This window comes from Klebsiella sp. C349492 (assembly GCF_042055345.1).
GTDB classification, from domain to species: Bacteria; Pseudomonadota; Gammaproteobacteria; order Enterobacterales; family Enterobacteriaceae; genus Klebsiella; species Klebsiella scottii.
The window spans coordinates 804207-1034892 of the sequence record NZ_JANQCE010000002.1 but is presented as its reverse complement, the minus strand read 5'-3'; the positions used below and the strand labels follow the sequence as shown (position 1 = coordinate 1034892).

Here is a 230686-nt window from a genome sequence, read left to right as displayed (position 1 = left end):
GTGCCAGCCCTGGCAGGCTGACGACATGTTTATTACGCATTCAATATTCTCAGACAATTCGAACTCGCGTGCAGAGTAACAGCCTGAAGGCCGCGCGTCTGTAAAATCACTTAACGGAGTGTTACCCCGCCCGACAAAACAACAGGTTTTCCTGCCGCGTTTGTTAGGTTTTACCGATGAAAGAGTCATATTTCAGACATATCCCGATGCTATCTTAGCCGCGTATTTATAGAGTGCATCGTTTTCAACCAGGACCCAGGATTGTGTATGTCCGGTATTATTCTCCTTCTCGCTGCGGTCATTTTGCTGGGGGTTGCGCTTTACAGTTTGGTGTCATACGTCAAGGAGCGTCGCGCCAGCCAGCTGCCTTTTCACAAGAAGAAAAAATAACCCCCGGTCTGCTATAGAGACGCTATAGCGACAAAAGAAAAGCAGGCATGTTGCCTGCTTTTCTTTATTCAGTTCCCACCTGCGCGCTACGACTCCCAGGCCTGCTCCGCCCTGGCGCCGTCAAACTGCGGCGGCGGCTTACGAAAGCGCCGGGTCAGCCAGGTCAGATAGAGCAGACCGACCGCGGCCCACACCAGGCCCAGCGTCAGGGATGTCGCCTCCAGATTCACCCACAGCACGCCGACCGTCACGGCGCCAATCAGCGGCAGCAGCAGATAGTGGAAACGATCCTTCCAGGTTTTGTTGTAGCCCTTGCGCCGCCAGAAGTGGTTGAACACCGACAGGTTGACAAAGGTAAAGGCCACCAGCGCGCCGAAGTTGATCAGCGCCGTGGCGGTGACCAGGTCGAAGAACAGCGCCGACAGGGCGACAATTCCCACCATAATCACGTTCAGCGCCGGCGTCCGCCATTTCGGGTGGATATAGCCGAAAACGCGCTCCGGGAAGACGTTGTCGCGCCCCATCACGTACAGCAGACGCGAGACGCTGGCGTGCGAAGCCAGCCCCGACGCCAGGGTATTGACGAAGGTGGTGCAGAGGAAAATCGACTGGAACAGCTTGCCGCCGACGTAGAGCGCGATCTCCGGCAGCGCCGCGTCGGGGTCCTTAAAGCGGCTGATATCGGGGAAAAAGAGCTGCATAAAGAACGAGGCGGCGATAAAGATAATGCCGCCGTACATGGCGGTGAGGAAAATCGCCTTCGGGATCACCCGCGCGGCGTCCGGGGTCTCCTCCGACAGCGTGGTCACCGCGTCAAAGCCGAGGAACGAGAAGCAGACGATAGTCGCCCCGGTGATGATCGGGATGAGATGAGCGTTTTGGCTGATAAACGGCTGCAGCGACCAGACGGTCCCCACCCCTTCACCTTTATGCAGCCCCTGCACCACCAGCACGATAAAGACCACCATGATCGAAATCTGCACCAGCACAAACAGGGTGTTGAAGTTGGCGACCAGGCTCACGCTCTTCAGGTTCGCGGCGGTGAGGATCGCCACAAACGACACCACCCACACCCACGGCGGGACTTCAGGGAACAGGGCGGAAAGATAAATCTTAGCCAGCAGGACGTTGATCATCGGCAAGAACAGGTAGTCCAGCAGCGACGACCAGCCAACCATAAAGCCGACGTGCGGGCTGATTGATTTCTGAGCGTAGGTATACGCCGACCCCGCTTCCGGGAACTGACGAACCAGCTTACCGTAGCTGATGGCGGTAAACAGCACCCCCGCCAGCGCCAGTAAATAGGAGGCGGGCACGTGGCCGTTGCTGATGCCGGAGACAATGCCGAAGGTATCAAACACCGTCATCGGCGTCAGATAGGCGAGGCCCATCATCACCACCTGCCAGAGCTTGAGCGACTTGCGCAGCCGAGGCTTTCCCGCCTCGGATGAGATGTTAAGAGAAGTATTAGCAGCCATGACCGTTTCCCCCCATGCACGCGTAGGTTTGTGGGTACACTGACCGGGTTACAAACCTGCTTAGCAAGGGGGTTAAGCGTAAACAACAGGGTAAAACGTACCGGCGAACGGCGGCGGGTTCACATTCATAGCGGCCCTCATGGCCCCCTTCTCCCTGCGGATATTTGAACATCTGCATCATCTCCTACCTCGTCACACACTGTGTCGTTAACTGAAGCCCCGTTGTCGCCTGCGCTCCTTAACGCGACATCCGGGAAGCGGCTGGATCCCCAGCAAAAATATTCGGCCAGGCTCCGCTCAGGCCGTATGATGCTACCGATGGTTCTCACCCGTTGCCCCCTTACGGGGCGGCGATCAGGCGTTTTTCAACATCCACTCAATCTCTGTTTCGGTGATCAGGCGCTCAAACTGCAGCAGCTCATCATGCTTGCAGGCATGGTAAACGTGGCAGAAGCGCTCGCCGAGCAGCTCTCTCAGGGAGTCGTTTTGCATAAATTCCCATAGCGCATCGCTTTGGCGAATCGGGAACGGCAGCCCCTCCTGCTCGAGCCCGTTGCCCTCCACCTCTTCCTGAAGCGGCAGCGTATTGTCCAGCCCGTGTAAAATCCCGGCAAAGATTGCCGCCATCACCAGATACGGGTTGGCATCCGCCCCCGCGACCCGATACTCGACGCGGTGGTTATGGCGATCGCCGCAGGGAATGCGCAGCGCCACGGTGCGGTTGTTGTGTCCCCACGATGCCTGGGTCGGGACATACATTCCCGGCTGGAAGCGACGGTACGAGTTAACGTTCGGCGCCAGCAGCGCCATCGACGCCGGCATCAGGTCAATCATCCCGGCCAGCGCGCGCTTGAGCAGCGCGGAATCTTCGCCCTGCGCGTCCGCCAGCACGTTTTCACCCTTATTGTTCTGCATGCTGATATGGATATGCATCCCGCTACCGGCGTGCTCTTCATAAGGCTTGGCCATAAAAGTGGCGTGCATCTTATGCTTCTCCGCCATTAAACGCACGAGGCGTTTTAACGCCAGCGCATCATCGCAGGCATCGAGCACGTTATCGGTATGGTAAAGGTTGATTTCAAACTGTCCGGGCGAGGCTTCCGCTACCGCGCCATCGGCGGGGATCAGCTGCAGCTGGGCCAGCTCGTCGATATCATTCAGCACGTCGGCGAAGTGGTTGAGGTTATCAACGGAGTAAACCTGGCTTTGGGTGTTGCGCACGTCGGTGCCCGGCGCGCAGGGCGGCTGGAGATAGCCTTCGGCATCACGCTTGCGATCGAGTAAATAGAACTCCAGCTCTACCGCTACCACGGGGAACAGCCCGCGCTGGCGCAGCTGCTGCCAGAGACGGTTAAGTACGTTCCGCGGCTCAACGTCAAAGGGAGCGCCATCTTCATCAACCATAGTCAGCAGCACCTGGCCGATGTATTGCGGATCGGCGGCGGAAGGCGTTAAGGTGCCCGGCACCGGCACGCAGGTGCAGTCCGGCTCGCCCATGTCCTGGCCGAGACCCGCCTCTTCAACCACGTTACCCAGAATGTCCATCGCAAAAACCGAAGCCGGGAAGTAGCAGCCTTTCTCCAGTTTACTCAGGCTGGAAACCGGGATGCGCTTGCCGCGGAAGCAGCCGTTAAGGTCGGTTAACAGCACATCGACGTACTGGGTATCAGGGTAACGTTCAAGGTAGCGCTTTACTTCAGAAGCAAATGCGCTGCCCCGTCTCTCTTCTGACTGCTGAACAAAATTCTCAACTTCTACGATATTGGTTTCCATCATTCACCGCCGTTGTGTTGGTTTCGGACTTCGGCCTGCTGCCGTTAAATATAATGTCCACCATTCGAATGTGTATGCAAACAAAATGTTTGTCAAATGTTAAATTAAGTTTGCAAACGGCTATTCTCGCTGCTAGATTGAGAAAATATTGAACGATATGGCCTTTTAACACCCTAAATGGTCATAATTTAGTCCACTTTGTGAGGGCGATCATGGAAAATATAATGTACAGACCGGTTATTGGCGTCGTGATGTGCAGGAACAGGCTCAAGGGTCATCAGACCCAGACCATGCAAGAAAAGTACCTGAATGCGATTATTAACGCCGGTGGGCTGCCGATTGCCCTGCCGCACGCGCTGGCCGAGCCGGAACTGCTGGCCGCGCTGTTACCCAAACTGGACGGAATCTATCTGCCAGGCAGCCCCAGCAACGTCCAGCCGCACCTTTATGGTGAAAACGGCGATGAGCCTGACGCCGATCCCGGGCGTGATCTTCTGAGCATGGCATTAATTGCCGCCGCACTCGAAAGGCGCATCCCCATTTTCGCCATCTGCCGTGGGTTGCAGGAACTGGTTGTCGCCACCGGCGGGACTCTGTATCGTCGTCTTTTCGAGCAGCCGGAACTGCTTGAACATCGCGAAGACCCCGAGCTTCCGGTAGAGCAGCAGTACGCTCCCTCTCACGAAGTTCAGGTTCAGGAAGGAGGATTACTTTCTCAGTTAATACCGGGCTGCAACACGTTTTGGGTAAACTCGCTACACGGGCAGGGAGCAAAAACATTAGGCCCACGTCTGCGCGTGGAGGCCCGCTCTTCGGACGGGCTGGCGGAAGCGGTCAGCGTTAACGACCACCCTTTCGCGCTGGGCGTACAGTGGCATCCTGAATGGAACAGTAGCGAATACGCCCTGTCGCGTATGTTGTTTGAAGGTTTTATCACCGCCTGTCAGAACCACATTGCTGAAAAGCAGCGGCTCTGACCACTACAGTTAAGGAAATGCAAATATGAGCGATGACGGACTGGCGCCAGGGAAACGTCTGTCAGCGATCCGCCAACAGCTGGGTCTCTCACAACGTCGTGCCGCCGAACTGTCTGGGTTAACACATAGTGCCATCAGTACCATAGAGCAGGATAAAGTCAGTCCTGCCATCAGTACGCTGCAAAAGCTGCTGAAAGTCTATGGGCTGTCGCTCTCGGAATTCTTTTCTGAACCAGAAAAACCTGATGAACCGCAGGTGGTTATTAATCAGGATGACCTTATTGAAATGGGCAGTCAGGGCGTTTCGATGAAGCTGGTTCACAACGGAAATCCGAACCGTACGCTGGCGATGATTTTTGAAACTTACCAGCCTGGAACCACGACCGGGGAGAGGATCAAACATCAGGGTGAGGAAATAGGCACCGTACTGGAAGGTGAGGTTGTGCTGATTGTTAACGGTCAGTCGTATCACCTGGTTGCCGGGCAAAGCTATGCCATTAATACCGGCATACCGCACAGCTTCAGCAACACTTCGGCAGGTATTTGCCGAATTATCAGTGCCCATACCCCCACCACGTTCTAATTTTAGCCTGAGCTGGTTTCAGGTATTCTTCAGGCCCGCGCCGGCGGCTGAAATATTTCCGCCGGCGCGCAGAGTACGCAAATAATCTATTTGCGCAGCGCGGAAATATAACTCTCCGCCGGCCTTAATAATACGCGCAAATAAAATAGCGCTTAACGGTATCTGACTCCGGGGACCGCCTATATCTCAAGGCTTCGGCTTGAGGTATGACGCAATCCGTCCCGCGCTGTCTGAAAATACCTAATATTATTATCCGATTACTTTATGAATACTCTTACCCGCTTATATTATGATGGAGTCTATATATGGATTTTCAGCATCTGACCTACTGGCAGGAACAAGCAAATAGCCTGCAACCGGAGACCCGGCTATTTATTAACGGGGAATATTGCGCCGCCGCCGATAATAGCACCTTTGAAACCATCGACCCCGCCGCTCAGCAAACGCTGGCCCACGTGGCGCGCGGTAAAAAAGCCGATGTCGATCGCGCCGTTCAGGCAGCGCGCGACGTTTTCGATCGCGGCGACTGGTCCCAGGCCTCGCCGGCCCGGCGTAAGGCGGTGCTGCATAAATTCGCCGACCTGATAGAAGCCCATCGCGAAGAGCTGGCGCTGCTGGAAACCCTCGACACCGGCAAACCGATCCGCCACAGCCTGCGCGATGATATCCCCGGCGCGGCGCGGGCGATCCGCTGGTACGCCGAGGCTATCGATAAGGTCTATGGCGAAGTTGCCCCGACCGGGACGAACGAGCTGGCGCTGATCGTCCGCGAACCAATTGGCGTCGTCGCCGCGGTTGTGCCGTGGAACTTCCCTCTGCTGCTGGCCTGCTGGAAGCTGGGCCCGGCGCTGGCGGCCGGCAACAGCCTGATCCTTAAGCCGTCAGAAAAATCACCGCTCAGCGCGCTGCGTCTTGCCGGGCTGGCGAAAGAGGCCGGGCTGCCGGACGGCGTACTCAACGTCATCAGCGGCTACGGCCACGAGGCGGGCCAGGCCCTCTCCCTGCATCCGGATGTAGAAGTCATTACCTTTACCGGCTCGACCCGCACCGGCAAGCAGCTGTTAAAAGATGCCGGCGACAGCAATATGAAACGCGTGTGGCTGGAGGCCGGCGGCAAAAGCGCCAATATCGTCTTTGCCGACTGCCCTGACCTGCAGAAAGCGGTGGACGCCACCGCCGGCGGCATCTTCTATAACCAGGGCCAGGTGTGCATCGCCGGCACCCGTCTGCTGGTCGAAGACAGCATCGCCGACGCGTTTCTTGCCCGCCTGCAGGAGCAGGCAAGCCGCTGGCAGCCGGGCAACCCGCTCGATCCGAACACCACGATGGGCATGCTTATCGATAACGCCCACGCCGATAGCGTTCACAGCTTTATTCGCGCCGGGGAGAGTAAAAGCACCCTGCTGCTCGACGGGCGCAAAAACCCGTGGCCGGCGGCCATTGGCCCGACCATTTTTGTCGACGTCGATCCCGCCTCGACCATTAGCCGGGAAGAGATCTTCGGCCCGGTGCTGGTGGTGACCCGCTTTAAAAGCGAGGAACAGGCGCTGCGGCTGGCCAACGACAGCAGCTACGGCCTCGGCGCTGCGGTATGGACCCGCGACCTCTCCCGCGCCCACCGCCTGAGCCGCCGCCTGAAAGCCGGCTCGGTCTTCGTCAACAACTATAACGATGGCGATATGACCGTACCTTTTGGCGGCTACAAGCAGAGCGGAAACGGACGCGATAAATCCCTGCATGCGCTGGAAAAATTCACCGAACTGAAAACCATCTGGATTGCTCTGGAGTCTTAATCATGACCGAACATACCACCAGCTATTACGCCGCCAGCGCCAACGCCTACGAGCCGTTCCCGACGCTGGATGAATCCATCAGCTGCGACGTCTGCGTCGTCGGCGGCGGCTATACCGGCCTCTCTTCGGCCCTGCATCTTGCGGAAATGGGCTACGACGTGGTGCTGCTGGAAGGCGCGCGCATCGGCTTCGGCGCCAGCGGCCGCAACGGCGGCCAGCTGGTTAACTCCTACAGCCGCGATATCGACGTGATTGAACGCACCTACGGCCCGGATGCGGCAAAAATGCTGGGCAGCATGATGTTTGAAGGCGGCGATATTATCCGCGAACGCATCGAGCGCTATCAGATTGCCTGCGACTACCGCCCCGGCGGCCTGTTTGTGGCGATGAACCATAAGCAGCTGGAGACGCTGGAGGAGCAAAAAGAGAACTGGGAGCGCTACGGCAATACCCAGCTGGAGCTGCTGGACGCCGCCGCTATCCGCCGCGAAGTCAACAGCGATCGCTACACCGGCGCGCTGCTCGATCGTAGCGGCGGTCATATTCATCCCCTGAATCTGGCCATCGGCGAAGCGGACGCTATCCGCCTCAACGGCGGCCGGGTGTACGAGCAGTCGCCGGTCACGCAGATCCAGCACACCAGCCCGGCGGTGGTCAGCACCGCCCGCGGCCAGGTCACCGCGCGCTACGTTATTGTCGCCGGTAACGCCTATCTGGGCGATAAGCTCGAGCCGGAACTGGCGAAGCGCAGCATGCCCTGCGGCACCCAGGTGGTCACCACCGAGCCGCTCTCTGCTGAGGTCGCGCGCTCGCTGATCCCGCAGAACTACTGCGTAGAGGACTGCAACTACCTGCTGGATTACTACCGCTTAACCGGCGATAACCGCCTGCTCTACGGCGGCGGCGTGGTGTACGGCGCCCGCGACCCTGACGACGTCGAGCGTCTGATTATGCCCAAGCTGCTGAAAACCTTCCCTCAGCTGAAGGGGGTGAAGATCGACTATCGCTGGACCGGCAACTTCCTGCTGACCCTGTCGCGGATGCCGCAGTTCGGCCGTCTCGATAAGAACATTTATTACATGCAGGGCTACAGCGGCCACGGCGTCACCTGTACGCATCTCGCCGGCAGGCTGATTTCCGAGCTTCTGCGCGGCGATGCCGAGCGCTTCGACGCCTTTGCCAAACTGCCGCACTACCCGTTCCCGGGCGGACGCAGCTTGCGCATTCCGTTTACCGCGATGGGCGCCGCCTACTACAGCCTGCGCGATCGCCTCGGGGTTTAAGCCTCCGCGCCGGTCAACGTCATCAACTTTGCTAAAAGGTGTTAAACATGAGCAACAGCGAATTTCATCAGCGTCGTCTTTCAGCGACCCCGCGCGGCGTGGGCGTGATGTGCAACTTCTTTGCCCAATCGGCGCAAAACGCCACCCTGACCGACGTCGAAGGTCGGGATTACATCGACTTTGCCGCCGGCATCGCCGTGCTGAATACCGGGCATCGTCACCCGGAGCTGGTCGCCGCCGTACAGCAGCAGCTGCAGCTGTTTACCCATACCGCCTACCAGATTGTGCCCTACGAGAGCTACGTCGCGCTGGCCGAGAAGCTTAACGAGCTGGCGCCGGTGCGGGGTCCGGCCAAAACCGCCTTCTTTTCTACCGGCGCCGAAGCGGTAGAAAACGCGATTAAAATTGCCCGCGCCCATACCGGACGTCCCGGGGTGATCGCCTTTGGCGGCGGCTTCCACGGCCGTACCTACATGACGATGGCGCTGACCGGTAAAGTTGCCCCCTATAAGCTGGGCTTTGGGCCGTTCCCCGGCTCCGTCTACCACGTCCCCTATCCGTCGGCCCTGCACGGCATTACCACTCAGGATGCGATGACCGCCATCGAACGTCTGTTTAAGGCCGATATTGAAGCCAAACAGGTGGCGGCGATTATTTTTGAACCGGTACAGGGTGAAGGCGGTTTTAACGTCGCGCCTAAAGAGCTGGTCGCCGCCGTTCGCCGCCTCTGCGACGAGCACGGCATCGTGATGATCGCCGATGAGGTGCAGAGCGGATTTGCCCGTACCGGTAAGCTGTTCGCGATGGATCACTATGCCGACAAGCCGGATCTGATGACCATGGCGAAGAGCCTGGCGGGCGGAATGCCGCTCTCCGGGGTGGTCGGCAACGCGCAGATTATGGACGCTCCGGCGCCAGGCGGATTAGGCGGCACCTATGCCGGTAACCCGCTGGCGGTGGCCGCCGCCCACGCGGTGCTTAACATTATTGATAAAGAAGCGCTGTGCGCGCGCGCGCAGTCCCTCGGCGAGCGCCTGATTTCGACCCTGGAAGAGGCTAAAGCCTGGTGTCCGGGGCTGGCTGAAGTGCGCGGCGTGGGTTCGATGATTGCCGCCGAGTTCGTTGACCCGGCAAGCGGCGAACCTTCGGCGGCGCTGGCGCAGGAGATCCAGCGCCGGGCGCTGGAGCAGGGCCTGCTGCTGCTGACCTGCGGCCAGTACGGCAACGTGATCCGTTTCCTCTATCCGCTCACCATCCCTGACGCGCAGTTCGCCGGCGCGCTGGCCATTTTGCAAAAGGTGACCCGCCCGTAACGCCCTCGGCCGGCGGCCAACGCCGTCGGCTATTTCACCTCGTCGCTGACGATACGCTGCTGCGGATAGTGCTGCTGGAAATAGTGGCGCAAAAACTCCACGGTAGTGCGAATTTTAGCTGAGGTCGCCAGCCGCGACACGTATACCGCCCAGACGTTGGCGGGCTGGTAATAGTCCGGCAGCACGTGAACCAGATGGCCGCTGGCGATATTTTCACTCACATCCCACCATGAACGTAAAGCGATCCCCTGGCCGTCAAGACACCACTGATGCACAATTTCGCCGTGGTTCGACGACAGCGGGCCGGTGACCTTAATCGCCCGTTCGCCCTCTTTACCCTGCAGCTGCCACACGCCGAAGGGCCGGTCGCGCTCTTTAATCACCAGGCACGATAGGGTCGCCAGATCGCTAAGCTGTTTCGGCTGCGGGTGGCGCGCCAGGAAGGTCGGCGAGGCGCAGAGAATGCGCCGATTGCTCACCAGCCTGCGGGCAATCAGATTCGGGTCAATATCGTCCCCCACCCGAATATCTAAATCCACCCCTTCACTGACCAGATCCACCAGCCGGTCTTCAACATCGAAGCGCAGCTCCAGCTGGGGATACTGCCGGGAGAGCGCCGCCAGCGCGGGAGCCACCACCCGCCGGCCGAAGCCAAAGCTGCTGATAATGCGCAGCGTACCCTGCGGAACCTGACGGACGTCGGAGAGCTCATCCAGCATCTGATCCACATCCTGCAGAATGCGCTGCGCCCATTCGTAGATGCGCTCGCCCTCTTCGGTGATGGCGACACGCCGCGTGGTGCGGTGCAAGAGCGCCACGTGCAGGGTCTGTTCAAGCAGCGAGATTCGCTTGCTGACGAAGGCCGGAGAGACGCCCAGCTCTTCGGCGGCGGCGGCAAAACCGGCGCGGCGGGCAACCAGCATAAACACGCGTAAATCATTTAGCAGCGGCAGATTGTTCATGATCTGTGTTTTATGTTTCACCAGTTAGCATGATTAATTATGAAGCAGTCAATTATAGGATTGAGGAGAAGTCAATTTCGCCCGCTAATAAGTGAGAACCCGTATGAAGAAAATCTGGCGCATTGCCGCTATTCCCGGCGACGGTATTGGTAAGGAAGTTCTGCCTGAAGGTATTCGCGTACTCCAGGCCGCGGCCGAACGCTGGGATCTGGCGCTCAGCTTTGAACAGATTGAATGGGCGAGCTGCGAATATTATGCCCGCCACGGCAAAATGATGCCGGACGACTGGCATGCCCGGCTCAAAGAGTTCGACGCCATCTATTTCGGCGCCGTCGGCTGGCCCGATACCGTGCCGGATCACGTCTCCCTGTGGGGATCGCTGCTGAAGTTTCGCCGCGAGTTCGACCAGTACGTCAACCTGCGCCCGGTGCGCCTGTTCGCCGGCGTCCCCTGCCCGCTGGCGGGGAAAAAGGCCGGTGACATCGACTTCTACGTGGTGCGTGAGAATACCGAAGGCGAGTATTCGGCCCTCGGCGGGCGCGTGAATCCAGGCACCGAGCACGAGGTGGTGATCCAGGAGTCGGTGTTCACCCGCCGCGGCGTCGATCGCATTCTGCGCTACGCCTTTGAGCTGGCGCAGAGCCGGCCGCGCAGAACCCTGACCTCGGCGACCAAGTCCAACGGTCTGGCCATCAGCATGCCTTACTGGGACGAGCGGGTTGAGGCGATGGCGCAGGGCTACCCGGAGATCCGCTGGGACAAGCAGCATATCGATATTCTCTGCGCCCGCTTCGTGCTGCAGCCCGAGCGCTTTGACGTGGTGGTCGCTTCCAATCTGTTTGGCGATATTCTCTCCGATCTCGGCCCGGCCTGTACCGGCACCATCGGTATCGCCCCTTCGGCAAACCTCAACCCCGAGCGCACCTTCCCGTCGCTATTTGAGCCGGTCCACGGCTCAGCCCCGGATATTTATGGCAAAAATATCGCCAACCCGATAGCGACTATCTGGGCCGGGGCGATGATGCTTGATTTCCTCGGGGCGGGCGACGAGCGCTACGAAGCGGCACATAACGGTATTCTGGCAGCGATTGAGCAGGTTATCGCCAGCGGGCCAAAAACGCCGGATATGCAGGGCGCGGCCTCGACTCAGCAGGTCAGCGAGGCCATTTGTCAGGCCATTCTGCGTTAAGAGCAGCAGATAAAATAGATGCCGCGTCGCTGACGCGGCCTGTCCCTCGAAGACGCCGGGCTCTGGCATCTGCTTTTTTCCGTTCCCTACCCGGGACCGCAGAGTCCGTAGCGCTTTACAGTTCGAGTTCGCGGTGTAGCAGTTCAGCAATAGCTTCGCTGCTCTGCGCCGTGACCAGCGAGTTTCTGAACGCTTCATGCATAATGCGCCGCGCCAGACGGGAGAAAATTCGCATATGCTGGTCGCCGGCGGCGTGCTTATTCAGCGTCAGCATAATGACAAACTGCACCTCGTCCTCTCCCCACGCCACCGGCTCAGCCAGGCGGGCAACGCTGATGGTGGATTGTTCGATATGTTCCGACTTGCTATGCGGAATGGCGAAACTGAAGCCCAACCCGGTGGAGAACACCGCCTCCCGCGCCCAGAGATCGGCCTCCAGCTTGCGCGGATACCGGCAGCGGCCCGCCAGCAGAAGGTTGTCAGTCATGCCTTTAATCACCTCCTCTTTGCTGCGCCAGTCGCTGTTCAGGGTGATGCATTGGCTGGCGATCAGCGGGGCGTCCTGCTGGGTCATACGGAACTGGGCCAGCAGATGCTCCACTTCCAGCGAGGTTCGGCACTGCATCGCCTGGTTCAGCAGCTGACGACACGCCCGGCTGTCGAGCTGCGCCAGGCGCGATTTAGCTGCCGGAATTGACGGCGAGCTCATGCTCAGCTCATCCATTCCGAGGCCGACCAGCAGCGGCAAAACGGAGCCCTTCGCGCCTAGCTCGCCGCAAAGACCGATCCACTTTCCCTGGCGATGCACGGCCTGAACCGCGTAGTCCAGAGCGCGTAAAAAAGCGGGGTTGAGGCTGTTATAGTGGCGCGTCACCTTCGCGTTATCGCGGTCTACCGCCAGCAAATATTGCGTCAGGTCATTACTCCCGATACTAAAGAAATCGACCTCTTCGCAGCACTGATCGATGATAAACATCACCGACGGCACCTCCAGCATGATGCCGAGCGGGATCTTCTCATCAAACGGGATATGCTCGTCGCGCAGCGATTGCCTGGCTTCCGCCAGCCGATCTTTCACCCATAGAATCTCCTCCATCGACGAAATCATCGGGATCATGATTTTCAGCGAACCGTGCGCGGAGGCGCGCAGAATGGCCCTGAGCTGGGTATGAAACAGCGCCTGATACTCTTCATAAATCCGCACCGCGCGGTAGCCGAGGAACGGATTGTTTTCAGCCGGAATATTCAGATAGGGCACCGGCTTATCTCCACCGATATCCATCGTGCGGATGATAATGCTGCGCCCACAGGCCGGCTCCAGCGCCTGGCAGAAAATATTATAGAGCTCGGACTCGGACGGCGCGCCGGGCCGGTCCATATACAGCATTTCGGTGCGGAACAAACCTACCGATTGCGCCCCGTTATTGAATGCCACAGCGGCTTCAACGGAGTGCGCGATATTTGCCGCCACCTCCAGACGCAGGCCGTCTTTGGTCTGCCCTTCCTTATCCAGCCACGCCTGCTGCTGGCTATGCACCTGCGCCTGAACCCAGGCCTCCTGCTGATAATAGCGCGCGACCGCCTCATCGGGATTGACCACCAGCAGCCCGGCGTTGCCGTCGATATGCACCGCCTGGCCGACCCAGGGGAGCAGCGCGTCCATATCGACGCCAACCAGCGTGGGAATATTAAACGAACGCGCCAGAATCACGGTATGCGAGGTGGTCCCGCCGCTGCGCAGCAGCAGGCCTTTGAGCAGGGTCTTGTCCAGTTCAAGAAACTGGCCGGGCGTTAGCTCTTCTGCCAGACAAACAGACGGCGCGTTGAGCTGACCCGGCGCCGAAAAACGGGCCTCGCCGTAGATATGCTGCAGCAGCTGAAAGCAGATATCGCGGACGTCGAGCACCCTTTCCTGCAGGTAGCTATTCGCGGATTCGCTAAACCGGGAGCAGAAGTGCTCGCCGCTGGCGACAACCGCCTGCGCGCAGCTCAATCCGCCAAGCAGCCCGTCGAGCAGATGCTGGCGCAAGGAGGCATCGGTCGCCAGAGAACGATGCGCTTCAAGGATGGCGCCGGCGGTACCGTCGTTGTCCAGCAGGCGGAATTCGATATTCCTGACCAGGAGCAGCAATCCCTTATCCAGCAGCGCCTGCTCCTCTTCGATACTGCCGGCAGCGGGCAGCGGCCCGAGGTCGCTAAGCTCAAGGGATTTCAGATGACTGAGCCTGCCTCCCGCGCTCCCTCCACAGACGGGCTGGCCACGAAAGAGCGTCGGGTTGAGGCGGGAAAGCGATTCAGGAACCGGCTGCACGTCCATGCTGTTTACCATTGCCAGCGGCGCATCGCAGTGCGGAAACTCCTCCACAATAAACGTCGACAGCGCGGCAAACGCCTGCTGCTCGTCATCGCCGCAGATGATTAACTGGCACTCATCCCCCTTAATCGTATCGGTACCGATGATCGCCAGCGCGCTTTTCGCATTCCCGCGCCTTCCGCTGCGCGTATTCAGCCAGTCAACGGTGGACGAAAAGGTATTACAGCGCGTTTCGACCAGACTGGCCGGGCGGGCGTGAACGCCATTCGACAAATCGCATATGAATTTAATGACCAGAGCCATCGCCTTTCTCCTGAGCAATACGTTAGTTACCCAAAAGGTAAAGAAAGAACCCTGACGGCACTACGCGAAATAACTCTTAATTACTGGACTATTGTACACAGCATTCTTTTTCATGCCCGCGGTCACAAATGCGGCGTATAAATTGGTTTTATACCCGCCAGCGCTAAGATTTGAGGTGGATCGCAATTTTATTCTCACCTTACAAATATCCAGTAAATGCACTTTTTCTCTTCTATTTTCTGTACCGCCATTTTCCTACTGTTGAGACATCAATACCGTCACGAGCGAGAGCACGCTCAGGAGCAAGCAATGAACGAACTGGTGCAAATACTAAAAAATACACGCCAGCATCTCATGACCGGCGTTTCACATATGATCCCCTTCGTGGTCTCCGGCGGCATCCTGCTCGCCATCTCCGTCATGCTGTACGGCAAGGGCGCGGTCCCGGATGTCGCGACCGATCCGAATCTGAAAAAACTGTTTGATATTGGCGTCGCCGGTTTGACGCTGATGGTGCCCTTTCTGGCGGCGTATATCGGCTACTCCATTGCGGACCGCGCGGCTCTGGCGCCCTGCGCCATCGGGGCGTGGGTAGGCAACAGCTTTGGCGCCGGCTTCTTTGGCGCGCTGATCGCCGGGATGATCGGCGGTCTGGTGGTCTATTACCTCAAGAAGATCCCGGTCCACAAGGTGCTGCGCTCGGTGATGCCCATTTTTGTCATCCCGATCGTCGGCACCTTTATTACCGCCGGGATCATGATGTGGGGTTTAGGCGAGCCCGTCGGTGCGCTGACCGCCAGCCTCACCGGATGGCTCCAGGGAATGCGCGAGGGCAGTATTGTCCTGCTCGCCATCATTATGGGCCTGATGCTGGCCTTCGACATGGGCGGCCCGGTGAATAAAGTGGCTTACGCCTTTATGCTGATTTGCGTCTCCCAGGGCATTTACAGCGTCGTAGCGATTGCCGCCGTCGGTATCGCCGTTCCGCCGCTTGGCATGGGGCTGGCAACGCTTGTCGGCCGCAAATATTTCAGCGCCGAAGAGCGTGAGACCGGCAAAGCCGCGCTGGTGATGGGCTGCGTAGGCGTCTCAGAAGGCGCCATCCCCTTTGCCGCCGCCGACCCGCTGCGGGTGATCCCCTCAATTATGATTGGCGCCGCCAGCGGCTGCGTCACCACCGCCCTGCTCGGCGTGCAGTGCTATGCCGGCTGGGGCGGGCTAATCGTGCTGCCGGTCGTGCAGGGTAAAGGCGGATTTATCGTTGGCCTGCTGGTCGGCGCATGCGTCGCCGCCGCCTGCGTCATTACTCTTAAAGCGCTGACAAAAAAGAAAACGCCGGCCGCTAAAGCCGATGACGAGCTGGATCTCGATTTCGAAATTAACTGAGAAGCAGAGAGGATAATTCTATGACCCACATTATTGCCGTCACCGCCTGCCCGTCGGGAGTAGCGCATACCTATATGGCCGCCGAGTCGCTGGAGAGCGCCGCCAAAGCGAAAGGCTGGCAGATAAAAGTCGAGACCCAGGGCTCTATCGGGATCGAAAACGAACTGACGGCGGAGGATGTCGCCCGCGCCGATATGGTCATCCTGACCAAGGATATCGGCATCAAGTTTGAAGAGCGTTTTTCCGGTAAAACCATCGTCCGCGTCAATATCAGCGATGCGGTGAAACGCGCGGAGGCCATCATGCAAAAAATCGACGGCCATCTTGCACAGAAAGCCTGAACAGAGCGGAGCGCCCTGGCGCTCCGCCGGACTAACATGGAGTTTGTCATGACGAATCGTACTCAACGCTTAAAAGACAGTTTGTTCGCCCAGCCGCGGGAGATCTCGCTTGAGCGGGCGCTGCTGTATACCGCAAGCCACAAACAGACGGCGGGTGAGCCGGTGCTATTACGCCGGGCGAAAGCCACCGCGTGGATCCTTGACCATGTGCAGATCTCGATTCGTGAGGATGAACTCATTGTGGGCAACCGCACGGTCAAGCCGCGAGCCGGGATCGTCTCCCCGGAAATGGACCCTTACTGGTTACTGAACGAACTGGACAGCTTCGCCTCTCGCCCCCAGGATCGTTTTGTCATCAGCGAAGAAGATAAACGCATTTACCGCGAAGCGCTGTTTCCTTACTGGGAAAAGCGCTCGATGAAAGACTTTATTAACGCCCGGATGACCGATGAGGTCAAAGCGGCCGTCAGCACCCAGATTTTCAGCGTCAACCAGACCGATAAGGGCCAGGGCCATATCATTATCGACTACCCCCGGCTGCTCAATAATGGCCTCGCGGCCCTGGTTGCAGAACTACGGGCGGCGGCCGAAAGCGCGCCAGGCAACCACTTCTATCAGGCCGCGCTGATTCTGCTGGAGGCCTCGCAGCGGCACATTCTGCGCTATGCGCTGCTGGCCGAGGAGATGGCCGCCGCCTGCAGCGACGCTAAGCGGCGTCAGGAGCTCGCCGCAATCGCCGCGATCTCCCGGCATAACGCGGTTCATCGCCCGGAGGATTTCTACCAGGCCTGTCAGCTGTTCTGGCATATGAATATTATTTTGCAGCATGAATCTAACGCCAGCTCACTCTCGCTGGGGCGCTTCGACCAGTACATGCTGCCGTTCTATCAGACATCGTTAAATCGGGGCCAGGACCCGGCTTTCCTGCAGGAGCTGCTGGAGTCATTGTGGGTCAAGTGCAACGATATCGTCCTGCTGCGCTCGTCAAGCAGCGCTCGCTATTTTGCCGGCTTCCCGACCGGCTATACCGCGTTGCTCGGCGGGCTAAGCGAGACCGGACGCAGCGCGGTGAACGTACTCTCGTTTCTGGCTCTTGATGCGTATCAGAAAGTCCGGCTACCGCAGCCTAATCTTGGCGTCCGCGTCAATGAGCTGATCGACCGTCCGTTCCTGCGCAAGACCGCAGAAACGATCCGCCTGGGTACCGGTATCCCGCAGGTCTTTAATGATGAAGTCGTAATTCCGGCGTTTTTGAATCGCGGGGTATCGCTTGAGGATGCTCGCGACTACGCCGTCGTCGGCTGCGTTGAGCTGTCGATCCCCGGGCGAACATACGGGCTGCACGATATTGCGATGTTTAACCTGCTCAAGGTGATGGAGATCGTAATCCTGGAGAATGAAGGCAATCCCGACGTGAGCTGGAACGGGCTGCTCAACCAAATCCGCGAAAAAATTCGCTACTACATCAAGCTGATGATTAACGGCAGCAATATTTGCGATATCGGCCATCGCGACCAGGCGCCGGTTCCCCTGCTGTCCTCTTTTATTCTGGACTGTATTGAACGCGGTAAAGATATCACCGAGGGCGGAGCGCGCTATAACTTCTCCGGCGTGCAGGGCATTGGTATCGCCAACCTCAGCGACTCTTTACATGCGCTCAAGGGAATGGTGTTCGAGCAGCAGCGGATGAGTTTTGATGAGCTCATTCAGGTTCTTAAGGCCAACTTCAAAACTCCGGAAGGGGAAAAGATCCGCGCGCGGCTGATTAACCGTTTTGAAAAATATGGCAATGATATCGATGAAGTCGACAATATCAGCGCCGATTTACTGCGTTTTTACTGTAAAGAAGTCGAGCAGTATCTCAACCCGCGCGGCGGGCATTTCACGCCGGGTTCCTACACCGTCTCAGCGCACGTGCCCCTGGGGTCAGTGGTCGGCGCAACGCCCGACGGTCGTCTGGCCGGCGATCAGCTAGCCGACGGCGGGCTTTCGCCAATGGTCGGCCAGGACTCTCAAGGGCCGACGGCGGTACTAAAATCCGTCAGCAAGCTGGATAACTATCTTTTATCCAACGGTACGCTGCTTAACGTGAAGTTTACGCCGGCTACCCTTGCCGGTGACGGCGGCCTCAATAAGCTGGCTGACTTTTTGCAGGCATTCAGCAAGCTCAAGCTTCAGCATATCCAGTTCAACGTGGTCAATGCCGATACCCTGCGCGAAGCGCAGCAGCGTCCCCAGGATTTCGCAGGCCTGGTGGTGCGCGTAGCGGGTTACAGCGCCTTCTTTGTCGAGCTATCAAAGGAGATTCAGGATGACATTATCCACCGCACCGCGCATCAGCTGTGAGGTTCTGGAGACGCGCGCCGATCGGGCGCGCATTTTTAACATCCAGCGCTACTCGCTGAACGATGGCCTGGGGATCAGGACGGTGGTCTTTTTTAAAGGCTGCCCGCACGTCTGTCCGTGGTGCGCCAACCCGGAATCTATCTCCACTAAAATAGAGACCGTACGCCGGGAGAGCAAATGCCTGCGCTGTACGCGCTGCCAGCAGGATGTCGAAGAGTGCCCCTCCGGCGCATGGGAGCAAATCGGCCGCGACGTGACGCTGAATAATTTAGTTAAGGAAGTCCTCAAGGATGACGTTTTCTTTCGCGCCTCCGGCGGCGGCGTCACCCTGTCAGGCGGCGAAGTATTAATGCAGGCCGGGTTTGCAACCCGCTTCCTGCAAACCTTACGCCAGCTGGGAATACGCACGGCGATTGAAACGGCCGGCGACGCGGCGTTCAGCCGCTTTTACCCGCTCGCCAGGCAGTGCGATGAGGTGCTGTTCGATCTGAAAATCATGGATACCGGTCGCGCGCAGGCTCAGCTGCGGATCGATGTACCGCGGGTGCTAGATAATTTCAGCAGGCTGGTGGAGAAGCGCATTCGGGTTATTCCCAGGGTACCGCTCATTCCCGGGTATACGCTTAGTGAAGAGAACTTCCGGCAAATCCTGGCGTTTCTGGCGCCATTTAAGCTTCCTGAAATACATCTTCTACCGTTCCATCAATATGGCGAGCCTAAATACGCGCTGCTCGGCAGGAAGTGGTCGATGGCGACAATTAAGGCCCCGGACGCGTCACAGATTGAGCCATTCAGGATTATGGCTGAGAAAGCGGGTTTTCGCGTCACCATCGGCGGTTAGCGCCTGGAGGAGAATATGGAACTGAATATCGTAGCGGTGACCGCCTGCGTCAGCGGCGTGGCGCACACCTATATGGCGGCGGAACGTCTGGTCAAAGTCGCTCACCATGAAAAATGGCATATGAAAATTGAAACCCAGGGCGCATTAGGCGTTGAGAATAAGATTACCCCTGACGAAATTACCCACGCCGACGTGGTGCTGCTGGTGACAGATATTGAAATCGACGATGCGCAACGGTTTATCGGCGTACGGACCATTAAAACCAGCATCAAAACTTTTTTACTTCAGCCGCAGCAGGTTATCGAGGCGGTGAAGTGCATCATGAAAAAACCGGTCGTCTATCTGGATATTCCCTGACCTTTCCTTCAGCAAAGGGCGGCTCCCCTGAACCGCCCTTACTTCGCTGGACTACTTCACATCAAGCAACCATTTTTGCGCCGGCGTCAGACGACTTGCCGTTTCAGGCCTGAGCCAGCGCTGCTGGTCCTGCTGCGGCGTATCTTGCCTGTCGATATAGAGACCGTGCAGCACGCGCCTTCTGCTGCCGATGTGATTGCAGGTGCCGCCGTGCCAGGTATGAGCGTTATAAATCATCACGCTTCCCGCTGGCGCGGCAAACACCACCTCGTCAGGATGCGGCAGCTCGGGGTCCTCCAGCACGTCCTCCGGCAGCTCCGGTCGCAGATGAGTGCCGGGAATAATGCGCGGCGCGCCATTTTCGGCGCTTAAATCGTCAATAGCCCAAATCGTATTTACCAGATGTACTTTCGGAAAATCCGGTCGCGGCTTTTTCCAGTCGGCATGCAGCGGCTGGCTGCCGCCGTTGAGCAACGCTTCCCGCGCGTTGAGGCTGGAAATCTTAAAATCGCCCTGAAAAATATACCGACAGGCAGAGAGGATCAGCGGATGAGCCCAGACTTTCTCCCAAATCACGCCCTTGTTAATCAGGTTGGCAATACGGGTCGCCGTCGCTTCCTGATGGTGTTCGATGGCGAGATTATCCCCCTCTTTCTCAACAATCTCGTCGATAAGGTCCCGCATCGCCTCCAGCCATTGCGGGTCGGCGACGCCATGCACCACGGTGTAGCCGAGGGTATTCAGCTCCTCTTTCATCTTTTCTGTAAGCGCAATATTGGCGCCAAGCGCATCCAGATATACGGTAGACTGATGTTCCATATTTATTTCCTTTAACCTTTCGATAACACGAAATAAACTTTAAACGGCGGCCGGCTGAAATACATGAGGCTAATCCTACGAAAAACTGGATATCCGTACGCGGGGGAGCAAACTGTGATTGCCATCAAAATCTCCGCATCCGCTGCCGTCCGCGGCGAAGCCGGCGCGCTGCAAGGTGATCCAACCGCGTCATTTATTTATAAAATAGTTTATAATCAAAAGGATAATAGCTATCTTTCGGGGTTTAGAGGATGATTGCAGATCTGCCGGAAATTCTACATCGCCTGGTCAATCAGCAGGATACGCTGCAGGTCAGATTCCCTGAGCCGGACGTATCGGTCCCTGAGCTGGCCTATAAAGTGCCCTTCCCTCGGCTGGAAATTGTGCTGGACGGCGAGCTAAGAGAGCGCGGTTTGCCGCTGTCTGATAGCCAGCTAAGGCTATCGCAGGCGCTGTACGTGCAGGCAGGTAAATGGACGTTACCGGAGTGGACCGGCCCGGCGTCGACGCTGAGCATCCTGTTCGGCAGACAAAAGCTGGGATTCTGCATCCAGCGCTGGGATGGCAAGCAGCTGCACACGGAGAAGCAAAACGTCGCCCGGCTTGGGCCGCGCGTCGGATCGTATCTGCTGTTGGCGCTGAATGAAATCTGCCTTCAGCCGGACCCGGTCACCGCCAGGCTGGTGGTGTCGGCGCTATTAAGCCATTGTCTTGAGCAGCTCGTCGGGCTTGAGATGCGGGTCAGCCGGAGCCGCGATCTGTTTTTGGCCGTCCAGGATTTTCTGGAGGACAATCTCAGCCAGCCCTTAACCCGGGAGTCGGTGGCGAAACGTTTCCATATTACCCCCAACTACCTCTCGCATATATTCCAGAAATCGGGCTCCGTCGGGTTTAACGAATATCTGACCAGCGTTCGGCTGGAAAAAGCCAAAAAGCTGCTGCGCGGCTATGATTTAAAGGTCAAAGAGATCGCCCATAACTGCGGTTTCGTCGACAGCAACTATTTTTGCCGGGTCTTTAAACGCTACACCGAGCGCTCCCCTTCAGAGTATCGTCGCCACTGCCGCAGCGCGCAGCAGGCGTAATTCCCGCCGCGCGTCAGGCCCACTCCACCCGGCCGCGGCCGTTATTTTTCGCCTTGTACAACGCTTCATCCACTTTCTTGATAAACGTTTCCTGAGGCTCATCGCGGCCGCGCATGCCGACGCCGATACTCACCGACAGCGGGTAGTCGCTATTAATCAAAATGGTGCGGACATTCTCCAGAATCGACTGCGCCAGGCCGCGCACCTCGTCAGGCGACATACCGTCGATGATAATGGCGAACTCCTCGCCGCCAATCCTCGCCGGCTGTATTTTATCGCTGGTTAATTTTGCCAGCTGCTTGCCGAGCGCAAACAGCACCTCATCGCCCACCAGGTGACCGTAGGTATCATTAATTTTCTTGAAGAAATCGATGTCGAGAATCATCAGCGCTAGCTGGTGGCCCTGCTTTTCGCGAATGGTATCAATAAAAAAGCGCCGGTTGGGCAGCTGGGTTAATTCATCTTTAAGCGATTGCGAGCGCGCGTCGACGTAGAGGATGTTAATGCGATCGATAATTTTGTAGATCCCGATAGTGGTCAGGAGCATGCCCGACAGGCGCAGCAGATCTTCGCAGTAGTAGCCCATCCATCGCGGCTGGACGAAAATCTCGTCCATTAAATCGAAGGTGCCGCCGGCGATCCACAGCAGCAGCCCGTAGCGCACCCAGTTAACCGCCACGTGGCTCATTCTGACTTTTGCAGAATTCCACAGCATAAATACCAGAAACAGCAGGGCCAGCAGATCGATATAGAATCCGGAGTTGGCAAATATCACGTTCCAGGGGCCTAAAGGTTGGGAAATCAAAATGCATAACGCCGATACGGCGATAATCACGAATAGCGTGGGAAGCAGGTTACCCGGGGAAGTGGCCAGCGGGGCCTTGGGAGGCAAATGTTTTTGTAAATCAGGCATCGGCGTGTCTCTCAAACAACGTTGTCTCTCTCAAAACGCAGCATACCAGCCCGATGAGATTCGGCGCATCAAAAACCCGCATAGCGGGAGCGTAAATAAGCGGCACGAAGTGGGTATAAAAGGTGGACTAAGAGAGTGGACTGACCCCGCGGAATTTTTCCAACTGACTACCAATCCGTGGCGACGAGGTCAGTGCCGCGGATGGTATAGCGATCGCCTGCGGCATTTTTAGCATTTAGTGCTAGTTTTTTTACAAATCCCCCCGACTTTTCCCTCCCAAAACGGGAGGGAAACATCAGGTAATATCGCTCAGCGCCAGGGTTACCTGGCTAAACGCCGCGATCGCCAGGGCAACGTCCGCCGCCGTCACCGACTCCGCCGGATGATGGCTGACGCCGCCTTTGCAGCGGACAAACAGCATCCCTACCGGCCAGCGTTCAGCCATCGCGATGGCGTCGTGCCCGGCGCCGCTCGGCAGCGACAGGGAACGATCCTGCACCCGGCAGACTGCGGTACTCAGCACCTTCTGCAGCCGCTCATCGCAGGCGGTGGCCGCAATCCGGTAGAACTCCTCGGAGCCAAACTGCAGGCCCCGGCGGTCGGCAATCGTCCGCGCATCGTCGAGCAGCGTGTCCAGCAGCGCCTCTAACGGCCCCTCGTGCGGGCCGCGAATATCAAGGCTCAGCGTCACCTCGCCGGGGATCACGTTGACCGCCCCCGGCGCGCAGTGCAGGGTGCCTACCGTGGCCACGAGGTTGCCCCCCTGCTGCCGGGTTCGGCTCTCAATCAGCGTCATCCATTCGGCGGCGGCGGCCAGCGCATCCCGGCGGTGGATCATCGGTACCGTCCCCGCGTGGCCCGCCTCTCCGCGAAAGCGACAGTTCAGGCGGCGCGCGCCGTTGATCGCCTCAACCACGCCCAGCGCCAGCCCCTCCTGTTCGAGGCACGGCCCCTGCTCGATATGCAGCTCCAGGTAGGCGGCAATCTCCTCCACCCGGCGGGCGGCGAGCGCGACCCGCGTCGGATCGAGCCCGACCTGCGTCATCGCCTGCGCCACGCTGGTGCCTTCGGCATCGGTCTGCGCCAGCCAGCCCTCGGGCCAGGTGCCGGTCAAACCCCGGCTGCCGAGCAGAGTAATGCCGAAACGCGTCCCTTCCTCATCGCAGAAGCCGACAATTTCAATCGCCCGCGCCGGCCGTCGCCCCTGCTGATAGAGGCTTTGTACTACCTCAATCGCCGTCAGCACCCCCAGCATGCCGTCGTAGCGCCCGGCGTTGCGCACGGTATCGAGATGCGAACCTAACAGAATGGCCGCGGCCCCTGCCTGCTCCCCTTCGTAGCGCCCGCAAATATTGCCGACGCTATCCTGCCAGACGCGCATCCCGGCCTCGGTCATCCAGCGTGCGACCTGCTGGTTGGCCTGCAGATGCTGCGGTGAAAGATAAACCCGGGTCAGCGCATCAGCGGTTTCGCTGATCGCGGCCAGCTCATCGGCCCGCGCCATCACCCGCGCCGCGGCCTGCGCCCACTCCGCCTGCTGGCGTACCGGTTGGCTCATTGCGGACTCTCGCTGCGGTAGTGGTCCCATGCCGCCTGCATGGCGGCGCCCTGAGTGGTGGCAAATTTGAGGTGGTTCAGCACTGACTCCAGAGCGCTGAGGGTGGTCATCACGCAATCTTTGCGCGCGTTATAGCCCATCGTGCCGATACGCCATACCTTGCCGTGCAGCGGGCCGAACGAGGTGCCGATCTCGATGGCGAAATCGTCGAGCATGATTTTACGCAGCTGGTCGCCGTTGATCCCCTGCGGAATAACCACCCCCAGCACATTGTTCATCTTGTGCCGCAGGTCGCCGAAGATCTCCAGCCCCATCGCCTGGATCCCCTTCAGCAGCGCATCGCCGTGCAGCTTATGCCGGGCAATGCCGTTATCCAGCCCCTCCTCAAGGATCAGGCGGGCGCATTCGCGGGCGGCGAACAGCGCCGAGGTGGCCTCGGTATGGTGATTCAGGCGCTCCGGCCCCCAGTAATCCATGATCATGCCGAGATCGAAGTAGTTGGAGTAGATCGCCTCATCAACGCCGTCGAGATGGGCGTCGGTGCGAATCCCCTCTTCTACGCACTTGCGGCGACGAATAGCCTCCTCCATCCGCGCGCTCAGGGTGACGGGCGAGGTCCCGGACGGGCCGCCAAGACACTTCTGCATCCCCGCCGATACCGCATCCAGCCCCCACGCGTCGCTTTCGAGGGCGTTACCGCCCAGCGAAGCGGTCGCATCGGTATAGAACAGCACGTCGTAGCGGCGGCAGATTTCGCCCAGCTCGGCCAGCGGCTGCAGCATGGTGGTGGAGGTGTCGCCCTGCACCGTTAACAGCAGGCGCGGGCGTACGCGGCGGATGGCGTCCTCAATCTGCTGCGGGCTGAAGACCTCTCCCCAGGGCACCTCAATGGTATGAACCTCGGCGCGGCAGCGGCGGGCGATTTCACACAGCAGGTGGCCAAAGCGGCCAAATACCGGCACCAGCACCCTGTCGCCGGGGCGGATGGCGGAGACCAGAATCGCTTCAATTCCCGCGCGCGAAGTCCCGTCCACCAGCATCGTCCAGCGGTTATCGGTGCGAAACACGCCGCGATACAGGGCCATCACTTCGTTCATATAGTGAGTCATCGCCGGGTCATACTGGCCGATAAGCTGGCTCGACATGGCGCGCAGCACGCGCGGGTCGGCGTTGATCGGTCCCGGCCCCATCAGCATACGCGGCGGCGGGTTGACTGGAGAAAATTGAGCGATATCCATCTTAGATTCCTTAGTGTGCCTATCCCGGTAGGCGCAATTGTTGAAGGCAGTTTGAACACGAACAGCGCGGAAAAACCGGAGCGTACACGTAGTACGTGAGGATTTTGCGCACTGCCCAGGTTCAAAATGCTGAATAACATAGCCTAACGGCCAGGCTCTTAATTCAGGCCACGCACGGAGGAGATAAACTGCTTCAGTTCGTGAGTCTGCGGGTTGGCGAACAGCGTTTTGCTGTCGCCCTGCTCCCAGACGCGTCCCTGATGCATAAACACCACGCGGTCGCCCACTTCACGGGCAAAATTCATTTCATGGGTCACGAGGATCAGCGTCATCCCTTCGGCCGCCAGCTGCTCAAGGACCTTGAGCACTTCGCCAACCAGCTCGGGGTCCAGCGCCGAGGTTATCTCGTCGCAGAGCAGAACCTTCGGCGACATCGCCAGCGCCCGGGCAATCGCCACCCGCTGCTGCTGGCCGCCGGAAAGATTGGCCGGATAGTAGTCCAGCCGGTCGCCGAGCCCCACTTTTTCCAGCATCTGACGGGCCAGCTCGCGACATTCGGCGGCGCTCTTTTTCAGCACCCGTCGCGGGGCCAGCATCACGTTTTCCAGCGCCGTCATGTGCGGGAACAGATTAAAGTTCTGGAACACCATCCCGATGGAGCGGCTGATTTCGCGGGCCTGCGAATCGCGGTCGGTAATGGTCATCCCGCCGAGCTTAATGCTGCCGTCCTGATACCCTTCCAGGCCGTTGATGCAGCGCAGCAGCGTGCTTTTCCCCGACCCGCTGCGGCCGATAATCGAGATCACCTCGCCCATATCGATATCCAGATCGACGCCTTTGAGCACGTGGTTGTCGCCGTAGTACTTCTGCATCTGATTAATGGTGATGAGAGGCATTGAATTTGTTCTCCAGATAGCGGCTGTAGCGTGACAGCGGGTAGCACAGAATAAAGTAGCCCAGCGCCACCAGCGCAAAGACCTTAAACGGCTGGTAGGTGACGTTGGTCAGCATCGTGCCGGCTTTGGTCAGCTCGACGAAGCCGATAATCGACGCCAGGGCGGTGCCTTTCACCACCTGGACCGCGAAGCCCACCGTCGGGGCGATGGCGATACGCAGCGCCTGCGGCGCAATAACCCGGCACAGCGTCTGGGTGAAGCTCAGCCCGAGGCAGCGCGACGCCTCCCACTGTCCTTTCGGTAAGGCGCGCAGGCTGCCAAACCAGATATCGAGCAAAAAGGCGCTGGTATAGCAGGTCAGCGCCAGCGATGCGGCGGTCCACGGCGAGACGTCGATACCAAACAGCGCCACGCCGAAGAAGGCCAAAAACAGCTGCATTAACAGCGGCGTTCCCTGGAACAGCTCGACGTAGCCGCGGATCAGCCGCTTGATCTGGCGCCCGCCGGTCAAACGCAGCAGCAGCAGCGGCAGCGTCACCAGCGCTCCGCCGAGAAACGCCACCAGCGACAGCAGCACCGTCCAGCGCCCGGCCAGCAGCAGATTGCGGATAATGTCCCAGTCGGTAAAGGTGGCCATCATGCCTGTACTCCCAGCCATTTTCGCCCCGCCGCCATCAGCAGCTGACGCATTGTTATCGACAGCACCAGGTAGATCCCCGTGGTGACCAGATAGACCTCAAAGCTGAGGAAGGTTCGCGACTGGATCAGGTTCGCCGCGAAGGTCAGCTCCTCATACGAAACCTGCGAAACCACCGACGATCCCAGCATCACGATGATGCACTGGCTCACCAGCGCCGGATAAATCCGCTGCAGCGCCGGCGGCAGAACCACCTGAATAAAGGTCTGCGTGCGGCTAAGCCCCAGCACGCGCCCGGCCTCCCACTGCCCCTTGGGGGTAACCTGAATCCCGGCGCGCACGATTTCGGTACTGTAAGCCCCGAGGTTGACCACCATCGCCAGCAGCGCGGCCTCGCCGGCGGTCATCTTCAACCCTAAATTGGGCAGGCCAAAGACGATAAAAAACAGCTGGACCACGAACGGCGTATTGCGAATCAGCTCCACGTAGCCGCCCCAGATGCGGCTAAACCACGTCGGACGCCCGCTGCGGATCGCGGCACCGAAAATGCCTATCGCTAAGCCGCCCGCCGTCGCCAGCACCGTCAGCTGAACGGTCACCCACAGCCCTGCCAGCAGCTCTGGCCAGTGCGGCCAGAGTTCGGAAAAATGAAGTTGTTCCGTCATGCCGGGACCTTATGCGCCAAAGCCTGCGGGCAGCGGCGCCTTCAGCCACTGCTGCGACAGCGCGTTGAGCGTGCCGTCCTTAACCCCTTGCTCAATCAGCGCGTCCACCTTCTCCTTCAGCGCCGGCTCGTTCTTTTTCAGACCGATAAAGCACGGCGAATCTTTCAGCATAAAGCTCGCTACCGGCGCCTTCTGCGCATTTTGCCGGGAGATAGCCGCCACCACGAGGTTACCGGTCGCCAGGTACTGCACCTGCCCGGAGAGGTAGGCTGACAGCGTGGTGTTGTTATCCTCGTAGCGCTTGATCTGCGCCTCTTTTGGCGCCAGCTCGCTCAGCACCATATCCTCCACCGCGCCGCGGGTAACGCCGACGGTTTTACCGCTCAGCGCCGCCGCATCCTTCAGCTCCTGCCCCTTCGGCCCGAAGACGCCGAGGAAGAACGGCGCGTAGGCGCGGCTGAAATCAATCACCTTCTCGCGCTCCGCATTCTTGCCGAGGCTGGAGATAACCAGATCCACTTTATCGGTTTGCAGGTAAGGCACCCGGTTGGCGCTGGTCACCGGCACCAGCTGCAGCCTGAGCTTCATCTGCTTCGCCAGGTAGCGCGCCATATCGATGTCATAGCCCTGGGGCTGAAGATCGGTACCCACCGAGCCAAACGGCGGGAAATCCTGCGGCACCGCGATACGGATAACGCCGCGCTTTTCAATATCCTGCAGCTGGTCGGCTTTGGCCGCGCTAATTTGCGTGAACAGACAGGCGGCCCCGGCCAGTGCGATCAACAGTTTTTTCATGATGTTTACCCGTTACGTTAGTATGAAACAAAAGATTCTTTAAATAAACTTTTGCAACTAATGTGCCAGGTCTTTGCGACGCCGGCGCCGACGCGGAAAGCACCATTAAATAGCTATGAAACAAGGAAGAGAGAGAGAATGCGGGGAAATATCGCCCTCTCTCACCGTCGGAAATTCGCACTAAAATAATGCAAAGCACCACGCTGACGCCCCATTATCGCTGCTCGAGCTCGTCCAGCTGCTGATAAAGGGTGGCGATTTCGTGAATGCGCGGGCGACCTTTATCGAGGATCTCATGCAAAAACGCGTTAGCCAGCAGGTTGATCAGGCTGTTGACCGACGCATAGCTATCGTAGGCCGAGACGCTATCGAGCGGCGCGCAGAGCTGCCAGCGGGCCAGCGGAAACAGGCCGTGCGCCTGCGGCTCGCACATCAGCAGCACCGGAACGCCGCTGGCCTGGAGCTGCTGCAGCAGCGGACGAATAAGCCGCGGGCGGCGGCGAAAGGCCATCACCACCACCACATCTCTGGCCGACAGATCCACCAGCTCCTCGCTTAAGCTTTGCCCCGGCTGCGGCAGCACCTGCACCTGACCGCGCGCCTGCAGCAGCTGCTGGCGCAGGTGTAGCGCCGCAGGATAGGCGTTGCGCATGCCGACGATGACCACCCGTTCGGCGGTCACCATAGCGTTAATCGCTTCGGCAAACTGGCGCGCGTCGAGCGCATTGACCCACTGCGTCAGATTGGCCATCTCCTGCTTATAATGCCGCGCCAGCAGCGTGTTTCCCTGCACCGCGTCGCGGTTATCGGTCAACGGCATCCCGCTCTGCCGCAGGGTGCGCAGCTCATCGCGCATATCCTTATACTTCTCATACCCTAGCCGCTTGAACAGGCGGCTCACCGTCGCTTTCGACACCCCGCTAAGCTGCGCCAGCTCGGCGCTGTTATAGCTAATCAGGTCATCGAAGTGATCGAAAATAAAATCCGCCACCCGCTGCTCCTGGGGCGACAGGGCGGCGTACTGCCCTTTCAGTCGTTCATCAAGCTGTTGCATAAGGCCCCTGTAACTTTTGTTTCATCAAACTATACCCGTCATACTCCACCTTGCCTATGCGCTGGCGATGCGTCTCGCGCTGTTGTCGCTATTTATGCCCGGCCTGCGGCGCGCATGACGTTGAATACCCTTCCTTTCACGATGCGTGCCAGTCCGGCAAAAAGCGTCGGCGGCCGGGAATGAAACTTTGGGTTCAGAAGTGGAACGGCTTTTGCACTCTGAGAGAATACATCGCGTCACGAGGACAACGAATGCACAGTCATGTATCCACCCGGGGGATGGCGGTCGCCCCCCATCACCTGGCCAGCCAAAGCGCGCTTGCCGTTCTGCGCGAAGGCGGAAGCGCAATAGAAGCGATGGTCGCCGCGGCGGCCACCATCGCCGTAGTTTATCCCCATATGAACGGGCTCGGCGGCGACGGCTTCTGGCTTATCGTGCCGCCGGAAGGGGAACCGATAGCGATAGACGCCAGCGGTGCGGCGGGTTCGGGAGCAACGCTGAGCGCCTATTCCGACCTGCAGCAGATCCCGCACCGCGGCCCGCGCGCCGCGCTGACCGTCGCCGGCACCGTCAGCGGCTGGGACGAAGCGCTCCAGGTGTCGCGCTCCCTGAGCGGAAAAGCGCTGCCGCTGGCGCGTCTGCTGGAAGATGCTATCGGCTACGCCAGCAACGGTATTCCGGTCACCGAATCCCAGGCCAGCGCCACCGCCGGCAAGCTTGATGAACTCCGCTCGCTGCCGGGATTTGCCGGGACCTTTCTGGTCGACGGCCGGCCGCCGGTCGCCGGCAGCCGTTTTCGCCAACCGGCGCTGGCCAACACCCTCAGACGGCTGGTCGATGAGGGGTTGGATAGCTTCTATCGCGGCCCGCTGGCTGAAACCCTGGCCGAGGGCATGGCGCAGTACGGACTGCCCATCACCCTCGACGACCTTCGGCAGCACCGCGCCCGCCGCCCTGCGCCGCTAAAACTTACGCATCAGCACGGCGAGCTGTGGAACCTGGCGCCGCCGACCCAGGGGCTGGTGTCGCTGGCGATTCTCGGCATTACCGATCGCCTGGCGATGACCGAGGCCGATGAGGCCCTGACCGTCCACCGCATCGTCGAGGCGACCAAGCTGGCCTTTAGCCTGCGCGACGCCCATATCACCGACCCGCGTCACCTTGATGTCGATATTCAAAGTCTGCTGGAACCGGCGGCGCTGCAGGCGCTGGCCGGGCAGGTCAGCGACCGGCAGGCCGCCCCGTGGGGCGCCGGCAAAGGTCCCGGCGATACCGTGTGGATGGGGGTCATGGACGGCAGCGGGCTGGCGGTCTCCTTTATTCAAAGCATCTACCATGAGTTCGGCAGCGGCGTCGTGCTGCCGGAGAGCGGGATTGTCTGGCAGAACCGCGGCGCCTCGTTCAGCCTCGATCCGCAGCACCTGCTGGCGCTGGCTCCCGGCAAGCAGCCGTTCCACACCCTTAACCCGGCGGCGGCCCGCCTCAGCGACGGCCGGGTGATGGTTTATGGTTCGATGGGCGGCGACGGCCAGCCGCAAACTCAGGCCGCCCTATTTACCCGCTATATCCTGCAGGGGGTGCCGCTGCAGGAGAGCATTTCCCGGCCGCGCTGGCTGCTGGGGCGGACATGGGGACAAACCTCAGACTCGCTGAAGCTGGAAGGCCGCTTTACGCCGCAGAGCGTTGCCCGCCTGCGGGCGCTGGGGCATGAGGTCGAAGTGCTGGACGATTTCAGCGAGGCTATGGGCCACGCCGGCGCCATCGTCCGTCATCCGAATGGCCTGTTTGAAGGGGCATCCGATCCGCGCAGCAACGGCTCAGCCGCTGGTTATTAGGAGTTTAGCATGCAAAAAATGACGCTCGACTGGAGCACGTACCTGGCACAAATGGAGCAGATCCTCGGGATGGAGCTTGATGAAGCCCGCCGCGCCGAGCTTCAGCTGCAGTTCAGCCGCATCGCCGCCATGGCCGAACCGCTGATGGCCTTCCCCCTCGATGAACGCCTGGAAATCGCCGGAGTGTATAAAGCATGACGCTTAACCAAATGACGATTAGCGAGATCCAGCGCGCGCTGCAGGCCGGGGAGCTCAGCGCCCGGGAGATCGCGCGCCAGACCCTGGATGCCATTGCGCGGGTCAACCCGCACATCAACGCCTGGACGACGGTGACGGAAGCGCGAATGCTCGCCGAAGCGGAGAGTATTGATACCCTGCGCCGGGGCAAGCAGCCGCTGCCGCCGCTGGCCGGAGTCCCCTACGCGGTGAAGAATCTGTTCGATGTCTCCGGACAGACCACCCTCGCCGGCGCCAGGCTGTTTAGCGAACGCGCTCCCGCCGCGGCCGACGGCTGGGCGGTGCGCCAGCTGCACGCCGCCGGCGGGCTGCTGTCAGGGATGCTGAATATGGATGCCTACGCCTACGGCTTTACCACCGAAAATAGCCACTACGGCGCGACGCGTAACCCGCACGACCTGGCGCGCATCGCCGGCGGTTCATCCGGCGGTTCGGCGGCGGCGGTGGCGGCCGGGCTGGTGCACTTCGCCTTAGGCAGCGATACCAACGGCTCCATCCGCGTACCGGCCTCCTTATGCGGCATTTTTGGCCTCAAGCCGACCTTTGGCCGCCTGTCGCGATCCGGCAGCCATCCGTTCGTCGCCAGCCTCGACCACATCGGCCCCTTAGCCCGCAGCGTCGGCGACCTCGCCGCGGTCTACGATGCGCTGCAGGGGCGCGATCCCGGCGACGGTTTCCAGGCCGATAAGGCCAGCGAGCGAACCAGCAACCTGCTGCCACGCGGTCTGGAAGGCCTGCGCTGCGCGGTGCTCGGCGGCTATTTTAGCCGCTGGTGCGATGACGACGCGCGGGCCGCCGTCGCCCGGGTGGCCCAGGCCCTCGACGCCCGTGAAGAGCTGCTGTTCCCCGAGGCCGAGCTCTCCCGCTCGGCGGCGTTTATCATCAGCGCCTCCGAAGGGGGCAATCACTACCTGCCCGCGCTGCGCCGCGAGCCGGAACGCTTCGAACCCCACTCCCGGGAGCGCCTGCTGGCCGGGGCGATGATCCCGGCGAGCTGGTATATTCAGGCGCAGCGTTTTCGCCGCCACGCCCGGCAGGCGTTTCAGGCGCTGTTTGCCCACGCCGATATTCTGATCGCGCCGGCAACGCCGCGCAGCGCCACGCTCATCGGCGAGCAGACGATGGAAATCAACGGCCAGCCGCTGCCGGTCCGCGCCAGCATGGGAATGCTCACCCAGCCCATCTCCTTCGTAGGGCTGCCGGTCGCTACGGTGCCGCTGCGCAGCGCCTCCGGGCGGCCGATTGGCCTGCAGCTGATCGCCGCTCCGTTTAATGAACAGGCCTGCCTGCGGGCGGCGCGCGTACTGGAAGAGATGGGGCTTACCGATGCCAGCCCTGCGGAGGTAATAGCATGATCGATCAGGATAATATCAACCGGCCTCGCGTTCTGGCCGAGGTGACGGCCGCCTTTTATCGCTATGAAGAGGCGCTGGTCAGCAACAACGTCGCGGTGCTCGACGAACTGTTCTGGGAGGATAAACGCACGGTGCGCCTCGGCGCCGGGGAGAATCTCTACGGCGCGGACGAAATCCGCGCCTTTCGCGCCGCCCGCCCGGCGGCCGGACTCCAGCGCGAGCTGCGCCACACGGTGATCGTCAGCTTCGGCGAGGATTACGCGGTTTGCAGCACCGAGTTTACGCGTGAAGGCAGCGATCGCGTGGGCCGCCAGCAGCAAACCTGGGTGCGCTTTCCCTTCGGCTGGCGCATTGTCGCCGCTCAGGTAAGCCTGATGAGCTAACGAAAGCGGCCGGTACAACCGGACCGGAGCAGGCTCCGGTCCGGCCATCGGCTAGCGACGAAACGGATGCGCCTCCCGCCAGCGGTCGGCTATCTGCTGGCGGGTGCAGACCCACACCTGCTCATGCTGCTGGACGTAATCAAGGAAGCGCTGCAGGGCCCGAAAGCGTCCCGGCCGGCCTAACAAACGGCAGTGCATGCCGACAGACATCATCTTCGGCGCCTCGCGCCCCTCTTCATACAGCACGTCGAAGCTATCTTTGAGGTAGGTATAAAACTGTTCCGCGGTGTTGAACCCCTGAGCGGTGGCAAAACGCATGTCGTTGGTGTCGAGGGCATAGGGCACAATCAGGTGCGGCTTACGCGAACCGTCGCCGCACGGCACCTCAACCCAAAACGGCAGATCGTCGCCATAGTAGTCGCTGTCGTAATCAAAGCCGCCGTGTTCGACGACCAGCCGGCGAGTGTTGGGGCTGTCGCGCCCGGTGTACCAGCCGGTGGGCGGCCTGCCGAACAGATCGCTTAAGACCTGCACCGCCTGCTGCAGATGCGCGCGTTCGGTCTCGATATCCATCTGCTGATAGTGGATCCAGCGCCAGCCGTGGCTGACCACGTCGTAGTCGGCGGCCCTGATCGCCGCCACGATATCCGGATGCCGCGCCAGCGCCATCGCCACGCCGAACACGGTCAGCGGCAGCCCGCGCTGGCTGAACTCGCGGTGAATGCGCCAGAACCCGGCGCGGCTGCCGTACTCATACAGCGAGTCCATCGACATATGCCGGTCAGGGTAGCTGGCGGCGCCGATAATGTCGGAGAGAAACTGCTCGGAGCCCGCGTCGCCGTGCAGCACGTGGTTTTCCGCCCCCTCTTCATAATTTAAAACAAACTGTACGGCGATACGCGCGTTCTGCGGCCACGGCGCGCGCGGCGTCTGGCCGGCGTAGCCCCGCAGGTCGCGAGGGTAGTCCTGATTAAAAAGCGCTGACTGCTGACCCATCTCCCACCTCTTCACTAATCACTATCCGTTGAATGACTGAAACCTGCCGCCTAAATTTTTCGCTTCCGGGAAAGCTAAATCCCCCTGCTTGCTGGTCGACAGGCCGAGCGCCACCAGCGACTCGACCATTTTTACCGCCGCGCTCACGCCGTCAATGACCGGAACGCGCAGCTCGCGAGTGAGCTCCTGCGCCAGCGTCGCCATCCCGCCGCAGCCCAGCACAATCGCCCCGCAGCCGTCCTCCTTCAGCGCCTGAATGCAGCGCTGACGTACCTTCTCCTGCGCCAGCCCGCTGCCATCTTCCAGCGCCAGCACCGGCAGGTCGATGGCGTGCAGCCCGGCGCAGTGATGATAGAAGCCATACTGGTGCAGCAGGTGGCGGGCGATAATCAGCGTGCGCGGCAGCGTGGTGACGATGGAAAAGCGGGTGGCTACCAGCGTCGCCATATGCATCGCCGCTTCGGCGATGCCGATAACCGGCCCCTGCGCCAGCTCGCGCGCCGCCAGCAGCCCCGGATCGCCAAAACAGGCGATCACGTGCCCGGAGACGCCCTGCTGGCGCCCGGCCTTAATTTGTTCGAGCACGCCGACCGCGGCGATGGCTTCATCGAAGTGACCTTCGATGGAGGGCACGCCCTCCGTCGGGCAGACCGCCAGAATCTCGGTTCCCGGCGCGGCCGCCGCCCGCGCGGCGGCGCCGATGGTCTCGGTCATGGCGAGGCTGGTGTTGGGATTAATCACTTGTATACAAACAGAGGGCATTACGGCTCCTTGTAGCCGGCAAACAGCCGGGCGAAATCGGGCAGGGAAACGCCCGCCCGGTCAAAGCGCAGGCTGGCAACAATATGGGCAAAGTGGTGGGTCAGCGCCTCGCTCAGCGGCTGCAGCTCCCCGTCGCGCAGCAGCCTGATAAGCTGCCCGTGATCGTCGCAGCGGCAGCCCTGTCGCCACGGCGAGCCCCATGCCGCAATAGCTAATGAAGAGCGCTGGCTCAGGCGGGTGACCATATCGGTAAGCACCTCGTTGGCGGAGATCGCCTGCAGCTGAATATGAAATTCGGCGGAGTAGCGGATCGCCGCCGGGCCATCACAGGCTTCATGCGCCTGCTGCTCCTGGCGAATAATCGCCTCCAGCGCCGCCAGATGCGGCGGCCGGCAGCGGGCCAGCACGTCGGGCAAATTAGCCACCTCCAGCAGCTCTCGCGTACGGAAGATATCCCGCGCCTCTTCCTCCGTGGGGCTGGCAACCTGTGCACCACGTTTGGGCGCCAGGGCGACCATTTGCACAGCGGCGAGTCGCTGCAGCACCTTGCGGATCCCCGTGCGGCTGACGCCAAAGACCTCCGCCAGCGCCTCCTCCGGCAGTTTACTGCCCGGCGGCAGCTGATGCTCAACAATGGCGGTCATCAGCGCCTGATAGATGGGTTCATCCTTGTCCTGCAGGCCTGGCGCGGCGTACAGACGATTTTCGTGACTCATTAACCGGCTCCATATTCACGTTTCGATATCGGATCGTATACATAAAAATTAAATCCTGCATACAATATTAACTATTTTGGCCTAATTCCTGCAACAGCCTCATCAATCCATTTCAAGGGGTTTCATTAAGAGGAGCAGGTTTCATGCCACATTCACAAAATACGCATCAGGTTAAGGCCGCTGACTCCAGCGCCGGCTACAGTCCACGGCTGTGCAATGAGGATCTGGCGCCGACGCGCGATCAGAACTGGAGCTGGTACAACATCTTTTCCTTCTGGATGTCGGACGTGCATAGCATGGGGGGCTACGTCGTGGCGGCGAGTTTCTTTACCCTGGGCCTAGCCAGCTGGCAGGTGTTGCTGTGCCTGCTGGTCGGCATCTGTATCGTCCAGCTGTGCGCCAACCTGGTCGCCCGGCCCAGCCAGATGGCGGGCGTGCCCTATGCGGTGATCTGTCGCCAGGCGTTCGGCGTCTTCGGCGCCAATATTCCGGCGGTGATCCGCGGGCTTATCGCCTTTGCCTGGTACGGGATCCAGACCTATCTGGCCGCCAACGCGCTGATGCTGGTGATGCTAAAGTTCTGGCCGTCGCTGGCGACGCTTACCGCGAGCAGCTTCCTCGGGCTGTCTCATCTCGGCTGGCTGTGCTTCGCCACCATGTGGCTGCTGCAGGCGATGGTGTTCTGGCACGGCATGAGCGCCATCAAGCGCTTTATTGATATCGCCGGTCCGGCGGTCTACGTGGTGATGCTGGCGCTGGCGGGCTGGATTGTATACAAGACCGGCTTTGACGGGATCTCCTTTACCCTCGCCAGCAAGTCGCTGAGCGCCGGGGAGCAAACCTGGCAGATGATCACCGCGACCGCGCTGGTGGTCTCCTACTTCTCCGGCCCGCTGCTTAACTTTGGCGACTTCTCGCGCTATGGCAAAAGCATGGGCGAAATCCGCCGCGGCAACCGCTGGGGACTGCCGTTTAACTTCCTGCTGTTCTCTATCGTCACCGTGGTGATTGTCTCCGGGACGCAGTCGCTGTTCGGCCGTATGATAACCGACCCGATTGAAACCGTGAGCCGCGTAGGTAACGACCTGGCGGTGGCGATCGGCCTGCTGACGATGATCACCGCGACCATCGGGATCAACATCGTCGCCAACTTTGTCTCCCCGGCCTTCGACTTTTCCAACTGCTCGCCGCAAAAAATCAGCTTCCGTACCGGGGGCATGATCGCCGCGGTGGGGTCGATCCTGCTCACCCCGTGGAACCTGTTCAACTCCCCGGAGCTTATCCACTACACCCTCGACGTGCTGGGGGCGTTTATCGGCCCGCTGTTCGGCATTCTGCTGGTTGATTTCTACTTAATTAAGCGCGGGAAAATCTCGGTGGACGATCTGTTTGACGACACGCCGAAAGGACAATACTGGTATCGCAACGGCTTTAACCCGAAGGCCATTGCCGCGCTGGTGCCCTCCGTGGCTATCGGTCTGGTTATCAGCTTTATCCCCGCCCTGCATGAGGTCGCCAACTTCAGCTGGTTTATCGGCGTGTTCCTGAGCGGCGCCGCCTACCGCTGGATTGCCCGCGACGATCGCGCCGCCGTCGTCGCCACGCGCTATGACGCCCGCGCCGTTGCGCAGAAAGAGTAATCTCCCCTCTCTGGCCGCGCCTCCGGCGCGGCATACTCCTCAACCGCGACGACTGGCATCAATATTGCTTTAAATTTTACTCAATGAGCGCTTCAACAGGGAGTCAACATGGCGGAAACCATCAGGTCGTACGATGCTGCAATTCGCGGGGCGTTTTTCGATATCGCCCAGGTCGCCGACAGCGCTGACGATATCGCCCGCCACGCGCGCTATCTTGCCGATGGCCTGCTGTTTATTGAGAACGGCGCGATCCGCATGCTGCTGCCGTGGCAGGAGGGAGAGCAGTTTCTCCATCCGCACAAGGGTTATACCGACCTGCGCGGCCGGCTGCTGCTGCCGGGTTTTATCGACGCCCACGTCCATTATCCGCAAACGGAGATGATTGGCGCCTACGGCGAACAGCTGCTGGAGTGGTTAACCACCTACACTTTTCCGGTCGAAAGCCAGTTCGCAGATGAGGCCTACGCCGCGGAGATCGCCCAGTTTTTTGTCAACCAGCTGCTCAGCCACGGCACCACCACCGCGCTGGTCTTCTGCACGCTGCATCCCGAGTCCGTCGATGCGCTGTTTACCGAAGCGCTGCGTCTGAATATGCGGCTCCTCGCCGGGAAGGTGATGATGGACCGCCACGCGCCGGATTATCTGACGGAGACGGCGCAGCAGAGCTACCGGCAAACCCGCGAGCTGATTCAACGCTGGCACCACCGCGGGCGTCTGGGCTATGCCATTACCCCGCGCTTTGCCCCCACCTCCACGCCGGATCTGCTATCGGCCATTCAGCAGCTGAGGGAGGAGTTTCCGGACACCTGGCTGCATACCCATCTGAGCGAAAATCTCAGCGAGGTGGCGTGGGTGAAAAGCCTGTGGCCGGAGCATGAGCACTATCTCGACGTCTATCACCACTACCGGCTGACCGGCGAGCGCAGCGTGTTTGCGCACGGCATTCATCTGGCCGACGCGGAGTGGCGCTGCCTGCACGATACCGGTTCCGCGCTGGCCTTTTGCCCGACCTCCAACCTGTTCCTCGGCAGCGGCCTGTTTCGCCTGCCCGCCAGCTGGCAGCAGCGGGTGCGGATCGGCATCGGCACCGACGTGGGGGCGGGAACCACCTTCAGCATGCTGCGCACGCTAGGGGAAGCCTACAAAGTTGCGCAGCTACAAAGCTATCGTCTGCCCGCCTGCGAGGCCTTTTACCACGCCACTCTCGGCGGCGCGCACGCCCTGCGCCTCGACGATAAAATTGGCAATTTCCAGCCGGGGAAAGAGGCCGACTTCGTGGTCATCGACCCGGCAGCCACCCCTTTGCAGCGGCTGCGCATCGGACGCTGCAAAGATATCTACGAGCAGCTGTTTGTGCTGATGACCCTCGGCGACGAGCGTAATATCAGCGAGACCTGGGTCAACGGCGAGCCCGTCTGGCGCCAGCAGGGCTGACGCCGCAGGCCAGGCCGCAAGGAAAAGTTAGCTCCCCCGATAGGTTGACCAGCCGCCGGGGGCGATCAAAAACGGCAGGTGAAAGTGCTCATCGTCCTCTTCGCCGATAGCAAAATCGATCTGCGCCTTGAGGTAGAGCGTTTCCCGCCCGTCGCGCGAAAACCAGTCGCCAATCTCCGCCACCAGCCGATAGCGCCCGGCAACCAGCATGCCCGGCGCCAGCAGCGCAATGCGGCCCTGTTCATCGGTCAGGCCGCTGGCGATGGATTGCCCGCCCAGCAGCAGGCTCACCGCCACGCCCTCGGCGGGCCTGCCGCTGGAGATATCGAGAATATGGGTGCTCAACGTATTCATTCGCCTATGACTCCCGTCAGTCTTAATAAGGTAATTTCGCGAAGCTGCGCCAGCGCCACCTGCGCCTCTTCCGCTTCGCCGTGGTTCAGCCGCTGCGTCAGCGCCTGCAGTATCTCTTCCCCGCTGCGGCCTTTGGCGCGGATCAGGAACACCCGTCCGAAGCGGGCTTCGTAGCGGGCGTTGCCCTCCCTCAACGCCTGAGCGAGGAGCGTATCTTCATCATTGATGGACGCCTGCTCCCGCCGCGACAGCGCGGCGTGCGCCCCACCTGCGGGCGGCTTTTCGCCGATGCGCGGATGGGCGCTCAGCGCCCGATCCAGCTCGGCCTCTCCCCAGCGCTGCGCGGCCTCCCCGGCGGCGGCCAGCAGCGCGGCAAGGTCAGGATAGGGGCGGCCCCGCACCAGCGCCGCGGCCCAGGCGGGGATCGCCACGCAGGGCCGCAGCAGGCCGCAGGCCGCCTCTTCATCCAGCAGGTTAAACTCCCCAATCGCGATTGTCGCGGCCTCTTCGGACATGTTGTCGCCCCTTATGCCAAACGGCCATGCGGCTCGTTGTTAATAGCGTTAGCGCAATATTGCACAAAGCGGCTTGCACAAAGCAGGCCACATTCCCGTGCGACGGGCCTCGCCGCCGCGGCCAGGTGAAACGGTTGATTCGCCGCTGCCCTATTTACAATTTTTGATGCAAAAAAAGGCAATTACGGCCCGTTAATGCACCACTTTAGCGCATATCTCCCGCCGGCGCGTCCGTCGGCTGCCCATTCGGCGCCCGGCGGCAAGCTGGTACGCAAATTGCTCGGTTCTTCAGGACGCATGCCACAGGAGAAGATGATGAAAGCATTAGTGATGGGCGCCGGTATCGGCGGCCTGAGCGCGGCCGTCGCGCTGAAAGAGGCCGGGATTAGCTGCGAGGTGTTTGAGGCGGTGCAGGAGATTAAGCCGGTTGGCGCCGCCATCTCAATCTGGCCCAACGGGGTGAAGTGCATGAACCGGCTGGGCATGGGCGACATCACGGAGACCTACGGCGGCCCGATGCGCTATATGGCCTATCAGGATTACCTGGAGGGAAAAACCCTGACCCGCTTTAGCCTTGCGCCGCTGGTCGAGCGCACCGGCGGCCGCCCTTGCCCGGTTTCGCGCAGCGAACTGCAGGGCGAGATGCTCAATTTCTGGGGCCGCGACGCGGTACGGTTCGGTAAACGGGCCACCCGCGTGCAGGAGGAGGAGGACGGCGTGACGGTGTGGTTCAGCGACGGAACCACGGCCCACGGCGATATGCTGATTGCCGCCGACGGCAGCCACTCGGCCCTGCGCCCGTACGTGCTTGGCTTTACGCCCGAACGGCGCTACGCGGGCTACGTCAACTGGAACGGTCTGGTGGAGATTGACGAGTCCATCGCCCCCGCCGACCAGTGGACCACCTTTGTCGGTGAAGGCAAGCGCGTCTCGCTGATGCCGGTCGCCAGGGGGCGCTTCTATTTTTTCTTTGACGTCCCCCTGCCGGCCGGACTGGCGGAAGATCGCAGCACCCTGCGAGCGGATCTTAGCCGCTATTTCAGCGGCTGGGCGGCGCCGGTGCAGAAGCTGATCGCCCGCCTCGATCCGGCCACCACCAACCGTATCGAAATTCACGATATTGAGCCCTTCGACCGGCTGGTGCGCGGCAAGGTAGCCCTGCTCGGGGATGCCGGACACAGCACCACCCCGGATATCGGCCAGGGCGGCTGCGCGGCGCTGGAGGACGCGGTGGTTCTGGGCGAGGCGTTGCGCGAAGGCGGGGATATCGCCGCCGCGCTGCGCCGCTACGAAGCCCGGCGCTGCGAGCGGGTTCGCGACCTGATACTGAAAGCGCGAAAGCGCTGCGATATCACCCACGGCAAGGAGATGGCGCTGACCGAGGCCTGGTACCGGGAGCTGCAGGAGGAGAGCGGCGAGCGGATTATCAACGGCCTGTGCGAGACGATACAGGGCGGCCCGCTCGGCTAGCCGCCGCTTTCAGGGCCGCTGCCTCGCCTTTCGCCGACGGCCTGCATCTCCTCCATCACCGCCGTCAGTTTCTGAATCGCCATCTGCGCCGGACGAGAGAGCTGGCGCGATGGCGCGGTGCACAGCGCCAGGGTCAGCGGCCGCAGCAGCTTATTGCGCAACGGAATAAACGCCAGCTGTCCGCTTTTTACCTCATCCAGCACGTCGAGCAGGCTCAGTACCGTCACGCCGCTGCCTTTAAGGACCAGCGATTTAATCAGGCGAATATCATTGCAGCTGATGCTGTTTGCCGGGGAAAAGTCATAGTGCCGGTAGAGCATCGCCACCCGGTCGTGCACGATAAGCGGCGCGCCGGGAACGATGTGCCGCAGCTGGCTGAGATCGCCTAACGACAGCGCAGCGCCCTGGGCGAGCGGGCAGTCCGGGCGCATCACCACCCCCATCTCCAGCTCGACGAACGCCAGCACGCTAAGTCCCGCCTGGCCTTCCGGGTCGAGAATCAGCCCAAAATCGACGTCGGCCTGACGGACTTTCTCGCTCACCGCGTGGCTATCCGCCACCCGCAGATTGAGCTCCAGCCACTGCCACCCGGTAATGATATCGGCCAGCGCCGCGGCAAAACTGCCCTCCGCCAGCGCCTGCACCATGCCGATGCTGACGCTGCCGCGCTTTAACCCCTGCAGCTCGTCAAACTGCTGGCGGGTAAGCTGAAACTCTTTTTGCCAGCGCAGCAGGTTGTCATAGAGCAGCTCTCCGGCGGTGGTCATTCGCAGCCCTTCCGGCAGCCGTTCAAACAGCGGCGTACCGAACTCCTCCTCGGCCTGCAGGATCTGGCGGTTAATCGCCGAGGCCGAGATATGCAGCTTTTCAGCCGCCCGGCGCAGGCTGCCGCTGCGGGCCACCGCGGCGAAATAGATAGCGAAACGCGAAAACGGACTCATATCCCACCTGTTCTCTTTTTTGCAACGGGTTATTGAATTAATGGCGATGGATGTCAACACCCTAATATGACAACAATAAACTCACAACAATTAAACAAATGCTTTTCCGTGAGCAGGAAGGAACATGATGAACAGAACCAATCCCACCCCACCGGCCCGCTGCACCTTCGAGCCGGACGACTGGCTCAGGCTGGCGAAATGCTGGCACCCGGTCGCCCGCGCCGAGGATGTCGGCGGCGCCCCGCTGAAGGCGACCCTGCTGGACGAACCGCTGGTTATCTACCGGATTAAAGGCTCGGTGGTGGTCGCCCGCGACGTCTGCCCCCATCGCGGCGTACCGCTGACCCTCGGCTCTCACGACGACGAAGGGATTATTTGCCCCTATCACGGCCTGCGCTTCGGCGAACAGGGGCGCTGCAACCGAATCCCCTCCAGCCCCGACCAGCCGGTTCCGGCGAGGCTCCACCTGACCCACTATGCGGTGGAGGAGCGCTTTGGCCTGATCTGGGTGTGCATGGCCTTCGACCCGGAGAACCCGATGCCGCTGCCCACCATGCCGCACTGGCACGATGAGGGGTTTCAGCAGATCAACTGCCCGGCGTTTGAAGTCAACGGCTTTGCCGGCCGTCAGGTGGAGGGGTTTCTCGATGTCGCCCATTTTGCCTGGATCCATACCGATACCTTCGCCGATCCGGATAATCAGGAGGTGCCGGCCTACAGCCCGCAGGAAACGTCTTTTGGTTTTATTGCCGATTACTGGAGCTCGGTCGGCAACTATCCGGCCAGCGCCGGATTCCGCGCGCCGGAGGGGTTTCAGTGGCTGCGCCATTTCGAGATGCACCTGCCCTTTACCGCGACGCTGACCATCCACTTCCCCGGCGAAGCCAGGCTGGTGATTATGAACGCCGCTTCGCCGGTATCGTCACGCGTCACCCGCATGTTCGCCCCGATTGCGCGCAACTTCGATCTGCACGTTCCGGTCGCGGACGTTCACGCGTTCAATCTGCGCGTCTTCGAGGAGGACCGGCTGATGGTCGAAACCCAGCGGCCAGAGAGGCTGCCGCTGGACTTAACCCTTGAGGCGCATATTCCCGCCGACCGCAGCTCGATTGCCTACCGTCGCGGGCTGCAGAAGATGGGCTTTGGCGACTTTTTCCTCGTATAGGCGGAGGCGTAAATGAGTGAACTGCTGCAGGTTGTCGTTGACGGAATGTGGCGCGAGGGCGATACCAGCCTCGCCGTCAGGCTGGTGGCCAGCCGCGGGGAGCCGCTTCCCGAGTGGCGGCCGGGGGCGCATATCGATCTCCATCTGCCGGATGGGATGATGCGCCAGTACTCGCTGACCGGCCCGACGAGCGGCGCGGAGGGCTACCTGATCTGCGTCGCGCGGGATCGCGCATCGCGGGGCGGATCGCGCTATATCCACGAGGCGCTGCGCCCAGGCCAGGCGCTGCGCATCTCTCCCCCGCGTAATCTGTTTACGCTCCAACCGGCGGAACGCGTTCTGCTGCTGGCCGCCGGTATTGGCATTACGCCGCTGTACGCGATGCTGCTGCAGCTCGAAGCGGACGGCGTGCCGTTTGAGCTGCATTATTACGTGAAGCGCCGCGAAAACGCGGCGTTCATCCGCCAGCTGGCACGGCGCTTCCGTCAGGGAACCTGTACTCTTTACTGCTCAGAAGAGGGGCAAAGCCCGCGTCAGCGCCTCGCCACGACGCTCGCCGAGGCGCGGGCCGGGCAGCATCTGTATCTGTGCGGGCCCCACGGTTTTATGGCCTGCGCACGCCAGGCCGCGGCGGAAAGGGGCTGGTCGGAGGCGCAGATCCACAGCGAAGCGTTTCAGGCGACGCCGGCGATCGCCGACGTAAACAGTGAGGCCGATACGTTTATCGTCACCCTGGCGTCATCAGGCGCGCAGTGGCCGGTGCCGGCGCACCAGACTATCGCCCAGGTGCTCCAGCAGCAGGGAGTTGCGGTCCCGCTGTCCTGCGAGATGGGGATGTGCGGCGCCTGCCTCACGCCGGTTATCGAGGGCGTTGTCGATCACCGGGATACGGTACAGTCCCCGACCGAGAAAGCCGCCGCCGCGCAGCGTATCGCGCTCTGCTGCTCCCGCAGCCACTCGCCAAACCTGCTGATCGATCTCTAGCGGATGCCGCTCTCCGCTGGCGCCAGGCTGCCATAAAGCAGGCTGGCGCCCTGCCCGCCGATAAAATATATACATATCAAAAAGTTAGTTAAACATTCCCTGATCGAATAATTCTGATAAAAATTATTCATTTCCTTTCTGAAGCAAATACCGCCATATTTGTATGACAAATAAGGCCTCGCCAGACGCCTCCTGCTGGCAGAGAGTAAGAGAAGGTCTCTCCTGGTGGACAAGTAGCGTGACGATCCTGACCAGCTGTCTGGGTATTGCCTGTCGCAGCCTCCAGACCGGTGCTCAGGAATCATTCTGGACATCCACAATAAAATTGAGTTCTATCCGAGTATTTGCCAGCCAGCTTTTGGCTGGCTTTTTTTTGCCGTCACCGGCCTGATTTTTCGTTTTTCAGCAGGTCGCTTAAGCGGGCATGGTTTTGCGCAAAGAGTGCGTTAAACGTCTCGCGGCTCTGCGGGTCTAAATCCGCCACCAGCGCCTCGCGCTGCTCCTGCCTGCGGATACTCTCCTGCACCGATTTCAGCGCCGCCTCCATAGCAATAAGCTCCCCTGCCAGCTCGCTTTCAAGCTTTGAGCGATAGAGAAACTCCCGCGCCAGCGCGCCCATTTTGCTATTAGCTTGATTAATCGCGGCGCTGCTTTTTTGCAGCGATTCGGCGACGGCGGCCAGTATTTTATTCTCGCTCATTGTTCAGTTCCCCCGGCCGAGATCAGCCTCAGCGTCTCTGCCAGCTGGCGATGAAACATTTCCCGCTGCGCGACGCTCAGCGCATCCACCTGTTTTTTAACCGCGTTAACGCGGTCGAAGTACGCTTGCTGCACTTCTGCCTGAATCTCCCGTCGACGCTCGGCAGGGATATCGGTAAAGGCATCCGTTGATGCAGAGTCGGTGGTGAAAACCGTGCCAGGGAGTCGCCTGACCATAAGAGCCTCCTGATAATTTAAAACAGACGCATATTGCGCAGATCGCCATCGCTGGTGTTGTAAATCGTGAATCTCTCGATCAGTGCAATAAATTCGTCGCGCGGCGGGATCCCGTTCTCCAGCAGCTTACGCTGGCTCAGGGCGCACCACAGCGCCACGGAGTAGGCCTGACAATTCACCGATTTTTCCGGGTTGAATTCAATATCTGTAAACGCCTGGTAATCCAGCACGCTCTCTTTAACCGGCGAATGGTTGAGCGCATTGAGGTACAGCCAGTCATAGAAGGCGGTTTTCGGTTCTAATGCCCAGATGATGGCTGCGCGCTGTTCGTTCGGCTGGAAGGAAAAGTGCGCCAGTCGCCCGGACGTTTTCAGCTGCTCCGCGCGCTTGGCGTCTTTCGGCGACATGCGCATCAGTTCGCGAAAAGGGCCGCGCACAATCCCGTTATCAATAAATACTTTCGAAGACTGAAATAGCGATTCCACGCTAATAAACTGCCCCCCGCTGCTCTGCACGCCCATATTAAAGGCGCTCAGCTCCCTGCCCACGGCTTGCGTGGACTTACTGGATACCTCAAGAATTTTCGCGCCCGGGGCATGTTGCCGATAGTTATCGTGCAGGGAGGCGATAGATTTCTGCTTTTGCGTCACCGCCAGCCCGGCTGACCAGCTGAACTCCACATTAGCGATATCAACCAGGGTATCCCCCTGGCTTCTCGGGATAAACACGGGGCGTACGGCCATAAATTCACCTGAAAGAAAAACGAGAAGGCTCGACCGTGATTATCACCGGACTATCGCGTAGCCATAAAGGAATATTATCGGCGCTGTAGAAAATAACTTCACTGATAAACCCGGGGGGAATATTGCCAAGATAGAGAATTTCCGCCTGAATATCATACGGGCGATCCCCGGACTCCTCGTCATTATCCCCGACAAACATGGTTTGAAACGCCGTATGCTTTTTACGCTCGTCAACGCTGACGGCCTTCACCGCATTCGATGCCGCGTTGCTTCTGCAGAATACGGCCCGGTTGAGCAGCTGTGAAAAGTCAAATGAGGGCTGAGTGGGCCCGCTGATTAGCTCTTTTTTGATCTTCAAAATCACCCACTCACGATGGCTTAACCCCTGAGAATATTTGTAGAGCATTTTATTATTAATATGGCCTACCGACAGAGATATTGAATCTCGTACCCCATCCAATCGTAGCTCGTCATTATAGTGAAAAGAGTAGCCCGCATTTTCAATTTGCTGGCGCGTCATAATGCCTAATGAAAATATCCCTTTCAAATTATCCAGGTGAGTAAAGTGATACAGTGAAGAGATATTCCGGCGTTTTACCTGCGAAAAATCTATCGCCCGCGCCCAGTTAAATTGCTGAATGGCATAGAACGGCTTGCCCGGAATTTGCTGCATAAATGCGTAATGTAAATCTGATGTATAGGCCGGCGCCAGATTGGTCAACCCGGTAATCGCGTAGCGCGTTAGCATATAATCTTTAAACCCGACGACATGCATAATAATAGCCAGCGCCTCGGTCATCGTAATCGACACCGGTACATTATCAGGCTCGCGACTTAGCGCCGGCTTCTCTTTATTAACTACTTCGCGGTTATTAAATAGTGAATTGCGCTGTTCCGCCGCCTCGCGGAACGGCTCGGCCCCTCGCTGGCGCGCCTCTGGCTTTGCGACCACCGCCTGCGGCGCAACCGGTTGACTACCTGATTTAGTAGGTGGCGTTTCCTTTTTTTTTATTAAGTTACCAATAATAGCCAGCACAATTAGAATGCCAATCACAGTCCACATATGAACTCCAGCAGCCGCATTATGATTTTGTTGTGTGTAAAAACGAACAGCGCCGCCTCCCTGATAATGGGATCGGGCAAGTATTATCTTATTAGTATTTTGCGCTTATCGGCGAACGCACGGAACGCGCAATAAATAAGCGCCGCCCTACAGTAATCCATTCATTCCGTGAACTCAAGGGCAATCAATACGCCGTGAGGCTGCGGACTTCGGCTATTTTATAGCCCGAAACCGCAGCGTAATATGGCGCATTTACCGTGAAAATATCGCGTTATCATTATTCGGCAGCAGATATGCAGCACTCTGTCACGCCATTTAGCCGCCCGGACAGAACAATCATCGACAAAAGAGGTATCATTATTTTAATGCATAAATACCCGCGCCTTCCCGGCGACCGCTAAACGCACCGCGGCGCCCATCGTCCAGCCTGCCTGGCTAACGGTTTTCAGGATCAGCGGTTCCGCCATCCCCGGGGCTGCCAGGCTCAGAGTAGAGAGATGTCCGCAAAAATCGACGTCAACGATCGTCATGGCGCTTTCATGCGCCTGGCAGACGGTAGCACTCAGCTGCTCCGGGCGCAGCATAATCCGGCCGCTCCCCGCAGCATGGTCATCATCGGTGAGCACCTCGCCAATGACGCACTCCGCGCGGCCGGCGCTGAGCCGGGCGGGAAGCACCAGCGCGTCGCCAAGAAACAGCCCGGTCGCCTCATCAACCGGCCGGGAGTAAACCGCAAAAGGGCTGCCGACCTGAGTGAAACGCCCCTCGCGCATCACCGCCACCTGGCTGGCGAAAGAGAGCGCTTCGTTCCGATCGTGGGTCACAAGGATGGACGCCACGCCGCTCTGCGCCAGCAAATCTGCGGTAGCTCTGCGGGTGGCGGCGCGAAGTCCGGTATCGAGGGCCGAGAAAGGCTCATCCAGCAGCATCAGCGCGGGACGCTGCGCCAGAGCCCTGGCTAAGGCCACGCGCTGCTGCTGGCCGCCGGAGATTTCGTGCGGCCAGTGGGTCGCCAGCTGAGGGTCCAGAGAGACCATCTCCATCAGCGCCTCTACCTTACGGCGCTTCTCCCGGCGGGTATCGTCCAGACCCCAGGCAATATTGTCCGCCACGTTAAGATGGGGGAAAAGCGCCCCCTCCTGCGGCACAAAGCCGATACCACGCTGGTGAGCGGGAATAAAAACCCCTTCGCCGTACAGCGTTTTTCCCTGCATAACGATACGGCCGGTATCCGGCGTTTCAAAGCCGGCAAGAATGCGCAGCAAGGTGGTTTTTCCGGACCCTGAAGGCCCGACGATCGCCGTACGGCTGCCGGGAGCCACCGTCAGATTGAGATTATCCAGCACCAGGGCATCGGCAAAAGATTTAGAGAGCGAGGTGAGTTCCAGCATATTACAAACCTGCCATTTTTTTCGACTGTACATAAAGAATGCCGGTTAGCGGCAGCGAGATCAGAATCATTAGCATCGCGTAGGGCGCGGCGGCCACGTAGTCAATCTCGCTGGTGAGCGCCCAGAAGCCGGTTGCCAGCGTGCGGGTACCCAGCGGCGAAAGCAGCAGCGTGGCGGTCAGCTCGTTGCTCACGCCGAGGAAGACCAGCGCCGCGCCGGCGGCGGCGCCGGGTGCCGCGAGGCGCATGGTGACGCTCCAGAGCGCCCGGGCAGGAGTTCGCCCCAGGCTGCGCGCGACGTTTTCCAGCTCCACCGGCGCCTGGGCAATCCCGGCGCGCAGATTGATCAGCGCTCTGGGCATAAACATCAGCAGATAGGCAAGAAACAGAGTGACTTCCGTTTGATAGACCGGCCGCGCGTAGTGGATAGTGACCGTCACCAGCGCCAGCGCCGTGACGATACCCGGCAGCGAGCTGGTTATATAGTTGCACCCTTCCAGCAGGCGGAACACGCGGTGCGGATAGCGAACGCCCAGCCACGCGATGGGGATAGCGCAGGCGGTGGTCAACAGGGCGCCGGCGGCGCCGGTCATCAGCGTCTGGCGCAGCGAGAGCCAGAGATCGGCGTGGTACCAGTTTGCCACTCCCCCCAGCCATAGCCAGCGGCAGAGGACAATCAGCGGCACGCCGAGCGCGAGAAGCACCAGCGTAAAAAGCAGCAGCTGCGCGGCAAGGGTGGCCGGCGTTTTCAGCGTCCGCCGCTTCTGTTCGCGCGCGGCCCCCGCACCAATCCTCGCGTAGCGGGCCTTACCGCGCGCTGCGCCCTCCAGCAGTAAAATCGCCAGGCAGCACAGCGCGAGGACGCCGGCCAGCATGTTCGCGGCCGGGCCGCTGAAAGTGGACTGAAACTGGTCGTAAATCGCGGTAGTAAAGGTATCGAAGCGGATCATCACGAACAGACCGTACTCCGCCAGCAGATGAAGGGCTACCAGCAGCGCCCCGCCGCAAATCGCCAGCTTCAGCTGGGGGAATACCACGCTGAAAAAGACCCTCCAGGGCGGCGTCCCGAGCGATGCGGCCACGTCCTCAAGCGTCGGGTCAAGACGTTTGAGGACCGCCGCAACCGGCATATAGATAAACGGGTAGTAGGCCAAGACCGAGAGAAAGACGCCGGAGGAGAGGCCGTGCATCGACGGAACGGCGCTGACCCAGGCATAGCTTTGCACAAATGCCGGAATGGCCAGCGGCGCAACGGCCAGCGCCGACCATATCCCGCGACCCGCCAGCGTCGTGCGCTCCGTCAGCCATGCCACCATCACCCCGAGCGTAATGCACAGCGGGATCGTCAGCGCGGTCAGCCACAGCGTGTTGTTGAGCAATTCGCCAACCCGCGGGCGAAATACCAGCGTTTTAATGGTCTCCCAGCCGGTTTCAATGCCAACAGCAATGACAAAACCGAGCGGCAGCAGCGCAAGTAATGAAAACAGGACGGCTAATGCCATCATCGGAAACGCAGGACGCCTGCGCTCAGGCAGGCGTCCAACTTTTTTTCCGAGTATAAGACTCAGACCAGACATAAATTTTTCACTTCAGCCAGGGATTACAGCAGACCAGCCTGCGTCATCAGATCGATGACCTTTTTACCGTTCAGTGAGGAAGGCTCAACTTTTGGCGCATCCAGCTCGCGCAGCGGCGTCAGCTTCGGATTGGAGGCCGCGTTGACGCCAACGGCATATTCAAACGCATTGTTGGTGCGCAGCTCGTCCTGGCCCTGCTTGCCGGTGATCCACCTGATAAAGGCCTGGGCCTGCTGCGGATGCTTGCTGGATGCCAGTACGCCACCGCCGGAAATGCTGACAAACGCGCCCGGGTCCTGATGCCTGAAGTAATAGAGCCTGGTGTTTTTGCTGTTTTCGCCGGTTTTAGCCTGATCGACAAAGCGGTAGTAGTGGTAGATCACGCCCCCATCAATCTGGCCCGCGTTGACCGCCTTCATCACCGTGCTGTTGCCTTTATAGGCCACAAAGTTGGCCTTCATTGCTTTGAGCCAGTCGAGGGTCGCCTTCTCGCCTTTCAGCGCCAGCATCGCGCTAACGATAGCCTGGAAATCGGCCCCTGACGGAGAGGCCGCCCAGCGCCCTTTCCACTCCGGTTTTGCCAGGTCCATCAGCGAGTTCGGCAGCTGAGATTCGCTGATTTTTTGCGGGTTATAGACGAACACGGTGCTGCGTGCGGCGATACCAACCCAGCGCCCGTGCTCCGGGCGATACTCTGGCGCCACCTGCTTCAGGGTATCGGCCTCCAGGGGGGCAAACAGCCTGGCGTTATCAACCAGCACCATCGACGGAGAGTTTTCGGTCAGGAAGACGTCGGCCGGAGATGCCGCCCCTTCCTGCACCAGCTGGTTGCCCAGCTCGCTGTCTCCGCCGTTACGTAAGGTCACTTTAATACCGGTCTCTTTGGTAAACCCGTCAACCCACGACTTAACCAGGTTTTCATGCTGCGCATTATAAATAACAATACCTTCGCTGCTATCTGCAGCCAGAGCCTGGGGCGCAAAGAACATTGCCGACGCGACCAACGCCGCAGAGTAACAGGATGAGAGGCGGAAATTCATATGCTAATCCTTAGTAATAGAAGAAAAAGGGCAACCAAAGCAGAGCGAAAAGGATTAAAGCACAGAGAAATAAGAATGATAATGAAAACAATTACCATCAAAACAAAACAGTTAAAAACACTCTGTTTAATAAGCGGCTTGTTTGATTATTCTTATTTTAAATTACGGGATAAAAGAAGCTTAAAATAACCTTAAGGTGGAAATGTTTTTTAAGCGCAATAATAATAAACGCGATCGACATAACATTTTAGCCCGCCACGCCAGCCGCCAACGGCAGGGCGATAATCCGGGAAATATTGAACGCAGCCTGCTCGCCAGATGCGCTCGTTTTTTATTTATTGATATCCATCCGCTCCGTTGACCGTCCGGCAAACAAAGCATGTCAGAGTATCAGAACGGTTCCTGTGACGTCCTTTTATTCACACCGGCGGGTCGCTGACCAGGCTGAAGCGCTATCCCGGCGCTTTAAAAAGCGTGATGATTCCGCCAGTATAAGCGATGTCCCCTGCCCGTTGGGGAATTCATCACTTTGCTTAATGAGGGATAATGGAACGCTTATTTGTCTACGGCACGCTGCGCCCGGGCCACGCTAATGCCCATATTCTGGAAAACATCGGCGGAGAGTGGCTGCCAGGCGCGGTGACCGGCACGTTTTACGAACGCGGTTGGGGCGCTGCCGCTGATTTTCCGGGGATCGTCCTGAGTAAAAACGGGCCGCAGGTCCAGGGTTATCTGTTTTTGTCCGCGAAGCTGGCGGAGTGCTGGCCAATGCTGGATGAATTTGAAGAGGGCTACGACCGGGTGGAAGTTGAGGTGACGACGGCCGATGGTCGGCGCCTGTGCGCATGGATCTATCAGCTACAGCCGCAAACGCACCCGTAGGGTCGTGCGTTCAACGTATCGATGATTAACGCCCCGCATGGCGCAATGCCTGCGGAGCGTTTTGCCTTACAGCCAATTAGCCGCGCCAGCCCAGCGCCGGTGCAACGTGTTTGAGGATCGACTCGATAACGTGCGCGTTGTAATCCACGCCCAGCTGATTCGGCACGGTCAGTAATAAGGTGTCCGCTTCGGCGATGGCTTCGTCCTGTTTCAGCAGCTCGATAAGCCTGTCCGGCTCTGCGGCATAGCTGCGGCCGAAAATCGCGCGCGTTTTCTCATCAATCAGGCCGATCGTATCGCCGTCATCGCGGCCGGAACCGAAATACATCCGATCGCGGTCGTCCATCAGGGCAAAAATACTGCGGCTGACCGAGACGCGCGGCGTGCGGGAATGTCCCGCCTGCGCCCAGGCCTCGCGGTAGGCCCGGATCTGTTTCGCCTGCTGAATATGGAAAGGCTCGCCCGTTTCGTCATCTTTCAACGTCGAGCTTTGCAGGTTCATACCCAGCTTCGCCGCCCATATCGCGGTCGCGTTCGAGCCCGCCCCCCACCAGATACGCTCGCGCAGCCCTTCGGCATAGGGCTCGGGGCGTAGCAGGCCCGGCGGGTTAGGAAACATAGGCTGCGGATTCGGTTTGGCAAAACCTTCGCCTCGCAGTACGTCCAGCAGTACTTCGGTATGACGGCGCGCCATGTCTGCTTCGTTTTCCCCGGCGGAAGGCACATAGCCAAAATGACGCCAGCCGTCGATCACCTGCTCCGGAGAGCCGCGGCTGATACCAAGCTGCAGGCGGCCGCCGGAGATCAAATCCGCCGCCCCCGCGTCCTCGGCCATATACAGCGGATTTTCATAGCGCATATCGATAACGCCCGTGCCGATTTCAATGCTGCGGGTTTTCGCGCCTATCGCGGCCAGGAGAGGAAACGGCGAGCTGAGCTGGCGGGCAAAATGGTGCACCCGGAAATAGGCGCCGTCCGCGCCCAGCTCTTCGGCGGCAACGGCCAGGTCGATGGATTGCAGCAGCGCGTCAGCGGCCGAACGGGTTGCGGACTGCGCCGACGGCGTCCAGTGACCAAATGACAAAAATCCAATCTTTTTCATGACGTATTCATCCTGGTTTGCAGGGAAATTATCCGCAGGCTGGCATTGACCACGGTGCCGTCAATCAGCACCTGCCGAGGTTTAGATCTACTTTACGCATTCGCTGATGAGAATAAATATCGTTTGTTTAACATAATGCATCAAATAAATTGACCGAGTGGCGCTGGCCTCGATCCTCACCCCCTGCGGCCTGCACCTGGCATACGGCCCCCTGCCGAAGCGCCCAATTAAAAAGCCCTGAAGGAGCCGTCAGGGCTTTATCATAACCCGCTAAATTATCCCCCCGCGCCGCGATCGTGCGAACTCAGCGTGACGGGATGGTCAGGAGGCAACCTTCGGTAACACGGCCCAAGGCGGCGGCTTCAATCTCTCCGCGATCCAATCAGAAAAGGCGCGAGTTTTCGAGGGCGTACCCGCGGCTGCGGGGGTGACCACATACACCGCACCTCGGTCGAGTAGGGTCCAGTCAGGCAGGATCTCAACAAGCCGCCCCGCTGCCAGTTCACGGGAGGCATACCAGTCAGAAGTATATAAAACCCCCATGCCGCTGACGGCCGCCTCGACCAATAGCTCGGCATCGTCCGAAGCAAGGGGGCCGGTCACCGCGACGCCAGAGGCTCCTCCGTTTGGTTTGCTGAAGCTCCATTTGTAAGGATCGTGCCGGCCGGTGAAGCATAAGCACGGCACGTTCGTCAGGTCCTGCGGTACCCGGATAGTCGGATGCCGGGCAATAAACGCCGGTGATGCGCAGATTAATCGGCGCCGCTCGGCTACTTTGCGCGCAACCAGGCGCGAGTCGGGGAGCTCTCCCAGCCGAATAGCGAGATCAAAACGCTCGCCGATAAGATCGACGAATCGGTTACTGGTATCCACTTCCACGGTTACCTGAGGATGCGCGCGCAGAAACTCCAGGATGAGCGGCGTCAGCCACAGGCGGCCAAAGTTTCCCGGCAGGGTGACGCGTAAATGCCCGCGGGCTTCGCCATCGGCAAAGGCAGCCGCCTCTCCTCCGGCGGCCTGCAGCTCATACAGCAGCGGACGAATACGCTCCAGGTAGCTGCGGCCCGCTTCCGTGAGGACAACCTTACGCGTGCTTCGCTCCGCCAGTCTGATCCCCATTCTCGCCTCCATCGCACTCAGGCGGCGAGAAATAGCCGTCGAATCGCGTCCGAGTTGCCGACCGGCCGCGGCGAAAGACCCCGTATCAGCCAGCGCCACAAATGCCGCCAGTTCGTTCAAATTAGAAAAGAATGATTGCTGCATATATCGCACGGATTAAGTGTAATTCCTATCAATTCTAAATATAAATGCAGCAATGTACAGTGGGTTTTTCCCCACGGAGTAACCCCGATGAAATACATTGAAATCACAGCCCCTTCACGAGATGCATTCCAGTATGGAGAGCGTCCCGACCCCGTCCCCCCAACCAAAGGGCGCATCCTGGTACGGATGAAGGCTGGCAGTATTAATTTCGCCGATCTGGCCGTGGCCTCCGGCCAATATCCCGGTGCGCCTTATCCCATTATTCCGCTTGCCGATGGCGCGGGTGAAGTCGTGGCTATCGGGGAGGATGTCTGGCAGGTCAAAGTGGGGGATCGCGTCGCCGTCCACGTTAAGGCGCGCTGGATTGCCGGCCGCTCCAGCGCCGAGCTGGCCAACCTCATGCGCGGAGCGACCCTCCCCGGTTCGCTGGTTGAAATCGCCGAACTCGACGCGGCTGGCGTTGTAAAGATCCCTGATTACTTAAGTTGGGAAGCGGCGGGTACGCTGCCCGTCGCCGCGATGACCGCATGGCGGGCTCTGGAGACGGCGCATATTGGACCCGCATCGACCGTCGCTCTGCTGGGTACAGGTGGGGTGTCAATATTCGCTCTGCAGCTGGCCAAGGCCCGCGGGGCCAGGGTCATCATCACCTCCTCCTCCGAGGAAAAGCTGAGGCGAGCCCGTGAACTAGGTGCCGATGAGGTATTCAACTACCGCAAGGACGCCGCATGGGACGTATTTATCCAGCAGCGCACCGGCGGCGTGGGCGCGGACTTAGTTATCGATCCCGTCGGAGGGGAAGCCTTTAACCGCTCGGTATCCGCCGTGCGCCACGGCGGCACGGTAGCAGCGATCGGTTTTCTCGGCGGTGGCTCGACTCCGCTGGACCTGCTGTCAGTGATCTTCAAGGAGGTGCGCGTTCAGGGCGCCAACGGTGGGTCGGTGGCCGATCTGGCCGCTGCGGTGGCGGCGATCGCAGCACACCGCATCGAGCCGGTCATCGACCGCAAATTCACCCTCAACGAGCTCGCGCAGGCCTATGAGCTGATGTCGCAAGGCGGGCATTTCGGTAAAATTGCGATCGAATTTGATTGGTGAGGCCTGTCGTCCCGGCATCTGATTCCCGGAAACGCAATAAGATTAACGCCACCTGCTCTGCAGGTGGCTTATTTACGTAATCAAAGCGGACGAGCGCGCATGCGCACGGGGTGGATATCGGTAAACAGCGGCACGTCCGCCATCACTTCGGCGACTTCCGGCGAAGAAAATACCGCGGCCACCGCCGCCTCATCGCGGAAAATACATTCACAAATGGCAAGAGTTCCCGGTTCCTCCCGCATCGGGAAGAAAGCGGCCACGCTGAGCAAACCATATTTTCCCCAGAGGTCCATCACCAGCGGAAGATGGCCGTTAACATAGTATTGCCGATCGAAACGATCCTGCGCGCTGCCCTGATAGCTGACGTAGATAACAACCTGCGTATTCTCTGTATTCATAATGCTCTTCTGTTAAAGGGATTTGAAATAGCCGCACTGGCCTCAGCGCGGGTTGAGCTGCTCATACGTTCGATTTAAGGACCTTCAGCCCAACCGCAGACTTTCGGGCCAGCCTGATACTTAACCCTGCCCCGGCCGCCAGACAGCTGGCGATGCACAGGACGGCGACGATAAAGGCATGGGTAATCGCGGCAGGATCGCTGCGTGAACCCAGTACGGCATAAAAAATGCCGCCAATAACCGCCACGCTAAGGGCTGTGCTCAGCTGTAGGGTCGAGCTGACCACGCCGGCAATCATCCCGGCATAGGCCGGCGCAACGCGGCCGGTAATAATGTGCATCAGCGTCGGGAGCGCCAGCCCCTGGCCGAAGCCGATGATGAAAAGCGCCGCTGACAGGGGGACGGCGGCCGGCGGGATACCGTCCGCCGTCGTCATCATCAGTCCGGCGAACCCCAGCAGACCCAGCGCTTCCAGCCCCATCCCGATGGGATTGACATAGGCGCCTGCAATCCGTCGGCCAAACGGTGTTGACAGCGGCCCCAGCAAAAAACCGGCGCCGAACGGCAAAAAGATCAGCCCTGCCCGCAGTACGCTTTGCTGCAGAGCGCTCTGCAAATAGATCGAGAACAGCAGGAAAAAGACGCCAATCGAGTAGAACAGCAGCGCCAGCAGCAGGGAGAGCCCCATGCCCGGCTCGCGAAAAATCATCGGGTCGATAAGGGGATCGCCGCCCCTGCGCGCAAGCCGGTTTTCATAGCGCCAGAACAGACAGACAGCGACCGGCGTGAGTGATAGCGCCAGCCAGGACCACCACGGCCAGCCCGCCTCCCGGCCTTCGATCAGCGGTACGATAAGCAGCCCCAGGGTGATGACTGAGAGCGTCATCCCGCCCATGTCTAACCTGCGGGCCTGCGGTGCGCGCGTCTCTTTTATCAGCGGAATGCCGAACAGGATGACCAGTAGCGCGATCGGCAGGTTGACGAGGAAAATGGCCCGCCAGCCGCTATCAAAGAGATTTAAAGAGATCAGAATGCCGCCCAGCGCCTGGCCGACGACCGACGCCAGGCCGAATACCGCCCCATAAAGGCCCAACGCGCGCGATTTTTCCGCTTCCGGGAAAATAGCCTGAATCGACGCCAGCGCCTGCGGAGCCATAATCGCGGCGGCGATCCCCTGCAACACGCGGCCGGCGATCAGCGCCCCGGGCGACCAGGCAAAACCACACAGCGCCGATGCTGCGGCAAAGCCAATCAATCCGGTAAAAAACATCCGCCCGCGCCCAAACAGATCCCCCAGCCGCCCGCCGGTGATCAGCGTAACGGCATAAAATCCGGCATAGGACGATATGACAAACTGCTCAGCCGAAGCTGAGGTCCCCAGCTCCCCCTGAATTGAAGGCAGCGCCACGTTCACGATAAAAAAATCAAGCGGCGGTAAAAAAGCGCCCGCCAGCAGGACGATAAACATCGCCCAACGATGAGGCTCGGCTGAGTCAGGATCTATGTGGGACATATACGGCCTCCAAAATGGAACCAATCAGTTCCAAATAAGATAAAAATTTAACCCTCGATAACCCGCATCGTGCAATCAACCACGGCGTGCATATCTTCTTCGCGCGCGCCGGTTTTGCCCAGCACCCGCATACCTTCAATCTGACAAACCAGGAAACGCGCCGCCGCCTGCTCATCGCACTCGGGCAGCTCGCCGCCGATCTGACCGCGCACGATCGCCGCGGCATACAGCTGCTGCAACCGCCGGAACATGCGCCCGGTTCGCTCGGCCACCTGCTCATCGCGCGCGGCCATTTCGGTGGTCAATGACACCACCAGGCAGCCGCGTCGCCCCTTCTCGCCCGATGAAAGCGCGGCATAGCGCAGCAGCGAAGCGCGGATCGCTTCGGCTACCGATCCGGGTTGGGACAGAATATCCGCCGTCGCCTTCAGCCCGTCGGCGGTGTACAGATCCAGCGCGGCCAGCAGCAGCCCCTTTTTATCGCCGAACGCTTTGTAAAGGCTACCGCGCGATAAGCCGGTACCGGCGATCAAATCTGGCAGCGAGGCCGCCTCATAGCCGAGATCCCAAAAAACATTCATTGCATCGCGGGCGGCCTCTTCCAGCTCAAACTCTCGCGGACGCCCGATACCAGACAGATTTTTCATTGATAAACCCAAACAGGAGGCTTAGATTATAAACCGATTGGTTCCTATACTAGCAGCGGCGGAAGGACAAACGCAAGCCGCCTGGCTGCACAACGAAGGATTAAATACGTCATGACTGAAAGAAAATTCATTATCCCCGCCGCCATGCGGGCGCTCTCTGAACGCACCGGCTACGTGCCCGCCGTGCTGGTCGGCAACACCCTCTATTGCGCCGGGCAGGTGGGCCGCACGGCCGAGCTTGAGGTGATTACCGACCCGCAACAGCAGTTTATTGCCTGCTGGCGTAACCTGGAATTAGTGCTCAACGAAGCGGGCTGCAGCTTTGACGATGTGGTGGAGATGACCACTTATCACGTTGATATGGCGGAACATATGAGTACCTTTCGCCGCGTGAAGGACAGCCTTTTCCCACGAGGCAGAAGCGCATGGACCTGTGTAGAGGTGACGAACCTGGCGCATCCGGGCCTGCTGGTCGAAATAAAGTGTATTGCCGTCCGGAGTGCGTAAACGCGCCCCTGTGGGGATAAAATTTAGAGATAGCGTGCCATAAAAAAAAGCGCGGATTGTCCACCGCGCTTTTGTCCCGGGAGATGGCAGAGCTCTCCCCGCCACCGGTCGGAATGGCTCTGCCCCAGGCAGCGAGGCGGCTAAACGGCGACGCTGCCGCCATCGACAAACAGCTCATTGCCGGCGATGAAGCTGCTCTCGCTGGATGCCAGGAACAGCACGGCCTTCGCCACTTCGTCCGGCCGCCCCAGCCTGCCGAGCGGAACAAGCTGATTCAGCATATCTTCAAATCCAGGACGCGCGTCAAGATAGCCACGCATCAGAGGTGTTTCCGTGCCTCCCGGCGCGACGACGTTCACACGAATACCCTGCTCTTTCAGGTCATTGGTCCAGGTTCGCGCGAACGAGCGAACCGCGGCCTTGCTCGCGTTGTACAGCGACTGGCCGGCAAAGCCTTTGCTGCCGGCGACCGATCCATTGAGGACGATCGCGCCCCCCGCACTCATCAGCGGGAGCGCCTTCTGCACGGTGAAAAGTAAGCCTTTGACATTCACAGCAAACATTCGGTCGAAATGGGCTTCGTCGATCGCCCCCAGCGGTTGCGTTTCGGCAATCCCCGCATTGGCAAAGACAACGTCCACCCTGCTGTGGTCATGCCCGATCTGCGCGTAGAGACGATCGAGATCGGCGGGAATAGCGACATCCCCCTGCACGCCCACCGCGCCGTTGCCAATCTCCTGCACGGCGGCATCGAGATGCTCCTGCCGACGTCCGGTGATATACACGTGGGCACCTTCAGCGGCGAACCGTTTCGCCGTCTCCAGGCCAATACCGTCGCTGCCGCCGGTGATGACCACAACCTTGTTCTCAAACCGCTTCGTCATTTCATCGCCCTCTCAATCAATAAGTGGAGTGTTGCTCCACTTAAAATACGGAGGTATCCTCCACTTGTCAAAGGGGGAGAGAAAAAATTGAACGACGAATCCATACTGCGCGCTGACGCGCAGAGAAACCGCGAGCGGATTCTTGCCGCTGCCGAAGAGGTATTTCTGACCAAAGGGGCCAGCGTCTCGCTGGAAGACGTGGCTAAACGTGCGGGGGTCGGTATCGGTACGCTGTATCGGCGCTTCCCGACCCGTGAAGCCCTGCTGGCAGCCGCCTGCAGCGAGCGCTTTCTGTCTCTGGCGGAGACCAGCCGCGCCCGGGATGCCGAGGTCGATCCGGGTAGCGCGGTACGCCTCTATCTTGAAGAGCTCGTGACCAACACCAATATCTATCGCAGCCTTGCCGCCTCGCTTGGCACGGTTCTGCAAAGCGGTACGCCCGGTTGCCATGCGATAACCGAAGAGGGCCAGCGCCTGCTCCGCCGCGGGCAGGAAGCCGGGATCCTGCGTCACGATGTGACCTTTGACGATCTGGTGTATGTCGTCACGGCGATCTCTCTGGCAGCGGAGCAGGATGAATCGCCGCCATCGCGCATCGCGCATTTGGTAAACCTGTTTCTGGTTGGGATCAGCGAACGCTGAGGTCGCCATGCGCGGCGATCCGACGATCGCCAGCATCGCGAACAGGGTCGGCTATACGTCGCAGAGCGCCTTTACCGACGCCTTCCGCCGGGAGTTAGGCTATACGCCGAAGGCCCGCTCCCGGACGTAACCCGCCGTATCGTCACGCCTCCTGGCTCCCGGTCCGTCATTTTTTTGTCATAACTGGCTCACCCTCCTGTCAGAACCCCCTCGCTACACTCACTACCACATCGAGAACAACCCCCGTTGAGGAGAGAATGAGCATGAAAATAAAACATAAAGCAGTAATGAGCCTTGTCGCCGCGGCCATGATGATGGCCGGCGCCAGCCACGCGGCCGAGGCCGCGCCGGTGAAAAATATCGTGCTGGTACACGGCGCCTTTGTTGATGGTTCCGGGTGGAAGCCGGTCTATGACATCCTGAGCCGCGACGGCTACAGGGTCACGCTGGTGCAGGAGCCGCTGACCTCGTTTGCCGACGATGTCGCCGCCACCCGGCGTATTCTGGATCGTCAGGAGGGTCCGGTCATTCTGGTCGGCCACAGCTACGGCGGGGCGATTATTACCCAGGCCGGTAACGACCCGAAGGTGGCCGGGCTGGTTTATATCGCCGCCCACGCGCTGGATGCCGGAGAGAACCGGGCGGAGGTCAGCAAAAAATATCCCAACTCCGCGCACCCGTTTATCAAAACGGCTGACGGCTACGTGATGCTCGATCCGCGCTACTTCCCGGGGGATTTTGCCGCCGACCTGCCGCGCGAGCAGGCTCAATTTGGCGCCCAGTCGCAAATCCCCACCTCCCCGACCTCGCTTGCTGCCGTGGTGACGCAGGCCGCGTGGCGAACCAAGCCGAGCTGGTATATGGTGGCGAAATCGGACAAAATTATTAACCCCGATCTGGAGCGCATGTACGCTAAACGCGCGAAAAGCCATACCGTGGCAGTTGACGGCAGCCATTCCGTTTTTCAGTCTCATCCCAAAGACGTCGCCGCGCTGATTGAGCAGGCGGCCAACGGCGCGCAGAAGTGAGTCACTGCCGCTGCGCGGGGAAACGCGTTCAGGAGCCATAGTGAAAATATTGGTGATAGAAGACGAACCCAAAGCGCGTGAGTACATGCGCAGCGGCCTGACTGAGTCCGGCTATGTGGTCGATGTTGCCGCAAACGGTCAGGAGGGGCTGTTTATGGCCCAGGAACACCATTACGATCTCATCCTGCTGGACGTGATGATGCCCCGGATGAACGGCTGGGAAGTGATGGCGCAGCTGGATGAGCAGTTTGACACCCCGGTGATTTTCCTCACCGCCAAAGGCACCGTCGAGGACAAAATCAAGGGGCTGGAACTCGGCGCAGATGACTATCTGGTCAAGCCCTTCTCGTTTGCCGAGCTGCTGGCGCGCATCCGCACCGCCCTGCGCCGCGGCGGACAGGCTAAGCGCGAAGAGCAGCTGACGGTCGGCGATTTGCGCCTCAACATCACGACGCGGCGGGTAGAGCGCGCCAGCGTACGCCTGGACCTCACCAACAAAGAATTCAACCTGCTACAGCTCTTTATGCTCAACTCCGGCCAGGTATTGACCCGCACCCTGATCGCCTCGCGGGTGTGGGACATGAATTTTGATAGCGACACCAACGTGGTGGATGTGGCGGTGCGCCGTCTGCGGCAAAAGGTAGATGCGCCCTTTGACTTTCCGCTGATTCATACCGTGCACGGCGTGGGCTACTGCTGCGAGGAGCAGGAATGAGAAGCCTGGCAATCAGCACCCGATTATCACTGATGATAGGGGCTGCGGTTCTGGTGGTGTTGTTTGGCGTCGGTACCGCGCTCTACCGCTCTCTCTGCCAGCAGCTCAGCATCCGCGACGACATCGCCTTAACCAACCGCCTGGACCAAATCCGCACGCTGGTGCTTAACGAGGATGTCCAGCAGATGATCCGCGAAAAGCCCCATTTGTTTACCAACATGCTGGGCAATACCGAATCGCTGCTGGTGCTGCGTTTCCCCGGCCAGCCTGCGCTGATTGAGGTCAATCCGGGCAGGCGTCCGCTGCCGGACATCGAGCCGGTAACCGCCAGCCGGCCAATCGTCCCGCAGGACGTGCATCACCAGCAGACGCCAAACGGCGTGCCCTTTATCTCGGCTTCCGCTCTGGCGATTACCGGCCATTCTCCCTCACGCCAGCTGGAAATTATTACCGGCAGGCTGATGACCGAGCGGACGCAAATCCAGGCCAACTACCTTCGCCAGATCGCGCTGATCACCCTGTGCGCGGCGCTGGTAGTGATAGTGCTCAGCGCCCTGTTCGCCCGGCGCAGCCTGCGGCCTTTGCAGCGTCTGGCCAGAGAAACGTCGACGATTGACGTACGCCACCTGGGCAGGCGCATCACGCTGCGCAACCCTCCGGCGGAACTACGGCCGCTTATCAGCGCCTTTAATCAGATGCTGGACAGGCTGGAAAACAGCTTTCAGCAGCTCAGCCAGGTCAGCGCGGATATGGCCCACGATCTGCGCACGCCCATCGGCAATCTGCTGGGGCAGACCGAAATCGCGCTGACGCAAAAACGCACCGAAGCCTATTACACCGCGCTGCTGGGCTCCAATTTTGAAGAGCTGGTGCGCCTGTCCACCATGATCGACAAAATGTTGTTCCTCGCCCGGGCGGAAAATGCCAGCCAGGCGATTAACAAAGCGCCGCTGTCGCTGGATGAGGTTCTACGTCCGCTGGCGGAATATTTTGAAGGTCCGGCGGAAGAGCGGCAGATCGCCCTGCGCTTTTCGGCCAGCGGAAAAATCACCGCCGATGCTGACCTGCTGCGGCGGGCCGTCGCCAATCTGCTCGATAACGCGATTCGCTACGCCGACAGCGGTAGCGAAGTACAGGTTGAAGCGCAGACCCAGCCCGATGGCGTACTGCTTAGCGTCACCAACCGCGGCGAGGCGATTTCGCCGGAGCAGCAGGAGCGGCTGTTCGATCGCTTCTGGCGCGCCGATAGCGCCCGCCACGCCTCCAGAAACAGCAGCGGGCTGGGTCTGTCTATCGTGCGCAGCATTATGCAACTGCACCAGGGGCGCTGCGGCGTAAACTCCGGCCGGCGCCGGACGAGCTTCTGGCTGCTCTTTCCCCATCCTTCTGCAAAGTAACGCCGCCGAAACGCGCGCTAATTGAGGCGGGGAGCCCCAGCGCTTCCGCCCGTGATTCGCGCCTTTCACCGCACCTTTGTCCGCGCCTTTTCCCCCAGCCTTGCTTAACTCATCGGGGCTGCGCCACCGCTTCGTGCGCGGAACCCCGCCCGACGCTTTTGCCGCCCCCGCTCAACGTTATCGATCGCCCAGGACCTGTAATCATCGGCTGAAACGTTTCACATCTCATTTCGATAATGACGGTATTGAACTCCGGACGGGAGATGAATACAACAGAACTTGTATACAAGAACCTTGAATACCTATGACCTTATAATCAGGACACACCATGCAAACCACAGATTCTGAAATTGAAAAAAGGGTTATACGCAAACTCTCCTGGCGGCTGATCCCGCTGCTGATTGCTTGCTACGTCATCGCCGTTATCGATCGGGCCAATATCGGAGTTGCCGCATTAACCATGAATGCGGATATCGGCCTCAGCGCCGCAAGCTTTGGCCTGGCCGCCGGGCTGTTTTTTGTCCCCTACGCTCTCCTTGAACTGCCCTCAAACCTGCTGATGGAAAGAATTGGCGCCCGCTGGTGGATCGCCAGAATTATGGTGACGTGGGGGCTCGTTTCCGGCGCGCATATCTTCGTCTGGAACGAAAATAGCCTTTACGTGATGCGCGCCCTGCTCGGCGCCGCCGAAGCCGGCTTCTTCCCTGGCATCGTGTTTTATCTCACCATGTGGTTCCCCGCCGCCTGGCGCGGACGCATTATTGCCTCCTTCATGACGGGTATCCCGATCGCGCTGATTATCGGCACGCCGATTTCGAGCCTGCTGCTGGAGCTGCACGGATGGATGGGGCTCAGCGGCTGGCAGATCATGTTCCTGATCGAAGCCATTCCGGCCATTGCCCTGGGATTGATTGTCCCCTTCGCGCTGCCCGACAAACCCAAAGACGCCAAATTCCTCGAAGCAGAAGAGCAGCGCTGGCTGATGGCAACCCTCGCTGCGGAACAAAAAAAGCTGCCGTCACGCGGACACGGCGGCCTGCTCAAAGCGCTATTCAGCCCGCTGGTGCTGTTATTCAGCCTCACCTACTACGGGCTGGCTAACCTCAACGGCGCGGTCAGCACCTTCCTGCCGCTAATTATCAGCGAAACGGGTTTAAGCCACGTGCAGACCGGCTTTATCACCATCATTCCTTATATCTTCGGCCTGATTGGCATGCTGGTATTAGGACGCATCGCCGACCGTCCCGGCTCGCGCCTGCTGGCCAATTACGCGGCGTTGCTTATCTCATGCCTCGGCCTGCTCTGCGTGGCGTGGTTCGATAACTCCCTGCTCAAAATGGCGTTTCTCTGCTGCTCGGCGTTCGGCTTTTTCGGCGCGATGCCCGTTTTCTGGGGCCTGCCGGCGCAGTTCTTCCCCGCATCGGTGGTGGCGGGCAGCATCGCGCTGATTAACGCCCTCGGCAGCATTGCCAGCGTAGTTAACCCGTGGGTCATCGGCATTATCCGCGATCGCAGCGGCAGCTATAACGGCGGATTCTACTGGCTGGCGGCAATGGCGCTGCTCTCCATCATTACCCTGAGCATCATTTTCCGTCGCCAGCAATCATCGGTATATCAAAACAGCAATGAACAACATGAGGGTCAGTAAGATGAAGATTATCGACGTCCGGTTACTTCAGGTTAAGGGCGTTTTGCCCGGGGAAGTGGACTTTTGGGAAGAGCGCCTTGCTCGCCCGACCGACGTGTATGCCCAGTATCGCATCGTGGACAATCATGACGGCGGCGTGCAGCTGAAAGAGGGGTTTTCTATATCCACCGTCTTTCTGGAAATTATCTCCGACGAAGGCGTTGAAGGGCTGGCGGGCCCCGTTCCCCACGCCGTGGCATCGATTGTCCACGGCCAGCTGCGCCCTTTACTGCTGGGCCAGGACCCGCGCGACAGCGAGCGCCTGTGGGACCAGATGCATCGGGCCCTGATTCACGGTCGCCAGGGCGACGCCATGCTGGCGATTAGCGCGGTCGACTGCGCGCTGTGGGATCTCCGCGGCAAGTGGATGCAGCAGCCGGTTTATCGTCTGCTGGGCGGCTCAATTCGCGAGGAGATCCCGGCCTACGCCTCAATGCTGGGCTTTGCCGTACAGGATATGGGACTAGTGCGAGAACGGGCGCTGCAGTACAAGTCGCTGGGCTATCGCGGACAAAAATGGTTTTTCCGTCATGGGCCAATGAGCGGCAGGGAAGGATTAAAGAAAAACGTTGAGCTGGTAAAAACCCTGCGCGAGACGGTGGGTGAGGATTACGATCTGATGTTTGACTGCTGGCAGTCGATGGACGTGACCTACGTCATCGAACTGGCGAAGGCCATTGAGCCCTATCGCCCGCGCTGGCTGGAAGAGTGCGTCATGCCGGACAGAATCGACAGCATGCGCCGCCTGAAAGAGAAGCTGACCATCCCGCTGGCAGGGGCTGAACATGAATATACCCGCTGGGGTTTCAAACGCTTCTTTGAGGCCGACGTGCTGGACGTTATTCAGCCGGATATCTACTGGTGCGGCGGTCTTTCTGAAACCTTAAAAATCGCCGCGGCCGCCACGATGTACGATCTGCAGGTCATTCCGCACGGCCATTCCACCATCGCCACGGCCCACTTTACCACCACGCAGTCGCCGATCCACACGCCCTATCAGGAGTACCTGGTGAAATGGAACGATATTCACCAGTATTTCCTCAGCGAACCGCTGGTCCCGGAAAATGGCCTGATTCGGGTGCCTGAAGCGCCTGGCATGGGGATGGCGCTTAATCCTGAGCATATTCGACATCAGGAGTACCTGTTCACCTCCTGATCCTGCCCCCCTCAAACGGCGAATTTCCTGCCGTTTGAGGGGGATGTATCTTGTATACTACACCTTGCATCTTAAATCGGATCGTGCAACTATTGAGGCAATAAAGGCTATTTGTATTAGGGAAGTACGCCACGCTATGTCCTCCGATAAACTATTTATTGACTGGTCCTCGAAGAAGATAATCCGCCCTCAGTCACTGAGTAGTATTCTGGCCGATCACATTCGCGACCTCATCGTCAATTGCCAAATAGAGCCCGGCTCGCTAATTTCAGAAAATGATATTGCGGCCCAGCTCAACGTGAGCCGGACGCCGGTAAGAGCCGCGCTGCAAAAGCTGGAAATGGAACGCCTGGTACAAATATTTCCCCAGCGTGGGACCTTCGTCTTTGAGTTCAATGAGCAGGAGATGCGGGAAACCTGTGAAATGCGGCAAATCCTTGAGGCCGGCGCGCTAACGCTGGCGCTGCGACACGATCGCCAGGCGCTGGTTGCGCTGCTGAAAGAGCACGTTGAGCGGGGACGCGAGGCGTTACAAAACGCGCCGGAGAGCTACCGCCAGGCCGATTCGGATTTTCATATGGCGATCGTTGAATCCAGTCAGAACAGGGAGCTGATCGGTTTCTATAAAACCAGCATCAACCGCATACGCGCCTTCCTGAACCATCTGACCAGAACGCCGGAAGAGTTTCAAAATTCCCAGGTTGATCATGAAACGATCGTCGGGCTGTTAGAGCGGCAGGAGGACCAGCAGGCGCATGAGAAACTGCACTGGCACCTTGGCGGAATAGAGCGCCGATTCCATGAAAAATTCGGCAAGTAGCCACCAGCCTCATGGCGATTATCCGTGAGGTTTTTCGCCCGGATTAAAGCCGCCTGACGCCAAAGGCTCTCGCGGTTCTTGCCGTAACCAGTCGATACAGGCCCTCATCGCCGGCGACATAGCTCTCCCCGCCGTCCAGCACAGATAGTATCCCGCAAATTCAGTTTCCCAGGCGCTAAGAATGCGCTGCAGGGCGCCGGAAACCAGATGCGGCTTCACCCGTTCCTCAGTAACCTGAGCCACCCCGACTCCCGCGATCGCCGCCTGATACTGCCGCTCGCGATCGTCCACCAGCAAATTCCCGCTCACCGCAATATTTTTTAACCGGCCGTTATAAGCGAATTGCCAGGGCTCCGGCGTTGCCGCTCCCGGCCACCGCCAGCCGATACAGTTGTGATGGCTTAAATCCTCTGGCTGCCCGATGCTGCCATGCCTTGCCAGATAGGACGGCGCCGCGACGACGATTTGATGCAGCGGCCCGCCAACGGGGACCGCAACTAACCCGGGCGCCAGCACCTCGCCCAGCCGCAGCGAAAGATCGTACCCACCGGCAATCAGATCCACGGGGGAGTCGTGGACGGCAATATCTATATGCACTTCGGGAAAAGCGGCGAGAAAAGCGGGTATCCTGGCGTCGAGGAACATTTCTGCCGCCGAGCGAAAAGCGTGAAGGCGAATATGCCCCTTGATGACCCGACTGCGGGACTGCGCCTGCATCAGCGCGCCGGCAAGGTTCTCCAGCAGCGGGGCGACCTGCAGATACAGCTCCCTGCCGTCCTCGGTGAGGCTTACGGAACGCGTTGTTCGGTTGAAAAGCCGCAGCCCCAGCTGCTCTTCAAGCCCGTTAATTTGCTGGCTGACGGCGGATGCGGAGACGCCCAGCGCGTCCGCAACGGCCCTGAAGTTCAGCTTTTCGGCGACCATAACAAACGTATTAAGCGCCGGAAAATGCGCGCGGCTAATCATCCGTTGCCCCTTTATTAAATATGGCTAATCACTGCATCAAGTTTTTAGCGGATTATGCAATTCCACAAAACAATTATTATGGTCGTACCGCTTTAGTCAAGCCCGAAACAACAGGAAGAGATACCGTATGGCTAACGAAAATCAACTTACGATAGAACAACGGCTGCGAATAATAGAAGCGAAATTAGCGATCTATGAGCTTATTGCCTCTCATCCCCCCAGCGCCGACAGCGGGCTCGCTGAATATACGGCATCCGTCTATATGGAGGACGGCGTGTTTAATCGCGGAGAGGGGCTGGACGGCGCAAAAGGCGTGGCGGCTATTGCGGCATTTATTCTCAGGCCGGCTCATGAAGAGGCTATCAAAAGCGGGCTGGCGCATTTTGCCGGATTACCGCTTATCGACCTGCGCGGCGATACGGCCGTTGTGACCTCCTATTTACAGCTTTTGCAGCTGGATAAGCAGGGTGCGCCGCGGGAAATGGCTAACCACGGCACCTCCACCGGGTACCGCATCCATCGGGTTGTCGTTAACCGCTGGGAGCTTGAATGCCACGACGGGCGCTGGAAAATACGCAGCAGAACGCTGCTTCCCGTCGACGGGAGCGAGGCCCCGCGTCAGCTGCTGGCGCGAGGCCTCGCAGATGTTCTGCAGGCGACCTACCAGAACCCATTAACCGCTACGGAGCAAGATCATGAGTGAAGAGAACCGCCAGTTTTTATCGTCGCTTTTCCTTTCGATAGCGGATCGGGGATGGGGAGAGAATTTTATCGCCGCATTGCATGACGATCTGGAATTCAATGCTATGGGCACCTCGCCGATCTCGGGATGCTACCGGGGAAAAGAAAACTACCGCCAACGGCTGCTTAAACGGCTTGATGACCGACTGGCGTCATGGCCCGTGCCGATCGTCGATAGCCTGATCGTTGACGGAGACCTTGCCTGCCTGCAGTTCCACGCCACCGGCGGTCAAGGTAAAAACGGCGCAGATTTTAATATGCAATATTGCTGGGTGTTGCGCCTGGAGCATCAGAAAATCGTAAAAATCTGGGGATATTATGACTCATTCAAAATGAATGCCCTTTTTGTCGATCAATAGCCGCATTGGGTCAACGCTGCGCAGATATGAGACGGCTGATTGTATCGCGCGATCTCCGGCGAACGATCAGGCGCGGAGCGTGATGTTATCGATCAGTGGCTGCACAATTCTGCGGAAAATATCCGCATCGTTAAAGGCGCGCGCCGACAGCATGGCGCCATGCACCGTCGCCATCAGCAGGCTCGCCTCATCCGCAGGGGCGCCGGATATCCGCAGGCGCTTTTCGCTTTCCCCCCTGCGCAGTAAAGAGGCCAGCCAATCGGTAAGATCGCTGAAATGCCCGGTCACTTCGCTGGCTATTTCCGGCGGCAGCGTCGGCAGCTCGACTGCAAGCATCGCGCAGATGCAAAACGGTGAGGAGCCCTCGCGAATACAGGTAGCCCAGTAGTCGACGTAGGCCTGAAGTTCCGCCACCGGGTTATTCATCTGCCGGCTCATCGCCTGCATTCCGGCCCGCGCCTCTTCCCGATACCCGGTTACCACGACCTTCACCAGCTCCGCCTTGCTCGGGAAATGGTGATGAATGCTCGCTTTACGAATATTCACCTTTGCAGAAATATCGGCAAAGCTGAAACTCTGGTAGCCGCCGGAGGTAAGTAGCTGTCGGGTATAAGAAATAATTTCGTTTGCTTTCGATGAACGCTCAGTCGCCATAGTCGGATCCGCGTGTGCATGTGATACTCAATAAGGTGCATAATATCAGAGCGTTGGCAGGAAACCTACCAACAGGTAGCCCTCCTGCCGATGCGCAAAGCGCCGCCGGGGTTTAACCGACAATCGCTGGTCAGATAATTCCCTTGCCGACCCAAGATGGCGTAAATATAATCACCGGGCATTTCCACAATGCCGTAGGCGTTACCGTCATCCAACGCGCCCGGATACCCCAGGGTCTCAGCAGAGAATACGGGGATCTAGCGGCGACGTTCTGTTTTCAGGCGGTTATCATCTGCTACGGCAGCTCCGATAGCCCCTCGCCGCCTTTCCACCAGCTCTGACCGGAGAGGACATTGTTATGAAAATTAGCGGTAACACCATTCTGATTACTGGCGCCACCAGCGGTATCGGCCGCGCGCTGGCCGAAGCGTTTTACGCGCGCGGCAACCGGGTCATCATCACCGGACGCCGCCAGGCTCTGCTCGACGAGATCGCCCGCACTCATCCCGGAATAACGGGCTTCAGGCTCGATATAGATGATGACGTGATGCTTGAGGCCGTTGCCTCAGAGGTCAAAGCGCGCTTTCCACAGCTGAACGTGCTGATCGCCAATGCCGGTATTTCGCGCAGCGAAAATTTCCTCGCCGACGGCGGGGACGCGGGCGTCGCTCAGGACATCGTCAGGACCAATATTCTCGGCACCATCCGCTTCGCGGCGGCCTTCCTGCCGCTGATTCAGGGCCAGCCGGACGCCACCTTTATGGCAACCAGCTCCGCGCTGGCATTCGTACCTAAGGCGGACTTCCCAACCTACTGCGCCAGCAAGGCGTTCCTGCACTCGTGGCTGATCTCTTTGCGTCACCAGATGCGGCATATTCCGGTTGAGGTCCTTGAGCTGTCGCCGCCGTACGTGCAGACCGAGCTGACGGGCAGCGCTCAGGCCGCCGACCCGAGGGCGATGCCGCTGGCGGAGTATATCTCGAGAGTGATGGAATTGATTGAGCACCATCGGCACCCGAACGGGGAGATCCTGCTTGATGGCGATAAGGGCCGCCGCTGGGCGGAAAAAGAGGGCACGTTTGCGACGCTTTTTCGCGCCATGAACCCGGATTAATCCCCCACCCCGTGCCGAAAACAGTTCGGCACGGTTTTGCCCGGCGGCTCGATAGCGCCTTATCCCCGACCTCACTCTCTTATCGCCTGCCGCTCCCGGACATACTTTCAAAGACGCCGTCGCGGCGCACTAAAGCATGAAATAGCGCGGCGGCCAGATGCAGCATCACGGTAATGAACAGCAGCAGCGCAACCGCAGAGTGCAGCGGGCGCAGGAGCGCATACCAGTCGTTATTCACCGGCGCGACAGGCGGTAAAACAAAGGCCCCGCCGACGGAGACCGGATACCCCGCCGCCGACTGCATCGCCCAGCCGATGAGCGGCTGGAGGAACATCATCGCGTACAGTACCCAGTGCGAGAGATGCGCCAGCCGCCGTTGCCAGGCGGGTATGGCAGCCGGCAGCGGCGGCACGGCGGTGTAAAAGCGCAGCCACAGCCGCACCACCACCAGCAGCAGGATCATCAGGCCCAGCGGTTTGTGAATCGACACCAGCAGCGCATGCAGCGACGAAACCGTTGAAACCATCGCCACGCCAATAAACAGCATCGCCACGATTGCCGCGGCCATCAGCCAGTGCAGCCAGCGCAGCGCCGGATGAAAATGGGTTACCTGTTTCATAAGTGGGCTCCTGACCGTTGGGACTGCTCGCGGGTGCGTGCGTTATACGATTTGGCGTAGGCCGACGAACGCGCGTTGAGTAAAGGATCGTCCGACGCGGCGATCCCGGCCGGCAGGATCAGCGGATCGTAGTTGATATCGTTGCATGGGCCGTTCTCCTGCGCGCTGGCGCTTACCAGCTCGAGGGTACCGGCATTGACGGTTTGCCGATCGTCAGGCCAGAGCTTAGCCGCATCGTTGCTCGCGTCGCCCGCCTGGGCGACGGTGATCATCAGATCCCACCGCAGCGGTCCCTGAGCCAGGCGCTGTGTAATATCCTGCTGCAGGAAATCTTTATTACTTTTATCCGTCTCGCTAATGGGCTGATAGCCGGTATGCGGCACCATGCTCCAGCGAACCAGATGCTCGGCCCCCGTCCTGTCGATAAAACGGAACGCGTTCAGGCTGTTATAGCGATCGCTCGCCCAGCTCGATGAGGGGACGTACTGCTTCGCCCAGGCCAGATAGCGCTGCAGCTGGGGGTGCGAGCCCACAAACGCCTTCAGCTTTTCCGGGTCCGGCTTGCCGGTTGCCGGATCGGGCAAGGTGACCGTTTGCAGCTCGTAGAACTCTTCAACGGTGGAAACCGGGAACAGCGGCATGGCGTTCATCCCCGTCCGCCACTGCTCCCCGTTCCCCTGTCTGAACTCCAGCGCCATGCTGCGTACGGGAACGGCATAATCCGGCGCGTTGGGGTTGCCGCCGGCGATGGCAAAGCGGCCCGTTACCGGCGTTTCTCCGGCGGCGAACAGCGCTGCGCGCGACAGCGAGCTGGCGTTGCCGTTAGAGATAAAACGCCCCACCACGCATACGCCTTTGGCATGATTGCGACGAAAGCCAGGATGCTCGCCGCCCGATTTTTGCAGGACCGTCACCAGCTTGTTCGCGCTGAGACGATTCGGCGTCAGCCAGCCGCCCGCCCACAGAAAGAGCAATATTACGCCTAAAGGAATAAGACCAACTAACAGCAGACGCGCTATTTTTTGGCCACCGGAAAGTGAAGAGGTTGTCATATTTTCGCTCACACTATTAACATTGCACCCACAAACAAATACGCGAGAAACGATTCCCGCAGGACAAAATCTTATTGCTGCAAAACCGCGTTAAGGGCCGAGGCTTGCGTTTATTAGCCGACCCGCAGTGGTCAGAATCGGGTAGTTTTATGCGATCGGCAAAAACAACCTACTAGTTGGTAGATAAAATGTCAATGCCATCACGCTTTCCCCCGTCGGGGACGCCGGCGTTTTTCATTCGGGGAGTTTCAGTCGAGGGACGAACCGCAGGAGAAGCCGGCTTTCTGCCGGCAGGCAGGCCTCTCGGGCCTGCTCGCAGCGTAGAGATGAAGAACCTGAGAGCCTACTTTTTTAATTGCTCAATAATCGTCGGCTTGCCAAAAAGAAATCCCTGAACTTCTTTACAGCCTTCATCTTCCAGAATTTTCAGCTGTTCGAACGTCTCAACCCCCTCGGCAATCAGCGGGGTGTTAATCGATTTACTGAGCGAGATCACCGCTCTCACGAAGGAGCGAACTTCGGAGTCATTCTCAATGTTTTGCAGAAAGCTGCGGTCCATTTTGATGAGGTCGAAATGAAATTCACGCAGCATGCTAATGGAGGAGTAGCCGGTTCCGAAATCATCGAGGGCGATACTGATCCCCATATTTTTTATTTGATAGAGAACGTTAAATACCAGCTTTTTATCGACAATAAACGCCGTCTCCGTCACCTCGAACTCAAGGAGGCTAACCGGGAAACAGGTTCTCATAAGAATGCCGCGGACATTGTCTATAAAATGGCGATGCCGCAGCTGCACCGGAGAGATATTTACCGAAACCTTCTTGTGAATCTTGTTCACTAACGCTTCGCGGCACACCTGCTCTAATACCCAATAGCCCAAGGGTATAATCGTTGCGCTCTCTTCCGCGACGGGAATAAATTCGTCAGGGTATATCAGCCCGAGTTCCGGATGCTGCCAGCGTAATAAGGCTTCATACCCCGTAACCTGCTGCCCGGAAATTGAGTGTTTTTCCTGATAATGGAGATAAAACTGGCCGTCTTTGATCCCCTGCCTGATATCTGAAATCATCTGATTACGCTTACGCGTTCGTTCATCCATTTCAGGCTCGTACCGGCATACCTTGTTGTCGATATCAGATTTGGCACGATACATCGCCAAATCTGAGTTGCTAATTAAGGTGTTAATATCGGAACCGTCGCGCGGGAAAATAGAAATCCCAATACTGGCGATGACTGAAACCGAAGTGCTGGCAAAATTGTGCGTTCCGGTAAAACAGCCCTGCAGTTTCTCGATAAAGAGGTCGAGGTCTTCGGCGGACTCAAACGGCTTTACCGCCACAAACTCATCGCCGCCAAACCTCGCCACGAGTTCATCATTCTTGACCATTTTAGTCACATTAGCCGAGACTCTTTGCAGGAGGAGGTCGCCAATAAGATGACCCTCAACGTCATTTATTTCCTTGAACTTATCAAGGTCTATAGTAAAGATCGCCAGCTGCGTATAGTTATTGCCCGCCATCAATCCTTCGACAAACGCAAAGAATGCCACCCGGTTAGGTAGCCCGGTAAGAGAATCATACCTCGCCATCCACGAAAGCTTATCAATCACTTCCTTATGCTCGGTAATATCCCGGGTTATTTTGGCAAAACCCAGTAAAGTACCATCATCATTTCTGATAGCGTCTATTACGACGTGCGCCCAAAAGGACGAACCATCTTTCCTGTAGCGCCACCCTTCTCCCTCAAATTTCCCGGTTTTCAGGGCGATCGCCAGATTTCTCGCCGGCTCTCCCGATTGCTGTTCGCCTTCGCTATAAAATATGCTGAAGTTACTGCCAATAATCTCTTTGCTGGAGTAGCCCTTAGCCCGGCGCGCGCCTTCATTCCAGCTGGCGATCGTGCCATCCAGATCCAGCATATAGATAGCATAATCTTTCACATTTTCAACGAAATGACGATATGAAATATCAGTTAACATTATGTTATCCATATAAACCAACCCAGAGGCGTAGCAGCATGTATGACAGAATCACAGGAGAAAAACGTGCAAATATGTTAATCACAATGTAACCCATCGCTACAGCTCTTTCCACAAGCATCTCTGACCAGTGGTTTCGCCGCCTCGGGCGCGGATGCAGAGGATGCTTTACTGGCCTATCCTGGCATTAAGAATCCTAAGCGCGCCATCCACAAATCCCTCTCCACCGGGGTATTTGCTAATCCAGCTGGGCAAAGCAGGCATTTCCTGTAACACTTTATTGACGGTGCTCATTCCTAAGCTTTTACGATAATACCGAAACATAGGCGCGTCATTGAGCGAATCGCCGCTGTAGTAGACAGAGGCTTGCTCATCTTGTTCTCGCAGAGCATAAAATTGCTGCAGAACTTTTCGGCTCATAGCCAGCTTGTCATACTGCCCCAGCCAGCCTAGCAGCCATAAATTATTAATGGTGTAACAGCAACCTTGTTGACGTAATTCGTCAACAAGCTGTTGTGTTTGTACAGGGGAATCAGGGAGCCTGAACGCAATACTGGTAAGGCGAAACTCCTGATCGTCAGATACCCGTGTCCATGGAAGCTTAAGCTGAATTATTTCCTGAATATCAGTGAGCCGTTGTTTATTGTTTAAAAACGCGGCCTCATGCCAGTAGTATCTCTGCACGCTATGACCGTCGGCGTTACGGGTGAGGAATAGCCCTCCATTTTCGGCAATAACGCCATCTACCGGCCACATTCTGGCCATTTGATCCGCCCATCCGGCGGAGGCTGCAGTCACAGGAATGACTTTAATTCCAGCATCCTGTAGCAGCTCAAGGCTTTCATAAGTCCGCGCCTGTAACCTTCCCCGATAGGTTAGCGTTTCATCCATATCGGTTAAAACAAAACGTATATCTCGTAGCTCTTCATTCTTTACGTCATCAATTAGTAGCATAAATCCTCCTTTTTTTGATACTAATATAGTTTGAGGGATAAGATTAATACCTGGTTCGCATTTGATATTCCTTACCGGCTCCGATGCCGGGCGTTCGCTATCGCTAATATCCGCGAAATTTATCACTAGCGCGTAGGGTATGTATTAAATTTATATACCATCGACAGCAACACCCTGATGAGAGAATAATGCAGATAATAGCAAAATAAGCGTCAGATTAATATTTAACCACAAATGGATATTAACCGTAAAAATAATCACGTAACGATGTAGGGCATCGATTTGAATATGGTCCCCTCGCATCCAGGCCCCTGCGAAGGCCACTTTTATTAAATGTCACCGGATGCGAATAAACTCAGCCATCGGTAAAAATCCCGATCGCTCCGCCGCCATAACGGAAGAAAAACCGCCCCCTCGGCATCAATAAATATTGATTTAGCGAAAAGCGTCATATAAGCTCAAATGACAAGGTGATGGTGTTCCACCTTTCCCAACCGCTGGTTCTGTCGAACCGGATGATGACGCCTGATATACAACTGTTGCTGTTTCCTTTTAGGCATGTATGTCAGGTGTTGCTATGCAAAACATAATTGATTTTTCTGCACTTCCCACTATTTTCTCATCTGAAAGCGGCGCTCCCGTTCGCGTTTTTGTCCATGACAATCCTGACGGCAACACGCCCTGCCGCGCGCCGGTTATTACCTGCTGGCTCGGCCATACCATCAGGCCCGTAAGGCCCTCTCATCTCGGGGAAATGCCCCCGAAAACCCAGTACATTCGGCCTAAATCCGACGTGACTCAGCCAGCTCAGCTGCAGGAAAAAGACGATCTTCCTTCGCTAACGCTTCGTTTCGCTTCGACTAAGGGGTGAGCTATGCACATCTACCGGCACGCATTGTTACTTGTTCAGAATGAAACCGACGGGCTGCTGCTGCTCCGGCATGCTGAACGCCTGGCAAAAGAGACGGCAACCCGCATCACGGTTGGCCATCTCAGCGCTGATTATCGGGAAATGGAGTACACCAGTGATTCACTCATCAAGGACCGCCAGTCGCGGGAAATTATCGATGCAAAGGAGATGCTGAGCCGCCTGGTGGAATCCTGCAGTATTGATATCAAAGTCAAATCCCTCGTCAGTATTCATCGCTTCAGAGACGTTGAAGACGTGGTGCAGCATGAGGATATCGATCTGGTCATGCTGGGGCATAAAAACCGCCTGTTCGGGGTGTATTCCTCGTTCTCGTGCGAATTTATCAACCACCTCTGCGTTGATGTACTGATTAAACATATACCTGCTCCTTAAAATAAGGTCATTGTATGAGCTATGAAATCGAAGGTGTAATCGCCAGAGAAATTCTGGACTCCCGGGGTAATCCAACCGTAGAAGTGGAGGTGACCTCTGCTGATGGCCGCGCTGCGCGGGCGTCAGTGCCTTCCGGCGCCAGCACGGGTTCCCGTGAGGCTATTGAGCGTCGCGACGGCGACGGGCGACGTTTTGGCGGCAAGGGAGTGCTGGATGCCGTGCACAGCATCAATACGGAAATTCACGATGCTCTGCGGGGCTACGACGTCCGCCGGCAGAAAGATATCGATAGCCGTCTGATTGCCCTGGACGGGACGGAAAATAAGGGCCGGATAGGCGCCAACGCCATTCTCGGCGTCTCGCTGGCGGTGGCTCGTCTGGCCGCACGGCTATCCGGTATCCCGCTGTACCGCTATCTGGGCGGCATCGGCGCTAATCTGCTGCCGGTCCCCTGCATGAATATTATTAACGGCGGGGTTCATGCCCGCTGGCAAGGCGCCGATTTTCAGGAGTTTATGATTGCGCCCTGGGGGGCCTCCTCCGTACGTGAGGCTATTCGCTGGGGTAGCGAGGTGTATCAGAATCTGCGTCAGGTTTTACTTGAAAAAGGCCTCTCCACCGGCGTGGGTGATGAGGGGGGATTTGCCCCGGTGGTCTCCTCCAACCGGCAGCCGCTGGAGCTGATTGTCGAAGCCATTAAGAAGGCCGGCTACCGGCCTGGCGAAGATATCGCGATCTGCGTGGACCCGGCATCCAGCGAGTTTTATAAAGATGGGAAATACACCCTGCGTACGGAAAATGCGCAGCTCAGTGCCGAGGAGATGACTCGTTACTATGAGCAGCTGGTGGAGGAGTTCCCGATTGTCCTGATTGAAGATGGCCTGGCGGAAGATGACTGGGCTGGCTGGAAAATCCTGAGCGACGCGCTGGGCGATAAAGTCGAGCTGGTTGGTGACGACATTTTTGTGACTAACGTGAAATACATTCAGCGCGGAATTGATGAGAACCTGGCCAACGCGGCGCTGATTAAGCTCAATCAGATCGGCACCCTGAGTGAGACGATTGCGGCTGTACAGCTGTGCCAGGACCACGGCTGGGGGACCTTTATTTCGCACCGCAGCGGGGAAACCGTGGACAGCTTTATTGCTGATATGACCGTAGGACTTCGCGCCGGGCACCTGAAAACCGGCGCCCCCAGCCGCGGGGAGCGGATTGAGAAATACAATCAGCTGATGCGAATTGAAGATGAGCTGGGCGATGCGGCCGTCTTTGCGGGTAAGTCCGCCTTTAAAAAACGCTAACCCCGCGGCCGCTCTCCTCTGGAGTCAGCGCCGACGCTCCCGTATATCTGTGAGGTTTTATGTATAAATCATTATTCGCGGTGGTTATCGGCGGATCGCTGGGCTGCGTGATCCGCTGGGTACTCTCCATGCGTCTTAATGGCTCCTTTCCTAATCTGCCGCCCGGTACCCTGCTGGTTAACCTGATTGGCGGCTTTATTATCGGACTTGCTCTGGCCTTTTTCGTCAGGCAACCGCATCTTGATCCGGCGTGGAAGTTTTTTATTACCACCGGGCTGTGCGGCGGCATGACGACCTTTTCCACGTTTTCCGCCGAGGTTGTGGTGCTGCTTCAGAACGGTAATTATTCGTGGGCCATCATTTCGGTACTGGCGCATGTCTTTGGTTCACTACTGATGACCGCTGCCGGCTTTTTGGTCATGACGGTGATATAGAGGAAATATCTCCGTTCTTTCTGTCGAGGAGCGGAGAATCAGCTATCTGCCGTTATTCCGCGCACTCAGGTGCCGGAGAGACAGATTCATTAAGCGCGACCAGCTCGTCCTTCGGCTGAAGATTAATGATCTCCCGCATGCGGCTGCCCTCTTCACATTTGTTTATGGTTTTGCGGCGGCGGATGGGTAAAGAAGCGATCCTTACCTACGCAACGAATGCGGATGGAAGAAGAAAGACAAAGACAATGCGGACTGGAGGGGTCGTGTTTAAGCCCGCTTTTAGGCGGCTTATTTATCGCCCTGTTCTCACCGATAAAAATGCCTGCCAGGAGGGTTACCTGGCAGGCATAGCACAAGAAAATGCTTCAGATCAGCCCCCCGCAATGATGTTGTCGGTGCTGATACTGGCATCTTTAGGGAACGGCTTGTCATCCAGCAGGTTGATTTTATAGTCCACATAGGTGGACATGTTTTTATTGAATTGAAGGAGTCAGTCGCGCCTACGCCAAATCCTTCATACTTATAGGTGAAGCCAGACCCCAACCATCGCCATGATCTTTGGCCAGATCGCGGTTCTCTTCTTTAACCCTGATACCGGGCGGCGATGTATCAGGAAAAGCTGCTACATCGCCTGCCGGTAGAGCTCTTTGATCTCTTCCAGAGAAGCTTTTCGTGGGTTTCCACCCGTACAGACATCCTCCAGAGCGGCCTGCGCCAGCTGAGGAATATCCGCACGGTTTGCACCCGCGAGGGTAAGCCCCTGAGGAATACCCACCTCGCGGCACAGCGCGCGCACGGCATCCACGGCCATTCTGCGAGCATCGGCAAGGCTTACGCTCCGGGCATTATCTACGCCCATCGCTTCGGCAATATCGCGATATTTTTCTCCGGTCCAGTCGGCATTCCATTCCATGATGTGGGGCAGCAGAATCGCGTTGGCAACACCGTGCGGCATGTTATAGAACGCGCCTAGCGGGTGCGCCATTCCATGAACCAGACCTAACCCCACGTTGGAAAATCCCATTCCGGCAATATATTGTGCCAGCGCCATCCCCTCGCCGCCTTCGGGTTTGCCGGCAACGGAAGCAGCAAGGCTGCGGGAGATCAGCGAGATCGCTTTCAGATGCAGCATATCCGTCATTTCCCATGCCCCGAGCGTAGTGAATCCTTCAATCGCATGGGTCAGCGCATCAATCCCGGTTGCGGCTTTTAATGCAGGCGGCATGGTGGCCATCATGTCGGAATCAATAATAGAAACCAGCGGAATATCGTGCGGGTCGATACAGACGAACTTACGCCGCTTCTCTTCATCGGTGATGACGTAGTTGATGGTCACTTCCGCAGCGGTACCTGCCGTGGTCGGCACGGCAATAATCGGCACGCTGGGTTTTCGGGTAGCGGCAAATCCTTCCAGGCTACGAACATCGGCAAATTCTGGGTTGTTGATAATAATCCCGATGGCTTTACAGGTATCCTGTGGCGATCCGCCGCCAATGGCGACCAGGTAATCAGCTGACGCCTGTTTAAATACCTCAACGCCCTTCTGCACCATCGCAATGGTTGGGTTAGGCAGAACATCGGCAAAAACGTCAAACTCCAGCCCGGACTGCGCCAACAAGGAGGTGACTTTATCCACCGCGCCGCACTCCACCAGTACCCGGTCCGTCACCACCAGCCCTTTCTTGTACCCCCGGCGCTTCACTTCATCGACAATATGGTTAATTGCCCCGGCGCCGAACCAGGCCGTTTCGTTAAGTATCATTCGATAGGTCATAGTTCACTCCTTTTGATTTAATCCGCAAGATCCCGTTTTTCCACCAGCAGCACGTGCTGCGTCGCCATCACGCACTCATTGCGTTGATTAACGACCTCCAGCTTCTCCGTTACAAAGCCATATTTCGCATTACGCGGATGATCGCGTTTTTCGCTAATAGAAATATTGACCCGAATGGTATCGCCAATAAAAACCGGGTGTGGGAAACGTAATTTTTCATAGCCATAGGTCATTGCTTTAGAATTAATAATCCCTGCGCTCATCCCAACAGCGACGGAAAACGTCAAGGTGCCGTGGGCAATACGCTGGCCGAAAGGCTGAGTTTTACACCATTCCGTATCCATATGATGAGGATAAAAGTCGCCGGTCTGCCCGGCATGTATAACAATATCGCTTTCGGTAATGGTACGCCCCGCTGTTGTTCGACATTCAGGCAGGGAGAAATCTTCGAAATATTTATCGATAAACATAATTCTTACCTCGACAGGCGATTACTCCAGGTGATAAACCTCTTCCATTGATGCCCACAGCTCTCCGTCTTTTCTGTTTTCAAGGGGCGTCAGGCACGGAACACACTCGCCCCACCAGCGCTGCGTCACCGGGTCAGCGGCCATCTTCGCCATATCTTTTTGATAATCATCACCGTGATATTCGTAATAGCTAAATAACCAGCCATTTTTGAAGTAGATTGAGTAATTAGAAATATTACAGGCCTTAATCATGGCGTTTACTTCCGGCCAGGGATTTGCATGCAGTTGCGCATAGTAAGCATATTTTTCAGGTTTGACCTGAATCACGCCGGCGAACCGTTGGATCGTTTTCATATTAACCTTCATAAATTAATCAGATAATGGCGCTGTGCTTCAGCACCTCACGGATTTTAATTTTCCGCGCTTCGCTTAATGGCCCGGTGGGGCGCAGTGAATTAACCGGCACATCGAGACCTGTCAGCTGCAACGCATATTTAATGACGTTATAAAAAGGCACATCCAGGCCATAAAGCGGCGGGAGCCAGGAGAGCCGCTGCTGTAGCGCGACCGCTTCACTCAGCTCCCCATTACGCCAGTGCTGATAAATACCGCAGGTCAGTTCCGGGGCAAAGTTAGCGCTGGCGGGGATCGCGCCGTCACCGCCTAAAATTAACGTACCGAACAGATATTCATCGTAACCGGAGAATACTGCAAAACCAGGGCGCAGCGGTTTAACCGCATGAATCACTTCACGGATATGATTTAAGGTATCAACGGTATCCTTCAGCCCCACGATATTCGGACACGCCAGGGCCAGACGCTGAATACAGGAGACGGGAATAGCCTGCCCGGTCAACGCCGGAAAGTTGTACAGCACGATAGGCAGCGGCAGTTGTTCAGCAATATAGCGGAAATGTTCGAACAGGTACTCTTCGGCCAGCGGGTTGTACCACGGGTTGATAACCACCACGCCATCCGTTCCCGCCTCCAGCGCTTTGCGGCCAAACTCAATCGTCGCCTGCGTACCCGGGCAAGAGATGCCAACCAGCACCGGCTTGCGGCCCGCGACGTACTCAATACAGAACTGCATCACTTCCAGACGCAAGCTGTCCGACATATGGGCGAATTCGCCTGCGCTACCGAGAAAGAAAAGGCCATCCACGTCGCTGGCAAGCAGATGGTCAATCAGCCGCGACATCGCCGGTCGATCTAACTGCTCGTGCTCATCAAACAACGTCGGGACCGGGGGGATAATACCGCTGAATGTGGTACTCATATATCACTCCTGATGTGCTAAAAGATATCGGTTAAAGAGACTCCAGCATCACGCTTCCGTTAACCGATAGAGTTGCTGCGCATTGCGGTTAAAAAAGCGCTCTTGCCAGGCGCTTCCCTGCCCATCGGTGATGCGTATAAGCGTGTTGACCCACGGGATCAGCCCTGTATTCAACGAACAGACCGGAAAATTGCTGGCGAACATAACCCTGTCGGCGGAGAACGTTGCAAGGCACTGCTCCACAACCGGCCGAACCCGCTCGCAATCCTCGCCAGCAGGAATATTGACGCCGGAGACTTTGCACCAGACGTGCTGCAGCTGCGCCAGCCTGCGCAAACTTCGCCGCCAGTTCGCCGCGTAGTTCGCGTCTTCCGCCAGGCGAACGCTATCAACATTGCCCATATGATTTAAAACCAGGGGAGTTGACGTCCGTTCAGCCAGCGCCACTGCATCCGCCATATCTTCATTGCGCAGGCATACCTCAAAACAGAGCCCCGCATTACCCAGCGCATTAACATTATTGATAAAGGCAGAGGTCAGGCAGGCTCCAGACGGCTGGCTGGCGACGTGCAGTACGTGACGTACGCCCTTTACCGCCGGGTGACGCGCGTCTGAGGTCAGCCATCGCGATACCGCATCGGGCTGCTGCAGGTCGAGCGAGATAATGCCTCCCTCAACAAAATTCGTCGGGTCTGCGCATAGCTCGCGTAAAAACAGGCTTTCCGCCCCGCGCTGCTCGGGGACGACGTCGACTTCAACGTACAACGCGCGATCGATACACCACGTATCCTGATCGACCAACGCGCGATAATCCTGCCAGCTAACATCATGATTCAGCGCCGGAACCTCGCTTAGCCACGACAGACGAAAACGCGACAGATCCCAAAGATGGAGATGGGTATCGGTAATGTGCAACATGCCGGACCTCCCGTAGTAATCAGTATTTCACCACAGTGGCACCGCTAGCGCTTGACTGGTAGCAGGCTTCAACGACGCACATGGTTTTCCACGCATCGTTGATCTCGTTAAGCCAGACATAATCCGGGTCTTCGAGTTTGCACTGCAGGCCAGCCATCGGACCAATAAAGGCATCCGGGAACCAGGTCCCTTCAACGGGCAGGGTTCGCCACCCTTTGCCATCATCAAGGATAAATTCGAATTTATCGTCAGCGCCCTGCGGATAATTCAAAATAACCCCAATCTGAATTTTAATCGCGCCTTTGGTCCCTTCTATTTTAAAGAAACACTCCTGCTTATCCGGCGCATAATCATGGCCGTGGTTAGTATGAATATTGGCACGAATAACATCGCCGTAGTCCATAATGATCGACGAGCGAGTTTGCGCCAGCGCCATCATTTTAGGATGCTTCATGGTTTTACAGTAAACGGACTGCGGATCGCCGAGGAAGAAACGGATGGCATCAATATAATGGATGCTGTGGTAATTAACCTCCATCCGTTGTTTCTCAAATAAAAATTTCCACAAATTCCACGGTGTCTGGCAAATAACGCGCATTTCAACATCATGAATATCGCCCAGCAGACCTTCATCAATCATTTTTTTCGCGGCAATCATAAAGGGTGCGCGACGTAGCTGGAAATTAATACCGGCAGTGATATTTTTCTCATGACAACAATCAAGAATAGCTTTGGCCTGCTCAAGGGACTCGCCCATCGGTTTTTGAATAAGCGCACCAACGTGGGAGGGTAATTTTTGTAAAATAGGCAGAATCTCAGAAGCTGGTACGGCGATATCAAATACGCAGCCCTCGGACTGCGCCAGGACGATCAGTTCATCAATAGTCTGGCAGGCATGAGGGATATCCCACTGGCTGGCCACGCTCTGCGCTTTCTGATAATCCCGATCGTACAGACCGAGAACCCGAAACCCGGCTTTACTATAAGCAGGTAAGTGCGAGTCGGTGACGATCCCACCCGCGCCGATAATGACGACGGGTTTACTGCGTTGCGGCATGTTCAGTTGCATTGTCATTTCTTTATCCTCTTTTTTAAGCTAATCCGTTGGCGTATCCGACGATAACGACGGAGAGAACTAAAATCACATTACCCAGAAGCATAACTTTTTTAGGTTTTTCATAGCCTTGCCATTCACCCGTTTTCAGCCCCCATCCGTTGGAAATAATCAGCGCCCCTGACAGGAACGCTATCCAGCCGATGACCGGTCCGAGGTCGCCCAGCAGCGCCGTTGACTTGGCATATAATCCCAGCGCGGCGAACCAAATCCCCCCGGTCAACAACGCTTTAAACCATGCGAAGGACGAACCTGGTCGGGAAAAGTCGCTGAAGGTATTGTTTTTTCTCAACACCCACAGGGCGTAGCCAATATTGGAAATAAAGCCGCCGGATGCAAAAACGATGACGTAGGCGATCAGGCTGGCACTAACCGGATTAATACCATCCTCTACCGCCAGCGCGCTGGCCCGACTGGCGTAGGTATAGCCGACGTTCATCGCTGCGGTACCAAACCCGGAGGCCAGCGCCATTAGCAGGCCGCTGACGAATTTGTCATTTTTAACCCGCGACTCATCCCGTTGTGACTCTTTATCTTTAAGAATACCGGCTTTAGTAATCACCCCCACGCCAATCAGCATCACCGCCATTCCTGCCAGCAGCCAGATCAGTGAATTAGCGGGCGGAATTTTATTAAGGATGAATAGTGGAATTAATGAACCGAGAGAACATCCCACACCGGTATTGATCCCGACGGTCAGAGACATGCCGATATTATCAATACCTTTACCGTACCAAATGGCGCTGATGCCCCAGAGAAAACCGCAGGCGGCAGCGATAGATAAAATCCAGGCGGGCGTCATCAGGATATACTTTAAAAATCCGGGAACTTCAATCCACGTCCAGACAATAGGAATGATTAATATGCCGATAATGGAAAATATCACCCAAAAGGCTTCCCAGGAAAATGGTCGATAGTTTTTCATACCGAGACCAAAGCTTCCCTGGAACATACAAGCGATCATCAAGACAAAAAATCCCGCTAGCATAGAACTCTCCTGTTAATTAGATTATGTACTCAAGGATTTTCTCACCATAATGTTCACATATGTGAATTAATGACCACAAATATAAACTAATAGAAAACTAATCCTCGTTTTTTTTATGGTCAACCGAAAAAAAAGATCAATTATTATTTTTCAAGGCCGATCACAATTTCACCTAATCTGACTACAAAAGTATCAGTAGCTATGCCCCAATGGTAGCGCGGTAGTACCAATTTTATGTGAAGCTCATTGCAAAAAGGAGTTCTTATGATGACGTTGAGGGGCATTACCTGGGGTCATAGCCGCGGGTTTACATCCGTAATGGCCACCGCGCAGCGGTTCAGCGAGCTAAATCCGGATGTCGAAATTGTGTGGGAGAAACGTTCATTGCAGGCGTTCGCCGATGGCGATCTTGATGAACTGGCGCGGCTTTATGATCTGCTGGTTATTGACCATCCGTGGGCGGGGTTTGTCGCAGAGAAAGCGATCCTTTTACCTCTGCAGGACCATTTACCAAAAGCGTACCTTGACGATCAGGCAGCAAACTCGGTGGGCGGCTCTCATGAAAGCTATCTTTTCAACGGCTTCCAGAGCGCTCTGGCCATTGATGCGGCAACGCCTGTCGCCGTCTATCGGCCGGACCACCTGCAACAGGGGCAATTCGCCCTGCCGAAAACCTGGCAAGACCTGCTCGCCCTGGCCCGCACCGGAAAGGTCATTTATGCCGGGATCCCGATCAACTTATTGATGGACTTTCTAATGCTCTGCGCCACCCGCGGCGGCGCCTGGTTTGACGAGGAGAGTATCGCCAGCCGCGACACTGGCATCGAAGCGCTTGAAGCGCTGCGCGAACTGGCCAGCCACTGTTCAAAAGAGATTTTTGACTACGACCCTATCGCCGTTCATGAACAGCTTTCAACACGCGATGCCTGGAGCTACTGCCCATTCGCCTATGGCTATTCAAACTATTCCCGCGCCGGTTATGCCCGCTATCTTCTGAAGGCAACGGATGTTGTCTCCTGGCACGGCAAGCCGCTGAAGACCATTCTCGGCGGGACCGGGCTGGCGATTTCCGCAAAATGCCGGCATAAAGAAGCGGCCCTCGCCTACGCCAGCTATACCGCTTCGGCGGAGGTGCAGAAAACGCTCTTCTTCGATAACGGCGGCCAACCGGGTCATCGCGGAGCCTGGCTTGATGAAGAAGTGAATCGCCGCAGCCTGGATTTCTTCATCGACACCCTGCCCACTCTCGACCGCTCGGCTAAGCGTCCACGCTACAGCGGCTTTTTGAGCTTTCAGGATCATGCCGGCGATCTGGTGCGAGAGTATGTCATGAACGGCGGTAACGGCGGCGCCGTTTTCGCCAGCCTGAACGCGCTTTATCAAAAATCACGCAGCTTAATGGAGTAATTATGCTTCCTTTAACAGGTTTAGTGGTACTGGACTTCAGCCAGTTTCTGGCCGGGCCTTCCGCTGCGCTACGCCTGGCGGATATGGGGGCCAGGGTCATCAAAGTGGAACGTCCCCGCGGCGGGGACGCCAGCAGAAACCTGAGTCTTAACAATCAGTGGATCAATAACGACAGCCTGCTTTTTCATACCATTAATCGCGGTAAAGAGAGCTACACGGCCGATCTGAAGGACTCTCGGGAGCTGGCGCAGGTTAAGCGACTGATCGCGCAGGCCGATATTCTTATCGAAAATTTCCGCCCCGGCGTAATGGACAAAATTGGCCTTGGCTATGAAGAAGTCAAGCAACTCAATCCGCAGCTGGTCTATGCCTCGGTCACCGGATACGGTACCGAGGGACCGTGGGTTAAAAAGCCCGGTCAGGATCTGCTGGTGCAGGCCATGTCGGGCCTCACGTGGCTAAACGGCAACAAGGACCAACCGCCGACGCCATTTGCACTATCGGTTGCCGATTCGCTTGCCGGGGCGCATCTGGTGCAGGGTGTCCTGGCCTGCCTGATCCGCCGCGGTAAGACCCGATCCGGCGGGCGGGTTGAAGTCAGCCTGATGGAGTCACTGCTCAGCATGCAGTTTGAAGTGCTGACCACCTGGCTTAACGATGGACACCGTGCGCCCTGCCGCAGCGCGGACAATAACGCGCATGCATATCTCGCTGCGCCTTACGGCATTTATGCCACCCAAAAAGGCTATATCGCGCTCGCAATGGGCTCGGTGGTCAAGCTGGGCGATATTTTGCGTTCTTCAGCACTCAGCGAATACAGCGAACCGGACGAGTGGTTCAGCCGCAGGGACGAGATCAAGCGCGTGATTGCCGGGATTCTGGCCTCTGAAACCGCCGCTTTTTGGCTGGAACGACTCGAGGGAGCCGGCTACTGGTGCGCTGAGGTGAGCGACTGGTCAACCCTGACGGCAAGCGAGGGATTCCGCGCACTGGACATGACTCACGATGTTCAACTCGATGACGGTAAAACAATCGTTATGCTGAAATCGCCGCTGATCTTCAACGGTGCGCGCACCTCCTCCTCCCGCCCCGCGCCAGCTTTAGGGACGCATACGGCGCAGATTCAGGCCGATTTTCACTTACTGGAGGCTGATTGATGAAACCACTAACAGGTATTAATGTGCTGGACTTCAGCCAGTTTCTTTCTGGCCCATCGGCTGCGCTTCGCCTCGCCGATTTAGGGGCCAGCGTAACGAAAATTGAAAATCCAGACGGCGGCGATATCTGCCGTAAGCTCTATATTTCCGAGCTGCAAATTGATGGTGACAGTTCGCTGTTCCACGCCATTAACCGCAATAAGAAAAGCATCACCGTTAATCTCAAAGACGAGGGGCAAAAAAACGCCCTGCGCCCGCTAATTGAACAGGCGGACGTGGTTATCTTTAATTATCGTCCAGGCGTCTCAAAGCGCCTCGGTCTGGACTATGCGTCGCTGCATGAAATCAATCCCGGTCTGGTTTACGGTGAAATTTCCGGCTACGGCGATAGCGGTCCCTGGGTTTCCCGTCCGGGTCAGGATTTACTGGTGCAGGCGCTTTCTGGCTTATGCTGGCTCAATGGCAATCAGGATCAGCCCCCGCTTCCCTTTGGTCTTTCCGTCTGCGATATTTTCGCCGGAGAGTATCTGGTTCAAGGGCTTATGGCCGGGCTGGTACAAAGGGCCAGCAGCGGTGCCGGGTGCCTGGTCCAGGTGAGCCTGCTGGACACCATCCTCGACCTGCAGTTTGAAGTCTTAACCACCTGGTTGAACGATGGTCAGCAGCCGCCGGTCAGAAGTGCGGTCAATAATGCCAACGCCTACATTTCTGCGCCCTACGGCATTTATCCCACCGCCGATGGCTTTATCGCACTGGCGATGGCGCCGATTCCCGTTCTGGGGAACCTGCTGGCATGCCCGGCACTGCTTGAGTTTAACCAGCCGCAGGAGTGGTTCAACCGTCGGGATGATATCAAACGGATCCTGCTGGAACACTTGCGGCATAAGAAAAGCGAGGAGTGGTTAAACATTCTGGAGGCGGAAGATATCTGGTGTGCGCAGGTGATGGACTGGCCGCAGTTAATTGCCAGCGAAGGCTTCCAGTCGCTGAAGATGCTACAGGAAGTCCGGTTGAAGAGCGGAAAAACCCTGCAAACCACCCGCTGTCCAATAAAAATCAACGGCGAGACCTTCACCAGCTTCGTCGGCGCACCGCCTCTTGGCGCGGATAATCCTGGATAATGATGTCACAGGCAGATGACCGGGACATTCCCGGTCACCGTAGCTATTGCGCCAGAACCCGGCACTCTTTCATCACCGCAAGCACATCATCAAGCGCCAGCGACTCCCACTCGTAGGCCAGAACGGTCACGCTAAAAGCCGCCACCATTTTTCCAGCAGAAGAGTAAATGGGCAGCGCAATACAGGCTGCGCGTTCGTTGGCCTCTCGTTGCTCAAGCGCGTAGCCCTGCTGGCGCACCTGGCGTAGTTCAGCCAGTAATACCGGCAGCGTACCAATCGAGTTAACCGTCATTTTCTCCAACGGCGTCTCACCATAAAGCTGCGTAATCTCTTCATCGCTGTATTGGCTCAGCAGAGTTTTGCCAACGGCGGTGCAGTGCGCCGGGAGATGGTTACCGATATGGCGCATTAATGAGAGATCGTCCTGGGCGAGCGCTTTCGCCAGATAAACCACCTGCCTGCCGTCCAGAATCGCCGCGTGGCTGGTTTTGCCCAGTCGTTTGCTCAGAAATGCGGTCAGCAGCCGCAAATCGCGGACCAGATCGGTGCTTTCAATGCAGTTAGCGGCAATTTTAATCAACGCCAGACCAGCGTGATACAGGCGCGTATCCGGCATATACAGCAGATAATCGTTATCAAGAAACTCCTGAATCAGGCTATGGGCGGAGCTTCTGGGGATATCGAGGCTGGTTTGCAGATCGGTGAAGCTCAGTCCCTCGCGATGGCTGGCAATCAGCTCCAACAGGCGGAAAGATCTCTCCGCAGATTTAACTCTGGCCATATTATTTGTCTTTATTATCCGCGATGCGATCGTAAAATTTGCGCGAAGACTGATAGAAGGACTTCAGATTTTTACGCAGCTGGACCTTATCTCGCTGGATAAAGGCCTCATGAATGCTCAGCCGCAGCTTAAAGCTATGCGCCATCGCACCATCAGCGTTAAGCAGCTTGCGCGAGAAGTCTTTACGCAGCATCACGATGGTCTGCATCAACTTGTCATAAATTTGGTTACCGCACAGACGGCCCATCAACAGGTCGTATTCATCAAGCAGCTGGTGATAGGCTTCCGGTTGACCGTCCTGGACAATAAGCTCCGCCATCTGGTCAATTATCGACTGGAAACGAATAAGATTGTCATGGTTCACCACGCCGATCGCGGTGAGATACACCTCTTCTTCGATAAGCTTCCTCGCGGCATAGATTTCATCGAGGTTGTGAATCTCTTTATGGAAGATCCAGGTCATCGTCTCTTCAGGAAGCTGCGGTTTGTTTTCGCAGACATAGCTGCCATCGCCTGGTTTTATCTCAATAAGCCCGATCAGCGATAGTGCGCGCAGCGCTTCACGTACCCGGCTGCGCGTGACGTTGAACATCTCCCCCATCGCCCGTTCGTTCGGCAAGCGCTGGCCGGGTCTGAGCTTTCCGGAGGTGATCTGCAAAGCGATCTGCTCCATAATCTGCTCGGTAAGCGTGGTTTTCTTCAGTGCTGTCACATCCATGATATTTTCCGTATGCGGACAAGGTTCATATCTATGAATTTACGTAAGCCATGTCCGTTGTGCAACACTTTGATGTTCACTATTCCAGCAGGATCGCAGATGCAAAACCGGGCGTTTTAAAGCGAAGAGCAGAACCGGTTACAAGAAGAAAGATACGCTAATGCATGACTGCGGGGTGATTAATCCGTCGTGAATTTATCGCTCATCGCAGATGCCTGTAAATAATCAGACAATGCCGGCAAGGCGCTGTGAATCGACAGGTATTTGATGATTGAAATTGAAAATATCCATTTACCAATACACCAACCCGATAAGATAAAAACGCCAGGCCGGTGCCCGGCGTTGATAGGTTTATGAACGGCTTCTGGCCAGCAGGATAATAATAAACAAGCCGCCTATTCCTGCAGTAATGATCCCAATCGGCAGCTCCTGCGGGGCTAACAGCGTCCTGCTGACGATATCGCCGCCGCACAAAAGCGCCGCCCCCCATAGACCGCATAAAGGAAGCAGCAGCAGATGCTTAACGCCGGAAAAGTAGCGGCACATATGCGGAACCATCAGCCCGATAAAGCCAATCACCCCGGTTAAAGCCACCAGCAGCGAAGTTGCCAGCGCACAGCAGAGGAAAACCTCCATCCGCAGGCGGCTGACGTTAATCCCCAACGACTGCGCCGTTTGCTCACCGGCCAGTAAACCATCCAGCGAGCGCCAGCGTAACAGAATAAAAGCGCTGAGAAATAGCAGGCTAAATATGGCATAAGGTAAATTATCCCAACGCGCGAGACCGAGGCCCCCCAGCGACCAGAACAGCACCGAGCTGGCGGCCCGTTGATCGCCGGAAAAAATCAGATAGCTGGTCAGCGCACCGAATAAAAAGGAGATAGCCAGCCCGCAGATCACTAAGTGTTCGGCGCCACGCTGCTTTTTAAAATGGAACAGCAGCATCACCGCCACCGCGGAGCAGATACCGCCGACAAACGCCGATACCGGCAGCGTCAGCGCGCCAAGCCGCTCACCGAATCGGGTAATCACCAGTACTGCCCCCGCCGAAGCGCCGGAGGAAAGTCCGAATAAAAAAGGATCGGCCAGATCGTTGCGCGTGGTGGTCTGCAAAAGACCGCCAACCATAGCCAGCACGGCTCCCGCCAGCACCGATAGCAGCGTTCTTGGCACACGTAAATCAATGACGATGCGGCTGACCATCTCAGAAACCGGCACATCAAGAAGCCGTAAGGCACCCAGGACCTGCTCCAGCGATAGCGGCGCGCTGCCTTTGGCAACGCTGAGCAGCATCAATCCGGCTAATACTGGCACAGCGCCCCACATTGCCCAGTAGTAGCGACATTGAGTACCACTCATTGGTTGGCCGCTGGATACATCGCATGAGCCAGTTTTTCGGCCGCTTTAATATTTGCCGGACCAGGCGTCAGTTCAGCGTACTGCAGCTTCAGATAACGCTGATTCTTCACCGCCGGAGTCTGCTTCATTAACGGATGATTTTCGAGGAAGCGACGCAGCGAATCCGCTCCGCTACCGGTCTGATAATCAAGAAGAATAATAAAGTCTGGCTCTGCCGTCGCGACGCTCTCCCAGGAGGTTGTTCCCCAGCTGATATCCAGCCCGTCCATCACGTTTTTGCCCCCCGCCGCTTCGATAATGGCGGTCGGCATAGCGTATCGACCGCTGGTAAAGGGCTTATCTTCGCCAGAATCATAGACAAACACTTTCAATGGCTGAACGCCTGGCGGCGGCTCAGGCAGCTCATCCAGCGTTTTTTTCCAGCCATCGACCAGCGCCTGCGCTTCATGCTGTTTGCCGAAAATCTTGCCCAGCGTCAGCTCGTCGTTATACAGCAGGTCCATGCTTGCTTTGCGCTTATTGTCAGCGGTAAATACGCAGCTCTCGCTCAAAACAAATGTCTTGATGCCATATTTATCGAGCACGGAAGGCGTGACCTCTCCGCCGACTTTCATCCCGTAATTCCAGCCCGCGAAAAAGAAGTCGGGATTAGCCGCCAGCAGCGTTTCCAGAGAGGGATATTTAGGCGCAAGCTCGGGAATTGAACCCATCTCCTTTTTAAATTCCGGGGTCATTTTGTACCAGCCGGTAATACCGGTTAACCCAACGATACGGTCCTGCAACCCGAGAGCAAAAGCCATTTCAGACATATTAAGGTCGTGTATTACCGCCCTTTTCGGCGCTTGTGTAAACGTCACCGGCGTCCCGCAGCTGTCAATAGTGACGGGATAATCAGCAGCGTTTGCCGCGGAAACGGATAGAACAGCCATCATGCCTGCAAACCATTTATTCATTATTCTTTGTCCTCAGAAATTTATTAGGCATAGCCTGGAACCTCAAAAATCCGCAGCGCCTTCCCGGTCTCAGGATGCGGTACGGTAAAGCTGGTCACGCCGAAAACGGGATAAAGCTGTTTCGAAACAAGCACGCGCTCCGGCACATCCCAGGCCACGGCGCGCCCTTGCGATAAAAGCAAAACGCGGTCGGCGAAGGATTCAATCAGTGAAAGATCGTGCAGTACCGCGACTACCGTGATCCCCTGGCTTTTCACTAGCGAGAGCAGTTCCACCCGGCCCGACGGATCAAGATGGTTGGTCGGCTCATCCAGCAGCACCAGTTTTGGCGACTGGGCCAGCACCCGCGCCAGCGCCGCCCGCTGCCGCTCCCCGCCGGATAACGCAGATAGCGGACGCTTGCGCAGCTTCTGCAATCCCGTATCGTTAATGGCTCGGGTCACGATGGTTTCATGTTCACGACGCGACATATCCCGGGCGTGAGGAATACGTCCGAGAGTGACATAATCCTCAAGAATCAGCCGCATATCCGGGGCATCATTCTGCGCGAGGACTGCAATCTGCTGGGCCCGCTGCTGCCGGGTCAAAGCCGCAACGGAGCGGCCGAATAGCCGTATGTCGCTATCCCGCGAAGTCAGCTCCTGATCGATCGCCCGTAATAAAGAGGTTTTCCCGCTGCCATTCGGCCCAATCACCGCCAGGCACTCTCCCCTGCCGGCATTAAAATGAATGCCGGAGAGAAGCTCCCCGCCGCCGGGTCGCGGCAATGATTCAATATTGACGCTAAGCACCGGCTCAACGGCCGTACCACAATTTGTCAAACGCTCCTCCATTAGCAGGCTCTTCGCCGCTCTTCAGAGCGAATTGCCGGCCCATCTTTTTTCATCTTTTACTCCCTGGAACAGATGATAATAATGATCATCTAAAAAGAAAGGTGAATAGCCACATATTTCACAATGATTTATAGGATATGTTATAACATAACAATAAAGAGCAAAGGTTTGCAACCTGCTCTCATGACCTGACCGGCGAGAAAAGTTAAAACATTGGTGGTTGTCCAAAGAGTACCGCTGTGCTGTATTGCTACATCACTAACGTGATTTCAAAAGGAAACGTTCAGGATGAAAACGGTTGAGTTTTTGCTGTACACCCTAAAACCCGGCACCGGAGAAGATTTTCACCAGATTATGCTGGAGCAAAGTGCGCCTTGCCACCGTGCCGCCGGAATGGATATCGTCTCTTTTGGTAACTCTGTCGAAGACAAAGATGCTTACTATTTGATTCGCGCCTATGACGATCTAACTCATTTAAAAACTTCGCAGGAAGCCTTTTATCGCAGCCCGGCGTGGCGCGAAGGCCCACGTCAGGCCATTATCGATAAAATCATCGTCAGCATAAAATCAACGATGGTCCTTAGCACCGGCGCTGTTGACGGTCTGCGTTCTTGCTGACTTTAATTATTTCACCGCATTGCCTTAAATTATGGAGAGTTTGCAAAATGGAAAAAAAATACCTGCTGGCGCTAATCATCCTCAGCCAGCCAGCACTCGCTGATAAAGATTATGACAAAGCCGTTGCCGCTTATATCGAATATAACTGCGATTACAATGCCAAAGCATTAAAAAAAGAGGGTTCGGCAACCCCCTATAAAGAGCTGATTGCGGCCTGCAGCAAAGGGGCTGATGATATTAAAAAGTTCGTCACCGACTGGCCTGACTTTGGAACAAACGAAGGGATTATGGCATTTCAGGGTACAGTGGCTCCCTACGCCCATGAGGCGACAGCCGAAAGTGCCTATAAAAACCAAATTTATCAGTATGGCGTTGGCTCGTGGGGGATAGGATATATCCAGAGCGCTGCGGCAAAAGCGAATACGATCAAACAGTGGAAGCAAGGGAAATTCAAAATAAAATAAAACCGGGCGTTATCGTATAGAAAGATTTTGCGAGACCGGATCTATTATCATCGTATTTCTGCCGGGTGGAGGCCCATGCCTTGCCCGGCCGACAAAACAAGCCATATCAATTGAATAAGCCTCGACTATAAGGCTCCAACGAGCAATGCCTGGCAGGCATTCTGAAACTCCTTATTTTTTTGCCTGATTGCAACCCGCCCTCCTCAACCGTTTTCCTGCGCTGTCCGCCGGCTCATTTTGCCAACTCCCTCACAAAATTATCCGTCTGAAAATTCTGTCCATATGGCCGGGACTCTTGCCTATCACGCCTTTTCCGCCAGCTCCTTACAGTAAGCCCATGTCATTCACATCGTAATCTATGTTTTTTCAGCCAACAGGAGTAGTGGTACATGATCGATTTTAATGATCCCCGCCAGGTCGCAAAGGCCATTCAGTTCACCAACGTCAACCCGGACCTGACCCGCGAAGGGCTTATTCAGCATCTCAACATCTGTATGGAGTATCAGTTTGATGCGGCAATGATCGCGCCGTGCTGGGTCGCCGTCGCCAAAGACGTCCTGAAAGGAACCGGTATTCGCGTTGCCACCACCGTGAACTTCCCCCAGGCCAACGATACGACAGCAATGAAAGTCGCCGTGGTGAGAGAACTGGCAAAAGAAGGCGCCGATGAATTTGATTTCCCGCCCAACCCAGGCTTTTTGCTCGGCGGAATGGATGACCTCTATTTCAACGAGCTGAAAGAGGTGACCCACATTGCCCATGACCTGGGAATGAAAGTCAAAGCGATGCTGGAGTTTGGCTTTATCACCGAAGAGGTGATGAAAATCAAAGCCACCCGCTACGCCTACGAAGCAGGTATTGACTGGGTGAAACAATCCAGCGGCTGGGGCAAAGGCGGCTGCGCGGCAACGGTAGAAGATGTCCAACTTCTCAAAGCCAATATCCAGGCCCCTTGCCGGGTCAAAGTATCCGGTAAAGTGAACACGCTTGAGAAGATGAAAGAGATGTTCGTCGCAGGCGCAGAGCTGGTTGGCACCAGTTCCGGCCCTGAGCTGGTGAAAGGTCTGGTCGGCGACATCAACGCCTATTAACCGAAGAGTACCGCCGGTAACGGCGGTACTACGCCCGCACAATTTAAGGAGTATGTGATGAGTGTATTTATTCTCGGCAGTTATGCAAAAGCCCTGGTGATGACGGCCGAACGCATACCGCTGGCTGGTGAGACGCTAATCGGACATGACTTTCGTCAGACCTGGGGCGGCAAAGGTTCCGATATGGCAGTGCAGGCCGCCCGCCTGGGGGCGGATGTGGTCTATAGCGGCGTGGTCGGTAAAGATACGTTCGGCAATGAGTTTGTTGAGCTGATGCTTGAGGAAGGGATCAATATCGACGGTCTCACGCTGACCAACGAGTTGCCGACCGGCGCTGGCCTGATTATTAAAGATAAAGAAGCGCGCAACGTGATTGTGGTTGATATGGGGGCCAACAAACTGTTTACCCCGGCGCTGGTGGATAACGCTCTGCATCAGATAAAGAGCTGTGGCGTGGCGCTGGCTCAGCTGGAAATCCCGCTGGAAACCGCGCTCTACGGGCTAAGACGCGCAAAATCACTGGATAAAATCACCATTCTCAACCCGGCTCCGGCCAGAGACCTGCGCGGCCTCGACCTGAGCGCCATTGACTACCTGACGCCCAATGAAACCGAAGCCCGCGTCGCGCTGGGCCTGGCGCCGGACGACGCCCGCAGCAACCGGGAAATCGCCAGTATGCTGCTTGAAACCGGCTGCCGCTATGTGGTGATGACGCTGGGCGAAGCGGGGTCCGCCGTTTTTGGCCCGCAAACCACTCAGGAGATCCCGTCCTGCCAGGTGGATGTGGTTGACAGCAACGGCGCGGGCGACAGCTTTAACGCTTCCCTCGCGGTGGCGCTGGATGAGGGCCTGCCGATAAGCAAAGCGGTACTGTTCGCCAACGCCGCGGCGGCCCTGTGCTGCTCTGACTGGGAAACCGTCCCCTCTTATAAATACCGCACCGATGTCGACGCATTTCTGCAATCTCACGTCGTGACCGAGGAATAATAACAATGAGACCCGATAGAATCTTACACCCTGAACTTGCCGCCGCTCTGGCGACGCTCGGCCATACCGATATCGTGCTGGTAACCGACGCAGGGTTTCCAATCCCGGCCGGAGCGAACCGTATCGACCTCGGACTGTGGCCCGGCACCGTCGATGTCCGCGACATCCTGCGCGTGCTGCGAACGGAGATTTTCGTTGAAGAAGTGCATTTTGCCAGCGAAGTCCGCGACTGCCACCCGCAGCTGTATCGCGAAGTACAAACTATCTATACCGGCTCTGGCGCGGCGTTTTACGCTGCCAGCCACGAAACGCTGTGCCACGAGATCGCGCACAAAGCCAGGCTGGTTATTCGCTCCGGATCGTTCGAGCCATGGGCGAATTTCGCTCTCGTCGCCAGCACCGATCCTTTCGCCTGGTTTACCGACGATTCAGGCGTGCAGCCCCTGCCCGCTTACGTCGCGCGACGCCAGCGCATGACCGACAACGCTGTACCAGAACTGAGCTGACGGGAGGCAATGATGAAAGCAGCAGTAGTCAGTGAACGTCATCCAGGCCAGGTTGAGATTCGTCAGATGGCGGTTCGTCCTTTAGCTTCCGGCGAGGCGCTGGTGGACGTGGAGTGCTGCGGCGTCTGCCATACCGATCTCCACGTCGTGCAGGGCGATTTTGGCCCCGTTCCCGGTCGGGTTCCGGGCCATGAAGGGATCGGCATCGTTCGCGCCGTCGCCGACGACGTGACCAGCCTGACGCCCGGCGATCGGGTCAGTATCGCCTGGTTCTATGCAGGCTGCGGAGTATGTGAATACTGCGTCAGCGGTCGGGAAACCTTTTGCCGCAGCGTAAAAAACGCCGGTTACAGCGTCGATGGCGCGATGGCCGAGCAGTGCATCGTGAAAGCCGACTACGCGGTAAAAGTCCCCGAAGGCCTCGACCCGCTGATTGCCAGCAGCATTACCTGCGCTGGCGTGACCACCTACAAAGCCATTCGCGTCTCCGATGTTCGTCCCGGACAGTGGCTGGCCATCTGGGGTGCCGGTGGTTTGGGCAATATGGCGATCCAGTTTGCCCGCCACGTTTTTAACGCCCGCGTTATCGCCATCGATTTGCAGGACGACAAGCTGGCGCTCGCCCGCGAGTGCGGTGCGGAAATTACCCTCAACCCCAGCCGGGACGACGTTCCCGCACGCATCCAGCAGATCACCGATGGCGGCGCCCATTGCGCCGTGGTGGTTGCCGTGGCGCGCGCCGCCTTTCACCAGGCCGTCAATAGCGTCCGCGCCGCGGGCAAAGTGGTTTGCGTCGCCGTTCCGCCGGGCGATCTGGACCTGAATATCGTCAAAACCGTACTCGATGGTATCCAGATAGTCGGCAGCCTGGTGGGCACCCGCCAGGATCTGGCGGAGGCTTTTCAGCACGCGCTGGCCGGACGCGTTCGCCCGGTGGTACAGACCCGCAGGCTGGAAGAGATCAATGCCATTTTTAACGAGATGGACAACGGCACCATCCAGGGACGCATGGTGATTGATTTACGCACGTCGCGGCAAACAGAGGAGTCAGGCGCATGAAGATTACCGGCTGGCGCACGCTGAAAACCTGGCACCGCTGGGGGCGGCCGATTGGCGATGTCAACGGCACCCTCACCTCAGGCGTCACTGAAGTCCCGGTGTTGATCCTCGAAACCGATGAGGGCATTAGCGGTATCGGCGTCGGCGGACATGCGGATATTGCGCGCATTTTCCCCGCCATCGAAGGCGAAGATCCGCGTGCGGTGACGGCGCTCTACGACCGAATGCAGGCCTGGGTCTTTAAAAGCGGCCATGCGGGCAGCGTTTTTGGGGCGATCGGTGTCGTCGATATGGCGCTGTGGGATTTGAAGGCCAAATGCGCCGGGGAGCCGCTCTGGCGTCTGCTCGGCGCGAGAAGCCCGTTCGTCCCCGGATATGCTTCGGGGCTGGATTTCCCGCTGTCGCTGGAGGCGTTAACCGCGCTCCATCAGCGTTTCGCCGAGCGTGGATTCAGCGCCTTTAAGCTCAAGGGCGGCCTCGACGTTGAACAGGATTTACAGCGCCTGCTGGCGGTGCGCGAAGTGTATCTCGCTAACAGCCCTTCGCCGGTGATGATGATTGATGTTAACGAATCGATGAGCGCGAAACAGGCAGTGCGCTACGTCAGTCGTTTGCAGGAAGCGCTGGATCTGAGCTGGATTGAAGAACCCGTGCGCCGCTGGGACGCCGCCGGACACGCCGCCATTCGCCAGCAGGTGCGCTGCGCGGTGGCTACCGGGGAGAACCTCACCGGCCTGGAACAATTTCTGCCGCTGCTGAAAGAGAATGCAGTGGATGTCCTTCAGGCAGGCATGTGCTGGGGCATCACCCACTTTTTGCGCGTCGCCAACCTGGCGCAGGCGTTTAGCCTGCCGGTCAGCCCGGTCGGCTACAACGCCAATCCGGTGGCCCACGCGGCGGCGGCGGTCAGCAACCATCTCAGCTGCGAGATACAGGATCTCACCTTCCCGAACGGATTACGCGTGGATCAGCGCATCGAAAACGGCGGCATCGTACTGGGCAACGAACCGGGGCTCGGGATCGCCATTGATGAAAACGCATTACAGCAACAGCAAAACGACGGCAACTGGACGATAGCTCAGGGCCCGCACGTCAGGCCCGAACGCGCGGGGCTGCGCCTGAGCCTGCGGACGCCCGTCGACGATTAATCATAATGGAGCGAATAATGAAAACAGTACCTTTTGGACGCACGGGAATTCAGGTACCGGTGCTGGCGATGGGTGCGGCCTCTCTGGGCAGCATTTATCACCCGGTATCGCAACAGCAGGCTAACGAAACCGTGGCGACGGCCCTTGCCCACGGCGTGAACTATTTCGACGTTGCCCCCTATTACGGGCTGACCAAAGCGGAAACCGCCCTGGGCGTCGCGCTAAAAGGCGTACCCCGCGGCAGCTATACCCTGGCGACGAAAGTCGGGCGCTACGGCGACAGCCAGTGGGATTTCTCCCGCGAGGCCACCCTGCGCAGCATCGATGAAAGTCTTACCCGTCTGGGCAGCGACTATATCGATGTGATTCAGTGCCATGACATTGAATACGGTGATATGGGGCAACTGCTGGATGAAGCGCTGCCGACGCTGCGGGAGCTACGCGATAGCGGCGTCGTACGCCACGTCGGTATCACCGGCTACGATCTTGCCCTGCTGGAGCGCGTCGCCTGTGAGCAAAAAGTGGATACCGTGATGGCCTACTGTACCTGGAGCTTACAGGACCGGCGGCTGGGCTCGGTAGCGCAGCGGCTGAATCAGGCAGGGATTGGCGTACTCAACGCTTCGCCTCTGGCGATGGGGCTGCTGACCCGCAGCGGCGCGCCGGACTGGCACCCGGCGCATCAGGATGTGCAGGCTATCTGCCGCCAGGTGTCCACCCTGTGCGATAGCCACGGCGTGAATATTGCCCAGATTGCTCTCCAGTTTGCGCTCACCACCGCAGCGGATAACGGCATTGCCTCCACGGTAATCGGCACCGCCAGCGCCGACAATATGCTGGATAATATCCGCTGGTGCACGCAGCCGCTTGACCCGGAACTGCTCGCTCAAATCAATGAGCTGATGGCTCCCGTACTCAATATTGGCTGGGATCTGCTGCCGGGCAACGGAGGGAAAGCGCAAAAATGAGCACCTTCGACAGCCATCTGCATCTCTGGGATCCGCGCGTGCTGCGCTACGACTGGCTGCAGGAACTCCCGGCGCTTAACCGGCCCTTTTTGCCCGCTCAGCTGGCGGAAGTGGCGAAGTCCCCGGAAGCGGCCATCGTAGTTCAGGCCGACTGCGCCGAGCAGCAGGCGCTCCAGGAGGTGGCGTGGATAAACCAGCTGGCTGAAACCAGCGCGATTAAACTTGCCGGAATTGTCGCCTGGGCGCCGCTGGAAACGGGCAACGCCGTGGCGCCTTATCTGCGCCATTTACGTGAATTGCCGCGCGTGGTGGGCATCCGGCGCTCCCTGCACAATGAGCCGCTGGATCTGTTTTATCACGCCGGTTATCGCGAGGGTTTACTGGCGGCGGCCCGCGAAGGCTTTGTGCTGGATATGTGCGTCAGGGCATCTCAACTGACCGCGCTTCACGATTTATTGACGTGGCTGTATCAACGCGCGCCTGAAGCCCTGGTCGTGCTGGATCATATGGGAAAACCGGCTATCGCTGACGCCCAATGGCAGACCTGGCTGGACGCATTTACCGCTCTCGCCGCCTTTCCTCATCTGGCATGCAAAATCTCTGGCTTGCCGACAGAAGCGGACTGGCAAAGCTGGCGGCCGGAGCAGCTGCGGCCCTGGATCCAACAGGCAATAGCGGTATTTGGCCCACGGCGCTGTTTATTCGGCGGCGACTGGCCGGTAGTCGAACTGGCGGGTGGCTACGCGCGCTGGCAAACCTGCGTGACCGAGGCCATTGCCCACTTATCTCCCGAGGACATTAACGCGGTAATGGGCGAAAACGCGCGCCGTATTTACCTGATGCAATCAGGAGGGGAAAATAAATAAAAACTGAGTCAGATGACGTTTATTTCAATTCACCCTACTGAATAATAATGAGGAAATAAGCATGTCCGATAATATCAATTCATTACCCGGCGGCAAGGTTGACGATCGGTCGCAAACCACGTCGCCAGCAAATAACATTATGGTGACGGGGCGTAAGAAAAATATTCTGCTGGCCTCGCTGTTTACTAATTTCTTTGTTCTGCTGGCGCTCTACTGCGGGGTTATCTCGGTTCTTCTCCCCAATCACGTGGCGCAAATCGACCCGGAAAATAAAGCTAACAACCTGGCTATCGTCATGACTTCGGCGCTGCTGTTTACGATTTTCGCTCAGCCGATTGCCGGAGCCTTATCCGACCGCTGCCGTTCGACATGGGGACGCCGTTCGCCGTTTATCGTTGGCGGTGCATTAATCGGCGGGCTGGCTATCTTCGGCATCTCCATGACAACCACTATCGCCGGCATTGCGGTGTTCTGGTTAATGGCTGCCGTCTCGCTGAACTGCATGAACGGCCCGCTGGCGACGGTGGTCGCTGACCGATTCTTACCGGAGAACCGCGGTATCGCTTCCGGCTTCGTCGGCGCGGGTTCCACCGCCGGCGGCACGGTGGGGATTATTCTTGCCGGCTATCTGGCCTGGAACCTGCAGCTGGGGTACCTGGTTTTCGCACTGGCTATCGCCGCCTGCTGCGTGGCCTTTGTGCTGATCAACCGCGAACCTTCGACCCGAGCCATGGAGGTTGAACCCTTCCGCTGGGGGACGTTCTTCAAAAACTTCTGGGTCAGCCCACGCGAATACCCTGATTTTGGCTGGGCATTCTTTGGCCGCTTCGCCATGTATCTGGGCTACCAAGGCGTGGTCACTTACCAGCTGTATATTCTGCAAGATTTCATTGGCTTAAGCGTCGAAGATTCTAACTATGCTATCGGCACCATCTCGGTCATCACTTTGGTGACGCTGCTTTTCTCCGGTCTGGTTTCCGGCATCATCTCCGACAAACTGCAACGGCGAAAAATCTTTGTGTTCCTCTCAACTCTGCTGATGGCCGCTGGTTTATGCGTTCCTCTGTTTATGCCGACGCTGACCGGAATGTATATCTATGCCGCCATTATGGGGCTGGGCTATGGCGCTTATACCTCCATCGATATGGCGCTGATGACTCAGGTGCTGCCGGGCGGCGGTAAACAGGCCGGTAAAGATATGGGGATCCTGACGATTGCTACCGTATTACCACAATCTTTCAGCCCAATATTATCCGCATGGCTACTGGCAACGTTTAATAATGATTATTCATCGCTATTTATTGCCGCTATTGTTTTCGTCTTTGCTTCATCGTTTTTTGTATTACCGATTAAATCCGTTAAATAAATAACGCGTTATATGCAGGCGAGAGCGCGCTCAGCAATGAGTGTGAAGGCCCTCGCCTGCGCCTGATACCGGGATTCCCGGTAATTTTCACAGGAGAATACAATGGCTCAGCCTCTTTTCCACGGGGTCATTCCCCCGGTACCTACGCTATTTAATGCGCAGGGAGAATTTGATGAATCCGCCCAGGCAATATTAATTGAACACCTGCTGGCATCGCCGGTAGATGGCCTTTTTTTCCTCGGCAGCGCGGGGGAATTTGCCCATATGTCCGATACCCAGCGGCGTCATGTAGCAGAATTCTGTCTCACCCAGGTGGGTGGGAGAAAACCCGTTTTGATCGGCATCGCCTGCTGCGGCACTCAGCAGACAATCGAGGTCGGACTGCATGCGCGACAGGCTGGCGCAGACGGTGTGGTGGTGGTTAACCCCTGGTACAGTCCTCTGAGTGAAAGCAATCTGGTGCGCCATTTCATGACGATTGCTAACGCCCTGCCGCTCCCCATCATTCTCTATAACTTCCCGGCGCTTACCGGTCAGTCGATCCCGCCGTCGGTTATCAAAGACCTGGCGCTGAGCTGCCCGAATATCGTGGGCCTGAAAGATACCGTCGATACGCTCTCGCATATCAGAGAAACCCTGCACGCGGTCAAGCCCCTACGCCCGGATTTCGCGGTGTTTGCCGGCTATGACGAATATCTACTGGGGACCTTGATTCTGGGAGGTGACGGCGCTATTCCAGCCAGCGCCAACTTTGCGCCGCAGCTCGCCTGCGGAATACTTCGCGCCTGGCATCGTCACGATCTTAGCGAAGCGGTGGCCCTGCAGCAGTCTCTTTCGTGGATCCCGCCGCTCTACGCTATCGATGTGCCATTCTATAATGCCGTGAAATATGCCCTCCGGCTGACCGGCGTGGATATTCCTGTCTATGCGCTACCTCCCGCGTCGCCATTAACAAACGAAATGCAAGAAGAAATTAAACAGATTCTGCAACGTGCCCACGTTATTAATAAGGATGACAACGATGAGTAAAGTTCGCCGCTTTGGTTGTGTGGTTAAAGTCCGTCCAGAAAAGCTCGATTATTATAAAGAGCTTCACGCTAACCCTTGGCCGGAAGTCAATGCCATGATTAAAGAGTGCCATTTACGCAACTTCTCTATTTACTATAAAAATGGATTATTGTTCAGCTATCTGGAGTATGACGGCGACGATTACGAAGCTGACCAAAAGAAAATGGCCGCGCATTTAAAAACCCAGGCATGGTGGCAGGAGACCGGGCCATGCCAGATGCCTCTCGACGGCGAACCGGAAGGCTCGTTGTGGGCTGAAATGGAAGAAGTTTACCACCTCGATTAATAGAAAAAATAAATACCCCCTCTGCGTTATTTTACTGGCGCAGGGTTCCCTGCACTTTTATTTATGATAGTGACCTAATGAGAATAAGATGAAAATAACCTCTATGACCCTACCAGGTTTCTGCCTGATAAATATCATGACCATCCCTTACGCATTTTCCGCACAGAATGTCAGTATCGAACAACGCCTGAATCAGCTGGAATTACGGCTTCAGCAGGCGGAAAATCGCGCCGCGGTGGCAGAGCAAAAAAATGCACAATTAGCAACCCAGCTAAAACAAACGGAAGCGGGTTCGCACCAGGCGCAACAAAAGGTCGAAGATCTTGAAACCCGTACGCAAAAAATTGAAAAAATCACTCCTGATGATAATGGCTATTTTGAACTCCACGGCTATGCGCGCTCCGGGATGATGACCAACCACAACGCCCGCCATTCACAGGGAGGACCGTTTATGACCCCGGCCGGGCAAACTGGCGGCGCAATTGGCCGTTTGGGGAACGAGCCGGACACCTATGTCGAAGTCTATCTGGAGAAAAAACAGCGCCTGGATAATGGCGCGACCACCCGCTTTATGACCATGATCGCCGACCAGCAAAAAAGCTATAACGACTGGACCGCTGATTCCAGCACCTTAAACGTCAGTCAGGCGTTTGCCGAAATCGCCTCTCTGCCCAGCTTTAGCGGGCCGCTTAAGGACACCACGCTGTGGGCCGGCAAGCGCGTCGATCGCGATAACTTTGAAATTCCGTGGCTCGACTCCAAATTCGTGGCGCTCAACGGTACCGGAGGCGGCATTTATGACGTTCGCTGGTCGGAGAATACGCGCAGCAACTTCTCTTTTATCGGGCGCAGCTTCGGCGATGTCGACGTAGTCAATAATGATGTGCAGAACTATATCCTTACCGCCAACAACTATTTTGGCCCGGTACAGCTGTTTGTCAGCGGCATGCAGGCAAAGGACAATGAGCAACGGGAAACGCTTAGCGGCTATAAAGTCTTTAACGCCGCCAATAAAGGCTACACCGTCCTGCTCGGCTATCAGGGCGATAGCTTCTATGGGCTGACGCAGGGGGAAACGCGCAGCGTGCTGTCATGGGGACAAGGTCTGGGCGCGGAGGTGAAAAATATCGGCACCGACCCGGCGCTACTCTCCGATGCCAGCACCCTGCGTTTTGCTAGCTATGGGATGGTCAATCTGGCCCCCGACTGGGATTTTGCCCCCTCGGTCCTTGCGCAATCTAGCCGCGATCGCTACGTCAAGGGCGACGACTACCGCTGGATAACCCTCAACGGCCGCCTGATGCAGAACATTACGCAAAACTTCGCTTTAGGCTATGAGGCCACGTGGCAGTATATGGATCTCGACCCCAACGGCTATCAGCAGTACCAGAAGGTACACGGCAACTTCTATAAACTCACCTTTGCCCCAACCTTCCGCCCGGATGATATTTCGCCGTTCTTCACCCGCCCGGAGCTGCGCGTTTTTGCCACCTGGATGAACTGGGATAAGGCGCTGGATAACTACAGTCCGAACGATACGCTGGGCCAGAAAGGCTTCACCTCCGGTGGAGAGTGGTCGTTTGGTATTCAGATGGAAACCTTCTTCTGATCGAAGGTGTTCGGCTTTCTGGCAAAGCCGAACACCTGCTGGTTTATTCTGCCGATCCGTCCGACAGCTGTCTCTCCTGGCGGCGAAACTCGCTGGGCGAAACCCCAACCGCACGATGAAAATCACGCGAAAAATGCAGCGGATCGTTATAGCCCACCTGCCCGGCAATTTTGCCAATGGTGTCATTCGTTTCCACCAGTAAGCGCCGGGCCTGGGACAGGCGATAGTTTTTTAGCCATTTTAACGGGCTCTGATTGAAGGTTTCCTGAAACAGGCGAAATAACTGCGACTTGCTGACCTGGCAATACTGCATAAATTTGCCAATATCCCACTCGTCATTATAGTGGCTGTGGATCTGATAAATAAGATGCCCCAGTCCCCGATGGGTAATCACCGGAGATTTCTCCGTTTCCTGACTGCGGTTTTCCAGCAAAGTAAAAATAAGTTTGGCGCACAGCGCATCACAGTGCGCGTCCGAAACCAGCGTATGGCTTTTCATTAAGCCGAAGAGTTGATAATAAATTTCTGTTACCTTCTCCGGCTGTTGAAAGGTAAAAACGGGCGCCTGGAGAACATTGAGAATATGCATGATGCTATTTAATTTTGAACTATCTATTCTCAGCCATAATATTTCCCAAGGCTCGGCGCTATCCGGATAGTGTTCATGCGGCCATCTTACCGGCAGCCAGGCGAGATTCCCCTCCTGCACATGATGAAGATTATTTTCCAGGCGAACAACGCCTCGCCCTTTGAGACAATATATAAGCTCATGCCCGACAACGGACTGGCGCTGAATATGAAAATTGGCGTTAGTCCGGATATGCCCCGCCCTGAGAACCCGATAGTTAACCAGCGTCGAAAAATCATCGGATTCCCGATACCAGTTTTCGATGACCTGCGTTCGCTGCGCGAGTGAATTCATATGCCGCTCCCTACACAATCAATATTCATCAAGCGTATGAATATCTATCGTGACACGGTATGCGGAAATTCAGGCCGGTTTCGTTATGGATTTTTGAGCTATCTCACAACAAAGCAACAGATGAATTCTACGTCGAAGATTTTCCCCCAAAAGCCATCTTTAACACTCACTCAGCGCGTCAGGAAAGCCCCACGGCGCATGGCTGGTGTCACAATGCCGGCCTGCCTCAGGGCAACGTTTTCCCTTCCGGCTCTCCCCCTGAATGATGAGATCGTTGTTTAACGGTTTCCAGCGTAGTACGCAGTCAACCAATTAAAGAAAAGGATTGATGAGAATCTACTCCCTTAGAATAGGGTTAGTTCTTTAACATGGCCTCCTGCCAGCGCCTCGTCAGATAATTATGTTCATCCATAACCGAATTCCACACCGCAATATGTCCCATACGTTGCGCGTAACTTCCGCCGTCACGGATCTCGCCCACAGGGATCAGCGGCGCGCCATGCGCATCAAATAGCAGCTCAGCGGCAGGTTTTCCCCCATACCAAAAATCCCATTCAGCCAGTGAGAGATGGGCGCGACTTCGCTGTGGATTGGAGATGTAATATCCCTGCCGGGCCATTACCGCGCCGGGCCAGCCGGACTGCCACCAGTTGAGGTATTCGTATGCCGCATCTTTTATGCTCCCGGTCACGCAGCGTGATAACGACATCCCGCCGTACCATGCGCGATACCCTTCTCTCGGGTGCGCCATTTTATAGCCCCGCTGGTGAAAGTGGCGACGGAAATAGATAGGAGCCCACAGGCTCTGGACCTCCACGTGCCGGTTATCGATTAAGTCGCAAGCCTGCTCCTGAGTCGACCAGAACGCCGCAAAGTGCCCCTGGCGATTGAGCTGTGTCAGCTCCTCCGTCAGAACATCAATCTCTTCCAGCGACAGATTGCCGATATCCGAAAAGCGCGCCATCCCGGCCCCCTGCATAGCCAGGGCCGCATCAATGCCCCCCATTGCCGCATCCTCCTGCAGCGCAACCGCCCCGGTGAGAGCAGGATGCAGCAGCCACCCCCAACTCTCCTCTTCGCCGCGCAGCGCATCAGGAAGACGGTCGACATGATAGGCAAAGCTATCGGCGTTATGCGTCAGCGGCAGCATGCTAATGCGATCGCTCGGTTGGCTGCTCAAATGGAGATCGCGCTGGACGTACAAGCGCTGGGACGGGACGCTGCCGTCGGCAAGCTCACCGGTTAAGGTGCCCAATTTAGCCAGCTCGTTGACCTCATCCCAGTATTTCAACCGTTTAATTTCAAGAGGTTGAATAGCGCGGGCTGGCCAGACAAAATCGATATTATGAAACCACTGATCGTACAGATCGTAACTTTCCGGCTGCATGACTGCGATACGCTGCGCGTCCTCAACGCTGTGCAGCAGGTATTCGATGTTAATCCCCAGCTCTTGCTCCGCGCGTATGCGCAGCATCTCCAGCAACGTCACCGATGTACCAAGCACCCGAAGCGTCAGCGGGGGGCGCATTATCGCGGCTGAATTCATCCCTTCAGGACTCCTGTAATACATGCATATAGCGGCTGAAGGCCTGTTGTAAACAGCTGGCCTCAAGCCCCCGCAAAATAAAGACCAGCGTTGAACTTTCCAGCACTCCCGGCCAGTCACGTAAATGCACCGGCGGATGCAGCGTATGCTGCACACCGTGGATCACCACTGGCGAGTCGCTGTCGCTGACGCGCAAAATCCCCTTCACCCGCAGGACTGCGCTCCCATGGCAATGTAATAGCATTGATAGCCAGATAGCAAATGCCGGCCAGTTTAACGACCGTTCAAGCGAAATTACGCAGGTCTGCGTCGCCGGATGCGCCTCGCTGTAGGGGGTTGGCATCAGCGTAAATGTCTTCTCCGCGCAAGCGCCCAGCCAGCGAACGCGCTGCTCGGGGGAGCCGCGAACGACTTCGCTGCGGAATAACCACGCTGGCGCATCCAGCGCCTGCCGGGTATCCCCCAACTCCGCCAGCGGATTCAGCTGCCGCAGCCACTGCCGCAGGGCGGCCGCCTCTTCCGTCGGGACGCGATCGCTTTTGCTCACCAGCAATTTATCCGCCGCGCTAACCTGCGCCAGCCACTCGGGCTGGCTATCCGCCTGATGACGAGCATGTTCCGCATCAACGAGCGTAACCAGCGTTCCCTGCACAAAATGGTTCTGCAGCTGCCGATCGTGAAGCAGCGTGGAAAGAATGGGGGCCGGATCGGCCAGCCCGGTGGTCTCAAGCACCACATGATGAAATGCCGGGATAAGGCCGCGGGTCCGGCGTTCATAGAGATCCAACAGGGCAGCCTTTAGCTCGCCGCGAATCTGGCAGCATACGCAGCCGCTCGGCAGCAGCACCGTATCCGGCGCAACTTCATTCAGCAGATGATGGTCGATACCGACCTCGCCAAACTCGTTGACCAGTAAGGCGACATCGTTGAGATTCTGCTGAGCCAGCCAGCCTTTAAGCAGCGTCGTTTTGCCGCTGCCAAGGAATCCGCTCAATACATGTAGGGGTAATTTTTCATCGTAAGACATCATCCCTCCCCGTCGCGTCCAGCGCGGCCAGCCAGCCCTCATCCAGCGGGTCGACCGCGCGGTGGAGCATTTTTTCGGCCTCTTTCCACAATACGTCAAGCGAGTGCACCAGCACCTGCTGCCCCGTTGGGCTGGTCAGCAGCCAGCTGCCGTGAAACTCCGTCAGCGTGAGGCGCCAGGGCTTCAGAGTCCGGTTGAGCAGCGCCAGCTGCTGCAAACGCAGCTGGCGCTGGGGAATATCCTGCCGCAGCGGATCGCTCCACTGCGGCCCGTTGTCAAGCAGACCGCAAACACCACACATTTTGGGCTCCTTAGGGCATTACATCGCCAGAATTAGGGCCCAGCGTCTGGCCGGCAAACAGGTTGCCGCCGGGTTCGCTGGCCAGCAGCAACGCCACCGGCGCCACCTCTTCCGCTCGTCCAAAGCGGCCCAACGGCAGCTCTGCCGCTTTCGCCGCCTTCCAGGCCTGGTTAATCCCGTCGATGAGCGGTGTATCAATCGGCCCAGGCGCGATAGCGTTCACCAGCACGTTGCCGGAAGAGACCTCCAGCGCCAGTGATTTTGTCAGGCCAATCACCCCCGCCTTCGCCGCCGCATAGTGACACAGCTCAGCCCCACCCTTAATGCCCAGCTGGGAGGCAATATTAATAATGCGCCCCCATCGCTGTGCCAGCATCGCCGGTAGCGCACGCTGGCTCGCCAGAAACACGCTGCGCAGATCCACCGCCATCATCGTTTCCCACATCTCCAGCGTGATGTCGCGACAGCGCGCCTGAGTCAGCATACCCGCGTTGTTGACCAGCACATCAATGCCTTCATAGTATTCAAGACAGGCATCAACCCCGGCGGTCGCCCCGGCGACCTCGCCGACATCGGCGACGACGCCCTGGCATACCGCCCCTGACTGTCGGCAGCGTTCAACCACGGCGGACAATCTATCGCTATCGCGGTCGGTCAACACCAGCCGCGCTCCTTCGCAGGCAAACAGCACGGCGATTGCCTCGCCTATTCCGCTGGCCGCCCCGGTGATAACGCAACGTCTGTTTTGCAGTAGCATACTGACTCCTTAATCAGGCCAACGAACGGTCAGACCGCCATCAACAATGAGGCTTTGTCCGGTCAGATAACTGCTCTCTGTGCTGGTCAGAAAGGCCACCACCCGGGCAATATCCTCCGGACGCCCCACCCGCTGCAATGGGATAGATTTCGCGGCTTTCGCCAGCCCCTCCGGCCCAAGAGAGTTCTGTTTATCCAGCGACTGCGGCGTTTCAATCAAGCCGGGAATAACCGCATTGCAGCGGACCCCTCGCGGAGCCAGCTCAACCGCTAACGAACGGCAGATCCCAGGCACGGCAGCCTTCGCCGCCGCATAGTGCGCATGCTCCTGCCAGCCGTAGACGCCACCAGCAATCGACGAAATAGCCACCAGGCTAGCGCCGTCCCCCAGATGTCGGGCCGCGGCGCGAAAACAACGCATCACGCCCGTCAAATCAACATTAAGCATGGCGTTCCACCGCTCGTCGCTCATCTCTTCAATCGGCGAACAGCGTAAGATCCCGGCATTGGCAATAACATAATCAAGACGGCCAAAATGGTTCACCCCCTGGGAGATAAACGCATCCACCGACGCGGTGTCGGCCACGTCCAGCGGCAGCCAGAGCGCCTCCCCTCCGGCGGCCTCGACCTGAGCCGCGGCGGCGGCAGGGTCATGCGGATCGTCAGGGTAGTAGCCCGCAATCACGCGAACGCCGCGCCGGGCGTACAGCGTCGCTAACGCCAGCCCAATACCGCTCGCTGCGCCGCTGATGGCGGCGACAGGTTGGCTGGAAATCGTCATGTGCATAATCGCTCCTTAAATTTGAGGCTCAGTGTTAACCGCATTTTTGACTGCTGCCGCGCTCTGCATATCGGCACGCGCAAACCACATCACGATGCCGGAGATGAAGCACGGAACCGCCCCGAACCACAGCGCCGCATCCTGCCAGTTGCCGCCGTGGCTCAGCACGGCGGTAGTACCGACGCTGGCGATAATCGCCCCGACCGGCCCCATCGCGCCGATTAGTGCGCCCGCCGTAGCGCGGATCGCGGTAGGGAAGCTTTCGCTAATGAAAAACAGCGCCGCGGCATAGGGACCGATCAGGAAAAATAATCCAATGCTGTACAACGCGACGATCGTGGCAAAGTTGTCCGGGCAGAACAGCATGCCGGCAAAAGCGATCCCCCCCAGCATCCAGCCGACCGCGATGGTGTTACGCCGGCCAATCCGGTCGCCAAGCCAGCCGTGGGCCAGGTAGCCGCAATAGCCCACCAGATTCGACAGAATCAAGATCAGCAGCGAGTTATTAAAGGAGACATCGTGAGTTTTGGTAATGACCGTGGTGCCCAGCACGCTAAAAATCTGAATGGCGAACCAGTTAATCAGCACCGCCGCACCCAGCACCAGCGTGGCGCGCAGCGAGGGACCGCGAAAGGCTGCGGCGATACCGCCGCGGTGATGCTCTTCCCAGGAAACCTGATAATCCGCCGCCACCTGGCGCGCATCGGCAACATTGCCTTGCTCGCGCAGCTGCTGGATCTTTTTCTGCACCTGAAACTGCGGCGTCTCTTTCAGCTTTAACGCCAACACCGCGATAATCAGTGAAGGTAAGGCGGCGAAAATAAAGCTGCCCTGCCAGCCGATAATCGGCATCAGAATAGCGGTCAGCGCCGAAGCCACCAGGGCACCCACCGGCCATCCCCCTTGCACCAGGCTATAGACAAAGCCTTTGCGCTTATTGAGCTTCGGGTCGTCAATGGCGGTATATAGCTCGGATAAATATGTCGCATTCACCGTTTGCTCGGCATACCCCAACCCGGCGACTGAGCGAATCGCCGTGAGCGCGCCTTTCCCCCAGGAGCCGCCTACGGCGGTCAGTAATGAGCAAAGCGCGGCGCCGCCGACGGTAATAACAATTCCCATCCGCCGACCCAGGCGGTCCACCAGCGGGCCGATCGCCAGCGCGATTACCGCCCCGCCAACCGCGACCCAGGTGGCGATTTCCGCCTGCTCAACCTCGTCCCAGCCAAAATGCACGCCTATTTCCGGCAGCAAAGTACCAAACAAAATGAAATCGTATACAGCAAAAACCCAGGCAAAAAATGCAATCCAGGTGGCGAATTTCACATCCTTGATAGTCAACTGCTGCGGCTGCCAGCCGTTTACGGAGGTTTTCTTAAAAATGCTCATAGCGTAATCCCTCGGTCGGGGTTAAATGACATTATGCCGAGCGCGGTTCGCGCGCCTTGAAATCGTCCGCAATCTCATCAAAGGTGACAAAACGCACCCCTTCGTGGCTGCGGATGTACTGAATCAGGCGCTCGAGCATCAGCAGCACCTGGGGACGGCCGGAAACATCAGGGTGGATGGTCATGGTGAAGACGGCGTAATCATTTTCGCGATAGACCCAATCGAACTGATCGCGCCACATCTCCTCCAGATGGCGCGGATTGACGAAGCCGTGGCTGTTGGGGGATTTTTTGATAAACATCATCGGCGGCAGATCGTCGAGGTACCAGTTAGCGGGAATTTCCACCAAATCAGTCTCTTCACCACGCTGCAGCGGCTTCATCCAGGCGTCCGGATGCTGGCTGTAGTCGATTTTGGTCCAGCTGTCGCCAACCCGCACGTAGTAGGGATGGAAGTCGTTGTGCATCAGGCTGTGGTCGTATTTAATCCCTTTTTTCAACAGCAGCTCGTTGGTCACGTTGCTGAACTCCCACCAGGGGGCCACATAGCCGGTGGGGCGTTTACCCGCTAACTTCGTCACCAGTTCGATACTGCGATCCAGTACCGCTTCCTCCTGAGCCGGGGTCATCGCAATCGGGTTTTCATGGCTATAGCCATGGATCCCGACCTCATGCCCGGCATCAACAACCGCTTTCATCTGCTCCGGGAAGGTCTCAATCGAGTGGCCCGGGATAAACCAGGTGGTGCGCAGGTTCTGTTCCGCGAACATTTTCAGCAACCGCGGCGCCCCCACCTCGCCGGCGAACAGACCGCGCGAGATATCATCCGGCGAATCTTCCCCGCCGTACGAACCCAGCCAGCCGGCAACGGCATCAACGTCTACACCAAACGCGCAAAGGATGTCTTTGGCCATATTTCATTTCCTTAAGAGTTGAGATACAACGGGTCAGCGCAGGCGGCATGCCGCTGCGCAAGAAGGTCGGATACCGCACTGGCGGCCATCAAGAGACGGCGATCCTCGCCGGTCGGTAGTGAGAAGAGCAGACTGGTGAACAGCCCGTTAGCCGTCACCCCGCTCGGCAACGCGACGCCGGGCATATCCAGCAAACTGCCGGGCATGGTCAAACGCAGCGTCGCGCTATTGGCCACGGCGAAAGCCTCCGCATCCGCAACCAGCGGCGCCAGGCGCGGCGCGGTATGCGCCACCGTCGGCGTCACCAGCACCGCACCATTGAGCTCATCGGCCAGCGCCTGCTGCCACAGCGGCCGCTGGCGCAAAAACGTGGTTAGCACCGCCGGGTCAATGCGCCCGGAAGCCATCAGGCGGCGACGAATAAACGGATCGATATTTTCCGCCGCAGGCGATGACAGCAGCGCAGCATGTAGCTGGAAAGCCTCAACGGCCCCCGGCCAGCCGTGCGCCGCAATCCAGGCGAGCGCATCATGGAAGGCGTTTAGCCGCCGGTACTCCACGGCGATACCTGCGGCAGCCAGGGACGAAAGCAGGCGATAGCCCTGTTCCCGGACCGCAGCATCAGCGGCGTCCATAAGTTGAGAATCAACAACCAGCGCCGGAGCCGGGTACGTCTCCTCTTCCACGCCGCAGAGAATCGCATCCAGCGCGCGGGCATCGCGAACGCTACGGCACAGCGGGCCGAGCGTGTCCAGCGAATCGGCGAGAGGGAACACCCCGCTCGCGTCATAGCGCTGACGGCTGGAGCGATACCCCATCACGCCGTTGAACGCCGCCGGGATCCGTACCGAACCCGCGGTATCCGTCCCCATCGCAATGCAGGCCAGCCCCAGCGCTACCGCTCTGGCCGCGCCGCTGGAAGAACCGCCCGGGACCTGTTCTTCACCGTCAGCCGCCAGCAGGGCCGGGGTGCCGAACGTCGGGTTAATGCCCAGTCCGGAGAAAGCAAATTCGCTCAGGTTGGTTTTACCCATCGTGACCATCCCCGCCTGGGTCAGACGCGCCACCAGCGCGGCGTCGCAAACGGCCGCCGGGGCGTTCCGGCGGGTTGCCGACCCTGCCGTCGTGCGTGTGCCCGCAATATCAAACAGATCCTTCCAGGCGACGGGGATACCGTCCAGCGCGCTCAACGGCGCCCCTTGCTGCCAGCGCCGCGCCGACGCCGCCGCCTCTTTACGAGCGCGATCGGGAGTCAGAGTTATGAAAATGCCGCTCGATTTCTCCGCCGCCGCCAGGCATGCGTCGGTGAAATCGAGCGGTGAGAGCTGGCCCTCGGCAAACAGTGCGGCAATAGAGCAGGCATCGAGTTGGCCCTGCTGGAACTGCTGGCGGATCGTGTTGGCGTTCATGCTCACCTTAAATGTATATTTAATTAAAAATCCATTTAAACATAGCAAAACAAATGCCAATAAAACGACAAATAAGTGACCAAAATGTGATCAAAGTGTATTATATTTGTATTAATCATTAAATATCATGGAGATAAACCATAGCTGTTGCGGCCTCTGCTCCTGCTTCCCCGGATCGGCACGACATGGAACAAAATGTATTTTGTTATCAATGGTCCATTAAAGGGCATTCTGCACCACGGCGGTGCCAGCGATGCGGATAGCTATGTCATTGAGCAGGATGTGATAAGGTAAGTGCGATGAGGTAAGGATCGAAAATATGGTCATGCAGACAAACCCTTCGCATGCGGCAACGGAAGAAACCGCCTCTGCGCGCTATGAAGTCATTCGGCAGTTTTTACGTCACACCTTGATAGAGCAGCGAGTGCCTAAGGGCCTGGTGCTGCTGGAAGGTCCGTTAGCGCAACTATTCGGCACCAGCCGGGTACCGGTGCGCCGGGCGTTAAGTCTGTTACATGAAGAAGGTCTGATTACCCGATTTGAGGGTCGCGGCTTTATTGTGGCGCAGGATGCGGAAGCCGTAGAACCCTTGCGTATTGCCTTAACGCGAGAATTGTTCGGGCTTAACGAGCAGCAAGCGCTGGTGGACACTCGCACCAGCGGGGAGAAGGTACTGGAAGGGCTGCAGATCGTGCTTTCAACCGCGATGGTGTTCGGTTGTTATCAGGTTAATGAGCAAAAGGCGGCGCTGTACTACAACGTGAGTCGGTCGGTGGTCCGTGAAAGCCTGATGCGCTTGCGCGATAAGGGACTGGTAGAAAAAGAGCCCTATTCACAGTGGTTGACGGGACCGCTTACCGCTCGAGAAATCGCGGATCACTTTGAGATCCGCGCCAGCCTCGAACCCGCGGCGCTCTGCAAGGCTGGCCCTCTCCTCCAGGCGGAGTGGATTGCTTCCATGCTGGAAAAGACGCATAAATACAAAGGCCGGCAGCTGACGGCCACGGAGCTGGAATTACTTGAAGAGGATTTGCACGTCCGCTGCCTCGAACCTGCCGGTAATAAGTTGATGATGCAAATCCTGCGTCAGCATCAGTCCCCCTTCATCGTCACGCGCATCTTCTACGATTTACTTGCTATCCCGGTGGAAACAACCACGCTGGAGGAACACGCTCTGGTGTATGGCATGCTGCTGAAAGGAAACTGGCCCCTGGCGGCAGCCTGCCTGAAAGATCATCTCGAACGCGCCCAGGTCCGAACTTTGCAGCGCTTAAAAGTCCTTTCCGTGCTGCCGGTACCCGTTCTCCCGGATTTTATGGAACCAAAATAGTAACTTAGCAATTGCTGTGTCGGCATTCTTCATTTTGGCTATAGCTCAAGCCGCCGTCGGTAAAGGAGTCCGTTGAAGCAAAATTACCGGAGGGCATTTGGGGTACATCAATTGGATATGGGTTGGAATTGGATATGGGTTGGCGCATGACGTAATAAGGATACTTATTATCTCCCCATCTGCTGACGGGGAATAGCTTATGGAACATACAAGAAAGCAGGATGTCATTATTGGCGTTGTTCTGAGTAAGATGACCTTCCCCTATTTTCATTCAAAATTTTCGCACCTCAATCTTCAGCTTATGAAGCGCATAATAGAGCTGGCGCGGCGTGATATTGAGCAACCGCGCGGCTTTGGCTTTTACCCATCCGCTTTTCTCCAGTGCCGTAATAAATCGATGCCGAATTTCGTCATCCGCATCGCTACCGCTTACCGTCATCGCCGTCGGCGCCTGGATATTTGCGGGCGCCCGGCAGGGATCCCACCCGCCGGCAGGTTCCGGCAGAGAGATATTTCTCCGTCGTTTACTGTAGTTTTCAATACGCAAATTCAGCTGCTTACGCAGACAGCGTCCCTGAATACAGGGCAGTTGCGCAATGATATCGCTCTGGCGATGCAACACCGCATATTCAAGACAGTTTTCCAGATCGCGCTGATTGCCAGGCCACTGGCAAACATACAGCGGCGAAAGCGCCTGCGGATCCAACTGCACCTTAACGTGATTGTGCCGGTTAAAGCGGCGAAAAAAATCCTCCACCAGCCCAGGGAGATCATCAGGTCTTTCGCGTAGCGGCGGGAGCGGAATACTGGCCACGTGCAAGCGGTAATATAGCTCCGGCAAAAAAGCGCCCTGAGCAACCCGTTCCTCCAGATTAAGCTCGCTGGCGCACACCAGCCGGGTATCGCCGCACCGGCTGCGATTATCGACCGGAGAGAGAAAAGGACGTTGCTCAAGCAGCAGTATCAACAGCCGTTGCAGGCGTAATGAAAAGTGACCGATCTCGCTTAGAAAAAGAGTTCCGCCCGCCGCCTGCTCCAACGCTCCGGGCACCGGCGGCGTGCGCATGGCATCTCCCAGCAACGCGTGCAATACCTCCTCTTCCGCCACATGATCGCAGGCAAGCTTCACAAAGGGACCTTCCCGCCAGGACGACCCGCGATGCAGGGCGCGCGCGATGGTATCTTTTCCGGTTCCGGGTTCGCCGCGCAGCAGCACCGGCGTTTGCACTGACGCATATTGTTGCAAGCGGGTCATCACCTGTTTCATCGCTGGCGAATGGGCAATCAGCGGGCGGGGTTCACTGTGCCTGGGTGCCGGACGCTCAGGCGTATGGATATTGTCGCGGTTGTTACGCGTCATCGTCAGGCTTGCCCCCTAAACTGTTTGTAGTTCAAGCGGTATTTTTCCAGCCTTAGCCCCAGCGCCCGACGCGTCATATTCAGATGCGCGGCGGCGCGAGAGACATTTCCCTGAAACATGCCCAGCGCTTCAACAATCAGATCGTATTCGATTCGCGAAAGGCGAGCCTCCAGGCCATCCTGCTCCGCCAGATGCTCAATCACCGGCTGAAGCGACAGGGGGAGATGCCAGGCATGAATGATACCTTCATCCGCCAGCAGCACCGCCCTCTCCATTACGTTTTCCAGCTCCCGTACGTTGCCTGGCCAGTCGTAGTTGAGCAGCATATTCAGCGCAGGCGTGGCGATAGTGGGGATCTCTACCCCCTGCTCGCGGGCAAACCAGGCATTGAAGTGATCGGCAAGAATGAAAATATCGTTCCCGCGTTCGCGCAGGGGGGGAATGGTAACCGGGAAGACGTTCAGGCGATAATAGAGGTCTTCGCGAAACGTCCCCTTCCCGACCATCTCACTGAGATCCCGATGGGTGGCGGCGAGGATCCGGACGTTAACCTGCAGCGTATCGTTACTGCCCACTCGCTCAAAGCTGCGCTCCTGTATGACGCGCAGCAGTTTGGATTGCGCCGAGGGCGAGAGTTCGCCGACTTCATCAAGAAAAATCGTACCGCCATCCGCCTCTTCAAAACGTCCTGCCCGGCGGGAAATGGCCCCGGTAAACGCCCCTTTCTCATGGCCGAAAAGTTCGCTCTCAATAACGCTCTCCGGCAATGACGCGCAGTTGAATTTGATGAAGGGGCCCGCCGAACAGTGGCTGTTCTGGTGAATCGCCGTAGCTACCCGCTCTTTGCCAACTCCGCTCTCTCCGAGGATCAGCACGGTGGTGCGCGCGTGGCTGACTTTATCAATCAGCTGATATACCGCCTGCATGGCGCGGGAGTTGCCGATAATATTGGCAGGCTTATACTTTTCCGCGCTTTGACTGATGGCCGTACTGTGCGCCCGCAGCACTTTTTTGTGCGCGCGCTCCAGTAAATGAAGCTCCACCGCCTGAGCAATAATGGCCGCAATGACCCGCAGCACTTCCAGATCTAAAAAACGCAGCTGGACATTGTTGTAAACGCGTTCAATGCCGATGGTCCCCATCACCTTTAGGCCACGGATAATCGGGACGCATATAAACGAGTGCTGCCCGTCACGCTGCTTATCCCAGCTGCCGGTACGGTTAAGGAATAAAGGGTCATCGGCAATATGCGGCACCACGATGGGCTGTCGCGTCTCAATCACCCGTCCCGTGATGCCTTCCCCCGGCGCATAGACGCCTTTTTCCACCTCTTCCGGCGACAGGCCGTAGCTTTCATGGATAAAGATTTGATCGCAACTCGCGTCATAGAGGGTAATCATGGCGCGGATCACCTGCATATGTTTTTGCATCAGCTCCAGCACCAGCTTCAGGGTGCGCGAAAGTTTTCCCTCTGCGCTGACCACTTTACTGACCTCCGAGAGCAGCGGCATCAGTTCAGAACGGCACTCCCCCAGACGGCAGCTGAACGACAGCGGCTCCGTTAGGGGGGAAAGTGTCGCGCCGGTCAGGTTAAAAGCTCTTTTCTCAAGGTGCATCGCGTTTCTCCCGATAAATAGACGACCAGACTCACGAGCGAGCGGCGTTAAACCGCCTGCGTTCTCTGATGCAAAATCAACGCCAGCGCAGCCTGAAACGAGCTCGAAACAACCAATTGAATTTACTGAATTTTTTTAAAAAACCAGGCGCGCACGACGGGAGAAAGTGTTCCGCAAGGTACATTATTGTTGGCTTTCGTACATTAGCGTACAGGCTCCACCATGACGCTGAGCATGCCGTCGCCGCCGGGCATGACGCGCCAGGTAAAACGGGCAGGGTCCAGAGCAGAAAACCACTTTGGCAGATGGTCGCAGCGGATCTCCAGCGAACTAAACGTCTGCTGCTCGAAGAACGGCATCAGCAGCCGCTTCGAGGTGTGCGCTCCGCCGCTCTGCAGCGCCGCCAGCAAATCCACGCGAAACGCCCCTTCCCCCTCGGCGGGCATGATGAATGCCTGAGGAAGGAGGGTGACAGGTTCAGGCGCGGGCGGTATCTGCACGACGATACGATCCAGAAAGTCTTCCGGCCTGCCGCTCGTTTTCCACATGGTTAGCCCCATGCCGTCGAGCCATGCCAGCAGCGCGCCGCGGATCTCGCTGGCGACAAAATGCCGACAGTGCGGCAGCTCGGCCAGCATGGATAGCGTACGCTGGCGAATTTGGCTAAGCGTAAGCGTAGGTGAGAGAGCAAAAGGGATACGCTGACAGCTCCGCCACTGGCCCTCTTCGCGAGTAAAGACGTTGACATAGCCGGACTGGCCCAGCGGGGCCGTTATGCCTCGTTCATCAACAAATACGGCGATCTTCATGGCATTCTCCCCATTAAAAGCCGTGCTGCTTACCTTTCATCGACGTAATGTCGATGCGGATAACCTGCGTCGCCGTCAGGTTAGCCGCCGGGAAGGTGAAGGATTTGCGACTAAAACGCGCCATCAGCCGATGGAGCATGGCAATTTTTTCCGCATCATCCTGAACGAAATACGTTTTCCCCAGGCCAATAACCGTGCGGTGCCGCGCTTCATAATTACAGGCCAGAGGATCTTCCACCACCCCGCCGAACTGAGAGATAGCAAAGCAGATTGCCCGGTTTTTTTTCATGATCTCAATTTTGCTGCCAGCGCGGGCAGAGTGAAAATAGATCGATGAACCATCCCATACGTAGAAAACCGGCAGCAGAAACGGTACGTCATCGCAGGATAACGCGATATGCATCACCCTCTCCTGGGTCAGAATGGCGTCGATTTCTGCCAGGTCGGTTATCTCGCGTTCATCCCGACGCATTTCACCGTGCGGGTGTCCGGACATGAATGAGGAAGTCTCCATCACGATCTCTCCGCGAGCGCTACCCGCCCGGCCTTGATTAACGCATCCAGCTCATCGCAAAGCACCAGAATGCGTGCCCCGTCGCTCTCATCAGGGGCGCCGTGGTGATAGTCATCAACGGAGCAGATGCCGAAAATGGTATCCAGTGACAAAATTTTCTGCCGGAGCGCATCGTCGATCTCAAGGTGTTCTTCAATACTGCACAACAGGCTGCGGTAGTTGTGGTTGAGCGGCATATCGCCATACAGGGCGCAGAGCGCGATGAGATAACACTCCACCGCAATGGCCCCGACGTTGAACACCAGGCTTGATGACCGGGTCTGATCCACCAGCAGTCGCGCCCGATGATGATAGCCGCAGGCGTGTTCATAGCAGCGGCTAAAGCGCTGGTCGTCGCTTTCAAACAGTAACGTCGACATAGATATTCTCCAGGAAAAAAGCCGGGTTCCCCCGGCGTTGGATACGGCGACTACCAGACGTTGAGGATCCACTCTTTATTTTTCTTGTATTCCATATCGGTAAAGAGCGTATTGGCCATCTGTTCCGCGAGCCAGATGGCCCCGGCATAGCCCACGACCGGGTGCCGGTAATGGCCGGCGCGGTCGTAAGTGGGGAAGCCGACTCTGACCATCGGGATCTGGTTGTCGATGGCGGTAAAGCGTCCTTTTGAATGCCCGAGAATCAAATCCAGATCCAGGGAGCCATCCGTGATGCGCTTCTCCATCTCCCAGAGGTCAGCGTTGGTGACAATCTCCATCTTGTAATCCACCTGCTGCTGCAGCGCCTGGATACGCGGGTCGCTGCCGTAGCCGGCGTTATCGTCGCCGAGCAGCAGCAGCATCGGCTTCATCTCAAGGTCGAGACAGAATTCCGCCAGCCCTACGACCAGGTCCGGGTTGCCGTAAATCGCCACCTTTTTGTCGGCGAGAAACATATGCACCAGGTCGGTCAGGGCATCGAGGGCGATACCACGCTCGCGCACCAGCGATGGCGGAACAGGTTTGCCGGTCAGGTTTTTGAGGTTTTGCAAAAAAGTATCGGTGTTTCGAATGCCAATCGGCGTCGGGCCAATCAGCGCGGGCACTTCGAAGGTCTCCTCCAGATAGCGGGCCGCTTTTGCCCCTTCATAACGGTTGAGCGCAAGGGTAGCGGTCGCGTTAGCGGTACCGACCAGATCGGCAATCGTGGTGTTGCCGTGGGACACATGGTTCCCGGAAGGCATCAGCGGCGAATCGAACTCTTCAATTTCGAACAATACTGTCGCGTCGATCGCCATCTCCGCCAGCAGATGCTTAAGGGCCGTAACGTCCCCCGGATTGACCCATCCGGTTATCAAATTCAGCTTGCCGCTAGGTTCGCTTTTACGGGCAAAATATTTCACCATATCGCGCACGGCAAGGTCATAGCCGCTGATCATACTGCCGACAAAACTCGGCGTATGGATGGGGATCAGATGCACTTCCCGACCGGCGTATTTCTCCTTCAGCAGCCCATCGTTGAGCTTACGCACGACGCCGTCCACATCGTCCCCGATAACCTCCGTGGAACAGGTCGTGATAATCGGGATAACCTTAACGTGGGGATAGCGCATCAGCAGCACATCCACCGCCTGTTCAACCCGGTCAAGCGCGCCAAATACCGCACCATCTTCATGAACCGACGACGAGGCAATCTCGAAGCTCTCCTTCAGATGCTGGGAAATCAACAAACGGACAAACATCACGCAGCCCTGTCCCCCATGAACAATGCCGATACAGTCCTTAATGCCAATACTGACATACTGCGCGCCCGCAGGCTGACAGGTAAAAATGGGATTGATTACCCCGGTGCGATCTTTCGCTTTCAGTTCACAAGACATGATCAACCCCTCTTAATAACGCTTATCGGTCAGCTCGGCGTTGAGTGAACCGGTAATAGTCAGATAGTTCAGGCGCTGATGCAGCGCATCCATCAGTTCGGCAACGGCATCGACGCTCATCGACTTCAGCCACGTAAAGCGCGCACGCCATGCATCCGCCAGCACCATTGCGTCAGCCCAGTAGCAGCGGTCCGCAGGGGTATCCAGGGTGACGGGTTCGCCGCACAGCAGTTCGCGGGTTTTTCCCAGTACGCCAGCGTTCTGCTTTTCCCGATCCCAGCTACGAGAGTGAAACTGCCACAGGCAGTGCTTCATGATGTAATCCACCATCTGCTCGATTTTTTCATCCTGGGTCATACGGCCTCCTGGCGGCCTGAAGCCTGCGCCGGGAAATCCGGGTATTCGCGGTCGCGCAGCTTCGTCACGCTGTCGTAGCCGCCGGTGTATTCACGCAGATCCGGGCTGTTGCGTATCTCTTCGCTCAGGCTGGCGTCAGAGAGCATGCGCGCCGTGGCAAAGCCCTGAGTTGTAGGGATAACGTCCTGGCTGATGTCGAGTTTGGCCAGCTGATGGACAGGCGAGTAAATCGCGTTGTAGATATCGCGCGCGAAACGCACCCAGCCTTCAAAACCTTTATAGGGGCCATTGTGGTAAGCATGGGCGTTGAGATACGGCACGCGAATTTTCTTCGCCACCTCGCCAGGGCGTTTGCCGGTAAAAATGACGTCCGGTTTCAGGGTGTACATCGCCTCCAGCGACTCCAGCTCATTAGGGTCGTCGATGGCGAGCGCCCCGGCTTCACAGCGAGCAATCCCCTTTTCCATATCGCCCTGATGGCCGAATTTGGTATAAAGCGATACCACCTCCAGGCCCATCTCTTCATGGATCACGTGCGCCCAGTGCCACAGCTTAGAGCCCCCCGGCCAGAGGCAGACTTTCTTACCTTTCAGCCGCTCCCGATACCAGTCCAGCTCGGGTTTCCAGCGCGCCACTTCTTCATCGATAATCGCCTGAGCGCGATCTTCGATACCAAAAAAGAGGCCAATCTTACGCAATGAGTCGGACAGCGGTCCGAAGCCGAAACCGTCAATATCCAGGCGCGGAATGCCGTAGCGTACGCGCAGCTCATTGCAGATATACTCCGCCGAACGGGCGCACTCCAGCACGTTGAGGTGCGCTTTATGCATCGCGCGCAGGTCGTCATACGAACCGTTGCCGGTAAAAGTAGAGAGTACCTGGATCCCCATCCGCCTGAAGAAATCCACCATCACTTCCTGGTCACCCTGGATGTTGTATTCGCCCACATAGTTAATGACGTAATCGCTGACGATCGTCGGCTCGACGGTGCCCACTTTCTGATTAACCCAGGCAATATTGATTTTATGGTGCCCACCTGACTGGCTGGGACCGGCAAAGCCCGGGGAGTTACAGACGAAAATATCGACATCCGGGCGCTCATCCATAACCTCCTGCGCAATAGCCGCGATATCGTCACCGATCAGGGCTGAGGCGCAGGTCTGATAGATGGTCATACGCTTAATCGTCGGATGCGCATTGAATGCTTCAATAATATTATTTTTGAGCACCTTCTCCGCACCAAAAACAATATGCTTCTCTTTCATGTCAGTCGCAAACGTGTATTTCAGCTGGAAATTATCGTTATCGCTAATGTAGCGTTTCGTTTGCCAGGTATCATACGTACAGCCCACCGGCCCGTGACTAATATGAATGACATCTTTAATTGGCGTGCCAATAACATGCTTGGCCCCGCAATAGGCACACCCGCGTTCGGAGATGGTTCCCGGAATAGTATTTAAATACCCCAGAGGTAACGCCGATGTAATATTTTCATCTTCCCCTTTCACAACCGCATGTTGTTTACGTTCAGGAATACATTTACTGCATTCAAATTCATGGTAAGGCATATCATCCACCCCATCTGACAAATATGGCTGAATACAGGGATATTAACCCTGGAGAGAATTAATCCATCATCCCGTATTTAACAACCATCTTTTCCAGCTGATCCATGGATAATGGCTGTGGGATCACCAGATCGTCATTTTCAATGATTTTACGTCCCAGCTCGCGATACTCCTGCGCCTGATTAGCATTGGGGTCAAATTCGGTCACCGTTTTTTTATTGAATTCGGCTTTTTGGACAATATTGTCACGTGGGACAAAATGAATCATTTTCGTCCCAATCGCCGCCGTGAACTCCTCAAGAAACTCCTTTTCACCATCAACGTTTCGGCTGTTGCAGATGATACCGCCGAGGCGCACCCCGCTCTGTTTGGCGTATTTCACCAGCCCCTTGCAGATATTGTTGGCGGCGTATATCGCCATCATTTCACCAGATGCGACGATGTAAACCTCCTGGGCTTTGCCATCGCGGATAGGCATGGCAAACCCGCCGCAAACGACGTCACCCAGCACGTCAAAGAAAATAAAATCAAGGTCGTCGGTATAGGCCTTATTATCTTCCATCAAGTCAATGGCGGTTATCACCCCACGGCCGGCACAGCCCACCCCTGGCTCCGGGCCACCGGATTCGACACAGCGAATATTAAAACAGCCTGTTTTCACCACCATTTCATTAGTGATTTTCTCCGCCCCTTGATCGCGTAGCACATCCATCAATGTTTCTTGCGGTTTACCACCAAGAATAAGGCGCGTGGAGTCAGCTTTAGGATCGCAGCCGTGAATAAAAATTTTTTTACCATGAAAAAAGGCCAATGCTGCGGCGGTATTTTGCGTGGTGGTGGATTTACCAATCCCCCCCTTACCATAAATAGCAAGTTTACGAGTCATGCTTTTTCCTCTTAAAAGAAACGTTCGTTTTGGTTTTGCCTTTTATAGATAGCAAAACTATTGCCAGACTGATTCATTCTCAGGAAAAACAATAAAACTCGAACCTAAGCGGATGAGTTAATTAGCTTTTTTTCTATTAAAAAGTTCCCAACAAGGAATAACATGCTTATCTCATCCGACCGTAACCGTTCCGCGCGGAACTATTCCCGCGAATACGGTACGCAAGCGTAGAAACCGACAGGCATGAATACAATAAGCACAAACTGATAGTGGGGTGCGTCCAGGCGAGTGTGATGTAGAAAGCTGGTTTGGGACAGACTCATTCATTATCTGCCGACATGGGGATTAACGTCGGTCGGAGGATTTCTAAAAGTGAATGGTTCGTTTTGCAGGGCGAGCGACGCTCTCCGTGAAGCACGCCAGCCAGGCGAGTGTGGTTTGCGACTACAGCAAACTCAATAATTCCTCGCCGGCGCAGTGCGCCCAGGCGGAACGCATCGATACTCGGGTAAATGACCGTCTCCCTGACGGCGCACAAGAGTATTGGACGGTCGGGGATATAGTAGAGGCCTTTTCCTGAGCGTCGCTCCTCGGGGCGACGTGAAGAGCGCGGCTGGTTTCACGCCACACTCACCAGGACCTTCTGCGCTTTGCGCTTAGCGCTTAGCGCTCGCTTTTCGGCTGGCCCGCAAGCCAGGCGTAAACCGCCGCCAGATCCTGATCGGCATAGCCATCTGCGGCCGCCTCGTCCCAGCAATCGGCGATTTTGCTCAGGATCGGCAGCTCCGTGCCTTCGGCCGCATCGAGCGCCAGATTGGCATCTTTTAGCGCGTGGCTGAGCTGCATTTGTGCAGGAAAACGGTTCGCCGCAATCATATCCAGCTTGCCTTTGACATACGGCGCCGCCAGCGGACCGCCATCCACCGCTTGCCAGAACTCTGCGGGGGAAAACCCTAATTTCGCCGCCAGCAATGCGCTTTCGGCCACGCCTTCCATCATCGTAATCAGCCAGGCGTTCAGCACGAGCTTCATTTTCTGGCTGCTGCCGGCTTCACCAAACCATTGCGTGCGGCGCGCAATGGCGGCGAATACGCGCTCAGCTGCCGCACATCGCGGACGATCGCCGCTGGCGAGCACCAGAATTTGCGCATTCTCGGCCGGTTTTTTGGTCCCCGAAACCGGGGCATCGAGGTAGATCAGCGAAGGAGCCCTTGATTCCAGCAGGCCGATGGCTTCCCGGGTCTCCCCGACCCCGATAGTGCCCATCTGGCAAAAAATCGCGCCTTCCCGGCACTCGGGGGCAATCTGCTGGATCACGTTCAATGTGGCTTCCGCATCGGTCAGGACTGACAGAATGACCTCGGCAGACGCCACCGCCTGCTGCGGCGTCGCATGCCGGATAAGCCCGCAGCCCAGCAGATCCTCCCCCCGTTCTGGCGAACGGTTCCAGCCGTGGACGGTAAAGCCATTTTTTAGCAGATTGCTGGCAAAAGCGTGCCCCATAGCACCCAGCCCAAGGACGGCGACAACCGGTAAGTTCATTCCATATTCTCCCACATCACGATTAATATCCCCACGCAGTTTCCGCTGACCATGACCTGAACATCTCTGCGTAGTCGATTTAGCTGAATACCACAATAACTAACTATAACACCATCAGGTATGGCGATTTCTGCAAAACAGATTTCCGTACATTGATATATCGAACTTATTAACAATATGTATAATTATTTACGTGTTTATAATGTTAATACACACTAATTAGTCCGGTTATTTTGCAGGCAGCCATTCACCTGTCCTTATTACGTAACTGACAGCAGAAACCTCAGCGTGCCTTTATTCTCCCTGACGAGGAATTAATAGTATGAGTGAACACTCTCATGGCCGGCGTAATACGCTTGCGACAATAATTTATAATCTTCTCAACCCCGTACCTTACGGTTTTTTTATTGCCGGATGGATCTTTGATATTATTTATCTCTACAGCGCCAACGTGATGTGGGGAAAAAGCGCCAGCTGGCTTATTGCCCTGGGGTTGATTTTCGCGATCGTCCCACGGCTGATTAATCTCGCGCAGGTCTGGTTCTTCGCCCCTTCCCCTCGGCTCCCGGCGGCGAAAATTGATTTCTGGCTGAACGTCATCGCGATTATTTCAGCCATTGTGAACTGTTTTGTCCACAGCCGCGATGCTTACGCCATTGCGCCACAAAATGTGGTCTATTCGACCATCACCGTTATCTGTGTGCTTCTTGCCAACATTATCAGCTCCTCCTGCCACGCAAAAAATAAAGGTTATGGCTATGAATAAAATATTACTGCCCCTACCAGTAATGTTAACGCTGACTCTGGTCCTTGCGGGATGTGATGAAAAAGCGAAACTGTCGCCGGCTCAACAAACCGGGCCCGATCCGCTGATGCCAAAAGCACAGGATTACCTGATGCCGCCAATGCAGGTTCCGTCCGGCGTGGGCTGGAAAGCAGGCGCGCAGCCGGACGTCGCCCAGGGACTGAGCATTGAGAAGATGGCCGACGGTTTCCTGCATCCGCGCATGGTCTACGTCCTGCCAAACGATGATGTGCTGGTGGTTGAAAGCAACAGTCCCGGCGAAGAGCCGCTGACCACACCGAAACAGCTGATTGCCGGGATCGTAAAAAATCAGTCCGGCAAAGGCGGTACAGGCGGTAATCGCATTACCCTGCTACGCAAAAGCGGCAGCGGCTGGGAGAAACATGTTTTCCTCGAACATCTGCACTCCCCGTTCGGCGTACAGCTGATTGGCGACAACCTGTACGTGGCCAATACCGACAGCATCATGCGTTATCACTATCAGCAGGGTGAAACGCACGTCAGCGATGCCGGAACCGAGCTCACCGATCTGCCCAATACCATTAACCACCACTGGACCAAAGCGCTGCTGGCGAGTCCCGATGGTAAGAAGCTGTATGTCGGGGTCGGTTCTAACAGCAATATTACCGAGAACGGTCTGGACGTTGAGTACCGTCGCGCCGCCGTTCTTGAAGTCGATACCGCACAGGGAGCCAGCCGGATCTTTGCCAGCGGCATCAGGAACCCGACGGGCCTCGGCTGGGAGCCGCAGAGCGGGAAACTGTGGGCGATTGTCAATGAACGCGATGAGATAGGCGCCGACCTGGTTCCCGATTATCTGACCTCCGTTCAGGACGGCGGTTTTTATGGCTGGCCCTGGAGCTATTTCGGCCAGCATGTCGATCGCCGCGTCCAGCCGCCTCGCCCGGACAAGGTCGCCAAAGCCATCAAGCCGGACTACGCCCTGAGCTCCCACGTTGCGCCGCTGGGGATGCTGTTTTATACCGGGCAGATGCTGCCGCAAAAATACCAGGGCGGCGCCTTTATCAGCGAGCACGGCAGCTGGGATCGCTCACCGCTCAATGGCTATAAAGTTAGCTTCGTCGCCTTTAAAGATAGCAAACCGGTCGGTAAGCCAGAGAGCGTAGTCAGCGGTTTTGTCTCCCGGGATGAGAAAGAGCTGTATGGCGCTCCGGTCGGACTCGCTCAGGATAATCAGGGGGCGTTAATCATCGCCGATGATGTCGGAAATACCGTCTGGCGCGTTACGGCAAAATAATGTTATGCCATTAATCATCCGGCTTCCTACAGTTGGGGAAGCCGTTTTTATGCATCGACCATCAGTATCCATGAATACTGCAGGGAATAATTGGGGAAGCAAAGTGATAAGCTGTACAGTCAGGACCGTTATTGCTAAGCGGCTACACCAGAATGGGTTGCTGAAAAGACATTCATCATAAATGAGACGTAAAATTCGATGAACCATTTATCCGCAATCAGGACCTTTGTCAGCGCCGCCGATCATAAAAGCTTTAGCGCCGCAGCCAAAGCGTTAAATATAGAAGTATCCACCGCCTCTCGTCATATTTCTGAACTGGAAGAGTATTTACAGGTGACGCTGTTTAACCGCTCCACCCGCGGATTAACGCTGACGGAAACCGGGGATTTTTTCTACTCTCATGCCCGACAGCTGCTCCTGCAATGGGAGGAAGCGCGCCATTTAACTTCCGCGCTGGATAAGCACCCTTCCGGCCTGCTGCGCATCAGCGTGCCCAGCACCTTTGGCCGGTTACATGTCATGCCTTTTGTCGATGAGTTTCTCCGCCTGCACCCCAACATCTCTCTGGATATCAGTTTTAATGATGAGATCCAGGATCTGATTGAAGCGCGAATCGATCTGAGTATCCGCATTGGGGTGTTGCCGGACTCCTCTATTCACGCTCGCAAACTGGCCTCTCAGACGCGCGCAGCGTGGGCCAGCCCGCAGTGGATCGCGCAAAACAGCCCTCCCGCCACCCTCGGTGCCGGCGGCGACGGTCAGAAAGAGATGAATATTGTGATGTTTTCTCGCCTGCACGGTGCCGGGTGGTATACGCGCAAAGCCGGGTCAGAAGAGGAATGGCAGCGGATATCGATTAACTATCGGCTTAGCGTCAGCGACAGCGCCGCGATGCTTTATGCCTGCTGCAACCACGCCGGGATTGCGATTCTGCCTGACTGGTTATCCCGTGAGGAGGAGGAAAAAGGCCATATCCAGCGGGTCTTTCCGGACCGGGAGTTTAGTATGTTCCCCAGCGAAACCGCCATCTGGATGCTCTATCCGCAAAAGCGGATTTTACCGCACAAGGTCAGAACCTTTATCGACTTTATGCTTGAGAAAGTGGGAACCCCGCCGTACTGGGGAGATAATTCCCCGTCTGACAGCAAACGGTAGCCCGTCTTCAGGATTAACGCAAAGGTCGTCAGCAACCCTTGCGTTAATCACACCGTTTTCACTCTTGCCGGGTATAAGGGAATTTCACCACCAGTTTTTTGACGCTATTAGCGCGACCTGCGGTATGGCACATGGGTTTATGAATTTCGCCGGGATAAAAAACAATAAACTCGCCCTTGTTCAGCACCACTGAACCATTCGTACTACCGTGTTCTAAAAAATAAAGATCGGTTGCGGCAGGCGGTACCCCGTACTCATCTGCATCTGGCGGAGTGGTCCTGAAGTAAATTGTTTCCGAACCGTTAATCACCAGCTGAATATCGCCATAGAGTTTATGAAACTCGGCTTTATGACCAGTTTCAGGTTTGGTTTCATCTTCGCTGATAATATAGAACCACTCCTGTCCTTGTACAGAATATTTCCCGGGCGGCGTATTTATCAGCGTCGACAGCTCAAGTTCGGGATGATTCAGTATTTCCGTTAACGGAGTAAAATCATGACTGACATTATCTAAGCTTGATATAATCATAATACCCTCAATAATACGTGGCTGTTGATACGAAATAACGTAATTCATCATGGCTTTGCGGAACGTTGACGCACGCTTTTTCTTTTGACCAGTTCACCGCTGAGCAACACGCTGGTATGGTTGTTATTCCGCCCGTGGTCTATTTTACTGACCAGTAAATCAACGGCGGCGGCTCCCAGCTTTTTATTCCCCACTTTCACGGTAGTCAGCGCCGGTTCCATCACCCCGGAGACCGGCAGGTCGTCAAAACCGATAACTGAAACATCGTCGGGCACGCGGAATCCACATTCGTGTAGCGCTCTTATACAGCCGTAGGCGACGATGTCATTAATGCAAAAATAGCCTTGTGCAATTTTTCCTGCTGCCCTGATATGGCTCAGCATGGCTTCATATGCCGATCGGGCGTTCGGACTGACGCAGACCAGATTCTCCTCTGCGGATCTTAGCCCTATCGTCGGTACCAGTTCATGAAATGCCTGCTCACGTTGCCTGAAATTTGGCGTATGCGCATCGCTGTATACCAGCCCAATATCCTCTATTCCGGCACGTTTGAAATGGTGAAGAATGTTGTAAATCGCCGCGCGATTATTCATGTTAATAAAATCAAAGGGTAAAAAATCGTTCACATTATCGATAATCACAAAGGGTACCGATAATCGGCGTAGGGGCGTAAAGTCCCCCTGCTCGAACTCGGTGCCAAGGATGACCAGCCCATCGGCGAGGGCTCCGCTATTCTGTGAGCGGACGATTTCTTCAACGCTTTTTTTGTCATAGCCCACAACCTCAAGCGCATAGCTGTATTTTCCGGCCTGTTCGATGAGCCCATCAATATATCCACTGATAAACAGGTTATGCGCCTCGTTGATCGTTTCGCCATGTAAAGCAATTTTCAGGAATCGTAATACGCCGCGAATTTCTCTTGTCGATGATTGTTGATAATTTAATTCATGGGCAATTTTCAGGATCTTCTCCCGCGTCTCTACGGATAACCCTTTTTTGCCGTTAATCGCTATCGATACTGCGCTCAAAGAAACGTTGGCCTTTTGAGCAATATCTTTAATTTTAACCATAATGACAATTCAACCCTATGTATTACAAGCTTTATTCTCTTATCTTTTATTATATAAACCCTAGCCGCTTAGCGAATTTAAACATGTGATAGTCATCACAATTATTTTTTCTTAAAATCATTTTAGTAAAATTTTAGTTTACGCCACCGCTGACCAATTTCATTATCAAAACAGATATCCGACAGGCAGCAAGCCATTAATTAAATATCAATCCTTTAAGGATTTACCAAATGAAGAAGTTCATCAATATCCCTACTGAATATGTGGCAGAAATGCTCGAGGGAATTTATGCGGCGCATCCCCGGGAGCTTAAATATGCCAATAACGATCGCCATTGTCTGGTGACCGCCCAGGAGACTCGCCCAGGGAAAGTCGGCATTGTCACCGGCGGCGGTTCGGGCCATCTGCCACTGTTTCTGGGGTATGTCGGGAATAATTTGCTCGATGGCTGCGCCGTCGGCGATGTTTTTCAATCTCCGTCCGCCGATCAGATTTTACAGGTGACAAAAGCGGTGGATAAGGGGGCCGGCGTACTCTACCTCTACGGTAATTACAGCGGAGATATCCTCAATTTCGACATGGCTTCCGAGATGGCGGAGATGGAGGATATCAGAACGCTATCCGTACGCGGCGCCGATGACGTCGGATCGGCCCCGGTTGAACGGGCGGCAACGCGGCGCGGCGTCGCCGGCATTTTTTTCATGTATAAAATCGCCGGAGCCGCCGCTGCCGCCGGTTTATCCCTCGATGAAGTCGCCAGACTGGCTAAACAGGTCGGGGATTGCACCAGAACGATTGGCATTGGGCTCTCACCCTGCATCATTCCTGAGGTTGGTCAGGCCGCCTTCTCGGTGGCCGAGAATGAAATGGCGATTGGCATGGGTATCCATGGCGAACCCGGAATTTCGTCCGCCGCGCTCGGCACTGCCGACGAAATTATTGACCGCATCCTGCCCCTGCTTCTTAACGAACTGCATTTTACCCCCGGCGATCGTACTGCCGTTCTGCTTAATGGCCTGGGAGGGACGCCTCTGGATGAGCTTTATATTCTTTTCCGCCGGGTCAAACAAACGTTAAATGAACGCGGCATCGTCGTATACCACGTGTATCAAGGGGAGTACGCCACGGCAATGGAAATGACCGGGTTTTCGCTGTCCCTTTGTAAGCTCAACGATGAACTGGCGGGCTACCTCGCCACCTCCGCCGGTACCCCCTTCTTCTGCCAGCCGGATCTGGATAGCTAAAGGTACGATATGAAAACTGAACTGACATTTAACGATACGACGGGCCTTATTGCCGCCTGGTCTGCCGAACTGAGCCTGAAGCGGGATGAATTAATCAAACTAGACCAGGCCGTGGGCGACGGTGACCTTGGCATTACGATGCAAAAAGCCTTTCATGCCGCACAGCAGATACAACCCGAGCAGGAGAAAGGTATCGCTCATTACCTCATTCAGTGCGGCTTTGCGATGGCCAGGGCGGCGCCATCGACAATGGGAACATTGATGGCTACCGGGTTTATGCGCGGTGGGAAAGCGCTTGCGCCGGAGCTGATTACGCTCAGCGCCGCAGATCTGGCCGCCTTCTTCAGCGCCTTTACTCAGGGTATCGCGGAGCGAGGGAAAGCCCAGCCCGGGGATAAAACCGTTCTGGATGTCTTATTACCCGCCAGCGACGCGTTAGCGCGGGAAACCGCCGCCGGAGCGCCGCTCGGCCGCGCGGCGGAAGCCGCTCAGGCGGCCGCGCTGGCCGGGCTTGAAGCAACCCGCACCATGTTTCCACGTCATGGTAAAGCAGCGGCGTTTGCCGACAGCAGCGCGGGTAAAGAAGATCCTGGCGGTACCGTCGCGCTGATTATTTTTAGCGTATTCAGCCGCTACGTTAATAAATAACAAGACTGTTCACCTTTATTCAGGCAGTAAAAACTCCGGAATTCCCGGCGTCTCTCGCTTATTTCCGGAATATTTTCTTCAACATCTGACGAGGTCTCTGTGAAAAAATTATATGGCATTACCACCGCAATGATTACACCATTTAATGATGACGATACTATTAATTATGAAAGCATCGCAGCGCTGACCGATTTTCTTGTCGGGAAAGGCGTGCACTGTCTTTATCCGCTGGGCACCACCGGCGAAATGTTTCGCCTCAGCGAACAAGAACGCAAGAAAGTTGCCGAAACCGTAATTAAAAGAAATAACCAACGAGCAACGGTTTATATTCACGTCGGTGCGATGACTACCGCAGAAACGCTGTCGCTTGCTCGCCATGCGGTCGAGGCCGGGGCTGACGGGATTGGCGTCGTGACTCCGGCGTTTTTCGGCGCAAACGACCGTGAGCTGGAAGCTTATTTTGTCGCCGTCGCCAATGCCGTTCCCCACGATTTCCCGGTTTATCTCTACAATATTCCGCAGTGCGCCGCTAACAACCTTTCTGCTGACGTCGCTCAGCGCGTTGCGGATAAGTGTAGGAATGTCGTGGGGATTAAATACAGCTACCCGGACTACCTCACCGTGAATCAGTACCTTGCCATCAAGGATCATGATTTTTCCGTTATGGTCGGCGCAGATCGTCTGTTTCTTCCGGCACTGGCGATGGGTTGCGATGGCGTGGTTTCAGGGGTTTCCTGTGTTTACCCGGAGCCTTTTATAAAAATTTATGAGGCCTTTAATCGCGGAGATATTCCAGGCGCACGCGCCGCCCAGCGCCAGGCGAATAAATATTGCGAGCTGCTGAGAAACGGCAGCAATATGTCTTACTTTAAAGAAGGGCTTAAATATCGCGGAATTGATGCCGGCGTTATGCGCGCGCCGCAATTAAATATTACGCCCGAAGAGGTGCAGAGCTTGATTGCCGGGCTTGCTGAACTGGAAACGTCAGCACCCGTTTAACTTCGACGAATAATATAAATTTTAAACGCATAACGTCGATGTCAAGATGAAGTTTAGAGGATTCTTTCATGAGAAGAACAGACTCTGTACCCGTACCTGATAATGCCCTCAGCCAGAATAAAGCTAACGCCATTCCCGGAGCAAAACTCAGATGGTACCTGGTGGTGATTATTTTGCTGGCCGCCGTGGTCAACTATCTCGACCGCGCCAATCTCAGCGTCGCGAATTCGACCATTGCCGCTGAATTTGGCCTGTCGTCATTTCAGATGGGATTACTGCTATCGGCTTTTCTGTGGCCCTATGCGCTGGCCAATCTCCCTGCCGGGTATCTTGTCGACCGCTTTGGCCCCAAAAAGATGTTTTCCTTTGCCGCCGGGGGCTGGTCGCTGGTGACCATATTCTGCGCGTTTGCTAATGGCTTTGGGGTAATGTACGCGCTGCGTATGCTGCTGGGCGTAACGGAATCGCCGTTTTTTACCTCCGGCGTCAAAGTCACCAATAGCTGGTTCAGTAAAGAAGAGCGCGGCTTTCCAACCGCTCTGTTCAACACCGGATCGCAGATTGCCAACGCCATCGCGCCCCCCATACTGACGATCCTGATGCTGACCATGGGCTGGCGAGGCATGTTTATCGTCATTGGGGTTCTCGGCCTGGTGATCCTGCTCGCATGGCTGCGGTTTTATCGCGAACCCACCGCAGAAGAGGCCCCGCAAGACAAAATTGTCGATCCCCATCAGTCGCCTTCCGCACCTTCCCGCAGCTGGGGTTCCCTGTTCCGCGAGCGCTCGACGTGGGGGATGGTCGTAGGCTGTTTCGGGATTTACTTTACGGTCTGGGTCTACCTGACCTGGCTGCCGCGTTATCTTGAGCACGATCGTCATATGAGTCTGATGAATACCGGCTGGCTGGCCGCCATCCCTTTCTTTGTGGGTATTTTTGGCGTGCTGCTGGGAGGCGTTATTTCAGACTTACTGATTAGAAAAGGCATGAAAGCGATTACCGCGCGTAAGATCCCGATCGTCGGCGGAGCGCTAATTGCGGCATGTGCGGTGGCGCCGGTACCTTACATTGAAAGCACGCCGCTGTGTATGTTGTTACTGACTATTGGTTATTTCGCCGCCCAGCTTCCTTCAGGCGTAATCTGGGCGCTGGTGACGGATGTCGCTCCCGCGGGCTCGGTAGGCTCTCTCGGCTCAATTCAGAATTTCGGCGGTTTCCTGGGCGCGGCGCTGGCCCCTATCGTTGCCGGCTTAATTCTCGATACGACCAACAACTTTACCTATGTCTTCCTTGCCGGTGCGGCTCTGTTATTACTCGGGGCCCTCAGCTATGGCTTTGTTCTGAAAGAACCGATCAGGAATGAGGAACATTCGTAGCGATAACCACGCTCTTAGCCCGGTGCTCAGCGCACCGGGTTCGGGAGCCCTTAGCCCCGGCGTTACCTCTTGTCCTCCCTGGATGCCGGCTTCCTGATAAATGTTCAGGATTATTTTAGTCGCTCATCCCTCAGCATCACCGTTTATTAATACCCCTCAAACAGGATATTTATGATCATACAAATTTATCGTATTCACGCGTGATTTTATTATTGCATTATTTTTTTAATAAATATTCATAACGTTCGCAACCTTCCTTGTGCCCATTCTTACATGCCAGCTCATACCAGGTTGTTGCTTGCTCTGGGTTTATACTTCACCCTTCACCACGTTCATTCATCACGCCAGGATCGAACTGTGACTGTGCATCTTTTGCGCAGCTGCTTTTTCATACCAGGCCCTTGCCTGCTCATAATCAACATCCAACATTTCTCCATAGAAATACATGAGACCCAAAGCGTATTGGGCTTCTGCATTTCCATTTTCGCCCGCTGATTTCAACTTAGAAAGCGTAGAATCCCTGTCATTGGTGGCAATGTAAATAATTGCGAGAAGTATAATCAACCCAGCCATTAGCCAATATCTTATTTTCCCATTTCACACCTTGTCCATTTAAAGACTATATAGCGTTAGAAAGATATTTACTCCAGACTATCCCAGTCTGGCAGATTGTTAACTACCTTTCGCCACCAATGATACGCAGCCATAGAAGCGCCAAAGAAAATACCCGCTACCGTGCATGAGGCGAATGCAACTCCCGGTTGCATACCGCTGTCCTTCCATGAGGAAAACCACATACAAATCCCCCATGCCGGACCAAACCATCCCCCCATCAACAAAGTAATTTGCCAGAACGAGGCAAAAGGTAACGGCGGTATCTTGAGGCCAGCTTTCCACGCGAGGCGTAGCAAAGGCGGGGCATAATTACTACGCCACATCTTCTTGCTTTCCATAACGGCGATGGCACGTTCCTTTTTAGCTTCAAAGCTCATACAGTTCCCTCCGGATTTACCTTGACTCACCTATTTATCGATAAAGACTACTTTCAATAAATAATAATTATCATTACCACCCACATGTGTCAATAAATACTTAAAAATCATTCCACAACAAGAAAATAAATGAAATAAAAGGGAAAGCCTTACCAGATAATATCCCGACATCCGATGAATATAAATATTAGCATTCCCTTACATCCTCTGGAGAAACCCGGTTACATGCTATTTCCGCAACTTCATTAAAATCTTATTTAATATTTTCAGCACGATAGCAGCGGCTTTCTATTTTATTCCCACATACATGATATGGAATTTATCAATCATGTTTAGCCTGATTGGTTATATTTTATTGTTAGTCTCTTTCGGTGAAAGAGTAAAATTTACTTTCTGAATATATCCGAATACCACATCAGCATGGCTGCGACTTGCTCAAAGTCAACTTCATTAATATTTTGGTGGGAAAAATACGGATTTTGGATGCAAAAAAAGCCCGTTTCTATGGGCTTTTTTTGTATTACTTTATGTAGAACACAAAGCAAAAAGGGGTTACCTTTCGGTAACCCCTTCTTTTATTTGGCGGAAGCGTAGAGATTCGAACTCTAGAACCCTTTCGGGTCGCCGGTTTTCAAGACCGGTGCCTTCAACCGCTCGGCCACGCTTCCGGTATGGGGCGCACTATAAACACCTCTGTTCAGGCTGTAAAGCACGATTTTGTTCAACTGCCTTAAAAATAAACAAAAACGTGTTATTCGTCTGAAAATCAGGCGGTTTGCACAGAATTTCAGCGCCAACCGCCCTCTCAGCGTTAATGTTTTTTGATGTACATATCCCTGGTGAAGTAATACCCCAGCTTATCCGGCGTAAATCCGCCGACCCACGGCTTCACCAGATGCGTGCGGACATAGTGATAAACCGGGACTGCCGGAACATCTTTGCCCAACAGATCCTCCGCCTGCTGATAAAACTTGCCGCGGGTGGTCACGTCCGGCGCTTTGGCCGCATTGCGTAACGCTTCATCGTACGCAGGATTGCTGTACTGGCTGGTGTTTTCACTATCGCCGGTACGGAAGTTATTGAGGAAGGTTGCGGCATCGTCATAATCAGCAATCCACGCGTAGCGCACCGCATCAAAATTATGCGTATGCATGGTGTCGAGCATCGTTTTCCATTCCTGATTTTGTAGCTTCGCCTCAACGCCTAGATTCTTCTTCCACATCGAACTGGCGGCGATTGCCACGCGCTGATGCGATTCTGAAGTGTTGTAGAGCAAATTAAACACCAGCGGGTGGCTATCGTTATAACCGGCTTCGCTCAGCAGCCTTTTAGCCTCGGCAATACGCTTGTCGCGCGGCCAGCTGGCATAATCCGGGTTATGCAGCTTTACGCCGCCAATATCAGGCTGGCTAATTAGCCATGCCGGACGCTGACCCTGTCCCAATACCTTCTCAGCGATAATGTCTTTATCCAGCGCCATATTCAGCGCCAGCCGGACCCGCGGGTCGTTAAACGGCGGCTTAGTGGTATTGAACTCGTAATAGTAAGTCGCCAGCTGCGGTGAGACGTTCACCTGCTCGCCCATAGTTTTTTTCAACTGAGCAAACTGGTTGATCGGCACCGTATAAACGATATCGATTTCCCCCGCTTTATAGCGGTTAACGTCTGCCGCCTCGGAGCTAATGGGTAGATAGGTCACTTTATTGATGACGGTATCGGCGTTATCCCAGTAGCGCGGATTCCGCTCGGCCACAATACGCTCGTTCACCACCCATCGGGACAGCTTATAGGCGCCGCTGGTCACCAGATGTTCCGGTTTGGTCCACTTCTCGCCAAAGCGATTTACCAGCACTTTATCGACCGGCACCAGAGACGGATGCGCCAGCATCGGCAAGAACGCCGCGTTAGGCTGGTTTAAGGTGACTTCCAGCGTCGCGTCATCGATAGCCTTTACGCCCAGCGTGTCGGGCGTTTTTTTACCCTGCGCGATATCCTGAGCGTTCACAATATGCATGTTCCCCGGATAGCTGGCATAGGGTGATGCCGTGGCCGGGGAAACCAGCCTCTGCCAGCTCCAGACAATATCCGGCGCGGTAATCGCGGTCCCGTCAGACCACGTGATGCCCGGACGCAGATGAAACGTCCATACGGTGTTATCTTTATTTTCCCATTTCTCCGCCAGACGCGGCTGAATCTCGCCCCCAGGAGAGACGCTGACCAGTCCTTCGAAGAGATCGCTGATGATGTTGAATTCAACGTCACTTTCGACCTTATGCGGATCCAGCGACGAGGGCTCGCTGCCGTTATTTCTGACCAGCTCCTGCTTCTCTGCCAGCACGGTCCCGGCCGGGACCTGTGCAGCCAGAGTCGGCGCCGCTGCGGCGAGTAAACCCGCCATCAATAATGCCTGCGTGATGTCGTTATATTTTTGTAATTTCATATCCCTTGCCTTTATGACGCTTCGTTTGTACCCTCTCCACACTTAGCCACAGAATGGCGATAACGCAATATTTTTCAGTAACCTATCAGATTCCGATCTGGTTCCTGGCGCCAAACGCACAAACACACCGCCTTTTCGTAATTTATTAGAATAATATGCTGGAATCTTGCGCTAAGGTCTAAGTAAAGATGGGTAAAAGCACTATGGCTTCTGGCGTGGTTTTTTTATGCTTCGTTATTAATAACATCTGTCATAAGAGAGTGACTCATGGATCGTATAATTACGTCGTCGCGTGACCGTTCATCGCTGCTCAGCACGCACAAAGTTCTGCGTAACACCTATTTCCTGCTCAGCCTGACGCTGGCATTTTCTGCCATTACGGCAACGGCAAGCACGGTCCTGATGCTACCGTCTCCCGGGCTGATTCTGACTCTGGTCGGCATGTACGGGTTGATGTTCCTGACCTATAAGCTGGCCGACAAGCCGTCGGGCATCCTGGCGGCCTTCGCCTTTACCGGCTTCCTGGGCTATATCCTTGGGCCGATGCTTAACGCCTATCTGTCGGCGGGTATGGGAGATTTAATCGGCCTGGCGCTGGGCGGTACGGCGCTGGTGTTCTTCTGCTGCTCGGCCTATGTGCTCACGACCCGCAAAGATATGTCTTTCCTTGGCGGAATGCTGATGGCGGGCGTAGTGGTGGTGCTGATAGGTATGGTTGCGAATATTTTCCTGCAGCTGCCGGCTCTGCATCTGGCAATCAGCGCGGTGTTTATTCTGATTTCATCCGGCGCCATCCTGTTTGAAACCAGCAACATCATCCGCGGCGGCGAAACCAACTATATCCGCGCAACCGTGAGCCTGTATGTGTCGCTGTACAACATCTTTGTCAGCCTGCTGAGCATTCTGGGCTTCGCCAGCAAAGACTAATCTCCCTTCAGTTCTTCTCAGGCCCTGCTTATGCGGGGCCTTTTTTTTTGCTAAACTGCCGCCAGTTTTAGCGGTGTGTGAAGAATTATGTTGATCTTTGAAGGCAATGAAATTGAGACCGATAGCGAAGGCTATCTGAAGGATACCACCCTCTGGAGTGAAGCCCTGGCAACAGCCATTGCCGAACGGGAAGGTATTGTCCTGTCGCCTGAACACTGGGAGGTCGTGCGTTTTGTCCGCGACTTTTATCTGGAGTTCAACACCTCGCCGGCCATTCGGATGCTGGTGAAGGCGATGGCAAATAAGTTCGGCGAGGAGAAAGGCAACAGCCGCTATCTCTACCGCCTGTTCCCCAAAGGCCCCGCCAAACAGGCAACGAAAATTGCCGGGCTGCCCAAACCGGTGAAATGCATCTAGTACAGAATGGAGAATTTTTGCCACTCTCTGGTGGGCTGATGAGGCTCCGTGTGCACCCGGTCGACCCGCGCGCTGCGAGGCCCGCCCTCCTTCAGCCAGCTCACCAGCGCCGCCACCTGCTCCGCCTCACCGCAGGCCAGAACCTCTACGCTGCCGTCATCAAGATTGCGCGCGTAGCCCGTCAGCCCTAAGCGTAACGCCTCCCGCTGCGTCGTGTAGCGAAAGCCAACTCCCTGAACTGAACCATATACCCATGCCATCGTGCAGAGTGTCGCCATGATTGCTCTCCTTTCGTGCCAATAACTCTACGCTGAGAATAGCAAATTCTGACTAGCGTACGTGTTTCGGCAACAGGCCATAGTGCTGACGAAAGCGCGCCGTGAAGCGCGAACCGGACTGATAGCCGCTGTTCACGGCGATTTCGCCTATCGGTAATGAGGTCGATTGTAGCTGGCCGAGGGCATAAGCCATACGCACCTCCTCAACAATCTGGCGAAAACTTTGATCTTCCTGGTGCAGGCGTCGGCGTAGCGTCGATTCGCCAAGGAACAGCATTTTCGCCACCCGCGGGACGCTCCACGCCTGCGCGGGCGACAGCATAATAATTTGCCGCACCTGGCCGCTCAGATTCTGCTGCCTCTCATTGAGCAGCGGCCCGGCGTAACCCGCCTGGTGCAGCGCCAGCAATAGTCCCATCGCCTGGTGATGCTGCAGCTCGGCCGATAATCCGCTGCGCACCGCCTGCAGGACGTTTTGCCACATAAACACCAGATCGGGAGTCGCCGGCGCGCACAGAGATGTGAGTCGCCCGGGCTGCGGCTCGCTCATATAGCGAGCTTTAAAATCCGCCAGCAGTTCTGGCGTCAGAGAGAGTAGATCGGAGCAAAACAGCCCGTTATCCGGCTGATTAATCACCTCGAGCTCAAGATCGGCCGGCAGAATAATCAGCTGCTGCGGCGTGGCCAGCATCTGGCTTACGCCCTGAACGATAATTTTGCTGCCGCGATTAACCCGGCACAGAGCGGGAGTAAACAGCGTCACGCGATGCAGTTTATACAGGCGCCGGGAGGTAATTTCCGCCGCGGTTAAGGCGTTATGGCGAAAGTTTATATTCTGCATCTGGCCTCCTTACGGGTTTAGCGCCCTGCCCTTGCCGTCAGCTGCGCGCTGGCGATAGCGTGGCTATGCAACATAAATCCAACCAACGCGCCGCTGGCCTGTGCATCAACGGGTAATGTCGGCGTATCAAGCGCCCACACGGTAAAGCGGTAGCGGTGAGGCTTATCGCCGGCGGGCGGACAGGCGCCGCCAAATCCGGCATAGCCAAAATCATTGCGTCCCTGAACCGCTCCGTCCGGCAGTTTAGCGTTGTTTTTATCTCCGGCGCCAGCGGCTAAACTTGCCACGCTGCTGCTGATATTCACCACCGTCCAGTGCCACCAGCCGCTGCCGGTTGGCGCATCCGGGTCATAGGCAGTGACGGCAAAACTACGGGTCCCCGGCGGCGCATTTTTCCAGGCCAGCTGCGGCGAGACGTTGCCGCCGGTGCAGCCAAAACCGCTGAACCAATGTGCCTGAGCGAGGCTTCCTTCATCCCGCATATCGCCGCTGGTCACCTGAAACTGCGCCGCCGCCGCGCTGCCGCTCATCGCTAACATCAAGGCCGCAGCTAAGCCAAATCCTGTTTTCATTGCATTTTCCTCCATTGGGTTGAGGAAAACACTGTAAGATCCGCGGGTGATTTTTATTGTGCCAAAGTGCCTATGTTTTGTGCCGAAACGCTCACCTGCTGGCGCAGCGGGCATGGTGCTTGCGGCGGCCACATGTGCTAACCTACGCGCCATTTTTCGGTGCCGACATTCCCGTTGCTAAAGGTAGCCCCATGACAGATTCCATTTTCCCCCGCTTAGTGTTGACCAAAGGACGCGAGAAATCCCTGCTGCGTCGCCACCCCTGGATTTTCTCCGGCGCCGTCGCCCGTATGGAAGGTAAAGCCCGTTCCGGCGAAACTATCGATATCGTTGATTCGCAGGGGAAATGGCTTGCTCGCGGCGCGTTCTCTCCGTCATCGCAGATCCGCGCGCGCGTCTGGAGTTTTGACCGCAACGAGGAGATCGATATTGCCTTTTTCGAACGCCGTCTGCAGCAGGCGCAAACCTGGCGCGAATGGCTGGCGGCCCGCGATGGCCTCGACAGCTATCGTCTGATTGCCGGCGAATCCGACGGGCTTCCGGGCGTAACGATTGACCGCTTCGGCAATTTTTTCGTTCTGCAGCTGCTCAGCGCCGGCGCCGAATACCAGCGCGCGTCCATCGTTAGCGCGCTACAGACCCTGTTCCCCGCCTGTTCCATTTACGATCGCAGCGATGTAGCGGTACGTAAAAAAGAGGGGCTGGATCTGGCCCAGGGCCTGGTTACCGGCGAAATGCCGCCTGCGCTGCTGCCCATCACCGAGCACGGAATGCAGCTGCTGGTGGATATTCAGGGCGGCCATAAAACCGGCTACTATCTCGATCAGCGCGATAGCCGCCTGGCGACCCGCCGCTACGTCGCCGACAAACGCGTCCTCAACTGCTTCTCCTATACCGGCGGTTTCGCCGTTTCCGCGCTGATGGGCGGCTGTAGTCAGGTGATCAGCGTCGATACCTCCCAGGAAGCGCTGGACGTGGCGAAGCAGAATATCGAACTGAACCAGCTCGATCTCTCCAAAGCTGAATTTGTCCGCGATGACGTCTTTAAGCTGCTGCGTAAGTATCGTGACCAGAATGAAAAATTTGATGTGATCGTGATGGATCCGCCGAAGTTTGTTGAGAACAAAAGCCAGCTGATGGGCGCCTGCCGCGGCTATAAGGATATCAACATGCTGGCTATCCAGCTGCTTAATCCCGGCGGGATCCTGCTGACCTTCTCCTGCTCGGGTCTGATGGCTACCGATTTATTTCAGAAAATCATCGCCGATGCCGCAATTGACGCCGGACGTGATGTACAATTTATAGAACAGTTCCGCCAGGCTGCCGACCATCCCGTGATCGCAACCTACCCGGAAGGTCTGTATCTGAAAGGGTTTGCCTGCCGCATCATGTAACTTGAAAAGCGGAACGTTGCCCGCATATAGCAGGTAATAACGTTTCCCAGGAGGTGCCTATGATTGCCAGCAAATTCGGTATCGGCCAGCAGGTTCGCCATACGCTGTTAGGCTTCCTCGGCGTGGTTGTTGATATCGATCCAGAATATTCGCTTGCAGAACCGGCGGAGGACGAAATTGCGGCCAATGACGAGCTGCGGGCATCGCCCTGGTATCATGTGGTGATGGAAGATGAGGATGGCCAGCCCGTTCACACCTATCTTGCCGAAGCGCAGCTCAGCAGCGAGCCCAGCGATGAGCATCCGGAGCAGCCGTCAATGGACGAGCTGGCGAGGACCATTCGCCAGCAGCTTCAGGCGCCTCGACTGCGCAACTAGCAAAAAAACCCCGCAACGGCGGGGTTTTTATTTACTTCGCCAGACCTAATCTCGGGATTTCAATCGCCGGACAGCGATCCATCACCACGGTTAGCCCAGCCTCTCGCGCCAGGACAGCCGCCTGCTCGTTAATCACCCCTAGCTGCAGCCACAGCGTCTTTGCGCCGATGGCGATGGCTTCCTGAGCAACGCCCAGCGCCGCATCGGAGTTGCGAAATACGTCGACCATATCCACTTTTTCCGCAACATCTGCCAGCGTTGCGTAGCCCTGTTGCCCCAGTAGCGTTTTACCCGCTACCTTCGGCGAAACCGGGATCACGTGATACCCTTGCTCCAGCAGATACTTCATCACCCGATAGCTTGGTCGGTCCGGTTTGTCGCTGGCTCCCACCAGCGCAATAGTCCGTGTTGAGGTCAGAATGCCTGCGATATCGTTCTCTTTCATTTTATCCTCCCACTATTTAGCCCAAGTGTAAGCTAATCCAGGCTAACCGGCCATCTACCCTGACTAACGGGTACGTCAAAATTTTTCACCCTGATGCTTGCAGCAACAGTCACTTCCAGTAATCTGTCTGCAGGCTAAAATGTGGAATGAAATTATGGAACTGACGACACGTACGCTACCCGCGCGCAAACATATCGCTCTGGTTGCTCACGATCACTGTAAAGATATGCTGATGAAGTGGGTTGCTCGCCACCAGGCGCTGCTGGCTCAACACGAACTCTACGCAACAGGCACCACCGGAAATCTCATCTCCCGGGCAACCGGGCTTGAAGTTAACGCGATGCTCAGCGGCCCGATGGGCGGCGACCAGCAGGTCGGCGCGCTGATTGCAGAAGGGAAAATTGATGTACTGATTTTCTTCTGGGATCCGCTAAACGCCGTGCCTCACGACCCGGACGTTAAGGCGCTGCTGCGCCTGGCGACGGTATGGAACATTCCCGTTGCGACCAATGCTTCAACCGCCGACTTTATTATCCTGTCGCCGCACTTTGGCGAGCCTCTCGATATTCTGATCCCGGATTATCAGCGTTACCTGGCGGAACGTCTTAAGTAAACCCCGCTGGCGGCCAGGCCGCCAGCCGTTACGGTTTTCTTGCTACCGGTACATCCAGCTCTTCCAGCATCTCCACAAACGCAGACGGCCGCTCTTTGTTGAACAGCAGCCAAACGCGAAGACGCGCACGCGTGATGGCGACGTACAGCAGACGCCGCTCTTCCGCATCTGGAAAATCCTCCGGCTGCGGCAGCAGCGCCTCTTCCATGATCGACTCTCGCGCCGGAGCCGGGAACGCATCATCGCCATCCTGAAGCCCAAGGACAATCACGAAATCCGCCTGCTGACCTTTGCTGGCATGGATCGTCATAAAATCGAGCTGCAGATTCGGCCATCGCGTAGCGGCCTTCTCCAGCGCGGCGGGTTTCAGATGATGGTAGCGCGCCAATAGCAGGATCCGCTGGTCTGGTTTCACGTAGCCGCTCAGCTTATCGAGCAAATCATCAAGCTTATCGTCCGCCAGCAGCGTAACGGCTTTTTTATCTCCGGCGCTCAGGCTGTTGAGCGGCTTGCTCAGCTGGTGTGGGTTCTGTTGAATAAAACCGTTCGCCACTTCACCAATGCGGCCATTAAAGCGATATGTGGTATCCAGCGCGCAGCAGTCCCCTTCGCCAAAATAGTGGTTGAACGCGGTAGTCAGCGAAAGCTGGGCGCCACTAAAGCGATAGATTGCCTGCCAGTCGTCGCCGACCGCAAAGAGCGTGGTCTGGGTATTTTGCCGGCGCAGCGCGGCCAGCAGCGAGGCCCGCTGCGGTGAAATATCCTGAAATTCATCGACCAGAATATGCTTCCACGGGCTGACAAAGCGTCCTTTATCAAGAATATTGATGGCCTGATGGATCAGGCCGGAGAAATCGACCGCATTTTCCTCTTTCAGCGCCGTTTTCCACGCCTTCAGCAGCGGAGCCATTAATTTTACGCGCTTAGCAAAAAGCTCGCGTATCTCCTCCGGCGCGCCGGCAATCATCTCCGCCTGTGAGCCGCCGTGCATACGCATCAGGCTGACCCAGCGATCGAGGCGGCTCGCCATTCGTCGCTCTATTTTTTTATCCTGCCAGAAATCGTTTTCCGGCACCTGCCAGCCCATCTCGTCTTCCAGCCACTGTCGCCAGCCTTTGGCGTGAGCTTTTTTCTCCTGGCACTGCTGCTGCCAGTTTTTCAGCAGCAGCGCCTGACGCGCCGGGCTGTCGCTCTCGAGCTGGCTAACAGACGGGACTTTCTTACTGCCCTGCTGAATAATATGCAGAGCCAGTGAATGAAATGTCCGCGCCGAAATATCATCGGTGCTCAGCCGCTCGCGAATGCGTTCATCCATTTCCAGCGCCGCCTGGCGACCAAACGCCAGCAGCAGAATCTGCTCAGCCGCCGCTTCACCTCTTGTGAGCAGCCATCCGGCACGGGCAACCAGCACCGACGTCTTGCCGCTGCCGGCGCCGGCAAGAACCAGCAGAGAACGCTCGCCGTTAACCACCGCACGCGCCTGCGCCGGGTTAAGCGGTGAAGACTCCACGCCCGCAAAAAATGCGCCGTACTGTTCCAACATCGACTCAGTGAAAGCCTGATTGTGGGCCAGTCTGGCCACCTCGGTGTCACCCAGCCAGCTCTGACATTGACGCCACGGCTCGCGGCAGTTGTCGAAAGCGTCAAGTCGGCTGGTCGGTATCGGCAGCCCGGTGAGCGCCCGGCGAATTTTACCCTGCACGTCGCTAACCTGCTGACGGGTCAACCATTTGCCTTCTGCGCTGGAGCGGGCGATCTCAGCCAGCTGCTGGCTCAGTACGTCGGCGGCAATGATGCTCATTTCCGCGCTCCACTGCTGCCATAACGTATTCAGATGATGAAAGAAACGCTGGGTTTCATTCCATTCGGTACCATGCAAACGCACGACTTTGCCATCCGGAAGCACGAACTCCAGTTCGCCCCAGACCAGACCGCGCCGACAATGAACTGACAATAACTGATTGAAAGGTATAAGATACTCGTGGCTATCACCGGAAACCTTTACTCCGGCGTTAAGCAGCTGCACCCTATCATAGGGATGCTGCGCCATGCGTTTGCCCAATGTTGTCGCTTTAAGTTCCATATCATGCCGAATTTCAATCAGGTTGGATGTTTTTAAGTTTAACCGCCAGCGACCGGGTGCTCCAGCGTAAAAAACGTTACAATGGCCGGGTCTTATTATCCACAGGAGTGAACGGAGGGGTTATGCGTACCATTCTGAATATTTTGAACTTTATCCTCGGTGGTTTCGCCACCACGCTGGGCTGGCTGCTGGCGACGCTGGTCAGCATTATTCTGATCTTCACGCTGCCGCTGACCCGCTCATGCTGGGAAATTACCCGACTCTCCCTCCTCCCCTATGGGAATGAAGCCATTCACGTCGATGAACTCGAGCCTCAGGGCAAAAACAGCCTGCTGAATGCAGGCGGTACCGTGCTCAATATTTTATGGTTTATTTTCTTCGGCTGGTGGCTGTGCCTGATGCATATCTTTAGCGGCATCGCCCAGTGTCTGACCATTATTGGTATCCCGGTTGGTATCGCCAACTTTAAAATCGCCGCCATTGCGCTGTGGCCTGTGGGACGTCGGGTTGTTTCCGTCGAAACCGCGCGTGCCGCTCGCGAAGCCAATGCGCGCCGTCGCTTCCAGTAATCGGACGGAATACTGACATGCTTAGCCCCCTGCTACGCCGTTATACATGGAACAGCGCCTGGCTCTATAACGCCAGGATTTTTGTCGCACTTTGCGGCACAACCGCCGTTCCATGGTGGCTTGGCGAAGTAAAACTAACTATTCCATTAACGTTGGGGGTAGTTGCCGCCGCGTTAACCGATCTCGACGACCGCCTGACCGGGCGGTTACGCAACCTGGCCATCACCCTGGTGTGCTTTTTTATCGCATCGGCTTCGGTGGAGCTCCTTTTTCCCTGGCCGTGGCTATTTGCGATCGGTTTAACCCTCTCTACCACCGGATTTATTTTACTCGGGGGCCTGGGACAGCGTTACGCCACGATCGCCTTCGGCGCTCTGCTGATCGCTATCTACACCATGCTGGGGGTCACGCTCTACGATCGCTGGTATCTACAGCCGCTATTTCTGCTGACCGGTGCCGTCTGGTACAACCTGCTGACGCTTGCCGGACATATCATCTTCCCGATTCGCCCGCTTCAGGACAATCTTGCGCGCAGCTATGAGCTGCTGGCGCGCTATCTGGATCTCAAATCCCGCATGTTTGACCCGGATATTGAAGATGAAAGCCAGGCTCCACTCTACGATTTGGCCATCGCGAATGGCCTGCTGGTCACGACGCTCAACCAGACTAAAACGTCGCTGCTCACCCGTCTGCGCGGCGACCGCGGGCAGCGAGGCACCCGACGGACGCTGCAGTATTACTTCGTTGCCCAGGATATCCACGAGCGCGCCAGCTCATCGCATATCCAGTATCAAACGCTACGCGACCGTTTTCGCTACAGTGACATTATGTTTCGCTTTCAGCGTATGCTGTCGATGCAGGCCCAGGCCTGTCAGAAATTGTCCCGCGCTATTTTGCTGCGCGAACCGTACCAGCACGATGCGCATTTCGAGCGCGCGTTTATGCATCTTGATGCCGCCCTCGACCGCGTGCGTGCCAGCGGAGAACCCCTGGAGCAGGTCAAAGCGTTGGGCTTCCTGCTGAATAACCTGAGAGCGATTGACGCCCAGCTGGCAACTATTGAGTCCGCTCAGGTTGCCGCGCCAGCGCACGGTACTACGGAGAATTTGCTCGCGGAGGACCAGCTTAGCGGCTTTAGCGATATCTGGCTGCGGTTACGCCGCAACCTGTCACCGGAATCGGCCCTCTTTCGCCACGCGGTGAGGATGTCGTTGGTACTATGCGCAGGCTACGCGTTTATCCAGCTAACCGGGCTAAATCACGGCTACTGGATACTGCTGACCAGCCTGTTTGTTTGTCAGCCAAACTATAACGCGACCCGTCACCGCCTGGCCCTGAGGATTATTGGCACCCTGGTGGGTGTGGCTATCGGTCTACCGATATTGCTGCTGGTTCCCTCGGTGGAAGGCCAGCTGCTGCTGATCGTCCTTACCGGCGTCCTGTTCTTTGCCTTTCGCAATGTACAATATGCCCACGCCACAATGTTCATTACCCTGCTGGTTCTGCTGTGCTTTAACCTGCTGGGAGAAGGCTTCGAGGTCGCCCTGCCGCGCATCTTCGATACCCTCATCGGCTGTGCGATTGCCTGGGCTGCGGTCAGCTTTATTTGGCCGGACTGGAAATTCCGTAACCTGCCGCGGGTTCTGGATCAGGCCATAAACGCCAACTGCCGATACCTGGACGCGATTCTTGAACAGTATCATCAGGGGCGCGATAACCGTCTGGCATATCGGGTTGCGCGCCGGGATGCCCATAGTCGGGACGGCGAGCTGGCCTCAGTGGTATCAAATTTATCAACGGAGCCGCGGGCAAATGCCGACATCCGCGAAACGGCCTTCCGCTTGCTTTGCCTGAATCATACCTTCACCAGCTATATTTCAGCGCTGGGCGCGCACCGTGAAAAGCTGACCACGCCCGAGACTCTGGCGCTGCTGGATGACGCCGTCTGCTATGTGGATGATGCGCTACATCATTCCCCGGCCGACGAACAGCGGGTACAGCAGGCGCTCACCCGCCTGCAGACCCGGATCCAACACCTCGAACCTCGTGCCGATAGCAAAGAGCCGCTGGTGCTCCAGCAAATCGGTCTGCTGTTAGCGCTATTACCGGAAATCTGCCGCCTCCAACAGCAGGTGGCCGTTCGGCCCGAGTAAATCGCGGCCTATCTTACCGCTGGTTGAGAGCCCATTCCTGCAGCTCCTGGCGCCGTGCCGTCGGGAGCGCGGCGGCATGAACCCCGGTAATGGCCCCTTCCAGCGAATAGAGAATATTCAGCGTCAGCGCTTTATTCGACTCTCGCAGCTTAAGCCACGCACGCTGCGCGCCAATAAGGCGCAGCGCCTGCTGATCTATTACGCCGGAGTTAATTAATAGTAGCTCCATGTGGAAACTAATATTTGGCAGATCTTTCAACCTGCCAGAATAACGCTGCTGGTTCTTTTCTCTTTGAGCGGTCTGTAATGAAAGCGACGATAGTTTGAAAAGCATTTTACTGTCACACCAAAGCGTTTCATTTATCTGATAGTATTTTAGAAAAATTGGGCGCCCGTTTTTACGCATTTTTAAAAGTGGATTTGCGTGGGCGACACAATACGCAGCGCCCTGCTCACAAATCTTAAGATAGATTTCCCCCTCTGCAACCATCGCAAATACGGTGTCGTCTATTGCCAGGCTATAGCCACCAAACAAAGGACGGCAGATTATTTTTCCTAATGGCGATAAGCACTTCTGAAATTTATGAAACCGCAGGGATGAGATTTTTTTCATGATTATTCCTTGGTTAATCATGCGAATACGGAGTAATTTAGTTAACGGATCCGTTAGTTCAGAAAATAAGTGAGTTCCTTTATTGCGGCAAGATGATTTTAACGTTCCACTCAGGCAACTCACCATTTTGCGAGGTGCTTTCAAGAAATTACTCTTCGGCGAAAGCGGATGTATTAAAAATAAAATATAACCGGAGCATCAATTAATAGTTGCACAAATAGTTTGTGCCCGGGAAGAGCAGCGCTGCGCCGGGGGGGCGTAAAGATACGCAGGTACGCTTGCGCGGTTTGAGGTTTCTGTCGCCAAAAATTTATGCCGCGGGGTTACCGCGGCGAGAGCAGGTCTTCACCAACGCGGCCGACAATGTCGAACAAATTTCGAGCGACAACACGATAAATGAGGTTGATCTTTTCGCCGCCTGGATATACTGTATATGCATACAGTAACTACAGGCGGAAATAGACAATGCTTACTTCAGCTTACGCAAATCGTTCATCACTGACTTCTGCTTCAGTACGTCGCCACTCCCATGACGCCGTCGAACAACCAGCCAGCGGGCTGATTAGTGAGATTGTCTACCGTGAAGATCAGCCGATGATGACACAGCTACTGCTGCTTCCTTTATTACAGCAGCTGGGTCAGCAATCCCGCTGGCAGCTCTGGCTAACGCCAAAACAGAAGCTGAGCCGCGAGTGGGTGCAATCCTCCGGCCTGCCGCTATCGAAAGTCATGCAGATAAACCAGCTCTCCCCGTTCAATACGGTAGAATCAATGATACGCGCCCTGCGCACGGGTAACTATAGCGTAGTAATCGGCTGGCTGGCGGATGAACTGACGGCCGAAGAACATGAACGGCTGGTTAATGCCGCGGAAGAAGGTCATGCGATGGGGTTTATCATGAGGCCTGTGGGAAATACAAGCCAGCATGGGAGACAACTGAGCGGGCTAAAAATTCACTCTAATTTGTATCATTAAGCCAAATTAGGATTAATCCTGGAATTTTTTTTGCGCAGTACAAGGACGTGCTTTAATAAGGGTTGTTTTTGTGCGGATGCCTGTCTGATGCGGTCTCGCAGGTTTTATCGACGAACGAAAACTAACCATATTTGTTAAATATTGTGTATACAACCCTTTTTTTTCATATGCCTGACGGAGTTCACACTTGTAAGTTTCGAACTAAGTTGTAGACTTTACATCGCCAGGGGTGATCGGCTTACGCTGCATGTATCAGCATAGTTAACAACAAGTCACGCCCCGGGTGAAGGATCTAACCGTGAGGTCTTTTGTAACTTCATGGCGAATTTTGGATGATAATGAGGCGCAGAAAATGAAAAAGACAGCTATCGCGATTGCAGTGGCACTGGCTGGCTTCGCTACCGTAGCGCAGGCCGCACCGAAAGATAACACCTGGTATGCAGGTGGTAAACTGGGCTGGTCCCAGTATCACGATACCGGTTTCTACGGTAACGGTTTCCAGAACAACAATGGCCCGACCCGTAACGATCAGCTGGGTGCTGGTGCGTTCGGTGGCTATCAGGTTAACCCGTACCTCGGTTTCGAAATGGGTTACGACTGGCTGGGACGTATGGCCTATAAAGGCAGCGTTGATAACGGCGCTTTCAAAGCTCAGGGCGTTCAGCTGACTGCTAAACTGGGTTACCCGATCACTGACGATCTGGACATCTACACCCGTCTGGGTGGTATGGTCTGGCGTGCAGATTCGAAGGGTAACTACGGTTCCACCGGTACTTCCCGCAGCGAACACGACACTGGCGTATCCCCGGTATTTGCTGGTGGTATCGAGTGGGCAATGACTCGCGACATCGCTACTCGTCTGGAATACCAGTGGGTTAACAACATCGGTGATGCAGGTACCGTTGGCACACGTCCTGATAACGGCATGCTGAGCGTAGGTGTTTCCTACCGTTTCGGTCAGGAAGAAGCAGCTCCGGTTGTAGCTCCTGCTCCGGCTCCGGCTCCGGAAGTGACTACCAAGCACTTCACTCTGAAGTCTGACGTACTGTTCAACTTCAACAAATCTACCCTGAAACCGGAAGGCCAGCAGGCTCTGGATCAGCTGTACACCCAGCTGAGCAACATGGATCCGAAAGACGGTTCCGCAGTTGTTCTGGGCTACACTGACCGCATCGGTTCTGACGCTTACAACCAGCAGCTGTCTGAGAAACGTGCTCAGTCTGTTGTTGATTACCTGGTTTCTAAAGGTATCCCGGCTGGTAAAATCTCCGCTCGCGGTATGGGCGAATCCAACCCAGTTACTGGCAACACCTGTGACAACGTGAAAGCTCGCGCTGCACTGATCGATTGCCTGGCTCCGGATCGTCGCGTAGAGATCGAAGTTAAAGGTTACAAAGAAGTAGTAGCTCAGCCGCAGGCTTAAGTTTTACTACCGATAAAAAACCCCGCTGATGCGGGGTTTTTTTTGTCTCAAATTTAGGCTCAGCGCGAAAAGCGCCCGCGCGCACCCTATCAGCCTTCCGGGCTACTCCTTACCAAGCAATACCTGCAGATCGCGCTTCAGGCTGGACATCTTGCTGGCATACTTCTCTTTATGCTCAGCGTCCTCAATCAGCTGTACGATAGTTTCCGACAGCGTTTTTCCCCGTCGCTGCGCCAGGCCAGCGAGACGCTGCCAGACCACAAACTCCAGATCGATAGACTTTTTGCGCGTATGCTGATGCTCAGCGTTAAAATGACGCTTTCGCCGCGCGCGGATAGTCTGCTTCATCCGGTTCATTAGCTCCGGATTAATATGCTGATCAATCCAGGCGTTCACCAGAACAGGTTCATTTTCGAGCGTCAGTAAGACATCGACCGCGGCTTGCGCTGCGCTGGCTTCAATATAGCGGGTAATCAGCTCACCTTCCCGGTGCTTTTTAACCAGATATTTCCATTTCCAGCCGCTTTCAAGATTTTCCAGTTGTTGATATTTCATTGCGATCTCAATGTGACCGTGTAACTCACTTCAGGATATCAGTTTTTTCTCGATGTGCTGAGAATAAATCATCATTCGTGATATGCGTTACGTCGTTATCGTTAACGCAAACACGATCCTCCGTGTGCTCAGACGCGGCATAAGGTATAATCGCGCGTTTTACATCTCACTAAAAAACAGCGACTTTGACCATTACGAAACTTACCCGAAACGACCTTGCTCCTGATACGGAAAGTTATCAGGCGCTGTTTACACAAGCTGATTTAGCCCAGCCAGAGGCTTCCCTGTCAGGCGAACTGCAGCCCCGTTTATTCTATGCGTTGGAGCAGCTTCTGGTGACTCCGACCATTTCTCCGTTCATGCTGGTTAAGGCTCCGGAAGAACCGGAATACCTGCAGTGGTTAGCCGCAGAAACCCGCAGCTTATACCAGCCGGCCGCGCCTCTTTACGGCGTGCGTTACCAGATTAACGGTGGAAACGTCACCCTTTCACCGGCAAAAAGCGCCGATGATAATTTTGCCAGCACCGCGCCGGTTGAATCAGCCGACTGGATTGAAGCAGAGCAGCTTTTTGGCTGCGTGCGCCAGTTTAACGGCGAAATATCCCTGCAGCCGGGCCTGGTACATCGTAGCAACGGCGGCGTGCTTATTATCGCCCTGCGCGCGCTATTAGCCCAACCGCTGCTGTGGATGCGCCTGAAGAACATCGTTACCCGCCAGCGCTTTGACTGGCTGTCCATCGATGAGTCTCGCCCGCTGCCGGTCAGCATTCCATCGATGCCGCTCAATCTGAAGATAATTCTGGTCGGTGAACGCGATTCATTGGCTGATTTTCAGGATATGGAACCCGAGCTCTCGGCCCAGGCGATTTACAGCGAGTATGAAGATAATCTGCAAATCGCGGATGGCGACACCCTGAAACAGTGGTGTCAGTGGGTGTGGCAAAACGCGCAGCAGCTTGAGCTGCCCGGGCTGGCCGCCGATGCCTGGCCGCAGCTGATTCAGGAAGGCGCACGCTACACCGGCGATCAGGAAACGCTGCCGCTGTGTCCGCTGTGGATTGCCCGCCAGCTGCGCGAAGCCGCCGCCTTCTGCGAAGGTGAGCTTATCTCCGCGGAAGAGATGCAGACCATGCTGGCACGTCGCGAATGGCGCGAAGGCTATCTTGCCGAGCGGATCCAGGATGAAATCCTGCAAGAACAAATTTTGATTGAGACCGAAGGTGAATGCATCGGGCAAATCAACGCGCTGTCGGTCATCGAATTCCCCGGTCATCCGCGGGCCTTTGGCGAGCCATCGCGCATCAGCTGCGTCGTACATATCGGCGACGGTGAGTTCATCGACGTTGAACGCAAGGCCGAGCTGGGCGGCAATATCCATGCCAAAGGCATGATGATTATGCAGGCGTTCCTGATGTCCGAACTCGAACTCGAGCAGCAGCTCCCCTTCTCCGCATCGCTGACCTTTGAGCAATCCTACAGCGAAGTGGACGGGGATAGCGCCTCTATGGCCGAACTGTGCGCCTTAATCAGCGCGCTGGCCGGCGTGCCCATTAATCAGAGTATCGCCGTCACCGGTTCAGTCGATCAGTTCGGTCGCGTACAGCCGGTGGGCGGGCTTAACGAAAAAATTGAAGGCTTCTTCACCATTTGCCAGCAGCGCGAGCTGACCGGCAAACAGGGAGTCATCATTCCTGCGGCGAATGTTCGCCATCTGAGCCTGGCGCCAGAACTACAGCAGGCTGTCGCTGAAGAGAAGTTTTCCATCTGGGCGGTGGAAGACGTTACGGAAGCGCTGCCCATGCTGACCCAGCTGTTGTGGGATGGCGAAGGGCAAACTTTACGGCAAACCATTCAGGAGCGGATTGCGCAGGCGACGCAGCAAGAGAGTCGTCATCGTTTTCCGTGGCCGCTACGCTGGTTAGGTGGTTCAGGTTCTAACTGATCGGACTTGTTCAGCTTACACGTGTTAGCTATCCTGCGTCCCGAACTCAAAATAAGGCTTACTGAAAACATGGTAGATAAACGCGAATCCTATACGAAAGAAGACCTTCTTGCCTCTGGCCGTGGTGAACTGTTTGGCGCAAAAGGCCCGCAGCTGCCCGCGCCAAGTATGCTGATGATGGACCGCGTCATCAAAATGACCGAAACCGGTGGTAACTACGATAAAGGTTATGTCGAAGCAGAACTCGATATCAACCCGGACCTGTGGTTCTTCGGTTGCCACTTTATCGGCGATCCGGTCATGCCGGGCTGCCTGGGCCTGGACGCAATGTGGCAGCTCGTTGGCTTCTATCTGGGCTGGCTCGGTGGCGAAGGCAAAGGCCGCGCGCTGGGAGTGGGTGAAGTTAAATTCACCGGCCAGGTGCTGCCGACTGCGAAGAAAGTGACCTATCGTATTCACTTTAAACGCGTTGTTAACCGTCGTCTGATTATGGGCCTGGCGGATGGTGAAGTGCTGGTTGACGATCGTCTGATCTACACCGCGGCCGATCTGAAAGTGGGCCTGTTCCAGGACACTTCTGCGTTCTGATTAGCAGCAACGCTTAAAAAGGCGAAGCCCCCGCTTGCGGAGGCTTCTTTTTTAAAGAGACAGTCAGGCAGTTTGTACCCTGTCCTCCATGGCTTCTCGCCAGCCTCCTAGCCAGTAGGACCTTTGATTCAGGGTCTGGTAGGGACACATTTCTTTCGATCTTCCGGTTATCCCGGCCTGATATCCACGTTGATGTGCCCGTTCCAGGCGATCTCGTTTTTGTCTCTTCATGCCTCGTTTCCCTCATTCTTTGATCTGGTGGAAAAGAAAACAGTGGTCACTAAATATGCAACCACGGTTAACGAATACCGCGAATCAGAGGTAACGTCAATGCGCAAAATTCACGCCATTGTCATAATTGTGAGCTACATGAAAGTTCATTTGTACAAAAACTGTGAACCAGCACAAGTAACAATCTGACGAGGCAAATAAAAAACCGCCGCGGTTTTTCAGACCACGGCGGCGGTTTAGCTTCATTCATTTTGCTTATGGCAGGCGATTCAGCTCGCTGGCAATAGCGGTCGCTTCCTGAGCCCAGGCCTGAGCCATCGTTTTCACCATCGCATCGTAACCGTCCTGCTGCTGCTTCAGCTCAATATTAAACGGACGCTTAATCAGCTGGCCCTGATGCTTCAGCAGCCATTCACCGCTGACGATAACCCGCCCGTCGTACCGGCCATGAAAGCCGTTAACGGAAACGTTAAGCGTATCCTGCTCGTTGCCCAGCGGCTGCGATGCCACCACCCAGCCGGGCAGCTGATTGCTTAAATTCGCAACCAGCGCGGTGCGCAGCTGCTGATCGAGCGGGCTGGCCCACAGATTATTACTCGCAATGACGTACTGCACGTCGGTGGTCTGGTAGACCACCCCGTTGCCCGCCAGATAGTCCGGGATAGTGACCTGTTCAACCCACAGCAGGTTCTTCCCCTCGTGGGTGGCGCTTTGCGCACCGCTTTGGGCGACAGGCAGCTGATAGTAGGTTTTATCCTCCCCGCTGCTGCTGCAGGCCGCCAGCGCGCATACCGCTGCCGCTACTAACCACTTTTTCATTATTTCGCTCCCTTCGGCTGCGGATCTTTTTTACCCTTGGCCTCAAATACCAGCGCGTTGCTCTTATCATTGAGCGTTTTCAGTACCGGCTGCAGTTCACGAAGAACCTGATCCAGTCGCTGCATATCCGCAACCATCTTATTGTACGCCGCGGACCCCGGCTGGAAGCCCTGCATACTGCGGTTCAGTTCGCGCAGCGTATTCTGCATATCACCAGGCAGCTGCTGCATCGACTGGCTTGAGGTGATCTTATTCAAGCTATCCAGCGTTGCCTGAACGTGCTGCATCGTTTTTTCGCTCTGCGCCAGCGTACTGGTCGCCTGCTCCAGCAGCGGGTTAATCGGCAGATTGTTAATCTTATCCAGCGCATCCATCAGGCGCTGCTGAATTTGCGCGAGGCCGCCGCTAACCGTTGGAATGATCGGATAAGAGCCAAACTCATGCATGCTGCCGCGCGGAGGCGCTTTGGGATAGAAGTCGAGATCGATATACAGCGCGCCGGTAATCAGGTTGCCGGTTTTAAGCGAACCGCGCAGGCCGCGATTGATCAGATCGTCCATATGGGTGCGAATATTCGGATCGTCACCAAGCTGGTTGATCAGCCGTTCCGGCTCAATGCGCACCTCTACCGGAATGCGATAATCGTCATTCAGCCGCTGATGCAGTCCTGGAATAAAGAACGGTACCTTGCCGACCGTGCCCAGGCGTATCCCGCGGAACTCCACCGGCGCGCCGGGCTGAAGCCCGCGGATCGAATCTTTGAAGAACATCACGTAGTCGATGTGCTGGGTAAAGACCGAATCCTGAATACTTTTCTGGTCATCAAAAAGATGGTAGCCGGTCTTGTTCGCGACCGGTTCGCCAAGATCCAGCCCTTCCGGAATATCAAAACTCACCCCGCCGCCAAACAGCGTCGACAGCGAGCCCATTTCCACCCGCATCCCGGCCGAGGTCAGATCCACGGCAATACCGCTATCTTTCCAGAAACGAACGTTGGTAGTCACCAGGCGATCGTTTGGCGCGTTGATGAACAGCTGATAGGTAATATTACGCTTTTGCGGATCGAAGGTGCTGGTCTCGACCGACCCCACCCGATAGCCGCGAAAGAGCACCGGATCGCCGGGAGAGAGCTGGCCGGCTTTATTGCTTTCCAGCAGAATGCGGATACCCTTCGCATCCGGCGAGGCCAGCGGCGGAGAGTCCAGCAGCGGGTACTGCGCAGCATCCGCCCCTTTCGTTCCAGGCTGAAGCTCAATATAGGCTCCGGATAACAGCGTCCCAAGGCCGCTGATCCCTTCACGCCCCACCTGCGGCTTTACCACCCAAAACACCGAGTCCTGATGCAAAAGCTTCTGCATACCGGAGTTCAGGCGAGCCTTAATCTCTACGTGCGTCAGATCGTCCGTCAGGGTGGCGGTTTCTACCACACCGACGTCAACGCTGCGGCTTTTAATCCGGGTTTTACCACCCTCAATGCCCTCGGCGTTGGTGGTGATCAGCGTCACCTCCGGCCCCTGATGGCTATAGTGATAAAAAAGAATCCACGCGCCGATTAGCACAGTGACGATGGGGAAGATCCATACTGGTGACCAGTTCTTCACCTTTTGCACTTTTGCTTCTCCGCTATTATTTTCCATGCTGCTGTATTTCCTCATGGCTTAAATCTGGTTCACGGTCCCACAACAAACGAGGGTCGAACGTCATCGCTGAAAACATTGTCATCACAACAACCAGCGCGAACATCACCGCCCCTATCGCAGGATAGATATTCATCAACCCTCCCATGCGCACCAGCGCCGAGAGTACAGCGATGACAAAAACATCAATCATTGACCAGCGGCCAACAAACTCCACTACTTCATAAATCAGATGCATACGCTCTGAATCACGCGAACCATTGCCGTTGGCGTTCCAGCACAGCCAGCCAATCGCGAGCATTTTCAACGTCGGCACCATAATACTGGCGATGAATATCACCAGCGCAACCGGATACGATCCTTCGCTCCACAGCAGGATCACCCCGGCCATGATCGTAGACGGCATTTTATCGCCCAGCAGGTCGGTTATCATAATGGGCATGATATTGGCGGGGAGATAGAGCAGGCACGAGGTGATTAGCAGGGCCAGCGTCCACTGCAGGCTATGCTTACGCCGCACCGTCCCTTTCGTCTGACAGCGCGGGCATACCGCTGCATCGGCGGGTAAAACGGCCGTACAGCAGGAACAGGAGCGCAGGCCCTGGCGAATCCCCGTCACGCCAACCTTCAGCGGCTGTTTAACCGCAGGCATTGGCGCGATGTCGTCCCAAAGCCAGCGCCGGTCCACGCACTGTAGCGCGCGCAGCTGCAGCAGGCAAAACATACACCAGGGAAAAAAGCTCAGGCCAACGCCAATATCGCCGTAGGCCATTAGCTTCACGAAGCTCACCAGCACCCCGGCGAGAAAGATTTCCGCCATTCCCCAGGTTTTGAGGTGGAACAGAATTCGCGCCAGAAACGCTTTTAGCGCTGCGGGCATACGAACGCGATTGACCAACAGCAAAATGGTTATCAGGCAAAAGGCCGGCACCAGCTGCACAAAAAGAAGAAAGAAGGTGCCGAGGCTGGCGTAATTCTCGCTAAACAGAACGTTGGGGATCTCCAGCAGCTCAATTTCACTGTTGAGTCCCCCAACGTTCATGTAGACGAAGGGAAACAGGTTTGCCAGCAGCAGCATAAACAACGCGACCAGCGCATAGGCAGTGGGACGCTGCCGAGGCGCGTCCCATGAAGTCGTTAACGTTGTGCCGCAACGCGGACATACGGCTTTCTGGCGATGCTCCAGCCGGGGCAACGCCACCAGCAGATCACATTGTGGACACAGGATATGCCGCGCAGCATGATGATGATCGCACATGAAAACTCCTCAGCTTATGCGCCGTTTTTTAATCCTTCGAGATATTCCCAGCGCTCAAAGGCCGTTTCCAGGGCCTGTTCCGCTTCGGCCAGCTGCGCCAGCACCTGCTGCGTATGGTCATGCGACTGACCAAAGAAAGAGGCGTCAGCGACCTGATCCTGCAAACTCTGCAGCCGGGCCTCCAGCTCTTCCAGACGCTGCGGCAGCTGCTCCAGCTCACGCTGAAGGTTATAGCTTAGTTTGCTCGCCGCACGTTTAACACTTTCCGTTTTCGGCTGCGCGGCTTCAACATTTTTTTTGGCCACGGACTGTTTTTGCGCCAAAGACTGCGACTGCTGTCCGCGCGCGTCGTGGTAGCCGCCAACGTACTGACCGATGCGCCCCTCGCCTTCGAAGATCCAGCATTCGGTGACGGTGTTATCCACAAACTGACGATCGTGGCTGACCAGCATCACGCTGCCCTGGTAGCCGTCGATAAGCTCTTCCAGCAGCTCAAGGGTTTCGACATCCAGGTCGTTGGTCGGTTCATCGAGAATCAACAGGTTGCTGGGCTTCAGGAACAGACGCGCCAGCAGCAGACGGTTACGCTCCCCGCCGGACAGCGCGCGAACCGGCGTCATTGCCCGCTTCGGATGGAACAGGAAGTCCTGCAAATAGCCCAGCACGTGGCGCGGCTTGCCGTTAACCAGCACTTCCTGCTTGCCTTCAGCGAGGTTATCCATCACCGTCCGGTCCGGGTCAAGCTCGGCGCGGTGCTGATCGAAGTAGGCCACTTCCAGCTTGGTGCCGACGTGAACTCGTCCGCTGTCCGCCTGCAGCTGACCGAGCATCAGCTTCAGCAGCGTAGTTTTACCGCAGCCGTTAGGGCCAATCAGCGCTATTTTGTCACCGCGCTGAATCTGTGCCGAGAAGTCTTTGACCAATACCTTGCCGCCAACCTGGTAGTTAACGTTCTCCATCTCGAAGACAATTTTGCCCGAGCGTGAAGCCTCTTCTACCTGCATCTTCGCGCTGCCCATCACTTCGCGGCGTTCGCCGCGCTCGCGACGCATCGCCTTCAGGGCGCGAACGCGGCCTTCGTTACGGGTACGGCGCGCTTTGATCCCCTGGCGGATCCAGACCTCTTCCTGCGCCAGCTTGCGATCGAACTCCGCATTCTGCAGCTCTTCAACCCGCAGCGCTTCTTCTTTTTCCAGCAGATACTGATCGTAGTTGCCTGGATAGGTCACCAGCTTGCCGCGATCGAGATCGACGATCCGCGTCGCCATATTGCGAATAAATGAACGGTCGTGCGAAATGAAAATGATGGTGCCTTTGAAGGTCTTCAGGAAGCCTTCCAGCCAGTCGATAGTTTCGATATCGAGGTGGTTAGTCGGTTCATCCAGCAGCAGCACGCGCGGGCCGCTGACCAGCGCGCGGCCGAGCGCCGCTTTACGCAGCCAGCCGCCGGACAGAGAGGCCAGCTCGGCGTTGGCATCGAGGCCCAGCTGCTCCAGCACTTCGTTAATGCGGCTCTCCAGCTGCCACAGACCGAGGTTGTCCAGCAGATCCTGCAGACGCGCCAGCTCGTTTAAATTTTTGTTGCTCGGGTCGGTCATCACCAGACGAGAAACGTCGTGATAGCCTTTGAGGTACGCCGCCTGCTCTTCGATGCCTTCTGCAACGAAGTCGTACACGGTACCCGCGATATTTCGCGGCGGATCCTGCTGCAGACGCGCAACGACCAGATCCTGTTCATAAATAATGCGCCCGTCATCCAGACCCTGCTCGCGGTTGAGGATCTTCATCAGGGTGGATTTGCCCGCGCCGTTACGCCCAACCAGGCACACGCGCTCGTTATCTTCGATATGCAACTCGGCGTTATCCAGCAGCGGAGAGTCGCTGAAGGAGAGCCAGGCCCCATGCATACTAATCAATGACATTCTTTATTCCTTTCAGGCTGCAGTAATCAGCCAGCAGTTGTGAATCTGACGGTTACGGGCAAAATCCTGAGATTGCGTTTTTTGCGTAATTTCTTGCGCCTTCAGTCCAAGCTGCGCCAGCCCGTCATGATCCATACGGAAACCGCGTTTATTGTTCGAGAACATAATCGTGCCGCCTTTACGCAGCAGACGTTTAAGATCGGTCAGCAGGCGCAGGTGATCGCTCTGTACGTCGAAGGTTTCTTCCATACGCTTCGAGTTAGAAAACGTCGGCGGATCGATAAAGATCAGGTCGAACTGTTCATCGCTCTCGCGCAGCCAGCCCAGCACATCGGCCTGCATCAGGCGGTGCGAACGGCCGGTTAACCCGTTGAGACGCAGATTTCGCTCGGCCCACTCGAGGTAGGTGCGCGACATATCGACGGTGGTCGTCGAGCGCGCGCCGCCAAGACCGGCGTGGACGCTGGCGCTGCCGGTATAGGCAAAGAGGTTGAGGAAATCTTTGCCTTTGCTCATCTCACCAAGCATACGCCGCGCGATGCGGTGGTCGAGGAACAGACCGGTATCGAGGTAATCGGTCAGGTTGACCCACAGACGAGCGTTATACTCCTGTACCTCGATAAAATCGCCTTTTTCAGCCATTTTCTGGTACTGGTTTTTCCCTTTCTGCCGTTCGCGGGTTTTCAACACCAGCTTATTCGGCGCGATACCTAATACCGAAATCGTCGCGGCGATAATATCAAACAGACGCTGGCGGGCTTTATGCGCATCGACCGTTTTCGGCGGCGCATACTCCTGCACCACCACCCACTCGCCGTAGCGGTCGATAGCGACGTTATATTCCGGGAGATCGGCATCATACAGGCGGTAGCATTCAATACCTTCCTGGCGCGCCCACTTCTCAAATTTCTTCAGGTTTTTACGCAGGCGGTTGGCGAAATCTTCGGCAAGCGATACCGCTTTGCCGCCTTCGTTTTCGGCAACGTGATAGTTTTTCTGCACGCAGTCCAGCGGACCGTTTTTGGCCTTAAACTGCTTGTCTGCCCGCAGCTGCAGGCAGCTCAGCAGATCCGGAGAAGCGCTGAACAGCGACAGATTCCAGCCGCCAAACTGACTTTTCATCGTCCGGCCAAGCAGGCTATGCAGGGCAATCAGCGCCGGCTCGCTTTCCAGACGTTCGCCGTACGGCGGGTTGCTGATAACGGTCCCGTACGGGCCTTTCGGCAGCGGGTTGCTGAGCTGAGCGACATCTTTCGCTGCAAACGCAATCAGTTCGCCAACGCCTGCGCGACGGGCGTTGCTGCGCGCGCGTTCAATAACCCGCGCGTCGACGTCAGACCCGTAGAAACGCGACTCATATGCCGCCAGCCCTTTACGGGCGCGGGTCTGGGCTTCGGCCTTCACCTCTTTCCAGACCGCGTCATCGTGCTGGACCCAGCCGTTGAAGCCCCAGTGGCCGCGATGCAGGCCTGGAGCGCGATCGGTCGCCAGCATCGCGGCTTCGATCAGCAGCGTACCGGAACCGCACATCGGATCGAGCAGCGGCGTTCCCGGCACCCAGCCGGAACGCATGACGATCGCCGAAGCGAGCGTCTCTTTGATCGGCGCCATCCCGGTGCCGTCGCGGTAGCCGCGCAGATGCAGGCCTTCGCCGCTCAGATCTAAAGAGATATGCGCCGTCTCTTTGTTCAGCCAGACGTTGATTCGCAGATCGGGATTTTCGCGATCGACGTTCGGCCGCGGCAGATTTTTACGCGTGAAGCTGTCGACGATGGCATCTTTAACCTTTAACGCCCCGTACTGACTGTTGCGAATCTCATCGTTCAGCCCGCTAAAATGCACGGCGAAGGTGGCGTCAGGGGTGAAAATCTCCGTCCATGGAATGGCCTGTACACCGAGGTACAGGTCCAAATCGCTATACACGCTACACTGGCCTAACGGCAGCATGATGCGTGAGGCCAGCCGGCTCCACATCAGGCTTTGATACAGCAGGCGCGTATCTCCCTGAAAATGGACCCCGCCCTGGACTACCTGGCAGTCCGCTGCGCCAAGTGATTCCAGTTCAGTTTTTAACAGCTCTTCAAGCCCACGAGCCGTACTGGCAAACAGAGAATTCATATCGTCACTTTTACTAAAAGAAAATTGGTGCGCATTATAGCCAATATGCGCCCCATGTCATAAAGTTAAAGGCTTATTTTTAAGCCCAGAGACTACGCATGAAAACGCTATCGCGACTTTTTATTCATCCCGTCAAATCCATGCGTGGAATTGGCCTGACGCATGCGTTTGCCGATATCAGCGGCCTGGCCTTCGATCGCCTGTTTATGGTGACGGAAACGGATGGCACCTTTATTACCGCCCGCCAGTTTCCACAGATGGTGAAATTCACCCCCTCCCCGCTGCAGGACGGCGTTCATCTGACCGCTCCTGACGGCAGCAGCGCGATCGTTCGCTTCGCTGATTTCGCGCCTCAGGGCGAGCCTACCGAGGTGTGGGGAAACCATTTCACCGCCCTGGTTGCGCCATCAACGGTTAACCAATGGCTTAGCGGCTTCTTTAATCGCCAGGTTCAGCTTCGCTGGCTGGGACCGCAGCTGACCCGCCGCGTTAAGCGCCATGACGCCGTCCCGCTCACCTTTGCCGACGGTTACCCCTATTTACTCACCAATGAAGCCTCGCTGCGCGACCTGCAGCAGCGCTGTACGGCCAGCGTACGTATGGAGCAGTTTCGCCCTAACCTGGTCGTCACCGGCGCCGAGCCGTGGGAGGAAGATAGCTGGAAGGAGATCCGCATTGGCGAAGTGACTTTTGATGTCGCCAAGCCCTGCAGCCGCTGTATTTTTACCACCGTCAGTCCGGAACGCGGGCAAAAGCATCCGTCCGGCGAACCGCTAGCCACGCTGCAACGCTTTCGCACCGCCGTGGATAATGGCGATGTCGATTTCGGTCAAAATCTGATTGCCCGCAGCAGCGGCGTTATCCGCGTGGGCGATGAAGTCGAGGTGCTGAAGCGTGGCCCGGCAAAGGCCTACGGGGCGGGCGAAAGCGATGATAGTGAACCTTCTGCAGCTCAGCAGAATGCGACGGTTGATATTGAGTGGCAGGGACAGAGTTTTACCGGGAATAACCAGCAGGTTCTGCTGGAACAGCTGGAGCAACAGGGGATCCGCGTGCCCTATTCCTGCCGGGCGGGCATCTGCGGCAGCTGCCGCATTCGGCTTGAGGAAGGTGAGGTCAGCCCGCTGAAGAAAAACGCCGTTGCGGCGGATGGCACTATTCTGTGCTGCAGCTGCGTACCAAAAACCGACTTACGCCTGGCGCCCTGAGGTCTTCAGAGGTTCTTCAGCTGGCAGCCAAAGAGGCTCGCCGCCTTAAACCGCCTCGCCAAGGCTGTAGCTGGAGATACGCGGGGCGGGCTGCAGTCTGTCGTTCATAATTTTAATCACGTCGCCAAGCTGCATCACCCGTCCGGCCAGTGTTAACCCCGGCTGGGCCAGCAGGCACAGTGCGGCATTTTCGCCAGGCTCCACCACCAGCAGATTCACCTGCTGCCCGGTATCGCTGAGCCAGGCGCTGGCGGTATCGCCGCCGCCGGGCTGCCAGCTCTCTTCATGGGTGGTGAAATGCCAGCTTTTCGGCATTTGGGGCTTAAGAAAACGAATGGCAACCAGCGCGTTAAGCACTAATTCAGCGCGCTGCTCTTTAGATAATTCTATATCCCGGCATTTTTCTTCGAAGGAAAAATAAAGAGCGGCGTCGTCAACGCAAAACCCGGATGGCGCGAATGCATCGGGCGTCAGCATCCGGCGCGCAAAGCGCGAGCGGAACAACATACCATTGGCCAAATCGAGCATCATGCGATCGTGCTCTTCATCGTAATACCAACGCCAGTTATCGTCAGGTTTAATCCGCATTTTTCCCCCGTCCTCTTTCACTTCTATCTGTAATGCACGGCATACGGCAACAGAATTATTTCCAAAATTAAGAAAAGACTAAAATGTCTAAATAAGCAACAATGAGGGAATATAAAACAACCAGGGCCGGAAATAAAGCCCTGGGGGTGTTTCAGAGGGGGAAAAGATTAGATATTGGTAACAATTTCTTTAATCAGCGGCGGGCCTTTAAAAATAAAGCCAGAATAAATCTGGACCAGCGTCGCGCCGGCGGCCATTTTTTCCCGGGCTGCAATCGCAGAGTCAATCCCGCCTACTCCGATAATTGGCAAGCGGCCGTTTAATTCTGTCGCCAGCATGCGGATAATCTCAGTGCTTTTTAATTGCAGAGGACGACCGCTCAGGCCACCGGTTTCATCGCAATATTGCATTCCCTGCACCAACGATCGATCGAGGGTGGTATTGGTGGCAATCACGCCGTCAATATTATGGCGAACCAGGCTATCGGCTACCTGGATCAATTCCTCGAGGGAAAGATCCGGGGCGATCTTCACGGCCACGGGGACATATTTTTGATGCTTTTGCTGCAGCTCAAGCTGCTTATTTTTAATACCGGAAAGTAAATCATCGAGCGCGTCGCCATATTGCAACGTGCGCAGGCCCGGGGTATTCGGTGAGGAGATATTAATGGCGATATAGCCGGCATAGGGATAGACTTTTTCCATACAAATCAGGTAATCATCTTTGCCCTGCTCAACCGGGGTATCCTTATTTTTACCAATATTAATCCCAAGAATACCGTCAAAATGCGCCTTTTTAACGTTCTCGACGAGGTTATCAACGCCGAGATTATTAAAGCCCATGCGGTTGATCAAACCTTCTGCCGCAACCAGACGGAAGATCCTCGGCTTATCGTTGCCCGGCTGCGCGCGCGGCGTCACGGTACCAATTTCGATTGAACCAAAACCCATAGCCCCGAGCGCATCGATACACTCGCCGTTTTTATCCAGCCCGGCGGCAAGGCCCAGCGGATTCTTAAACGTGAGTCCCATGCAGGTCACCGGTTTAGCCGGCACCTTCTGGCGGATCAGCATCTCAAGCGGCGTTCCCGATACACGGCGTAATTGTTGGAAGGTTACTTCATGAGCGCGCTCAGGATCGAGCTGAAAAAGAGCTTTACGAACGAAGGGGTAGTACATGAACTCTCCTGGATTCCCGGTGTGCAAACCGGGGGCGTATTATGTTCGATCCTCAGCGGAAAGGGAATTGACCTACGACAAAAAATCGTCCATCCAACGCAAACGTTTACTTTTCCGCCCTTCTTTATGCAAATTCTGACAAAACAAGGGTGGAAAAATCATTTAGGTAAATAAATCGCCTCTGTCACACTGCCAGTAAATGTTATCAATAATAGATAAATGCGAACATTTGGTTATAAGGAGAGAGAGAACATGCGTGTCATTACACTAGCGGGTAGCCCGCGCTACCCTTCCCGTTCCAGCGCCCTTCTGGAATACGCCAGAGAGACGCTCTCCGCCGCTGATGTTGAAGTCTGCCACTGGCACCTGCAGAATTTTGCCCCGGAAGATCTTCTTTATGCCCGTTTCGATAATCCGGCGCTGCATACTCTGAACGAACAGCTGGCCGGCGCGGATGGCCTGATTATCGCCACTCCGGTCTATAAAGCCTCTTTCTCCGGCGCGCTGAAGACGCTGCTCGATCTGCTTCCGGAACGCGCGCTGGAAGGAAAAATCGTCCTGCCCCTGGCGACCGGCGGCACTATCGCCCATATGCTGGCGGTGGATTATGCCCTGAAGCCGGTTCTCAACGCGCTGAAGGCCCAGGAGATCCTCCACGGCGTGTTTGCCGATGACAGCCAGGTGACTGACTACCAGCACAAGCCGCAGTTTACGCCAAACCTGCAGGGTCGCCTCGACCACGCGCTGGAAACCTTCTGGCAGGCGCTTCATCGCCCAACCAGCCGCGCGCCTGCCCTCAAAGCAACGCACGGGGTCGAACATGCGTAATCTCCTGGCTCCCCTGGCGCTCGGCGGGCTGCTGATGCTCTCCGCCCTGGCCCACGCGGCGCAGTCCGCGCCGGATGCTCTACGCGTCGGCTATCAAAAAGGCAGCGTCAGCATGGTGCTGGCGAAAAGCCACCAGCTGCTGGAACAACGCTACCCGGGCACCAAAATCTCATGGGTGGAGTTTCCCGCCGGCCCGCAGATGCTCGAAGCGTTGAACGTCGGCAGCATTGATATTGGCAGCACCGGCGATATTCCACCTATTTTTGCCCAGGCTGCCGGGGCCGATCTGGTCTATGTCGGCGCCGAACCGCCTAAACCCAAAGCCGAAGTGATTCTGGTGGCGGAAAACAGCCCGATTAAAAACGTCGCGCAGCTAAAGGGCCATAAGGTCGCCTTTCAGCGCGGCTCCAGCTCCCACAACCTGCTGCTCCGCGCGCTACAGCAGGCGGGTCTGACGTTCAACGATATTCAGGCGGTCTATCTCGCTCCCGCCGACGCCCGTGCGGCTTTCCAGCAAGGTAACGTCGACGCGTGGGCTATCTGGGACCCCTACTACTCCGCGGCTCTCCAGCAGGGCGGCGCCCGGGTTCTGAAAGATGGAACCGACCTGAAGCAAACCGGCTCTTTCTATCTCGCTTCTCGTCCTTATGCGGAAAAAAACGGCGCCTTTATTGAAGGCGTGCTGCAAACCTTTAGCCAGGCCGATGCGCTGACGCTCAGCCAGCGTCCGCAAAGCATTACCCTGCTGGCCAAAATCATGGGTCTTCCTGAAGCGGTGATAGCCAGCTATCTCGACCATCGCCCGCCAACCACCATTACGCCGGTTAGCGCCGAAACGGCCGCGCGCCAGCAGCAAACCGCCGACCTGTTCTATGAGAACAAGCTGGTGCCGAAAAAAGTCGATATCCGCGCGCGCATCTGGCAGCCCGCAGCCATTCAAGGAGCGAAATCATGAGTCTGAATATGTTCTGGTTTTTACCCACTCACGGTGACGGTCGCTATCTTGGGACCGATCAAGGCGCGCGTCCGGTTGACTACGGCTATCTGCAGCAGATTGCGCAGACCGCCGATCGGCTGGGATTTACCGGCGTCCTGATCCCCACCGGACGCTCATGTGAAGACGCCTGGCTGGTGGCCGCCTCGATGATCCCGGTGACTCAGCGCCTGAAATTTCTCGTCGCCCTGCGTCCGAGCGTCGTTTCGCCAACGGTCGCGGCGCGCCAGGCGGCGACGCTGGATCGACTCTCCAACGGCCGGGCGCTGTTTAATCTGGTGACCGGCAGCGACCCGCAGGAGCTCGCCGGCGACGGCGTGTTCCTCGATCACACCGAGCGCTACGAAGCCTCGGCGGAATTTACCCATATCTGGCGCCGGCTGATGGAGGGCGAAACCGTGACCTTCAACGGCAAGCATCAGCGCGTGCGCGGTGCGAAGCTGATGTTCCCGCCGCTGCAGCAGCCGCGTCCCCCGCTCTACTTCGGCGGATCCTCTGAAGTGGCGCAGGATCTTGCCGCCGAGCAGGTCGATCTGTATCTGACCTGGGGAGAGCCCCCGGCGCAGGTGGCGGAAAAAATCGCCCAGGTGCGCGAAAAGGCCGCGCGCCACGGTCGTAAGGTTCGCTTCGGCATCCGCCTGCATGTGATTGTGCGTGAAACTAACGAAGAGGCCTGGCAGGCGGCGGAGAGCTTAATTTCCCATCTGGATGATGACACTATCGCCAGGGCGCAGGCCGCCTTTGCGCAAACGGATTCCGTCGGCCAGCACCGAATGGCCGCGCTGCACAACGGCCAGCGCGACAAGCTCGAAATCAGCCCTAACCTGTGGGCCGGCGTCGGGCTGGCGCGCGGCGGCGCCGGAACCGCGCTGGTCGGCGATGCCGCCACGGCCGCCGAGCGTATCAATGAATATGCCGATCTCGGCATCGATAGCTTCGTGCTTTCCGGCTATCCGCACCTTGAAGAAGCCCTGCGCGTCGGCGAGCTGCTGTTCCCGCTGCTGGACGTCAATATTCCGTCAATCCCGCAGCCGCAGAGTCTGCGTCCGCAGGGTGAAGCGGTAGCGAATGAATTTATCCCGCGTAAAGCGGCGCAGAGCTGAGGAGCGACATATGGCAACCCCTGGGCAAAAACTCCTGATTCGCCTTGCCCCCTGGTTTTTACCGGTCGGCACCGTCATCGTCTGGCAGCTCGCCTCTTCGGTGGGCTGGCTCTCCACCCGGATCCTGCCTTCGCCGGAAGGGGTGCTGAAAGCCTTCTGGACGCTCTCCGCCAGCGGCGAGCTTTGGCAACATCTGGCCATCAGCTCGTGGCGCGCGCTGCTTGGCTTCGCTATCGGCGGCTCCATTGGCCTGGCATTGGGGATGATTAGCGGCCTCTCGCGCTGGGGAGAGCGTCTGCTGGACACCTCGATTCAGATGCTGCGCAACGTGCCGCACCTGGCCCTGATTCCGCTGGTTATTTTATGGTTCGGCATCGACGAGAGCGCCAAGATTTTTCTCGTCGCTTTGGGCACCATGTTCCCGATTTATATCAACACCTGGCACGGTATTCGTAACATTGACCGCGGGCTGGTCGAGATGGCGCGCAGCTACGGCCTATCCGGCTTTGCGCTATTTCGTCACGTGATTCTGCCCGGGGCTCTGCCGTCAATCATGGTGGGTATTCGCTTCGCTCTCGGCCTGATGTGGCTAACGCTGATTGTCGCCGAGACCATCTCGGCAAACGCCGGCATCGGCTACCTGGCTATGAACGCGCGAGAATTTCTGCAAACCGACGTGGTGGTCGTGGCCATCATTCTCTACGCCATTCTAGGCAAACTGGCCGACTTCAGCGCACAGCTGCTGGAGCGCGTCTGGCTGCGCTGGAATCCGGCCTATCATCTTCAGGAGGCTAACGCATGACGACCGCCCGTCTGAACCCTGGGATCCCGCTGTTGCTCAACGGCGTGACCAAACGCTACGGCGAAAACACGATTCTTAACGCGCTTGATTTACATATTCCCACCGGGCAGTTCGTCGCGGTGGTCGGGCGCAGCGGCGGCGGTAAAAGTACCCTGCTGCGTCTGCTGGCCGGGCTGGAGAAACCCAACGCCGGCGAGCTGCTGGCGGGTTCGACGCCGCTGGCGCAAATCCAGGACGATACCCGCATGATGTTTCAGGATTCGCGCCTGCTGCCGTGGAAAACGGTGATCGATAACGTCGGCCTGGGGCTTAAAGGCTCGTGGCGAGACGCGGCCCTGCAGGCTTTGGCCAGCGTCGGCCTCGAAAATCGCGCCAACGAATGGCCAGCGGCGCTTTCCGGCGGACAAAAGCAGCGCGTGGCGCTGGCCCGGGCGCTGATTCATCGCCCCGGCCTGCTGCTGCTTGACGAGCCGCTGGGCGCGCTTGACGCCCTCACCCGCCTTGAAATGCAGGATTTAATCGTCTCGCTCTGGCAGGAACATGGGTTCACCGTACTGCTGGTGACTCACGATGTGAGCGAAGCGGTGGCGATGGCCGATCGGGTGCTGTTGATTGAAGAGGGCAAGATTGGGCTGGACGTCACGGTGGATATTGCTCGCCCGCGGCATACCGGTTCGGCGCGGCTGGCGGAGCTGGAGGCAGAAGTTCTCAACAGAGTAATGAAGCGCGGCAGGCACGAAGCCTCGCCACGCCTGTTCAGTCACGGCTAAACGGCTCCCGGAGCGCGGCGCTGCCGCCGCAATCCGGGAGCGGAACGCCCTTTACGCCAGCGCTTTACTGATTTTCTCGAACAGATCGCCGGAGAGATTCTCCAGACCTTTCAGCTGCTCCAGCGCCGCGCGCATCAGCGCCTGGCGTTTGGCATCATAACGCTTCAGACGAATCAACGGCTCAATCAGACGCGAGGCCACCTGCGGGTTGCGGCTGTTGAGCTCGGTCAGCATCTCCACCAGGAACTGATATCCGCTGCCGTCTTCGGCGTGGAAAGCCGCCGGGTTGCTGCCGGCAAAAGCGCCAATCAGCGAGCGGACGCGGTTCGGGTTGTTCATACTGAACGAGCGATGATTCAGCAACGCACGTACCGCATCCACCGCATTATCCGCCGGGCTGGTGGCCTGCAGGATCAACCATTTGTCCATGACCAGGCCATCCTGATGCCATTTATCGTCATATTCCTGCATCAGCGCATCGCGGCACGGCAGCTGCGCCGCCACCGCCGCCGACAGGGCCGCCAGCGCGTCGGTCATGTTGTCGGCCTGATGATACTGGGCGACGACCAGTTTATCCGCCAGCTCAGCATCGCCAAACGCCAGGTAGCGCAGGCAGGTATTGCGCAGCGAGCGCTTGCCGATATCGGCATGCTCTACGCGATAGCCGTCGAGCTTATTGACGTTGTAGATAGCGAGGAATTCATCCGCCAGCTCTTTCGCCAGCGTGCGGGTGAGCGCTTCGCGCACCGCCACAATGGCAATCGGATCGATAATCGCAAACAGCTCGGCGATTTCACTGGCGGACGGCAGCGTCAGGATCTCTGCCGCCAGCGCCGGATCGATCTTCTCATCCAGCAGGATCGCGCGGAACGCATCGGCGACGTGAACCGGCAGCGACAGGGGCTGACCCTGCTGATGGCGGTTGACGTTAAGCTTGATGTAGGTCGCCAGCAGGCTCTGCGCCGCATCCCAGCGGGAGAAGTCGTTGCGCGCGTGGCGCATCAGGAACGTCAGCTGCTGATCGCTCCACTTATATTCCAGCTTCACCGGCGCGGAGAATTCGCACAGCAGCGCCGGAACCGGCTGGAAGTAGACGTTATCAAAGACAAAGGTCTGCTCGGCCTGGGTGACGTTCAGCACGTGATGCACAGGATGCCCGCCCTTCTGCAGCGGGATCGCCTTGCCTTCGTTATCATATAGCTCGATATCAAACGGAATATGCAGAGGCTGTTTTTCCGCCTGCTCGGAAGTCGGCGGCGTGCGCTGGCTGATGGTCAGGCGGTACTGCTCGGTTTCCGGATTATAGTCATCATGCACGCTCACTACCGGCGTACCGGACTGGCTGTACCAGCGGCGGAAATGAGACAGGTCAACGTTCGACGCGTCTTCCATCGCCTGAACGAAATCGTCGCAGGTGGCGGCGCTGCCGTCATGGCGCTCGAAGTACAGCTGCATGCCTTTCTGGAAGTTGTCCTCACCCAGCAGGGTATGCAGCATGCGGATCACTTCCGCGCCCTTTTCATATACCGTCAGGGTGTAGAAGTTGTTCATCTCGATAACCTTATCCGGACGAATCGGATGGGCCATCGGGCTGGCGTCTTCGGCAAACTGGAGCCCGCGCATGGTGCGGACGTTATTGATGCGGTTCACCGCGCGCGAGCCCAGATCGGAGCTGAACTCCTGATCGCGGAACACGGTCAGGCCTTCTTTCAGGCTCAGCTGGAACCAGTCGCGGCAGGTCACGCGGTTGCCGGTCCAGTTGTGGAAATATTCGTGGCCAATCACGCGTTCGATATCGAGGTAGTCTTTATCGGTGGCGGTATCGGTACGCGCCAGCACGTATTTGGAGTTAAAGACGTTCAGCCCTTTGTTCTCCATCGCCCCCATATTAAAGAAGTCGACGGCGACAATCATATAGATGTCGAGATCGTACTCGAGGCCGAAACGAGTTTCGTCCCATTTCATCGAGTTTTTGAGCGACGTCATCGCCCACGGCGCGCGGTCAAGGTTGCCGCGATCGACGAACAGCTCCAGCGCCACTTCGCGTCCGGAACGGGTGATGAAAGTATCGCGCAAGACGTCGAAATCACCGGCCACCAGCGCGAATAAATAGCACGGTTTTGGGAACGGGTCCTGCCACTGCGTCCAGTGACGGCCGTTTTCCAGCTCGCCCTGCGCCACGCGGTTGCCGTTAGACAGCAGGTACGGGTATTTCGCCTTGTCGGCGATAATTTTGGTGGTGAAACGCGCCAGAACGTCCGGGCGGTCCAGGTACCAGGTGATATGGCGGAAGCCCTCTGCTTCACACTGCGTGCACAGCGCTTCGCCTGACTGATACAGCCCTTCGAGCGCGGTATTGGCCGCCGGGCTGATTTCATTGACGATAGTCAGGGTGAAATGTTCCGGTAAACCGCCAATAACCAGCTGGTTATTTTCTTCTTTATAGTCGCTCCACGGCTGACCGTTAACCTGCAGAGAGACCAACGTCAGGTCTTCGCCATCCAGACGCAATGGCACATCAGACGCAGCCGCGTGACGGGAGAGTTTACTCTCAGCCGTAACAACGGTTTTCGCGGCATCCAGGTCAAAGGTCAAATCGATATCGCTAATCAGATAGTCCGGCGCACGATAGTCGTGGCGGTATTTGGCTTGGGGCTGTTGTGTCATAAAAAACCTTTAGCATGTTCCATAAAGTGTCAAACCCAGTCTATTCCTGTTGTGATGTTCTCGCTATGCAGAATCTTCATCTTTTCAACGTCAAACACGAAAATCGCTACATTTTGATAACACAGGAGGCACGAAATGCGCTCGACCCGGTGCAAAGCTTGTGGTGTGATCCGTGTTCAATATATTAAACTAGGCCTCGCAAATGACCGTCAGCGTCGCCATCGGCCTTCACTGCGGGACAGAGTCGGGGAATAAAGCTATACTCCGCCTCCTTTTTTCTGCTTAGGTTTTGATGGAAACGCTCCAGTGAGAGGATGCTACCGCGCACCATGACACAATTCACTTCTCCTGTACTGCACTCGCTGCTTGATACGGATGCCTACAAGCTGCACATGCAGCAGGCCGTCTTCCACCGCTATTACGATGTACACGTTGCGGCGGAGTTCCGCTGCCGCGGGGATGATTTGCTCGGCATCTATGCCGATGCGATTCGCGAACAGGTTGAGGCCATGCGCGACCTGAAGCTGCAGGACGATGAGTATCACTGGCTGTCGACCCTGCCGTTCTTTTCGCACGATTATCTCGACTGGCTGCGCGACTTCCGTTACGACCCGCAGCAGGTCACCGTCAGTAACGACAACGGCAAGCTGAACATTCGTCTCTCCGGGCCCTGGCGTGAAGTCATTATGTGGGAAGTCCCGCTGCTGGCGGTGATCAGCGAGCTGGTTCACCGCTACCGCTCGCCGGAAATCGGCGTTGAGCTGGCGCTGGAGACCCTCGAACGCAAGCTGAGCGACTTCCGGGAAATCACGGCCGATATCGATATGAGCCGCTTTCGCTTAATGGACTTCGGTACCCGTCGTCGCTTCTCGCGCGAAGTACAGCAGGCTATCGTCGAACGTCTGCAGCAGGAGCCGTGGTTTACCGGCACCAGCAACTACGACCTGGCTCGTCGCCTGCATCTGACGCCGATGGGCACTCAGGCTCATGAATGGTTCCAGGCCCATCAGCAGATCAGCCCGAACCTTGCCAGCAGCCAGCGCGCGGCCCTTGCCGCCTGGCTCGAAGAGTATCCGGACCAGCTGGGCATTGCCCTGACCGACTGTATTACTATGGATGCCTTCCTGCGTGATTTCGGCCCGGAATTCGCCGAACGCTATCAGGGTCTGCGCCACGACTCCGGAGATCCGGTTGAATGGGGCGAGAAAGCCATCGCCCATTATCAGAAGCTGGGTATCGACCCGCTGAGTAAAGTACTGGTCTTCTCCGATAACCTCGACCTGACGAAAGCCGTCGATTTGTATCGTCATTTCTCATCGCGGGTGAATCTCAGCTTTGGCATCGGTACGCGCTTAACCTGTGATATTCCACAGGTTAAGCCGCTCAATATCGTGATCAAGCTGGTGGAATGCAACGGCAAGCCGGTGGCCAAGCTCTCTGACAGCCCGGGCAAAACCATCTGTCACGATAAGGCATTTGTGCGCGCCCTGCGCGAAGCCTTCGACCTGCCGCCGATTAAAAAGGCCAGTTAATCACCACAAGGAGCCGTTCTGGCTCCTTGTTCCTTATTTATTTCCGAAAACTCTCCCTCGCGGTGCGAAATCTGCTTGTCTGATGGAAGATGACAGGTAACATAGATATCCCCCGATTGCCGGGGGAAACAGATATTTTTATTGGACTACGAATAGAGAGACTATTATGAGCGTTGTGCCTGTAGCCGACGTACTCCAGGGCCGTGTTGCGGTTGACAGCGAAGTCACCGTCCGCGGATGGGTACGTACCCGCCGAGATTCAAAAGCTGGCTTTTCCTTCCTGGCCGTCTATGACGGTTCCTGCTTTGATCCTGTACAGGCCGTCATTAGTAATTCTCTTCCCAATTACAATCAGGAAGTGCTGCGTCTGACTACCGGCTGTTCGGTCATCGTCACCGGTAAAGTCGTGGCATCTCAGGGCCAGGGCCAGAGCTTCGAAATTCAGGCCAGCAGCGTAGAAGTTACCGGCTGGGTCGAAGATCCGGATACCTACCCGATGGCGGCTAAACGCCACAGCATCGAGTATCTGCGCGAAGTTGCCCACCTGCGTCCGCGTACCAACCTGATTGGCGCGGTTGCCCGCGTGCGTCATACTCTGGCGCAGGCGCTGCATCGCTTCTTTGACGAGCAGGGCTTCTTCTGGGTTTCTACCCCGCTGATTACCGCCTCTGATACCGAAGGCGCAGGTGAAATGTTCCGCGTCTCCACGCTGGATCTGGAAAACCTGCCGCGTAACGACCAGGGCAAAGTGGATTTCGATAAGGACTTCTTCGGCAAAGAGTCGTTCCTTACCGTATCCGGCCAGCTGAACGGCGAAACCTACGCCTGCGCGCTGTCAAAAATCTACACCTTCGGTCCGACCTTCCGTGCGGAAAACTCCAACACCAGCCGCCATCTGGCGGAATTCTGGATGCTGGAACCGGAAGTGGCCTTCGCCAACCTGAACGATGTTGCGGGCCTGGCGGAAGCGATGCTGAAGTACGTCTTCAAGGCCGTACTGGAAGAGCGCGCGGATGACATGAAATTCTTCGCCGAACGCGTGGATAAAGATGCGATCGATCGCCTTGAGCGTTTCGTGTCTGCCGATTTCGCCCAGGTCGATTATACCGACGCGGTAACGATCCTCGAAAACTGCGGTAAGCAGTTCGAAAACCCGGTTTACTGGGGCGTGGACCTCTCTTCCGAGCACGAGCGCTATCTGGCAGAAGAGCACTTCAAAGCACCGGTGGTGGTAAAAAACTATCCGAAAGACATCAAGGCGTTTTACATGCGCCTTAACGAAGACGGGAAAACCGTCGCCGCAATGGACGTTCTGGCGCCGGGCATCGGTGAAATTATCGGTGGTTCGCAGCGTGAAGAGCGTCTGGACGTGCTTGACGCGCGCATGGCGGAAATGGGTCTTAATAAAGAAGACTACTGGTGGTACCGCGACCTGCGCCGTTACGGCACCGTTCCGCACTCCGGTTTCGGACTGGGCTTTGAGCGTCTGATTGCCTACGTAACCGGCGTCCAGAACGTTCGCGACGTCATTCCGTTCCCGCGCACCCCGCGCAGCGCGACATTCTGATTTTTATTACCGCTTTGTAAAAAGGGTCAGCGTAAGCTGGCCCTTTTTTATGTCAGCTATTGTTAACGAATATCAAGAAATTTAAACATCAAGCCTTCCGCTTCACATTTATGTTACTCACTATTTCGCTACCCGCCGAAACGAGAAAGCGCACCTTATGTTCATTCATGGGCGAAATGCCTGATTATTTTGCTCATTTTTTAACCACCCACCGCACAACATGCAAAGACAAACGTTGAGTAAAAAAAAAGCGAAAACCAGCTACAAAATGCACAAATCGGCTCTTATCTAAATTAATCATAATTAATTCATATAGATATATAAGCCATGACGATTTTATACGCAAAGTGGAATGGAATTTTGATTGAGTTCACAAAGTTCCCAAAAATTCACATTTTGTTACATACACTTTCTAATTGTTACTCATATGCGACATTGGTAGCATTTTCCGGCTAGCGAAACGATGTCGCGGATGGAAAGATGCCTTCAGACACCAAACTATCATCAATGGTTCTGTAAATTTTCATTGACAGAATGTATTGGCGGCAGTGGCAAGTGTTCATATAAAAATACTAATGAGGGTAATAAATAATGATGAAGCGCAATATTCTGGCAGCGGTGATCCCTGCCCTGCTGGTAGCCGGCGCAGCAAATGCTGCAGAAATCTATAACAAAGACGGCAACAAACTCGATCTGTACGGTAAAACCGTAGGTCTGCACTATTTCTCTGATAACAAGGGTAATGACGGCGACCAGACCTATGCACGTTTAGGTTTTAAAGGTGAAACCCAGATCAACGATCAGCTGACCGGTTTCGGCCAGTGGGAATATAACTTCCAGGGTAATAACACTGAAGGTAGCGACGCTCAGAGCGGCAACAAAACCCGTCTGGCATACGCCGGTCTGAAATTCGGCGATGCAGGCTCCTTCAACTATGGTCGTAACTACGGCCTGGTGTATGACGCTATCGGCGTCACCGATATGCTGCCTGAGTTTGGTGGCGACACCGGTTCCAGCGATAACTTCTTCGCAGGTCGTACCGGTGGTCTCGCAACCTACCGTAACACCAACTTCTTCGGTCTGGTTGACGGCCTGAGCTTTGGCGTACAGTACTTGGGCAAAAACGAGCACACAGACTCTTCCCGCTCTAACGGCGACGGCTGGGCAACCTCTCTGAGCTATGACATCGACGGCTTCGGCATTGTCGGCGCATACGGCGCAGCGGATCGTACCGATGCACAGCAGGCTCTGACTCGCGGTAAAGGCGACAAAGCCGAGCAGTGGGCAACCGGTCTGAAATATGATGCGAACAACATCTACCTGGCAGCTCTGTACGGCGAAACCCGTAATGCGACCCGTATTACTGACGGTTTTGCCAACAAGACTCAGGACTTCTCCATCGTTGCGCAGTATCAGTTTGATTTCGGCCTGCGTCCGTCCATCGCTTACTACAAATCTAAAGCGAAAAACGTTGAGGGTGTGGGTAACGAAGACTACATCAACTACATTGATGTCGGCGCAACCTACTACTTCAACAAAAACATGTCTACCTATGTCGATTATCAGATCAACCAGATCGATAGCGACAACAAACTGGGCGTGAATTCCGACGACACCGTCGCCGTGGGTATCGTTTACCAGTTCTAAGTTTTAATCAGTACACCCCTTCGTGATATGCCTAAAAAGCAGGACTTCGGTCCTGCTTTTCTGCGTTACTAAGGCAAAGATCGTAACTTTGGAAAACCTTCGCGCTTTTTGTCGCAAACGGTTGGCAATTGCTCATTCTCCCGTTACCCTGATAGCGGAACTCCCTTCAGTAATCACAATGGAACCTCGTCATGTTTGAGAACATTACTGCCGCCCCTGCCGACCCTATTCTGGGCCTGGCCGATCTGTTTCGTGCCGATGACCGTCCTACAAAAATTAACCTCGGGATTGGCGTTTATAAAGATGAAACGGGTAAAACCCCGGTCCTGACCAGCGTGAAGAAGGCAGAGCAATATCTGCTGGAGAATGAGACCACCAAAAATTATCTGGGTATCGATGGTATTCCGGAATTTGGTCAATGCACGCAGGAGCTGCTGTTCGGTAAAGGAAGCGCTATCGTCAGCGATAAGCGCGCGCGTACCGCCCAGACTCCAGGCGGTACCGGTGGCCTGCGCGTTGCCGCCGACTTCCTTGCCAAAAATACCGACGTTAAGCGCGTTTGGGTGAGCAATCCGAGCTGGCCGAACCACAAGAGCGTATTCAATTCCGCCGGCCTCGAAGTTCGCGAGTACACCTACTACGATGCGGCTAACCGCACTCTCGACTTTGCTGGCCTGCTGGCAAGCCTCAATGAAGCCCAGGCTGGCGACGTTGTTTTGTTCCACGGCTGCTGCCATAACCCAACCGGTATCGATCCGACCCTGGAGCAGTGGCAACAGCTGGCGCAGCTCTCCGTTGATAAGGGCTGGCTGCCGCTGTTCGACTTCGCCTATCAGGGCTTTGCCCGCGGTCTGGAAGAAGATGCTGAAGGCCTGCGCGCGTTTGCCGCGCTGCACAAAGAGCTGCTGGTTGCCAGCTCCTACTCGAAGAACTTCGGCCTGTACAATGAGCGCGTTGGCGCCTGTACGCTGGTGGCAAGCGATAGCGACACCGTCGACCGCGCGTTCAGCCAGATGAAGTCAGTGATCCGCGCTAACTACTCCAACCCGCCGGCACACGGCGCTGCCGTTGTGGCGACAATTCTCAGCAACGATGCGCTGCGCGCTATCTGGGAGCAGGAGCTGACCGACATGCGTCAGCGCATTCAGCGTATGCGCCTGCTGTTCGTGAATACCCTGCAGGAAAAAGGCGCTAACCGCGACTTCTCCTTCATCATTAAGCAAAACGGCATGTTCTCGTTTAGCGGCCTGACTAAAGAGCAGGTTCTGCGTCTGCGCGAAGAGTTCGCGATTTACGCCGTGGCTTCCGGGCGCATTAACGTTGCCGGCATGACGCCGGACAATATGGCGCCGCTGTGTGAAGCGATCGTCGCCGTACTGTAACGCCGCTGTACCCTAAAAAAAGAAGGCCGCATATGCGGCCTTCTTTATATCTAGCGTCCGGAATGGTTACCAGACCGGCATTTCATCTTGCAGGAAAGGGTTATGCAAACGCTCATGGCCTAGCGTTGACATCGGCCCGTGGCCGGGGATAAAGGTCACGTCATCGCCCAAAGGCAGCAGCTTGCGTTTAATCGCGTCGATCAGCTGCCCGTGGTCGCCGCGCGGGAAATCGCTGCGCCCGACGCCACCTTTGAAGATAACGTCGCCGGAAACCAGCAGCCGCGACGCGTCATCGAAGAAAACAACGTGTCCCGGCGTATGGCCTGGGCAATGCAGAACCTGCAGAGAAACGTTCCCCACGCTGACGACATCGCCTTCATTAAGCCAGCGGTCAGGATGCAGCGGCTGGCAATCCTCCAGGCCGAACATCCGGCTTTGCGCAGGGAGTCCTTCCAGCCAGAACTCATCTTCTTTTTCCGGTCCGATAATCGGCACGCCGTAGTGTTGCGCCAGCTCGGCTGCCGCACCAACGTGGTCGAGATGACCGTGAGTGAGCAAAATCTGCATCAGGCTGACGCCTGCTGCCGTCACTTCCTGTTTGATTCGCTCTGCATCACCGCCAGGATCGACCAGCGCAGCAAGTCGGGTTTGCTCACACCAGATTAAAGAGCAGTTCTGGGCGAACGCGGTAACCGGAATAATACGATAGTTCATGACGCTCCTTTCGTTACCAGTGCCTTACCGGACCGGTATCAATATGCACAAAGTTGCTACGTGGGTAATATCCTACACCACCAGCGCCCATAGATAACGCCGCTTTGCGAACATTGCTCAACGAAATGCCTTCGATATGAAAATCCATGGCCTGGCCTTTGGTGTGGTAGCTATGTTTGGCTACACCACGGCTTCGTGCACGTAGCTCATCGTTGGTATCGAGGGAACGATAGCCGGAGATAAGCTGGACAGGCTTATTGGTGCCAAGTAATCCCTGCAGGCGATAAAGATGATCGAATAAACTCGGATCGATGGACTTTATTTTATTCGCGCGGAAATCACGGAAAAAATGGTTAAGTCTTGCTAATTCATCCTGAATATAGCCTCTGCCATCGAAGAATTCCGCTTTGAGTGATTCACCGGTATGCAGGTTATTCAGCGTCAAAATACGCGGTCGGGGGGTCGAGAGGGTGGCAAATGCCGGCGCAGGCAAAATGGCAGCGGCACCTAGCGCAGCGCCACCTAGCGCCAGCAGTTTGCGGCGATTAGCGTCAAATTTGTCCATGATAATCAGGTCTACAAGTAAATGAATCGAAATATACACGCCATCCTTCAAGCAGCCTCTTTATTAGCGACGTCTACTCCCCCGCGCACTTAGCAGAACAAGCGTCAGGGGGTTCCCGGACCAATCGCCTCAAGGCAGTTTTAATGGTGTTGTGTAATATGCACTTCTGGCGCACGAAAGGCACCTTACCGGGCATTATTGCCAACGTCAAGGCGGCCTAACCCCAGCGAAAACGGGCCCTGTAGACGAACAGCGCCTGTTTTCACCCAGAGTTAGGACAACGAGATCCGTTGAACTACTTCATTTACCTGATTAATTGTTCGGCTTTTGCCAGAATTTGTGCGCCAGATCGCGCGGTGAGATCGTAATTGTAAATATCTGTTCTATATTGTGTCCGTCCATCAGCGCCAACAAACGCGGTGAGATAATAAAGATTCACCGGTATATTGTTGCGAATATTCACATAGCGGGTATCGCCCTGCTTGAGCGCGGCGGAAATTCGCGTATCGTTCCAGCCCGCATCCTGCAGCAGCATATTTGCCAGCTCGGACGCCTTATTCACGCGCACACAGCCGGAGCTCAACGCCCGTACGTCTTTCTGGAACAGATTGTGGTTCGGCGTATCGTGCAGATAGATAGCGTCAGAACTCGGCATGTTGAACTTATAACGCCCCAGAGAGTTGCGCGCGCCCGGAGCCTGCTGGAAGCGGAACGGGAGATTGTTCTCGGTGATGGTCGACCAGTCAACGCGGTAAGGGTCGATCGCCTCTTTGCTGTTCCAGCCGCGCATCAGGGTATAGCCATGCTGCTCAAGATAGCCCGGGTCGTTGCGCACCTTCGGCAGAATATCTTTGCGCGCCAGCGTCGGCGGCACGTTCCACGGCGGATTGACCACCACGTTATTCAGCGCGCTGCTCATCATCGGCGTTTTACGGTCCGGACGACCGACGATCACCCGCGATGCCAGCACCTGGCTTCCGTCCTGGTAATAGACCAGCGAAAAGGCCGGAATATTCACCATAATGCCGGTCGACAGATTGCCAGGCAGCAGGCGCAGGCGCTGAATATTGAGCGCCAGAACGCCGGCACGCTGCGCCGCCGAGACGTTCAGCCCGTCGCGCGTAGATTGGCCAATCACGCCATCCGCCCCCAGCCCCTGCCAGGCCTGAAAGCGCTTAACGCCCTCAACTAACTGGCGATCGTAGATGCCGCGCGCAGCCGGTTTGCTTTTCTTACCTGCCGACGGGCTGACAACGTCTCCCGGCAGGGTAATTTTCGCCGAATCATCCAGCATGCCGGTACGCTGTAATATCTCGCGCAGCGCGCCAACATCATTACTCCACTCTCCCGGACGCAGCGATGCGCTGCCGGTCATCTGCGGCCACGGGCGCGAATCGGCCACCAGCTGCAGCAGCGCCTGATGCATGGCCTCATACTGCGGATGATGCGGCGTGAGCCCGGCAATAAACTGCGGCAGAGAGCCGTTATCCAGCGCCAGCTGCCACTGATTAATGACCGATAGCGGCGGCGTGGCCATGGTGTAGGGTTTGGTTCCGTATAGCCAGCGGTTGCCCTGAATCGGAATACCGCTAATAAAATGCAGGTAGCCCATCATGGCGTCGGACAGCACGATATCGCGCGCCATACCGCTCACCGCGGGATCGGTCAGCAGGCTCACCCAGGTTGTAAACTGCGGCTGGAAACCCGCGATAGCGACTTCGGCCAGCTGCTGCTGGAACGCCTGCACCGCCTCACGGTTCTCCCACATAGGCTTCATATCCCTGGCCGCATACAGCGAGACCAGCGGATTCATAAAGACAGGCTTATAGTCAGCCGGAAGCAGCGCTTCAATTTCAGTCCGGCTTTTCGCGGCGACCTCTGTCGCCAGGGACTGCTCGCCGGCCATTTTCGCCACCGCGGCAGACTGGCCGTTGTTTTGGATCAGCGCAGACGAGGGCTCTCCCAGCGTTGCGGAACTGTCCGTGGGTACGACTTCAGGCTCTTCGGCCTGGACATTGAACAGTGGAGCAAATGCAAAAGCCAGGCTCAAGCTAAGCGCCGACAATTGACGACCATACCGTTTCTTTAGCAACATCCCTTGCCCCCCTGTTGACACATTGCCGCCCTTAAAAAAAAGGGCTCACTCTCAGTATATAAAGGCGAAAACGCTTTTGCCTTCCCAAATGTAAAGAAGTTTAAAGATTATACAACGTTAACACATCTCATCGACTAACAAAAAGGGCGACCTCATGTCGCCCTTTGATACTACTCATCGCATATTACTGCATAGCCATCAGGAAGCATCCGCCGTGCCCGGCAGCGTTGCCGGTAGCTGGGCCGCGAAACCGCGCAGGCCAACCACGTGTACGTGTTCATGGTTATTGAACACCTTACGCACCAGCTTATAGGTGGTGCCTTTTTCCGGGCTGATATTTTCCGGGGCGGCAATAATCAGCTGCATTTCCAGACGTTCGCACAGTTCAAACAGCGTGGCGATAGAACGGGCATCAAGACGCGCCGCTTCATCGAGGAACAGCAGACGACACGGCGACAGGTCTTTTCCGCGCAGGCGGCGGGACTCGTCTTCCCAGCTCTGAACGACCATCACCAGAATCGACATCCCGGTACCGATCGCTTCCCCGGTCGACAGCGCGCCGGACTCCGCGCGCAGCCAGCCGTCGGAGCCGCGGTTAACTTCCACTTCCATCTCCAGATAGTTGCGGTAGTCCAGCAGCTCTTCACCGATGGTTTGCGGAGTACGCTGGCCCATATCAATCTGCGGATTGAGGCGCTGATAGAGCTTCGCCAGCGCTTCCGAGAAGGTCAGGCGATTGCTGTTGAACAGATCCTGATGCTGCTCATGCTGTTCAGACAGCACGTCAAGCAGCGTCGAGTGGGTCTCCCGTACGTTGACGTTCAGACGCACGCTGTTGACCTGACCAAAGGAGACGCTCTGCAGACCCTGGTTGAGCATGCGGATACGGTTCTGCTCGCGCTGGATGGTCTTGCGGATAATATTGGCCACGCTGCGGGAGCTGATCGCCAGCTTCTGTTCGCGATTCGTCAGCTCTTCGGTCAGACGGCTGAGCTCGATCTCCATCTGCTCAATCGCCTCAACCGGATCGTCGGTGCGGATAATATCCTGACGGATACGCTCGCGCAGGTGCTGGTAGACGGCAACGAAGAACTGAATTTTGCGCTCAGGACGCTTCGGATCTTCAGAGACTCGCAGCACGTCACGCAGGTGTTCGTTATCCGCCACCGCCAGACGCAGCGCGCCGAGCGCTTTATCCGACATCGAACGCAGCTCATCTGCCGAAAGATAGGCCAGCTCGCGGCGGTGCAGGCGGCGCTCAACGCCGTTGTCTTTCACCAGGCGCATCACCGCACACCAGCCGGCTTTAGCGCTGACCACCTGCTCACGCATCTCGCAGTAATCGCGCTCAAGCTTGCGCAGCCTGCGGGTCAGGTTGTCCATCTCCGCTTCGCAGAAGGTCAGGGCTTTTTCCAGCTGATTGCGCCGCGAGCGGTTATTGCTCAGCCGCGTATGCAGCTCATCACGACGCACGCGGGCGCGCTCTTCCGCCCCGCTATCGGCGCGTACGCCGATATCCTGCAGCTCTTTATACAGATCGCCCAGCAGCTCTTTTTTGGTGTCATACGAGCTTTTCAGCGAGGCCAGAACCTGGTTGTACTGGTTCAGCTGCGCGGTATGCGTACGCGTGGCGTCACGAGCCCGGCTGCGTTCGCTCTCCGCCTGCTCCAGACGCTGGCGCAGTTTTTCGTTGAGATCGCTGTTGCCGCTAAGCATCTCTGCGGAATCAGAGTAGCTAAAGTGGGCGCGGCGCTGCACCACTTCGCTGAGCGCAAACGCCTGCTGGCGCGCTTCACGCTGGGTTTGCTGCGAGTAAGCGTAATCTTCTTTCAGCTGTTCGAACTGCTCCGGATCGCTCTGCAGCACTGAGAGCATCGGTTCCAGCTTCGCCAGCTGGCCGCCGTGCTGCTGGATAAAGCGAGCCGCTTCTTCGGCTTCGTCCAGGCGCTCCTGAATCTCGTCAACGCGATCGGCCAGCGTATCGTCCGCCAGCAGGCTAAGGCGCGGCAGCAGGCGGTTAAGCGCGGAAACGCCCTCTTTCGCCTGGTCGTACTGCACCCGGTTCTGCTGGTTGTCGCTTTCATGCGCGTTAAGCGCCCGCTCCAGCTCGCCGCGGCGGCTGTTCAGCTTACGGATCTCTTCTTCCGGATCGTCTTCAAAGGCCACCGCCAGATGGCTGCCGATAAAGCGGCTGAAGGCCTGATGCTGACGCTGGGTCTTCTGCACGTCGAACGACAGGGTAGCGAAACGCTCGGACAGATCTTCCCGCTCGGCGTGCAGGCTTTCAATACGGCTTTCACGGGCGGCGCGGCCAAACAGCGGCAGCGTCGGGAAGCGCGAGTAGCGCCACTGCCGATCGGCAACCTTGACGACAACCGCTTTTTCCAGCTCATCAACGCTAAATACGCTGTCATCGAACGACTGCGGATCGCCTTCGATCAGGTAGAGATCTTCCGGGCAATCTTCCAGGCCTTCAAGCTGCCCGGTGAGCTGCGACAGGTCGGGAACCACGATGGCGTGGCGCGACGGGCCGTACAGCGCGGAGAAGTACGGCGCATCTTCAAGGCTAACGTCGTCATAAATTTCCGACAACAGCACGCCGCCAAAACGCTCCGCCAGGGCATTAAGCCGCGGATCTTCCGAGCCGCCCGGCTGGCTAAGACGTTCAATCTCTTCATCGATGGCCCGCTTACGCGCGCCGACTTCGTCGCGCTCAACGATGGCCTCGCGCTCGCGCTCCAGCAGCTGCTGGAGATATTCGGTCACGTCCTGGCTTGATTCAAACTGCTCGCCGCTCTGCTCGCAGAGCTGGCTGAGGCTGTTCTGCGCCGCCAGCCAGATCGGCGCCCGGCGCAGCAGCGTCTGGGTACGGGACTGCAGCTGCTCCAGCTCCTGACGCAGCGTCATTCGCTGCTCGCTGGCGGAGGAGACGCTGTCCGACAGGGAGGCAATCCGCGCCTCCAGCTCCTCGTGCAGCGTTTCCAGACGGTCAATATCGTAACGCTTGCCCTGGCGCTTGCAGAATTCGTTCAGCTGACGTTCAGCCTCCTGCTGCTCGCGCAGGCGCTGTTCCAGCTCGGTCAGGCGGCTGCGCAGCCCCTGAGCCTGCTCGGCGTGGTGGCGCTGGTTAACGCCATCGCGCAGCAGCTCGCGCGCCACGCTCCAGGCTTCGTTACGCGCCAGCGGGCCGTTGATGGCCGCCACCAGCTGGAAAGCCTGCTCAAACTGACCGTGCGCGGTTTGCGCAACGCTCATTTTTTGTTCCAGCGACAGCATTTTCTCCGTCGCTTCCTGCTCCTTCGCCTGGAAGGTTTCCAGCCACTCGCCGGCGCTCTCCGGAGTTAAATCCGGCAAATGGCACAGCGCCTTCGCACGGTCTAACGCCTGCAGCGCCTGGTTGTACTGAATCGCGCGGGTCTGCTGTACGTCCAGCGCCTGCTGGTAGTCGGCAAGCTGGCTTTTCAGCTCATCCACTTCCAGCTCAGCCGCCTCGGCGCGAGCCTCGTTCTCTTCCTGCAGATCGGTCGCTTCCGCCACCACTTCGTTCTGCTCTTCAAGACGAATCTGCAGCTCATCGAGATCCGCTTCGTAGCGCTCGATTTTTTCCTGCTGGCGAAGCGCGGTTTGCACCAGGTTCAGATGATCGCTGGCCGCCTGATAGTCGGCTTCAAGATCGCCTTCAGCCCCGTTATGCTCCTGCAGCTCGCGCGCCATATCGACGTGCTTATACTGCTCTGCCGCCAGCTGTGCGCGAGAGGTGAACAGATCGCGACGGTACTCCAGCGCTTTATCCAGGTGGACGCGACGCTCGTTGGCGTGACGCATGTAGTCCGCCGCCACGTAGTTGGTGGCCTCGCTGATCAGGTGCTTGAACAGATCGCGGTCGGACTGCGTGACGCGGATCGCCTCCAGGGTCATGCGGTTTTCACGCAGCGCGGCTTCCATATCCTGGAACGCCTTGCGTACGCCGCTGTTTTCCGGCAGCAGGTAGTCGCGCAGCGAGCGGGTAATGGTGTTGGAGATCCCGCCGTACAGCGAGGCTTCGATCAGGCGATAGTATTTGCTGCGGTCAGAGGCCGAGCGCAGACGGCGGGCGACCACGCCCAGGTCGAACATCAGCGAGTGATAGTCGGTGATCGAATTGAACTGCTTGAACTGCACCCCTTCTATCTCTTCAAGCTTATCTTTTAGCTCGTTGAGGCTCAGGACGCGCGCCTGGCGTTCGTTAAGGGTTTCCGTCAGCAGCTGAGTCGGCTGAATAGAGTCCGGCAGGCCCTGAATGGCAAACGGCTTGATATCGACTTTACGGTCGCGGCCGGCAATCTGCTGCAGACGTACGCCCACCACCACGCGCTGGTGGTGGGAGTTGATAACGTCCAGCACCGAGTAGCACACCCCGGCGCGCAGCTTGCCGTGCAGGCCCTTATCACGCGAGCCGCTGGTGGCGCCCGCTTCGGTGGTGTTACGGAAGTGCAGCAGGGTCAGGTCCGGGATCAGGGCCGTGACGAAGGCCGCCATGGTGGTTGATTTCCCGGCGCCGTTACCCCCTGAAAGCGTGGTAACCAGTTCATCCAGATCAAAAGTACGGGCAAAAAAGCCGTTCCAGTTAACCAGCGTTAGCGAGCGAAATTTACCGCGTTCAATCATTACTCTTCCTCCCCGCTATCCGGCTGACTATCTTCATTCTCATCATTGAGCTGCAGGTGATTCTCCAGCGCCATCGCTTCGCCGTCGCGGATCAGGCGCTTCTGCGCCTCGCGCGGATCGTCGCCGGCGCGGACGTCGGCGCCGAAGCGGAACACCGATTCGGTAATGCGGAACTTGCTACTGTCGTGGCCCATAAACCACACCATGCCGAGACGGCGCAGGCGGTTAAGCGATGCGCGCATTTTTTCCTGCAGCTTCTGCCTGTCGAGGTCCGAACCGGTGGAGCGGTTATTCACCAGCTTCAGCAGTTTGGCTTCGTCCGCCAGGGTCAGCAGCTCGTCGTAAAGCTCCTGCTGGGTGAAGATCCCCTCATTCGCCAGACGCTCCGGGCTAAGATAGAGGTAGCAAAGAATTTTGCCGACCATCATATCCAGCTCTGAAAGCACCGAGCGCGGAATCAGCGTGGTGGAGCGCGGGCGCAGGTAGAAGAACCCCTCCGGCGCGCGGATCAGCTCAACGTTATAGCGAGCGTAAAACTCCTCCAGGTAATCCTGAAAATCCATCAAAAATGCGTGATTATCCAGTTCGTCCAGGCCGATATGGCGACCCGCACGCAGGGCGCTATCCAGCGCCGGAAATAACGGATTGCCCAACGCCAGCGCCAGTTTAACTGGCATCACTTGTTCAATATTTGTCGATGACATGCGCCTGTACCTTGGCTCCGTAATCATTAATCGGCTGCCATTGTGCCGGCAGTCCGGTGAAATCTGCTTGCGCTACGCCCAAACGTACCGCCTGATCGACGACGATTCTCGCCACATCGAAGTGCCGCGCGCGCGGATACTGCGCCAGATACTCGCGCACGACCAGGCCGAGATCCAGCGGCAGCCCTTTGTCTTTATAGATAACCAGCTGCGTTTCAATGAGGGCCGCCAGCTGTTCACGAATTTCATTAAACTCTTCGTACTCCAGATCCTCAGGAAGCTCCCCGGTGACCTCTTCATCGAGCAGCGCCATCTCTTCATCACGCATATCGAGCAGGCGGTCGGCGCTGGCGTGGGTCAAGGCCCAGGGCGCATCGAAGTAGGTCTGCACCGACTGGCGTAGACGCTGAGCAAATACGCGGTTTTTATCCATATCAATGGCGGTACGGATAAATTTATGCACGTGGCGATCGTAGCCGATCCACAGGTCGATCGCCTGCTGGCCCCAGCTAACGATGCGATCGAGCTTGCTTTGCAGATCGAACACCAGGCGATCGACGAAATGCAGGTCGTCCCGCGCGATAGTCGAGTCCTGGATCCGCAGCAGGTTAGCCTGCAGCTTATCGCCCGCCGCGTCCAGCGTATCCTGCAGTTCGCGCAGCGTCCCGGACGTTTCCGAGAGCAGCAGCTCGCAGCTGGAGATCGCCGCCCGCCAGTCTTTGTTCAGCAGCTGGGCGATGTCGTCCTTCACCAGCTGCTGCTGTTCATCCATGATTCTCTGGGTCAGATCGATGCTGTCAAAAATTTCCGCCACCGAATATTTCAGCGGCGCAAAGACGTTACGATGCCAGTGAAACTCATCTCCGCCCTCTTCCGCAGAGTCGGCGGCGCGCTTGAGCTCGCCGGCGACGATCGATAGCTGCATCGACAGGCGCAGCGTGGAAAACTCGCGCTGGCGAATATAGTAGTCGGTAATCCCAATACCTAACGGCGTCAGGCGATAAATGGCATTGCCTTCCGTGAGTTCGCTGGTAAAGCGGTTCAGCAGACGCTGGCGCACCATATCGTTAATCGCGTTATTGGCGCGCTGGCTGATGGTTTCGCTGGTCTGCTCAAACGCATCACTGACGTGGCGGAACGCGTCCACCAGTTCTCCCTCGGTCATTTCCCCTTCAAGCCGCTCGCCGTTCAGCGTGGCAACCGCCAGCAGAAAAGAGAGTCTGTCGACCGGCAGCGAAATAGAAAAATCATTTTTTCTGGCCCAGGCAACCAGTTCGGGGACTGTCTGGGAAAATTCACTCATACTTTATCCTTGCATCGGCAGCTCTGAGCCTGGTTCTTAATCGCGGTGACGTGAATATAGCGGCCCAGGCTGATATACGGCTCCTGGCGACAGTAGCGCGTCTCCAGCTCCAGCAGCGCCGCAAAATTGTCGCGCTGTCTGCGTTTTTCACGCAGATAATCATGAAACACCCGCACGCCGGTTTTGCCGGTAATTTGCCAGCCCTGCTCTTCCAGCCAGCCGTACACCTGCTCCGGCGAACGCGGATAGTCCGGCGATAGCGTGCGTTTTTTCTTTTTTGGCATCCCGATCTGCACGTAATCGAAGTTTCCGACGACCATGTTGTGCATCAGCAGACCGTTAGCATTGTAGAACATTAGCGACAGCGCGCCGCCGGGACGCAGCACCGACCACAGTACCCGCAGCATCTCCTGAGGCTCGGCCACCCATTCCAGCACCGCATGAAACAGTATCAGATCGACCGGGCTTTCCAAATGCTGCTCAATATCCTGAGCCGCGCATTGTACAAAATGCATGTTGTCGATCACACCTTTATCGACTGCCGCCTGCCGGGCGCGAGCAACCATCTCGACAGAAAGATCGCACAGCGTGACGTGATGACCCATCTGCGCAACCTTTACCGCCGTTTGTCCCTCGCCGCCGCCGGCGTCGAGAACGCGCAGCGGCCCGGGGCCAAGCCGCTCCAGCAGCGGCTGCAGATCCTGCCAGAGGATGGCCTGACGCAGTTCGCCCTTGGTGGTGCCGTATATATTGCGCGAAAACTTTTCGGCAATGTCATCGAAATTGCGATCCTGCACGGGCGACTCCACAAGCCAACACAAAGCCGCTATTTTGTCATACCCGCGCTGAGAGTGAAGCGATCTGTTATAAGATCGGGGCATAAGTTTGGTTATGTGGTTAAAAAGGACCCATCTGGCATGCTTTTTACGCTGAAAAAGTATCTGGGGGGCATGATGCTGCCCCTTCCCCTGCTGCTGATGCTGATCGCTTTCGGCATCGCGCTGCTGTGGTTTAGCCGTTGGCAAAAAACCGGCAAGACCTGCGTCAGCATCGGCTGGCTGCTGCTGGCCCTGCTCAGCCTGCAGCCGGTGGCCGATAGCTTACTCAAGCCGATCGAAGAGACCTATCCGACATGGCGCGGCGCGAAACGCGTTCAGTATGTGGTGGTGCTCGGCGGCGGGTATACGTGGAATCCGGACTGGGCCCCCAGCTCGAACCTGATTAACAACAGCCTGCCGCGGCTGACCGAAGGGATCCGCCTGTGGCATGAGAATCCGGGATCGAAGATTATCTTTACCGGCGCGGCCGCCAAAACTAACCCGGTCAGCACCGCGCTGGCCGGCGCCCGCGTCGCGCAGAGCCTCGGCGTGCCGGCCGGCGACATTATCGTCCTGGATCGGCCAAAGGATACGGAAGAAGAGGCTCAGGCGGTAAAACAGGCGATTGGCGATGCGCCTTTCCTGCTGGTCACCTCCGCCTCGCATCTGCCGCGAGCGATGATCTTCTTCCGCCACGCCGGACTCAATCCGCTACCGGCGCCGGCCAACCAGCTGGCGATCGAATCGCCGTTAAATCCGTGGGAGCGCGCGATCCCGTCCCCCTTCTGGCTGATGCACAGCGATCGCGTCGGCTATGAAACCCTCGGGCGCATCTGGCAGTGGCTAAAAGGCGCGTCAGGCGAGCCAGGGCAGGAGTGATTTCGCGGCTAAATCAAAGCGGGCGCGATCGAAGCGCCCGGTATTGACCAGGCTGTCGACCTCGTCCCACAGCAGGTAGAGCCAGCGCCGCCAGAGGAAGGATTCCGCTACCGGCGCGCGGTGCAGATAGTGCCACAGCAGCTGTTCCGCCTGCCCGCCGTCGCAGAGGCGAAACAGCTCATATTCGCGCGGCGCCCACAGCATCATCCCCGGCCCCACCATTGCCAGCAGCTGGTCGCTACGCGCGTCCTTCAGCATGCTGCGCAGCGTGAAGCTGCCGTGCACCAGCACGCAGTTGTCATTGAAATCTTTAAATAATTCGCCAAGGCACTCCCGCGAACGGAAGAGGATCCGTTTGTCCTGCATCGTCAGGCCGGTATCCTGATAAAGGTTAAGCGTCCCCCACAGAACCTCCACCCGCTGGCGATACCAGTTTGGCCACAGGTTTTCCTGCGTACTATCAACCACCCCGACGCAGCCACCGCTATCCTGACGGTGCCACGACAGCAGCGCTTCGACGATCTGCTCCTGCAGCTGCTCCCAGCGCTGCGGAGTGCGGGCCGGGGCTTCGACGGAGACGCCGCGCAGCCGCTCAATCAGCAGGACATCCGGCCCGGGCTGCTCTTCATGCGTCATTACGCCGTACACCACCGGCATACGTACGGAGCCGCTGCGGGCCAGCGTTGATATCTTCCACGCCAGCTGGCGCGCGACGCCGGGCGTGGTGAAACTTCTCGCCAGCAGCGGCAGCGGATTTCCCTGTGCATCATAGAGCGCCCACAGCGCCGTCAAGGGCTTCTCGCTAACGCACTCTACCCGACTGAGTTTTTCGCCCAGCAGGTGGCTCAGCTCGGTTCGCAACTGTTCCATTTGAATTACCCTCATGAATACTACTGGTTTCATCATGAGCGTCGGTCGCGAGGTTGTCATCGGGTGAGATCAAAAATTGCGGCAAAAAGTATGGAAAAATAGCCTGAGGATATCCCCTCCTGATGGAGGGGATCGGGGAGTTAACGCAGCTCGACGCGAACGCGCTCCAGATCTTCCGGCGTATCTACGCCGGTACCCGGGACAACTTCGGCCACCGCGACATGGATTTTTTCGCCATACCACAGCACGCGCAGCTGCTCGAGCATTTCGATTTGCTCCAACGGACTCGGTGCCCAGCTGACATAGCGGCGGATAAAGCCGGCGCGATAGCCGTAGATGCCGATATGACGCAGCAGCGAATCGCCGATGGCGTCGCGGGACTGCGCAAAGCGATCGCGATCCCAGGGAATCGTGGCGCGGGAGAAGTAGAGGGCGTAGCCTTCGGCATCCATCACCACCTTCACCGCATTCGGATTGAACGCCTCTTCGGCATCGTGGATCGGCACCGCCAGCGTCGCCATCCCGCTGGTGCTGGAGGCCAGATTCTCAGCGACCTGGCGCACAATCGCCGGCGGGATCATCGGCTCGTCGCCCTGAATATTGACGATAATCGTCTCATCGCTGAAGGCGCACTTCTCGACAACTTCAGCCAGGCGTTCAGTGCCGGACTGATGATCGGCGCGCGTCATGCACACTTCGCCGCCGGCGGCTTCCACCGCGCGCGCCACCTCTTCATGGTCGGTAGCGACGATAATACGCTCGGCCCCGGACTCGCGCGCGCGCTCCAGCACATGGACAATCATCGGTTTGCCGTTGATATCCTGCAATGGCTTGCCAGGCAAACGCGTGGAGGCAAAGCGCGCAGGAATGATGACCACAAAACTCATGAATGGCTCTCTCCAACGGCTAGCGAGCGGGCTTCGGTTTCCAGCAATACGGGGATTCCGTCGCGCAGAGGAAAAGCCAGGCTGTCAATTTTGCAGATTAGCTCTTGCTTATCCTGGCTGTAATACAGTTTACCGTTGCAAACAGGACAGGCGATAATTTCAAGTAAACGGTGATCCATGTTTCCTCCTGATGGACCGAATAGATTCCGCAGCAGCATAGCACAGGATACCTGACGCCGCGCTGCGTTTGGCGATGCGGCCGGGCGGATGCCGGCCGCTCAAATAGCGTCGAGCTGCCACCCCTGCCGGCGGTCGACAAAGAGTTCCGGCGGCAGGAGGCCGAAGCTAACGCGCTCGGCCAGCTGCCAGCGGGCGAAATCGTCAATCGCCCGCCGCAGGCCGTTCTCCAGGCCTGAGGTCACCTTTACGCCCTCTTCCAGCCATAACGAGAAAATTTCCAGAACCCCGGTTTTGCGATGCATTTTGCTATCCATACGGCCCACCAGCCTGCCCTGATGCAGCAGCGGCAGCACAAAATAGCCATACTGGCGCTTTGGCGCCGGCGTGTAGCACTCGAGGCGGTAGCTAAAATTAAACAGCTGCTCAGCGCGCTTACGGTCCCAGACAACCGGGTCAAACGGCGACAGCACCGCGCTATGGCTCGCCGAAAGCTTACCGCCCGGCGCCGCTTCCAGCTGCTGCAAAGCCTCCCGGTGCAGCCACATATCGCCTAGCCCCTCGACGTTCACCGCCGTCACCAGCCCCTCTTCCTGCCAGTTCGCCAGCAGGCCCGCAAGCGCCGGCTGGCGCAGGCGATAATAGTCGGCCAGCCACTGCGGGCGGAAAATACCCAGGCTGCGGGCGCTATTGCGCAGCATAATCTCTTCAGCCTGCGCCTGCGACAGCGCATCGCGCTCATCATCCCAGTGCGGCATCACCCGCTGCGTCAGGTCGTAAACCCGCTGAAAGTTGCGCCGTTCCACGACCATCACTTCGCCGGCGGTAAACAGCCCCTCCAGATGACGCTTGTGCGGCTTCCACTCCCACCAGCCGCTGGCGCCTTTACGCGGATGGCTAAAGTCAGCTGAGCGTACCGGGCCATTTTGCGCGATGTGCTCCAGCAGCAGCTGAATGTCATCCGCATGCTCCTTCATCCACCCTTGATGATACTTCCAGCCCATATTATCCGGCGTCAGCATGCGGTGGCGCACCAGCGAAAAATCGCTGCGCGGTAAAAAGCAGGCCTCATGAGCCCAGTATTCCATGAGTTCGCCCACGCGCAGCGCCTCATCCAGCCAGCTTTGCGGATAGCTGCCGAGGCGGCTGAAAAGCACCAGATAGGGGCTGCGGGCGACAACGTTGATGGTATCAATTTGCAGCAGCGACATCTGGCGAATAGTCTGCAGAACGTCGGCCGAGCGGGCGCGACGCCGGGGCTTTTTCAGCAGGCCCTGCGCCGCAAGGTGAAGATGGCGGGCTTCTTTAAGTGAAAGCGTTAGTACCGACATGCAGGTTCTCCGTCAAGGACCCCGATACAGCGGCACCGAAAGCAGGCGTGGCGAAAACTAACGTTGCGCCAGCGTGACCAGATCCGTAAGCAGCCGCTGCGCGCGTTCATCCGTCATTATGGCGTCGACGGGCAGATACCACCAGCTGGCTTCGGCAAACGCCCGGCATTTCACCGCGTCTTTCTCGGTCATCAGCAGCGTTTGCCCCGCGGTCACCAGCGCGGAAACGTCGGCCCGGGTGAGGGCCTGATGATCGGCCAGCGCCACGGTTTTTACCGGCCGCACGCCGCAGCTTTCGAGGGTCGCAAAAAAGCGCGGCGGATGGCCGATCCCGGCCATCGCCACGACGTTATCAAAGCTCACCACGTCACGCCGTTCGCCGTTTAGCACATTCACCGCCTGTCCGGGGCGCAGCTGCATGGCTATCTCTCCCGGCCGCGCGACGCCCCCGTTAGCGATAATGGCGTCAACGCAGCGCAGGCGTGAGGCGCGTTCGCGCATCGGCCCGGCCGGCAGCCACCAGCCGTTGCCAAAACGGCGTACGCCGTCAATAACCACGATTTCTTTATCGCGCGCCAGCGCGTAGTGCTGCAGGCCATCGTCGGTGACGATAAGCTGCAGGTCGTGCGCGGCCAGCAGCGCCCGCACCGCATCGCTGCGCTGCGGGGAGACCGCCACCGGCGCGCCGGTGCGTTGATAAATCAGCACCGGCTCATCGCCGGCTTCCGCGGTTGCAGTGGTGTTATTGAGCACCAGCGGGTAGCTCGCCGCCTTGCCGCCGTAGCCGCGGGAAACAACGCCAACGCGGATCCCGCGCTGCTGCAGCTGCTCCACCAGCCAGATGACAACCGGCGTCTTGCCGTTACCGCCCGCGGTAAGATTTCCGACAACCACCACCGGGACCGGCGCCCGCCAGGCTTTCTTCAGCCCCAGCCGATAGCTGAGCCGAATCAGGCCGCTCACCAGGCCGTAAAGCCAGGAGAGCGGAAGCAGCAGCCGCCATAAAGGCGACTCACCGGACCAGATGCGCGCGATCATTGGCCAAATTGCATTTTATGCAGCTGAGCGTAAACGCCGCGATGTTCCAGCAGGTCAGCATGGCTGCCGCGTTCAACGATGCGTCCATCTTCGACCACCACGATTTCATCGGCTTGCTCAATGGTTGACAGGCGGTGAGCGATCACCAGCGAGGTGCGGTTTTTTTGCAGCTCGTCCAGCGCCGCCTGAATGGCGCGCTCAGATTCGGTATCCAGCGCCGACGTTGCCTCATCGAGGATCAGGATGGGGCTGTTACGCAGCAGCGCGCGCGCGATGGCGATACGCTGACGCTGACCGCCGGAAAGCAGCACGCCGTTCTCGCCGATGACGGTATCGAGGCCGTTATCCATTTTACTGATAAAGTCCATGGCATAGGCCATCCGCGCCGCCTCTTCGATCTGCTCGCGGCTGTACTCTTCGGTGCGCGCGTAGGCAATGTTGTTGGCTACGGTATCGTTGAACAGGTGCACGTTTTGCGAAACCAGGGCTACCTGATCGCGCAGGGAGGCCAGGGTGTATTCGCGCAGATCGTAACCGTCGAGCAAAATCTGGCCTTCATCGATATCATAAAAGCGCGTGATCAGGCTCGCGATTGTCGATTTACCCGATCCCGAGCGCCCCACCAGGGCGACGGTTTTGCCTTCCGGAATATCCAGGCTGATATTGCGCAGCGCCGGCGTTTCGCGGCCTGGATAGGTAAAGGTGACGTTATTGAACTCAAGGCTCCCCTTCGCGCGCTCGATAACCAGCTTGCCTTCGTCTTTTTCCTGCTCGGAATCAAGAATAGCAAACAGCGTCTGGCAGGCGGCCATCCCGCGCTGGAACTGAGCATTGACGTTGGTGAGAGACTTCAGCGGACGCATCAGGGCGATCATCGAGGAGAAGACCACGGTAATCGTACCGGCAGTCAGCGTTTCCATGACGCTTGGGAAGCTGGCGGCGTACAGCACAAACGCCAGCGCCAGAGAGGCGATCAGCTGAATGATGGGGTCAGAGATGGACGATGCGGAGACCATTTTCATCCCCTGCAGGCGCATTTTGTTGCTGACTTTATCGAAACGCTTGGTTTCCACGGCCTGGCCGCCAAACATCAGCACTTCTTTATGCCCTTTGAGCATCTGTTCCGCGCTGGTGGTCACCTGGCCCATGGTGTTCTGCATATTCTTGCTGATGTTACGAAAACGCTTGGATACCACGCGAATCGCGACGGAGACGATCGGCGCCAGCACGATCAGAATCAGCGACAGCTGCCAGCTGTAGTAGAACATCATGATAAACAGACCGATGATCGACGCGCCTTCGCGCACGACGGTTATCAGCGCGCTGGATGAGGACGACGCAACCTGTTCGGAATCATAGGTAATACGCGACAGCAGCGTCCCGGTGGACTGCTTATCGAAGAAGGAGACCGGCATCCCCATCATGTGGCTGAATAAACGGCGTCGCATGGTCATCACGACCTTGCCGGAAACCCACGAGATACAGTAGCTCGATATATAGCTGGTGACGCCACGCAGCAGCATCAGCCCAATAACCACCAGCGGCATCCACAGCAGCACTGAGCGATCCGTTTTACCAAAACCATCATCCAGTAACGGTTTAAGAAGCGATAGCATGAAGGTATCACTAGCCGCGTTAAAGACTAACGCAATTGCCGCGACGATCAGTCCGGTTTTAAATGGCGCAATAAGCGGCCAGAGGCGGCGGAAGGTCTGCCACGTGGAGAGATCTTTATCATTCTGCATTCAGTAAACCAGCTTATGTTGAAATAGCCGCATATTCTACCCGTTATCCTCGGTCTCGCCAAACCACTGATGATACCAACGAGGTAAAAGTTGATCTCGTAAGCTAAGGATTTGCCAACCATCTGTGGAAAAAATAACCGTAATCTGCCCCTGATGGGGCGTATCGAACCAGCGGTAACCCTGCTGTCGGTAGCGCTGAACAACCTTATCCGAGGGCATATGCCACGCATTATAGCGGGATACCGAAGCCAGCGCCGCCTGTCCACCGGTGCGCTGCAGCAGCGCAATGGTCGAGGAGGTGTTGCTGCCATGATGTGGAACCTGGATAAGTGTAGACGCCAGATGCTGCCAGTAGCGGCTCAGCATTGCGCGCTCTGCCGCAGCTTCGATATCACCGGTGAGCAAAATACTGCGCTGGCCGTCATCAATGCGCACCACGCAGGAGCGATTATTGCCGGTCGTAGTCGCTCCCGGCAGCGGCCAAAGCGCGCGAAAGGTTAAGCCACGCCATCGCCAGCGCTCTCCTCTTCGGCATGCGCGATGCCCCTCCCACCCCAGAGGGCTGCGTATCCAGGCCGCGGGCCAGACTTTGTGTATCGAATTCAGGCCGCCGCGGTGGTCAAGATGCTCATGGCTCAGAATAATCCCTTCCACCCGTAGATGATGCCAGCGTAGCCAGGGGGTGATTATCAGCTGACCGCTGTCACCCTCGGGCCAGGCCGGACCGGTGTCATAGAGGATAGCCGCCCCCTGCCGTTCGATGACCATCGCCAGCCCCTGCCCGACGTCCAGCATCGTCACGCGCCACTCCTCCTTCGCCATCGGACGCCAGAAGGGCCAGCTCAGCAGCATGATGCTGCTCAGGCACAGAGCCGGAAGCGAGCGCCAGGCGTGAAAGCGCCAGACCAGCAGCAGCAGCCAGGGCAGCGCGCTGACGCCGGTCCAGCGAGAATCCAGCGGCAGCCAGCCCTGCGGTAGCCAGCGTAAAAACCAGAACAGCGCGGCCAGCAGGCGATCTGCCGATAGCCATAACGCCATCTCCACCGCCGCAGGCCCGCAGAGATGCAGCAGCATCGCCGCCAGAATCAGCGGGACGATAGCAAAAGTGACCAGCGGCACGGCAACCAGGTTCGCCAGCCACGAGGTCAGGCTGATACCGTGAAAGATGACAATCTGCATCGGCAACAGCAGCAGCATCAGCCCGAACTGCAGGTGGCCTAACCCCAGGACATGGCGCAGCAGCCAGCTCCGCGATGTTGAGGGTCGCGGCACCAGCTGGTACCAAAAAATGAGCGTCGCCACGGCAAATACCGATAGCCACAGACTGTCAGATAGAACGGCCAGCGGGTCGGTAAATAGAATGGCGCCAACGCAGCATGCCCATATCTGCCATGACGACCAGCGCCTTCCGGACAGCCGCAGCCCGCAGCCGGCGACGAGTGCGACGCAGGTTCGCAGCGCCGGCGGCTGCATGCCGGTCAGCCAGGCATAGAACAGCGCGCAGGCCAGGCCGGTCAGCAGCGGCAGCTGCCAGACAATCCAGCGACATGGGAAAAAGAGCTGCGCGCCGCGAGTAAGCAGCCCACCCAGCAGAGCGCCTAACGCAATATGCAAGCCGGAGATGGCCATCAGATGGGAGGTCCCGGTTTCCTGCATCAGGACCTTGATCTCCTTCGGCACCACCAGCCGCTCTCCCATCCCTAACCCTAATATCACCGACCGCCACGGCAGCGTATCGAGGGTGCGGGTTAACGAGTGCAGATAGGCCGCGCGTCGGCTGCAGCGCAGGTCCAGGGCCTCAGCTGACGTGAAGCGCCCGGTCACGGGGCGATATTGCGCCAGGGCAAAACGCTGGCTATCAAAACCGCCATCATTAAGCTGGCCGTGTACCGGCCGAATATGGACGGTCATCATCCAGCGCTGACCTGCGCACGGCGGTTCGGGAAGCGTCTGACCATAAAGCGCGATCCCCGGCGCCGGGAATAGCCGACGCCCGTCCACCCGGATGATATTTCCCTGATGGGTTGTCCGCTCGTCCGTCGCCGTCAGCTCAATCTCTACTCGTCGGGGGCTGCCGGGCAAGGCGTGCGTCGGCCAGAGGACCTGATGAGCGCTCAGCGCGCCCCAGAGGAAAAAAAGCAGCGTCAGCGCCGCGAAGCGTAAGGGCCGCCAGCGGAATAGCGACGCGGCAAGCGCTGAGGCTATCAGCCACCAGACGGTAGCCAACTCGGGCAGGCGCGCTAACAGCAGCAGCGGCAAGATTCCGACAATCGCACAACCAGCAAGCTGTGGTAAACGCATGCCAACCTCCCTGTTTCAGGAAAGTATCGCGTCGGGCTGGCAGGCCGTCAGCCAGAAATGTGGCGGCGTGGAGCCCGGCTTCCGGAGATATCAGGGCGTTGCAGTCAGGCAGACGGGCGTTTGCGAGGAGGGCTGGATTGCGGGCATAAAAAAAGCACCCTCAGGTGCTTTTTTTATCTTCGGAGTACGTTAACGCCGTTCAGCGAAACTTACTCTTCGTAAATATTGGCGCGGTCGCGTAATTCTTTCCCAGGCTTAAAGTGCGGAACGTACTTGCCTTCCAGTTCGACTTTATCGCCAGTTTTCGGGTTACGCCCGGTGCGAGGTGCTCGGTAGTGCAAAGAGAAGCTGCCGAAACCGCGGATTTCAATGCGCTCACCTTGAGCAAGCGTTGAGGCCATATGTTCCAGCATTTCTTTAACAGCATCTTCAACCGCTTTCGCAGGAATGTGAGATTGCTGGCTGGCAAGTCTTTCTATCAATTCTGACTTGGTCATTTTTCCTCCGGTTTCCTTCAAGGCCAAATTAGCTAACAGCTTTAAACAAGGGCGGCCGTAGCCGCCCTTTGTGCTTGATTACAGGACGAATCCTGCAATCTGTCAAGTAAACTCGTCGTAATTCAGGTTGTTGTAACCCGAAAGACTAAGATTACTCGCCTTTAGCTGCTTTGAAAGCTTCAGCCATTGCGTTGTTAGAGAAGTTTGCATCTTCCTGTTTGTTAACAGTTGCGATTGCATCTTTCTCATCAGCTTCGTCTTTCGCACGAACAGACAGGCTGATTGCGCGGTTTTTACGATCAACGCCGGTGAATTTAGCTTCAACGTCATCGCCAACGCTCAGAACCAGAGTCGCATCTTCAACGCGGTCACGGGATGCTTCAGAAGCACGCAGGTAACCTTCAACGCCGTCAGCCAGTTCTACGGTTGCGCCTTTAGCGTCAACTGCAGTGACTTTACCGTTTACGATTGCGCCTTTCTTGTTCAGTGCAACCCAGTTGTTGAACGGATCTTCTGCGAGCTGCTTAACGCCCAGAGAGATACGCTCACGTTCTGCGTCAACCTGCAGAACAACTGCTGCGATTTCGTCGCCTTTTTTGTATTCACGTACTGCTTCTTCGCCTGCAACGTTCCAGGAGATGTCAGACAGGTGAACCAGGCCATCGATGCCGCCGTCCAGGCCGATGAAGATACCGAAGTCAGTGATAGACTTGATTTTACCTTCAACACGGTCGCCCTTGTTGTGGGTTTCCGCGAACTGCTGCCATGGGTTGTTTTTGCACTGCTTCAGGCCCAGGGAGATACGACGACGTTCTTCGTCGATATCCAGAACCATAACTTCCACTACGTCGCCAACGTTAACAACTTTGGACGGGTGGATGTTTTTGTTGGTCCAATCCATTTCGGAAACGTGAACCAGGCCTTCAACGCCTTCTTCGATTTCAACGAAGCAGCCGTAGTCGGTCAAGTTGGTCACGCGACCGGTCAGTTTGGTACCTTCCGGATAACGTTTAGCGATAGCTACCCACGGATCTTCGCCCAGCTGTTTCAGGCCCAGAGATACACGGGTACGCTCGCGGTCGAACTTCAGCACTTTAACAGTGATTTCGTCGCCAACGTTTACGATTTCGCTCGGATGCTTAACGCGTTTCCACGCCATGTCGGTGATGTGCAGCAGGCCATCGACGCCGCCCAGATCAACGAATGCGCCGTAGTCAGTGAGGTTCTTAACGATACCTTTGACTTCCATGCCTTCCTGCAGGTTTTCCAGCAGCTGATCGCGTTCTGCGCTGTTCTCGGATTCGATAACGGCACGACGGGAAACAACAACGTTGTTACGCTTCTGGTCCAGCTTGATTACTTTGAACTCAAGCTCTTTGCCTTCCAGGTGCAGCGTGTCGCGAACCGGACGAACGTCAACCAGGGAACCCGGCAGGAACGCGCGAATACCATTCAGCTCAACAGTGAAGCCACCTTTAACTTTGCCGTTGATAACACCGACTACAGTTTCAGCTTCTTCGTAAGCTTTTTCCAGCGTGATCCAAGCTTCGTGACGTTTAGCTTTTTCACGGGACAGCAGGGTTTCACCGAAGCCGTCTTCTACTGCATCCAGAGCAACGTCAACTTCGTCACCGACCTGGATTTCCAGTTCGCCCTGGGCGTTTTTGAACTGCTCTGCCGGAATGGCAGACTCAGATTTCAGACCGGCGTCAACCAGTACGATATCTTTGTCGATAGCAACAACAACGCCACGAACGATGGAACCCGGACGGGTTTCGATTGTTTTTAAGGATTCTTCAAATAGTTGAGCAAAAGATTCAGTCATGTTTAATCTTCAGGTTTCATATTTAACGTCCACCTGGCTCCATGCCGGATGGGGTTGTTTAACATACCCGCTAACACTCCGTTGCTGCGGGGGTACTGCTATAATTCGGAGGCCGCTGCGCTTTGCCGGTAACGGCTAAGCGGCTGCCAATTTCTCGCGCGCATATTGTAGCGCTTTTTCAATTACTTGCTCAATGTTTAGTTCAGTAGAATCGAGAACTAAAGCATCAGCAGCCGGGACAAGCGGCGCCACGCTACGATTACGATCGCGGTCGTCACGCTCTTTTATCTCGGATAAAAGGCGGTCAAAGTTAACACTAAAGCCCTTTTCCTGCAACTGCAGCATGCGCCGATGCGCACGTTCTTGCGCGGACGCATCAAGGAAAATCTTCACCGGCGCATCGGGGAACACCACGGTGCCCATATCCCGCCCGTCGGCAATCAGACCCGGCAGCTCGCGAAACGCCCGCTGACGGCGCAGCAAGGCTTCACGCACCCGGGGAAAAGCCGCGGCTTTCGAGGCGGTATTCGCCACTTCCTGCGTGCGGATCGCCGCGCTGACGTCCTCACCTTCCAGGATAACTTCGAGGCTGCCGTCGGTGGAAATAAAGCGCACGTCCAGATGCGCGGCCAGCGGCACCAGGGCTTCTTCAGATTCAACATCCACATGATGATGTAGCGCCGCCAGCGCCAGAACGCGATAGATAGCGCCGGAATCCAGCAAATGCCAGCCTAGAGCTTCCGCCATCGCCTTGCACAACGTTCCCTTACCCGCACCGCCAGGCCCATCAATGGTGATTACCGGAATAGCTGCCGTCATCTTTTTCTCCTTCAGCAAGGCGCATAGAATATAAACGCCGCGCATTATACGCATCTATACGACGGAAAGTGAGCATTGGATGCAAAATACGGACGACCGGAAATGAAATGCAGAATAATTGCGCAATTATAGCGGGCTGACGGAATATCAGCCCGGAGATGACAAAGCTTTACGTTTGCGCAACCGCAGGCGCTTACGCCAGGGTGCTAATCCGCGCCAGCTGCTCGAAGTAGTCAGGGAAGGTTTTCGCCGTGCACTTCGGATCGAGGATCGTCACCGGCGTGTCGGAAAGCGCCACCAGCGAGAAGCACATCGCCATGCGGTGATCGTTATAGGTGCCAATCTCAGCAAACTGCAGCTCCACCGGAGGCGTAATGCGGATGTAATCCTCGCCCTCCTCCACCTCTGCGCCGACTTTGCGCAGTTCGGTAGCCATCGCAAACAGACGATCGGTCTCTTTCACGCGCCAGTTATAAATATTGCGCAGCGTGGTGGTGCCTTTGGCAAACAGCGCCGCGGTGGCGATAGTCATTGCCGCATCCGGGATATGGTTCATATCCATATCGATGGCGTTCAGCTCACCGCGGGTACAGGCAATATAGTCATCGCCCCAGCTCACGATAGCGCCCATTTTTTCCAGCACGTCGGCAAAGCGGATATCGCCCTGCACGCTGTTACGGCCGATGCCGGTCACTTTTACCGTACCGCCCTTAATGGCGCCCGCCGCGAGGAAGTAGGACGCGGAAGAGGCATCGCCCTCAACCAGGTAGTCGCCCGGGGAGAGATACTGCTGGTTGCCGCGGACGACAAAACGCTGATAGGACTGGTTTTCAACGTTAACGCCGAAGGTCTTCATCAGGTGCAGCGTAATATCAATATAGGGTTTGGAAACCAGATCGCCTTTAATGGTGATAACGGTATCCTGCGGCGCCAGCGGCGCAGCCATCAGCAGAGCAGTGAGGAACTGGCTGGAAACGCTGCCGTCAACCTCAACGCTGCCGCCGGCGAAGCCGCCGTTCAGGCGCAGAGGCGGGTAATTTTCCTGCTCCAGATACTCAATTTGCGCGCCTCCCTGACGTAACGCATCAACCAGATGACCAATCGGACGCTCTTTCATCCGCGGTTCGCCGGTCAGCACAATATCGTTGCTTCCCAGGCACAGGGCTGCCGCCAGCGGGCGCATTGCGGTCCCGGCATTGCCAAGAAACAGCTCCAGCGCGCTATTCGCCTGCAGCGGACCACCGTTGCCGGTCACTTCGCAGCGGGTGCGATCGGAGGACAGGGTGTAATGAACTCCCAGGGCGCTCAGGGCATTCAGCATGTGGCGTACATCGTCGCTGTCCAGCAGGTTGGTCAGCACCGTGGTGCCACGGGCTAATGCCGCCAGCAGCAAAGCGCGGTTAGAGACACTTTTAGACCCAGGCAGGTTCACGGTGCCATCCACGCGCGCGATGGGTTGTAACGTCAGGGATTCCATCAAACTCAACTCTCAAAAAAACGGAATAAAAACCCCGCAGACCGGCTGCGGGGATGAAAAGCACAACGATGATTAGCCGTGACGACGTTCAAAGTCCTGCATAAAGTCGGTCAGCGCCTTCACGCCAGCCAGCGGCATCGCATTGTAGATAGATGCGCGCATGCCGCCCACGACGCGGTGCCCCTTCAGTGAATGCAGGCCGGCGGCGAAGGACTCTTCGAGGAACAGCTTGTCCAGCGCGCTGTCGGCCAGCTGGAACGGGACGTTCATGCGGGAGCGGTTGGCCGCCGCCACGTCGTTACGATAGAAGCTGCTGCCGTCGATCGCGCCGTAGAGCAGATCGGCTTTTTGCTGGTTGATTTTATCCATTGCCGCAACGCCGCCCTGCTCTTTCAGCCATTTGAAGACCAGGCCTGACAGGTACCACGCAAAGGTCGGCGGCGTGTTGAACATGGAATCATTGGCATCAAGCACGGAGTAATCGAGTATTGACGGGCAGGCGACGTTCGCTTTACCCAGCAGGTCTTCGCGAACGATTACCAGCGTCAGCCCCGCCGGACCAATGTTTTTCTGCGCGCCGGCGTAGATAACGCCAAAGCGGCTGACATCGATCGGCGCAGACAAAATAGTCGAGGAGAAATCAGCGGCGACAACGACGTCATCGCCGAAGTTCGGCGTTTCATCAATGGCGATACCGTCGATGGTTTCATTCGGGCAATAGTGCAGGTAGGCCGCGCCCGGCGTCAGCTGCCATTCGCTCATCGGACGGACGGCCCGCAGGCCATCAACGCTCACTTTGGCGTCGATGGTATTTGGCGAACAGTATTTTTTCGCTTCTTTAATGGCGCTTGCTGCCCAGTAGCCAGCGTCAACGTAGTCAGCGGTGGTTTTATCACCGAGCAGGTTCAGCGGTACGCCGGCGAACTGGCCGCGACCGCCGCCATGGCAGAATAAAACTTTGTAGTTGGAGGGGATGTTGAGCAGATCGCGAAAATCCTGCTCCGCCGCCTCGGCCACCTGGATAAACTCTTTACCACGGTGACTGATCTCCATTACCGACGTTCCCAGACCCTGCCAGTCGCAAAGCTCCTGCTGAGCCAGTTTGAGAACTTCCGCCGGCAGCATTGCCGGGCCCGAACTAAAGTTATAGACCTGAGCCATTTCCCCTCACCACGTTGCTATGTTATTTGCTCGCGAACTGTCGCGTGCATAAGTTATTCCGGTATCTGACCCTGATAATTCGGGCTGCAGGCGGGCGACCAGTGGATTAATCCGCTGGGGCCTGCTGAAGTATGCGGGCGGATTGAATGAATGCAGCCAGCGCGCATGCAACCTGAAGTATGACGGGTACATCGGTTTTATCATTCAGCGACACGCATCGCAATGCCTAAAACTTATGACCGGAAAAATATGATCGGCTTCACACAAAACAATTCACTACCCCTCCGTAACAAAACCGACAAAAAGGCTGTCAGGTGATGCGTTTAGCTCTGCTAACCCTCGCCCATTCTGGATTTTGACAGCGTCGACATAATTGCTTTTTACCGGCCTCAATCTCGATCACCTGACTACAGCGCACGCAGGCATATTCGCCGCGCTCAGGAATGGTCACAAAACGCTCATAGCAGCCGTCCGGCAGAATGCATAGCCCCGGCTTCACCTCTTCATCAGCGTAATAGTACATACTGATTTGACCGTTAGTTTCCATTATCGCCAGCCGCACCTGGCCGAGCTGCTCCACGCTGTAGAGACGAAGCTCCATAAAAAACTCGAACTCGGTCATGTTGGCGCTGCGGACTTTCTCCCACGCCAGCTCCCCTGCCTCTACGATAACCACCGGCTTTCCTTCCAGCAGGTTTTCCAGCCTCTCGCTTTTGGACATCAGCCACATCACCAGGCGGTACAGCAGCGCCAGGGTGACAAAAACGATAAATACCGGGATCAGCGGCACGTCATCATAAAAGGCGACGTCCCCGGCCGCAGAGCCTAGCGTCAAAATGATCAGCACTTCAAAGAGCGACATCTGGCGGACACCGCGCCGCCCGGTAATTTTAAGGAACAGGAAAACCAGCAGGAAGGTATAGAGGCTGCGCAGCGCGACTTCCCCTAAAAACTCCGGCGGAACTTTATCAAACGCCATGCGATGAAGATCGAACGCTTTCATTTTTTAATGCCTTAACAGTAGGTTACTGGCTGTAAGCATAGCCCAGGCTTTTATTTTCGCCGGGGCCTTCACGAAGATAGCGCCTGACACACAAACCCCGTATCATTGCGCGCTTTACGTACGAAAAAAGTGACCGCTATGACTCAAACGTTTATCCCCGGCAAAGACGCCGCCCTGGAAGATTCCATCGCTCGCTTCCAGCAGAAATTGCTCGACCTCGGATTTGATATTGAAGAGGCCTCGTGGCTGAATCCGGTACCGCACGTATGGTCAGTTCATATCCGCGATAAAGCCTGCTCGCTGTGCTTCACCAACGGTAAAGGCGCGACCAAAAAAGCGGCGCTGGCCTCTGCGCTGGGCGAGTACTTCGAACGTCTGTCGACCAACTATTTCTTCGCCGACTTCTGGTTAGGCGAAACCATCGCTAACGGGCCGTTTGTTCACTATCCAAACGAAAAATGGTTCCCGCTGACCGAAGATGACGAAGTGCCGCAGGGGCTGCTCGATCCTCGCCTGCGCGCCTTCTACGATCCTGACGATCAGCTGACCGCCAGCATGCTGGTCGATCTGCAGTCCGGCAATGACGATCGCGGCGTTTGTGGCCTGCCGTTCACCCGTCAGTCCGACGGTGAAACCGTCTATATTCCGATGAATATCATTGGCAACCTGTACGTTTCTAACGGGATGTCTGCGGGCAACACCGCTAACGAAGCGCGCGTTCAGGGCCTGTCGGAAGTCTTTGAGCGCCATATCAAGAACCGCATCATTGCGGAAAGCATCAGCCTGCCGGAAATCCCTGCCGAAGTGATGGCCCGCTATCCGGGCGTGGTGGAATCGATTAATAAGCTGGAAGCGGAAGGTTTCCCGATTTTTGCCTACGACGGCTCGCTGGGCGGCAAGTATCCGGTGATCTGCGTGGTGCTGTTTAACCCGGAAAACGGAACCTGCTTCGCCTCCTTCGGCGCGCATCCTGACTTCGGCGTCGCGCTGGAGCGCACCGTCACCGAACTGCTGCAGGGCCGTAGCCTGAAGGATCTCGACGTCTTCACGCCGCCAACCTTCGATGACGAAGAAGTTGCTGAGCACGCCAACCTTGAAACCCACTTTATCGACTCCAGCGGCCTGATCTCCTGGGATATGTTCAAACAGGATGCCGACTATCCGTTCGTCGACTGGAACTTCTCCGGCACTACGGAAGAAGAGTTCGCCACCCTGATGGCCATCTTTAAAGAAGAAGATAAAGAGGTCTACATCGCCGATTACGAGCACCTGAGCGTCTACGCATGCCGGATCATCGTCCCGGGCATGTCGGATATCTATCCGGCAGAAGATCTGTGGCTGGCGAACAACAGCATGGGCAGCCATCTGCGCGAAACGCTCCTCTCTCTGCCGGGCAGCGAGTGGGAGAAAGAGGACTATCTGGCGCTGATTGAGCAGCTGGAGGATGAAGGCAACGACGACTTCACCCGCGTCCGCGAACTGCTGGGTCTGGCAACGGGCAAAGACAACGGCTGGTATACGCTGCGTATTGGCGAACTGAAAGCGATGCTGGCGCTGGCTGGCGGCGATCTGGAGCAGGCGCTGATCTGGACGGAATGGACCATTGAGTTCAATGCGTCAATCTTCAGCGCAGAGCGCGCAAACTACTACCGCTGCCTGCAAACGCTGCTGCTGCTGAGCCAGGAAGAAGAACGCCAGCCGCTGCAGTATCTGAATGCCTTTGTCCGCTTGTACGGCGCAGATGCGGTGGAAGCCGCCAGCGCTGCGCTAAGCGGTGAAGCGCCGTTCTACGGCCTGCAGGCGGTAGATAGCGATCTGCATGCGTTCCCGGCCCATCAGTCCTTACTGAAAGCCTACGAAAAGCTGCAGCGTGCTAAAGCGGCGTACTGGGCTGAATAGCCTTTAGCCCTACCGCAGAGTGCCCCATCACGGAGTCGTTTACGGCTCCGTTTTTTTATATTTGATTCACGGGGCCAATAACTTGTAGTTGCAAAGTTAATTTACAGTGAAAATTGATCGCACAGCACCTTGGAGATGTTAATTTTAATAAAAATACCCCATTTTAATTAACCGATGCTTTAGCCCAAAAATGAAAAAAATCAACATAATTTGTAAATTTTAAACTTTATTTTCCCATTAAAAAACAAATGGTTATCATCAATTACCCCAAAAACCATACGCTAAACGGGCTTATAGTTCCGGTGGGATATGATCTACATCAATTTCCCTTCTATAATGCTTTGTTAGTATCTCACCGCCAACTTATATAAAGAGAGAGTTAGTGTGAAAGCTGACAACCCTTTTGATCTTTTACTCCCCGCAGCGATGGCGAAAGTCGCCGAAGAAGCGGGTGTCTATAAAGCGACAAAGCACCCGATGAAGACCTTTTATCTGGCGATTACCGCTGGTGTCTTTATCTCCATTGCTTTTGTCTTCTACATCACCGCGACGACCGGTACTGCCGCGATGCCTTTCGGTATTGCCAAGCTTATCGGGGGGATCTGCTTTTCACTCGGCCTGATTCTGTGCGTCATCTGCGGTGCCGACCTGTTTACCTCCACCGTACTGATCGTTGTGGCGAAAGCCAGCGGACGGATTACCTGGGGTCAACTGGCAATAAACTGGCTCAACGTCTATGTTGGTAACCTGATAGGCGCACTGCTGTTCGTGCTGCTGATGTGGCTGTCGGGTGAATATATGGCCGCTAACGGCGGTTGGGGGCTCAACGTCCTGCAAACCGCTGACCACAAAATGCATCATACATTTATTGAAGCCGTCAGCCTGGGTATCCTGGCGAACCTGATGGTCTGCCTCGCGGTGTGGATGAGCTACTCCGGCCGCAGCCTGATGGACAAAGCAATGATTATGGTTCTCCCCGTAGCCATGTTTGTTGCCAGCGGCTTCGAGCACAGTATCGCTAACATGTTTATGATCCCGATGGGTATCGTAATCCGCGACTTTGCAAGCCCGGAATTCTGGACCGCCGTTGGTTCAACTCCGGAAAGTTTCTCTCACCTGACCATCATGAACTTCATCACTGATAACCTGATTCCGGTAACTATCGGGAACATTATTGGCGGTGGTCTGCTGGTTGGGCTGACATACTGGGTCATTTACCTGCGTGGCGACGACCATCACTAAGGGTTGTTTCAGGCAGTAAATAAAAAATCCACTTAAGAAGGTAGGTGTTACATGTCCGAGCTTAATGAAAAGTTAGCCACAGCCTGGGAAGGTTTTGCGAAAGGTGACTGGCAGAACGAAGTCAACGTCCGTGACTTTATCCAGAAAAACTATACCCCGTACGAAGGTGACGAGTCCTTCCTGGCTGGCGCCACTGACGCGACCACCAAGCTGTGGGACAACGTAATGGAAGGTGTTAAACAGGAAAACCGCACTCACGCGCCTGTTGATTTTGACACTTCCCTTGCATCCACCATCACTTCTCACGACGCAGGCTACATCGAGAAAGCGCTCGAGAAAATCGTTGGTCTGCAGACTGAAGCTCCGCTGAAACGTGCGATCATCCCGTTCGGCGGCATTAAAATGGTTGAAGGTTCTTGCAAAGCGTACGATCGCGAGCTGGACCCGATGCTGAAAAAAATCTTCACCGAGTACCGTAAAACTCACAACCAGGGCGTTTTTGATGTTTACACCAAAGACATCCTGAACTGTCGTAAATCTGGCGTGCTGACCGGTCTGCCGGATGCCTACGGCCGCGGCCGTATCATCGGTGACTACCGTCGCGTTGCGCTGTACGGTATCGACTTCCTGATGAAAGACAAATACGCTCAGTTCCTGTCTCTGCAAGAAAGACTGGAAAACGGCGAAGATCTGGAAGCGACCATCCGTCTGCGCGAAGAGATCTCCGAGCAGTATCGTGCGCTGGGTCAGATCAAAGAAATGGCAGCAAAATACGGCTGCGATATCTCCGCTCCGGCAAAAACTGCGCAAGAAGCTATCCAGTGGACCTACTTCGGTTACCTGGCTGCCGTTAAATCTCAGAACGGCGCGGCAATGTCCTTCGGTCGTACCTCCAGCTTCCTGGATATCTTCATCGAACGTGACCTGAAAGCCGGTAAAATCACCGAGCAGGACGCTCAGGAAATGATTGACCACCTGGTCATGAAACTGCGTATGGTTCGTTTCCTGCGTACTCCTGAATATGATGAACTGTTCTCCGGTGACCCGATTTGGGCAACTGAATCAATCGGCGGTATGGGCGTTGATGGCCGTACTCTGGTTACCAAAAACAGCTTCCGCTTCCTGAACACCCTGTACACCATGGGGCCGTCTCCGGAGCCGAACATCACTATTCTGTGGTCTGAAAAACTGCCGCTGAGCTTCAAAAAATACGCGGCTAAAGTCTCCATCGATACCTCTTCTCTGCAGTATGAGAATGACGATCTGATGCGTCCGGACTTCAACAACGATGACTACGCTATCGCTTGCTGCGTAAGCCCGATGGTTGTTGGTAAGCAAATGCAGTTCTTCGGTGCTCGTGCTAACCTCGCGAAAACCATGCTGTACGCTATCAACGGCGGCGTTGATGAAAAACTGAAAATGCAGGTTGGTCCTAAGTCTGCACCGATCAAAGGCGACGTTCTGAACTTTGATGAAGTTATGGAACGCATGGATCACTTCATGGACTGGCTGGCTAAACAGTACGTCACCGCGCTGAACATCATCCACTACATGCACGACAAGTACAGCTACGAAGCATCTCTGATGGCGCTGCACGACCGTGATGTTGTTCGTACTATGGCATGCGGTATCGCCGGCCTGTCCGTTGCGGCTGACTCCCTGTCTGCTATCAAATATGCGAAAGTTAAACCGATTCGTGACGAAGACGGTCTGGCTATCGACTTCGAAATCGAAGGCGAATACCCGCAGTTTGGTAACAACGACTCTCGCGTAGATGACATGGCGGTCGATCTGGTTGAACGTTTCATGAAGAAAATTCAGAAACTGCACACCTACCGCAACGCTATCCCGACTCAGTCCGTTCTGACCATCACCTCGAACGTTGTGTACGGTAAGAAAACCGGTAACACCCCTGACGGTCGTCGCGCTGGCGCTCCGTTCGGACCAGGTGCTAACCCGATGCACGGCCGTGACCAGAAAGGTGCCGTTGCCTCTCTGACCTCCGTTGCAAAACTGCCGTTTGCTTACGCTAAAGATGGTATCTCTTACACCTTCTCTATCGTTCCTAACGCTCTGGGTAAAGACGACGAAGTTCGTAAGACTAACCTGGCCGGCCTGATGGATGGTTACTTCCACCACGAAGCTTCTATCGAAGGCGGTCAGCACCTGAACGTCAACGTCATGAACCGTGAAATGCTGCTCGACGCGATGGAAAACCCGGAAAAATATCCGCAGCTGACCATCCGCGTATCCGGCTACGCAGTACGTTTTAACTCCCTGACTAAAGAACAGCAGCAGGACGTTATCACTCGTACCTTCACTCAGACCATGTAATGGGTTTTGACTGAAATCGCGATATAAAAAGCGTACAATAAAGGCTCCACGCAAGTGGGGCCTTTTTAACAATACCTCCCTGTCCCCCAGTCTCTTTTGTCCGCTATCTATACTGAATGGATAACTGCCAAAACAGACTTAACACAGCCGGTTTGAGCTGTGCATCACAGGTCCCGGACGGACCGAATCTGGAGATACCACCGCAATGTCAACTATTGGTCGCATTCACTCCTTTGAATCCTGTGGCACCGTCGATGGCCCTGGGATCCGCTTCATCACCTTCTTCCAGGGCTGCCTGATGCGCTGCCTGTATTGCCATAACCGCGATACCTGGGATACCCACGGCGGCACGGAAGTGACCGTCGAAAGCCTGATGAAAGAGGTCGTTACCTACCGTCATTTTATGAACGCTTCCGGCGGCGGCGTGACCGCGTCCGGCGGTGAGGCTATCCTGCAGGCTGAATTCGTACGCGACTGGTTCCGCGCCTGCCGCAAGGAAGGCATTCATACCTGCCTCGATACCAACGGCTTTGTTCGACGCTACGATCCGGTGATTGACGAGCTGCTTGAAGTGACCGATCTGGTGATGCTTGACCTTAAGCAGATGAATGATGAAATCCACCAAAATCTGGTCGGCGTCTCTAACCACCGAACGCTGGAGTTTGCCCGCTATTTGTCACAGAAGAATATCAACGTCTGGATCCGCTATGTGGTGGTGCCCGGCTGGTCAGATGATGATGATTCCGCACACCGCCTCGGCGAGTTTACCCGCGATATGGGCAACGTCGAAAAAATCGAGCTGCTGCCGTATCACGAGCTAGGCAAGCATAAATGGGTGGCGATGGGCGAAGAGTACAAGCTTGATGGCGTGCATCCGCCGAAGAAAGAGACCATGGAGCGCGTAAAAGGCATCCTCGAGCAGTATGGCCATAAGGTCATGTACTAAGCCGACGGGCGGCGTGCCCGGCTAAGCAGAATTTTCCCCGGATAGCGGCGCAGAACGTCTTATCCGGGCGGAAAACGCTTCGGCAAGCTTACGACATAAAGTATTGCGACAGCTTATTAGCCACGCTTTCAATCGAGAAAATGCGTTTCTGATGCGCCTTACGATACTCCACATAGCGCTCATCCTGCTCCTCCAGCGCGCGAAGCATCCGATCGGCAACCATCATTGCTCCCGCAATTTCGGCAAATCCTGATTCACCTTCCCCCTGTAAAGCCACCGCAGCCTGCAGGTTCCAGTCCGATAAACGGGCCAGTGGCGTAAACGTGCCGCGCGTAAGCGACAATATTTTCACCCCCTGCTGCTTTGCCAGCGTCAAAGCCTGCATCATATCCGCTGAGGCCTGTTCGGTATGAACGACGATAATTCCCGTCTTTTGCCGATCGGTTGATATCGGGATCGCCGCCGGATAAGAGCGATCGACGAAGCTGGCAACTTTGCCCATGTTGATTAAATTCATTTGCAGAAACAGGGCAACGGGCACCGCCGTACCCACCGCATAAATGGCAATGTTATTCAGCGCATTCAGCCAAACAGCTGCGCTTTGCAGCTCCTGAGCATCGATAATGGTATTGCTATCGCGAATGCTCGCCAGCACCGGCGCAATATCGTCGTCATCGCCGGCTTCCGAGCGGGCAGCCCCCTGCTCAACCGCCAGCGCCGTTCTGAAATCTGAGAAACCTTTAAATCCAAACGCCCGACAAAAACGGGTGATGCTGCCCTCGCTGGTATCAACAGAGTCGGCCAGTTCTGAAATCGTATGCCGCATCACAAAATCAGGATTTTCCGCAATAAAACGGCCCACTTTCTCCAGTATCGGGCTGAGTTCTGAAGACCCATTTCGTATGTTTATCAACAAATTATTGTCTATCTGGCTCATTTTTTGCCTTTCTTGCTCAAAATGCAAACACAGTCACATCTTTCGTTTCGCGCTAAAGATAATAATTATTATCTCACACAAACAAATAAAAATAATTATTTTTACAAACAGGAGAACATCTCATGAAAGGTCTCATCGTCTGTCGCACCGGTATGGGCAGTTCCTTAATGCTCAAAATAAAAGCACAAAAAATCATCGATAAACACGGCTGGGATATCGAACTGGAACACGACGTTCTCTCAGGTTTACGAACCTGGCGAGATATTGATTTCGTGATCACGATGCGCGATCTCACCGATGAAGTCGAAGCTGCCGGGTTTAAAGCTATCGGTATCACCGACCTGATGAACAGTGAAGAAATGGAATCAGCGCTTATCCGCGTAATCCAGCACAACTAACCTCTCCCGGAGGCAATATGGATTTCCTCAGATTTATTGTATTCGACATTCTGGGCGTCACCCCACTTTTAGTTGGTTTTATCGCATTAATTGGCTTATTGATCCAACGAAAGCCCATTGAAAAAGTGCTCTCCGGGACTTTCAAAACCATTGTCGGCTTTCTGGTTTTTGCCGGTGGGGCCGGGCTGGCCGTGACCTCTCTCGGCAATTTTCAGACATTATTCAGCGATGGCTTTGGTCTGAAAGGCGTTATGCCGCTGGCGGAAGCGCTGACCGGACTGGCGCAAACTAAATTCGCGATGTGCGTCTCGCTCATTATGGTGATTGGTTTTGGCTGGAACCTGTTCTTTGCCCGCGTGACCCCTTTCAAATACATCTTTCTCACCGGACAGCATAATCTCTATCTCTCGGCCCTGCTGACCGTCACCTTGAAAGCGCTCGGCTATAGCGACATGACCACCATTATTGTCGGTTCAATCCTGCTGGGGCTGGCCGCCTGTCTGTACCCGGCAATTGCCCAGCCGTGGATGAGAAAAATCACCGGTAATGATGAAATTGCGATGGGGCACTACGTGACGCTGGCCTACGCGGCATCCGGATGGATCGGTTCAAAGGTGGGCGATCCTAAGCAGTCGACCGAAAAGCTGAACCTGCCCGGCTGGCTGGGGATCTTTAAAGATTACATCGTCTCCGTATCAATCTCGGTCAGTATTTTCTATTACATTGCGGCGCTCGCCGCCGGGAAAGAGGCGGTCACGGCGGCGGCTGGCGGAATGCACTGGCTGGTTTACCCTCTGTTCCAGTCGCTCACTTTCACCGCGTCTCTGTACATCATCATTACCGGGGTACGCCTGCTGTTGTCTGAAATTGTCCCGGCCTTCCTCGGCATTTCGGAGAAATTCATTCCCAACGCCAAACCCGCCCTCGATTGCCCGGTAGTTTTCCCGTATGCGCCAACCGCCACGGTACTGGGATTTATCTCTTCATTTGTTGGCGGGCTGGTGGTGATGGGCTTTCTCGCGATCCTCGGGCAAACCGTCATTATTCCGGTGGCTATCCCCTACTTCTTTATCGGCGCCACCGCAGCGGTATTTGGTAATGCCTCCGGCGGCTGGAAAGGGGCCATCGCCGGCAGCTTCGTCACCGGGATCCTTATCGGCATTGGCCCTGCGTTGATCTACCCCATCATGGAGTCCGTCGGCCTGTCGGGAACCAGCTTCCCGGAAACCGACTTTGTCGCCCTGGGCCTGGTTGTGTACTACATCGGCAAAATGCTGCCATAAGAAGGAAACAACATGAACATTGATGAACTGAAGTCCCATGCGCTCGCCGCTCGCCGCGATATCGTCACGATGATTTATGAGTCCGGCATTGGCCACCCGGGCGGTGCCTTATCGATAATCGATATTCTCACCTGGATCTATTATCAGGAGGTTGACCTGGCGGCCTCGCCCCGCGCACGCGTCGTCATGAGCAAAGGGCATGCCGTTGCCGCGCAGTACGCCATGCTTTACCAAAAAGGGAAAATCGATCGCAGCGAGTTCAATACCTTCCGCCAGATCAATTCGCGCCTGCAGGGACACCCCAGCATAAAATCGCTCCCGGATGTCGATGCGACGACCGGTTTGCTCGGCCAGGGGCTATCCGTCGCCTTCGGTATGGCGGCCGCTAAAAAGCGGCGCGACGAGCCTCATCGGGTATTTGCCATCATCGGCGATGGCGAAATGCACGAAGGGCAAATCTGGGAAACCCTACAGCAGGCCGGGCATATGAAAATGGATAATCTGGTCGCGATTATCGATTACAACGGCTTCTCTTCCCACGATCCGGTCAATGAGGTGGTTAATCTCGAGCCGCTGGCGGATAAGATCCGCAGCTTCGGCTGGCACGTGCTGGAGCTGCATAACGGTAATGATATGCACCAGGTGGCCGACACCCTGATGCTCTCCCGCCATCTGAAAGGCAAGCCCGTAGCCATCGTTGCCCATACCACCAAGGGATCCGGCGTCAGCTATATGGAAAATAACGGCGACTGGCACTCAAAAACCCCGACCAACGAACAATACCAGCAGGCAATGGAGGAGTTACAGTGATGAAAGCACCGCGTGATGAGATCGGTAATGCACTGATTGCCCTGAAAGAAAAAGGCTACCCCATCGTCGCTATCGATAGTGACTTAGCCAGTTCAACCCGCACCGACCAGTTTCAGGCGCGCTACCCGGAGGCCTTCTTCGAAATGGGGATTGCGGAAGGTTCAGCGATGAGTTTTGCCGTGGGTCAGGCGCTTGAGGGCTATATCCCCTTCTATGTCAATTTTGCAATGTTTGTGACGGGGACGGCATGGACCCAGCTGCGACAGGCCTGCTACGCCAAAGCCAACGTCAAGCTGGTGGGTAGCCATCCGGGAATGGATGACGGACCGGACGGCGCCTCGCACCACGCGCTGGAGGATCTTGCCCTGACCCGTGTGCTGCCGGGCCTGACGATCCTGACGCCGGCAGATGCCGAAGAAATAGCCGACGCCTTTGAGCAGGCGGCAAAAATCAAAGGCCCGGTTTATATCCGCGTGGCGCGTGAACCGATGCCGGTGCGCGATAAAAGCGTGATACCCCGGGTCACCGATATCGCGGCCATCGCCAGCAGCGGCAACGAGTTCGCCATTCTCTTTGAGGGCACGGTGCTGGAACAGGCCAGCGAAGGCTATGAAAAGCTGGTTGCCAGCGGCAAGAAAGGCAAGCTCATCCACGTGGCGACGCTCAAACCGTTTAACCAGCAGGAATTTTATGCGCTGGTCGAAGACTGCCCGCTGATCGCCACGCTGGAGAATCACACGGTAAACGGCGGCCTTGGCGGTCAGGTAGCCGAAGCGATGGCCCAGGCGGCCCATCCGGCGCGCCTGACGCGCCTGGGAACGCAGGATACCTTCACCGAGTCGGGCAACAGCCGGCAGCTCAAGGCAAAATACGGCATCTCCGGCGAGGCGCTGTATAACGCGCTTCGCTGACCGTCGCACGAGCCGGTCGCCCAGTGACCGGCTCGCTATTTGAGGAGCCGACATGGATGCGAAATTATTTGCCGCTTGTCAGTACACCGGGAGTGGTCTGGACTGGCGCGGCGCCATTAAGCTGGCCTGCCGCCCGCTGGCGCAGCAGGGGAAAATCAGCGCCGGCTATGCGGATGCCATCATCAGCGCCACCGAGGAAAATGGCCCCTGGTACATACTCACTCCGGAATTTGCGCTCCCGCACGCCCGCCCGGATGAAGGGGTTCTGAGCCCGCACAGCGTGCTCTCACTGGTTTGCTGCGCCGAAGCCGTGGCGTTTCCCGATCACCCCGATGTGCGGCTGATTATCGTCCTGGCCGCGGCCGATAGCGAACAGCATATTCAGACGATCCAGCGATTAGTTTGCTGGCTGGATGAGGAGGATCGACTGCGTCAGCTCACCAGGGTGGAGCATCAGAACCAGCTTGATGCGCTCGTCGCTGGCTGCAAATAATAAAAGGGGACAAAGTCCCCTTTTATTATCACCGTAGCGAAGGCCCGAAGAAAAATTACGCGTGAGCCACCGGCGTAGGGTGGTGCCCCGCTTTACGCAGCAGCGTCAGCAGGTAAATAAACGACACGCTGGCAATCATAATAAACAGCAAATTATCGGAGAAATTCTGCATCAGCATCGCAGTAAGAGTCGGCCCAAGCAGGCTGCCGATGGTGTAGCTCATCAATAGCGCCTGGTTCATCGCCACCAGCTGATGGCGCTCAACTTTTTCGCATGCCCACGCCATCGCCACCGGATACAGCGTAAAGCCCGAGGCGCCAAGGATAAACAGAGCAGGAGCCATCGCGGCCTGGCTCAGCATTGCCAGACAGCCGAGAATAACGATAAAGACCTGAACGCGCAGCACCAGCAGACGCCCATAGCGATCCGCCAGCCGCCCCACCGGCCACTGCCCGAGGATCCCGGCGCTCACCATCACCGCCATCCAGAAACCAATCCCGGCGTCGCTCACCCCTTGATGATTCAGCCACAGCGGCATAAGCCCGTACAGCGAGCCGAGGACGATCCCGGAAATAATGCAGCCGTTAACGCCGTGGCGAGCCTGACGAAGCTTGAGCATCGGCCAGATGCGGGCCGGCTCGTGCGGCTCATCCGTCTGATTGACCACGCGCGTAAACAGCAGAGGAAGGATTGCGGCCAGCGCCAGCCCGGTCACCCAGGGCAGAACGCTCATCAGATCCGTCGGCAGCTTGCTCACCATAAGCTGGCCCAGCACGGTACCGACATAGTAAACCATCATGTACGCCGCCAGCAGGCGACCGCGGCTGCGGGTGGTCCCGCTGCAAACCAGCGCGCTTTCCACCACCACCCAAATCATTGCGCAGCCTACGCCGGCGATAAAACGCCAGCTAAACCAGGTCCAGAAGCCAATGGTGACGCCAAGCCCAACGCAGCCGACGGCAAAAATCAGCGAGGCAAGATAGTAGCTACGGTTAAATCCCAGATGTTTAATGACCCACCCGGCCATCAGGGTTCCGACCAGGTTACCGGTGAAATAGGATGAGCCAACCATCCCGACCTGCCAGGTAGGCATGTTTTCATGGGCGAGCCAAAGCGGGACGAGGGTATTTAAAACCGCTATCGCCAGCGTCAACAAAAGCAGGCCGCAGAGCAACATTTGCACCGGCCGGGTGTAGATGGACATGGATATAAACCGTGAGGAAGTTCAGATTTCGTGCGCATCATGCCACCGCTAAAAACATTGTCAATCCACCTGAAATCAGGCAGGACGCGGTTTCTCGGGCAACGATTGAAGTTTTTTATCCATCGGCGAGGCGGCAGAATTATTCTTTATATTATTCCATTGTTTTTATTAATTTATTGGAATTAACAGGCGGGAATATCAGTTGAAATATTTCATGAAGAGAGCGCATTTTTTATCGCGCCAGAACCGCCAGGTTCCGGCGCGAATAGCGGCTTAGCTGGCGATAGCCATGCCAACCGTCATATGCAGACCGTAGAAGACCCCGCGGCCCACCATCTCGCCCACCAGCACCAGCGCAAATGCCAGGCCTAGCAGCGGTACCGCCGGCTGATACCCTCTAAGCATTGGCGCAACCCAGCACGCCAAAGCCAGCGCCAGCGCCGCTACGCGCCAGGCCATCAGCGAGCCGTAGGCTGGCACCAGCGCAGACGCCTGCTGGATGGAGCTATGGATAGTCGACAGCTCGCTGCCCTGCATCAGCGCCACAACGACGCTAGCCACCAGGGCCACCAGCGTTATGGCGGGCAGCAGGCGCATCGCCCAACCTTCCACGCCGGCCACGCGCAGCAGCAGATAGCCCAGCAGCGGCCCGCCGGTAAACAGCGTCAGGAAGAAGCTCAGCGGCGTCCAGACGCTATACCAGGTCGGCACCGTATCAATGGTGTTGTACACCCGCACCATCATCCAGACGAAAATGACGCCCAATACCATCGTGACGATCAGCCACAGGCTGCGCAGCCCGGCCGGCAGCTTCTTAACCGCCGCCAGCAGCCAGCCAATACCGCCAACGGCGAAGAAGAGAGCTCCGCTGGCGATTTCATTACTCAGCGACGATGCGCCTACGCGGTTCAGCGAATTGAAGGCCCGCATCGGCGATCCCAGGTGCAGCGTCGAGGCGATAAAGCCAATCCCCATCAGCACCCAGAGGCCAAACATGCTAAGCACCACGCGCTGCTGCTGCTCACGCGACAGGCTGCCTTTCATAAGCGTCAGCGCCAGGACGATGAAACCGCCCACTACGCACTGACCAAAGACCGTGAAGATCATCAGCGGCCATTCATGCCATCCACTTCCCATCTCACACCTCCTTCGGGTTGGCCAGATAGCCGGTTGTATCGCCACACGGACGACTGTTGGCGTTCGGTTTAATGACAATACTGGGTTGCGTAAAATGCGCCGACGGCAACGGCGCAACGGCGGCCAGCTTGCCGTGCTTCTGCCGCAGCTCTTCGATTGGGCCAAAGTCCAGCGCCCGCAGCGGGCAGGACTCGACGCAGATCGGTTTTTTACCTTCGGCGACGCGCTCGTGGCAGCCGTCGCACTTGGTCATATGCCCTTTCGCCGCGTTGTACTGCGGCGCGCCGTACGGACAGGCCATATGGCAATAGCGGCAGCCGATACAGACGTCTTCATCCACCACCACAAAGCCATCGTCACGCTTATGCATTGCTCCGCTCGGACACACCTTGGTACAGGCCGGGTCCTCGCAGTGGTTACAGGCGATAGAGAGGTAGTAGGCAAACACGTTCTGCTGCCAGACGCCGTTATCCTCCTGCCAGTCGCCGCCCGCATATTCATAAATGCGACGGAAGCTGACGTCCGGCGTCAGGTTCTTATAGTCTTTACAAGCCAGTTCGCAGGTTTTACAACCGGTGCAACGGGCGGAATCGATAAAAAATCCATATTGAGTTGTCATCGGTTATTCCTTACAGCTTTTCAACCTGGACGAGGTTGGTATGCGACGGGTTTCCTTTCGCCAGGGGCGACGGGCGTTGGGTGGTGAGCACGTTAATACTCCCCGCCTGATCCACGCGGCCTGCGTCCGGGTTATACCAGGCGCCCTCACCCAGCGCGACGACGCCAGGCATCATACGCGGCGTAACTTTGGCTTCGATATGCACTTCACCGCGGGCGTTGAAAATACGAATTCGCTCGCCGTTGGTGATACCTCGCGCCTTCGCATCAAGCGGGTTAATCCACATCTCCTGGCGACAGGCGGCCTTCAGCACATCGACGTTGCCGTAGGTCGAGTGAACGCGGGATTTATAGTGGAAGCCGGTCAGCTGCAGCGGGAATTTCTCGATCAGCGGATCGTTATAGTTTTCAAAGCCTGGGGTATAAATTGGCAGCGGATCGATCACGTCCCCTTCAGCTAGCTCCCAGGTGGCGGCAATTTTTGCCAGCTCCTGCGAATAGATCTCGATTTTTCCCGACGGCGTGGTCAAGGGATTCGCCTGCGGATTTTCGCGGAACGCTTTATAGGCAACGTGGTGTCCTTCCGGATCGCGCTGCTTATAGATCCCCTGCTTACGGAAGGTATCAAAGTCCGGGAGGTCGGGGATCGCTTGACGGGAAAGCTCATGCAGATAGCGCATCCAGCCTTCCTGGCTACGGCCTTCGGTAAACCGTTGCTCCACGCCCATGCGTTTTGCCAGCGCCGTCGTCATGTCATAAATCGTTTTGCATTCGAAGCGCGGCTTAATCACCTCATCGGTGAAGATAACGTACGACATGTTGCCGCAGGAGGCGTCCAGCGCGAAGTCCATCTGCTCGGAGGCGGTGCAGTCCGGCAGCAGGATATCGGCATATTTCGCCGACGAGGTCATATGGCAATCGATCACCACGATCATCTCGCATTTCTTGTCGTCCTGCAGAATTTCATGGGTGCGGTTAATATCAGAGTGCTGGTTAATCAGGCAGTTGCCTGCATAGTTCCAGATCATCTTGATCGGTACATCGAGCTTGTCTTTGCCGCGGACCCCGTCACGTAGCGCCGTCATCTCCGGGCCGCGCTCAATCGCGTCGGTCCACATAAACATGGAGATGCTGGTCTCAACCGGATTATCCAGCGTCGGCATACGCTCAAACGGCAGATCGTATGAGCCCTCGCGCGCGCCGCTGTTGCCGCCGTTAATGCCGACGTTGCCGGTCAGAATCGACAGCATCGAGATCGCCCGGGTCGCAATTTCACCGTTAGCGTGGCGCTGCGGTCCCCAGCCCTGGCTAATACAGGCAGGCTTCGCGCTGGCAATCTCACGCGCCAGCTTCACAATGCGATCGACCGGAATCCCGGTGATGGTTGACGCCCATGTCGGCGTTTTGGCGATACCGTCGCTGCCCTGGCCCAGGATCCAGGCCTTGTAGTGGCCGTTTGCCGGCGCATCGGCAGGGAGCGTTTTTTCATCGTAGCCAACGCAGTATTTATCGAGGAACGGGGTATCGACCAGGTTTTCCGTAATCATCACCCAGGCCAGCGCGGAGACCAGCGCCGCATCGGTACCCGGACGGATCGGGATCCACTCGTCTTCACGACCGGCTCCGGTATCCGTGTAGCGGGGATCGACAATGATCATCCGCGCATTGGATTTTTGTCGCGCCTGCTCCAGATAGTAGGTCACCCCGCCGCCGCTCATCCGCGTTTCGCCCGGGTTATTACCAAACAGAACGACCAGCTGGCTGTTTTCAATATCAGACGGGCTGTTGCCGTCGGCCCAGCCGCCGTAGGTGTAATTCAGCCCTGCGGCGATTTGTGCGGAGGAGTAGTCGCCGTAGTGATTAAGATAACCGCCGCAGCAGTTCATCAGGCGGGCAATGAGCGTTTTTCCCGGCGGCCAGGAGCGGGTCATGGTTCCACCCAGGGTCCCGGTCCCGTAGTTCAGGTAGATAGACTCGTTGCCATAGTCCTTGATCAGGCGCTGCATATTGCCGGCAATGGTATCGAACGCCTCTTCCCAGCTGATGCGTTCAAATTTACCCTCACCGCGTTTACCCACGCGCTTCATCGGGTACTTCAGGCGATCGGGATTGTAGACGCGACGACGCATCGAACGTCCGCGCAGGCAGGCACGCACCTGGTGCAGACCGTCGTAGTTATCATCGCCGGTATTATCTGTTTCAACGTATTTAATTTCGCCATCAACAACATGCATGCGCAGCGGGCAGCGGCTACCGCAGTTAACGGTACAGGCGCTCCAGGTTACCGTTTCGCTTACCGGTGACAGGGTATCTGCGGCATGGGCAATGCGCGTGAAGGGTAAGGTAAATGCGCTACTGGCCACTGCCAGACCGCCAATCGCCGTGGTTTTCATTAAACCACGCCGGCTTACTTCGGCAGCCAGTAAAGCATCGGGGGCTTTAGTTTTCATGGGTACTCGCTTTGATTGCTCACAATTTACTGACAATCGCTATATAGATTTATATATAACGCAATTATATTTTATTAGTTTTTTATGCTGCTTTAACTCAAAGGGAGTATGGAAGGGTTCAACGGACGGGTTATTGCCCAGCATCAAGAAGGAGATGAAAAAAAAGCGCCCGTAGGCGCTTTTGAGAAGGAGGTAGAAAAATCAGCCGATGAACTCAAGGCCGCGCATATACGGGCGCAGAATTTCCGGGATTTCAATACGGCCGTCTGCCTGCTGATAGTTTTCCATCAGCGCAACCAGAGTACGACCCACAGCCAGGCCAGAGCCGTTCAGCGTATGGACCAGACGCGTTTTCTTATCAGACTTGCTGCGGCAGCGTGCCTGCATGCGGCGCGCCTGGAAATCCCAGACGTTCGAGCAGGACGAAATTTCGCGGTAGGTGTTCTGCGCCGGAACCCACACTTCCAGATCGTAGGTTTTGCATGCGCTGAAGCCCATATCGCCGGTGCAGAGCGCCACTTTACGGTATGGCAGACCCAGCAGCTGCAGAACTTTTTCCGCATGGCCGGTCATCTCTTCCAGCGCCGCCATGGAATCTTCCGGACGGACGATCTGCACCATTTCAACTTTGTCGAACTGGTGCATACGGATCAGACCGCGGGTATCACGACCGTAGGAGCCTGCTTCAGAGCGGAAGCACGGCGTATGCGCGGTCATTTTGATCGGCAGATCGTCTTCATCGATGATCTCATCGCGAACCAAGTTAGTCAGCGGAACCTCGGCGGTCGGGATGAGCGCGTAGTTGCTGCTATCCGCCTCTTCTTCCAGCGGACGAGTATGGAACAGGTCGCCGGCGAATTTCGGCAGCTGGCCGGTGCCATACAGCGTTTCCTGGTTTACCAGATACGGGACATAGTTTTCACTATAGCCGTGCTGTTCGGTATGCAGGTCCAGCATAAACTGCGACAGCGCGCGGTGCAGACGAGCCAGCTGGCCCTTCATGACCACAAAGCGCGAGCCGGTCAGTTTGACCGCCGCAGCGAAGTCCAGCCCGCCGTGCATTTCGCCCAGCGTTACGTGATCGCGCACGTCAAAATCGAACTCGCGCGGGGTTCCCCAGCGGCTCACTTCGACGTTGTCGTTTTCACTTTTGCCCAGCGGAACGTCATCATGCGGGACGTTCGGGATGGTCAGCGCGATGTCGCGGATCTCGGCCAGCAGCGCGTCCAGATCGGTTTTCGCCGCATCCAGCTGTTCGCCAAGCTTGTTCACTTCCAGGCGTAACGGCTCGATATCTTCCCCACGCGCTTTCGCCTGGCCAATGGATTTCGATCGGGAGTTACGCTCCGCCTGCAGATTTTCAGTTTCAACCTGCAGAACTTTACGACGCTCTTCCAGAGCGCGCAGTTTATCTACATCCAGCTTAAAGCCCCGGCGTGCCAGTTTTTCAGCGACTGCGTCTGGCTCGGTACGCAGCAGATTGGGATCGAGCATGCTTATCCTGTGCTTATCGAATTAATAAAATGAAAAGTGGCCGCAGAATACGACCACCGGAATATCTTGATAACCTTACCGCAACGCCTCTGTTAGCGGTAGCGTTTTGTGGGGCTATTTTGATCCTGTTCGCTAAGCCAGGCGAGCTTTTCGCCAATTTTCCCCTCAAGCCCTCTGTTTGTTGGCCGATAATAGCGAGTTTGCGCCATTTCCTGCGGGAAGTACTCCTCCCCGGCGGCATAAGCGTTGGGCTCATCGTGGGCATAGCGATACTGCTGGCCATAGCCCATCTCTTTCATCAGCTTCGTCGGCGCGTTGCGCAGATGGACCGGCACATCGTAGTCCGGACGTTCGCGGGCATCGGCCATCGCGGCCTTAAAGGCGCTGTAAACCGCGTTGCTCTTCGGCGCGCAGGCCAGATAAACAATGGCCTGAGCAATCGCCCGCTCGCCTTCAGCCGGCCCTACCCGGGTAAAGCAGTCCCAGGCGGAGATAGCGACCTGCATGGCCCGGGGGTCGGCGTTGCCGACGTCTTCCGAGGCAATCGCCAGGCAACGGCGGGCAACGTACAGCGGATCGCCGCCGGCGCTGATGATCCGGGCATACCAGTACAACGCGGCGTCCGGCGCGCTGCCGCGAACGGACTTGTGCAGCGCCGAAATTAAATCGTAAAAACGATCGCCCTTGTTATCAAAACGCGCGCTGCGCTCGCCGGCAATTTCGGTCAACAGTTCGGCCTGCAGCACCCGCTGACCGGCGGCGTCGGTTTCGGCCATATCGGCCATCATCTCCAGCGTGTTGAGCGCACGGCGCGCATCGCCGTTTACCAGCTCGGCGATCGCCCGACGCGTCTCATCAGGCAGCACAATATTCTGCCCGCCGTAGCCGCGGGTTTTATCGCTCATCGCCTGCGTTAATACCTGCTCGATATCTTCGCTGGTGAGCGATTTCAGCAGATAGACGCGCGCTCTGGATAGCAGCGCGGAGTTCAGTTCAAAAGAGGGGTTTTCCGTCGTCGCGCCGATAAAGGTGATCGTGCCATCTTCGATATGCGGCAGAAACGCATCCTGCTGGCTTTTATTGAAGCGGTGGACTTCGTCGACAAACAGGATGGTGCGCCGACCGGCATTACGGTTCTGCCGGGCGCGTTCAATGGCTTCACGGATCTCCTTAACGCCGGAGGTCACGGCCGAAATACGCTCGACGTCGGCGCTGGCATAGCGGGCAATCACTTCCGCTAAGGTGGTTTTTCCGGTGCCCGGCGGGCCCCATAAAATCATCGAATGAAGATGCCCGGCCTCAATTGCCCGCGGCAAAGGTTTACCCGGTGCCAGCAGATGCTGCTGGCCGATGTACTGCGCTAAATTTTCTGGCCGCATACGGGCGGCCAGAGGTTGAAACGCATTGTCGGAAAAATCGAGCGACAGATTGCCCACATTCGCCTCTATTTACGTTGATCGTCTACCGTAACCCCTTGCGGCGGCGTGAAGGTAAACTTAGATGCGTCTATCGCACCGTTTTGCTGCGACTTCAGCTGGTAGCTGCTGCGCTGGTCGTCCTGCTCTACCGCGCTGAACTGATGGATGGTGCCATCACGTCCTACGTTAATGGTGAACTGCTTCAGGTTACCGCCGCCGCTTTTCGGCGTCAGGACAAAGTCATCGCCGTTTTGCTTAATATTATACTGCTGCCAGTCGTTAGACTGGTTACGCGCAATCAGCATAAACGGCGTGTTGCTGGTGGCGTCTTTCAGCCAGGTGACGGTCGCCTGCTCAACGAACGGGTTATAGAACCACAGCGTTTTACCGTCAGAAACCAGAATACTTTCATCCGGCTGGGTCATATGCCAGTTGAACAGATTCGGTCGTTTTACCCACAGGTCGCCCTGCCCGTCCTGTACCGCATTGCCGCTGCCATCAGTCACTTTCTGCGTAAAGCTGGCGTGGAAGCTGCTCACCTTATCCAGACGGCTTTTCAAATCGCCGGCGGCATCAGCCCAAACCTGGCTGACAACAAACCCAGACAGTAATGCACAGGTGATTGCGAGTTTTTTCATTGTTATTCCTTAATGTCCGTCAACGTGCGTCGCTCCCGGCGCGGGAGCCTCTTCTGCCCCTAATGTAGGACCGCCTGGCGCGGCGGGACAGAAGAATAGGCTGATTTTGCTCTTATTTACCCAACTTTGCACTCACTCGAAGGGCGGCGGCGCCAGCACTTCGCGGTTTCCGTTATGGCCCTGCTCGCTGACGATGCCCTGCGCTTCCATCTGTTCGATGATACGCGCGGCGCGGTTATAGCCGATACGGAACTGACGTTGAACCCCGGAGATAGAGGCTTTACGCTTCTCGGTTACGAAATTGACCGCCTGGTCGAACAGCGGGTCCAGCTCTTCTCCGCCGTCAAATCCGCCGCTGCCGCCTTCGCTTTCGCTATCGGAGGTGATGCCGTCGACGTACTGCGGACGCCCGCGCGCTTTCCAGTCCTGGACTACCGCATGGACTTCCTGGTCACGCACAAATGCTCCGTGCACGCGCACCGGGATAGTCGAGTTCGGCCCGGAGTAGAGCATATCCCCCATCCCCAGCAGCGATTCGGCGCCGCTCTGGTCGAGAATGGTACGCGAGTCAATTTTACTCGACACGGTGAACGCAATACGCGTCGGGATGTTGGCCTTAATCAGGCCGGTGATCACATCAACCGACGGACGCTGGGTAGCCAGCACGAGGTGAATACCCGCCGCACGCGCTTTCTGCGCCAGACGAGCAATCAGCTCTTCCACTTTCTTACCCACGGTCATCATCAGGTCGGCGAATTCATCCACCAGTACCACGATGTAAGGCAGTTTTTCCAGCACCGGATGGACCGCATCCATGCTGTCGCCCGGCTTCCAGTACGGATCCGGAATTGGCCGCCCCATGCGCGCCGCTTCGGCAATCTTCTCGTTGTAGCCCGCCAGGTTACGCACGCCCAAAGCTGACATCAGCTTGTAGCGGCGCTCCATCTCGTTCACGCTCCAGCGCAGAGCGTTGGCGGCGTCTTTCATATCGGTGACCACTTCCGTCAGCAGATGCGGGATCCCTTCATAGACCGACAGTTCGAGCATTTTCGGGTCGATCATAATGAAGCGCACATCTTCCGGCTGCGCCTTGTAGAGCATGCTGAGGATCATGGCGTTGACGCCGACCGACTTACCGGAGCCGGTGGTACCGGCAACCAGCAGGTGCGGCATTTTTGCCAGATCGGCAACGACCGGATCGCCCGCGATATCCTTGCCCAGCACCACGGTCAGCGGCGATGGGTTATCGCGGAATTTGGTATTATCCAGCACTTCACGCAGGTAGACGGTCTGACGCTTCTTATTCGGCAGCTCCAGGCCTACGTATGGTTTACCTGGAATAACCTCCACGACGCGCACGGCGACCGTGGATAGCGAACGGGCCAGGTCGCGCGACAGGTTAGAGATACGCGCGGCCTTCACCCCCGGAGCCAGGTTCAGCTCAAAGCGGGTGATAACCGGGCCAGGAGAGTAGTTCACGACGTCCGCTTTAATACGGAAATCGGCGAGGCGAGCTTCCACCAGGCGCGCCATTTGCTCCAGCGCGAAGGTATCAACCGGCTCTACCTCACTCGGCGGCGGCGTCAGCAGATCCAGGGACGGCAGCGGCGTCGTCGGCCGCTGCAGCGGATGGCTGTTGCCGTTACGCATCAGGAGCGGGTGAATCAGGCTCTCCTGCGGCTGCGGTGCAGGCTGTTGGACCGGCGGTTGCATATGGGCCTGAGGGGCCTGCTGCGGCTGATAGCTCTGCGCCGCTGGCGCAGATTGTACCGGCTGCTGAACCTGAGGCTGCTGGTATGCAGGCTGCGGTTGCTGCGCCGGCTGCTGATAGTGCTGTACCGACGGCTGAACTTCCGGCATCGGCGTAAACAGCGGTTCGCTCGGGCCATCGTCCACTAACGTTTTCATCGGCGAGAAATCATAATCAGCCGGGGAGAACGGATTCGCCCCACGCGGCTGCTCGCTGCTGTAGCGCTGCTGCTGGGTCGCGGCAAACTGACGGGCCAGCTCGGCTTCGGCGGCTGAATCGTCATCGTCGGCTTCGTCAGCCTGGTAGACCTCACCGTAGCGCTGCTGCTGGGTCGCGGCAAACTGGCGCGCCAGCTCCCCCTGCTCCAGCTCGTTAACTTCTTCATCGGTGAGCGGTTCATCGTCATAATTCTGGTCCAGCTCCGCCTGACGAGCGCGCTCTTCCGCAATGCGCTGAGAAGGCAGCTTAATGCCATACGATGCCAGCTCACGGCGGGTCGGTACGCGGACGTGGTTAGGACGCGGCAGCTTCGGACCAATGCCTTCTTTGACCTGCACGCGCGGCCCGCCCGCAGCCGGGCTGAACAGCGGCGCGGCGGATGACGCGGCGGACGCCACCACGCCGGCAGTTGCACCAGCGCCCGTGGCCTGGTGCACGCCTGCAGCCAGCGTGGTCACCGCGGCGGCATCAACGGGCGACGATGGCGGCGGCGAAGAGATCGGTTTAGTCGCAATCGGGCTGGCAGGTTCCGGAATCGGCTGATACCAGGCGGCAAGCTGTTCGCGTTCACGCGCGCGTTTCTCTTCGACCTCTTCGAAATAGTACATCGGCGGACGCTGCGGCTTAACCTCTTCCTGCGGAGCTTCGGGCTCGGTAACCGGCGAGGCGGCATAGGGTTCAGGCTGATAAGCAGGCTGCTGTACCGGCGCCTGTTCAGGCTGATACGCCTGATGCGGCGGATACGTTGGCTCAGGGCGATAATGAGGCTGCTGCACCGGCGCCTGCTCAGGCTGATACGCCTGCTGCGGCTGGTACGGTGGCTCAGGCTGATAGTGAGGCTGATGTACAGGAGCCTGCTCAGGCTGATACGCCTGCTGCGGCTGGTACGGTGGTTCAGGCTGATAGTGAGGCTGCTGCACCTGTGCCTGCGCAGGCTGATACGCCTGCTGCGGCTGGTACGGTGGCTCAGGCTGGTAGTGAGGCTGCTGCACCGGCGTCTGCGCAGGCTGATACGCCTGCTGCGGCTGGTACGGTGGCTCAGGCTGGTAGTGAGGCTGCTGCATCGGCGCCTGCTGCGGCTGGTACGGTGGTTCAGGCTGATAGTGTGGCTGCTGCACCGGCGCCTGCTCAGGCTGATACGCCTGCGCCTCCGGCTGCCAGCCGGCCTGTGGAGTCTGCCCGGCTACCGGCTCAGCCCATACCTGCGGCGCCGCGGTTGCTGCCGCAGCCGCGCTGACAGGATCGGCGATGCTATGGCCGTTAAGCAGCGGATCGTAGGGGTCAAAGTCACCCGGACGCGCTGCGCTGGCCCCGGAGAATAAGACATCGTCCGCATCTGACGGACGCGCGGCGCTGGCGCCAGAAAACAGCACATCGTCTGCCGCAACCGGCGCGCCGTTGGCGCTGAACTGGACGTCCTCCTCGGCATCATCCATGCGCTTACCCGAAAACAGCGCAGCGTCGGTCTTGCGCCCCATCGGGTTGGAAAACTTCTCAGCCAGACGCTGGCGACGCGCCAGGGCGCTGCGTAAAATTCGTGCGCGACGCGATCCCTGCGGTTTCGCCGTATCGTCGTCTTCGTCATCCTCATAGTCGTCCTCATCCACCCACGTATCGTCCCGACGGGTACGGTTACTGGCAAAGGTAAGGACGGAAAGAATCACGCCGCCGAGCTTTTCGGCAATGCTGACCCACGACCAGCCGGTAAACAAGGTTAGACCCGCCGCCCAGATGCAGAGCAGCGCAATAGTCCCGCCGCTGCTGTGCAGCAGCGGTTGCAAAGTGGTGCTCAGCAAGCTGCCAATGACCCCGCCGGAGGCGAAATACCAAATATCATCGGCATTGATAGAGGCCAGGCCACAGGAGGTCAGGATCAGCGCCAGCGCGCCAATTAAGCGCAGCGAAACGGCGAAATAATCGATGTACTCGTCGTTAGCCTGATTGCGCCAGGCAAACCAGCAGCCGCCGATGATAATCACGGGAATGGTGTAAGCCATTACGCCAAAAATGAAAAATAGCGTATCGGCAAGCCATGCTCCCGGCGTACCGCCGATGTTGTGGATAGGCTCGTGCCAGGCCGTTTGCGACCAGCTTGGATCCGAGGGATTAAAGCTGAGTAAGGCCGCCATCAGCCAGATGGCAAAAAGGGTGCAAAGGATAAGTAACGCCTCAAGGAGTCGGCGCCCGCTGCTTAGCTTCGTCAGTTTGACTTCTTTGTCTTCGGTGTATTCCTGGCTCAAAAAAGGCTCTCCAGGTATCAGGCTGTTTCCTGCCTGCTGCTAAAA

Annotated in this window: 216 protein-coding genes, 1 tRNA gene, 2 pseudogenes and 1 riboswitch (1 of these 220 running past the window's edge); of the genes and pseudogenes, 97 read left to right on the top strand and 122 right to left on the bottom strand. The window is 56.8% G+C overall.

All coding sequences use genetic code 11. The features are described from left to right. Positions 1-40 carry the beginning of a hypothetical protein gene (locus NWP14_RS12540; protein ID WP_095096198.1) on the bottom strand. It extends 185 nt beyond the left edge of the window, so 40 of the gene's 225 nt are visible here — the first part of the coding sequence; the start codon lies at positions 38-40; its stop codon lies beyond the left edge, outside the window. Between the two features lie 227 nt (positions 41-267). Here NWP14_RS12540 and NWP14_RS12535 point away from each other — a divergent pair, with 227 nt between their 5' ends. Beyond that, entirely contained in the window at positions 268-390 is a 123-nt protein-coding gene (locus tag NWP14_RS12535) for a small membrane protein (RefSeq protein WP_095096195.1), read from the top strand. A gap of 86 nt (positions 391-476) precedes the next feature. On the opposite strand, the gene NWP14_RS12530 is transcribed toward NWP14_RS12535, so the two are convergent. Further along, entirely contained in the window at positions 477-1868 is a 1392-nt protein-coding gene (locus NWP14_RS12530; protein ID WP_095096192.1) for an APC family permease, read from the bottom strand. A 354-nt stretch (positions 1869-2222) separates the two neighbouring features. After that, entirely contained in the window at positions 2223-3641 is a 1419-nt protein-coding gene (locus NWP14_RS12525) for a glutamine synthetase family protein (protein ID WP_095096187.1), read from the bottom strand. A 224-nt stretch (positions 3642-3865) separates the two neighbouring features. Between NWP14_RS12525 and puuD the strand changes: the two genes are divergently transcribed. The 5 genes from puuD (at position 3866) to puuE (NWP14_RS12500) (ending at position 9590) form a co-directional block, all read left to right on the top strand. After that, positions 3866-4618 (top strand): gamma-glutamyl-gamma-aminobutyrate hydrolase, encoded by a 753-nt coding sequence (gene puuD, locus NWP14_RS12520; protein WP_375215404.1) that lies wholly within the window; start codon positions 3866-3868, stop codon positions 4616-4618. Between the two features lie 25 nt (positions 4619-4643). Further along, on the top strand, positions 4644-5201 hold the full coding sequence (gene puuR / locus NWP14_RS12515; RefSeq protein ID WP_041144904.1) for an HTH-type transcriptional regulator PuuR: 558 nt from the start codon (positions 4644-4646) through the stop codon (positions 5199-5201). A 305-nt stretch (positions 5202-5506) separates the two neighbouring features. Next, the gene (gene puuC / locus NWP14_RS12510; RefSeq protein ID WP_375215403.1) at positions 5507-6994 is read left to right on the top strand and encodes an aldehyde dehydrogenase PuuC; all 1488 of its coding nucleotides are present in this window, start codon (positions 5507-5509) and stop codon (positions 6992-6994) included. A 2-nt stretch (positions 6995-6996) separates the two neighbouring features. Continuing rightward, entirely contained in the window at positions 6997-8277 is a 1281-nt protein-coding gene (locus NWP14_RS12505; protein ID WP_095096178.1) for an FAD-binding oxidoreductase, read from the top strand. 47 nt (positions 8278-8324) lie between these two features. Next, entirely contained in the window at positions 8325-9590 is a 1266-nt protein-coding gene (gene puuE / locus NWP14_RS12500) for a 4-aminobutyrate transaminase (RefSeq protein WP_331835569.1), read from the top strand. Between the two features lie 29 nt (positions 9591-9619). On the opposite strand, the gene NWP14_RS12495 is transcribed toward puuE (NWP14_RS12500), so the two are convergent. Next, positions 9620-10573 (bottom strand): LysR substrate-binding domain-containing protein, encoded by a 954-nt coding sequence (locus tag NWP14_RS12495; RefSeq protein WP_331835570.1) that lies wholly within the window; start codon positions 10571-10573, stop codon positions 9620-9622. Between the two features lie 82 nt (positions 10574-10655). Between NWP14_RS12495 and NWP14_RS12490 the strand changes: the two genes are divergently transcribed. After that, entirely contained in the window at positions 10656-11741 is a 1086-nt protein-coding gene (locus NWP14_RS12490) for a tartrate dehydrogenase (protein WP_375215402.1), read from the top strand. Between the two features lie 115 nt (positions 11742-11856). On the opposite strand, the gene ptsP is transcribed toward NWP14_RS12490, so the two are convergent. Further along, complete coding sequence (gene ptsP, locus NWP14_RS12485) at positions 11857-14358, bottom strand: phosphoenolpyruvate--protein phosphotransferase (RefSeq protein WP_095096167.1); 2502 nt, start codon at positions 14356-14358, stop codon at positions 11857-11859. Between the two features lie 309 nt (positions 14359-14667). Between ptsP and NWP14_RS12480 the strand changes: the two genes are divergently transcribed. From NWP14_RS12480 to NWP14_RS12460, 5 genes are read left to right on the top strand one after another with little or no spacing between them, the layout of a single operon-like run. Beyond that, on the top strand, positions 14668-15744 hold the full coding sequence (locus NWP14_RS12480; protein WP_375215401.1) for a PTS fructose transporter subunit EIIC: 1077 nt from the start codon (positions 14668-14670) through the stop codon (positions 15742-15744). A 20-nt stretch (positions 15745-15764) separates the two neighbouring features. Then, complete coding sequence (locus tag NWP14_RS12475; protein ID WP_095096162.1) at positions 15765-16085, top strand: PTS fructose-like transporter subunit IIB; 321 nt, start codon at positions 15765-15767, stop codon at positions 16083-16085. A gap of 48 nt (positions 16086-16133) precedes the next feature. Continuing rightward, the gene (locus NWP14_RS12470) at positions 16134-18431 is read left to right on the top strand and encodes a formate C-acetyltransferase (protein WP_159236484.1); all 2298 of its coding nucleotides are present in this window, start codon (positions 16134-16136) and stop codon (positions 18429-18431) included. Continuing rightward, the gene (locus NWP14_RS12465; protein ID WP_133597356.1) at positions 18397-19272 is read left to right on the top strand and encodes a [formate-C-acetyltransferase]-activating enzyme; all 876 of its coding nucleotides are present in this window, start codon (positions 18397-18399) and stop codon (positions 19270-19272) included. The genes NWP14_RS12470 and NWP14_RS12465 overlap by 35 nt, the downstream gene beginning before the upstream one ends. A gap of 15 nt (positions 19273-19287) precedes the next feature. Beyond that, on the top strand, positions 19288-19629 hold the full coding sequence (locus NWP14_RS12460; protein ID WP_095096154.1) for a PTS fructose-like transporter subunit IIB: 342 nt from the start codon (positions 19288-19290) through the stop codon (positions 19627-19629). Positions 19630-19680: 51 nt separating this feature from the next. Here NWP14_RS12460 and NWP14_RS12455 read toward each other — a convergent pair whose 3' ends face one another. Further along, complete coding sequence (locus NWP14_RS12455; RefSeq protein ID WP_375215400.1) at positions 19681-20448, bottom strand: phytanoyl-CoA dioxygenase family protein; 768 nt, start codon at positions 20446-20448, stop codon at positions 19681-19683. Positions 20449-20562: 114 nt separating this feature from the next. Here NWP14_RS12455 and NWP14_RS12450 point away from each other — a divergent pair, with 114 nt between their 5' ends. Next, a complete protein-coding gene (locus NWP14_RS12450) occupies positions 20563-20703 on the top strand; it encodes a hypothetical protein (protein WP_157349074.1) in 141 nt (46 codons plus the stop codon). Continuing rightward, positions 20700-21533: a helix-turn-helix transcriptional regulator gene (locus NWP14_RS12445; RefSeq protein WP_095096149.1), complete on the top strand. Its 834-nt coding sequence runs from the start codon at positions 20700-20702 to the stop codon at positions 21531-21533. The genes NWP14_RS12450 and NWP14_RS12445 overlap by 4 nt, the downstream gene beginning before the upstream one ends. 13 nt (positions 21534-21546) lie before the next feature. Here the strand turns inward: NWP14_RS12445 and NWP14_RS12440 are convergent, their stop codons facing one another. The 8 genes from NWP14_RS12440 to hpxU form a co-directional block, all read right to left on the bottom strand. Then, positions 21547-22446, bottom strand: coding sequence for a GGDEF domain-containing protein (locus tag NWP14_RS12440; RefSeq protein ID WP_375215399.1), 900 nt, complete (start codon positions 22444-22446; stop codon positions 21547-21549). A 295-nt stretch (positions 22447-22741) separates the two neighbouring features. Further along, on the bottom strand, positions 22742-24004 hold the full coding sequence (gene hpxK, locus NWP14_RS12435; protein ID WP_375215398.1) for an allantoate amidohydrolase: 1263 nt from the start codon (positions 24002-24004) through the stop codon (positions 22742-22744). Then, positions 24001-25242 (bottom strand): pyridoxal-phosphate-dependent aminotransferase family protein, encoded by a 1242-nt coding sequence (locus NWP14_RS12430; protein ID WP_375215397.1) that lies wholly within the window; start codon positions 25240-25242, stop codon positions 24001-24003. The genes hpxK and NWP14_RS12430 overlap by 4 nt, the downstream gene beginning before the upstream one ends. 158 nt (positions 25243-25400) lie before the next feature. Beyond that, the gene (locus NWP14_RS12425; RefSeq protein ID WP_095096138.1) at positions 25401-26138 is read right to left on the bottom strand and encodes an amino acid ABC transporter ATP-binding protein; all 738 of its coding nucleotides are present in this window, start codon (positions 26136-26138) and stop codon (positions 25401-25403) included. Next, entirely contained in the window at positions 26119-26775 is a 657-nt protein-coding gene (locus NWP14_RS12420) for an amino acid ABC transporter permease (RefSeq protein WP_331835768.1), read from the bottom strand. The genes NWP14_RS12425 and NWP14_RS12420 overlap by 20 nt, the downstream gene beginning before the upstream one ends. After that, positions 26775-27440: an amino acid ABC transporter permease gene (locus NWP14_RS12415; protein WP_095096132.1), complete on the bottom strand. Its 666-nt coding sequence runs from the start codon at positions 27438-27440 to the stop codon at positions 26775-26777. Before NWP14_RS12415 ends, NWP14_RS12420 begins: the two co-directional genes overlap by 1 nt. 9 nt (positions 27441-27449) lie before the next feature. Next, a complete protein-coding gene (locus NWP14_RS12410) occupies positions 27450-28235 on the bottom strand; it encodes a transporter substrate-binding domain-containing protein (RefSeq protein ID WP_095096129.1) in 786 nt (261 codons plus the stop codon). 214 nt (positions 28236-28449) lie between these two features. Continuing rightward, positions 28450-29289 (bottom strand): MurR/RpiR family transcriptional regulator HpxU, encoded by an 840-nt coding sequence (gene hpxU / locus NWP14_RS12405; protein ID WP_095096126.1) that lies wholly within the window; start codon positions 29287-29289, stop codon positions 28450-28452. Positions 29290-29540: 251 nt separating this feature from the next. Between hpxU and hpxW the strand changes: the two genes are divergently transcribed. From hpxW to hpxZ, 4 genes are read left to right on the top strand one after another with little or no spacing between them, the layout of a single operon-like run. After that, a complete protein-coding gene (gene hpxW, locus NWP14_RS12400; RefSeq protein ID WP_375215396.1) occupies positions 29541-31124 on the top strand; it encodes an oxamate amidohydrolase in 1584 nt (527 codons plus the stop codon). 9 nt (positions 31125-31133) lie between these two features. Beyond that, positions 31134-31322, top strand: a complete 189-nt coding sequence (gene hpxX, locus NWP14_RS12395; RefSeq protein ID WP_375215395.1) for an oxalurate catabolism protein HpxX — start codon at positions 31134-31136, stop codon at positions 31320-31322. Then, positions 31319-32716 carry an AtzE family amidohydrolase gene (locus tag NWP14_RS12390; RefSeq protein WP_095096118.1) on the top strand — a complete coding sequence of 466 codons (1398 nt, stop codon included), beginning with the start codon at positions 31319-31321 and terminating at the stop codon, positions 32714-32716. The genes hpxX and NWP14_RS12390 overlap by 4 nt, the downstream gene beginning before the upstream one ends. Then, entirely contained in the window at positions 32713-33099 is a 387-nt protein-coding gene (hpxZ, locus tag NWP14_RS12385; RefSeq protein ID WP_041144880.1) for an oxalurate catabolism protein HpxZ, read from the top strand. The genes NWP14_RS12390 and hpxZ overlap by 4 nt, the downstream gene beginning before the upstream one ends. 51 nt (positions 33100-33150) lie before the next feature. Here the strand turns inward: hpxZ and puuE (NWP14_RS12380) are convergent, their stop codons facing one another. From puuE (NWP14_RS12380) to NWP14_RS12370, 3 genes are read right to left on the bottom strand one after another with little or no spacing between them, the layout of a single operon-like run. Continuing rightward, positions 33151-34095, bottom strand: coding sequence for an allantoinase PuuE (gene puuE, locus NWP14_RS12380; protein ID WP_095096115.1), 945 nt, complete (start codon positions 34093-34095; stop codon positions 33151-33153). A 21-nt stretch (positions 34096-34116) separates the two neighbouring features. After that, positions 34117-34857: an allantoin racemase gene (gene hpxA / locus NWP14_RS12375; RefSeq protein ID WP_375215394.1), complete on the bottom strand. Its 741-nt coding sequence runs from the start codon at positions 34855-34857 to the stop codon at positions 34117-34119. Next, the gene (locus NWP14_RS12370; protein WP_346431750.1) at positions 34857-35573 is read right to left on the bottom strand and encodes a GntR family transcriptional regulator; all 717 of its coding nucleotides are present in this window, start codon (positions 35571-35573) and stop codon (positions 34857-34859) included. The genes hpxA and NWP14_RS12370 overlap by 1 nt, the downstream gene beginning before the upstream one ends. Before the next feature lie 143 nt (positions 35574-35716). Between NWP14_RS12370 and NWP14_RS12365 the strand changes: the two genes are divergently transcribed. Further along, positions 35717-37213: an NCS1 family nucleobase:cation symporter-1 gene (locus NWP14_RS12365; protein ID WP_095096108.1), complete on the top strand. Its 1497-nt coding sequence runs from the start codon at positions 35717-35719 to the stop codon at positions 37211-37213. Between the two features lie 108 nt (positions 37214-37321). Further along, positions 37322-38647 (top strand): guanine deaminase, encoded by a 1326-nt coding sequence (gene guaD, locus NWP14_RS12360; RefSeq protein WP_375215393.1) that lies wholly within the window; start codon positions 37322-37324, stop codon positions 38645-38647. 27 nt (positions 38648-38674) lie between these two features. Here the strand turns inward: guaD and uraH are convergent, their stop codons facing one another. After that, positions 38675-39001, bottom strand: coding sequence for a hydroxyisourate hydrolase (uraH, locus tag NWP14_RS12355; RefSeq protein ID WP_095096101.1), 327 nt, complete (start codon positions 38999-39001; stop codon positions 38675-38677). Further along, on the bottom strand, positions 38998-39516 hold the full coding sequence (gene uraD / locus NWP14_RS12350) for a 2-oxo-4-hydroxy-4-carboxy-5-ureidoimidazoline decarboxylase (RefSeq protein ID WP_375215392.1): 519 nt from the start codon (positions 39514-39516) through the stop codon (positions 38998-39000). Before uraD ends, uraH begins: the two co-directional genes overlap by 4 nt. 315 nt (positions 39517-39831) lie before the next feature. Here uraD and hpxO point away from each other — a divergent pair, with 315 nt between their 5' ends. Beyond that, on the top strand, positions 39832-40986 hold the full coding sequence (hpxO, locus tag NWP14_RS12345) for an FAD-dependent urate hydroxylase HpxO (RefSeq protein ID WP_375215418.1): 1155 nt from the start codon (positions 39832-39834) through the stop codon (positions 40984-40986). Here the strand turns inward: hpxO and hpxR are convergent. Beyond that, positions 40983-41927 (bottom strand): LysR family hpxDE operon transcriptional regulator HpxR, encoded by a 945-nt coding sequence (hpxR, locus tag NWP14_RS12340; protein ID WP_095096093.1) that lies wholly within the window; start codon positions 41925-41927, stop codon positions 40983-40985. The two genes, hpxO and hpxR, sit on opposite strands and share 4 nt — an antisense overlap. A gap of 127 nt (positions 41928-42054) precedes the next feature. Between hpxR and hpxD the strand changes: the two genes are divergently transcribed. Both hpxD and NWP14_RS12330 read left to right on the top strand, forming a co-directional pair. Next, positions 42055-43092, top strand: coding sequence for a molybdenum cofactor-independent xanthine hydroxylase subunit HpxD (hpxD, locus tag NWP14_RS12335; protein WP_095098044.1), 1038 nt, complete (start codon positions 42055-42057; stop codon positions 43090-43092). Positions 43093-43104: 12 nt separating this feature from the next. Continuing rightward, positions 43105-44076 (top strand): PDR/VanB family oxidoreductase, encoded by a 972-nt coding sequence (locus tag NWP14_RS12330; protein ID WP_375215391.1) that lies wholly within the window; start codon positions 43105-43107, stop codon positions 44074-44076. Between the two features lie 379 nt (positions 44077-44455). Here the strand turns inward: NWP14_RS12330 and NWP14_RS12325 are convergent, their stop codons facing one another. From NWP14_RS12325 to NWP14_RS12295, 7 genes are all read right to left on the bottom strand, one after another. After that, positions 44456-44776, bottom strand: a complete 321-nt coding sequence (locus tag NWP14_RS12325) for a hypothetical protein (RefSeq protein ID WP_095096087.1) — start codon at positions 44774-44776, stop codon at positions 44456-44458. Next, positions 44773-45012 carry a hypothetical protein gene (locus NWP14_RS12320; protein ID WP_346431756.1) on the bottom strand — a complete coding sequence of 80 codons (240 nt, stop codon included), beginning with the start codon at positions 45010-45012 and terminating at the stop codon, positions 44773-44775. Before NWP14_RS12320 ends, NWP14_RS12325 begins: the two co-directional genes overlap by 4 nt. 17 nt (positions 45013-45029) lie before the next feature. Beyond that, positions 45030-45755, bottom strand: a complete 726-nt coding sequence (locus NWP14_RS12315) for a DUF6977 family protein (RefSeq protein ID WP_095096081.1) — start codon at positions 45753-45755, stop codon at positions 45030-45032. A gap of 4 nt (positions 45756-45759) precedes the next feature. Continuing rightward, positions 45760-46818, bottom strand: a complete 1059-nt coding sequence (locus NWP14_RS12310; RefSeq protein WP_375215390.1) for a DarT ssDNA thymidine ADP-ribosyltransferase family protein — start codon at positions 46816-46818, stop codon at positions 45760-45762. Positions 46819-47180: 362 nt separating this feature from the next. Beyond that, complete coding sequence (locus tag NWP14_RS12305) at positions 47181-48209, bottom strand: ABC transporter ATP-binding protein (protein WP_375215389.1); 1029 nt, start codon at positions 48207-48209, stop codon at positions 47181-47183. A 1-nt stretch (position 48210) separates the two neighbouring features. Further along, positions 48211-49785, bottom strand: a complete 1575-nt coding sequence (locus NWP14_RS12300; protein ID WP_375215388.1) for an ABC transporter permease — start codon at positions 49783-49785, stop codon at positions 48211-48213. A gap of 23 nt (positions 49786-49808) precedes the next feature. Then, the gene (locus tag NWP14_RS12295; protein WP_375215387.1) at positions 49809-50825 is read right to left on the bottom strand and encodes an iron ABC transporter substrate-binding protein; all 1017 of its coding nucleotides are present in this window, start codon (positions 50823-50825) and stop codon (positions 49809-49811) included. 546 nt (positions 50826-51371) lie between these two features. Here NWP14_RS12295 and NWP14_RS12290 point away from each other — a divergent pair. Beyond that, positions 51372-51707, top strand: a complete 336-nt coding sequence (locus tag NWP14_RS12290) for a gamma-glutamylcyclotransferase (protein WP_095096065.1) — start codon at positions 51372-51374, stop codon at positions 51705-51707. A gap of 76 nt (positions 51708-51783) precedes the next feature. Here the strand turns inward: NWP14_RS12290 and NWP14_RS12285 are convergent, their stop codons facing one another. After that, positions 51784-52809 carry an LLM class flavin-dependent oxidoreductase gene (locus tag NWP14_RS12285; RefSeq protein ID WP_375215386.1) on the bottom strand — a complete coding sequence of 342 codons (1026 nt, stop codon included), beginning with the start codon at positions 52807-52809 and terminating at the stop codon, positions 51784-51786. Positions 52810-53130: 321 nt separating this feature from the next. Next, positions 53131-54072: a LysR family transcriptional regulator gene (locus NWP14_RS12280; protein WP_095096060.1), complete on the bottom strand. Its 942-nt coding sequence runs from the start codon at positions 54070-54072 to the stop codon at positions 53131-53133. A gap of 87 nt (positions 54073-54159) precedes the next feature. Between NWP14_RS12280 and NWP14_RS12275 the strand changes: the two genes are divergently transcribed. Then, a complete protein-coding gene (locus tag NWP14_RS12275; protein ID WP_375215385.1) occupies positions 54160-55170 on the top strand; it encodes an NAD(P)-dependent alcohol dehydrogenase in 1011 nt (336 codons plus the stop codon). Positions 55171-55250: 80 nt separating this feature from the next. On the opposite strand, the gene NWP14_RS12270 is transcribed toward NWP14_RS12275, so the two are convergent. From NWP14_RS12270 to NWP14_RS12260, 3 genes are all read right to left on the bottom strand, one after another. Beyond that, a complete protein-coding gene (locus NWP14_RS12270; protein ID WP_095096054.1) occupies positions 55251-55568 on the bottom strand; it encodes an EthD family reductase in 318 nt (105 codons plus the stop codon). A 61-nt stretch (positions 55569-55629) separates the two neighbouring features. After that, positions 55630-57081 carry an MFS transporter gene (locus NWP14_RS12265; protein ID WP_375215384.1) on the bottom strand — a complete coding sequence of 484 codons (1452 nt, stop codon included), beginning with the start codon at positions 57079-57081 and terminating at the stop codon, positions 55630-55632. A 47-nt stretch (positions 57082-57128) separates the two neighbouring features. Further along, on the bottom strand, positions 57129-57728 hold the full coding sequence (locus NWP14_RS12260) for a TetR/AcrR family transcriptional regulator (RefSeq protein WP_095096049.1): 600 nt from the start codon (positions 57726-57728) through the stop codon (positions 57129-57131). Between the two features lie 111 nt (positions 57729-57839). Here NWP14_RS12260 and NWP14_RS12255 point away from each other — a divergent pair, with 111 nt between their 5' ends. Then, a complete protein-coding gene (locus NWP14_RS12255) occupies positions 57840-58235 on the top strand; it encodes a RidA family protein (protein WP_095096046.1) in 396 nt (131 codons plus the stop codon). 140 nt (positions 58236-58375) lie between these two features. Here the strand turns inward: NWP14_RS12255 and NWP14_RS12250 are convergent, their stop codons facing one another. After that, positions 58376-59119 (bottom strand): SDR family NAD(P)-dependent oxidoreductase, encoded by a 744-nt coding sequence (locus NWP14_RS12250; RefSeq protein WP_375215383.1) that lies wholly within the window; start codon positions 59117-59119, stop codon positions 58376-58378. Between the two features lie 87 nt (positions 59120-59206). Here NWP14_RS12250 and NWP14_RS12245 point away from each other — a divergent pair, with 87 nt between their 5' ends. The 8 genes from NWP14_RS12245 to NWP14_RS12210 all read left to right on the top strand — a co-directional run bounded on the left by NWP14_RS12245 (position 59207) and on the right by NWP14_RS12210 (position 66564). Next, positions 59207-59761, top strand: coding sequence for a TetR/AcrR family transcriptional regulator (locus tag NWP14_RS12245; RefSeq protein ID WP_095096040.1), 555 nt, complete (start codon positions 59207-59209; stop codon positions 59759-59761). Continuing rightward, positions 59742-59891 (top strand): AraC family transcriptional regulator, encoded by a 150-nt coding sequence (locus tag NWP14_RS12240; RefSeq protein WP_198389035.1) that lies wholly within the window; start codon positions 59742-59744, stop codon positions 59889-59891. Before NWP14_RS12245 ends, NWP14_RS12240 begins: the two co-directional genes overlap by 20 nt. A gap of 127 nt (positions 59892-60018) precedes the next feature. Next, complete coding sequence (locus NWP14_RS12235; protein WP_375215382.1) at positions 60019-60789, top strand: alpha/beta hydrolase; 771 nt, start codon at positions 60019-60021, stop codon at positions 60787-60789. A gap of 40 nt (positions 60790-60829) precedes the next feature. Beyond that, positions 60830-61504 (top strand): heavy metal response regulator transcription factor, encoded by a 675-nt coding sequence (locus NWP14_RS12230; protein WP_331835594.1) that lies wholly within the window; start codon positions 60830-60832, stop codon positions 61502-61504. Further along, the gene (locus tag NWP14_RS12225) at positions 61501-62901 is read left to right on the top strand and encodes a heavy metal sensor histidine kinase (protein WP_095096028.1); all 1401 of its coding nucleotides are present in this window, start codon (positions 61501-61503) and stop codon (positions 62899-62901) included. Before NWP14_RS12230 ends, NWP14_RS12225 begins: the two co-directional genes overlap by 4 nt. A 328-nt stretch (positions 62902-63229) precedes the next feature. After that, positions 63230-64549, top strand: a complete 1320-nt coding sequence (locus tag NWP14_RS12220) for an MFS transporter (protein ID WP_095096026.1) — start codon at positions 63230-63232, stop codon at positions 64547-64549. A 1-nt stretch (position 64550) separates the two neighbouring features. Further along, the gene (locus tag NWP14_RS12215; RefSeq protein WP_189339818.1) at positions 64551-65744 is read left to right on the top strand and encodes an enolase C-terminal domain-like protein; all 1194 of its coding nucleotides are present in this window, start codon (positions 64551-64553) and stop codon (positions 65742-65744) included. A 136-nt stretch (positions 65745-65880) separates the two neighbouring features. Continuing rightward, the gene (locus NWP14_RS12210; protein ID WP_189339817.1) at positions 65881-66564 is read left to right on the top strand and encodes a GntR family transcriptional regulator; all 684 of its coding nucleotides are present in this window, start codon (positions 65881-65883) and stop codon (positions 66562-66564) included. Between the two features lie 18 nt (positions 66565-66582). On the opposite strand, the gene NWP14_RS12205 is transcribed toward NWP14_RS12210, so the two are convergent. Beyond that, the gene (locus NWP14_RS12205; RefSeq protein WP_375215381.1) at positions 66583-67530 is read right to left on the bottom strand and encodes a LysR family transcriptional regulator; all 948 of its coding nucleotides are present in this window, start codon (positions 67528-67530) and stop codon (positions 66583-66585) included. 127 nt (positions 67531-67657) lie between these two features. On the opposite strand from NWP14_RS12205, the gene NWP14_RS12200 reads away from it, so the two are divergent. Both NWP14_RS12200 and NWP14_RS12195 read left to right on the top strand, forming a co-directional pair. Further along, a complete protein-coding gene (locus NWP14_RS12200; protein ID WP_095096015.1) occupies positions 67658-68233 on the top strand; it encodes a nuclear transport factor 2 family protein in 576 nt (191 codons plus the stop codon). Beyond that, positions 68226-68630, top strand: a complete 405-nt coding sequence (locus NWP14_RS12195; RefSeq protein WP_095096011.1) for a nuclear transport factor 2 family protein — start codon at positions 68226-68228, stop codon at positions 68628-68630. Before NWP14_RS12200 ends, NWP14_RS12195 begins: the two co-directional genes overlap by 8 nt. Positions 68631-68696: 66 nt before the next feature. Here the strand turns inward: NWP14_RS12195 and NWP14_RS12190 are convergent, their stop codons facing one another. Next, positions 68697-69284 (bottom strand): TetR/AcrR family transcriptional regulator, encoded by a 588-nt coding sequence (locus NWP14_RS12190; protein WP_095096008.1) that lies wholly within the window; start codon positions 69282-69284, stop codon positions 68697-68699. A gap of 358 nt (positions 69285-69642) precedes the next feature. On the opposite strand from NWP14_RS12190, the gene NWP14_RS12185 reads away from it, so the two are divergent. Beyond that, complete coding sequence (locus tag NWP14_RS12185) at positions 69643-70398, top strand: SDR family oxidoreductase (RefSeq protein ID WP_375215380.1); 756 nt, start codon at positions 69643-69645, stop codon at positions 70396-70398. Between the two features lie 79 nt (positions 70399-70477). Here NWP14_RS12185 and NWP14_RS12180 read toward each other — a convergent pair whose 3' ends face one another. The 4 genes from NWP14_RS12180 to NWP14_RS12165 form a co-directional block, all read right to left on the bottom strand. Continuing rightward, positions 70478-71017, bottom strand: a complete 540-nt coding sequence (locus tag NWP14_RS12180; protein WP_375215379.1) for a cytochrome b — start codon at positions 71015-71017, stop codon at positions 70478-70480. Continuing rightward, complete coding sequence (locus NWP14_RS12175; protein WP_375215378.1) at positions 71014-72069, bottom strand: catalase family peroxidase; 1056 nt, start codon at positions 72067-72069, stop codon at positions 71014-71016. Before NWP14_RS12175 ends, NWP14_RS12180 begins: the two co-directional genes overlap by 4 nt. Before the next feature lie 343 nt (positions 72070-72412). Then, positions 72413-74062, bottom strand: coding sequence for an EAL domain-containing protein (locus NWP14_RS12170; protein ID WP_346431770.1), 1650 nt, complete (start codon positions 74060-74062; stop codon positions 72413-72415). Positions 74063-74218: 156 nt separating this feature from the next. After that, complete coding sequence (locus tag NWP14_RS12165; RefSeq protein WP_095095996.1) at positions 74219-75004, bottom strand: HAD hydrolase family protein; 786 nt, start codon at positions 75002-75004, stop codon at positions 74219-74221. A 460-nt stretch (positions 75005-75464) separates the two neighbouring features. Next, a riboswitch (Fluoride riboswitch) is annotated at positions 75465-75539 on the top strand. A gap of 42 nt (positions 75540-75581) precedes the next feature. Here NWP14_RS12165 and NWP14_RS12160 point away from each other — a divergent pair. Genes NWP14_RS12160 through crcB form a run of 4 tightly spaced genes read left to right on the top strand, consistent with a single transcriptional unit; the run spans position 75582 to position 78042 of the window. Further along, positions 75582-75875, top strand: coding sequence for a hypothetical protein (locus NWP14_RS12160; RefSeq protein ID WP_375215377.1), 294 nt, complete (start codon positions 75582-75584; stop codon positions 75873-75875). 3 nt (positions 75876-75878) lie between these two features. Beyond that, complete coding sequence (locus tag NWP14_RS12155; RefSeq protein WP_375215376.1) at positions 75879-76307, top strand: universal stress protein; 429 nt, start codon at positions 75879-75881, stop codon at positions 76305-76307. A 14-nt stretch (positions 76308-76321) separates the two neighbouring features. Then, a complete protein-coding gene (eno, locus tag NWP14_RS12150; protein WP_375215375.1) occupies positions 76322-77608 on the top strand; it encodes a phosphopyruvate hydratase in 1287 nt (428 codons plus the stop codon). 59 nt (positions 77609-77667) lie between these two features. Then, the gene (gene crcB / locus NWP14_RS12145) at positions 77668-78042 is read left to right on the top strand and encodes a fluoride efflux transporter CrcB (RefSeq protein ID WP_095095986.1); all 375 of its coding nucleotides are present in this window, start codon (positions 77668-77670) and stop codon (positions 78040-78042) included. A 370-nt stretch (positions 78043-78412) separates the two neighbouring features. On the opposite strand, the pseudogene NWP14_RS12140 reads toward crcB, so the two are convergent. The 8 genes and pseudogenes from NWP14_RS12140 to NWP14_RS12105 form a co-directional block, all read right to left on the bottom strand. Further along, a pseudogene (locus NWP14_RS12140) lies at positions 78413-78523 on the bottom strand (porin); the annotation flags it as partial. A gap of 141 nt (positions 78524-78664) precedes the next feature. Next, on the bottom strand, positions 78665-79816 hold the full coding sequence (fucO, locus tag NWP14_RS12135) for a lactaldehyde reductase (protein ID WP_331835604.1): 1152 nt from the start codon (positions 79814-79816) through the stop codon (positions 78665-78667). A 17-nt stretch (positions 79817-79833) separates the two neighbouring features. Beyond that, positions 79834-80286 carry a MaoC/PaaZ C-terminal domain-containing protein gene (locus NWP14_RS12130; RefSeq protein WP_331835605.1) on the bottom strand — a complete coding sequence of 151 codons (453 nt, stop codon included), beginning with the start codon at positions 80284-80286 and terminating at the stop codon, positions 79834-79836. Between the two features lie 21 nt (positions 80287-80307). Beyond that, on the bottom strand, positions 80308-80640 hold the full coding sequence (locus tag NWP14_RS12125) for an L-rhamnose mutarotase (protein WP_157349073.1): 333 nt from the start codon (positions 80638-80640) through the stop codon (positions 80308-80310). A 19-nt stretch (positions 80641-80659) separates the two neighbouring features. After that, positions 80660-81562 carry a dihydrodipicolinate synthase family protein gene (locus tag NWP14_RS12120; RefSeq protein ID WP_375215374.1) on the bottom strand — a complete coding sequence of 301 codons (903 nt, stop codon included), beginning with the start codon at positions 81560-81562 and terminating at the stop codon, positions 80660-80662. A gap of 48 nt (positions 81563-81610) precedes the next feature. Further along, on the bottom strand, positions 81611-82480 hold the full coding sequence (locus NWP14_RS12115) for an amidohydrolase family protein (protein ID WP_331835606.1): 870 nt from the start codon (positions 82478-82480) through the stop codon (positions 81611-81613). A 19-nt stretch (positions 82481-82499) separates the two neighbouring features. After that, positions 82500-83555 carry a Gfo/Idh/MocA family protein gene (locus NWP14_RS12110; protein ID WP_375215373.1) on the bottom strand — a complete coding sequence of 352 codons (1056 nt, stop codon included), beginning with the start codon at positions 83553-83555 and terminating at the stop codon, positions 82500-82502. Positions 83556-83571: 16 nt separating this feature from the next. Beyond that, on the bottom strand, positions 83572-84582 hold the full coding sequence (locus NWP14_RS12105) for an L-rhamnose/proton symporter RhaT (protein WP_095095971.1): 1011 nt from the start codon (positions 84580-84582) through the stop codon (positions 83572-83574). A 264-nt stretch (positions 84583-84846) separates the two neighbouring features. Between NWP14_RS12105 and NWP14_RS12100 the strand changes: the two genes are divergently transcribed. The 3 genes from NWP14_RS12100 to NWP14_RS12090 are packed head-to-tail and all read left to right on the top strand — an operon-like array spanning position 84847 to position 88267. Beyond that, complete coding sequence (locus NWP14_RS12100; protein ID WP_095095969.1) at positions 84847-85989, top strand: extracellular solute-binding protein; 1143 nt, start codon at positions 84847-84849, stop codon at positions 85987-85989. A gap of 2 nt (positions 85990-85991) precedes the next feature. Next, the gene (locus tag NWP14_RS12095) at positions 85992-87146 is read left to right on the top strand and encodes a CaiB/BaiF CoA transferase family protein (protein ID WP_375215372.1); all 1155 of its coding nucleotides are present in this window, start codon (positions 85992-85994) and stop codon (positions 87144-87146) included. Continuing rightward, the gene (locus NWP14_RS12090) at positions 87146-88267 is read left to right on the top strand and encodes a CaiB/BaiF CoA-transferase family protein (protein ID WP_095095963.1); all 1122 of its coding nucleotides are present in this window, start codon (positions 87146-87148) and stop codon (positions 88265-88267) included. The genes NWP14_RS12095 and NWP14_RS12090 overlap by 1 nt, the downstream gene beginning before the upstream one ends. 43 nt (positions 88268-88310) lie before the next feature. Here the strand turns inward: NWP14_RS12090 and NWP14_RS12085 are convergent, their stop codons facing one another. From NWP14_RS12085 to NWP14_RS12065, 5 genes are all read right to left on the bottom strand, one after another. After that, entirely contained in the window at positions 88311-89048 is a 738-nt protein-coding gene (locus tag NWP14_RS12085) for an IclR family transcriptional regulator (RefSeq protein ID WP_223261747.1), read from the bottom strand. A gap of 1 nt (position 89049) precedes the next feature. Then, on the bottom strand, positions 89050-89766 hold the full coding sequence (locus NWP14_RS12080) for a FadR/GntR family transcriptional regulator (protein WP_095095957.1): 717 nt from the start codon (positions 89764-89766) through the stop codon (positions 89050-89052). A 351-nt stretch (positions 89767-90117) separates the two neighbouring features. Then, on the bottom strand, positions 90118-91125 hold the full coding sequence (locus tag NWP14_RS12075) for an iron ABC transporter permease (protein WP_331835609.1): 1008 nt from the start codon (positions 91123-91125) through the stop codon (positions 90118-90120). Then, a complete protein-coding gene (locus tag NWP14_RS12070) occupies positions 91122-92078 on the bottom strand; it encodes an ABC transporter substrate-binding protein (RefSeq protein WP_346431773.1) in 957 nt (318 codons plus the stop codon). The genes NWP14_RS12075 and NWP14_RS12070 overlap by 4 nt, the downstream gene beginning before the upstream one ends. A 23-nt stretch (positions 92079-92101) precedes the next feature. Further along, positions 92102-92911, bottom strand: a complete 810-nt coding sequence (locus tag NWP14_RS12065) for an ABC transporter ATP-binding protein (RefSeq protein WP_346431774.1) — start codon at positions 92909-92911, stop codon at positions 92102-92104. A gap of 288 nt (positions 92912-93199) precedes the next feature. On the opposite strand from NWP14_RS12065, the gene NWP14_RS12060 reads away from it, so the two are divergent. From NWP14_RS12060 to NWP14_RS12000, 13 genes are all read left to right on the top strand, one after another. Beyond that, positions 93200-93529 (top strand): NIPSNAP family protein, encoded by a 330-nt coding sequence (locus NWP14_RS12060; RefSeq protein ID WP_331835611.1) that lies wholly within the window; start codon positions 93200-93202, stop codon positions 93527-93529. Positions 93530-93576: 47 nt separating this feature from the next. Beyond that, positions 93577-93993, top strand: a complete 417-nt coding sequence (locus NWP14_RS12055; protein ID WP_375215371.1) for a hypothetical protein — start codon at positions 93577-93579, stop codon at positions 93991-93993. Between the two features lie 389 nt (positions 93994-94382). Beyond that, on the top strand, positions 94383-95084 hold the full coding sequence (deoC, locus tag NWP14_RS12050; RefSeq protein WP_095095935.1) for a deoxyribose-phosphate aldolase: 702 nt from the start codon (positions 94383-94385) through the stop codon (positions 95082-95084). A gap of 57 nt (positions 95085-95141) precedes the next feature. Then, positions 95142-96071 carry a ribokinase gene (locus NWP14_RS12045; protein WP_375215370.1) on the top strand — a complete coding sequence of 310 codons (930 nt, stop codon included), beginning with the start codon at positions 95142-95144 and terminating at the stop codon, positions 96069-96071. A gap of 5 nt (positions 96072-96076) precedes the next feature. Continuing rightward, positions 96077-96577, top strand: a complete 501-nt coding sequence (gene rbsD / locus NWP14_RS12040) for a D-ribose pyranase (protein WP_095095929.1) — start codon at positions 96077-96079, stop codon at positions 96575-96577. A gap of 12 nt (positions 96578-96589) precedes the next feature. Further along, entirely contained in the window at positions 96590-97636 is a 1047-nt protein-coding gene (gene adhP / locus NWP14_RS12035; protein WP_331835613.1) for an alcohol dehydrogenase AdhP, read from the top strand. Continuing rightward, entirely contained in the window at positions 97633-98784 is a 1152-nt protein-coding gene (locus NWP14_RS12030) for a mandelate racemase/muconate lactonizing enzyme family protein (RefSeq protein WP_375215369.1), read from the top strand. Before adhP ends, NWP14_RS12030 begins: the two co-directional genes overlap by 4 nt. 17 nt (positions 98785-98801) lie before the next feature. Then, on the top strand, positions 98802-99752 hold the full coding sequence (locus tag NWP14_RS12025) for an aldo/keto reductase (RefSeq protein ID WP_157349071.1): 951 nt from the start codon (positions 98802-98804) through the stop codon (positions 99750-99752). Continuing rightward, positions 99749-100618 (top strand): amidohydrolase family protein, encoded by an 870-nt coding sequence (locus NWP14_RS12020; RefSeq protein WP_331850516.1) that lies wholly within the window; start codon positions 99749-99751, stop codon positions 100616-100618. Before NWP14_RS12025 ends, NWP14_RS12020 begins: the two co-directional genes overlap by 4 nt. Before the next feature lie 61 nt (positions 100619-100679). Next, complete coding sequence (locus NWP14_RS12015) at positions 100680-101984, top strand: MFS transporter (RefSeq protein ID WP_331835617.1); 1305 nt, start codon at positions 100680-100682, stop codon at positions 101982-101984. Between the two features lie 102 nt (positions 101985-102086). Next, positions 102087-103013 (top strand): dihydrodipicolinate synthase family protein, encoded by a 927-nt coding sequence (locus NWP14_RS12010; protein WP_375215368.1) that lies wholly within the window; start codon positions 102087-102089, stop codon positions 103011-103013. Further along, a complete protein-coding gene (locus NWP14_RS12005) occupies positions 103006-103338 on the top strand; it encodes an L-rhamnose mutarotase (protein WP_095095914.1) in 333 nt (110 codons plus the stop codon). Before NWP14_RS12010 ends, NWP14_RS12005 begins: the two co-directional genes overlap by 8 nt. A gap of 88 nt (positions 103339-103426) precedes the next feature. After that, on the top strand, positions 103427-104947 hold the full coding sequence (locus tag NWP14_RS12000) for a carbohydrate porin (protein WP_375215367.1): 1521 nt from the start codon (positions 103427-103429) through the stop codon (positions 104945-104947). A gap of 43 nt (positions 104948-104990) precedes the next feature. Here NWP14_RS12000 and NWP14_RS11995 read toward each other — a convergent pair whose 3' ends face one another. From NWP14_RS11995 to NWP14_RS11955, 9 genes are all read right to left on the bottom strand, one after another. Then, positions 104991-105869, bottom strand: a complete 879-nt coding sequence (locus NWP14_RS11995) for an AraC family transcriptional regulator (RefSeq protein ID WP_375215366.1) — start codon at positions 105867-105869, stop codon at positions 104991-104993. Positions 105870-106224: 355 nt separating this feature from the next. Then, on the bottom strand, positions 106225-107415 hold the full coding sequence (locus NWP14_RS11990; RefSeq protein WP_095095907.1) for a PotD/PotF family extracellular solute-binding protein: 1191 nt from the start codon (positions 107413-107415) through the stop codon (positions 106225-106227). Positions 107416-107419: 4 nt separating this feature from the next. Continuing rightward, on the bottom strand, positions 107420-108442 hold the full coding sequence (locus tag NWP14_RS11985; protein ID WP_375215365.1) for a CobW family GTP-binding protein: 1023 nt from the start codon (positions 108440-108442) through the stop codon (positions 107420-107422). Then, positions 108429-108743, bottom strand: coding sequence for a hypothetical protein (locus NWP14_RS11980; protein ID WP_375215364.1), 315 nt, complete (start codon positions 108741-108743; stop codon positions 108429-108431). Before NWP14_RS11980 ends, NWP14_RS11985 begins: the two co-directional genes overlap by 14 nt. A 10-nt stretch (positions 108744-108753) precedes the next feature. Further along, positions 108754-109500, bottom strand: a complete 747-nt coding sequence (locus NWP14_RS11975; RefSeq protein WP_375215363.1) for an SDR family NAD(P)-dependent oxidoreductase — start codon at positions 109498-109500, stop codon at positions 108754-108756. 9 nt (positions 109501-109509) lie between these two features. After that, the gene (locus NWP14_RS11970) at positions 109510-110286 is read right to left on the bottom strand and encodes an SDR family NAD(P)-dependent oxidoreductase (RefSeq protein ID WP_375215362.1); all 777 of its coding nucleotides are present in this window, start codon (positions 110284-110286) and stop codon (positions 109510-109512) included. A gap of 9 nt (positions 110287-110295) precedes the next feature. Further along, positions 110296-111669: an MFS transporter gene (locus NWP14_RS11965; protein ID WP_095095892.1), complete on the bottom strand. Its 1374-nt coding sequence runs from the start codon at positions 111667-111669 to the stop codon at positions 110296-110298. 31 nt (positions 111670-111700) lie between these two features. Then, entirely contained in the window at positions 111701-112582 is an 882-nt protein-coding gene (locus NWP14_RS11960) for a polysaccharide deacetylase (protein WP_346431779.1), read from the bottom strand. 11 nt (positions 112583-112593) lie between these two features. Then, entirely contained in the window at positions 112594-113991 is a 1398-nt protein-coding gene (locus tag NWP14_RS11955) for an amidase family protein (RefSeq protein WP_375215361.1), read from the bottom strand. A gap of 319 nt (positions 113992-114310) precedes the next feature. Here NWP14_RS11955 and NWP14_RS11950 point away from each other — a divergent pair, with 319 nt between their 5' ends. Further along, on the top strand, positions 114311-115321 hold the full coding sequence (locus tag NWP14_RS11950) for a GntR family transcriptional regulator (RefSeq protein WP_095095885.1): 1011 nt from the start codon (positions 114311-114313) through the stop codon (positions 115319-115321). Positions 115322-115592: 271 nt separating this feature from the next. On the opposite strand, the gene NWP14_RS11945 is transcribed toward NWP14_RS11950, so the two are convergent. From NWP14_RS11945 to nifH, 9 genes are all read right to left on the bottom strand, one after another. Beyond that, positions 115593-116681: a sigma 54-interacting transcriptional regulator gene (locus NWP14_RS11945; RefSeq protein ID WP_375215360.1), complete on the bottom strand. Its 1089-nt coding sequence runs from the start codon at positions 116679-116681 to the stop codon at positions 115593-115595. A gap of 2 nt (positions 116682-116683) precedes the next feature. Further along, the gene (locus NWP14_RS11940; protein WP_095095879.1) at positions 116684-118297 is read right to left on the bottom strand and encodes a sigma-54-dependent Fis family transcriptional regulator; all 1614 of its coding nucleotides are present in this window, start codon (positions 118295-118297) and stop codon (positions 116684-116686) included. A gap of 203 nt (positions 118298-118500) precedes the next feature. Continuing rightward, complete coding sequence (locus tag NWP14_RS11935) at positions 118501-119106, bottom strand: Fe-only nitrogenase accessory AnfO family protein (RefSeq protein WP_375215359.1); 606 nt, start codon at positions 119104-119106, stop codon at positions 118501-118503. A gap of 13 nt (positions 119107-119119) precedes the next feature. Continuing rightward, complete coding sequence (locus tag NWP14_RS11930; protein WP_331850518.1) at positions 119120-119620, bottom strand: pyridoxamine 5'-phosphate oxidase family protein; 501 nt, start codon at positions 119618-119620, stop codon at positions 119120-119122. Then, entirely contained in the window at positions 119620-120039 is a 420-nt protein-coding gene (locus tag NWP14_RS11925; RefSeq protein ID WP_375215358.1) for a hypothetical protein, read from the bottom strand. Before NWP14_RS11925 ends, NWP14_RS11930 begins: the two co-directional genes overlap by 1 nt. Positions 120040-120089: 50 nt before the next feature. Further along, positions 120090-121478: a Fe-only nitrogenase subunit beta gene (gene anfK, locus NWP14_RS11920; protein WP_375215357.1), complete on the bottom strand. Its 1389-nt coding sequence runs from the start codon at positions 121476-121478 to the stop codon at positions 120090-120092. A gap of 12 nt (positions 121479-121490) precedes the next feature. Continuing rightward, positions 121491-121835 (bottom strand): Fe-only nitrogenase subunit delta, encoded by a 345-nt coding sequence (gene anfG, locus NWP14_RS11915; RefSeq protein ID WP_095095867.1) that lies wholly within the window; start codon positions 121833-121835, stop codon positions 121491-121493. Then, a complete protein-coding gene (gene anfD, locus NWP14_RS11910) occupies positions 121832-123403 on the bottom strand; it encodes a nitrogenase iron-iron protein, alpha chain (RefSeq protein WP_375215356.1) in 1572 nt (523 codons plus the stop codon). Before anfD ends, anfG begins: the two co-directional genes overlap by 4 nt. Before the next feature lie 58 nt (positions 123404-123461). After that, complete coding sequence (gene nifH, locus NWP14_RS11905; protein WP_095095861.1) at positions 123462-124289, bottom strand: nitrogenase iron protein; 828 nt, start codon at positions 124287-124289, stop codon at positions 123462-123464. 409 nt (positions 124290-124698) lie between these two features. On the opposite strand from nifH, the pseudogene NWP14_RS11900 reads away from it, so the two are divergent. Further along, a pseudogene (locus tag NWP14_RS11900) lies at positions 124699-124869 on the top strand (hypothetical protein); the annotation flags it as partial. A gap of 83 nt (positions 124870-124952) precedes the next feature. Here NWP14_RS11900 and NWP14_RS11895 read toward each other — a convergent pair. Continuing rightward, positions 124953-125831 (bottom strand): NAD(P)-dependent oxidoreductase, encoded by an 879-nt coding sequence (locus NWP14_RS11895; protein ID WP_346431782.1) that lies wholly within the window; start codon positions 125829-125831, stop codon positions 124953-124955. Positions 125832-126153: 322 nt separating this feature from the next. Here NWP14_RS11895 and NWP14_RS11890 point away from each other — a divergent pair, with 322 nt between their 5' ends. The 3 genes from NWP14_RS11890 (at position 126154) to NWP14_RS11880 (ending at position 129049) form a co-directional block, all read left to right on the top strand. Beyond that, positions 126154-126597, top strand: a complete 444-nt coding sequence (locus NWP14_RS11890) for a DUF2231 domain-containing protein (protein WP_346431783.1) — start codon at positions 126154-126156, stop codon at positions 126595-126597. Then, a complete protein-coding gene (locus tag NWP14_RS11885) occupies positions 126590-127894 on the top strand; it encodes a sorbosone dehydrogenase family protein (RefSeq protein ID WP_095095849.1) in 1305 nt (434 codons plus the stop codon). The genes NWP14_RS11890 and NWP14_RS11885 overlap by 8 nt, the downstream gene beginning before the upstream one ends. 198 nt (positions 127895-128092) lie before the next feature. Further along, on the top strand, positions 128093-129049 hold the full coding sequence (locus NWP14_RS11880) for a LysR family transcriptional regulator (protein ID WP_095095846.1): 957 nt from the start codon (positions 128093-128095) through the stop codon (positions 129047-129049). A gap of 58 nt (positions 129050-129107) precedes the next feature. Here NWP14_RS11880 and NWP14_RS11875 read toward each other — a convergent pair whose 3' ends face one another. Continuing rightward, positions 129108-129629: a YhcH/YjgK/YiaL family protein gene (locus NWP14_RS11875; protein ID WP_346431785.1), complete on the bottom strand. Its 522-nt coding sequence runs from the start codon at positions 129627-129629 to the stop codon at positions 129108-129110. Beyond that, complete coding sequence (locus NWP14_RS11870) at positions 129626-130648, bottom strand: LacI family DNA-binding transcriptional regulator (RefSeq protein ID WP_095095840.1); 1023 nt, start codon at positions 130646-130648, stop codon at positions 129626-129628. Before NWP14_RS11870 ends, NWP14_RS11875 begins: the two co-directional genes overlap by 4 nt. A gap of 230 nt (positions 130649-130878) precedes the next feature. On the opposite strand from NWP14_RS11870, the gene NWP14_RS11865 reads away from it, so the two are divergent. From NWP14_RS11865 to NWP14_RS11850, 4 genes are all read left to right on the top strand, one after another. Beyond that, positions 130879-131892, top strand: coding sequence for a dihydroxyacetone kinase subunit DhaK (locus tag NWP14_RS11865; protein WP_095095837.1), 1014 nt, complete (start codon positions 130879-130881; stop codon positions 131890-131892). Between the two features lie 9 nt (positions 131893-131901). Continuing rightward, the gene (locus NWP14_RS11860; protein WP_095095834.1) at positions 131902-132540 is read left to right on the top strand and encodes a DAK2 domain-containing protein; all 639 of its coding nucleotides are present in this window, start codon (positions 131902-131904) and stop codon (positions 132538-132540) included. A 99-nt stretch (positions 132541-132639) separates the two neighbouring features. Next, positions 132640-133539: a dihydrodipicolinate synthase family protein gene (locus tag NWP14_RS11855; RefSeq protein WP_331850520.1), complete on the top strand. Its 900-nt coding sequence runs from the start codon at positions 132640-132642 to the stop codon at positions 133537-133539. 68 nt (positions 133540-133607) lie between these two features. Further along, positions 133608-134915 (top strand): MFS transporter, encoded by a 1308-nt coding sequence (locus NWP14_RS11850; protein WP_331835636.1) that lies wholly within the window; start codon positions 133608-133610, stop codon positions 134913-134915. 339 nt (positions 134916-135254) lie between these two features. Here NWP14_RS11850 and NWP14_RS11845 read toward each other — a convergent pair whose 3' ends face one another. The 4 genes from NWP14_RS11845 to NWP14_RS11830 form a co-directional block, all read right to left on the bottom strand. After that, entirely contained in the window at positions 135255-135488 is a 234-nt protein-coding gene (locus NWP14_RS11845) for a hypothetical protein (RefSeq protein WP_375215355.1), read from the bottom strand. Positions 135489-135556: 68 nt separating this feature from the next. Beyond that, positions 135557-135907, bottom strand: coding sequence for a DUF6404 family protein (locus NWP14_RS11840; RefSeq protein ID WP_095095825.1), 351 nt, complete (start codon positions 135905-135907; stop codon positions 135557-135559). Positions 135908-136487: 580 nt separating this feature from the next. Continuing rightward, positions 136488-136575, bottom strand: a tRNA-Ser gene (locus NWP14_RS11835). A gap of 143 nt (positions 136576-136718) precedes the next feature. Further along, complete coding sequence (locus NWP14_RS11830; protein ID WP_346431797.1) at positions 136719-138347, bottom strand: ABC transporter substrate-binding protein; 1629 nt, start codon at positions 138345-138347, stop codon at positions 136719-136721. 267 nt (positions 138348-138614) lie between these two features. On the opposite strand from NWP14_RS11830, the gene yccA reads away from it, so the two are divergent. Continuing rightward, on the top strand, positions 138615-139274 hold the full coding sequence (gene yccA, locus NWP14_RS11825) for an FtsH protease modulator YccA (RefSeq protein ID WP_041144843.1): 660 nt from the start codon (positions 138615-138617) through the stop codon (positions 139272-139274). Between the two features lie 87 nt (positions 139275-139361). Then, positions 139362-139691 (top strand): sulfurtransferase TusE, encoded by a 330-nt coding sequence (gene tusE / locus NWP14_RS11820; protein ID WP_095095816.1) that lies wholly within the window; start codon positions 139362-139364, stop codon positions 139689-139691. Here tusE and yccX read toward each other — a convergent pair. The 3 genes from yccX to NWP14_RS11805 are packed head-to-tail and all read right to left on the bottom strand — an operon-like array spanning position 139688 to position 141382. Next, positions 139688-139969, bottom strand: a complete 282-nt coding sequence (gene yccX, locus NWP14_RS11815) for an acylphosphatase (RefSeq protein WP_041144841.1) — start codon at positions 139967-139969, stop codon at positions 139688-139690. The genes tusE and yccX overlap by 4 nt on opposite strands. 52 nt (positions 139970-140021) lie before the next feature. After that, a complete protein-coding gene (locus NWP14_RS11810; protein ID WP_095095813.1) occupies positions 140022-140810 on the bottom strand; it encodes an AraC family transcriptional regulator in 789 nt (262 codons plus the stop codon). A 17-nt stretch (positions 140811-140827) separates the two neighbouring features. Beyond that, complete coding sequence (locus NWP14_RS11805) at positions 140828-141382, bottom strand: YbhB/YbcL family Raf kinase inhibitor-like protein (RefSeq protein WP_095095810.1); 555 nt, start codon at positions 141380-141382, stop codon at positions 140828-140830. A gap of 218 nt (positions 141383-141600) precedes the next feature. Here NWP14_RS11805 and rlmI point away from each other — a divergent pair, with 218 nt between their 5' ends. Then, entirely contained in the window at positions 141601-142776 is a 1176-nt protein-coding gene (gene rlmI, locus NWP14_RS11800) for a 23S rRNA (cytosine(1962)-C(5))-methyltransferase RlmI (protein WP_189339835.1), read from the top strand. A gap of 59 nt (positions 142777-142835) precedes the next feature. Beyond that, positions 142836-143153 (top strand): heat shock protein HspQ, encoded by a 318-nt coding sequence (gene hspQ, locus NWP14_RS11795; protein WP_095095805.1) that lies wholly within the window; start codon positions 142836-142838, stop codon positions 143151-143153. Positions 143154-143184: 31 nt separating this feature from the next. On the opposite strand, the gene NWP14_RS11790 is transcribed toward hspQ, so the two are convergent. Further along, positions 143185-143598, bottom strand: a complete 414-nt coding sequence (locus tag NWP14_RS11790; RefSeq protein ID WP_331835656.1) for a CoA-binding protein — start codon at positions 143596-143598, stop codon at positions 143185-143187. Between the two features lie 154 nt (positions 143599-143752). On the opposite strand from NWP14_RS11790, the gene mgsA reads away from it, so the two are divergent. Then, a complete protein-coding gene (gene mgsA / locus NWP14_RS11785; protein WP_041147568.1) occupies positions 143753-144211 on the top strand; it encodes a methylglyoxal synthase in 459 nt (152 codons plus the stop codon). Between the two features lie 28 nt (positions 144212-144239). Here mgsA and helD read toward each other — a convergent pair whose 3' ends face one another. Next, positions 144240-146294 carry a DNA helicase IV gene (helD, locus tag NWP14_RS11780; RefSeq protein ID WP_375215354.1) on the bottom strand — a complete coding sequence of 685 codons (2055 nt, stop codon included), beginning with the start codon at positions 146292-146294 and terminating at the stop codon, positions 144240-144242. 122 nt (positions 146295-146416) lie between these two features. On the opposite strand from helD, the gene NWP14_RS11775 reads away from it, so the two are divergent. Further along, on the top strand, positions 146417-146863 hold the full coding sequence (locus NWP14_RS11775) for a YccF domain-containing protein (RefSeq protein ID WP_041144834.1): 447 nt from the start codon (positions 146417-146419) through the stop codon (positions 146861-146863). A 17-nt stretch (positions 146864-146880) separates the two neighbouring features. Then, positions 146881-149016: a YccS family putative transporter gene (yccS, locus tag NWP14_RS11770; protein ID WP_095095797.1), complete on the top strand. Its 2136-nt coding sequence runs from the start codon at positions 146881-146883 to the stop codon at positions 149014-149016. Between the two features lie 13 nt (positions 149017-149029). Here the strand turns inward: yccS and NWP14_RS11765 are convergent, their stop codons facing one another. After that, positions 149030-149629, bottom strand: coding sequence for a TfoX/Sxy family DNA transformation protein (locus NWP14_RS11765; RefSeq protein WP_095095794.1), 600 nt, complete (start codon positions 149627-149629; stop codon positions 149030-149032). Between the two features lie 465 nt (positions 149630-150094). Between NWP14_RS11765 and sulA the strand changes: the two genes are divergently transcribed. Continuing rightward, entirely contained in the window at positions 150095-150604 is a 510-nt protein-coding gene (sulA, locus tag NWP14_RS11760; RefSeq protein WP_095095791.1) for an SOS-induced cell division inhibitor SulA, read from the top strand. A 352-nt stretch (positions 150605-150956) separates the two neighbouring features. Beyond that, positions 150957-152027: a porin OmpA gene (gene ompA / locus NWP14_RS11755; protein ID WP_045855437.1), complete on the top strand. Its 1071-nt coding sequence runs from the start codon at positions 150957-150959 to the stop codon at positions 152025-152027. A 102-nt stretch (positions 152028-152129) separates the two neighbouring features. Here the strand turns inward: ompA and matP are convergent, their stop codons facing one another. Beyond that, positions 152130-152582, bottom strand: coding sequence for a macrodomain Ter protein MatP (gene matP, locus NWP14_RS11750; protein ID WP_375215353.1), 453 nt, complete (start codon positions 152580-152582; stop codon positions 152130-152132). A 185-nt stretch (positions 152583-152767) separates the two neighbouring features. On the opposite strand from matP, the gene NWP14_RS11745 reads away from it, so the two are divergent. Next, positions 152768-154525 carry an AAA family ATPase gene (locus NWP14_RS11745; RefSeq protein WP_375215352.1) on the top strand — a complete coding sequence of 586 codons (1758 nt, stop codon included), beginning with the start codon at positions 152768-152770 and terminating at the stop codon, positions 154523-154525. Positions 154526-154594: 69 nt separating this feature from the next. Further along, on the top strand, positions 154595-155113 hold the full coding sequence (gene fabA, locus NWP14_RS11740; RefSeq protein WP_095095783.1) for a bifunctional 3-hydroxydecanoyl-ACP dehydratase/trans-2-decenoyl-ACP isomerase: 519 nt from the start codon (positions 154595-154597) through the stop codon (positions 155111-155113). A 63-nt stretch (positions 155114-155176) separates the two neighbouring features. Here fabA and rmf read toward each other — a convergent pair whose 3' ends face one another. From rmf to rlmKL, 6 genes are all read right to left on the bottom strand, one after another. Further along, positions 155177-155344, bottom strand: coding sequence for a ribosome modulation factor (rmf, locus tag NWP14_RS11735; RefSeq protein WP_004871568.1), 168 nt, complete (start codon positions 155342-155344; stop codon positions 155177-155179). Positions 155345-155599: 255 nt separating this feature from the next. Beyond that, on the bottom strand, positions 155600-156163 hold the full coding sequence (gene pqiC / locus NWP14_RS11730; protein WP_095095776.1) for a membrane integrity-associated transporter subunit PqiC: 564 nt from the start codon (positions 156161-156163) through the stop codon (positions 155600-155602). Further along, on the bottom strand, positions 156163-157800 hold the full coding sequence (pqiB, locus tag NWP14_RS11725) for an intermembrane transport protein PqiB (RefSeq protein WP_095095770.1): 1638 nt from the start codon (positions 157798-157800) through the stop codon (positions 156163-156165). The genes pqiC and pqiB overlap by 1 nt, the downstream gene beginning before the upstream one ends. Beyond that, positions 157790-159058, bottom strand: coding sequence for a membrane integrity-associated transporter subunit PqiA (gene pqiA / locus NWP14_RS11720; protein WP_095095767.1), 1269 nt, complete (start codon positions 159056-159058; stop codon positions 157790-157792). Before pqiA ends, pqiB begins: the two co-directional genes overlap by 11 nt. A 14-nt stretch (positions 159059-159072) precedes the next feature. After that, positions 159073-160980 (bottom strand): ABC transporter ATP-binding protein, encoded by a 1908-nt coding sequence (locus NWP14_RS11715; protein WP_095095764.1) that lies wholly within the window; start codon positions 160978-160980, stop codon positions 159073-159075. Between the two features lie 12 nt (positions 160981-160992). Continuing rightward, positions 160993-163098, bottom strand: coding sequence for a bifunctional 23S rRNA (guanine(2069)-N(7))-methyltransferase RlmK/23S rRNA (guanine(2445)-N(2))-methyltransferase RlmL (gene rlmKL, locus NWP14_RS11710; RefSeq protein WP_095095761.1), 2106 nt, complete (start codon positions 163096-163098; stop codon positions 160993-160995). A gap of 98 nt (positions 163099-163196) precedes the next feature. Between rlmKL and NWP14_RS11705 the strand changes: the two genes are divergently transcribed. After that, entirely contained in the window at positions 163197-164306 is a 1110-nt protein-coding gene (locus NWP14_RS11705; protein WP_375215351.1) for a YcbX family protein, read from the top strand. 45 nt (positions 164307-164351) lie between these two features. On the opposite strand, the gene zapC is transcribed toward NWP14_RS11705, so the two are convergent. Beyond that, complete coding sequence (gene zapC, locus NWP14_RS11700; protein ID WP_331835662.1) at positions 164352-164894, bottom strand: cell division protein ZapC; 543 nt, start codon at positions 164892-164894, stop codon at positions 164352-164354. 167 nt (positions 164895-165061) lie between these two features. Further along, the gene (pyrD, locus tag NWP14_RS11695) at positions 165062-166072 is read right to left on the bottom strand and encodes a quinone-dependent dihydroorotate dehydrogenase (protein ID WP_095095752.1); all 1011 of its coding nucleotides are present in this window, start codon (positions 166070-166072) and stop codon (positions 165062-165064) included. Positions 166073-166324: 252 nt separating this feature from the next. Between pyrD and ssuE the strand changes: the two genes are divergently transcribed. Genes ssuE through ssuB form a run of 5 tightly spaced genes read left to right on the top strand, consistent with a single transcriptional unit; the run spans position 166325 to position 170569 of the window. Then, positions 166325-166900 (top strand): NADPH-dependent FMN reductase, encoded by a 576-nt coding sequence (gene ssuE / locus NWP14_RS11690; RefSeq protein ID WP_095095749.1) that lies wholly within the window; start codon positions 166325-166327, stop codon positions 166898-166900. Beyond that, positions 166893-167855, top strand: a complete 963-nt coding sequence (locus NWP14_RS11685) for a sulfonate ABC transporter substrate-binding protein (protein ID WP_331835663.1) — start codon at positions 166893-166895, stop codon at positions 167853-167855. The genes ssuE and NWP14_RS11685 overlap by 8 nt, the downstream gene beginning before the upstream one ends. Further along, entirely contained in the window at positions 167852-168997 is a 1146-nt protein-coding gene (gene ssuD, locus NWP14_RS11680) for an FMNH2-dependent alkanesulfonate monooxygenase (protein WP_375215350.1), read from the top strand. Before NWP14_RS11685 ends, ssuD begins: the two co-directional genes overlap by 4 nt. A 10-nt stretch (positions 168998-169007) precedes the next feature. Continuing rightward, a complete protein-coding gene (ssuC, locus tag NWP14_RS11675; protein WP_095095737.1) occupies positions 169008-169799 on the top strand; it encodes an aliphatic sulfonate ABC transporter permease SsuC in 792 nt (263 codons plus the stop codon). Next, complete coding sequence (ssuB, locus tag NWP14_RS11670) at positions 169796-170569, top strand: aliphatic sulfonates ABC transporter ATP-binding protein (RefSeq protein ID WP_095095734.1); 774 nt, start codon at positions 169796-169798, stop codon at positions 170567-170569. The genes ssuC and ssuB overlap by 4 nt, the downstream gene beginning before the upstream one ends. A gap of 51 nt (positions 170570-170620) precedes the next feature. Here the strand turns inward: ssuB and pepN are convergent, their stop codons facing one another. After that, positions 170621-173236: an aminopeptidase N gene (gene pepN, locus NWP14_RS11665; protein WP_346431802.1), complete on the bottom strand. Its 2616-nt coding sequence runs from the start codon at positions 173234-173236 to the stop codon at positions 170621-170623. 329 nt (positions 173237-173565) lie between these two features. On the opposite strand from pepN, the gene pncB reads away from it, so the two are divergent. The 4 genes from pncB to NWP14_RS11645 all read left to right on the top strand — a co-directional run bounded on the left by pncB (position 173566) and on the right by NWP14_RS11645 (position 179364). Beyond that, on the top strand, positions 173566-174768 hold the full coding sequence (pncB, locus tag NWP14_RS11660; RefSeq protein WP_095095729.1) for a nicotinate phosphoribosyltransferase: 1203 nt from the start codon (positions 173566-173568) through the stop codon (positions 174766-174768). A gap of 166 nt (positions 174769-174934) precedes the next feature. Beyond that, positions 174935-176335 (top strand): asparagine--tRNA ligase, encoded by a 1401-nt coding sequence (gene asnS, locus NWP14_RS11655; protein WP_095095726.1) that lies wholly within the window; start codon positions 174935-174937, stop codon positions 176333-176335. 591 nt (positions 176336-176926) lie between these two features. Continuing rightward, positions 176927-177982 (top strand): porin OmpF, encoded by a 1056-nt coding sequence (gene ompF, locus NWP14_RS11650; protein ID WP_375215349.1) that lies wholly within the window; start codon positions 176927-176929, stop codon positions 177980-177982. 191 nt (positions 177983-178173) lie between these two features. Continuing rightward, positions 178174-179364, top strand: a complete 1191-nt coding sequence (locus NWP14_RS11645; RefSeq protein ID WP_095095720.1) for an amino acid aminotransferase — start codon at positions 178174-178176, stop codon at positions 179362-179364. A 66-nt stretch (positions 179365-179430) separates the two neighbouring features. Here the strand turns inward: NWP14_RS11645 and NWP14_RS11640 are convergent, their stop codons facing one another. From NWP14_RS11640 to cmoM, 7 genes are all read right to left on the bottom strand, one after another. Beyond that, positions 179431-180078 (bottom strand): MBL fold metallo-hydrolase, encoded by a 648-nt coding sequence (locus NWP14_RS11640; protein ID WP_045854667.1) that lies wholly within the window; start codon positions 180076-180078, stop codon positions 179431-179433. 13 nt (positions 180079-180091) lie between these two features. Beyond that, the gene (locus NWP14_RS11635) at positions 180092-180643 is read right to left on the bottom strand and encodes a YcbK family protein (RefSeq protein WP_045855436.1); all 552 of its coding nucleotides are present in this window, start codon (positions 180641-180643) and stop codon (positions 180092-180094) included. Between the two features lie 304 nt (positions 180644-180947). Beyond that, positions 180948-182738 (bottom strand): L,D-transpeptidase, encoded by a 1791-nt coding sequence (gene ldtD, locus NWP14_RS11630; protein WP_375215348.1) that lies wholly within the window; start codon positions 182736-182738, stop codon positions 180948-180950. A gap of 198 nt (positions 182739-182936) precedes the next feature. Continuing rightward, on the bottom strand, positions 182937-187385 hold the full coding sequence (gene mukB, locus NWP14_RS11625) for a chromosome partition protein MukB (protein ID WP_095095711.1): 4449 nt from the start codon (positions 187383-187385) through the stop codon (positions 182937-182939). Further along, the gene (gene mukE / locus NWP14_RS11620; RefSeq protein ID WP_331835668.1) at positions 187385-188089 is read right to left on the bottom strand and encodes a chromosome partition protein MukE; all 705 of its coding nucleotides are present in this window, start codon (positions 188087-188089) and stop codon (positions 187385-187387) included. The genes mukB and mukE overlap by 1 nt, the downstream gene beginning before the upstream one ends. Beyond that, positions 188070-189392, bottom strand: a complete 1323-nt coding sequence (gene mukF / locus NWP14_RS11615; protein WP_095095705.1) for a chromosome partition protein MukF — start codon at positions 189390-189392, stop codon at positions 188070-188072. Before mukF ends, mukE begins: the two co-directional genes overlap by 20 nt. Next, complete coding sequence (gene cmoM / locus NWP14_RS11610; RefSeq protein WP_375215347.1) at positions 189389-190189, bottom strand: tRNA uridine 5-oxyacetic acid(34) methyltransferase CmoM; 801 nt, start codon at positions 190187-190189, stop codon at positions 189389-189391. The genes mukF and cmoM overlap by 4 nt, the downstream gene beginning before the upstream one ends. A 120-nt stretch (positions 190190-190309) precedes the next feature. On the opposite strand from cmoM, the gene elyC reads away from it, so the two are divergent. Next, positions 190310-191089: an envelope biogenesis factor ElyC gene (gene elyC, locus NWP14_RS11605; RefSeq protein WP_346431806.1), complete on the top strand. Its 780-nt coding sequence runs from the start codon at positions 190310-190312 to the stop codon at positions 191087-191089. On the opposite strand, the gene NWP14_RS11600 is transcribed toward elyC, so the two are convergent. The 13 genes from NWP14_RS11600 to NWP14_RS11540 form a co-directional block, all read right to left on the bottom strand. Beyond that, the gene (locus NWP14_RS11600) at positions 191066-191959 is read right to left on the bottom strand and encodes a YcbJ family phosphotransferase (protein ID WP_095095694.1); all 894 of its coding nucleotides are present in this window, start codon (positions 191957-191959) and stop codon (positions 191066-191068) included. The genes elyC and NWP14_RS11600 overlap by 24 nt on opposite strands. Positions 191960-192099: 140 nt before the next feature. Next, entirely contained in the window at positions 192100-192846 is a 747-nt protein-coding gene (kdsB, locus tag NWP14_RS11595; protein ID WP_375215346.1) for a 3-deoxy-manno-octulosonate cytidylyltransferase, read from the bottom strand. Continuing rightward, a complete protein-coding gene (ycaR, locus tag NWP14_RS11590) occupies positions 192843-193025 on the bottom strand; it encodes a protein YcaR (protein WP_041144800.1) in 183 nt (60 codons plus the stop codon). Before ycaR ends, kdsB begins: the two co-directional genes overlap by 4 nt. A 99-nt stretch (positions 193026-193124) precedes the next feature. Continuing rightward, positions 193125-194354: a winged helix-turn-helix domain-containing protein gene (locus NWP14_RS11585; protein WP_375215345.1), complete on the bottom strand. Its 1230-nt coding sequence runs from the start codon at positions 194352-194354 to the stop codon at positions 193125-193127. Between the two features lie 57 nt (positions 194355-194411). Then, positions 194412-195392, bottom strand: a complete 981-nt coding sequence (gene lpxK / locus NWP14_RS11580; RefSeq protein ID WP_375215344.1) for a tetraacyldisaccharide 4'-kinase — start codon at positions 195390-195392, stop codon at positions 194412-194414. Then, a complete protein-coding gene (msbA, locus tag NWP14_RS11575) occupies positions 195389-197137 on the bottom strand; it encodes a lipid A ABC transporter ATP-binding protein/permease MsbA (protein ID WP_375215343.1) in 1749 nt (582 codons plus the stop codon). Before msbA ends, lpxK begins: the two co-directional genes overlap by 4 nt. Positions 197138-197173: 36 nt before the next feature. Continuing rightward, positions 197174-199438: a ComEC family protein gene (locus NWP14_RS11570; protein ID WP_375215342.1), complete on the bottom strand. Its 2265-nt coding sequence runs from the start codon at positions 199436-199438 to the stop codon at positions 197174-197176. Positions 199439-199647: 209 nt separating this feature from the next. Then, entirely contained in the window at positions 199648-199935 is a 288-nt protein-coding gene (ihfB, locus tag NWP14_RS11565; protein WP_004100704.1) for an integration host factor subunit beta, read from the bottom strand. Positions 199936-200086: 151 nt separating this feature from the next. Beyond that, a complete protein-coding gene (gene rpsA / locus NWP14_RS11560) occupies positions 200087-201760 on the bottom strand; it encodes a 30S ribosomal protein S1 (RefSeq protein WP_004860074.1) in 1674 nt (557 codons plus the stop codon). Positions 201761-201895: 135 nt separating this feature from the next. Next, positions 201896-202579, bottom strand: coding sequence for a (d)CMP kinase (cmk, locus tag NWP14_RS11555; RefSeq protein WP_045854654.1), 684 nt, complete (start codon positions 202577-202579; stop codon positions 201896-201898). A gap of 193 nt (positions 202580-202772) precedes the next feature. Next, the gene (gene aroA / locus NWP14_RS11550) at positions 202773-204056 is read right to left on the bottom strand and encodes a 3-phosphoshikimate 1-carboxyvinyltransferase (protein WP_095095673.1); all 1284 of its coding nucleotides are present in this window, start codon (positions 204054-204056) and stop codon (positions 202773-202775) included. A gap of 72 nt (positions 204057-204128) precedes the next feature. Continuing rightward, positions 204129-205217, bottom strand: a complete 1089-nt coding sequence (serC, locus tag NWP14_RS11545) for a 3-phosphoserine/phosphohydroxythreonine transaminase (protein ID WP_095095668.1) — start codon at positions 205215-205217, stop codon at positions 204129-204131. Between the two features lie 310 nt (positions 205218-205527). Continuing rightward, on the bottom strand, positions 205528-206220 hold the full coding sequence (locus NWP14_RS11540; RefSeq protein ID WP_095095665.1) for a DUF421 domain-containing protein: 693 nt from the start codon (positions 206218-206220) through the stop codon (positions 205528-205530). Positions 206221-206358: 138 nt separating this feature from the next. On the opposite strand from NWP14_RS11540, the gene ycaO reads away from it, so the two are divergent. The 4 genes from ycaO to pflA all read left to right on the top strand — a co-directional run bounded on the left by ycaO (position 206359) and on the right by pflA (position 212641). After that, on the top strand, positions 206359-208119 hold the full coding sequence (gene ycaO / locus NWP14_RS11535; protein WP_375215341.1) for a 30S ribosomal protein S12 methylthiotransferase accessory factor YcaO: 1761 nt from the start codon (positions 206359-206361) through the stop codon (positions 208117-208119). 384 nt (positions 208120-208503) lie between these two features. After that, the gene (gene focA / locus NWP14_RS11530; RefSeq protein ID WP_095095660.1) at positions 208504-209361 is read left to right on the top strand and encodes a formate transporter FocA; all 858 of its coding nucleotides are present in this window, start codon (positions 208504-208506) and stop codon (positions 209359-209361) included. A gap of 51 nt (positions 209362-209412) precedes the next feature. Next, positions 209413-211695 (top strand): formate C-acetyltransferase, encoded by a 2283-nt coding sequence (gene pflB, locus NWP14_RS11525; protein WP_095095657.1) that lies wholly within the window; start codon positions 209413-209415, stop codon positions 211693-211695. A 205-nt stretch (positions 211696-211900) separates the two neighbouring features. Then, a complete protein-coding gene (pflA, locus tag NWP14_RS11520) occupies positions 211901-212641 on the top strand; it encodes a pyruvate formate lyase 1-activating protein (protein WP_041144788.1) in 741 nt (246 codons plus the stop codon). An 88-nt stretch (positions 212642-212729) separates the two neighbouring features. Here pflA and NWP14_RS11515 read toward each other — a convergent pair whose 3' ends face one another. Next, positions 212730-213578 (bottom strand): MurR/RpiR family transcriptional regulator, encoded by an 849-nt coding sequence (locus tag NWP14_RS11515; RefSeq protein WP_095095654.1) that lies wholly within the window; start codon positions 213576-213578, stop codon positions 212730-212732. 122 nt (positions 213579-213700) lie between these two features. Here NWP14_RS11515 and NWP14_RS11510 point away from each other — a divergent pair, with 122 nt between their 5' ends. From NWP14_RS11510 to NWP14_RS11490, 5 genes are read left to right on the top strand one after another with little or no spacing between them, the layout of a single operon-like run. Further along, a complete protein-coding gene (locus NWP14_RS11510; protein ID WP_095095651.1) occupies positions 213701-213976 on the top strand; it encodes a PTS sugar transporter subunit IIB in 276 nt (91 codons plus the stop codon). A 17-nt stretch (positions 213977-213993) separates the two neighbouring features. Next, complete coding sequence (locus NWP14_RS11505) at positions 213994-215259, top strand: PTS ascorbate transporter subunit IIC (protein ID WP_095095648.1); 1266 nt, start codon at positions 213994-213996, stop codon at positions 215257-215259. Positions 215260-215271: 12 nt separating this feature from the next. Further along, positions 215272-216069: a transketolase gene (locus NWP14_RS11500; protein ID WP_044352287.1), complete on the top strand. Its 798-nt coding sequence runs from the start codon at positions 215272-215274 to the stop codon at positions 216067-216069. Then, positions 216069-216980, top strand: a complete 912-nt coding sequence (locus NWP14_RS11495; protein WP_331835676.1) for a transketolase family protein — start codon at positions 216069-216071, stop codon at positions 216978-216980. Before NWP14_RS11500 ends, NWP14_RS11495 begins: the two co-directional genes overlap by 1 nt. A 52-nt stretch (positions 216981-217032) precedes the next feature. Then, positions 217033-217473 (top strand): PTS sugar transporter subunit IIA, encoded by a 441-nt coding sequence (locus NWP14_RS11490; RefSeq protein ID WP_095095639.1) that lies wholly within the window; start codon positions 217033-217035, stop codon positions 217471-217473. Between the two features lie 55 nt (positions 217474-217528). Here the strand turns inward: NWP14_RS11490 and NWP14_RS11485 are convergent, their stop codons facing one another. The 8 genes from NWP14_RS11485 to ftsK all read right to left on the bottom strand — a co-directional run bounded on the left by NWP14_RS11485 (position 217529) and on the right by ftsK (position 230641). After that, positions 217529-218677, bottom strand: a complete 1149-nt coding sequence (locus NWP14_RS11485; protein ID WP_095095636.1) for an MFS transporter — start codon at positions 218675-218677, stop codon at positions 217529-217531. 273 nt (positions 218678-218950) lie between these two features. Further along, positions 218951-219814 carry a dimethyl sulfoxide reductase anchor subunit family protein gene (locus NWP14_RS11480; RefSeq protein WP_375215340.1) on the bottom strand — a complete coding sequence of 288 codons (864 nt, stop codon included), beginning with the start codon at positions 219812-219814 and terminating at the stop codon, positions 218951-218953. A 1-nt stretch (position 219815) separates the two neighbouring features. Next, positions 219816-220433, bottom strand: coding sequence for a DMSO/selenate family reductase complex B subunit (locus tag NWP14_RS11475; protein WP_095095630.1), 618 nt, complete (start codon positions 220431-220433; stop codon positions 219816-219818). 10 nt (positions 220434-220443) lie between these two features. After that, entirely contained in the window at positions 220444-222882 is a 2439-nt protein-coding gene (dmsA, locus tag NWP14_RS11470) for a dimethylsulfoxide reductase subunit A (RefSeq protein WP_331850522.1), read from the bottom strand. A 201-nt stretch (positions 222883-223083) separates the two neighbouring features. Continuing rightward, entirely contained in the window at positions 223084-224376 is a 1293-nt protein-coding gene (gene serS, locus NWP14_RS11465; RefSeq protein ID WP_041144783.1) for a serine--tRNA ligase, read from the bottom strand. 92 nt (positions 224377-224468) lie between these two features. Continuing rightward, positions 224469-225812 carry a replication-associated recombination protein RarA gene (gene rarA, locus NWP14_RS11460; RefSeq protein ID WP_095095624.1) on the bottom strand — a complete coding sequence of 448 codons (1344 nt, stop codon included), beginning with the start codon at positions 225810-225812 and terminating at the stop codon, positions 224469-224471. Between the two features lie 8 nt (positions 225813-225820). Then, positions 225821-226432, bottom strand: a complete 612-nt coding sequence (gene lolA / locus NWP14_RS11455) for an outer membrane lipoprotein chaperone LolA (protein ID WP_095095621.1) — start codon at positions 226430-226432, stop codon at positions 225821-225823. Between the two features lie 132 nt (positions 226433-226564). Further along, complete coding sequence (gene ftsK, locus NWP14_RS11450) at positions 226565-230641, bottom strand: DNA translocase FtsK (RefSeq protein ID WP_375215339.1); 4077 nt, start codon at positions 230639-230641, stop codon at positions 226565-226567. Positions 230642-230686: the final 45 nt, after the last annotated feature.

Coding starts and splice junctions, on each gene's coding strand:
- NWP14_RS11570 (WP_375215342.1), bottom strand. CDS start 199,438: ATGCGTTTACCACAGCTTGCTGGTTGTGCGATTGTCGGAATCTTGCCG.
- fucO (WP_331835604.1), bottom strand. CDS start 79,816: ATGACCTATCGAATGATACTTAACGAAACGGCCTGGTTCGGCGCCGGG.
- NWP14_RS12490 (WP_375215402.1), top strand. CDS start 10,656: ATGAAGAAAATCTGGCGCATTGCCGCTATTCCCGGCGACGGTATTGGT.
- NWP14_RS12330 (WP_375215391.1), top strand. CDS start 43,105: ATGAGTGAACTGCTGCAGGTTGTCGTTGACGGAATGTGGCGCGAGGGC.
- NWP14_RS11490 (WP_095095639.1), top strand. CDS start 217,033: ATGGATGCGAAATTATTTGCCGCTTGTCAGTACACCGGGAGTGGTCTG.
- NWP14_RS11845 (WP_375215355.1), bottom strand. CDS start 135,488: ATGGCTGGGTTGATTATACTTCTCGCAATTATTTACATTGCCACCAAT.
- NWP14_RS12475 (WP_095096162.1), top strand. CDS start 15,765: ATGACCCACATTATTGCCGTCACCGCCTGCCCGTCGGGAGTAGCGCAT.
- NWP14_RS12020 (WP_331850516.1), top strand. CDS start 99,749: ATGAGCACCTTCGACAGCCATCTGCATCTCTGGGATCCGCGCGTGCTG.
- NWP14_RS11685 (WP_331835663.1), top strand. CDS start 166,893: ATGCGTAATCTCCTGGCTCCCCTGGCGCTCGGCGGGCTGCTGATGCTC.
- NWP14_RS12285 (WP_375215386.1), bottom strand. CDS start 52,809: ATGAAAAAGATTGGATTTTTGTCATTTGGTCACTGGACGCCGTCGGCG.
- NWP14_RS11860 (WP_095095834.1), top strand. CDS start 131,902: ATGAAAACTGAACTGACATTTAACGATACGACGGGCCTTATTGCCGCC.
- lpxK (WP_375215344.1), bottom strand. CDS start 195,392: ATGATCGCGCGCATCTGGTCCGGTGAGTCGCCTTTATGGCGGCTGCTG.
- hpxW (WP_375215396.1), top strand. CDS start 29,541: ATGCACAGTCATGTATCCACCCGGGGGATGGCGGTCGCCCCCCATCAC.
- NWP14_RS12210 (WP_189339817.1), top strand. CDS start 65,881: ATGTCCTCCGATAAACTATTTATTGACTGGTCCTCGAAGAAGATAATC.
- hpxX (WP_375215395.1), top strand. CDS start 31,134: ATGCAAAAAATGACGCTCGACTGGAGCACGTACCTGGCACAAATGGAG.
- NWP14_RS12185 (WP_375215380.1), top strand. CDS start 69,643: ATGAAAATTAGCGGTAACACCATTCTGATTACTGGCGCCACCAGCGGT.
- ssuE (WP_095095749.1), top strand. CDS start 166,325: ATGCGTGTCATTACACTAGCGGGTAGCCCGCGCTACCCTTCCCGTTCC.
- mukE (WP_331835668.1), bottom strand. CDS start 188,089: ATGTCATCGACAAATATTGAACAAGTGATGCCAGTTAAACTGGCGCTG.
- asnS (WP_095095726.1), top strand. CDS start 174,935: ATGAGCGTTGTGCCTGTAGCCGACGTACTCCAGGGCCGTGTTGCGGTT.
- NWP14_RS12195 (WP_095096011.1), top strand. CDS start 68,226: ATGAGTGAAGAGAACCGCCAGTTTTTATCGTCGCTTTTCCTTTCGATA.
- NWP14_RS12250 (WP_375215383.1), bottom strand. CDS start 59,119: ATGACGAAGCGGTTTGAGAACAAGGTTGTGGTCATCACCGGCGGCAGC.
- NWP14_RS12165 (WP_095095996.1), bottom strand. CDS start 75,004: ATGCTACTAATTGATGACGTAAAGAATGAAGAGCTACGAGATATACGT.
- anfG (WP_095095867.1), bottom strand. CDS start 121,835: ATGACCCAGGATGAAAAAATCGAGCAGATGGTGGATTACATCATGAAG.
- NWP14_RS11715 (WP_095095764.1), bottom strand. CDS start 160,980: ATGTCATTGATTAGTATGCATGGGGCCTGGCTCTCCTTCAGCGACTCT.
- NWP14_RS12370 (WP_346431750.1), bottom strand. CDS start 35,573: ATGAGTCACGAAAATCGTCTGTACGCCGCGCCAGGCCTGCAGGACAAG.
- NWP14_RS12005 (WP_095095914.1), top strand. CDS start 103,006: ATGAGTAAAGTTCGCCGCTTTGGTTGTGTGGTTAAAGTCCGTCCAGAA.
- NWP14_RS12175 (WP_375215378.1), bottom strand. CDS start 72,069: ATGACAACCTCTTCACTTTCCGGTGGCCAAAAAATAGCGCGTCTGCTG.
- NWP14_RS11505 (WP_095095648.1), top strand. CDS start 213,994: ATGGATTTCCTCAGATTTATTGTATTCGACATTCTGGGCGTCACCCCA.
- hpxR (WP_095096093.1), bottom strand. CDS start 41,927: ATGAGTCCGTTTTCGCGTTTCGCTATCTATTTCGCCGCGGTGGCCCGC.
- NWP14_RS11880 (WP_095095846.1), top strand. CDS start 128,093: ATGAACCATTTATCCGCAATCAGGACCTTTGTCAGCGCCGCCGATCAT.
- anfK (WP_375215357.1), bottom strand. CDS start 121,478: ATGTCTTGTGAACTGAAAGCGAAAGATCGCACCGGGGTAATCAATCCC.
- NWP14_RS12105 (WP_095095971.1), bottom strand. CDS start 84,582: ATGCTAGCGGGATTTTTTGTCTTGATGATCGCTTGTATGTTCCAGGGA.
- NWP14_RS12320 (WP_346431756.1), bottom strand. CDS start 45,012: ATGGTCAGGCGACTCCCTGGCACGGTTTTCACCACCGACTCTGCATCA.
- NWP14_RS12200 (WP_095096015.1), top strand. CDS start 67,658: ATGGCTAACGAAAATCAACTTACGATAGAACAACGGCTGCGAATAATA.
- pncB (WP_095095729.1), top strand. CDS start 173,566: ATGACACAATTCACTTCTCCTGTACTGCACTCGCTGCTTGATACGGAT.
- NWP14_RS12265 (WP_375215384.1), bottom strand. CDS start 57,081: ATGTCCCACATAGATCCTGACTCAGCCGAGCCTCATCGTTGGGCGATG.
- NWP14_RS12535 (WP_095096195.1), top strand. CDS start 268: ATGTCCGGTATTATTCTCCTTCTCGCTGCGGTCATTTTGCTGGGGGTT.
- NWP14_RS11990 (WP_095095907.1), bottom strand. CDS start 107,415: ATGAATTCAGCCGCGATAATGCGCCCCCCGCTGACGCTTCGGGTGCTT.
- NWP14_RS11980 (WP_375215364.1), bottom strand. CDS start 108,743: ATGTGTGGTGTTTGCGGTCTGCTTGACAACGGGCCGCAGTGGAGCGAT.
- NWP14_RS11475 (WP_095095630.1), bottom strand. CDS start 220,433: ATGACAACTCAATATGGATTTTTTATCGATTCCGCCCGTTGCACCGGT.
- NWP14_RS12425 (WP_095096138.1), bottom strand. CDS start 26,138: ATGCCTCTCATCACCATTAATCAGATGCAGAAGTACTACGGCGACAAC.
- rpsA (WP_004860074.1), bottom strand. CDS start 201,760: ATGACTGAATCTTTTGCTCAACTATTTGAAGAATCCTTAAAAACAATC.
- NWP14_RS12275 (WP_375215385.1), top strand. CDS start 54,160: ATGAAATACATTGAAATCACAGCCCCTTCACGAGATGCATTCCAGTAT.
- kdsB (WP_375215346.1), bottom strand. CDS start 192,846: ATGAGTTTTGTGGTCATCATTCCTGCGCGCTTTGCCTCCACGCGTTTG.
- NWP14_RS12115 (WP_331835606.1), bottom strand. CDS start 82,480: ATGTTGCACATTACCGATACCCATCTCCATCTTTGGGATCTGTCGCGT.
- ssuB (WP_095095734.1), top strand. CDS start 169,796: ATGACGACCGCCCGTCTGAACCCTGGGATCCCGCTGTTGCTCAACGGC.
- NWP14_RS12220 (WP_095096026.1), top strand. CDS start 63,230: ATGCAAACCACAGATTCTGAAATTGAAAAAAGGGTTATACGCAAACTC.
- NWP14_RS12085 (WP_223261747.1), bottom strand. CDS start 89,048: ATGGCCAGAGTTAAATCTGCGGAGAGATCTTTCCGCCTGTTGGAGCTG.
- NWP14_RS12030 (WP_375215369.1), top strand. CDS start 97,633: ATGAAGATTACCGGCTGGCGCACGCTGAAAACCTGGCACCGCTGGGGG.
- NWP14_RS11790 (WP_331835656.1), bottom strand. CDS start 143,598: ATGAAAGAGAACGATATCGCAGGCATTCTGACCTCAACACGGACTATT.
- NWP14_RS12255 (WP_095096046.1), top strand. CDS start 57,840: ATGACTGAAAGAAAATTCATTATCCCCGCCGCCATGCGGGCGCTCTCT.
- NWP14_RS11645 (WP_095095720.1), top strand. CDS start 178,174: ATGTTTGAGAACATTACTGCCGCCCCTGCCGACCCTATTCTGGGCCTG.
- NWP14_RS12190 (WP_095096008.1), bottom strand. CDS start 69,284: ATGGCGACTGAGCGTTCATCGAAAGCAAACGAAATTATTTCTTATACC.
- NWP14_RS12120 (WP_375215374.1), bottom strand. CDS start 81,562: ATGAGTACCACATTCAGCGGTATTATCCCCCCGGTCCCGACGTTGTTT.
- NWP14_RS12130 (WP_331835605.1), bottom strand. CDS start 80,286: ATGTTTATCGATAAATATTTCGAAGATTTCTCCCTGCCTGAATGTCGA.
- NWP14_RS12225 (WP_095096028.1), top strand. CDS start 61,501: ATGAGAAGCCTGGCAATCAGCACCCGATTATCACTGATGATAGGGGCT.
- crcB (WP_095095986.1), top strand. CDS start 77,668: ATGTATAAATCATTATTCGCGGTGGTTATCGGCGGATCGCTGGGCTGC.
- uraD (WP_375215392.1), bottom strand. CDS start 39,516: ATGTCCGAAGAGGCCGCGACAATCGCGATTGGGGAGTTTAACCTGCTG.
- NWP14_RS12470 (WP_159236484.1), top strand. CDS start 16,134: ATGACGAATCGTACTCAACGCTTAAAAGACAGTTTGTTCGCCCAGCCG.
- NWP14_RS12430 (WP_375215397.1), bottom strand. CDS start 25,242: ATGGATATCGCTCAATTTTCTCCAGTCAACCCGCCGCCGCGTATGCTG.
- NWP14_RS12090 (WP_095095963.1), top strand. CDS start 87,146: ATGAAACCACTAACAGGTATTAATGTGCTGGACTTCAGCCAGTTTCTT.
- NWP14_RS12465 (WP_133597356.1), top strand. CDS start 18,397: ATGACATTATCCACCGCACCGCGCATCAGCTGTGAGGTTCTGGAGACG.
- NWP14_RS11510 (WP_095095651.1), top strand. CDS start 213,701: ATGAAAGGTCTCATCGTCTGTCGCACCGGTATGGGCAGTTCCTTAATG.
- NWP14_RS11500 (WP_044352287.1), top strand. CDS start 215,272: ATGAACATTGATGAACTGAAGTCCCATGCGCTCGCCGCTCGCCGCGAT.
- ptsP (WP_095096167.1), bottom strand. CDS start 14,358: ATGGCTCTGGTCATTAAATTCATATGCGATTTGTCGAATGGCGTTCAC.
- NWP14_RS11865 (WP_095095837.1), top strand. CDS start 130,879: ATGAAGAAGTTCATCAATATCCCTACTGAATATGTGGCAGAAATGCTC.
- NWP14_RS12505 (WP_095096178.1), top strand. CDS start 6,997: ATGACCGAACATACCACCAGCTATTACGCCGCCAGCGCCAACGCCTAC.
- NWP14_RS12310 (WP_375215390.1), bottom strand. CDS start 46,818: ATGTGGACTGTGATTGGCATTCTAATTGTGCTGGCTATTATTGGTAAC.
- mgsA (WP_041147568.1), top strand. CDS start 143,753: ATGGAACTGACGACACGTACGCTACCCGCGCGCAAACATATCGCTCTG.
- aroA (WP_095095673.1), bottom strand. CDS start 204,056: ATGGAATCCCTGACGTTACAACCCATCGCGCGCGTGGATGGCACCGTG.
- hpxA (WP_375215394.1), bottom strand. CDS start 34,857: ATGCCCTCTGTTTGTATACAAGTGATTAATCCCAACACCAGCCTCGCC.
- NWP14_RS11985 (WP_375215365.1), bottom strand. CDS start 108,442: ATGTCTTACGATGAAAAATTACCCCTACATGTATTGAGCGGATTCCTT.
- ssuD (WP_375215350.1), top strand. CDS start 167,852: ATGAGTCTGAATATGTTCTGGTTTTTACCCACTCACGGTGACGGTCGC.
- NWP14_RS12440 (WP_375215399.1), bottom strand. CDS start 22,446: ATGCCTGATTTACAAAAACATTTGCCTCCCAAGGCCCCGCTGGCCACT.
- zapC (WP_331835662.1), bottom strand. CDS start 164,894: ATGCGGATTAAACCTGACGATAACTGGCGTTGGTATTACGATGAAGAG.
- NWP14_RS12305 (WP_375215389.1), bottom strand. CDS start 48,209: ATGCTGGAACTCACCTCGCTCTCTAAATCTTTTGCCGATGCCCTGGTG.
- yccX (WP_041144841.1), bottom strand. CDS start 139,969: ATGGCGACACTCTGCACGATGGCATGGGTATATGGTTCAGTTCAGGGA.
- hpxK (WP_375215398.1), bottom strand. CDS start 24,004: ATGAGCCAACCGGTACGCCAGCAGGCGGAGTGGGCGCAGGCCGCGGCG.
- hspQ (WP_095095805.1), top strand. CDS start 142,836: ATGATTGCCAGCAAATTCGGTATCGGCCAGCAGGTTCGCCATACGCTG.
- NWP14_RS11640 (WP_045854667.1), bottom strand. CDS start 180,078: ATGAACTATCGTATTATTCCGGTTACCGCGTTCGCCCAGAACTGCTCT.
- NWP14_RS11480 (WP_375215340.1), bottom strand. CDS start 219,814: ATGGGAAGTGGATGGCATGAATGGCCGCTGATGATCTTCACGGTCTTT.
- dmsA (WP_331850522.1), bottom strand. CDS start 222,882: ATGAAAACTAAAGCCCCCGATGCTTTACTGGCTGCCGAAGTAAGCCGG.
- NWP14_RS12180 (WP_375215379.1), bottom strand. CDS start 71,017: ATGAAACAGGTAACCCATTTTCATCCGGCGCTGCGCTGGCTGCACTGG.
- NWP14_RS12365 (WP_095096108.1), top strand. CDS start 35,717: ATGCCACATTCACAAAATACGCATCAGGTTAAGGCCGCTGACTCCAGC.
- NWP14_RS11850 (WP_331835636.1), top strand. CDS start 133,608: ATGAGAAGAACAGACTCTGTACCCGTACCTGATAATGCCCTCAGCCAG.
- pqiA (WP_095095767.1), bottom strand. CDS start 159,058: ATGTGCGATCATCATCATGCTGCGCGGCATATCCTGTGTCCACAATGT.
- fabA (WP_095095783.1), top strand. CDS start 154,595: ATGGTAGATAAACGCGAATCCTATACGAAAGAAGACCTTCTTGCCTCT.
- ompA (WP_045855437.1), top strand. CDS start 150,957: ATGAAAAAGACAGCTATCGCGATTGCAGTGGCACTGGCTGGCTTCGCT.
- NWP14_RS12325 (WP_095096087.1), bottom strand. CDS start 44,776: ATGAGCGAGAATAAAATACTGGCCGCCGTCGCCGAATCGCTGCAAAAA.
- NWP14_RS11775 (WP_041144834.1), top strand. CDS start 146,417: ATGCGTACCATTCTGAATATTTTGAACTTTATCCTCGGTGGTTTCGCC.
- NWP14_RS12295 (WP_375215387.1), bottom strand. CDS start 50,825: ATGAATTTCCGCCTCTCATCCTGTTACTCTGCGGCGTTGGTCGCGTCG.
- matP (WP_375215353.1), bottom strand. CDS start 152,582: ATGAAATATCAACAACTGGAAAATCTTGAAAGCGGCTGGAAATGGAAA.
- ssuC (WP_095095737.1), top strand. CDS start 169,008: ATGGCAACCCCTGGGCAAAAACTCCTGATTCGCCTTGCCCCCTGGTTT.
- NWP14_RS11885 (WP_095095849.1), top strand. CDS start 126,590: ATGAATAAAATATTACTGCCCCTACCAGTAATGTTAACGCTGACTCTG.
- nifH (WP_095095861.1), bottom strand. CDS start 124,289: ATGACTCGTAAACTTGCTATTTATGGTAAGGGGGGGATTGGTAAATCC.
- NWP14_RS12445 (WP_095096149.1), top strand. CDS start 20,700: ATGATTGCAGATCTGCCGGAAATTCTACATCGCCTGGTCAATCAGCAG.
- NWP14_RS12415 (WP_095096132.1), bottom strand. CDS start 27,440: ATGACGGAACAACTTCATTTTTCCGAACTCTGGCCGCACTGGCCAGAG.
- ycaR (WP_041144800.1), bottom strand. CDS start 193,025: ATGGATCACCGTTTACTTGAAATTATCGCCTGTCCTGTTTGCAACGGT.
- hpxZ (WP_041144880.1), top strand. CDS start 32,713: ATGATCGATCAGGATAATATCAACCGGCCTCGCGTTCTGGCCGAGGTG.
- rlmKL (WP_095095761.1), bottom strand. CDS start 163,098: ATGAATTCTCTGTTTGCCAGTACGGCTCGTGGGCTTGAAGAGCTGTTA.
- NWP14_RS12270 (WP_095096054.1), bottom strand. CDS start 55,568: ATGAATACAGAGAATACGCAGGTTGTTATCTACGTCAGCTATCAGGGC.
- mukF (WP_095095705.1), bottom strand. CDS start 189,392: ATGAGTGAATTTTCCCAGACAGTCCCCGAACTGGTTGCCTGGGCCAGA.
- cmk (WP_045854654.1), bottom strand. CDS start 202,579: ATGACGGCAGCTATTCCGGTAATCACCATTGATGGGCCTGGCGGTGCG.
- NWP14_RS12235 (WP_375215382.1), top strand. CDS start 60,019: ATGAGCATGAAAATAAAACATAAAGCAGTAATGAGCCTTGTCGCCGCG.
- ompF (WP_375215349.1), top strand. CDS start 176,927: ATGATGAAGCGCAATATTCTGGCAGCGGTGATCCCTGCCCTGCTGGTA.
- ihfB (WP_004100704.1), bottom strand. CDS start 199,935: ATGACCAAGTCAGAATTGATAGAAAGACTTGCCAGCCAGCAATCTCAC.
- elyC (WP_346431806.1), top strand. CDS start 190,310: ATGCTTTTTACGCTGAAAAAGTATCTGGGGGGCATGATGCTGCCCCTT.
- NWP14_RS11600 (WP_095095694.1), bottom strand. CDS start 191,959: ATGGAACAGTTGCGAACCGAGCTGAGCCACCTGCTGGGCGAAAAACTC.
- pyrD (WP_095095752.1), bottom strand. CDS start 166,072: ATGTACTACCCCTTCGTTCGTAAAGCTCTTTTTCAGCTCGATCCTGAG.
- NWP14_RS12065 (WP_346431774.1), bottom strand. CDS start 92,911: ATGGAGGAGCGTTTGACAAATTGTGGTACGGCCGTTGAGCCGGTGCTT.
- NWP14_RS11975 (WP_375215363.1), bottom strand. CDS start 109,500: ATGCTACTGCAAAACAGACGTTGCGTTATCACCGGGGCGGCCAGCGGA.
- pepN (WP_346431802.1), bottom strand. CDS start 173,236: ATGACACAACAGCCCCAAGCCAAATACCGCCACGACTATCGTGCGCCG.
- pqiC (WP_095095776.1), bottom strand. CDS start 156,163: ATGAAAAAGTGGTTAGTAGCGGCAGCGGTATGCGCGCTGGCGGCCTGC.
- NWP14_RS11995 (WP_375215366.1), bottom strand. CDS start 105,869: ATGAATTCACTCGCGCAGCGAACGCAGGTCATCGAAAACTGGTATCGG.
- NWP14_RS11540 (WP_095095665.1), bottom strand. CDS start 206,220: ATGAAAGCGTTCGATCTTCATCGCATGGCGTTTGATAAAGTTCCGCCG.
- NWP14_RS12025 (WP_157349071.1), top strand. CDS start 98,802: ATGAAAACAGTACCTTTTGGACGCACGGGAATTCAGGTACCGGTGCTG.
- NWP14_RS12455 (WP_375215400.1), bottom strand. CDS start 20,448: ATGGAACATCAGTCTACCGTATATCTGGATGCGCTTGGCGCCAATATT.
- NWP14_RS11925 (WP_375215358.1), bottom strand. CDS start 120,039: ATGTCGACGTTACTGTTTGAAAGCGACGACCAGCGCTTTAGCCGCTGC.
- NWP14_RS12460 (WP_095096154.1), top strand. CDS start 19,288: ATGGAACTGAATATCGTAGCGGTGACCGCCTGCGTCAGCGGCGTGGCG.
- NWP14_RS11930 (WP_331850518.1), bottom strand. CDS start 119,620: ATGGAGACTTCCTCATTCATGTCCGGACACCCGCACGGTGAAATGCGT.
- pflA (WP_041144788.1), top strand. CDS start 211,901: ATGTCAACTATTGGTCGCATTCACTCCTTTGAATCCTGTGGCACCGTC.
- NWP14_RS11805 (WP_095095810.1), bottom strand. CDS start 141,382: ATGAAAACAGGATTTGGCTTAGCTGCGGCCTTGATGTTAGCGATGAGC.
- NWP14_RS12095 (WP_375215372.1), top strand. CDS start 85,992: ATGCTTCCTTTAACAGGTTTAGTGGTACTGGACTTCAGCCAGTTTCTG.
- hpxU (WP_095096126.1), bottom strand. CDS start 29,289: ATGCAACAGCTTGATGAACGACTGAAAGGGCAGTACGCCGCCCTGTCG.
- NWP14_RS11945 (WP_375215360.1), bottom strand. CDS start 116,681: ATGACGCGTAACAACCGCGACAATATCCATACGCCTGAGCGTCCGGCA.
- NWP14_RS12080 (WP_095095957.1), bottom strand. CDS start 89,766: ATGGATGTGACAGCACTGAAGAAAACCACGCTTACCGAGCAGATTATG.
- NWP14_RS11485 (WP_095095636.1), bottom strand. CDS start 218,677: ATGTCCATCTACACCCGGCCGGTGCAAATGTTGCTCTGCGGCCTGCTT.
- NWP14_RS11960 (WP_346431779.1), bottom strand. CDS start 112,582: ATGGCCAAAGACATCCTTTGCGCGTTTGGTGTAGACGTTGATGCCGTT.
- NWP14_RS12155 (WP_375215376.1), top strand. CDS start 75,879: ATGCACATCTACCGGCACGCATTGTTACTTGTTCAGAATGAAACCGAC.
- hpxD (WP_095098044.1), top strand. CDS start 42,055: ATGAACAGAACCAATCCCACCCCACCGGCCCGCTGCACCTTCGAGCCG.
- NWP14_RS11890 (WP_346431783.1), top strand. CDS start 126,154: ATGAGTGAACACTCTCATGGCCGGCGTAATACGCTTGCGACAATAATT.
- eno (WP_375215375.1), top strand. CDS start 76,322: ATGAGCTATGAAATCGAAGGTGTAATCGCCAGAGAAATTCTGGACTCC.
- NWP14_RS11875 (WP_346431785.1), bottom strand. CDS start 129,629: ATGATGAATTACGTTATTTCGTATCAACAGCCACGTATTATTGAGGGT.
- serS (WP_041144783.1), bottom strand. CDS start 224,376: ATGCTCGATCCCAATCTGCTGCGTACCGAGCCAGACGCAGTCGCTGAA.
- NWP14_RS11955 (WP_375215361.1), bottom strand. CDS start 113,991: ATGAACGCCAACACGATCCGCCAGCAGTTCCAGCAGGGCCAACTCGAT.
- pqiB (WP_095095770.1), bottom strand. CDS start 157,800: ATGGAAAATAATAGCGGAGAAGCAAAAGTGCAAAAGGTGAAGAACTGG.
- NWP14_RS11765 (WP_095095794.1), bottom strand. CDS start 149,629: ATGAAAAAAATCTCATCCCTGCGGTTTCATAAATTTCAGAAGTGCTTA.
- puuC (WP_375215403.1), top strand. CDS start 5,507: ATGGATTTTCAGCATCTGACCTACTGGCAGGAACAAGCAAATAGCCTG.
- mukB (WP_095095711.1), bottom strand. CDS start 187,385: ATGATTGAACGCGGTAAATTTCGCTCGCTAACGCTGGTTAACTGGAAC.
- NWP14_RS11635 (WP_045855436.1), bottom strand. CDS start 180,643: ATGGACAAATTTGACGCTAATCGCCGCAAACTGCTGGCGCTAGGTGGC.
- NWP14_RS12530 (WP_095096192.1), bottom strand. CDS start 1,868: ATGGCTGCTAATACTTCTCTTAACATCTCATCCGAGGCGGGAAAGCCT.
- guaD (WP_375215393.1), top strand. CDS start 37,322: ATGGCGGAAACCATCAGGTCGTACGATGCTGCAATTCGCGGGGCGTTT.
- NWP14_RS11515 (WP_095095654.1), bottom strand. CDS start 213,578: ATGAGCCAGATAGACAATAATTTGTTGATAAACATACGAAATGGGTCT.
- NWP14_RS12480 (WP_375215401.1), top strand. CDS start 14,668: ATGAACGAACTGGTGCAAATACTAAAAAATACACGCCAGCATCTCATG.
- NWP14_RS12205 (WP_375215381.1), bottom strand. CDS start 67,530: ATGATTAGCCGCGCGCATTTTCCGGCGCTTAATACGTTTGTTATGGTC.
- NWP14_RS12420 (WP_331835768.1), bottom strand. CDS start 26,775: ATGGCCACCTTTACCGACTGGGACATTATCCGCAATCTGCTGCTGGCC.
- NWP14_RS12110 (WP_375215373.1), bottom strand. CDS start 83,555: ATGACAATGCAACTGAACATGCCGCAACGCAGTAAACCCGTCGTCATT.
- pflB (WP_095095657.1), top strand. CDS start 209,413: ATGTCCGAGCTTAATGAAAAGTTAGCCACAGCCTGGGAAGGTTTTGCG.
- sulA (WP_095095791.1), top strand. CDS start 150,095: ATGCTTACTTCAGCTTACGCAAATCGTTCATCACTGACTTCTGCTTCA.
- adhP (WP_331835613.1), top strand. CDS start 96,590: ATGAAAGCAGCAGTAGTCAGTGAACGTCATCCAGGCCAGGTTGAGATT.
- NWP14_RS12010 (WP_375215368.1), top strand. CDS start 102,087: ATGGCTCAGCCTCTTTTCCACGGGGTCATTCCCCCGGTACCTACGCTA.
- NWP14_RS12410 (WP_095096129.1), bottom strand. CDS start 28,235: ATGAAAAAACTGTTGATCGCACTGGCCGGGGCCGCCTGTCTGTTCACG.
- NWP14_RS12015 (WP_331835617.1), top strand. CDS start 100,680: ATGTCCGATAATATCAATTCATTACCCGGCGGCAAGGTTGACGATCGG.
- lolA (WP_095095621.1), bottom strand. CDS start 226,432: ATGAAAAAACTCGCAATCACCTGTGCATTACTGTCTGGGTTTGTTGTC.
- NWP14_RS12300 (WP_375215388.1), bottom strand. CDS start 49,785: ATGTCTGGTCTGAGTCTTATACTCGGAAAAAAAGTTGGACGCCTGCCT.
- NWP14_RS12045 (WP_375215370.1), top strand. CDS start 95,142: ATGAGTGTATTTATTCTCGGCAGTTATGCAAAAGCCCTGGTGATGACG.
- msbA (WP_375215343.1), bottom strand. CDS start 197,137: ATGCAGAATGATAAAGATCTCTCCACGTGGCAGACCTTCCGCCGCCTC.
- puuE (WP_331835569.1), top strand. CDS start 8,325: ATGAGCAACAGCGAATTTCATCAGCGTCGTCTTTCAGCGACCCCGCGC.
- anfD (WP_375215356.1), bottom strand. CDS start 123,403: ATGCCTTACCATGAATTTGAATGCAGTAAATGTATTCCTGAACGTAAA.
- puuD (WP_375215404.1), top strand. CDS start 3,866: ATGTACAGACCGGTTATTGGCGTCGTGATGTGCAGGAACAGGCTCAAG.
- NWP14_RS11810 (WP_095095813.1), bottom strand. CDS start 140,810: ATGCAGAATATAAACTTTCGCCATAACGCCTTAACCGCGGCGGAAATT.
- NWP14_RS12125 (WP_157349073.1), bottom strand. CDS start 80,640: ATGAAAACGATCCAACGGTTCGCCGGCGTGATTCAGGTCAAACCTGAA.
- NWP14_RS12260 (WP_095096049.1), bottom strand. CDS start 57,728: ATGAAAAATCTGTCTGGTATCGGGCGTCCGCGAGAGTTTGAGCTGGAA.
- NWP14_RS12100 (WP_095095969.1), top strand. CDS start 84,847: ATGATGACGTTGAGGGGCATTACCTGGGGTCATAGCCGCGGGTTTACA.
- NWP14_RS12280 (WP_095096060.1), bottom strand. CDS start 54,072: ATGCAGCAATCATTCTTTTCTAATTTGAACGAACTGGCGGCATTTGTG.
- NWP14_RS12060 (WP_331835611.1), top strand. CDS start 93,200: ATGAAAACGGTTGAGTTTTTGCTGTACACCCTAAAACCCGGCACCGGA.
- ycaO (WP_375215341.1), top strand. CDS start 206,359: ATGACTCAAACGTTTATCCCCGGCAAAGACGCCGCCCTGGAAGATTCC.
- deoC (WP_095095935.1), top strand. CDS start 94,383: ATGATCGATTTTAATGATCCCCGCCAGGTCGCAAAGGCCATTCAGTTC.
- NWP14_RS12290 (WP_095096065.1), top strand. CDS start 51,372: ATGGAACGCTTATTTGTCTACGGCACGCTGCGCCCGGGCCACGCTAAT.
- NWP14_RS11950 (WP_095095885.1), top strand. CDS start 114,311: ATGGTCATGCAGACAAACCCTTCGCATGCGGCAACGGAAGAAACCGCC.
- NWP14_RS12000 (WP_375215367.1), top strand. CDS start 103,427: ATGAAAATAACCTCTATGACCCTACCAGGTTTCTGCCTGATAAATATC.
- yccS (WP_095095797.1), top strand. CDS start 146,881: ATGCTTAGCCCCCTGCTACGCCGTTATACATGGAACAGCGCCTGGCTC.
- NWP14_RS12160 (WP_375215377.1), top strand. CDS start 75,582: ATGCAAAACATAATTGATTTTTCTGCACTTCCCACTATTTTCTCATCT.
- NWP14_RS11965 (WP_095095892.1), bottom strand. CDS start 111,669: ATGAGCATTTTTAAGAAAACCTCCGTAAACGGCTGGCAGCCGCAGCAG.
- NWP14_RS12215 (WP_189339818.1), top strand. CDS start 64,551: ATGAAGATTATCGACGTCCGGTTACTTCAGGTTAAGGGCGTTTTGCCC.
- puuR (WP_041144904.1), top strand. CDS start 4,644: ATGAGCGATGACGGACTGGCGCCAGGGAAACGTCTGTCAGCGATCCGC.
- ldtD (WP_375215348.1), bottom strand. CDS start 182,738: ATGTTGCTAAAGAAACGGTATGGTCGTCAATTGTCGGCGCTTAGCTTG.
- rmf (WP_004871568.1), bottom strand. CDS start 155,344: ATGAAGAGACAAAAACGAGATCGCCTGGAACGGGCACATCAACGTGGA.
- puuE (WP_095096115.1), bottom strand. CDS start 34,095: ATGGGTCAGCAGTCAGCGCTTTTTAATCAGGACTACCCTCGCGACCTG.
- NWP14_RS11830 (WP_346431797.1), bottom strand. CDS start 138,347: ATGAAATTACAAAAATATAACGACATCACGCAGGCATTATTGATGGCG.
- NWP14_RS11840 (WP_095095825.1), bottom strand. CDS start 135,907: ATGAGCTTTGAAGCTAAAAAGGAACGTGCCATCGCCGTTATGGAAAGC.
- rbsD (WP_095095929.1), top strand. CDS start 96,077: ATGAGACCCGATAGAATCTTACACCCTGAACTTGCCGCCGCTCTGGCG.
- NWP14_RS11940 (WP_095095879.1), bottom strand. CDS start 118,297: ATGCACCTTGAGAAAAGAGCTTTTAACCTGACCGGCGCGACACTTTCC.
- NWP14_RS12055 (WP_375215371.1), top strand. CDS start 93,577: ATGGAAAAAAAATACCTGCTGGCGCTAATCATCCTCAGCCAGCCAGCA.
- NWP14_RS12170 (WP_346431770.1), bottom strand. CDS start 74,062: ATGGATAACATAATGTTAACTGATATTTCATATCGTCATTTCGTTGAA.
- NWP14_RS11495 (WP_331835676.1), top strand. CDS start 216,069: ATGAAAGCACCGCGTGATGAGATCGGTAATGCACTGATTGCCCTGAAA.
- serC (WP_095095668.1), bottom strand. CDS start 205,217: ATGGCTCAGGTCTATAACTTTAGTTCGGGCCCGGCAATGCTGCCGGCG.
- hpxO (WP_375215418.1), top strand. CDS start 39,832: ATGAAAGCATTAGTGATGGGCGCCGGTATCGGCGGCCTGAGCGCGGCC.
- uraH (WP_095096101.1), bottom strand. CDS start 39,001: ATGAATACGTTGAGCACCCATATTCTCGATATCTCCAGCGGCAGGCCC.
- NWP14_RS12075 (WP_331835609.1), bottom strand. CDS start 91,125: ATGAGTGGTACTCAATGTCGCTACTACTGGGCAATGTGGGGCGCTGTG.
- NWP14_RS12525 (WP_095096187.1), bottom strand. CDS start 3,641: ATGGAAACCAATATCGTAGAAGTTGAGAATTTTGTTCAGCAGTCAGAA.
- NWP14_RS11895 (WP_346431782.1), bottom strand. CDS start 125,831: ATGAACTTACCGGTTGTCGCCGTCCTTGGGCTGGGTGCTATGGGGCAC.
- yccA (WP_041144843.1), top strand. CDS start 138,615: ATGGATCGTATAATTACGTCGTCGCGTGACCGTTCATCGCTGCTCAGC.
- NWP14_RS11705 (WP_375215351.1), top strand. CDS start 163,197: ATGAAAACGCTATCGCGACTTTTTATTCATCCCGTCAAATCCATGCGT.
- NWP14_RS11585 (WP_375215345.1), bottom strand. CDS start 194,354: ATGTCGGTACTAACGCTTTCACTTAAAGAAGCCCGCCATCTTCACCTT.
- NWP14_RS11970 (WP_375215362.1), bottom strand. CDS start 110,286: ATGCACATGACGATTTCCAGCCAACCTGTCGCCGCCATCAGCGGCGCA.
- tusE (WP_095095816.1), top strand. CDS start 139,362: ATGTTGATCTTTGAAGGCAATGAAATTGAGACCGATAGCGAAGGCTAT.
- NWP14_RS11935 (WP_375215359.1), bottom strand. CDS start 119,106: ATGAAGATCGCCGTATTTGTTGATGAACGAGGCATAACGGCCCCGCTG.
- NWP14_RS12070 (WP_346431773.1), bottom strand. CDS start 92,078: ATGAATAAATGGTTTGCAGGCATGATGGCTGTTCTATCCGTTTCCGCG.
- NWP14_RS12315 (WP_095096081.1), bottom strand. CDS start 45,755: ATGGCCGTACGCCCCGTGTTTATCCCGAGAAGCCAGGGGGATACCCTG.
- helD (WP_375215354.1), bottom strand. CDS start 146,294: ATGGAACTTAAAGCGACAACATTGGGCAAACGCATGGCGCAGCATCCC.
- NWP14_RS11870 (WP_095095840.1), bottom strand. CDS start 130,648: ATGGTTAAAATTAAAGATATTGCTCAAAAGGCCAACGTTTCTTTGAGC.
- NWP14_RS12390 (WP_095096118.1), top strand. CDS start 31,319: ATGACGCTTAACCAAATGACGATTAGCGAGATCCAGCGCGCGCTGCAG.